Source organism: Halomonas garicola (assembly GCF_055382465.1).
This window is the reverse complement of sequence record NZ_AP043931.1, coordinates 2,200,553-2,424,297: the sequence shown is the minus strand read 5'-3', so window position 1 is coordinate 2,424,297 and position 223,745 is coordinate 2,200,553. Positions and strand designations below refer to the sequence as shown.

The window sequence follows — 223,745 nt, the reverse complement described above, 5'->3', positions numbered from 1 at the left end:
CACCGCGCGCATCGGCCTTTATACCGCCGGCGACGTGTTCGGCGCCATCAGCATCATCAACGGCCAGAGCCGCTACCGCTTTATCGCCGAGCAGGAGTGCGTGTGCTACCTGGTGCCCAAGGTGCTTTTTCAGCAGCTGTGCCGCGCCTGCCCCGAGTTTGATGCCTATTTTCGTCAGTCGCTGGCGCGCAAGGCGCGCCGGCTGACGGAAAAGCGCGCCCAGGGCGGGGTGACCATGGCCGGCTTCATGCTGGCCAAGGTGCGCGACTGCATGCGTACGCCCCGCCGGCTGGCGGCCGGCACCGATATCGCCGAAGCGGTGGCGCAGCTCAACCGTCATCACGTCGACAGCCTGCTGGTCGAGGGGGAAGACGGCTACGGCATGCTGACCAAGACCGACCTGCTCAACGCCATGGTGCTGGACGGCGCCTCGCGGCAGAGCCCGGTGGGCGAACTTGCCCGCTACGCGCTGATCACGGTAACGCCTGAGCAATACCTGTTCGAGGCGCTGGTGCTGATGACCCGCCGTCAGGTGTCCCGGGTGGTGGTGCTGGAAGGAGAGGCGCCGGTCGGCGTGGTCGAGCTGACCGACGTGCTGAGCTATTTTTCCAGCCGCAGCTACGTAGTGAGCCTGCAGGTAGAGCAGGCCGCCGACCTGGAGGCGCTGGCCGCGGCCAGCCGGCGCACGCCGGAGCTGGTCAGCGCGCTGATGGCGCAAGGGGTCAAGCTGCGCTTTGCCATGGAGCTGCTGGCAGCGCTCAACGGCCGGATCATCCACAAGGCCTGGACGTTCTGCGTCGAGGCGCGCTATCAAAGCGCGAGCTGCCTGATGGTAATGGGCAGCGAAGGCCGCGGCGAGCAGATCTTGAAGACCGACCAGGACAACGGGCTGATCCTTGAAGACGACCTGGACTGGCCAGGCGCCGACGACACCATGCAGCGCTTCAGCGACGCCCTGGCGACGCTTGGCTACCCGCCGTGCCCGGGGCATATCATGGTCTCCAACCCCGAGTGGCGGGGCAGCGTCAGCGAGTGGCAGGCGCGCATTGCGCGCTGGGTCGCCGCCCGGGACGGCGACAGCCTGATGAAGCTTGCCATCATGCTCGATGCCCACGCCGTGGCTGGCAACGCCACGCTGCTCGAGCGCGTGCGCGAGACGCTGTTTGCGCATTGCGCCGACGACGAGCTGCTGCTCTCCTACTTTGCCCGGGCGGCGCTGCGCTTCTCGACGCCGTTGACCCTGTTTGGCTCGCTGAAAAAGCCCCAGCACGGCATCGACATCAAGAAGGGCGGCATTTTTCCCATCGTTCACGGCGTGCGCACCATGGCGCTTGAGCGGCGCATCAAGGCGACCTCGACCTTTGCCCGGCTGGACGCGCTGGTGGCAGACGGCCGGCTGAAGCGCCGCTTTGCCGACGACGTTGGCGAGGCGCTGTCGCTGTTCAGCGAGCTCAGGCTCAAGGGCCAGCTGGCGGAGGACGAAACCAGCGGACAGGGCCGCGACCGGGTGGTGGTGCAGGCGCTGTCGTCCCTTGAGCGCGACCTCTTGCGCGAGGCGTTGCACATCGTCAAGGATCTTAAGCAGCGGCTGTCGCACCGCTACCACCTGGAATATGCCTAAGCGGCCGTCAATGTTGGTGGGGCGGCGCCGGGTGTTGCTACAATAGCGGCCATGTATTTCGCGTCGTGGCGCCGTCCGACGTCACTCGCCGCCCCCTTTTACCACCAACACGCGCAGATTCCCCATGTCGCATCCCGATCCCGTGCAAGCCCATGATTCCGTCGTTTCCGCCGCCTTAGAAGACGACGCACCGTCGGCAGACGACGTGCGCCGCAAGCGCGACTTCAACAAGCTGCAAAAACGCCTGCGCCGCCAGACCGGCAACGCCATTATCGACTACCGCATGATCGAGGAAGGCGACAGGGTGATGGTGTGCCTGTCCGGCGGCAAGGACAGCTATACCATGCTTGAGATGCTGCGCAGCCTGCAGCGCAGCGCGCCGGTGCGCTTTTCGCTGGTGGCGGTCAATCTCGACCAGAAGCAGCCGGGCTTTCCCGAGCACGTGCTGCCCGACTACCTGGACGGGCTCGGCGTGGACTACCACATCCTCGAGCGCGACACCTACTCGGTGGTCAAGGAGAAAACCCCCGCGGGCAAGTCGACCTGCGCGCTGTGCTCGCGGCTGCGCCGGGGCTCGCTTTACGGCTTTGCCGAAGAGATCGGCGCCACCAAGATAGCGCTTGGCCACCACCGCGAAGACATTCTGGAGACGCTGTTTCTCAATATGTTCTTTGGCGGCAGCCTGAAGGCGATGCCGCCCAAGCTGCTCTCCGACGATGCCAAAAACATCGTCATCCGCCCGCTTGCCTACTGCAAGGAAGCCGATATCGCCGAGTTTTCCCGGCAGATGGCATACCCCATCATCCCCTGCAACCTGTGCGGCTCCCAGCCCAACATGCAGCGCCAGAACGTCAAGGCGATGCTCAATGACTGGGATAAAAACCATCCGGGCCGGCTGGAAAGCATGTTCAAGGCGGTGACCAACGTCGCCCCGTCCCAGCTTGCCGACCGCGAGCTGTTTGACTTCGAACGGCTGGAAGCCAGCCAGGCCGAAGCGCTGGCCGGGCGCATCCAGGCCGTCAACGTCGGCTGACGGCGGCCCTCAGGAGCTGGCGGCTTCCTGGGCCTCTTCTTCGGCCAGCGCCAGCAGGCGCTGCATTCCCAGAATGTTCACCTCGCGGCCGGAGACGGCCACCAGCTCCTGGGTTTGGAAGCGGCTCAGAATGCGGCTGACGGTTTCCACCGCGAGGCCCAGGTAGTTGCCGATGTCCGCCCGGGCCATGGAGAGTCGAAAGCTGTAGGGCGAGTAGCCCCGGCGGCGGAAACGATCGGACAGCGTGATCAGAAAGCTGGCCATGCGCTGGTCGGCGGTCTTGCGCGACAAAAGGCGCATCATGCGGCGATCGTCGCGCAGCTCCTTGCTCATGCTGCGATATAGCTGAAGGCGCAGCTCCGGCAGCTCTTCCGAGAGCAGATCGAGGCGGTCGAAGGGGATCTCGCAGACGGTAGTGGTCTCCAGGGCGATGGCGCTGCCCGGGTAGCTTGACTCGTCGATGCCGTCGAGCCCGACCAGTTCGCTTGGCAGGTAGAAGTTGGTGAGCTGGTCGTTGCCGCCGCCTTCGATGGCAACCTGCTTGAGGCTGCCCGAGCGAACGGCAAAGACGCTGGTGAAGGTATCGCCCTGGCGAAACAGCGGCTCGCCCTTTTTCAGCGGCGCGCGCCGCCGAATGATGGCGTCGAACTGACTCATGTCGTCAAGCTCGAGGGCAAGCGGCAGGCACAGCGAGCTTAAGCTGCAGGTCTGGCAGCGGGTTTCGTGGAGCAGGGGGCGCCGACGGCTGAGTGGTTCCGGCATGCAGTCCTCCGTGAAGTAGGTCACGGCGCTATTATGGAAGCAAGCGCGGGTAACCCACAAGCCGCCGGTGACGCTTTGCCGCTAGCGGTGCGCGTCGAACGCTCGGGCCAGCCGGTGGAGCACCAGCCGTCCGTCGGGCGTAGCGCTCAGGATATCGCCGTTTCGCTCGACTAGCCCGTCGTGGTGGGCGTCGTCCAGCCGAGCCAGCGCCGCGGCAAAATAGCGCGGCGCGTCAATCCCGAAACGCCGGCCCAGGGCGGCAAGGTCCAGTTGGGCGTCGCACATCAGCCGCTCGATGGCGGCGCGGCGAATGTCGTCATCGCGCTCAAGGCGCAGGCCGCGCGCGGTAGCCAGGCGGCCGTCGTCCAGGGCGCTGGCGTAATCGCCGAGCCGGGCGGGGTTCTGCGCGTAGGCGTCGTCGATACGCGAGGCGGCCGATACGCCAAGCCCCAGCAGGTCGCAGTGGCCGTGAGTGGTATAGCCCTGGAGGTTGCGCCCCAGGGTCTGCTGCCGTGCGGCCACGGCGAGGCTGTCGTTTGGCCGGGCAAAGTGATCCATGCCGATGTGCACATAGCCTGCTCGGCCGAGCTGCTCGGCGGCCAGCTGCAGCATGGCCAGGCGGTCCGCCGCGGCGGGCAGTTGGGCGCTGTCGATGCGCTGCTGGCGCGGCCCCCGCCGGGGGCGATAAGCATAGTCCTTGTGAACATAGTCCTGGAGGGTGATGCGCGCCGGGTTCAGCTCGATGACGTCGGCCAGGGTGGCGGCGAAGCTGTCTCGGGTCTGACGGGGCAGGCCGTAGCCGATGTCCAGGTTCAGCGAGCGAAAGCCCAGCCGGTGGGCTTCTTCCATCAGCGTTTCGGTCATGATCCGCGGCTGCTCGCGGCGGATGGCCTGCTGCACCTCGGGGTTGAAGTCCAGCACCTCCAGGCTCAGCCGGTTGAAACCCAGCACCTGCAGGTGGCGCAGGGTGAAGACGTCGGCTTCGCGGGGATCGATTTCAATGGCGTAGTCGCGCTCCGAGGATGACGACAGACCGAAGCGGGCGTCAAGGCGGTCAAAGAGGTCGCTCATCTGGGAAAGGGAGAGAAACGTCGGCGTGCCGCCGCCCCAGTAAAGCTGCTCCACCGGGCGCGTGCGGTCCAGATGGCGGGCGGTAAGCACCATTTCCCGATCCAGCCGCGACAGATAGGGCTCGGCCCGGGAGGTGTCGCGGGTGATGATGCGCGGGCAGGTGCAGTAGCCGCAGCTTTGGCGGCAAAAGGGTACGTGCACGTAAAGCGAAAGCCCGCGGCCGCCGGCGTTGCTGCGCTCAAGCGCCCGGCAGAGGTCGTCGCCGCCGAAGGCGTCGTGAAACGCCCCGGCGTTGGGGTACTGGTGATAGCGCGGGCCGCCGGCGCCGTGGTGGCGGCGCAGGGCGTCCTGGCGGGCAGCAGTCAGCGCTGCGGCATCGAAAAACAAAGGGGCAGCGCTGGCCATGGCAGACAACTCCGGTGGGAAGAACGCAAGGATGATGCTGCCATCCTAGCGCCGGGCCCGAGGGCAGGAGTTGAGCTATATCAATTAAGCGCCGGACATTTCCGCCACGGTGGCCATCTGGTACGTCGACCACAGCTGCCACAGGGCAAAGCCGATAATCAGCAGAGCGGCGACGGTGCGGGTGGCCGGGTGGCGAATCAAGGCGCTTAACTGGCGGGCGGCAAAGCCGGTCGCCAACAGCGCCGGCAGCGTGCCCAGGCCAAAGGCGCCCATGAGCAACGCCCCGCGCCCCGGGTCGGCCATGGCCAGGCTCCAGGCGAGCATGGAATAGACCAGCCCGCAGGGTAGCCAGCCCCAGACCGCGCCCAGGGCAAACGCCTGGGGCAGCTTGACCACCGGCATCAGCCGCCGACCGAAAGGTTCGATGTAGCGCCAGAAGCGCCGGCCTACGGCCTCGACCTTTAAAAGCCCTTTCCACCAGTTGGCGATGTACAGCGCCATCAAAATCAGCATCACCGCGGCGAATACCTGCAGCGCCAGGCGCGCCGCCGGGGTAACGGAGAACACCGTGCCAAGCGTTGCCACCAGCGCGCCGGCGATCATGTAGCTGGAAATACGGCCCAGGTTGTAGCTCAGCAAAAGCCCGGAAAGCCTGGCCGGGTGGCGCATGCTGGGCGGAACGGCAAAGGTCAGCGCGCTCATGATGCCGCCGCACATGCCGATGCAGTGGGCCCCGCCCATCAAGCCGAAGACAAAGGCCGCCAGCACCGGCGGCAGATCAAGGCCCGTGGGATTCATTGCGGTCGTCCTCCTTGCGCTGCTTTTGCCGCTCGCGTGCGGCCTCGGCGTTGTGCCGGCGGCGCTCGCGCTCTTCCGGCGTCAGGTCGTTTTCGTCCTCGTCAAAGAGAATGCGATACGCCGGTCCTTCCAGGTCGTCAAACTGGTTGTTTTTCACCGCCCAGAAAAATGCCCAGACGGCGATGCTCAAAAACAGCAGCGAGATGGGAATCAGCAGATAAAGAATTTTCATGCGGCCACCGGTGACGGAGAAGAGACGTGGGGCGCCGGCCGGGTTTTCCAGCGCGTCAGGCGCAGGGCGTTGCCCACCACAACAAGCGAGCTTGCCGACATGCCGATGGCGGCAAGCCAGGGCGGTACCACGCCGATGGCGGCGAGCGGCAGCGCCGCGGCGTTGTAGCACACCGACCAGACCATATTCTGACGCATGATACGCCTGGTGGCTCGGGAGATTTCAACCGCCTCGGCAATGCGTACAAGCCGGGGGCTGAGCAGTACTGCATCGGCCCGGGTGCGGGCAAGGTCGGTGGCGCTGTTCATGGCAATGGCAACGTCGGCGCCGGCAAGCACCGGTACGTCATTGATGCCGTCGCCCACCATGGCCACGGTTTCGCCCTCGGCCTGCAGCGCCTGGATGCGCTCGAGTTTGTTTTCCGGGCTTTGCCCGGCGTGCCAGGTGGCAATGCCAAGCGCCGCGGCAAGCTCGCCCACCGCGGCGGGGGTGTCGCCGGAGAGCAGCTCGACCTCAAGCCCCCGGGCTTTCAGCGCGGCAACGGTCTCGGCGGCGTCTTCCCGCACGGCGTCGTGGAGCCGGAACCAGGCCCGGGGGGCGCCGTCTTCGCTGAGCAGCAGCCACTGGCCGTTGTCCGGCGTGCCAGGCGGGGTCTGGCCGGCGGTGGCAAAGGCGGGTTTGCCCAGCCGCCAGCGTTGGCCGTCAATCCGGCCTTCGAGCCCCTGGCCGGTGACGCTAGCGATATCGTGGGCGCTGAGCGTGGCCTCGCGGTAGGGCGCAAACGCCCGGGCGATGGGATGCTCCGAGCGGGCTTCAAGCGCGGCGGCGAGCGCCCGGGCGCGCTCGGCGGAGAGGTTTTCGGCGAGCGGCCGGGTGTCCATCAGCTGCATTTCGCCCCGGGTGAGCGTGCCGGTTTTATCGAAAATGACCCGGTGCGCGCCGGAGAGCGTTTCCAGGGCATCGGCCCGGGTGACCAGCACGCCGCGCCGGCGCAGCTGGCCGTGGCCGGCGGTGAGCGCGGTGGGCGTGGCCAGCGCCAGGGCGCAGGGGCAGGTTACCACCAGAACCGAGAGCATCACCCAGAGGACCCGCGAGGGGTCGATAAACCACCAGACCACCGCCACCGCCGCGGCGACCATCAACAGGCGCAGGACGAACACGTGGGCCATGCGCGCGGCCATTTGCGCAAGCCGGGGGCGGCTGGCGAAGGCGCGGTCGGTGAGATCGAGGATGCCCGCCACCCGGGCGTTGGCGCCGGCTCGGGTGACGCGGATCACCAGCGGGTTTTCCATGTTCTGGCTGCCGCCGACGATACTTTGCCCGACGCCGCGAGTCACCGGCAGGTATTCGCCGGTGAGCATGGACTCGTCCAGGCTTGAGTCCCCCTGTTCGATGACGCCGTCGGCGGGGACGTCGTGGCCGGGCTTGATCAGCACTCGGTCGCCTTCGGCCAGGCGGTTGGCGGGTACGACGCGTTCGCTGTCGTCATCCTCGAGCCGGGTGGCCGAGGTCGGCAGCACGCCGCTCAGGGCGTTGCCGCTCTGACCGTTGCGCCGTCGGGCGCGAGCCTCGATGTAGCGACTGAACAGCAGGAAAAAGGCAAACATGGCCACGGAGTCGAAGTACAGCTCGCCTTCGCCGGTGATCACCGCCCAAGCGCTCGCCAGGTAGGCGCCGCCGATGGCGATGGACACCGGTACGTCCATGCCCAGCACCCGGGTCTTGAGATCGCGCCAGGCGTTCTTGAAAAACGGCTGGGCGGAAAACAGCACCACCGGCGTTGCCAGCGCAAACGACAGCCAGTGAAACAGCGCGTAGAAGTCGGCCGAGATACCGTCTTCTCCGGCGATGTAAATGGGGATGGAGAACATCATCACCTGCATCATGCCCACGGCGGCGACGATCAGCCGGCGAATGGTCATGCGCTCTTCGTGCTGCAGGCGCTTTTGCGCCTGATCCGGCTCGTAGGGCTGGGCGGTATAGCCGATGGCGGCCATTTCCGCGAGCAGCCGGGAGAGCTTGACGCGCTGGGTGTCCCAGGCGATCCGCAGGCGGTGGTGGGTCAGGTTGACCGCGCTTGAGGTCACGCCCTCCAGGGCGTTGAGCCGATGTTCGATCAGCCAGGCGCAGGCCGCGCAGGTAATGCCGTCAACGGCCAGGGTGGCGTGGACGCGGCCGTCGTCTTCGGGGTGGACGAAGCCCGCCTGCAGCTCGGGGTCGTCGAACACCGTCCAGGTATCTGCCCGAGCGGTTTGCTTGTCGTCGGGGCGCTCGGGAAGCTCGGTGCGAAAGCGGTAGTAGCTTTCCAACCCGCCTTCGACGATGGCGTGGGCCACCGCCTCGCAGCCGGGGCAGCACAGCGGGTGCTTCTCGTCGTCAAGTTCGATATACCAGGGTGCCCTGTCGGGCACCGGGTTGCCGCAGTGGTAGCACGCAATGGATGCGGTGGTGGGCATCAGCTCTCCGAGCGCTCTCCGGCGTTTTTCTGGCGGCCTCCGGGATGCAGCGTGATAGTGTTTTCCGTGGGAAAGCGGGCCTCGCCGACCAGCCGCCATTCAGGGTCGTCGGCCACGGGCTGAAGCTGCAGATACCAGCGGTATTGCAGGTTGTCGGGCCCCTGGGCGATGTAGCGACCTTCGCGCACGTGTTCCAGCGTGAAGGTCTGATCGCGGTCGTTTTCCGTGGGGAAGATCAGTTTGAGCTCCAGCACGTCGGGCCGGCGCTCGCCCTCCAGGTCGAGGACGATATCGCTGGTCAGCGCATCCACGCGTAAATCGCCGGCAAGGCCAAGCTCCCGGGCGCGTGTCTGCTTGGCCAGCACCATGTTGATTTCCTTGCCGTGCTCGTAGTAGTCCTCCTCGATCACGCCGTCGTAGTACATGAACGAAAAGATCGCGTACATGGTGCCAAACGCCACCGACGACAGCAGGATGCTGATCAGAAACCACGGCCAGAACTGCTTGTACCAGGGCTTGTAAAGCGACGAGCTGTCCGTGTCCGACGCGGAATCGCGTGCCATCGTGATTACCTCAGATTACCGATAAAGCGCGTGTCGCGCTCGAGTTGAATGCTGCCGTCGTCCTCGGCTTCAAGGGTAAGCACGATGGAGTGGCTCGGCTGTTCGATGACGTCGGGGTCGGCCTGGATGGTAACCACGGCCTTGCGCGACTCGCCGGCGGCGACGCTGATGGCTTGCTGGTCGAGCGAAAGACCGGGCAGCCCGGACACGCTCAGCCGGTAGGTGTGGTCGCGGTTGTCCAGGTTGCGCACCGTCAGGCTGTAGACGTTGCTGATCTGGCCGTCGCCGGTCATCTGGTAGAGCTGGGTGCGATCGCGCTCGGCATCGAAGTCCAGCGGCGTGCGGTCGCCGACCGCCCAGGCAAAGGCGCCGATCATCACCGCCAGGGCGATGAAGTAGCCGATCAGCCGGGGCCGCAGGATCTGGGTCTTTTCGCCTTCCAGGGAGCTTTCCGTGGTGTAGCGAATAAGCCCGCGAGGGTAGCCCATCTTGTCCATGACGCTGTCGCAGGCGTCGATACAGGCGGCACAGGTAATGCATTCATACTGCAGCCCGTCGCGGATGTCGATACCGGTGGGGCAGACCTGCACGCACAGGTCGCAGTCGATGCAGTCGCCGTAGCCGGCTTCCTTGACCTGCTCGTGGGAGAGGTTTCTCTTGCGCCGACCGCGGGGCTCGCCCCGGGCCGCATCGTAGGACACGATCAGCGTGTCGCGGTCGAACATGACTCCCTGAAAGCGGGCGTAGGGGCACATGTAGATGCACACCTGCTCGCGCAGCCAGCCGGCGTTCAGGTAGGTGAAGACCAGAAAGAAGCCCACCCAGAAGAACGACCAGCCGTTGGCGCTGAGCGTGAAAAGGTCCGGCACCAGCTGGCGAACGGGGGTGAAGTACCCGACAAAGGTGATCCCGGTCGCCAGTGCCACCACCAGCCAGGCGACGTGCTTGGCCGTCTTGCGCCTGAGCTTGTCGGCGTTCATGGATTGTTTATCGAGCTTCATACGGCGGTTGCGCTGCCCTTCGACGCGGTGCTCGATCCAGATGAACAGAAAGGTCCATACGCTTTGCGGGCAGGTGTAGCCGCACCAGACCCGGCCGGCAAACACGGTGATGAAGAACAGCCCGAACGCGCAGATGATCAAAAGCCACGACAGCAGGACGAACTCCTGGGGGTAAAACGTCGCGGTAAAAATATGGAACTCGCGGTGGGGCAGGTCGAACCACACCGCCGGGCGACCGCCAATGTAGAGCCACGGCAGCAGGAAAAACGTGAGCATTAGCGCCCAGTTGGCACTGCGCCTGATCTTCTGAAAAAGCCCCTTGATTTCGCGCACGTAGAGGTGGCGCCGCTTGGCGTACATTTCCTGGGTGACGGGCTGTTCGGGAGCATGATGTCCTACCGGATCCGGCGTGACGTCTTTGCTGGGAATCTTTTCCATGGCGGTATCGCAGCTCAGAAGGCAGTAAAACGGGGAGGGCAATAGCGTGCAGTAGCAGGCTATCGTTTCCTCTAGTGTACCGGATTATGCATAAAAAAAGGGTGCGGCTCCCGGCCGCACCCTGTTCTGTCCCCCGGAGATGATGCTCGGGGAAGGCGTCTTAATCGTCGTAGCGCAGGCTGTAAATGTAGGCGGCGACGAGATGCACCTTGTCTTCGCCGATGTAAGCCGCCTGGGCCGGCATATGGCCGTTGCGGCCGTTGCGCAGGGTCTGGCGAACGGAGTCGGCAACCGACTGGCCGGGCTTCTGGTACAGCCAGACTTCGTCGGTCAGGTCCGGCGCGCCCAGCGCCTGGTTGCCGGTGCCGTCCGGGGTGTGGCAGGCGGCGCAGACCGAGGTAAAGGTGCTCTGGCCCTTTTCGGCGCGATCCTCGTCGTGGTCCTCGCCGGAAAGCGAGAGCACAAACTGGGTCAGATTCTCGATGTTGTTCTCGCCCAGCTGCTGCCAGGACGGCATCAGGCCGTTACGTCCGTTGGTCAGCGTGGTCACGATGTTTTCCGGCTCGCCGCCGTACAGCCAGTCATCGTTGGTCAGGTTGGGAAAGCCGTAGCCGCCCCGGGCGTTGGAGCCGTGGCAGACCGCACAGTTGTTGAGGAAGATGCGCTCGGCCACCTGCATGGCTTCCTGATCCTTGGCCAGCTCAGGAATCTCGATTTCTTGATACTGCTCAAAAATCGGCGCGAAGCGCTCTTCCGCCTGGGCAACCTCCTGCTCCCACTGGTCTTCCTGGGACCAGCCCAGAAGCCCCTGGAAGTTGCCCAGGCCCGGGTACAGCACCAGGTAACCCACGGCAAAGACCACGGTGCCGACAAACAGCTGGAACCACCATTTGGGCAGCGGGTTGTCGTACTCCTCAATGCCGTCGGCGGCGTGGCCGGTGGTTTCCACGTTGCCTTCGGCGTCGGGCTGCTTGTCGGTACGCCGGTTGGACAGCAGAAACCAGGCGCTGAGTCCGATGGTGCCAAGCGAAATGATAATGACCCAGGCGCTCCAGAAGCCGGAGAGGGAGTCACCCCATAGATAGCTCATGTATTCTTGTCTCCCTTGTCTTGGCGGGATTCTGCCGCGTCCCTTGACGCGGCAGGCTGGTCACGGTTGGGTTGTTCGTCTTCTTCTTCGTCGGCGAAGGGCAGGTTGGCGGCTTCATCGAAGTCCGGCTTGCGACGCTTGGAGTAGGCCCACCAGATGATGCCTACAAAAGCGATGAGCAAGATGAGCGTGACGATACCCTGAAAGTCTCCCGAATCCATAACTTATCGAGTGCCCTCAAGCACGGTTCCCAGTTGCTGGAGATAGGCGATCAGCGCGGTGATCTCCTGCGTGCCGCTGACTTTTTCTTCGGCGCCTGCGATCTGCTCGTCGCTGTAGGGTACCCCGAGCGTTTTCATCGTGCGCATCTTGGCGGCGATATCGTCGCCGTCCAGGGTGTTTTCGAAAAGCCAGGGGTAGGCCGGCATGATGGACTCCGGCACGACGTCGCGCGGGTTGTACAGGTGGGCGCGGTGCCAGTCGTCGCTGTAACGGCCGCCGACGCGGGCCAGGTCTGGGCCGGTCCGCTTGGAGCCCCACAGGAAGTTGTATTCGTACACGCCTTCCCCGGCCACGCTGTAGTGGCCGTAGCGCTCGGTTTCGGCGCGGAACGGGCGGATCATCTGCGAGTGGCAGCCGACGCAGCCTTCGCGGCGGTAGATGTCGCGGCCTTCCAGTTCCAGCGCGGAGAGGGGCTCAAGCCCCTCGACCGGCTCATTGACCTGCTTCTGGAAAAACAGCGGCACCACCTCGGCCAGTCCGCCGAAGCTGATCACAACCAGGATCAAGACGACAAGCAGGCCAACGTTTTTTTCAATAATTTCGTGTTTCATCGGTCTTAACTTCCCCGGTTTAGGCGGCTTGCGGTGCCGGCTGCTCGCTGATGGCGTCGCGGCGCTTGACCGTCATGTAGACGTTGAAGGCCATGATCAGCATGCCGGTTACCCAGAACAGGCCGCCGATGAGGCGCACAAAGTAGCCCGGTGCGCTGGCTTCCACGGCTTCGACGAAGGTGTACATCAGCGTGCCGTCGGGGTTGATCGCGCGCCACATCAGGCCCTGCATGATGCCGTTGACCCACATGGAGGCGATGTAGAGCACGGTGCCGATGGTCGCCAGCCAGAAGTGCACGGCGATCAGGTTGACCGAGTGCATCTGCACCCGACCGAACAGGCGCGGAATCAGGTGATACATGGAGCCGATGGTGATCATCGCGACCCAGCCAAGAGCGCCGGCGTGGACGTGGCCGATGGTCCAGTCGGTGTAGTGCGACAGCGCGTTGACGGTCTTCACCGCCATCATCGGGCCTTCAAAGGTGGACATGCCGTAGAACGACAGGGCCACGACCAGAAAGCGCAGGGTTGGGTCGGTGCGCAGCTTATGCCAGGCGCCGGAAAGCGTCATCATGCCGTTGATCATGCCGCCCCAGGAAGGCGCCAGCAGGATGATGGAGAGCACCATGCCCAGCGACTGCGTCCAGTTGGGCAGCGCGGTGTAGTGCAGGTGGTGCGGGCCGGCCCACATGTAGACCATGATCAGCGCCCAGAAGTGGACGATGGACAGGCGGTAGGAGTAGACCGGGCGCTCGGCCTGCTTGGGCACGAAGTAGTACATCATGCCAAGGAAGCCCGCGGTCAAGAAGAAGCCCACGGCGTTATGCCCGTACCACCACTGCACCATGGCGTCGATGGCGCCGGGGTAGAGGGAGATCGAGTACATCGCCGTTACCGGCAGCGCGGCGTTGTTGACGATGTGCAGCACGGCGATGGTCAGAATGAACGCGGCATAGAACCAGTTGGCCACGTAGATGTGCGAGGTGGTGCGCCGTTTGATGGTCATCACAAAGACCGCAGCGTAGGAAATCCACACCACGGCGAGCAGGATGTTGATCGGCCATTCGAGCTCGGCGTATTCCTTGGTGGTGGTGTAGCCCATGGGCAGCGACACGATCGCAGCGACGATAACCGCCTGCCAGCCCCAGAAGGTAAAGGCGGCGAGCCTGTCGCTGAATAGCCGCGCCTGACAGGTACGCTGGACGACGTAGTAGGACGTTCCGATCAGCGCCGAGCCGCCGAAGGCAAAGATGACGGCGTTGGTGTGTAGCGGGCGTAGACGCCCGAAGCTTGTCCACGGAAGGCCAAGGTTCAGCTGCGGCCAGACCAGCTGGGAGGCAATGATGACGCCGAGCGTCATGCCAATAATGCCCCACACAACGGTCATGATCGCGAACTGCCGAACTACCTTGTAGTTGTAGGTCGGATGTTCAAGTGTTGTGGTCATTTTGTGTTCCCATCGAACGCGGTTAGGGGGTACCTCGCACAGGGTATATTATGCACGAGCGCGGCCACCCGCTTTGATGATGCAGGTCAATATTCACCGTGGATTCTAGCGCAGCTGACTCAGAAGCTGAACATGTCCACTACCTAAGTAAGGGTTTTTTAAGGACGTCAGAATGTCCGATGCCATCTTGCCAATACTTTCATCGCTAACCGAAACCCAGCTGCCGGCAGCGCTGTCACATGCCTCTGATGCGACGATTATAGTGGCAAATCACGGGCTTCTGCGCGTCTGCGGGAAGCCTTGCGCCGGCCGTCTGCTGTTTGCCCACGGGGCGGGCGCCGGGACGGAATCGCCTTTCATGCGGCAATTTGTCGCCTCGCTGGCAGGCAGCGGCCTACAGGTGCTGGCATTCGAGTTCCCCTATATGCAGCGCATGCGGGAAACCGGCAGGCGGCGCCCGCCGCCCCCGGCGGCAACGCTGGTGGCGGAGTTCGACCGCTGGTACGACCTTGTCGCGCGCAGCGTGGAAGGCCCGGTCTGGCTGGGCGGCAAGTCCATGGGCGGGCGCGTAGCCAGCATGCTGGCTGCCAGGCGCGCGGTAGACGGCCTGGTGATTGCCGGCTATCCGTTTCATCCGCCGCGCCGGCCGGAAAAGCTACGCCTGGCGCACTGGCCTGATGTCCGCTGCCCTGCGCTGATACTGCAGGGGGAGCGCGACCCCTTCGGCAAACGCGAGGAGGTGGAAGGCTATACGCTGCCGCTCTGTGCAACGCTTGCCTGGCTTGCCGACGGCGATCATGATTTCGTGCCGCGCCGGGCATCGGGGCTAACTCAGCAAAATTTGATTGACGAAGCGGCGCGTCGTGCGGCATCCTTCGTCCGCGCTGAAGGCAGGGGTCGGTAAGCGACAGCAGGCGTTGCCCATAGGCGACAAGTGTTGACAAGCCGCCGGCAAACTGTAGAATGCAGCGCCACGTGATCGACGGGTGGTTAGCTCAGTTGGGAGAGCACCAGCCTTACAAGCTGGGGGTCACTGGTTCGAACCCAGTACCACCCACCATTCAAACGGCAGCTGCCGCGCGAAGGGCCCGACACGTATAAGCGAATCCTGAATTCGCTGCCCGAAAGAAGTCAAGGCACTGCGGTGACCTGTGTGGACCGGTAGTTCAGTTGGTTAGAATGCCGGCCTGTCACGCCGGAGGTCGCGAGTTCGAGTCTCGTCCGGTCCGCCAGCGCAGCAGAGACGATTTTTTTCATCCCGTATCGAGTGGACCGGTAGTTCAGTTGGTTAGAATGCCGGCCTGTCACGCCGGAGGTCGCGAGTTCGAGTCTCGTCCGGTCCGCCACGATAAGGGAATGCCTGAACGTGGGTGGTTAGCTCAGTTGGGAGAGCACCAGCCTTACAAGCTGGGGGTCACTGGTTCGAACCCAGTACCACCCACCACGCCAAGAATGATGCATACCGGCTACGGATTGTCATTGGCTTTGCCCGCAGGGTAGCAGTGGCGATTTTCTGCGTAGTGCTATTTTATTTAGTGCTATTTTATTTAGTGCTAACTTACGTAGTGCCAGGATGCTTCATGACGGCTTTATAGCGGACCGGTAGTTCAGTTGGTTAGAATGCCGGCCTGTCACGCCGGAGGTCGCGAGTTCGAGTCTCGTCCGGTCCGCCACACGAATTTCAGAGCCCCGGGTTGGGTTATCCACCCGGGGCTTTTTTGTGCCTGGTTTTTCTCTCTAGTTTTCCTTTCTAGCTTTCCAGCGTACGAATGCCGGCCTTGGCAATCAGAACGTCCTGGTCGGGCTTGACACCGGACACGCCGACGGCGCCTATCACCTGGCCTTCCACCGCGATGGGAACGCCGCCGGACAGCAGCCCCATGAGCGGCGCGGTGACAAAGGCCGTGCGGCCGTTATTGATCATGTCTTCAAAAAGCTCGGTCTCACGGCGACCAACGGCGGCGTTGTGTGCCTTGTGGATAGCGGTTTCCGCAGTAAACGGCGCGGCGCCGTCGAGCCGGCGCAGGGCCAGCAGGTGGCCGCCGTCATCGGCGATCGCCACGGTCACGTTCCAGCCCTGCCGGTCGGCTTCCTGCTGGGCGGCGTCCAGCACTCGGGTGGCGTCAGCCTGGGAGAGGATAGCTTTGGTTTGCATGGTAAGGTCCTTTTTATTGGAGAGGCATGTTTTGTAGGCTGTTTTTGTTAATTGTTTTTCGTTGATTGTTTTTCGTTGATTGTTGTAGAGAGGCGCGGGCGGGTATAGCGCGTGAAGCCGCCGGCGCGGAAAAGGCTCCTCGAAACACAACAAGGCCGCACGGAGGGCGTGCAGCCTTGAACCCGATAAGTTAAAGCCCGTTATACCAAGGTATCGTCCACGACTTCAATCCAGTGGCGCACCGGCGTGCGGTTAGCGCCGGCCAGATGGGTCTGGCAGCCGATATTGGCGGTCACGACGACGTCGGGATGGCCGGCTTCCAGCGCATCGAGCTTGTTATCGCGCAGCTGGGTGGCAAGTTCGGGCTGGGTGATGGAATAGGTGCCCGCCGAGCCGCAGCACAGGTGGCCATTCTGTACCGGAGTGAGGGCGAAGCCTAACGTCTTGAGGACGTCTTCCACGGCGCCGCCGAGCTGCTGGGCGTGTTGGAGCGTGCAGGGGCACTGAAAGGCCAGGCGCTGGTCCGAGCGGACATCCAGCTTTTCAAGCGGCGCCTCACGCAGCACTTCCACAAGGTCACGGGTCATGTCGCTGATGGTTTTTGCCCGGGCGGCGTAGGCCGGGTCATCCTTTAACATCTCAGCGTAATCCTTGACGAAGGCGCCGCATCCGCTGGCGGTTTGCACAATGGCTTCTGCACCTTGCTCAACGTGGGGCCACCAGGCGTCGATATTGGCGCGCATGCGCTCCCGAGCCTGCTCCTGAGCGTTGAGGTGGAAGTCAATGGCGCCGCAGCAGCCGGCTTCTGCTACCGGCGTCACGCTAATGCCCAGCCGGTCGAGCACTCTTGCCGTGGCGGCATTCGTATTGGGGGAAAGACCTGGCTGCACGCAGCCTTCCAGCATCAGTACGCGCCGCGAGTGCCGATCCTCTGCCGGCCGTAAGCCCGGATCCTTCGGGGCGGCAGGCATTTTGCTGCGCAGCTTTCCCGGGACCAGCGGCGTAAACGTCTGCCCAAGGCGCAGCAGCGCCTTGAACCGGGCCGGGCTGACCAGCATCTTGCGCAGGCCGTAATCGCTGAGGCGTTCGCTCATTGAGCGCGGCGCGCGGCGCTCGGCTTCCGCGCGTCCGATATTCAGCAGCTTGCCGTATTCGACCCCGGACGGGCAGGTGGTTTCGCAGTTGAGGCAGGTCAGGCAGCGATCAAGATGCGTCTGCGCCTTTTTAGCCGCTTCCACGTCATCATCGGGGCTTTCCAGCAGCTCTTTCATCAGGTAGATGCGCCCACGGGGCCCGTCGCGCTCGTCGCCAAGCAGCAAGTAGGTGGGGCAGGTGGCGTTGCAGAACCCGCAGTGCACGCAGGCGCGCAGCACCTGATCGGCTTCCTGGATATGGGGTTTCTGGCGATCGGCGTCGCTAAAGTGCGTTTGCATAGCGGCCCTCCGGATTAAAAGGCGGCATAAAGGCGGCCGGGATTGAAAATGCCTCGAGTATCCAGCTGCTCTTTCAGCCGACGGTGATATTTTTCCACTACCGGATTCAAGGGGGTAAAGGGCTCCTCGGCGCCTCCCGCGGCGGCGGGGGTATAGCAGGTAGCGTGGCCGCCGGCGGCCTGACAGGCACGCCGCAGCGTGTCGCCGTCAAGCGTCGTCTTGATGAAGCGCTGGCAGCTGGCCCAGTCATAGAGCACCGGCTCCTGACTGTCGCCAAGCGTTAGCGGCGGCGTGTTGGGAGGAAGCGAAAGCCGCCACAGCGCCTGGCCGGGCGAAAGGTGGAAAAAGCGGTGGCTCAGGTCGCGTAGCGCCTCCCAGAAGCCGGCCTCCAGCGGCTCTCCGCCAAGCTCCTGACGCGTGGCCTCTACCGAGCTGTGCCCGCCTTCCAGGCGCAGACAAAGCGCGCCGTCGTGCCAGACCGCCGCGGTAACGGGCAGCGGTCGGCGTCCCAGCTCAGCCAGGCGTGCCAGCGCTTTATCGAGCGGTAGTGCCAGGCGCAGGCTTGCGCGTGCCGGGGGCTGCGGCAGTACCTTGAGCGATACGTCGGCGAGAACGCCGAGGGTGCCCTGGGCGCCGGTCATCAGCCGCGACATGTCGTAGCCGGCGACGTTTTTCATCACCTCACCGCCAAAGCGCAGCAGATCGCCTTGCTGGGTAATGACGCGGGTGCCCAGGACAAAGTCGCGGGTAGCGCCGGCCCAGGGGCGCCGCGGCCCGGCCATGCCGGTCGCCACGGCGCCGCCGAGAGTGCTTTGCGGGCCGAAGCGCGGCGGCTCAAAGCCGAGCATTTGCCCGCTATCGTCGAGAACGGCTTCCAGCTCATCGAGCGGCGTGCCGGCGCGTGCCGTGACGATCAGCTCGACCGGGTCGTAGTGCACGATGCCGCGATGTTCAGCAACGTCCAGCGGCGCGGCGTCCACGGGGCGGCCGTAAAAGGCGCGGGTATTGCCGCCGACGATACGCAGCGGTGCGCGCTGCTGGTAGGCTTCCTTGACCTGCTCGCATAGCCGGGAGGCGATGTCGTGGTTGGGCGGTGTGATCTGGCTTTCTGTCATTATCTTTCCTGCAGCGTCAGAAGCGGGGGATGTCCGGGTGGGCAAGCTCGTTATTGTGGACGTGCATGGCGCCAAACTCGGCGCAGCGGGCAAGGGTAGGGATGTTCTTGCCCGGGTTGAGCAGCCCCTGGGGATCAAAAGCCGCTTTGATCGCGTGAAACAGCGTAATTTCATCGCCGTTGAACTGGCTGCACATCTGGTTGATTTTCTCGCGTCCGACGCCGTGCTCGCCGGTAATGGAACCGCCGGCCGCCACGCACAGTTCAAGAATCTTGCCGCCGACCTCTTCGGCGAGTGCCAGCTCGCCCTCGCGATTGGCATCAAAAAGGATCAGCGGGTGCATGTTGCCGTCACCGGCATGGAAGACGTTGGCGATGCGCAGGCCGCTTTCCCGGGAGAGCGCCGCGATGTCGTTGAGCACGTGCGGCAGCTCCCGGCGGGGGATGGTGCCGTCCATGCAGTAATAGTCCGGCGAAAGCCGGCCGACGGCGGGAAAGGCATTTTTGCGTCCGGACCAGAAAACGGCACGTTCGGCATCGTCCCGGGCCTGGCGAATGTCCGTTGCCCCGGCCTTCTCCAGCACGCCGCGTACGGTATCGCAGTCGTCATCCACGTCGGCCAGCACGCCGTCCAACTCGCACAGCAGTATCGCCTCGGCCTCCAGCGGATAGCCGGCCTGGACGAAGTCCTCGGCGGCCTGGATGGCGAGCTTGTCCATCATTTCGAGCCCGCCGGGAATAATGCCGGCGGCGATGATGTTGCCAACCGCCTGGCCGGCTTTTTCGACGTCGTCAAAGCTTGCCATCAGCACTTTGGCCACTTCCGGCTGGGGCAGGAGCTTGACGGTAATTTCGGTGATCACGCCGAGCATGCCTTCCGAGCCGTTGATCAGCGCCAGCAGGTCAAAGCCCGGTGCGTCCAGCGCGTCCGCGCCCAGCGTCATGGGCTCGCCTTCAACGGTCAGGATATCGACACGCATGACGTTATGGACCGTCAGGCCGTACTTCAGGCAGTGGACGCCGCCGGCGTTTTCGGCGACGTTACCGCCGATGGAGCAGGCAATCTGGGAGGACGGGTCCGGGGCGTAGTAAAGCCCGTAGGGCGCTGCCGCCTCGGAAATGGCCAGGTTGCGTACGCCCGGCTGAAGCCGAGCCGTGCGCGCGTCGGGATCAATGCTGATGATGTGCTGAAAGCGCGACATCACCAGCAGCACGCCGCGCTCGAGGGGCAGGGCGCCGCCGGAAAGCCCGGTGCCGGCACCCCGTGTGACTACCGCCACGCCGAGCGCGTGGCAGCGTTTGAGCAGGGACTGCACCTCATCCAGGGTGGCGGGCATCGCCACCAGCATGGGCAGCACTCGATACGCCGCCAGGCCGTCGCACTCGAACGGCCGCAGGTCCTCTTCACGATGCAGCAGTGTAAGCGTGGGGATGTGCTGCTGCAGGTCGCTTAGCACATCGGTTTTGGCAAACGTTGCCAGCGGGCCGTCGATGGCCTCGTCATACAGAATACTCATGGCACCTCCTGCCAATAAGCGTTCGGCTTAGCCGGCCAGGGCCGTACTGAGCGGATCGGCCAGGTCCAGAACGTAAAGCCCGATCATGCCCAGTATGCCGGCGGCAATAATGTAGTAAAGCGTCGGCAGCAGGGTTTTGCGGATCGTTATCCCCTCGCGGCCTAAAAGGCCCACGGTGGCGGATGCCGCCACGACGTTGTGGATGGCAATCATGTTGCCTGCCGCCGCGCCAACGGCCTGCAGCGCCACCATGTAGGCGGTAGAGACGCTAAGCTGGCTTGCCACGTTGAACTGGAAGTCCGAAAGCATCAGGTTGGACACGGTGTTGGAACCGGCAATAAAGGCGCCCAGCGCCCCGACGGCAGGGGCAAAGAAGGGATAGACGTCGCCTACGCTTGCCGCCACAAACTGGGCCATGGCCACCGGCATGGATACCAGGTCAGCGCCGTTGACGCCGGAGTTGATCAGGATGCGCACCATGGGGATGGTAAAGATCAGCACAAAGCCGGCGCCCAGAATCGTGCGCGATGAATCGCCGAATGCGGCGGCGAGTTCGCTGGCCTTCATGCGGTGCAGCGGTGCGGTGACCAGCACCACCAGCAGCAGGATACCGCCGGGAAGGTAGAGGGGCTCAATGCTGCCGCCAATGCCTTCGCCAAGGATATCGTTCCAGCTAAAGGCAAGCGCGGTCAGCGCGTTTTTCAGCGGCTCAATCGTGCGCGATGCGACCAGAAACACGGCCAGCAGTATATAAGGGACCCAGCCCATCCACGTCGACAGGGTCGCCTTGCCGGCCACGTCTTCCATCTTGAGCTCCAGCTTGCCGATCCAGTTGTCCGGCCAGCTGTCGGATGGCGGGAAGTCCCAGGTGTCCTGGGGCAGCAAGAAACCGCGCCGCGCGGCGGGTACCACAATGGCCAGACCGACCATGGCGCCGATCATCGCGGGGAATTCGGGCCCCAGTACCACGCCGGCAATCATGTAGGGCACCACAAAGGCCACGCCGGCAAAGAGGGCGAAAGGCGTGATCGAAAGCCCTTCTTTCCCGGAGCGGTTGGCGCCGAAAAAGCGCACCATGATCACGACCATAATAAGCGGCATCAGGATACCGACGATGCCGTGGATGATGGCGACTTCGCTGCTGATCAAGCGGAAATACTCCAGCCAGGTAGCGTCGCCGGCCTGAAGCTGCTGAGTAATGCCCGCGCGGTCCAGACCGCCTGTCACGCCCACTACGATAGGCGTGCCCACGGCACCGAATGAGACCGGCGTGGACTGAATCATCATGCCGACCACAACGGCGGCAAGCGCAGGAAAGCCCAGGGCGACCAGCAGCGGTGCCGCAACGGCGGCCGGGGTGCCAAAGCCGGAGGCGCCTTCGATGAAGCAGCCGAACAGCCAGGCAACGATAATGGCCTGCACGCGGCGGTCCGGGCTAATGCCTGAAAACCCTTTGCGGATAGCGGTAATGCCGCCCGAATGCTTGAGCGTATTCAGCAGCAGGATAGCGCCAAAGATGATCCACAGAATCGAAATCGTGAGTATTAGCCCCTGTAGCGTTGAGGCGGCAATACGGCCAAGCGTCATGTCCCAGGCTAGCCACCCGATCAGAGCGGTCACCACGAACACGATGGGCATGGCGACTTTGGCTGCCAGGCGAAAGCCGATCAGGAGTATTCCGGCAAGCGCCAGGGGCACAAATGCCAGAAGCGCAAGAGTGGTATCAGTCATGTCAGGAATGTCCCGTTGTTGTTGATTTTGTTCTGCTGTGGGGGCAGGTGCCTGTCTCGCACCCTCTCCAGAAGGTATGAAAAGAGAGGGTAAATGGCCAGCTTTGCGGCGCTAACGGGGGCAAGGGGCGTACCGGCAGCCCGGGAGGAGCGCTTGCCTTGACGGGCACTTGGGGTTGATTTTAAAGAGGTTTCAACTACCGCGAGGCTTACTGGGGCGCTGCGGCGTCTTAGACTATTGGATGAACCACCGTGGCGGCAGACAGGATGATTTTATAACAATGACTTACGCTCTACCTCACGGCAGCCAGAAAGCGCGTAAGCTTAAAGACGAGCAGACGCTGAAAGCGGTATTAATACTGAGGCCGAAGGGGCTTTTTGATGATTATTTCTTCTTCCCATGACTATCGCACGGCGGCCAGGCGCCGTTTGCCACCCTTTCTTTTTCACTACCTTGACGGCGGCGCTTATTCGGAGCACACGCTCAGGCGTAACGTGGCAGACATCGCCGATGTGGCCCTGCGCCAGAGGGTGCTGAACGATATGTCTCAATTAAGTTTGGAGACGTCGCTTTTTGACGAGACCCTCTCGATGCCGGTTGCGCTATCGCCGGTAGGGCTGGCCGGCATGTACGCCCGGCGGGGCGAGGTCCAGGCCGCTCGCGCGGCCGAAAGAAAGGGTATCCCTTTTACCTTGTCCACCGTGTCCGTTTGCCCGATTGAAGAAGTGGCGCCAGCGATCGATCGGCCCATGTGGTTTCAGCTCTATGTGCTCAAGGACCGCGGTTTCATGCGCGATGCGCTCGAGCGGGCCAAAGCGGCAGGCGTTACGACGCTGGTGTTTACGGTAGACATGCCGGTGCCGGGGGCCCGCTATCGCGATGCTCATTCGGGAATGAGCGGCCCGAATGCGGCCGCGCGGCGGATGCTTCAGGCAGTGGCGCACCCCCGCTGGGCCTGGGAGGTGGGCGTGAAGGGAAGGCCGCACGATCTGGGCAACATATCGACCTATCGGGGCCACCCCACGGGGCTCGAGGACTATATTGGCTGGCTGGGAAAGAACTTTGACCCGTCGATTTCCTGGAAAGACCTTGAATGGATTCGCGAGTTCTGGGACGGCCCCATGGTGATCAAGGGCATCCTTGACCCTGCCGATGCCAGGGATGCCATCGCCTTCGGCGCTGACGGCATTGTCGTTTCCAATCATGGCGGGCGTCAGCTCGACGGCACGCCCTCCACCGCGCGAGCCCTGCCGGCGATCGCCGAGGCGGTGCAGGGGCAAATTAAGGTGATTGCCGACTCCGGCGTTCGCTCCGGTCTTGACGTGGTGCGCATGCTGGCGCTTGGCGCCGACTGCGTCATGCTGGGGCGCTCTTATATCTATGCGCTCGCGTCCGGCGGTGAGGCCGGCGTGTACAACCTGCTCGACCTCATCGAGAAGGAGACGCGGGTGGCCATGGTGCTGACGGGAGCAAGTTCGGTCAGCCATATCGATACCGACCTGCTGGTGGGCAAGTCCGGTTAGTGGGTTGGTAAGCGCAGTGCTTCGATGAGGCCGGCAGATAAACGGCCGGCGCGGTATCGGCTCTCAAAATATAAAAGGCTGCACGCGGCGTGCAGCCTTGGAGCTGGCAGGATAGATATTGGGAGAGGCTGTCGCCAGGTTATGTATTTTTTGTATACAAGTTGGCGCTTGGCGTCAGGCCGCTTCTTCGGCGCGGGTGCGCAGGCGGAAGCGGGCAATGTTGATGATTTGCTTGATCGCCGTGCGGCGCTCTTCGGCCGGATCGTTTTCCAGGCGAGTCTCGAACGCGGCGAGGATGGCGTGCCGGTCGAGGCCCTTGACGGCGATAACGAACGGAATGCCGAACTTTTCCTGGTAGGCGTTGTTGAGACGTTCAAAGCGCTCGAACTCTTCCGGGCTGCACTGATCGAGCCCCGCACCGGCCTGTTCGCGGGTGGAGTCGTCGGTCAGGGCGCCGGACTTGGCGGCCTTGCCGGCAAGGTCCGGGTGAGCGCGGATGACGTCGAGCTGCTGTTCGCTCGATGCCTGCTGCAGCATCTCGCCCATGAGCTCGGCCAGCGCCTCGGGAACGTCGTGCTGTTCGCTGATGCCGGCATCAAACGCCTCTTCGGCTACCCAGGGGGAGTGCTCGTAGACGTCGCCGTACCGGGCAACGAAGTCCGCCCGGGAAAGGGTGCTGGGGCGCGGTGTCAGGGTCAGGGTGCTTGCATCGGACGTCATGATGGCTCCATTATTGTCGTGTGTTAACGCCAATACTGTATACAATAAAGACGGCTAACGGTACTCTTAAAGTGCCCATGCGGCATTCGCGTGCTGCTTTCTGTCTAACAACAATCCGTCAATGAAATGAGGAGCCACCATGGGATACTTAACGACCCACGTGCTGGATACGGCACAAGGCCTGCCCGGGCAGGGTATCAAGATCGAAGTATTTCGCGTCAACGGCAGCGAGCGCGAGGCGCTCAAGACCGTCACCACCAACGATGACGGCCGCTGCGACTCGCCCATCCTCGAAGGCGACGAGTTTACCGTCGGCGAATACGAGCTGGTGTTCCACGCCGGCGACTACCTGCGCGGGCAGGGCTTCAAGGCCGACGAGCCGCGCTTTCTGGACGTGATTCCGCTGCGTTTTGGCGTCTCGGACGCCGGCGAGCACTACCACGTACCGCTGTTGGTCTCCCCCTACAGCTACTCCACGTATCGCGGTAGCTAAGCGGAGACATCATCATGCATGCGTACTTTCTCGACTTTGCCAACCTGCTGCTGCGCTGGCTGCACGTCATCGCCGCCGTCGCCTGGATCGGCGAATCCATCTACTTTGTGATGCTGGACAACGGCCTGCGCAAGCCCAAGGCGGCGGAAGACCGTGAAAAAGGCGTCTTCGGCGAAATGTGGGCCGTGCACGGCGGCGGCTTTTATCACAACCAGAAATACGCCACGGCGCCGGAAAAGCTGCCGGAAGACCTGCACTGGTCGTTCTGGAAGGCGTACACCACCTGGCTGACCGGTTTTGGCCTGTTTGTTTTGCTGTACATGTCCAACCCCAGCTTCTATCTGGTCAATCCCCAGAGCAGCTGGGAGTGGGCGGCCAACATGAGCGGCTGGCAAGCCAACGTGGTAGCGCTGCTCTTCCTGCTGGGCGGCTGGGTCGTGTACAACGAGCTGTGTAAGCGTATCAGCCCCAACATGACCCGCGACGGCATCTTGAGCGTGGCTGTGGCGGTCATGATGATCGTGGTGTCGTACCTGAGCACGCACATCTTTTCCGGCCGGGCGGCGTTCCTGCTCACCGGCGCGGTGATGGCCACGGCCATGTCGGCCAACGTCTTCTTCTGGATCATTCCCGGCCAGCGCCGTATGGTCAAGGCAATGAAGGCGGGGGACGAGCCCAACCCCATCGACGGCAAGCGCGGCAAGCAGCGTTCGGTGCACAACACCTACTTCACGCTGCCGGTTGTGCTGCTGATGGTGAGCAACCACTATTCCTTCATCTACGCTCAGGATCTAGCCTGGCTGATGATGGTGCTGTTCATCTTCGCCGGCGCGGTGATTCGTCAGTACTTCGTGCTGATGCACGCGGGCAGCAAGCAGCCGGCTTATCTGGTGGCCGGTGCCGTGCTTATCCTGGCGACGATCTGGGTGGGCGCCCCGAGCGCCGAGACCGAGGAAGAAAGCGAGGCGGTTGCCAGCATGGAAGCGACGGGCAAGGACGAGGTGATGCCGCTGGTGGAAACCCACTGCATCCAGTGCCATGCTCAGGAGCCGACGCATCCGGGGTTCTCGGCGCCGCCGGCCGGCTATGCCTTCGACGAATGGGAAAACGTGCTCAGCCACAAGGACACCATCCAGCAGGTGGTGGGCAGCGGCTACATGCCCTTGGGTAACACCACCGGCATGACGGACAATGAGCGCAACGTGTTCGCCGCCTGGGAAGAATAACCGGCGCGTCACCCCGGCAGTTTTGCCACTCCCCTGGCGCGCGGCCGTTCGGCCGCGCGCTTCATGTCCTACCTGAAAACGAGTGTGTTATGTCCCAACGTGACTATCCGCGCGACCTGATTGGCTACGGCAAGAATCCGCCCAAGGCCAACTGGCCGGGCAACGCCAAAATTGCCGTGCAGTTCGTCCTCAACTACGAGGAGGGCGCGGAAAACAACGTGCTCCACGGCGATGAAGGCTCGGAGCAGTTCCTCTCCGAAATGATCGGCGCGCCGTCTTTTCCCGATCGTCATCTGAGCATGGAGTCCATCTACGAATACGGTTCGCGGGTCGGCGTCTGGCGCATCCTGCGCGAGTTTGAGAAGCGCGATCTGCCGCTGACCGTATTCGGTGTGGCCATGGCGCTTGAACGCCACCCCGAAGTGGCTCGGGCGTTCAAGGAGCTGGGGCATGAGGTGGCGTGCCACGGCTACCGCTGGATTCACTATCAGGAAGTGCCCGAAGACGTCGAGCGCGAGCACATGAAAAAAGCCGTGGAGATCTTCCAGCGGCTTTACGGCGAGAAGCCCGAAGGCTGGTACACCGGCCGCGACAGCCCCAATACGCGCCGCCTGGTGCTGGACGAAGGCAGCTTTTTGTACGACAGCGACTACTACGGCGACGATCTGCCGTTCTGGACCCGGGAAGCCGATAGCCAGGGCAGCGAGCACGACCACCTCGTCGTGCCCTACACGCTTGATACCAACGACATGCGCTTTGCCGCGCCCCAGGGCTTCAACACCGCGGACCATTTCTTCACCTACCTGCGCGATGCGTTCGACGTCCTCTACGCCGAAGGCGAAGAGGCGCCGAAGATGCTCTCGGTGGGCATGCACTGCCGGATGCTGGGCCGCCCGGGACGTTTTCGCGCGCTGCAGCGCTTTTTGGACTACATCGAGTCCCACGATCAGGTCTGGGTCGCTCGCCGGGTGGATATCGCGCGCCACTGGGCCAGGGAGCATCCCGCCCCCGGCCGTTAATGGCCATCACCCCCCACCAACCAGCAAGGAGCTGACATGAGCCATACTTATTACGCCCCCCGCGGCGGGCATCCGCCGCAGACGCAGCTGACGTCTGACCGCGCCGTCTTCACCGAAGCGTATGCGGTAATTCCCAAGGGCGTGATGCGCGATATCGTCACCAGCAACCTGCCGTTCTGGAACGGCGCCCGTCTGTGGGTGCTGGCGCGTCCGCTGACCGGCTTTGCCGAGACGTTCTCCCAGTACATTGTGGAAGTCCAGCCCGGCGGCGGCAGCGACAAGCCAGAGCTCGACCCCCAGGCCGAAGGCGTGCTGTTCGTCGTCGAAGGCGAAATGACGCTGACCCTGGAAGGCGAGAAGCACGCCATGAAGACCGGCGGCTACGCCTTCATCCCGCCAAACAGCAGCTGGCAGCTGCGCAACGAGTCCGGCGAGCCGGTGCGCTTCCACTGGCTGCGCAAGGCCTACGAGTTTGTTGAGGGGGTCGATGTACCCGAGGCCTTTGTCACCAACGAAAACGACCTTGAGCCCCACGCCATGCCGGATACTGATGGCCGCTGGGCAACCACGCGCTTTGTCGACCCGGAAGACGTGCGCCACGACATGCACGTCAACATCGTGACGTTCCAGCCGGGCGCGTCGATCCCGTTTGACGAAACCCACACCATGGAGCACGGCCTTTACGTGCTCGAAGGCAAGGCGGTCTACCACCTCAATCAGAACTGGGTGGAAGTGGAAGCCGGCGACTTCATGTGGCTGCGCGCCTTCTGCCCCCAGGCCTGCTACGCCGGCGGCCCCGGTCCGTTCCGCTACCTGCTGTACAAGGACGTCAACCGTCATCCCAAACTCAAGATCAACGCCCTGTAAGGCGTAACGTCGAGGAGAGACCATGCTGGAACTTGTTGCAGAGCCGCTGACGGCGGAAGCCTTTGCGCCCTTTGGCGACGTGATCGACGCGCGCACCTCGGACTCCTTTCCGATCAACTCGGGGCTCACCCAGCGCCACCATGATCTGGCTCGGGTCGAAACCCTGGGTGACAACGCGCACACGGTGGTCAGCATCTTTGTCAGCCAGCCGATTACTACGCCGCTGGAGCTGCCGTTTCTCGAGCGCCACCCCAAGGGCAGCCAGGCGTTCATGCCGCTGCACGAAGAGCGCTTTATCGTCGTGGTGGCGCCCGCCGGCGAGACCATCGATCCGGCCGACGTGCGCGCCTTTGTCACCGACGGCCGCCAGGGCGTGAACTACCGCGCCGGCGTCTGGCACGCGATTCAGTCGGTGCTGGAGCGTGAAGGCGAGTTCCTGGTGGTGGATCGCGGCGGCGAGGGTGACAACTGCGATGAATACCCGCTGGAGCTGCGCATTACGCTGAAAGACAACGAATGACCCCCGGGGAAACCGCCATGACGCTGACTCGCCGCCGACTGCTGGGCGCTACGCTTGCGCTGCCTGTCGCTGCCTTGCTGCCGGCTTCCTGGCTGTGGGCCGCAGAGCCGTCAGCGCCGGATCGCCATACGGCGGTGATTCACACGGCCGGCGGGCCGCAGCGGCTGGAGGTCGAGATCGTGGATACGCCGGCTCAGCGCGCGCGAGGGCTGATGGGTCGCCGGGAGCTCGGCGAGGAACACGGCATGCTGTTTGTGTACGGCCAGACCCAGCCGGGGAGCCGCGGCTTCTGGATGTACCGCACGCTGATCCCCCTGGATATCGCCTTTATCGACGGCGACGGGCGCATCGTCAGCCTGCAAACCATGCCGCCCTGCGAGTCGGCGGATGCGGCCAGGTGCCCGGCGTATACGCCCGGCAGTGCCTACCAGGCGGCGCTCGAGGTCAACGCCGGCTACTTTGCCAGCCGGGGGATTGTCGAGGGTGACTGCGTCTCGGCGGCCCCGCTCTCCGGGCAGTGCCGTGCCGAATAGCGCCCGGCCTTGGCGGCGCGTTACATTAACGCTTGTAATCAGGCGTTCGTCACCCTATTTTGCAGTTTAACGGCGCCTGATCTATTGTCAGCAACAGCTGATGCTTGCTGGCAACGCAGCACTAGCACGACAATAATCGACAACATCAGAATAAAGGGGAATGCCCATGAAACGTCATGTCTTTTCTACTGCCGCGTTTTCCGGCGCGCTGCTGGCCGCGGCGACCTTTGCCGCGCCGGCCATGGCTCAGGATCAGGAAGAGCGCTACGTGACCATCGGCACCGGCGGCCAGACCGGGGTGTACTATGTGGTCGGGCAGTCCGTCTGCCGCCTGGTCAACAAGAACAGCGAAGAGCACAACATTCGCTGTAACGCGCCGTCGACCGGCGGCTCGGTCGCCAACGCCAACGGCATGAAGTCCGGCGAGCTGGACATGGGCGTGCTGCAGTCGGACGTGCAGTACCAGGCCTATGAAGGCGAGGGCAACTTTGAAGGCGACGCCTTTGAAGACCTGCGCGCGGTATTTCGCATCCACGGCGAGCCGCTGACGCTGCTGGCCCGGGCCGACTCGGGTATCGAGACGCTGGACGACCTGGTCGACAAGCGGGTCAACATCGGTAATCCCGGCTCCGGTCAGCGCAACACCATGGAAGTGGTGATGGACGCCAAGGGCTGGGACAAGGATACCTTTTCGCTCGCCTCCCAGCTGGACGCAGCGGAAATGGCCTCGGCGCTGGCCGACAACAACATCGACGCCATGACCTACGTGGTCGGCCATCCCAACGGCGCGATCCAGGAAGCCACCACCACCGTGGACTCCCACCTGATCCCGCTCAACGATGACGACATCCAGGGCATCGTCGACGAGTATCCCTACTACTCCATGTCGACCATTCCCGGCGGCCTTTACAAGAACAACCCCGACGACGTCGAAACCTTCGGCGTAGCGGCGACCTTCGTCACCACGGCGGATACCGACGACGAAGTGGTCTACCAGACCGTCAAGGCCGTGTTCGATAACTTCGACCGTTTCAAGCGCCTGCACCCGGCGTTTGAAAACCTCGACCCCGAAGAAATGGTTACCACCGGCCTGTCCGCACCGCTGCACGAGGGTGCCGCGCGCTACTACCGCGAGCAGGGCTGGATCGACGAGGAATAAATCGACGAAGCCGTTAACCACGCCTGCTAGTTTCATACGCGCGGCCCCACGGGGTCGCGCGCTGCGTTTTAGCTTCAGCCATCGGCGGCGTGAAACGTGCCCGCCGGGCCGCGACAGGCTATGCTGCTAAAACAATGATTGCACCGGCGGCCAGAGACGACGAAAATCGCCTTCCGCGCGCAGGCGGGCAGCTTGTTTGCTGCTGACACTGCGCCTCGTTCTCCATTTTTGTGCAGGGCTTGCTTATGACAGAGCACAGCAAAAAAGCGCCGCCGTCCGCCACGCGTTCCGGTACCACGCTGGAACCCCAGGTAGACCTTGACGACATGGTCGCCTCGACCGACTCCGGGGCGCGCAAGCCCGCCGGCGTCCCCGGAAAGCTGCTGGTCGGCATTGCCGCGGTGTGGTCGCTTTTCCAGCTGTGGATCGCCTCGCCCCTGCCGTTTGTGTTCGGCGTCGGGGTCTTCAACGCCACCGAGTCGCGCTCGGTCCACCTGGCGTTCGCGCTGTTTCTGGCCTATATGGCCTATCCCGCGCTCAAGCGCTCGCCGCGGGACCATATTCCCCTGCAGGACTGGATACTGGCCGGGCTGGCGGCGTTTTGCGGCGCCTACATGTTTCTGTTCTACGAGTCGCTCGCCCAGCGGCCAAGCGCCCCGCTGATCCAGGACGTGGTGGTCGGGGTGATGGGCATCGTGCTGCTGCTGGAGGCGACCCGCCGCGCGCTAGGCCCGCCGCTGACCATTGTGGCGCTGGTGTTTCTGACCTACTCCCTGGCCGGCCCCTGGATGCCGGGTATGCTGGCGCACAAGGGCGTGAGCCTGGAAGCGCTGATTAACCACCAGTGGCTGACTACCCAGGGGGTGTTCGGCATTGCGCTGGGGGTGTCGACCAGCTTTGTGTTCCTGTTCGTCCTGTTCGGCGCGCTGCTGGACAAGGCCGGCGCCGGCAACTATTTCATCAAGGTGGCCTTTTCCATGCTGGGCCACTTCAAGGGCGGCCCGGCCAAGGCAGCGGTAGTGGCCTCGGGCATGACCGGGCTGATTTCCGGCTCCTCCATTGCCAATACCGTTACCACCGGCACGTTCACCATCCCCATGATGAAGCGGGTGGGCTTTCCTTCAGAGAAGGCCGGCGCGGTGGAGGTGGCGTCCTCGGTCAACGGCCAGATCATGCCGCCGGTCATGGGCGCGGCCGCCTTTCTGATGGTGGAATACGTCGGTATTTCCTACGTCGAGGTGATCAAGCACGCCTTCCTGCCGGCGCTGATTTCCTATATCGCGCTGATTTATATCGTTCACCTTGAGGCGCTCAAGGCCAACATGGAGGGGCTGGAGAGCACCAATCCGCCCAAGCCCCTGGTGCGCAAGGTGGCCGGGTTTCTCGCCGGGCTGCTGTTGATGATGATTGTCGGGCTGGGGGTTTACTACGGCCTTGGCTGGCTAAAGCCGGTGCTGGGCGCGGCGGCGCCCTGGGTGATTTCGGCCGGGCTGGTCGTGGTCTACCTGGGGCTATTGAAGCTGGCGTCGGGCTACCCCGAGCTTGAGCTGGACGACCCGAGCAAGCCCATCTACCAGCTGCCGCAAACGCGCCCCACGGTGATGGTCGGGCTGCAGTATATCCTGCCGGTGATCGTGCTGATCTGGTGCTTGATGGTCGAGCGGCTGTCGCCCGGGCTTTCAGCCTTCTGGGCCACGGTGTTTATGGTCTTCATCATGCTCACCCAGCGGCCGATCACCGCGGCCCTGCGCGGCCGGGGCAACCTGGGCGAGGACGTCAAGGAAGGCGCGCTGGACCTGTGGAATGGCCTGGTGACCGGCGCGCGCAACATGATCGGCATCGGCATTGCCACCGCGACTGCGGGGATTATCGTTGGCGCCGTATCCCAGACCGGGGTAGGCCTGGTGCTGGCCGATGTGGTGGAAACTATCGCCATGGGCAACCTGCTGCTCATCCTCTTCTTTACCGCGGTGCTCAGCCTGATCCTCGGCATGGGGCTACCCACCACCGCCAACTACATCGTGGTGTCGGCGCTGCTGGCGCCAGTGATCATCCAGCTGGGCCAGCAGAACGGCCTGCTGGTGCCGCTGATCGCGGTGCACCTGTTCGTGTTTTACTTCGGCATCATGGCCGACGTCACCCCGCCGGTGGGGCTTGCGTCCTTTGCCGCGGCGGCGGTGTCCGGCGGCGACCCCATACGCACGGGCTTTCAGGCGTTCTACTATAGCCTGCGCACCGCCGCGCTGCCGTTTCTGTTCATTTTCAACACTGACCTGCTGCTGATCGACGTCAGCCCCCTGCAGGGCCTGCTGATTTTCGTGGTGGCGACCGGCGCCATGCTGATCTTCGCCGCGGCCACCCAGGGCTACATGATCACTCGCAGCCGCTGGTACGAGTCCGCTCTGCTGCTGCTGGTGGCCTTTACCCTGTTCCGCCCGGGCTTCTGGATGGACCAGCTGCACGATCCGTACCGCGACATACCGCCGACGCAGTTTGTTGAAGCGCTGGACGCGGCGGGGGCCAATGCCACGCTGCGCCTGCAGATCAGCGGGCTTGATAGCTACGGCGAGCCCATGACCACCTACATGACGCTGCCCGTGCCGGAGGGTGATACCGGCCAGGAACGGCTGGAGAACCTCGGCCTTGAGCTTCTCATCGAAGACGACAAGGCCGTGGTGGACATGGTGACCTACGGCAGCCAGGCGGCCGATATGGGCTTTGACTTCGACCAGGAAATTATCCAGGTGCAGGCGCCGGTGGATCGCTGGACCAAAGAGTGGATGTGGCTGCCGGCGCTTGGCGTATTTGGCCTGGTCGTGGCGCTGCAGCGCCGCCGCCGTCGCCGCGAAACGCCCGAAGTGGCGGCATAAAGGAGGGACTGTATGTACCGCAAGATTCTACTGCCGGTGGATATCAACGAAGAGGCATCGTGGCAAAAGGCATTGCCGACGGCGGTCACACTGTGCCGGACGTTCGGCGCATCGCTGCACGTGCTCACGGTGCGCCCGGACGTCAAAATGCCCATGGTGGGCGCGTATTTCCCCAAAAACTTCGCTCGGGATGCCAAGGCCGCCGTGATCGAAGCCCAGCACGCCTTTATCGATGACCAGATCCCCGCCGACGTGCAAACCCAGAGCGTGGTCGTCGACGGCTCGCCCTGGGAGGCCATCATCAAGGTGGCCGATCAGCTGGAGGTGGACCTGATCGTCATGGCATCGCACAACAAGCGCCGTTTCGTGGACTACGTGCTCGGGCCCAACTCGGAGCACGTGGTGCACCATGCCAAGGCCTCGGTGATGATCGTGCGCTAGCGCGGCGGCTTAACCCGGGAGCGGCAGCCGGTCTGCGACGTTTGGAGGGTTTGACAAGTGGTCCGGCTGGTCAACACTGGACGGGGTAAACCTTCACTCCAGCAGGAGCCATGCCATGATCTATGCCAACCCTGGCGACACCGATGCCTTGATCACGTTTGAGCAGCGCTACGGCAACTACATCGGCGGTGAGTTTGTGCCGCCGGTCAGCGGCGAATACTTCGATAACGTCAGCCCGGTCAACGGCGACGTTTTCTGCGAGATCCCCCGCTCGTCCGCCGAGGACGTGGACAAGGCGCTGGACGCCGCCCACGCCGCGGCCCCGGAGTGGGGCAGGACGTCGCCGGCGGCGCGCAGCCGCGTGCTGCTGCGAATCGCCGACCGCATCGAGCAGCACCTCGAGAAGCTGGCCGTAGCGGAGACCTGGGACAACGGCAAGGCGATACGCGAATGCCTTAACGCCGACCTGCCCCTGGCGGTGGACCATTTCCGCTACTTTGCCGGCTGCATCCGCGCCCAGGAAGGGTCGGCGGCGGACATCGACGGCAACACCGTGGCCTACCACTTCCACGAGCCGCTGGGCGTGGTTGGCCAGATCATCCCCTGGAACTTCCCGCTGCTGATGGCCACCTGGAAGCTGGCGCCCGCGCTTGCCGCCGGTAACTGCGTGGTGCTCAAGCCCGCCGAGCAGACGCCGGCCTCGATCCTCGAGCTGATGAAGCTGATCGGCGATCTGCTGCCGCCGGGGGTGATCAATATCGTCAACGGCTTCGGCGAAGAGGCCGGGCAGGCGCTGGCCGCCAGCCCGCGCATTGCCAAGATTGCCTTCACCGGCTCCACCCCGGTGGGCTCGCATATCCTGGAATGCGCGGCGAAAAACATCATTCCCTCCACCGTGGAGCTTGGCGGCAAGTCGCCCAACGTCTACTTCGCCGATATCATGAACGCCGAGCCCGAGTTCGTCGACAAGGCCGTGGAAGGCCTGGTGCTGGCGTTTTTAAACCAGGGCGAGGTCTGTACCTGCCCGTCCCGGGCGCTGGTGCAGGAGAGCATGTACGACGACTTCATGGCTAAGGTGATCGAGCGCACGCTGACCATCAAGCGCGGCAATCCGCTGGATACCGAGGTGCAGGTGGGCGCCCAGGCGTCCCGAGAGCAGTTCGACAAGATCATGTCGTACATGGAAGTGGCTCGGGAAGAGGGCGCCGAGTTTCTCACCGGCGGCGACAGGGAGACCATGGAGGGCAGCCTGGACCAGGGCTACTACGTCCAGCCGACGCTGCTCAAGGGCGGCAACAAAATGCGGGTGTTCCAGGAGGAAATCTTCGGCCCGGTGGTGGCCGTCACCACGTTCAAGGACGAGGCCGAGGCGCTGGCCATTGCCAACGATACCGAGTTCGGCCTCGGCGCCGGGGTGTGGAGCCGCGACATCAACGTGGCCTTCCGCATGGGCCGCGGCATCCAGGCCGGGCGCGTATGGACCAACTGCTATCACCAATACCCGGCCCACGCGGCGTTCGGCGGCTACAAGAAGTCCGGCGTGGGCCGCGAAACCCACAAGATGGCCCTTGAACACTACCAGCAGACCAAGAACCTGCTGGTGAGCTACGACATCAACCCCATGGGCTTTTTCTAGCCCGCTACCTGCCAGCGCCGCGCCAGCTTCGCGGCGCGCTCAATACTTTCGGTCATGGCAAGCTTGCCTGCCCGGCGGCCAATGCCCGCGCGCTTGAGCTTGAGCTGCATGCGCGCGGGCAGGCCGATAAACACCAGCCCGACGTGCTGTTCGGCAAGCTCCCGGCGCAGCCCGTCAAGGGCCACCATGGCGGTGGCGTCCAGGCTGGGCACGGTGCGCATGTCGAGCAGCACCGTATGCACGTCCTGATCCACCGTACGCAGGGTGGCAATGGCCTTCTCCGCGGCGCCGAAGAACATCGGCCCGCTGATGCGGTAAAGCGCCGTACCTGCGGGGAGCTCGGGGCTTCCCGCCGGGCGTTCGGGCTGGCGTTCGACGCCGGTCAGCTGGGCCATGCGGCGGATGAACAGCGCCGCGGCGAGGCTGATACCCACGGCGACGGCGACCACCATGTCGAAGGCCACGGTCAGCCCGAAGCAGATCACCAGCACCCCGACGTCGCTTGCCGGCGCGGTTTTCAGCGTGTGCACGAAGTTTTTGGCTTCGCTCATGTTCCACGCAATGATCAGCAGCAGCGCGGCCAGCGCGGACATGGGGACGCGGCCCAAAACGCCGGCGAGCACCACCACGGCCAGCAGCACCACCAGCGAGTGCACTACCGCCGACACGGGTGAAAAAGCGCCGCTCTTGATGTTGGTGGCGGTGCGTGCAAGGGCGGCGGTGGCGGTAATGCCGCCGAAAAACGGCACCACGATGTTGCCGATACCCTGACCCACAAGCTCGGCGTTGGGGTCGTGACGAGTGCGGGTGAGGCCGTCGGCGACCACGGCGCAGAGCAGCGATTCGATGGCCGCCAGCAGGGCGATGGCCAGCGCCGGCCCCAGCAGCGCCTGGATCAGGGCAAAGTCCAGCGTCAGCGGCTCGCCGTCGGCGCCGGGGAAATGCCACGGCATGTCAAAGCTCGGCGCCAACGGGGGAATGCCGCTGCCGCTCTGGCCGTCGATCATCCAGTCAAAGCGCGAGGCGATGGTGTCGACCTCGACCCCCAACGCGGCGAGCAGCAGCGCCGCCAGCGTCCCCACGGCAAGCCCGGCCAGCGGCGCCGGCACCGGGGTTTTCAGGCGCGGCCAGACAAGCAGCGTGGCTAGCGTAATGACGCCGATGCCGAGCTCCGCGGGCACAAGGCCAGGGAGCGCCCGGGCAATCAGCCAGGCGTTGGCCAGGGTATTGTCGCCGAGCTCAAGGCTTGCCAGGCCAAAAAAGTCGGGAAGCTGCAGCAGGGCGATGACGGTGCCGATACCCGCGGTAAACCCGAGTATCACGGGGTAGGGCACGTACTGAATAAGGCTGCCCAATCGGGCGAGCCCCAGTGCCAACAGGATAACGCCCGCCATCAGGGTGGCGATCAAAAGCCCGCCCAGGCCGTAGTTGGAGACGATGGGAAACAGTATCACCACGAACGCCGCCGTGGGGCCGGAGATGTTGAACCGCGAGCCGCCGGTAAGCGCGATCAGCGCGCCGGCCACAATCGCCGTGTAGAGCCCGTGCTGGGGCGCCACTCCGGTGGCAATGGCCAGCGCCATGGACAGCGGCACGGCGACCACGCCGATGGTCAGGCCGGCGAGTACGTCGTTTTTCAGTCGGCCCGGGCTATACCCTGCCTGCCAGGCTTGAACCAGGGCTCGGCCGGGAAGGGGTAAACGGAAAGAGGAAGACCGCGGGCGCGACATGACGACTCCGGACAGAAACAGGCGGATAAAAAAGGCGCGCAGCTTCGCGCCGCACGCCATTATACCAGCTGCTGCCGTGTTCCGGGGAACGTCCGGTCGTTACTGCTGCGGCATGGGCTCGCCCTGGCCTTGGCCCCGCTGCTGCATCTGCTCGCGCTGGACGTCGCGCATGGCTTCGTTGAGCGACTGCTGCTGCTCTTCGGTGAGGATTTCCTGCATGCGCTGGCGGTAGTCCTGGCGCAGCTCCTGCATGGCTTCGTAGTGCTCTTTCTGCGCGGCGTTGAGCTCCTGGCGGGTGGCCTGATCGATGCCGGCCTGCTCATACACGGCCTGGCGGCGCTCTTCCATGCGCTCCTTGAGGGCGTCGGGCATTTCGCCGGCCTGAGCATCCTGGCCCTGGCCGGGGGCGGCATGGGCGGTAAACGCCAGCGGCAGCAGGGCGGCCGCCAGCAGGGCGGGGGCAAGACGTTGGCGTAGCGTAAGCGGCGATGTCATGGCAACTCCTTGGAATAGCGGTGAGGTCGATTGACTACCCCGAGCCTCTCCCATGCCGGTGCAAACCCTTTGCAGCCAGTGTGTAAATAACGTGATCCCGGCCTTATTCGTCGGGCTGGTACTTGTAGCCCACGCCGTATACCGAGCGGATGATGTCGCGCTCGGGGAGAACTTCGCTGATTTTCTTGCGCAGCTTCTTGACGTGGCTGTCCACGGTGCGCTCGGACACGATGCGGTTGTCGCGGTACATATGGTCCATCAGCTGCTCGCGGCTGAAGATCCGTCCCGGCGCCCGCATCATCACCCGCAGCAGCTGGAATTCCACCGCGGTAAGCCCCAGGTCGTGGCCGCCCGCAATGGCCTGCCAGCCGTCCTCGTTCAGCTGTACCGGGGCGTCGGGGTCATCCACGGCGAGCGGAGCGCTCTGGGCGGCCTGGCTGCGGCGCAGCACGGCCTTGACCCGAGCGACCACTTCGCGCGGGCTGAAGGGCTTGCAGATGTAGTCATCGGCGCCAAGCTCCAGCCCCAGCAGGCGGTCAACCTCTTCTACCTTGGCGGTCACCATGATGATGGCCGTCTGCGGATAGCGCTGGCGAATGCTGCGGCACAGGGTCAGGCCGTCCTGACCCGGCAGCATCAGGTCCAGAAGGATCAGCGCCGGCTGCTGCTCTTCGAGCCAGGGCATGACCGCGTTGCCGTCGTCCAGCGTGGTTGTCTCAAAGCCGTGGGTCTGCAGGTAGTCGGCCATCAGGCGGGCAATCTTGGGTTCGTCTTCAACAATCAGTAAAGAGGCATTAGCGGGCATGGGTCACTCACGGAAAAATCGGGGTGGCGGCAACATCAGGTTGACGATATCAGCGGCAGGCGCAGCGTCCAGCGCAGCCCGCCAAGGGGCGAAGCTGAAGCGTCCAGGTGGCCATCGTGAGCGTGCACCAGGGCGCTGACAATGGAAAGCCCCAGGCCGCTGCCGCCGCTCGAGCGGCTGCGAGAGCCTTCCACGCGGTACAGCCGCTCGGTGAGCCGAGCCAGTTCATGCTCGGGTACGCCGGGCGAGCTGTCTTCCCATACCAGCACCGCTTCGTCCTGCTCGCGGGTGAGCGTCACGTTGAGCGTGCCCGGCTCTTGGGTATAGGCGCGGCTGTTATCGAGCAGATTGTGCCACAGCTGGCGCAGCCGTTGGGCATCGCCGTATATGTGAAGCGACGGCGTCAGCTCGTCGGTGAGCCGGAACCCGGTATCCTCGAGCCAGCGCCTGGCGTCGTTCAGGTGGCACTGCAGATGGTCGCTCAGGTCCAGCGGCGCCAGCTGAATATCCAGTGCGCCGGCGTCGCTCTGGGAGAGCAGGCGCAGGTCGGCCACCAGGCGCTCGAGCTGCTCGACCTCCTGGGCCAGCGAGCCGAGGTTGTCGGTGTCGAGCGGGCGGATGCCGTCCTGCATGGCCTCGATCTCGCCGCGCAGCACGGCCAGCGGCGTACGTAGCTCGTGGGCGGTATCCGACACCCAGCGGGCGCGGGCGTTGCGGTTGGCCTCAAGCGTCGATGCCAGCACGTTGAAGTCCCGGGCGAGCCTTGAGAGCTCGTCGCGGCCGCGTACCGGCAGGCGGATGTGGTAATCCCCACGGGTCAGGCGCATGGCGCCGGTGGCCAGGGTGTGAGCGCGCCGGCCAAGCCACCACGACAGGCTCCCGGCGAGCAGCAGCGACGCAATGCCCAGCGAGATAACGATCAGCGAGAGGTTGTTGCGCTGGCGGTCGAGAAAGCGGTTTTCCATGCGCTTGAGAATTTGCTGGGGCGGGCGAAAGCCCAGCGAGCCGATGGTCCGGTCGTCGGCGTCAAGGGGCATCCAGTGCCAGCTGGCGGGATCGTCTTCCGCGTGCCGAGGGGCCACGATGAAGCGGCCGTCCGGCGCGCGCAGAGCGAAATCCTGGGCCTCGCCCAGCGGCGAGGGGCGCTCGGCGTTGCCGCGGCCAAGCTCGTGATAAACGATGGTGGGCCAGCGCAGCGGGTCGCTTTCCAGCCACTCCCAGCCCTGGTGCTCCTGCCAGCGTTCGGTCAGGCCCTCGGCCAGGCGCATGGCGCGGCGTTCCTGGGCCTGGTTGAGGTAGTCCAGAAAGCCGCGGTCGATGCTGTAGGAGACGGCGAGGAAAACCGCGCCGGCAATCACCACGTTGATGCTCAGGATAATCGCAAAGAGCTTGATGCCCAGCCGCGACAGGCGGCGATAGCGAGCGTGGCAAAAGGTGTTTCCCAACGGTGGCCCCAATCAATGTGCTGAAGAACGTGTTGTGAAGAGCGTTTTGAAGAACGGGTTCAGAAACGTAGCGAAGAACGCGGAACGGTTAGCTTGCCAATCAATGCTGTGCCGCTTGACGTGCTAGCATGGCGCGGCGGCGCATCGAGTGCCGTGTGACACTGTGTCGGCCGGTTTTCGGGCAGCACAACCGCACCAGAGCTTAGCAAAAATAGGGACGTTGATTGTGGATAAAAAAATCATCGTGGCGGCCGGTGTCGCTATCGTGGCGGGCGGCTTCATTGCCCATGCCATAGCGGGCAATGCCGCAGAAAAGCAGATCCGCGAGAGCCTTGCCGCGCTTGAGGCCGAACAGGCCATTAACGTGAGCCAGGTAGAAACGCACAAGGGGCTTGGCAAGACGTCGCTTACCGCACGTCTGGACGCGGTTGACGCCCCGGGCCTTAGCGGCGAGCTTGCCATGGACGTCGGCTACCTGTCGCGCACCGCCGAGGGTACCATGACGTTTGACGGCGAGGCGCTCAGCGGCGAGGTCGATTTCACCACCGGCCTTGGCAGCGGCAAGCGCGACTACCGCTTTGACGCCGACGAACTGACCGCCGCCGGCGGTGCCGTGACCCTGGCGCAGGTCGAAGGTGATGGCTACGTGGATGCCGAGCGCGAGCACTTCGCGCTGGATATGCTTACCCGCCAGCTTCGCCTGCAAAGCCACGTCGATCACCTTGAGGTCAACGGCCTGGATGCCGAGCTTGAGCACAACATCGATGCCGAAGAAGGCGGCGGTCGCTCCCATGCCCGCTTTGCCGTGGACGGCGTCACCGTTACCGCCGACAGCCGCACCGCCGACAGCCGCGGCACGCCCACGCAAGTTGCAAGCCTCGGCGACGCCGAAATCCGCAATACCGCCACGCTCGACGGCGACACCTATTCTTCACGGCTCTACCTTGCGGCAAACGATGCCGTTTTCATGGACAGCGAGCCGGGCCGGGCCGAGCTTGACCTGACCGCGAAAGGGCTGGACTACGCCGCGTTCGCTGCCCTGGCCGAGGTGCTCGAGCGCCACCTGAAAGGCGCCGATGCCGGGGAAGATCTATCGACCGCCAAGCAGCAGGCCCTGACCCGAGAGCTTCGGGCCACGCTGAGGGAGCAGGCCCACGCGCTGCTGTCGCGCTCTCCCGCGCTCGAGCTCGAGACCCTGACGCTGGACGCCGCTCTGCCCATGCTCGGCCGCGCCGAGGCAAAGCTTTCCGGCCGGGTGGCGTTTGACGGCGACAGCCTGTCCCCGGAGAGGGCCCGTGCCCTGCTGGCCGGCATCAGCGCCGAGGCTCACGAACCCCCAGGCGATACCCTCAACCAGCCGGCCATGAGCGCACAGCAGACTCGGGCCGAACTGGCGTCGCGGCTGAGCGCCAGGCTTGCCGTCGATACCCTGCCCGACGCCATCGTGATAGAGCTTCCTCCTGCGCTGCAGGCGTTGATGATCAACCACGACGCGCCCCACGTTTTTGCCTGGGAAGACGGCCGGGCGCTTTATAACGACGAGCCGCTGGAGCAGGCGCTGTCACGCTAGTGCGCTCCTTACCGGCGCCGTGAACAGTGCGATAACGACGAAGGACCTCAGTCATGCCCGAGACGTTGCTGGTGCTGCTTCTTGCCCTGGGCGCCGGGGTGGCAATGCCCGCCGGGGCGGTGTTTGCCCGGTTTGACCGGCTGCACCCGGCCTGGCTTGGCAGCGAGTGGCGACATTTTATCGTCGCCTTTGGCGGCGGCGCGCTGATCTCGGCCATCGCCCTGGTGCTGGTGCCCGATGGCGTGGCCAAGCTGCCCCCGCTGGCGGCGGGGCTAAGCTTTGCCGCCGGCGGCGTGACGTTCTTTTTGCTGGATATCCTGCTCAACCGGCTGCAGAGCGCCGCCGGCCAGATGGTAGCGATGCTCTCGGACTTTATCCCCGAGGCCATTGCGCTGGGCGCAGCGTTCGCCGCCGGGGAAAACACCGGGCTGCTGCTGGCGTTTTTGATCGCGCTACAGAACCTGCCCGAAGGCTTTAACGCCTTTGAAGAGCTGGCGCGCTCGGGCCGGCTGGCCCAGAGCACTATTCTGTCCGCGTTTTTTGCTATGGCGCTGCTGGGCCCGGCCTCGGCCCTGGCCGGCTACTACTGGCTGGGGCAATATCCGCTGGTGATGGGCACGCTGCTGCTGTTTGCCAGCGGCGGCATCTTGTACCTGGTGTTTGACGACATTGCCCCCCAGGCCAAACTGAAAAACACCTGGATGCCCGCCCTGGGGGCGGTCGCCGGCTTTCTTCTGGGGCTTTCCGGCAGCATGCTGGCGGGCTAGCGGCTTTGTGGCCAATGAATCAAACGGATAATAGGCGGGTATCAACACCGTGGATATGATCAGTGCGGGTTCTCTCTGGCTGACGGTTGCGCTTTCGCTGGCGCTTGCTGAGCTGATGACCGGCAGCCTGGTGCTGCTGGCGCTTGCCGCCGCGGCGCTGATCACGGCGTTGGCGGCAGCGCTTGGCGTGCCGCTTTCCGTTCAGCTGGCGGTGCTGGGGCTTTCAAGCGCCGTGTGCGTGCCGCTTGCGGTCTGGGTGATTCGGCCGTGGTTTTCCCCGGCCGGGGTCAACTACGGCGTCGCCGGTACCGGCGCCCAGCACGGCGAGCGGTTTCATATCGTGCGCCGGGACTACGACGGCGCCAGCGGCATCAAGATCAAGGGCGATTTCTTTCGCGCCCGTTACGTGGATGCAGCCCCCGACGACTGGCCCGCCGAAGGGGCCGAGGTGGTGCTGGATCACTTTGAAGGGACGCTGGCGCGGGTGAGACCCGGCGCGCCGTCGTCCCAACCTTCGCCGTCGGCGAAGTCTTCAACAGGAGCAGGACAGTGAGCGATTCCATCAGTATAGGGCTATTGGTCAGCCTGATTATCGTCGCCATCGGCGTGATGATCGTGGTGAAGGGGCTGATGATCGTGCGTCAGTCGGAAGCGGTGGTGGTGGAGCGGCTGGGGTCGTTCAACCGGGTGCTGGAAAGCGGGATCAACATCATCATCCCGTTCATCGAAAAGCCACGCTCGATCACCATGATCCGCTACGAGAAGCGTGGCGACGCCTACGCCGCGATTACCAGCGAAGAAACGCGCATCGACCGGCGGGAAACCGTCATGGACTTTCCCGGCCAGCCGGTGGTCACCACGGACAACGTCACCGTGCGCATCAACGGCGCGCTTTACTACACCATCGTGGTGCCCGAGCGCGCGGTGTACGAAGTGGAAAACATGAGCCAGGCCGTGGAGGTGCTGGCCAAGACCACGCTGCGCTCGGTGGTGGGCAAGATGGAGCTGGACCGGCTGTTCGAGTCCCGGGCCGAGGTCAACAATCAGATTCAGGCGGCCATGGAAGAGCCGGCCTCCAAGTGGGGCATCAAGATCACCCGGGTCGAGGTTCAGGATATTGAAATGCCCGAAGAGGTGGAGTCTGCCATGCGGCTGCAGATGGCCGCCGAGCGCAAGCGCCGGGCCACGGTGACCGAGGCCGAAGGCGAGAAGTCCGCGGCCATTGCCAAGGCCCAGGGCCAGCGCGAATCCGCCATCCTCAATGCCGAGGGCGACAAGGAGTCGGCGATTCTGCGCGCCCAGGGCGAAAACGAATCCATCAGCCTGGTGCTGAGCGCGCTGGGCGATGACGACGAGCACAAGCGCACCGTGGTGGGTTATCTGCTGGGGCAGAGCTACATCAAGGGCCTGCCGGACATGGCCAAAAACGGCGAGCGGGTGTTCGTGCCCTACGAATCCTCAGCGCTTTTGGGCTCCATGGGCATGTTCCGGGAAATGGCCGGCACGCCGGAAGACGCCGCCAGGGCAACCAGCGCGCTGCGTCAGGGCATGGTCGGCGGCGCGGGGAGCGCTTCCGGCGACTGACCGCGCACCTGCCGGGTCCGGGTGGCCTGGCGTTCCAGTGAGAGAGCCAGGCGCTCGGCGAGCCCGGCCAGCAGCGCCTGGCGGCGGGCGTCCAGCGAGCGCTCGCGGCGGACGGCGTCGAGCAGGGCGTCGCCCGCCGGGCGTATCTGCCGCGGCGTCTCGCCCTTGGCGCTGGCGGCGTAGCCCTCGGCCAGGGCGGTAATAAAGGCGCCGCTTGTGCGCTGCAGGTCGGCGTTGCCCAGTCCGTCGAGGCGCCGGCGCAGCTGCAGGCAGGCGTAGCCGACGTCGAGGCCGGTGAGCCCCAGGGTAAAGAGGTGGCGCTGGTCGTCGGGCAGGGTGTCATCGTGCCGGGAAAGGCGCAGCAGGCGGTCGGCCATGCGCCCGATAAACTGCGTTTCCGCGTCTTCGACCGGCGCGCTTGCCAGCCGGCGCAAATCCCGGGCAATGGCCCACACCAGCCGCTTGCGCCTGAGCGTGGCGCCGGGGCCCGGCAGCAGGCGAAACGCGGTCACCACCGTCCCCAGCCCCACCAGCACCGCCAGCGCGCGGTTGATGAAGCTGTCAAAGGAAAAGTCCATGCCGTTGCCGGGCATGGTGAGCAGGATATTGCCGATGGTAAACGCCAGGCAGTAACCCATCAGTTTGGGATTGGACGCGCCCAGCAGCCCCAGAAACAGCGGCGTGAGGAAAATCATCGCCAGCATGGGAAAGCCGCTGGCCTGGGCCAACAGCACGTGGCCGAAGATAAAGGCGCTGGGTATCGCTGCCAGCATGCCCTTGGCAAACGTCATGCACGCCGCCACCGGGTTGTCGCGGCTGGCAAAAAACGCCGAAAACAGCGTGCCCAGCAGCATGGCGACCCGGCCGTTGTCCCAACCGGTGGCCAGCCAGAACGTCGCCAGGGCGGCAAAGATCGCCCCGGCGCGCAGGGCGTTGACGCCGGCGACCAGATGGTCGCGGTGCCAGGCCAGCGCCACGCCGCGCAGAAATTTGCGCGACGGCTGGGTAATGGCGTCCCGGGCATCGAGCATGACCAGGGCGTGGCCCAGGGCTTCGCGCAGGCCAAGCAGGCAGCGCTGCTCAAGCGGCGAAAGCGACCCTTCGGGAAACAGCAGCGCCCGCCGACGCAGGGCGTGCAGGCGCTTGCGGGCGTCGGTGGTGCCGCTATAGCCGGCGGCGCTGGTAAAGCCGTTGGCCAGCTGCTCGGCGAGCTGGCGGATGTCGCTTTTCATGCTCTCGCCGCCGTGACGCTCGCTGCCGGCGTGAAGGAGCTGCTGGAGGGCATGAAGGGTGGCCAGCAGGCGCAGGGTGTGGCGGGTCAGAACGTGGCTGGCGCGGATGCGCCCGGCGCCTTCGGGGCCTTCATAGCGGGCGGCCTGGCTATCGCCCTCAAGCGCGGTCAGCGGCGACAGCGTGCCGGTCAGGCTGGCCTCAAGCTCGGCGTGGTCGTCGCTGTCGCGCAGGCGAGAGGCGGCGTGGGTGAACGCCTGGTTGACCACCGTATCGGCCTGGCGCCCCAGGTGCGCGCTGACCCGGGAGGGCCACAGCAGCGCGCTGACCAGGGTCGCGCAGGTCGCACCCAGCGCCAGCTCGGAAATCCTCGCCACGGCGATGGAGAAGATGCGCTCCGGGGCGCCGGAGCCGATTACCACGATCAGCATCGCGGTGACTGCGCCCATGATGCAGCCGTAGGCGGCGTTGTTGCGCAGAAGCGCGCTGCCGTAGGTGCATAGCATGATCCAAAGCGTCAGCGCCGCGAGCGCCGGCACCGGCGCCTGGGCGAAAAGCGCCATCAGGGTGATACCGGCCAGCGCGCCGACCAGAGTACCGCTCACCTGGCTCAGGCCCTTTTCCAGCACCATGCCGCTCATCGGCCGGATCTGCAGAAACGCCGCCGAGATCAGCGCCCAGTAGGGGCGCTCCAGGTTCAGCCACAGAGCCAGGTACAGCGCCAGCAGCATGGCGAAGGTGGCCTTGAGCGCAAACTTGAGCGAATGCGCGTTCGGCGTGAGGTAGGTCTGATACCAGGGCGATGCGGTCAGCGCCATGCTCAGGGCTCCGGTTCGATGTGCACCGAGGCGGTCATGCCCGCGCTTAGCGTCATGCCGTCGGGAATCTCATCCAGAGCGATGCGTACCGGAATGCGCTGGGCCAGGCGCACCCAGCTGAACGTCGGCTGCACCTTGGGCAGCAGCTGCTCGTTGGGAGCGGCGTTGGGGTCGGCAATGGCGCGCCCGATACCGGCAACGCGGCCGGTAAGCTCGTGCTCGGCGCCCATCAGCTTGATGCGTGCCGGGTCCCCGACGTGCACCCGGGGCATCTTGGTTTCTTCGAAATAGCCGGTGACGTAGTAGGAATCCGACGCGACCAGCGCCAACACCGGCTTGCCGGCGCTGGCGTAGTTGCCCTCGTTGAGCTGCAGGTTAAGAACGTGCCCGGCGACCGGCGCGGTGATGGTGGTACGCGCAAGATCCAGCTGAGCGCTGGCAACCGCGCTCTGCGCCTGGGCAAGCGTGGCCGCGGCCACGCGGCTGTTGATGCGCGAGGTTTCCTTGTCTTCTTCGCTGATCGCCGCGCGCCCCAGCCGGCTGCGCCGGGAGGCCTCGTGGCGGGCAAGCTCCAGCTCGGCCTGGCGCTGCTCCATTACCGCCTGGGCCTTGTCCGCGCTTGCCTGGTAGCGCTCGGCGTCGATGCGAAACAGGGTGTCGCCTTTGGCCACGCGCTGGCTGTCGGCCACCGCAAGGGCGGTGACCCGCCCGGAAACGTCCGGCGCCACGGTAATGATATCGGCGCGCACGCGGCCGTCCCGGGTCCAGGGGGTGTAGAGATAATACTGCCATAGCCACCAGCCGGCAGCCGCAGCAAGACTTACGATAACCAGCGTGACCAGGGTGCGCAGCAGGGTGGACATCTCAAAAGGCTCCGATGGCGGGAAAAGACGCAGAGAACACGTAGGCGGTAGCCGCCGTACAGAGCACGAACAGCGCGGTGTCAAACCACGCCTCAAACCATGGCCGCCGGCTTTTTTGCAGGCGATAAAGCAGGGCGCGCAGCAGCAGCGTGGCCGCTAGCCCCAGCGCTACGTATACCAGCATCGGCGGCAGCAAAAGTCCGCCCAGGGTGATTTCGTGTAGTCCCATCGTGCCCCCTTGCGCCGATTACAGCGATAGCCAGAAAAGTATCAGCGGCGGGGATAAAAGCGACAGCAGAAAGCCGCTGACCACCGCCACCGGTACGAAGGTTACGCCGCCGTGCTGCTGAATTACCGGCAGGGCGAAGTCCATGGAGGTGGCGCCGCCGTAGCCGATGGCGAGCGCCGCATGGCGCTGGATCACCAGCGGTACCAGCACGAAGGTCAGAAGCTCCCGGGCAAGGTCGTTGAAAAACGCCACGCCGCCCATGAGCGGACCGAGCTGGTCGCCGATCAGGATCGCCGAGAGCGAGTACCAGCCAAACCCCGAGGCCATGGCCAACCCCTCGTTCCAGCTGATCGACAGCAGCGGGGCCGCCGCCAGCCCCGCCACCAGCGAACTGGCGGCAAGCGTCAGGGCAATGGCAAGCCCGTTGCGGTTGAGCAGAATCCGCCTGAGCGGCATGCCGGAGTTGCGTAGCTGGCAGCCGATCAGCGCCAGCAGCACGTACAGCACCCATTCGGCGAGCACTTCGGCGCCGTGAAAAAGCCCCTGGCCTACTATCGGGCCCAGCAGTAGGCCAAGGATAACGCCAAGGGCCACGACGCCCAGCAGCGAAAGCGAGCCTTTCATGGCGGCGAATTTGCCAACCGGCGCATTGCTGGCGCTGGGGGGCGTTTCCGCGCGCATCGCCAGCCGGTGGGATAGCCACCCAAGCGCTGCAAAATTGCAGGCGCTGGTCAGCGCGAACAGCAAAAGCGCGCTGCCCCCCAGCCGAGAAAGCTGGCTCGACAGGTTCTCAAGCCCGGCAAGGCTTGCGCCCATCAGCAGAAGGATAACGTAGATAGAGCCGTTAACCGCGTGGTTGATCAAGCCCTGCAGGCGCGGCGAGCGCACCCGGACAAGGTACCCTGCCACCAGCGGTAACAGCACGATGAGCAATCCGGAAAACATGAAAGAGGGCGGCCTTCCTTGGGGTGGCTGGGTTCAGGATGAATGATGAACGCTTTAGTTTAGCCGAGTCAGGGTGATGTGCGTTTCGCGTTTGCCGTCTTTCCAGTAGCTGGCGTCAACGATCAGGCCGGGGTAATCGGGATGGTAGTTGATTCGCAGCTCCCGGTCGGGTTTGTCCGCGTCCAGCAGCACCACCGACTGGGCGTCGAAGCGCCCGGCGGGCACCTCGAGCTCGCGCGTGCCGTCGGCGTAGTAGTGGAAGTTTTCGTCGCGCCCGCGGTGGTCGACAAAATGCACGTCGCAGGGGGCGCTTTGGCTGCAGTCTTCGCGCCCGGCGCGGCGGGCCAGGTCCACCAGCGCCGTCTGGCGGTCCAGGGTGTCGATGTCGGCATCGGCGAGCTCGTAGCTGTCGCCCACGCCGAACAGCGAGTAGCCGCTGTAGTAGTGCAGCGAATGAGTGGACTCTTCGCTGGCGATAAAGCGGCTGCGCTCCCGGCCGCTGGCCACGGCGATGGAAAAACGCATGGCGCTTTTCCAGTGGCGGCCTTCCTGACTCATGACGTGATTCAGGGTGGCACCCGGCCAGCCGTCGACCTTCAGCTTGTACTGGGCCTTGAAGGCCTCGACCGGACGCAGCGCCGGCGACTCGGCAAACGCCGGCTCGGCAAGCCCGGCGATGAGCCCAAGCGCTGCGGCAGCGGCGGGCAAGATACGTGACATAATCGGCATCAAGCCTCTCCTGGAAACAGTTTTTGTAAACAGTTCTTGTAACAGTGTCGGCCACTCGTCGGGCGACAGACGGCGACAAGGGCGAAAAGTATAGCGCCCGGCGCGGCGAGCGTCAGTAGCCGGCAGCGGGGTTGACGGTGCTAACCGGCTCGCCGGCCTCAAAGGCGCGCAGAGTGTCAATGACCTGATCAATGGCGCCGGTGAGCGGCGTGGGCGCCGAGGTGTGCGGGGTCACCGCCACCCTGGGGTGCTGCCACAGGGGGTCGTCTGCCGGCAGCGGCTCGGTGACGAAGACGTCGAGCAGCGCACCGCGCAGGTGCCCGGGCGTCGTCCCGTCACCGAGCGCCTCGAGCAGGGCGGGCTCGTCGATCAGCGCGCCGCGCCCGGGGTTGATCAGGGTAGCGCCTTCGGGGAGCTGCGCCAGGCGCCGGGCGTCAAGCAGCCCGCGCGTGGCGTCGGTGTCCGGCAGCAGGGTGACCAGGGTCCGGGCACGGCCGAGCACGGTGTCCAGGCCTTCGTCGCCGTGGTGGCAGTCCACGCCGTCGATGTCCTTGGCGGTGCGGCTCCAGCCCATCACGGGAAATCCCGCATGGGCAAGCGCCTGCGCGACGTGGGCGCCGATGGCGCCAAGGCCGAGCACGCCTACCGGCCAGTCGGCCTTGTCGGGGACGGCCTGGGGCTCCCAGCGGGCGTCGGCCTGAAGGCGAACGTAGGCATCGAAGCTGCGGTAGAAGTGCAGCACGCCGTAGAGCACGTAGTCGGCCATGGGAGCCGCCATGCCCGCATCGCGCAGCTTGACCACCGGCACGCTGTCAGGAAGCCCGGGCGTTGCCAGCAGGGCATCGACTCCGGCACCCAGGTTAATGATGCCTTTAAGCTGCGTTTGTTCCGCCAGCAGCCATTCGGGCGGCTTCCACACGGCGAGGTAGTCGGCGTTTTGCCGCGCCTCGGCGGAGTCGTTGGTGGTGACGACGGTAGCGTGGGGAAAGGCGTTTTCAAGCGCCGCGCACCAGCGGCTGGCGCTATCGTTGTGGACGACGATTTTCATGCAGTCTCCTTTGGCTGGCTTGTGTCGCCGTTGTTCGGGCGTTGCGGTAACGCTATCACGGCTGGTTGCGATTTTTGTAATAAAGGTTTTGACCCTGAGCGGCGCGAGGGTGCTAGTATCGCTGAGACGACGATGGCAGGCCTTGTGCGGCGGGCCAGGTCGCTCACGTGGCCCGGGAAACGCTTTATTGACGTCCGGTTCTTGGTGAACGTTAAGGCGAGTTGCGCAATGTCTCAGGTATCCCTGCCCTTTACGCGTGAGGAGTACGCCAACCGGCTCTGGAAAGTACGCGCCGAAATGGCCAGCCGGGGCATTGATGCGCTGATTGTCAGCGACCCTTCCAACATGGCGTGGCTGACCGGCTACGACGGCTGGTCGTTTTACGTGCACCAGTGCGTGGTGGTCGGCCTGGAAGGCGAGCCGATGTGGTACGGTCGGCGCATGGACGCCAACGGCGCGCTTTTGACCTGTTGGATCGATCCGGACAACATTACCTACTATCCGGACTACTACGTCCAGAATCCTGACATGCACCCCATGGACTACCTGGCGCAGTCAATTCTGCCCCAGCGCGGCTGGGACCGCGGCGTGGTGGGCATGGAAATGGACAACTACTACTTCTCCGCCCAGGCCTACCTGTGCCTGCGCCGGGAGCTGCCCCACGCCCGCTTTGCAGACGCCAACGGCCTGGTCAACTGGTGCCGGGCGATCAAGTCGCCCCAGGAAATCGCCTATATGCGCATTGCCGGCAAGATCGTCGAGGGCATGCACACGCGGATTCTGGAAATGATCGAGCCGGGCCTGGCCAAGAGCAAGCTGGTGTCCGAGATCTACCGGGTGGCCATCGAAGGCTTTACCGACGACAACGGCAAGGTCCACGGCGGCGACTACCCGGCCATTGTGCCGCTTTTGCCCACGGGCAAGGCCGCCGCCGCGCCGCACCTGACCTGGGACGACACGCCGTTTCGCGAAGGCGAGGGCACGTTTTTCGAGATTGCCGGGGTCTACAAGCGCTACCACGCGCCGACCTCGCGCACGGTGTTTCTGGGCCGGCCGAGCCGGGAGTTCCTGCGCGCCGAGTCGGCGCTGCTGGAAGGCATCGAGCAAGGGCTTGAAGTGGCCAAGCCCGGCAACCGCACCGCGGATATCGCCAAGGCCCTGGGCTCGGCCATGGACAAATACGGCTTCGACCGCGGCGGGGCGCGCTGCGGCTACCCCATCGGCATTTCCTACCCGCCGGACTGGGGCGAGCGCACCATGAGCCTGCGCCCGTCGGACGAGTCCGTGCTGGAGCCGGGCATGACTTTTCACTTCATGCCCGGCCTGTGGGAAGACGGCTGGGGGCTTGAGATTACCGAGAGCATCCTGATCACCGAAAACGGCTGCGAGACCCTCGCCAACTTCCCCCGTCAGCTGTTCGTACACTAGCGCCGGCAAGCCCGCGCGGCGCCCGTCATTCCTTGAGGAGCACTGTCATGAGCAAGCGTCAAAGCCCGATTACGCCCACGGTGGACTTCAACGCCGACGGCGTGCAGCACGGCTTTCTCAACCTGCCGATTTCCGTGGATGACTCGGCCTGGGGCGCGGTGATGGTGCCGGTGACCGTGGTCAAGAACGGCGAAGGTCCAACGGCGCTGTTGACCGCGGGCAACCACGGCGACGAGTATGAAGGCATTACCGCACTGTTGAAGCTTGCCGCGACTCTCAAGGCCGAGGACGTGACCGGGCGGGTGATCATCGTGCCCTGCTTCAACACCCCGGCGGTGACCGCAGGCAAGCGCACCTCGGGGCTCGACGGCGGCAACCTCAACCGCTGCTTCCCCGGCGACCCGGACGGCAGCGCCACCGAGCAGATCGCCGACTACTTCACCCGGGAAATGGTGCCCATGGCCGACGTAGTGCTGGACCTGCACTCCGGCGGGCGCACCCTGGATATCCTGCCCTACGCCGCGTCCCACGTGCTCGACAACAAGGAGCAGCAGGCGGCGGCGCTGGCCAGCGCCAAGACCTTCGGCGCGCCCTACGCCATGATCATGTTCGAGCTGGACGCCACCCACCTTTTTGATACCGTTTGCGAGGATCAGGGCAAGGTATTCGTCACCACCGAGCTTGGCGGCGGCGGCACCTCGACCCCTTATACCGTCGACATTGCCGAGCGCGGCGTGCGCAACTTCCTGATTCACCACGGCCTGATCGAAGGCGAGCCGGCGCTACCCGCCAAGCCCCAGGTGTATCTCGACATGCCCGATGCCAGCTGCTACGTGCAAAGCGAGCACTCCGGGCTTCTGGAACTGCTGGTAGCATTGGGCGACGAGGTCACCAAAGGGCAGCCCATTGCGCGGATATACGACGTGACCCGCACCGGAAGCGCCCCGGTTGACTATCACGCCGGGCGCGACGGCATTCTGATGGCGCGGCGGGCGCCGGCGCTTGCCCACATTGGCGATACGCTTGCCGTGATTGCCGACGTGGTGGAGGGCCTCGACGCCTGAGCCCATGCCCAAGTCCAAATCCATGCTTAAACTCGACCGTTACGACGTAAGAATCCTCGCGATCCTCTCCCGGGACGGGCGAATCACCAAGTCCAAACTGGCCGAGGCCATCAACCTCTCGGTCAGCCCGTGCTGGGAGCGGGTCAGGCGGCTGGAAGAAGCCGGCATCATCGAAGGCTACAGCGCGCGCATCAACACGCAGGTACTAATGCCCGGCAACTCGGTGTGGGTGCAGATCGAGCTCAAGCAGCACAGCGTGGAAAGCTTTTCGCGCTTCGAGGCGCTGGTCATGGAAACCCCCGAGGCCACCGAATGCGTGGCCGTGGGCGGGGGCGTTGATTACCTGGTGAAGTTCGAGGTGGCGAGCATCGACAGCTACCAGCGCGCCATGGACCGCTGGCTGCTGTCCGACGCCGGCATCGAGCGCTACTTCACCTATATCGTCACCAAGACGATCAAGCGCGCCACCCCGGCCATCGACGAAGACGAGCTCGCCTGATAGGCGCTTGAAGCCCCGGCGCCAAAAAAATCGAGACTTTCCAACGGCGGCGCCAAAAAAAGCGCATGCTGGGCCGGCGCATTCAAAAGCACTTCCCGCGTGAATTCCCTTATCCTTGTGGTATCAACCGCTTAAGGTATCGACAGGTTCTTGTTTGCAACAGATGCCTGCGAAAGATACCGGCACCCGATAAGGAGGGGTTTCATGACAGCACCGTCTACTATACTGTCCGATCGTCTGCAGGATCCGCGCCTGTTTCGCCAGTATGCCTACCTCAACGGTAAATGGACCCACGGCGAAGGCGGCCGCGAAGAGCCCGTCACCGACCCGGCCACCGGCGAAGTGCTGGGCCACATCCCGGTGCTGGAAGAAGGCCAGATTACCGCCGCGGTAGACGCCGCCGACGCGGCCTTTGCCGGCTGGCGGGCGCTGCGCGCCAACGAGCGCAGCGAGATTCTCGAAGCCTGGTACGCGCTGCTCCAGGAGCACAGCGAAGACCTGGCGACCATCATGACCCTGGAGCAGGGCAAGGCCATCGGCGACTCCCGGGGGGAGGTGCAGTACGGCGCCAGCTTCATCCGCTGGTTCGCCGAAGAGGGCAAGCGCACCTACGGCGACACCATTCCCAGCCACATGCCCAACGCGGCCCTGGGGTCGCTCAAGGAGCCGGTGGGTATCGCCGCGCTGATTACGCCGTGGAACTTCCCGCTGGCGATGATCACCCGCAAGGCCGCCGCCGCGCTTGCCGCCGGCTGCCCCACTGTGATCAAGCCGTCCAACGAGACGCCGTTCACCGCGCTGGCGCTTGCCGAGCTTGGCGAGCGCGCGGGTATTCCCGCCGGCGTGCTCAACGTGGTGCTGGGTGAGCCGTCGACGGTATCCAAGGTGCTGTGCGCCGAGCCGCGCGTCAGGGCGCTTTCGTTCACCGGCTCCACCCGCGTTGGGGAGCTGCTGATGGAGCAGAGCGCGAGCACCGTCAAGCGCCTCTCCATGGAGCTTGGCGGCAACGCGCCCTTTATCGTCGGCCCGGACATGGACCCGACCGAAGCTGCCGAGGCGGCAGTGGCGGCCAAGTACCAGACCTCCGGGCAGGACTGCCTCGCGGCCAACCGTATTCTGGCCCACGAATCGATCCACGACGCCTTTGTGGAAGCGTTCAAGAACAGCATGTCGGCGCTCACCGTGGGCAACGGCCTGGAAGACGGCGTGGACCTTGGCCCGCTGATCCACGGCAAGGCGGTGGAAAAGGCCCAGAGCATCGTCGATGACGCCGTGGACAAGGGGGCGACGCTGCACCAGAGCACCCAGACGCCGGTGGCCGGCGATAACTTCTTCATGCCGGTCATGCTGACGGGCATTTCCCGGGGCATGAAAGTCTGGGACGAAGAGAGCTTTTCCCCGGTGGCCGGCATTCTGCCGTACTCCACCGACGAGGAGGCCATCGAGCTTGCCAACGACACCGAGTACGGTCTGGCCTCTTACCTTTACACCCATGACGTGCGCCGTATCTGGAAGATCATGCGCGGGCTGGAGTTTGGCCTGGTGAGCGTCAACTCGGTGAAGATGACCGGCGCGCCGGTGCCCTTCGGCGGGGTGAAAGAGTCCGGCCTTGGCCGGGAAGGCGGTCCCACGGGGATCGACGAATACCTGGAGACCAAGTTCTTCTGCCTGGGCGGCATGGAGTCGGCCTCAGGCAGCTGATCCAGGGATTCGCGCCATCTTTGCGCCGCTGCTCGGCAGCGGCGCTCCCGCCTGTGGGTTGGTAAGTCCTGGTTATGCATCGCATAATGGGGAATACCAATTCGTGATGTCTCGGAAAGGATGAGGTCATGTCACAAAAGATTTACTGCGTTGCCAGCTTCAAACCCAAACCCGGCAAGGAAGACGCTGTGTTCAGAGCGCTGCAGGAACTCGAGCCCAACGGCCACCGGGAAGACGCCTGCCTGCGCTACACCGTTACCCGCAAGATCGATAACCCCTTTGCCCAGGGCGATAGCTACCCCATCGTGTTTCACGAGGTCTGGGCCAATCGCGCGGCGTTCGAGGCGCACTGCCAGCGCAAGGAAATCAAGCAGTTCTTCGCCGAAAAGCTCGCGTCGGGCGGCGACATCGAAGACGCCAACGTCTGCGTCTACACCGACGAGCCGAACAATTTCGACGCCCCCGATGTCTGACGTCGGGCGTCAAACCGATTTTGCACAGGAGGCAACATGGCCGAAGAGAAGATGAACGTCGAAAGCTTTAACCTGGACCACACCAAGGTAAAAGCGCCGTACGTCCGCCTGGCAGACGTCACCAAAGGCGCCCACGGCGACCAGATCTACAAGTACGACCTGCGCATCTGCCAGCCCAACAAGGGCCACATGGACATGCCCGCGCTGCACTCGCTCGAGCACATGATGGCCGAGCACTCGCGCAACCACTCCAACAAGGTCGTCGACATCAGCCCCATGGGCTGCCAGACCGGCTTTTACATCGCCATGATCAACCATGACGACTACGACGCCGTACTGGACATCATCGAAAACACCCTGAAAGACGTGGTCAACGCCGACGAAGTCCCCGCCTGCAACGAAATGCAGTGCGGCTGGGCCGCCAGCCACAGCCTGGAAGGCGCCCACGAACTCGCCCGCGACCTCCTCGCCAAGCGCGACGAGTGGACGGAAGTGTTTGCCTGATAGGGCGTAGCGCCCCCGCTATCAAAAGCGCCTCTGCGGAGGCGCTTTTTTGTGCCGCTACGAAAAAAGCATGAGAAATGTGGCAGGAATGTGGAAGGGTGGTTCGGAGAATGCTAATTTGGCGCTAGCGAAAGACAGACGTAACGATGGCACTGAGAGATTTCACATGGTGGGAGCGGGCTTATAGGCACTGCAGTATTTCACAGGGTGGGAATACCCAGAAAACGGGCATAATCGGACTTTAGTCCACGAAGAGGTAATAGTGGCACTAAAGTATCTCACATGGTGGGAGCGGACTTTAGTCCGCGAAGATGTTGCCTCAGCAAATTGATTCTCCCACCATATGAGGTACCGAAAAATTGGAACATTTTAATCACATGGTGGCTTTAGTCAGTCCATCAGCTGCGGGGGTCTGCTTTGCATATCCATGTGTCGTTCCTCATGAGCTGGCTATGCCTACAGTGTTATTGGTCCAAGCAAAACGCGCAAGCACGCGAATCCTGCTTAGGCTGCCGAACTATTCTTAATATTTCATAATATCAATGAGTTAGGAAAAGAAAGGTACGCTGGGTAATTTTGTTAAACGAGCTGGCACGTTCATTCAATATCCGAGCGTGCCGTCTAATACCTGTTAGGCTTCACTGGAGGTATGGATTGAGCAATCGAATATACAAATACGTGGGGTCGTCCTACTTGCATGACGTAGTAGGTGACCAAGAGGTAAGCGCGAAGTTTTCGTTTCCAAAAGACTTCAATGACCCTTATGAATTGTTCTTGACGATTGATTTCAACGAAAAGCCAGAAGTGCTGGCGCTTTACGCAGATGCCATCGGCGAATTGCCCCAGTTCCCGACCACTTGTTTTTCGCACTCGCCTGCCGTGACCCCAATGTGGGCGCACTATGCACAGAATCTTACTGGGTTTGCTATTGAATTTGACGAGGAGAAGCTACAAGAGCGCTTCCCCGAATGTCGTTTCGACGACGTTAAATACAAGACAGCGGCTGACGATGGGCTAAAAGAGACGCTGTATCGAGCATATGCTATCGGCAAGCCGCGATATACCTACATGCTGAGGAGTGGCGTTTTTAACGCCGCTTACTTCACAAAGTTGGAGTGTTGGAGCTACGAACAGGAGCGCCGCATGCTCGCCTCGGAGAGTGAAATACGAAAGCACAACGGCATGATGTTGTTGGACATACCCAAAGAGTGCGTTACTGCTTTGATCTGCGGTCCTCGTGCTTCTCAAGAAACCATTCAGAACCTGCAGGCTGCGGCAGACAATCTTTCCTGTGAATACCTCCAGATGAAGGTCGGAAGAAGCAATGCGATTCCATACTTTGTCGATACAAATGGATCGCCACTTTCCTTCACCGATAACAGCATTTCACCAGTTGCGGTAAGCTGCAAAACCTGTCGAGAGCCGGTAGGTGCCGGGAGCGACTTCTGTCCTTGGTGTCAAATCAACGATGCGCACAAGCAGGATGCTATGGATCGTAATGCATATCGGATTCTAGATCATCTCGGCCTTCTTGAAGAGTATGTTAAAGGGATGGATGACATTACTTATGGGCGGAACCGGTGACGCGCCTAACAAGTGCAGGCACGGCGACGCCCACTACATTGCGCCTTCGGCTCCATTCCGTGGGCGCGCATGCTGCAAGCGTTAGAAGGTAAAGCATATGGATATGGTGCTCAGTATCATTGGAATATTGGCCCTTGGTTTTTTTGTCAACGTAGTGCTGAAGCAAACCTACAATTTTATTTTCTACCTTGGTGGGAAACCTTTCCTATGGGTTTTGGTAGCGGCAGCCTTCTTTGGTTTGTTTCTGCCGTGTTCAACTGGTCAGTATCAATCCCAGCATGGGCGGCAGCCATCGCATTTTTCATGAATCTCCCTCCCCGCTCCACACTCGAGTCGAAGGCGCAGGCCAATGAAATATATGCTGAAATGGGGTTAAAACACGGTGCACTTTTATATCAGGTTGGCCTTGGTGGCTTCGTCGTGTCAAGCATGGTCGGCTGGGTCGTTTTCTATGGCCAGTCTTGTAACAGCGCCGGACAGTGCAGTGGTTTTTTCTAGCACTTCTAACAAGTCGTTCAAGTTCGCTACGGCCCTTTCGGGCCTCCACCGGACGTACTTACGCACGCCGCTTAACTATGCGTTAGGTGGCCCAGTCGGCGCGAATGTTATGCCAATCTGTAACGTCTGAAGGTCTTAAACGGAAATGACTCATAAAATATTTCTTAGCCACAATTACAAGGATAAACCGCTGGTTGAGGCAGCTGCGTTGAAGCTTGCCGATATATTTGGCCGGGATCAGGTTTTCTATGATTCGTGGTCCATTAGCCCAGGTGACGGCATAATCGACGAAATGAATAGGGGCCTTCAAGCGCCCGAGTTTGTGTTTTTCTTTGTTTCCGCCAACAGCTTAGAAAGCGGGATGGTGAGGATTGAATGGCAAAATGCGCTCTACTCTGCCACAAAAGGAAAAACGCGTATCGTCCCCGTCAGGGTTGATGGCAGTGAAATGCCGCCGGTATTGAAGCAGACGCTTTTTATTGACATGCACACAGTTGGACTTGAGGCCGCAATCGCTCAGATTGTCAGCGTCACCCAAGGCCACGCATCCTTTACCCCGCAGCATCAGGGTTTCTCAAATCTTTCATATACCAATGCGAAGACCGGAGATGGATCTATAGTAGTAACCATCCGAGCATCGCACTTGATGGAGCCCAATCCACACTTTGGTTTTGTTACGCAAAACTCGGAGGAAGAGATCGTGTGGTCAATGCAGAATAGTCAACCTTTCTTAGGCGGCTTCAATAAGCGTGCCGCCACTCATGCTGGTGCCTCTGTTAACGTCATTTCGATGCGCCCTATGGCTGGCGCATTGACACCCAATCATCCGTTTAGGGCCAAGTTTACTAAAAAGGGTGAGACCGATATCCGAATCATTGCTGTGTTCCACCAGAAGGGCGAGGATGAATGGGTTTCTGTACCGGAAAGCACCTAACCAGTCATTCCAGTTCGTTCCGGCCCTGGTGGGCCTCCACCGGACAGCCTTGACTCCGCTTCGCTCCGTCAAGGCTGCCGCTGAATATTGGCGTTATGAAACGGAAGACAGCTAAATCCGCAAACAGACGAAGGTTCGTTGACCGGGAGATGCAGCGTTTTTTAGCCGCATCCGTGCTGCTGTTTTTGGGCGTGGCATTCACATGGGATGGGGATTGGTGCAGAATTTCGCGAACTCTTTTCCATCCCTCGCATCGGCGCATGCCGACGCTGGCCCTCCTGCCTCTACTCATTGGTCCAAAGCCCTGCGCTTACCCCACGAATTCACAAGATAAAGGCATGAATGTGTCCCAGGCAGAAAAACCGTACGTGCAGTGGCAGGATGGGCAGACACCTCGCAGGGCGCTTTGGCTTTCCGAGAGTGGTTACGCGGCGCCGGCGCACATCGTACCCGTGGATGACCAGACGACGGCCGATCACGCTTATCGCCTAGCGTGCGAGGGCAACTACCTGCTGTGGCGCGGGGATTTTCATAATGCCCTGCAGCTCATGCAGGCCATGAACCGGCGCATCAGTCGTGCCGAGCAGCGTAAGGCTAGCAAAGCCGCCAAGCTTGGCAAGAAGCCTGATGCCGAAAGCACCACGGCCAGCGCCTTCCATCAGCAGCGTCAGGCTCAGGCCCAGCGGGCGAGAACGCTGGGGCGGCTGCTGCTGGAGCTGGATGCCGGTTACGTTTGCCGCCTGCGTCGCGCACCTGACCTGAGCACCGCCTGCGAGGCCGCGTTTGGCGCGCTGGATGAGCCTTGCCTGATATCGTTACGCGACCTGCAGGGCGCGCTGGGGGCCGCCCAGTGGCGTGAGAAAGGCGTGCCCATTGCCGGGCTGGAGCAACCGATCTTTCCGCATTACGGGGTGTTTGCGCCCACGCGGCATGAGTATGTGTCGCTGATGCAGGACGCACCGCTGCCGGCCAAACACGACGTGGCCTTTGATATCGGCACCGGCACGGGGCTGCTGGCGATCATTTTGGCGCAGCGCGGGGGAGGGCAGGTCGTCGCTACGGATTCCAACCCGCGGGCGTTAGTCTGCGCTGAAGACAATATTGAGCGAGCCGCGCTTTCGGGAGTACAGCTGCAAGAGGTTGATCTGTTCCCGACGGGGCAGCCGTTGGCCGATCTGATCGTGTGCAACCCGCCCTGGCTGCCGGCGAAGCCCAGCTCGGCGCTGGAGCTCGCCGTGTACGACCCCAAAAGCCGGATGCTGCGCGGCTTCTTGCAGGGTGTGCGTGCGCATTTGGCACCGCACGGTGAGGTGTGGCTAATTCTGTCCGATCTGGCCGAGCACCTGCAGCTGCGTACCCGAGAGCAGCTGTTAGCGTGGTTTGCCGAGGCGAAGCTGGAGGTTAAATACCGGCTCGACACCCAGCCCAAGCACGGCCGCAGCCAGGACAGCACCGACCCGCTCTATGCCGCACGCAGCGCGGAAGTGACCTCGCTGTGGTGTTTAACCTCGGCATAGGTTTGGTTCCCGGCGACGTTAACGCTGGTTCCTGCTTAACCCCAGCTCACCGGAGGCACCATGCAAAAATCCTTTCTGGCTCTTTCCCTGGCAGCCTTCGCGCCGCTGACACTTGCCGCAGAGCCGTTCTGCGATTCCGGGCACCCGCATCCCATCGACGTGCAGTTCGAGCGGGATATGGACGCAAGCGGCGGCGTGACGCTTGAGATGCGCAACGCTCAGGGCCGGGCGTACAAGGGCTGGGATACGGAGCTGAACATGGTCTATCAGGAGCTGATGGAGAGCCTTGCGTCGGATGAGCAGGCCGCGCTGAAGAAAGCCCAGCGGGCGTGGCTCACGTTTCGCGAGGCGGAGACCGAGTTCTGGTGGACGGAGAGCCTATCCGGCGGCGGCACGCTGCAGCCGGTGATTGTCGCTGACCAGAGCATTTCGCTGCTCAAGGCGCGGGTTTGCCAGCTCAAGCAGTACAAGCAGGCAGCCGATCACGGCTTATCCTGATGACGGGATAATCAAACGCTTGGACACCGCCGCCATCAGGCTGGGAAGCCGCTTTGCCTGCTGGGCTGGCGGGGAGTGGCAGATAGCACCGACGAGCCGAGTTCCTAACTCTCCAGCACCCTGATAAAGTCGGCGCTATAAGTTTAGCGGCATGCTTCAACGGCCTACCATAAACGCAGCAGGCTCCCCGTGGGGAGCCTGCGAAGCGCTTAGCTGGAGACATTAATCGCGCTCAATTTGGGTGACTTCGGAAGAACCCTGACGCACGCTGATTTCCAGCTCATGTCCATCTTTATCGCGGCCTTCTACATCGATGATACCGGTCTTGTCGATATCGAGATCTTCAAACTCAACCATTCCCTCCTGACTTGCCACGTCCAGCGCCTTGCGGATATCGTCTTTGCCCATACCCCAGGCACTGGTGATCAGGCGTTCACGTTGCTCTTGTAGTGTTTCACCGTTATCGAGGGAAAATTCCACGTCGGCGTACCACTCATCGTCGAGCCAACCTTCCACTTCTACGCGGCCACGGTTTTGAATGCTGACTTCTTCGTAGTGGCTGAAGCCGTATTCATTGGCGTGGGTCAATACGTCATCGATGCGATCCATCGGCAGTGAGTCGGCCTGGGCGCTACCCGCAGCAGCGGCAAGCAGCAGGGCAGAGGTTGGGATCAGCAGCATTTTTTTCATGGTGTTCATGGCAAATTCCTTCCTTACGTATTTGTACATGATTCTCTGTACGAGAATGGATCAATCGCATTCAGCGGATGCGATAGGGAATTTATACCACTGCGATACTTTCCTTAAGCTGAAGAAGCTGTTCATCTAGCGTTCATGTTGTTTTTGGCATGCTGGTATTATGCGTAACCTATTCCGTCGTCTTATACAGCCGCTGGGCAGCTTCCCGCGAAGCGCTCGCCGCAATGTCACTGGTTTAGGCCTGGTGCTACTGCTGGTGGGCAGCGCTGCGGGCAATCAGCATTGGGAATCGTTACACGACGAAGTACGCCGTGGTGAAGTGGTGCCTCTCGACTCCATTCTGGATTGGCTGGAAGCCCACTATATAGGTGAAGTGCTGGAGGTTGAGGTAGAGCGTGAAGAGGGAGAGATCGAGTACGAAATCAAGCTGCTGGGTCCGCAAGGGCAAGTCGTCGAGTTCGAATTTGACGGCCATAACGGCCAGTTGATGTCCATCGAGGGAGTGCGTATCAACGATATGCGCCGTTAGCCTGTTGCTCCCATTTGCCATATCAAAAGAAGGGTAGTTAGCCGATGAAGTGTTTGTTGGTAGAGGATGACCAGGCGCTCACCCGTGAACTCAGCCAGGCGCTACGCGACGGAGACTGGTTGGTAGAGCATGCGGCGACGGGCCAGGACGCTGATTTTCTAGTGCGTACGGAAGCCTACGACACGCTGATTCTGGATGTTGGACTGCCCGATGGCGATGGCACCCGCTGGCTTTCCGCCTGGCGGGAAGATGGCATCGACCTGCCGGTGCTGATCCTTACCGCCCGAGAGCGCTGGGCCGATAAAGCCGCAGGATTTACCGCCGGTGCCGATGATTACGTCACCAAACCGTTCGAATCGGCGGAAGTACTCTTTCGCCTGCGCGCCCTGGTGCGCCGCAGTCATGGTCACGCCCACCCGGTGCTGAAAGTGGGCGAGCTGAGTCTGGATACTCATACTCAGCACGTTTCGCTTGCCGGTCGCCCGGTGGGGTTAACCGCCCAGGAGACCCGTCTGCTGGGTTATTTGATGCACGCCGCGCCGCGGATCGTCAGCCGTACTGAGCTTTCAGAGCACGTTTACGACCGCGACCACGAACCGGACTCCAACGTGATTGATGTTCAGGTCAGCCGTCTGCGCCGAAAATTGGGTAGCTGGCGCATTGCTACCCTGCGTGGTCAGGGCTATCGGCTATTGGCTGAAGAGCCTGCGGGCGAATGAGCCAGAATACCACCGCCTGGAAAGACCGCTGGGCAAAGCGCTCTATCAGCGTGCGGCTACTGCTGGCCGCCTTGGTGATGGTCGGGCTGGCGCTGCCCATCGCGGGTACGCTGCTGTCTCATCACTACCGTACTTCGGCCACGCAGGCCTTTGACGAGCGCCTGGGGGCCACCCTGAACGTCATTATCGCGGGCGTTACCTATGATCGCCTTGAACAGCAGCTCGTCCACGACCGGGCGTTGGGCGATCCGCGTTTTGAGAATGTCTACTCCGGCTGGTACTGGCAAATTACCGATGGCGCGGAAAACACCCTGGCTTCGCGTTCACTGTGGGATCAGCGCCTGCCGGTCATCGACAATGACGCGATTAGCGCCCGCTCGATACCCGGCCCCCGAAGCCAGTCGCTGCGGGTGGTGGAGCGCGATATCTACCTGGCGCCGTTAGCAGCGCCGCTGCATATTAGTGTGGCCGCGCAGGACGATGCATTAGCCCGGGATATTGGTGAATTTCAACGCCTGCTGTGGGGTGGTATGGCCGGCCTTGGCGTGCTGCTGCTGGGCGTATTGGCGCTGCAGGTGCGCTGGGGGCTGGCGCCGCTGCGCCGCATGCACGCCAATCTAAAGGATGTAGAGCAGGGGAGTGCGGAGCAGTTGGATACCCGCTTGCCTGATGAACTGGCGACCCTGGCAGCCTCGATGAACGCGGTGCTGGTCCGCGATCAGCGCCTGATCGAGCGCGGACGCCATACCGCTGGCAACCTTGCCCATGCGCTGAAAACACCGCTGAGTGTGATGCGCTTACAGCTACGACAACTGCCACAAGAGAACCGTGCCGCCTGGGAGGTTGAGCTGGCGCGCGTGGATAGTGCGGTACGCCACCACCTGGCGCGGGCATCGGCAGCGGGCGAAGGCGCACGCTTTGCGCCCATTGATTTGCACGCCACCCTGGCGCCGCTGCTCCATGGGCTGGCCAGGCTTGCCCAGCGGCGCGGCATTGCGCTGCGCCCCACCTGGGCGGGTGACATCAAGGTGCATATGGATGAGCAGGATATCCAGGAGCTGGTAGGCAACTTACTAGATAATGCGCTGCGCTGGGCACACGGCGATGTGCAGCTAAAGGTAGCAGGAGGCGAGCAGCAGTTAACCCTGACCGTTAGCGATGACGGCCCCGGCATGTCCGAAGCGGAGTGTCAGCAGGCGGTACAGCGCGGCAAACGACTGGACGAACAGCGCCCGGGTAGTGGCCTGGGGCTGGCAATTGTGACTGACCTGGTGGCTCTTTACAGCGGCCGTATGCAGCTCAGCCGCGCCAGCGCCGGCGGGTTAAAAGTGATGGTGGAACTGCCCGTCGTCGCGGGTAAATAACGGAGACCATACCGTGCAGCAGCTCGCCCGCGCCGTTCTCACAAGCGTGCTGAGTAGACGCAGGTGTTTGTCTGATGGGCGTGCGCCCTGATGGAAAAGCGCCTCTGCGGAGGCGCTTTTTTGTGCCTCTACGAAAAAGCATGTGAAATATGGCAGAATTGTGGAAGGCTGTATGGGGAAGTGCTAATTTGGCGCTTGGAGCCGTAAAAGTATCGAAAGACAGATGTAACGACGGCGCTAGGGTCTGTTGACGTTTCATGGCAGGGGTATTGGCAGGATAGGGGCAAGCTCACAGAATAAAGGTTCCTAAGCCAACAAACTGCAAGCCTGCCATGCCCCGACAAATGCTCACGGATGAACACTGGCCGAAGCTGAAATCTATCCTGCTTCAACAAGGTATTTATGACAAGACCGATCTGCGTACCACGGTGGAAGGCATCCTTTATCGGATGCGAACCGGCTGCCCGTGGCGGGACCTACCGGAGGCGTTTGGCCCCTGGAACACGGTCTACAAGCGCTTCAACGCCTGGTCAGCGAGTGGAAAGCTGATGAGGATTTTCATCTCTCTGGTGGAAGATCCTGATGTCGAGTGGCTATTTATTGATGGTTCCTACGTCAAGGCTCACCAAGATAGCACTGGGGCTGCCACGGAAGATGCAGAAGCCATTGGCAAAAGTCGTGCAGGCAATACCAGCAAGATCCACTTGGCCGTGGATGCTTATGGGTTGCCGATCGCCTTCAGAATAACCGGGGGTGAAGTGCACGACAGCACGGAAGCCCAGGCATTGATTGACGGTTTGCCGGCAGGTGACGCGCTGGTGGCTGACAAAGGCTATGACAGTGAACGTATCCGTGAGCAGGTCGAAGCCAAAGGAATGGCTGCCGTCATTCCACGCAGGCGTAACTCGAAAAAAGGAAATGCCAATCTGGACAGAGGGTTATATCGCTACCGGCATCTGGTTGAGAATGCCTTTGCTCGATTGAAACCGTATCGCGCCATTGCGACGCGCTACGATAAGCTCAAACGAAATTACGAAAGCATGGTGGCCTTGGCATGCGGCTTTTTATGGCTACCAATGTGAAACGTCAACAGGCCCTAGGGTATTGCACATGATCCCTGGATATTCACCGGGCAGTCCTGGAAAAGAAGATGGCGGATGGTATCCTCTTGATAAATCAGAAAATTCGACCAAGAGCCTGATTCCAGAGGACCAACCGCCATGGGTGAAACCCTAACGACCTGGTCGCCCTCCTGCAACGGCTCCATCAACGTCCAGCTCAGCGGCGCCGCGACCACCAGTGATGCCGGCACCTTGTTGCTCCGTGAAGCCCTCGATCGCAGCGGTGTCATCGAGGCCATGGAAGACCACCTCATCGACCCGCGTGACCCGCTGCGGGTCCGCCATTCGTTGGCCCGTCAGATCCGCACCGTGGTGCTCCAGCGCGCCATGGGCTGGTACGACCTGAGCGATACCGGCACGCTCCAGCAGGACCCGCTCTGGCACTTGGCATGTAGCGATGCCCGTGGACTGACCCCCCTGGGCCAGGCGTGTCCCTCCCAAGCGACCCTGTCACGGCTACTCGGCTGTCTGGGGATGGATGACAACATCGATACGCTCCACGAGGGCTTGCTGCGCCTGGCCATCTGGCGACTGCGCTCGCTATACAGCGGTAAACGGCCCAAGCACTTGACCCTGGATATTGACGGCCTGCCGATCGAGGTCTTTGGTCACCAAGGTGGCTCCGCCTTCAATCGCTATGCCAGGGCCCGCATTTACTCGCCGCTGATTGCCTCCATCGCCGAGACCGGCGACATGCTGGGCGGCCTGTTGCGCGAGGGCAATGTCGGACCGGCCGAGGATGCCGATACCTGGATTCCCCATCTGGTGCAGCGCATGGCGGAAGGCCTGAATCTGGACGTGGCGCAGATCCGGGTGCGCCTGGATGCCGGCTTCACCGATGGCGAGACGCTGCGTGCCATGGACGCCCGGGACATCGCCTATCTGGGGAGGCTGAAGAGCAACTCGGTATTGCAGGCCAAGGCAGAGCCTTACCTCACCCGGCCGCCTGGCAGACCGCCCGAGACACCCCGCGAATGGTGCCATGACCTGGAATACCAGGCGGAGAGTTGGGCGTCACCGCGCCGCGTGGTGCTGGTGGTTCAGGAGAATCCCGACAATCTGTTGTTCCACGCCTTCTTCCTGGTCACCAACCTCAACAAGCTCGATTATCCACCGGAGACGGTGTTAGCGCTGTACCGCAAGCGTGGCAAGGCCGAGGCCCACATGGGGGAGCTGAAGTCGGCCCTCAACGTTCACCTCTCGTCGACGGATCGCGGCGCCTCCACGGTGCAGGACGTGATGGCACGCAACCAGGTCAACCTGTTGCTGAGTCTCTGCGCCTACCAGGTCTTGCATGGGCTGCGCTGCCTGATCGAGGGTCAGACGCAGCAGGGCTGGAGCCTGATACGGCTGCGAGAGCAACTGCTCAAGGTCGCGGCGACGATCACGGTGCACGCCCGGCAGATCACGCTGCGGCTGGGCGCCGCCGCAAACCGATGGTGGCCCTCGGCGCTGAAGGCGCTACCCCGATGGGGCGCCTTAGCGTAGCTCACGCCACGACAGCACGAATAGCTACCGAGATCGGCGTCTCGCCGAGCATCGCCCGTGGCCGATCGACAGCGATCAATAGCTGAGGGCAATAAAATCGACAGAAATGAAAACTAAAGGCTATCAATGCCGCGCTGTTCGGAGACGGAATTCAGCGGTCACTCAGTCAGCACCGTCGGGAAGCCCCGAAATGCCGCTCGGCGAAGGCTGTGATGAAATAGGCGGGATAGACCACTACACCTCGGGACTAAACAATTAGGTTTTGTCTGAAAAGTCGACTCTCATACACCGCTCAATGCAAGCCAGCGTCACCATCGCTCTGTAACTGCTGGCGAGCTTATCGTACCGAGTATTAAGTTGGCGTTTTTCCTTGAGCCAGCCAAAGAGCCACTCTACCATATTATGCTGGCGATACTTGGGCCGGTCAAACTGATGCGGTAGGACTGGCCGTGGGCGTCGATCCAAAAGGCGTCGGGGGATAATCGGGCGCATGCCGTAACGTGTGCAGTAATGTCGTAATGCATTGCTGTCGTAACCCTTGTCTGCCGTGGAGCCCGAGCTCTCTAGCGATCTGCCGCTGGCTCATATCTAAGTCATCACGAGCGTAAATCTGGTATCGTTGTGTCTGGGTCAGCTGTCGGAATCCCATGTTCTGCTTCACTTTGGTCGGTAAAGCAGGGAGGGCAACGGTGCAGACCCTCCTGCTTCTATCTTGTGGTCCAAATGGTTGTAGTTATTTTATGAATCTAAGTACGCTGTTTCAGATATCGGTACGTGTCGTGAATTCAGGAAAATCACCCTATTCGCTATAGGTGCCTCGATATTTATACATGTTTATCTTCATGCGGGTACTTCTTAGTAATTGTTGAGTGCTCTTCCGCAGAATAAAGTTATCAGGCGCATCAACAATGTGATTTTTCAAATAGGCTAATTTATCGCCTGTTTTATTTCATTATTAGTAATTATTTTGACTCGCTCTTGAAGTTTTCGAAGAAATATTTTACCTCAGGACGATCCATATTTATCGTCAGTCCGAAAACTATGATAGATCTATACAAGCTAGGCTTTAGGCTTAGTGTCTCAATGCCTCTACTGTCTTCCTTGCGTAGTGCAAGTCTAGGAACAATAGAGGCGCCAATGTCACTTCTAACCATTTGAATTAAAGTGCTGAAATTATTAACCCATAAGCGAATCAAAAGTTCATTTCGTGAAACCCCTGATTCTTCGAAAAATTTATATACTAAATCCTCGCATCCACCTGAAGAAATTATTAGTGGGAAGTCACTAGCTTGATCAAGGGAAACCTCAAGGTTACTAGCTAGAGGGTGTTCTTTGGGGACCACCACAACAAGCTCGTCTTGGAATGCAACTTTCCCATAAAACGTCCCTTTCCACTTTTGCGAGACAGTATTTGAAATATCAGTTGTAAATCCGACATCAGCTATTCCATCCACGACCCACCTTTCAACTTCATGCTCAAAACCAGTGAGTATGTTTCCAATACAGCCCTCAACTTTTTTGTTCTTTATATTGTTTAGATATGATGTGGCAACGCTATTGATTGAAGCGATATTAAGCCGTTCCTTGGGCGAGCTTCTGGAAAAATCTGCAAGTGTATTAATATTGTTTAGTTCTACTATAATGTCTTCAGAACAAGTATATAGTTCGATTCCGACAGGAGTAAGTCCAGAAATGTTTCGTCCATTGTAGGAAAAAAGTGGAGTCTCAAAAAAATCCTCAAGCCTTTTTAAAGAGTGACTTATGCCCGACTGGCTTACTCCCATACATGAGGCAGCTTTAGTGTAAGATTGTGTATCTGCAACACTTTTGAAAGCGCGAAGCTGTGACAGGGTTATTTCATTTTTTTTGCTCATCGAATCACCTCATATTAAAGATGACGTGGATTGATTTTATATATCCTAATTTTTGCGGCATCCTAAATCAAACAGAAATTAATCAGGTGTTGCAATGAACCAAAGTGGAATTAGATTCGAGCATCCGTCGGTAGGTGATGCTAAAAGCTTGTTTCGAATGGCAGCATGCAATGATGATTTGGATTTGTGTCCTGAGTATTTTTATCTTGTTTGGTCGCGAGATTTCAGAAATACATCTCTGATGGCCAAGTCTGGGAATAAATTATTTGGTTACATACTTGCATATATCAGACCCGATGGCAAGACACTTTTTTTTGTGGCAGATAGCTGTTGATCCTGATGTAAGAAGTTATGGTTTGGGTTTTGCTTTAGTGAAAAGATTGATCGATAGTTTAGGCGAAAATGTTAGGGCATTTGAAGCTACAATTGATATTGGTAATGATGCAGCATACAACACGTTGATATCACTTGCCAAAACTTATAACGCTAATATAACTCAAAAATATTTATTTTTAGAATGCGATTTTTTTAGCAATCATCATAAAGAAACTCTGATACGACTTGAAAGGAAAGAGGAGTTGGCTAAATGAGGGTGTGGAGCAAGGATAAGATAAGGAAATCTTTTCAGCATGTAGATAATCATCACTTTGATAGCTATAGACTTCTTGTTAGTGATGACGGCGCTATATATTCGGTGCATGATACGATCATACGCTCTGGTGAAACTTTAAATATTTGTTACAAGTATCAAGAAGAATTTGTTTATATAATTTCTGGAACTGGGTATGTTGATGACTTTTTTAGTGGAGTCAGGCACGTGCTATATCCGGGGGTGTGTTATTACCTGAGTATCGGTGATGGGCATGAGTTGCATGCCATTACTGATCTGCGGGGGATCTGTATTTTCACGCCACCGACAAGAGGCGATGAGGTACATGATGAAGCAGGGGGGTATCCTCCAATAGATGACCTGGTGGAGTAGACGGATTGTCTATTTTTATTTCAATTATAGCAATGGCGTGTCTAGGGCTTACTCACTTTATAAATGGTATGTTGTCTAGGCATTATGAGGTGAAGAAGATAAGCTTCTTTACACATATGGGCGGTTTTTTAATAGTATTAATGGCCGCTATTTTTTTCTCTAATTTTACCTTTAGTTCTCTTTATTGGGGGGCGTTGTCAGGTATTGCTTCAGCATGGGGCGCAATTTTTCTTTATCGAGGCATGAGTACTGGTGCCGTTAGTGCCATTGTCCCGCTTAGCGGCGTTTCAATGGTAGTTTTCTCTCTAATTATATCCATTTTATTTCTTGGCGAACGTATTGGTTTATTCAGTAGTCTAGGGATTGTTTTTTCAATCCCAGCAATTATACTTATGACTTTGAATACTGATCATTCTAATAGTAACTATATAACTGAGCGGAAAAAAGGTGGAGTTAGTCAAGCTATTTTTTCTGGGCTTGGATTTGCATGTCAATTAGTAACATTAGGGAATGTACCTTCTTCAGGAGCCTTAGCTGCTGTCGCAGTGAGTATGTTTGTTGGCGCCACAGCAATTTTTCCCTATGCAAAGCCTAGTATTTTTGAGGTGACCAGGAGTCAGGCAAGAAAAGCTATGTTTGCCGGTGCAACAAGCGCTCTTGGTCTTGTTCTCTATACTATCGCTAAAGAAGGACAGTTAGTTATAATTAGTGTTCTGATTATTTCAATGTACCCTCTAATTCCTGTGATTCTCGGTGTGATATACCTTAAGGAAAGAGTTAGCCGTATTAGAGTTTTAGGTATCGTTTTTTCTATTTCAAGTATCGTTGCTCTGACTTTGGGAGGTAATAGCAATGTTTGAAATTTCAGATTTCAATGGGGAGAAAAATTCAAACCATATTCTGGAAGAATATTATGTGAACTGTATTTCGAATGCTCTGAAGAGGATTCATTTCGGTGGTTCAGTTTATCAGTCAAAACTCCTGGATTTCGACGTATCATATCAAAATGTTACCTCTTTGAATGATATAGAATCCCTTCCATTTACTACGAAAGCAGATTTCCAAGATAATTACCCTTATGGATTATTCGCCGTTCCGACTTCTGAAGTCATTAGGATTCATTCTTCAAGTGGCACAAAAAGTAAGCCAAAGATTGTTGGATATACCAAGAATGACATTAGGAACTGGGGAGCACTTGTTCTTCGCTGTCTAATGATGCATGGGTTATCAAAAGAGGACATTGTACTTAACTCGTTTGGGTACGGGATGTTTACCGGTGGCCTAGGTCTTCAGCTTGGAGTTGAAGCTAGCGGCGCAACTTTGATACCTGCTTCTACTGGAAAAACAGCAAAACAGATAGACCTATTACGAGACCTTGGAGCCACCGTTCTTTTGAGCACCCCTTCCTTTGCAATGCATCTTTCTGATGAATCAGAAAAAATAAATTTTGACATTGCGAAAAGTCCTCTAAGACTAGGTTTTATGGGGGCCGAACCATGGCCAGACAACATGAAAAGTCAAATAGAAAAAAGACTTGGTATTAAAGCTGTGAATATATATGGCTTGTCAGAAATAATGGGGCCAGGTGTTGGGATTGAAGACCCGGATGATAGTGACAGCCTTATATTGTGGGGTGATCATTTTTATGTGGAGATTGTGAACGAAAAAGGTGAATTAGTCCCTGATGGATGTTATGGAGAGTTAGTGATTACGAGTTTTTTGAAAGAAGCGATTCCGCTTATAAGATATAGAACTGGTGACATTACTCGTATTATAAAGAGAAATGGGCTTTATGGTGTATGGGTGGAACGTATAGCCTCTCGGTCTGATGACATGCTGATTGTCAAAGGGGTTAATATATTCCCAAGCCAAGTGGGGGCTGTTTTATGCAACTATTCAGACCTATCGCCATATTACTTGTTGGAAATAGAAAGGCGTGGGTTTTCAGATAATGTTATTCTCAATGTGGAGCTAGCACGAGGAAAACACAATCTTGAAAGATCCCATATTTACAATGTTTCAGAAAATCTCAAGAAATATTTAAAGGATGAGTTAGGAATTTATATAGATGTGAAAATGTACAACCCAGGTGTTTTGGAGCGATTTACATCAAAGCGACAAACTGTCAATGACAAGCGTGAGAATGCGGGATCAGGCTATATCGTCTGAGATCATATTCTTTACGAGCATATAGGTTATATCCAATCTTTAAGAGATGCAGTCAACTTAGTACTACAGCCGTAACTGTATAAGCTACAATGCATGTGGTTGATATGGAAGCAATTACAGGGTAAAAGGTGCAAGAACTGGATTTCTCTTTTTCAGCATTATTGGATGACCTGGCAGCGCGGTTAGGCCCGCTCTTTGTGCGATCCGAGACACTTGATCGTGCCTTACGTTACCTTCAGGGACTGCTCGGTCAGTGCGAACGCAAGAATAGCTAGCATTTGGCCGAGTGGCTCGGTGATGCCACTCCCGATGGCGTGCAGTGCCTGTTGGATCGTGCTCGCTGGAGTGCGGAGGCGGCATGTGATGTCTGATCTTGCCCACCAACAGTGGTCCCCCCGTTAGGTTTTGTCTGAAAAGTCGGATTTGCTAATCTAGCCGATGTCGCAGCTGCATAGGTGGAGCATGGCAAATGGTAGGACGCTACGAACTCTCCGACGCAAGCTGGCAGATGGTCGAAGACATCGTGTCACCTCCTCAGCCCATGGGTCGTCCACGCCGAGATGACCGCCAGATGTTGAACGGAATCTTCTGGATCCTATGCTCCGGCGCGAAGTGGTGTGATCTCCCGGAGCGGTATGGTCCTTGGAAGACGGTCTATGACCGCTTCCGCCTGTGGCGCGATGACGGCACGTTCGAGGCGGTGCTGGAGCGCCTCCAGTTCAGGCTGCGTGAGGATGGGCTGATGGATCTCGACACCTGGATGGTTGATGCCACATCGATCCGCGCCACACGTGCCGCCTCGGGAGGTGGCAAAAAGGGGGATCGGAAGAACCCGTAGACCATGCGCTGGGACGCAGCCGTGGTGGCCTGAGCACCAAGATTCACATGGTGTGCGACCGCCATGGCTGGCCACTAACGTTCACCGTATCACCAGGGCAGGAGGCGGATAGTCGCCATTTTATGTCTACCCTGGAGCAGATCCACCTGCCCGGCTCCCGGGGGCGGCCAAGGAAGCGTTGCCGTTTCATCGTGGCGGATAAAGGCTATGACAGTGAGGCGCTGCGCCGCTACTGCGATCGCCATCGGATGAAGCCGATCATCGCCAAACGCCAGATGCACCGCAAGCCACGCCCCGGACTGCCCAGGGGCTTCGACAAGCCCCTATACCGAGAGAGGAATATCATTGAGCGCTGCATTGGCTGGATCAAGGAACTCCGTCGAATCTGCACGCGTTACGACAAACTCGCCAGCAGCTTCAAAGCGATGGTATGCCTAGCCTGCATAGATCGGTGCTTGCGTGCAGACTTTTCAGACAAAACCTAATACCTGTTAGGCGGCAACATTGCATACAAAAGGGAGCTTCGTAGTGAGCACAAAAAATCATCGGGCGGTAGTACTTGTACCCTTGACATCGCTAGAAACCGATGCCTGTCAAGCTTGTTGGAAGTGTGCCCTGAAGGCTGAGCATGAGTAACGTGCCAGTCATGCTGTATCTGTGATGAGGGCGGGCCCCTCGGATACGCCGATCAGGCGGTGTGTCCAAACCACCCTGAGCTGCTGGCGTCAAGAGCGTCGGTGGTGAGCGTCAGTGGAAAAGGCAAGGCGAGACCTTGTCAGGTGTGAATAGCGGAGACGAACGAAAGTGAACCACCGACGAAGTGTCGATAATTGCAACCGATATCAAAACTGGGGTCTTTCCAATGCCCCAGGACAAGTCAGGCGGCAACCTGAACGTGGGCCTGGCGGTATCCGGCATAGAGGTGGCGTGACCGTTATTCAGGCGCAGATACGGAACAGGGGAACCTGTCACGTCGATGCCAAGGGAGCGATTCAATCAGAAACCCTGAGAGAATCTGAGTACCAATGCGACGTACAGGGGCGGAGTCGTGCGTAGTAGCGATGAAAAGGCTGTAATGGCCTTGGAGCGAAGGCACGGCCCTATCCAGCCTGAGCAAGGAGGCAACTGTCATGAGGCAGGATGACCTTCGTGTGATGGCAAAACCCTTCGAGATACCCAAGCGGACGCTCTGGGAGGCCTGGAAACGCGTGGCGGCCAACAAAGGTGCGCCGGGCGTCGACAAGGAGAGCATCCCAGCCTTTCAGGATAAGCTTGGTCCCAATCTGTACAAGTTGTGGAACCGCATGAGTTCGGGCAGCTATCATCCTGCACCTGTTCGCCAAGTTCTGATACCGAAAGGTGATGGGCAGTTCAGGCCGCTGGGGATTCCTACGGTCGGCGACAGGGTTGCGCAGATGGCAGTAAAGATGATCCTGGAGCCCAGGCTCGAAAGACTCTTCCACACGTCGTCATTCGGCTATCGCCCAGGGCGTGGTGCACACCAGGCGGTGATGCAAGCACGTCGAAACTGCTGGCGATATGACTGGGTGGTAGATCTGGATATGAAGGCATTCTTCGATACCATCGACCATGATCTACTGATGAAAGCGGTGGAGAAGCATGTGCCTGAGCCCTGGATTCGCCTTTATATTCGCAGATGGCTAAAAGCCCCAGTGATGCAGGAAGATGGGTCGAAAGTAGAGAGGGATAGAGGCACGCCGCAAGGCGGTGTCATTTCACCAATATTGGCGAACCTTTTCCTGCATTATGCCTTTGATGCCTGGATGGCACGCACGTTTCCTCATCTTCCCTTTGAAAGGTACGCCGATGATGTGGTCTGCCACTGTCGGACAAAGGAGGAGGCAGAGGCGCTGCTGACCGCCTTGCATTACAGAATGAGCGAATGCCGCCTGGAATTGCATCCTGAGAAGACTAAAGTGGTGTACTGCAAAGACGGCCGCCGAAAGGGTGGTCACCCGCATACTCGCTTTGATTTTCTGGGGTTCAGCTTCCACGCTAGAACCGTGCAGGACAAGCAGGGAAATCTATTTACTGGGTTCAACCCCGGGGTGAGCCGCAAGGCACTTAAGCGGATACATGAAACGCTCCGACGTATGAATATCAATCGAGCGACATGGGCAGACCTTCGTCAACTGGCGGATTGGCTCAACCCCATGGTGCGAGGTTGGGTGACATATTATGGAAAGTTCTATCCGCAGCCTCTGGAACGAGCGCTGGTGAAGATCGACCTCCGTCTGGGCCGTTGGGCACGCAACAAGTACAAGCGTTTGAGAGGGCACAAGCGCCGGTCATGGGCTTGGGTAAAGAAGGTCCGTGAAGCACAGCCAACTCTCTTTGCGCACTGGGAGTTCGTCTACTCGAAGAAGGTTGGATAGGAGGAGCCGTATGAATCGAGAGGTTCACGTACGGTTCTGTGAGAGCCTGAGGGGGCGGTTCCCTCGGGCTACTCGACCCTGTAATCAGGCGGCTTCTAATCGCTGATCGCGTTGAACCAGCGGGTCTTCTCGGTCCGGGTTCAGCCAGACCGTACGGCGCGGTGTCCAGTTGCGGGTGGCGCTGCTCCACCGCCCGGGATGTTGTCGTTTCGCCTCGGCATAGATGGCCTCTCGCCTTGCCAGCACCTCGTTATCCTGGCCGGCATGCCGCTCACCCGGGGTGACGAACCGTATGGCGCTGTGGCGGTGCTCGTGGTTGTACCAGTGCACGAATCGCGTCACCCATTGCTGCGCCGCTGACAGGCTCTCGTAGCCATCCATCGGGTAGTCGTGCCGGTACTTGCAGGTCCTGAACAGCGACTCCGAGAAGGCGTTGTCGTTGGAGACCCGGGGGCGGCTGTACGACGGGGTGATGTTTAACCGCTGCAGCGTCGCCTGGAGCGTCGAGCCTTTCATGGCGGAGCCATTGTCGGCGTGTAATACCAGTGGCTGGTTGATGCAGCCTTCGCGCAGCACGGCACGCTGGATGACCTCGCTGCTGTTGGCCATGGATTCCTGGTCGAAGACCTCGGCATCGACGATCTTGCGGCTGTAGATATCGACGATCATGTACAGGTAGTAAAACTGCCCACGCACCGGGGTCGGTAAGTAGGTCACGTCCCAGCTTCAACAGGCATTGGGGCGTGTCACCCGGTGTCGTTGAGGATCGCCCTGGGGACGTGGGGCACGAGCGCGGCCACGGTGGTGCTGCTCGCCATGCGCCCGGAGGATGCGGTAGTAGCTGGACTCTGACGCCACGTAGCGGCCTTCGTCGTCCAGCAGCCGCGGCACGATCTGCCCGGGCGGCAGGCTGGCGAACTCAGGACGATGGCAGATCTCCAGCACCTGCTGACGTTCCTCAGGCGACAGGGCATGGCGCGGGACAGGTCGCACGGCCTGAGGCCGGCGATCCTGATCACCCCGCACCCAACGGCGGTAGGTGTTGGTGCCGATGCCGAGCGCTGCGCACGCGGCTTGCAGGCGGGCTCCCTCGGCACGCGCCTCATCGATCAGCTGTGCGGCGTCCTGGCGATCTGCGGTGCTGATCATTCGTCCTCGTCCCCCCAGATCGCTCGGGCCTTTTTTCTCAACGTCAGCAGCGCCGCGGTTTCCGCGAGGGCGGCCTCCTTGCGGCGGAGCTCACGCTTGAGCTCCTTGTTCTCCCGGCGGTCCGCCTTGCGGGCTTCACCCTGCTGCCTGGAGGCGGCATCACTCCGGTCGTTGGCGCCTTCGCAGCTCGCCCGCCAGCGCTGGATCTGCTCGGGGTAGCGGCCACGCTGGCGGCAATACTCGGCACGCTCGGCTTCGCTCATAGCCGCCGTCTCCAGCACGGCGTGGAACTTGTCCTGCGAGCTCCATCCCTCGGGATCATCGCCCTGGTCAGGTAGCAAACGGCCTGCTTGCCGAGCCTTCTTGCGCCAGTGGTACAGCGTCGCCGCGGAGATGCCTTCTTCCTGGGCGACTTCCGTCACCGTGCGGTTGTGCGGCGGGAGCAGCTTCTTGAGGATGGCTTCCCGGCGCTCGTCGGAGTACTTCATCGGAACCTCATCACGCCCCATATGGTTCAGAGTCTAACAGCCGCTGAAACTCCAACTAGCGTGACAGTGGGGGAAACCGAATTGCAGCTGATGGTTAGAACTATCAGAAATGAGGAAAATGTCCGTAAATGGATGTATACGGATCACGTTATCAGCGAGAAGGAACATCTGCGCTGGATAGAGCGGCTGCAGCAAGATGAGCGACAACTTGTCTTCGTGGTTTAACGTTGTCCACTGGGGGTGGTGAGCGTCAATGCAATAGATCGCCTCCACAAGAAGGCTGATTGGGCATACTATTTAACGGAGGCTGCGAGAGGTGGTCTTGGCTCATGCCTCGAGTACTCATTCATCGATTTTGTTTTTGACGGTTTGGGCCTCGATAAATTGAACTGTGAAGTAATCGAAGGGAACGATGCCGTTGTAAAGTTGCACCGGAAGTTCCTATTTGAGGAGGAAGGTTTTAGGCGGTCGAATATCCTAAAGAATGGAGCGCGTATCGGTGTTTACCTCCTGGGGTTAACCAAGGATGATTGGATATCTGGAAAAGCCGGCGTGAAAGAGAAATATGATCGCGTCCTAAAAAATTACTCGGTATCAGTTGAATATGAGCAAAATCAAGGCGTAACAGCCTAACGAGGCGCTGCAGGTGACGCCCAACCCGCTGTCGCGGCTTGGGTTCCCTCCGCGCTACGCGCTCCGGCGCACCTGAGCTTAGGCGTTAGGCAGGGGGAGGCCCACGAGCTATGAGCGAATACAACCTCGAATTTGCCGAAGCTATGGCTGAGTCCAGTGCTCTGATTCTTCGTAGCGACTCTTTGCCTGAGGAAGCTCAGCGGGCAGCTTTGTATACTGCCCTCGTTGCATGCGAGATAGCACTGAAATATGTTTTGTCTGAGGCCGGTGTTTCTGTCCCAAAGACTCATGACCTCTCAAGACTAATTGGCCTCGTGTCGAATTGCTCGATTGAGAGAGAAATTTCAACGGGTGTCATCAGGCGTATTCCGGCAAGTTGCATTCGAGGCATCAAGGCAGCCGACGAATACAGTGACGCTACACTGGGTAAGTTGCTTGAAGCAGAGGAGTTCGGGGCGTCCAAATTCCCGAACGAAATTCGCTACGGCCATACGCTGACGCATTTCCCTGCATCGGTTATGCAACGGGCAAGTGTTCGGCTTATTTCGTGGGTCAAGACCTATGTTCTAAGCGTACAAGCCTAACAATTTCATCAAATTCGCTCCGACCCAAAGGGTCTCCACCGGACGGCTTTTTCTCCGCTTCGCTACGTAAAAGCAGCCGTTTATGCAGGCGTTATATTCCAAACAATGCACCGCCGCACCGCTGAGCCACCCAAAAAGCCCCCTTAAACGTGAAAAGCGCCCCCTTCGCTGCATGAACCGCACAACGAAGGGGGCGTTTTTCTTACCAAGCCAACTAATCTATCAAGCCTGGTTCGGGCCGTTGTAAACGTCTTCGTCCAGTTCGCCTTCGCTTTTGCCCACTAGCGTGGTCACCATCAGGTCGCCGGCGACGTTGACGCTGGTGCGGGCCATGTCGAGGATGCGGTCGATGCCCGCGACCACGGCGATGGCCTCAAGCGGCAGGCCGACCTGGGAGAGCACAATCGAGAGCATGATCAGCCCCGCCCCTGGGACGCCGGCGCTGCCGATGGAGGCCAGCGTGCCGGTGAGGATGATCATGCCGTAGTCGGCCACGCTCAGGTCCACCCCCAGCATCTGGGCGATAAAGAGGGCCACCACGCCCTGATAAATGGCGGTACCGTCCATGTTGATGGTCGCACCCACCGGCAGCACAAAGCCCGAGACGCCCTCGGAGACGCCGAGGTTTTTCTGCGCGCAGCGGATCGACACCGGCAGCGTGCCCGAGGACGACGCCGAGGAGTAGGCCACCACCAGCGCATCGAGAATGCCGCTCAGGTAGCGTTTGGGGTTGAGCCGGCCAAGCAGCGCCAAAAACCCGCTGTACACCACCAGCACGTGAATCACACTTGCGAGATAGGCCACGCCGATCACCTTGGCCAGCGGCAGCAGCACCTCGAGCCCGTAGTTGCCGGCGACAAAGGCAATCAGCCCGAACACGCCGAACGGCGCAAAGGCCATGACGATTTCGGTGAGCTTGTACATGGCCTCGGCGAAGCTTTCGAACAGGCGCACTACCGGCTCGCCTCTTTCGCCAATCAGCATCAGCGAAATGCCCAGGCCCAGGGCAAAGACGATGATCTGCAGGATGTTGCCCTCGGCCAGTGCGTCGATGGGGTTCTGCGGGACAAGGTCGACAAGAATCTCGACCAGCGAAGGCGCGTCCTTGGATTCCATGGGCTTGTCAAAGCTCATGTCCACGCCGGCGCCGGGCTGGAAAATCGTCGAGGCCAAAAGCCCGATGGCGATGGCAAAGGCGGTAGTGAGCAGGTAAAGCCCAATGGTGCGCGCGCCGATGCGGCCCATTTTCTGCGGGTCGCGCATGGCGGTGATGCCCACCACCAGGGTGGAAAACACCAGCGGCACGATCAGCATCTTGATCGCGCTAATGAAAATGTCCCCCAGCGGCTTGAACACGCCGGCGTTTTCGCCCATCAGGGCGCCGGCCACAATGCCCAGAAACAGGCCGGCAAGAATGCGCTGCCAGAGCGGGATGCGTCGCCAGAAATTAAAAGCGGAACCGGCTGCCATGATGCGTCTCCTGTGAAGGTTATCACTGTTGTTTTGCGCTAAAGGGCGGCGATTTTAACGGTCAAGCTCTGCTGAAGAAACGCCTTTTTTACAGCGATATAGCGAGGTTAACTGCCGCCGGCGCCGTTTGTTGACGGCAAACCATGACCTGGATCATAGCCCCGCGTTGCGGCGAACGAAACCGCTTGCGCTACGCCTTTCGTTGTTTACTATAGTTAATGCGAATTGTTCGCCTTACCTTGTTCATTCGCTGTGTGGCCACCGGCCGCGCGATTTATTGTTAACGAGAACCGCTTTTCAACGGGAGACAAAGATGAAAAATTTTGCCATGACGCTGTTCGCCGCGCTGTTGGTCACCGGCACCGCCGCCGCAGATGACAACGACCGCCCCGATCATTTCGACGGCAAGCCCGCAGAAACGCTGGAAGCCGCGGTAACCAACTTCTCCGAGGGCAACCAGCGCCTGGCCGAGCTGCTAAAGGCCGATACGCTGGACGACGAGCAGCTGGCCGAGATCCATCAGCTGAGCTATACGCTGGAAAACGCCCTGGCGAAAATCGATGATGAGGTGGAGGGCATGGCTGTATCGCTCGAGGAAGTTCACGTGGGCTCGGAAACCGGTGCGCCGGAGCAGGTGGCCGACAGCGGCCAGACGTACCTGGAAGCGGCACAGACCCTGATACCCTGAGAAGAGGAGGGAAGCAAGGCTCGGTATCGCAACGGCCGGGCCTTGACGGTCAACGCACGGGCCGTCTATAACAGCGCGATACCTGACCGCGCCGAGGGCCCATGCTGCTGCTGATCATCATTGCCGTTTTCGCCATCGGCTTTTCGTTTCTGTGCTCGGTGCTCGAGGCTGTCCTGCTGTCGATCACGCCGAGCTTCATTGCCCGCCAGCGTGAGGACAACCCGGGGCTGCACGCCTCCCTCGAACGCCTTAAGGCCAATATTGATCGCCCGCTGGCGGCGATTCTCACCCTCAATACCATTGCTCATACGGTAGGCGCCACGGCCGTGGGGGCCCGGGCGGCAGCCGTCTTCGGCGAGTCCTGGGTGGGTATGGTCTCGGCAGTGATGACGTTTTTGATCCTGGTATTTTCCGAAATTATCCCCAAGACCCTGGGCGCTACCCACTGGAAGCGTCTGGCGGTCATGCTGCCGCCGGTGCTGCGCGTGATGACCGCCGTGCTGCTGCCGTTTATCTGGCTGTCCGAACAGATTACCCGGCGTCTGGGCGGGCAGGAAGAAAACGCCATCGACCTGCGCGACGAGATCAAGGTGCTGGCCCGGGTAGGCCAGGAGAAGAACGTGCTCGACGCCGACGAGACCCGCACCATTACCAACGTGCTCAACCTGCACGAAATCCCCGTGTCCCGGGCGATGACGCCGCGCATCGTGTGCCAGACGGTGCTGCCGCACATGACGGTAAAGGAGTTCGAGCAGGAATACGGGCAGGCGCCGTTTACTCGCTTTCCGGTGATGGACGAAGGCGAACAGGCGTTTGGCTACGTGCACAAGGTGGATATGTACCAGGCCGAGCCGGACGCCACCATGTCCTCGATGATGCATCCCATTGGCCGGCTGGAGGCGGAGCAAAACGTCGAGCAGGCGTTTGCCGCCATGCTCGGCGATAACCACCACATGCGCGCGGTCTACGATGCCCACGGAAGCTTCGTGGGGCTGATCACCCTGGAAGACGTGCTCGAAACCCTGCTGGGCCAGGAGATCGTCGATGAGACCGACCGCGTGGACAACCTGCAGAGCTACGCCCGCCAGCGCTGGCTGCAGCGTATTCAGCGGGCACGCAAATCGCCCTGAAGCCCCGGGCGCGTTAAACTACGCGCCCACGCCGCGACGGCAAAAGCAGGCAACCGGGCTGATGTATCATGCAAAGTACACTTTTATTGGGATTTCTGGGCAGCCTGGTGGCCGGCATGATGACCGCCGTGGGCGCGCTGCCGGTGCTGGCAGGCAAAGCGCCCGGGCGAGCATTTCGTGATCTGGCGCTGGGCTTCGCTGCCGGGGTCATGCTGGCGGCGTCTTTCTTTTCGCTGATTATTCCCGCGCTGGCGGCGGCCGATGAGCACTATGCCAACGGTGCCGTGCCGGCACTGATCGTATGCCTGGCGATTCTGTTCGGCATGGGCGCCATTGCTCTGTTAAACGAGCGCCTGCCCCACGAGCATTTTACCCAGGGACGCGAAGGGCCGGAAGCGGCATCCCTGCGCCGGGTATGGCTGTTCGTGTTCGCCATTTCTATCCATAACCTGCCGGAAGGGCTGGCGGTGGGCGTGGGCTTTGGCGCGAACGGCCTGACGGGCGGCATGCCGCTGGCTATCGGGATCGGCCTGCAAAACATGCCCGAGGGGCTGGCGGTAGCCGTGGCGCTGATGGGCGAAGGATATTCACGCTGGCGCGCGGTGGGTATTGCCACGTTAACCGGGCTGATTGAGCCGCTGGGCGGGCTTTTTGGCGCCGGCGTGGTGACGCTTTCACAGATGCTGCTGCCCTGGGGGCTGGCATTTGCCGCCGGCGCCATGCTGTACGTCATCAGCCATGAGATTATCCCCGAAACCCACCGCAGCGGGCACCAGAACAAGGCCACGCTGGGCCTTGCGCTGGGGCTGGTGATCATGTTGTTTCTTGACGTCTGGCTGGGTTGAGCGGTTAGCCGCCCCATAACGCGAGCGGGCTCAGCTTTCAGGCGCACGGTAGCTTTTCACTAGCGTTGCCGGGTCGTCATCGGCGTGGCCGTGGGTGGCGTGGGTGCGCATCAGCTGGGCGGCCAGGCCGCTCATGGGGGTGGCGCTGTGGCTGCGCTGGCTCTGGGCCACCGCCATGTCGAGATCCTTGAGCAGGGTGCGCAGGTGCCAGGGCGGCGCGGCGTAGTTTGCCGCTGCCATGCGCGGGGTGAGGATCTGAAACGGCTTGGAGTCGGCAAAGCCGCCGGATAGCGCCTCCACCAGCAGGGTGGCGTCCACGCCGCTGGACTCGGCCAGCGCTACCATTTCGGCCAGCACCGCCGCCTGGCAGCCCACCACCATCTGGTTGCACACCTTGGTGACCTGGCCGCTGCCCACCGCCCCCATGTGGGTGACGCGGGCGGCAAGCGGGGCCAGCAGCGGCTCAACCGCGGCCATGCTTTCGGCCTCGCCGCCGCACATGATGGCGAGACTGCCGGCCTCGGCGCCGGCAACGCCGCCGGAGACCGGGCTGTCTACCCAGGCCATGCCGCAGGCCTCCTGCAGCTTTTGGGCAAAGTCCCTAGTGGCCGCCGGGTCGCTGCTGGAGAAGTCCACCAGCGTTTGCTCCGCGCTGCCGGCATCGGCCACGCCGCCTTCGCCAAACATCACCTCTTCCACCACGGCGGTGTTGGCCAGGCACAGCATGATGACGTCAACGCTTTGGGTGAGCTCGGCAACGCTTGATGCCACCCGCGCGCCGTCAGTTTCGAGCGCGCGGGCCTTGTCCGCCGAGCGGTTCCATACGGTGACGTCAAAGCCCGCCCCGAGCAGACGGCGGGTCATGGGGGCGCCCATCAGGCCGATGCCGATAAATCCGAGGCGGGGTGTGCTCATGGCGTGTCTCCCTGACGGTTGGCGTCTCAGGCGCGGGCGGTGGCGTATTCCACCAGCGCGTCGGCGAAGGTATCGGTGGTGCCGCTGCCGCCCATGTCCGGGGTGACCATGTCGCGGCGCTTTTCCAGCACGTCGCGGATGCCCTCGCGGATGGCGGTGCCCTTGTCGTTCATCCCCAGGTGGTCGAGCATTTGGGCGGCGGCCAGCAGCAGGGCGCAGGGGTTGGCGATCTTCTTGCCGGCGATGTCCGGCGCCGAGCCGTGAACGGCTTCGAAGATGGCCGCGTGTTCACCGATGTTCGCCCCGGGCGCCAGGCCCAGCCCGCCAACAAGGCCGGCGCAGAGGTCTGAAGTGATGTCGCCGAACAGGTTGGTGGTGACCACGACGTCGAACTGGTAGGGGTCCATCACCAGCTGCATACAGGCGTTATCCACGATCATTTCCTCGAACTCGATCGACGGATATTCTTTGGCGATTTCCCGGGCCACGTCGAGGAACAGGCCCGAGGCGGTCTTGATGATGTTGGCCTTGTGCAGCGCGGTGACCTTCTTGCGGCCGTTTTTCCTGGCCAGCTCGAAGGCGTAGCGGACGATGCGTTCGGAGCCCTTGCGCGTTACCTTGATTTGCGAAATCCCGGTATTGCCGTCGTCGAGCATTTCCTGGCCGTCGGACATGTAGGCGCCTTCGGTGTTTTCGCGCACGGTGATCATGTCGATATTGTCATAGCGCGAGCGGGTGCCGGGAAAGCTGACCGCCGGGCGCACGTTGGCGTAGAGGTCAAAGTGGCGGCGCAGCTGCACGTTGATCGAAGAAAACCCCTTGCCGATGGGCGTGGTCAGCGGGCCCTTGAGCGCCAGGCCGTGCTTTTCGATGGCGTCCAGCGAGGACCGGGGAACCAGCGTGCCGTGCTGCTCGAGCGCCCCCAGGCCGGCATCAACGATGTCGTAGGTAAAGCCGCAGTCCAGCGCGTCGAGTACGCGCAGGGTGGCATCCATGATCTCGGGGCCAATGCCGTCGCCCTTGATGACTGCAATAGACTGGCTCATTTCGTGCTCCTTAAACTGATCGCTGAAGGGGGTGAACGCGCGGCGGCGAACGCTGCGTAATGGTACGCCAAGCGGGCGGAAAACGTCACCCTGCCGGCCCGCGGCCACGGCAGGGCGCATTGCTGCTAGGCTGGGAGACAGCGTCAGGCCTTTGACGAATCGTTAACTGAAGGAGTTGACTCATGATGCTTCCGTATCTTGTCCCCGTCGTTCTACTGGTCCTGCTGATCGCGCTGTCGATTCGTATTCTGCCGGAATACAAGCGCGGCGTGGTGTTTTTCCTGGGGCGCTATCAGGCGGTCAAGGGGCCCGGGCTTATCATCGTGATTCCGCTGATTCAGTCGATGCAGAAGGTCGACCTGCGGGTGATCACCATGGACGTCCCCGAGCAGGACGTCATCTCCCAGGACAACGTCACGGTGAAGGTCAACGCGGTGCTGTACTTCCGCGTGGTGGACCCGGAAAAAGCCATTATCCAGGTGGAAAACTACATCGTGGCGACCAGCCAGCTGGCGCAAACCACCCTGCGCTCGGTGCTGGGCAAGCACGACCTGGACGAAATGCTCTCCGAGCGCGACAAGCTCAACGACGACATCCAGGAGATCATCGACAGCTCCACCGAGAGCTGGGGCATCAAGGTCGCCAACGTGGAGATCAAGCACGTGGATCTGGACGAGAGCATGATCCGCGCCATCGGGCGCCAGGCCGAGGCCGAGCGCGAGCGCCGGGCCAAGGTGATTCATGCCGAGGGCGAGCAGCAGGCCGCGGCGAAACTGGTGGAGGCGGCCAACGTCATGAACGAAAACGCCGCCGCGCTGCAGCTGCGCTATCTGCAGACCATGAGCGACATGAGCAATAAAAATGCCTCGACGATTGTGTTTCCACTGCCCATGGATATCATGGAGGCATTTAAGCACATGAAAACAAAAGGAACTTCATCAGATGGCGGCGCGGGCGCTGGTTCCGACTCCGGCCGGGGGCCTGACTCAGGGATTTCAACCGAGGTAACACCCGACGCATGACGCAATCGCTTTCCCGCCGCCAGAAGGGTCTTCTGATCACCGCGGCGGGGCCCTTGATCATTTCCCCGGATGCGCTTCTTATCAAGCTGATCGATCTGCCGGACAGCCAGATGCTGTTCTGGCGGGGGCTTCTGACGGCGATCGGATTCTTTACCATCGTGGTACTGCGCAGCGGTCGCCGGACCTTGACGGTGTTTCGTCGCTGTGGCCTGGTAGGGCTCGGCGTGGTGGGGCTTTTTACGCTTTCCAACTTTGGCTTCGTGCTGGGCAATCAGTACACCAAGGGCGGCAACGTGCTGATGATCCTGGCCGGGGCGCCCTTGATCGCCGCGCTGCTGTCGCGTTTCTTCTTGCATGAGCGTCAGCCACTTCGCACCTGGGTCGCTATCGTCCTGTGCCTGTTCGGCACCTCGCTGATCGTCTTCGACGACGCCGGCGCGGGCTCCTGGATCGGCAATGGTTTCGCCCTGCTGGCAGCGCTTTCCCTGGCGGCCAACTTTACCCTTTGTCGCACCCGTCCGGGCGTGGACATGAGCCCCATGCTGGTGCTGGCGGGGCTGATGGTGGCGCTGCTGTCCCCTTGGCTCGCCAGCGGCGGCTGGGCATTGCCTAACGCAGATCAAGCCAAATACTTGATTCTGCTGTGCCTGATCCTGATTCCTATCGGCTTTACCTTGATCCAGCGCGGCCCGCTATATCTGCCCGCCGCGGAAGTCAGCCTGCTGTTCCTGCTGGAAACCGTCACCGGCACTCTCTGGGTCTGGTGGCTGCTCGGCGAGCAGCCCTCCAGTCTTGCCTTTATCGGTGGCGCTCTGGTGATCGGCACTCTGGTGATCAAGAGCCTGATCGAGCGGCGTATGGAAATGCGCTGGCGTCGCTATCTGGCCAACCAGGGCTTTCCGCCGGACGCGTAAGGCGCCCGGGAGCCCGCACATGCAAGAGGCGTGTCGGGCAGGTAGAATGCGCGGCCCTGTTGCTCTTTTACGTGCTTTAACCTTCCAACCGCGGGACGGATCAATGATCGAGTCGTTCAAGCAAACCTGGCTTTCCAACCTGAAAGCCGATGTGCTGTCGGGCATCGTCGTCGCGCTGGCGCTGATTCCCGAAGCCATTGCCTTTTCCATTATCGCCGGCGTCGACCCCAAGGTGGGGCTGTACGCGTCCTTTGCCATCTGCGTGATCATTGCCTTTGCCGGCGGGCGTTCGGGCATGATTTCGGCGGCCACCGGGGCCATGGCGCTGCTCATGGTCACCCTGGTCAAGGAGCACGGGCTTGAGTACCTGCTTGCCGCGACGCTGCTCACCGGCGTGCTGCAGATACTCGCCGGCTACCTGCGCCTCGCCGATCTCATGCGCTTTGTCTCGCGCTCGGTGGTCACCGGGTTTGTCAACGCCCTGGCGATTTTGATCTTCATGGCCCAGTTGCCCGAGCTCACCGGCGTGACCTGGCACGTCTACGCCATGACCGCCGCGGGGCTTGCGATCATCTACGGCTTCCCCTACCTGCCCCGGGTGGGTACTTCAATTCCCTCGCCGCTGGTGTGCATTCTGGTGCTCACGGCGGTGTATCTGGCGACCGGCATGGACATTCGCACCGTGGGCGATATGGGCGAGCTGCCCGACAGCCTGCCGGTGTTTCTGTGGCCCGATGTGCCGCTTGACCTGGAAACGCTCAGGATCATTTTTCCCTATTCGCTGATGCTCGCCGTGGTAGGGCTTCTGGAGTCGATGATGACGGCGACCATCGTCGATGACCTGACCGATACCCCGAGCGACAAGAATCGCGAGTGCAAGGGCCAGGGCATTGCCAACCTCGGTGCCGGGCTTTTGGGCGGCATGGCCGGCTGCGCGATGATCGGCCAGTCGGTGATCAACGTGAAATCCGGCGGGCGCCAGCGTACTTCCACGCTGGTGGCGGGTATCGGCCTTTTGTTGCTGGTGGTATTTCTGTCGGACTTTGTCTCGCTGATTCCCATGGCCGCCTTGGTGGCGGTGATGATCATGGTTTCCGTGGGCACGTTCAGCTGGGAGTCCATCCGCGACCTGAGAAAACACCCCATGAGTACCAACATGGTAATGCTCGCCACGGTGGCGGTAACCGTGTTCACCCACAACCTGGCGCTGGGCGTTTTCGTCGGCGTTCTGCTGGCGGCGATGAACTTTGCCAACAAAGTGGGCAATATCCTCTATATTGGTTCGCACGAGGTCGAAGCCGGCAGAGCCCGGGAGTACCAGGTCGTAGGGCAGGTGTTCTTTGCCTCCTGCGAACGCTTTGGCGCGGCGTTTGACTTCAAGGAAAGCGTCGACGAGGTGACCATCGATCTGTCCCGGGCGCATTTCTGGGATATCAGCGCGGTACAGGCCCTGGACCGGGTGGTGATCAAGTTCCGCCGGGAAGGCACCAGGGTGAACCTGGTGGGGCTGAACGAAGCCAGCGCCACCATCGTTGACCGCTACGCGATCCATAACGACGCCGAAGCGGTAGAAAAGCTCATGGGCTAGCCTACACGCCCTACAAGGCCCGGCAGGCAGCACGCCGGCAAGCCGGACCCGCCCAACGGGGCCGCCAATCTGGAGACCAGGATGACCGAACACGTAGTGGCCGCGATCGACGGCTCGTCTTTTTCTGCAAGCGTCTGTGATTACGCCGCCTGGGCCAGCCGGATGCTAGCCGCGCCGCTGATGTTTCTGCACGCCGTGGATAACCACCCGCCAACGGTGGAAGATCCCGATTTGTCCGGCAGTCTGCGCCTGGGCGCCCGGGAAACGCTGCTCAACGAGCTTGCCGAGCTTGACGAAAAGCGCGCCCGGATCAATCGTGAGCAGGGACGGCTGATGCTTGACGAGGCCTGCCGCCGGGCCGGCGACAAGGGCGTGAGCGATGCCCGACCGCGCCAGCGCAACGGCACCCTGGTGGATACCCTGGCCGAGTACGAAAGCCAGACGCGCCTTCTGGTGCTGGGCAAGCGCGGCGAAAACGCCGACCAGGCCAGCGGCCATCTGGGGTCGAACCTGGAGCGCGTGGTGCGCGAGCTGCGCCGGCCGATTTTGATGGTGCCGCGTACCGGCTTCAAGACGCCGGAAAACGTCATGATCGCCTTCGACGGTAGCAAGACCGCCCGCAAGGGCGTGGAAATGCTGGCCAAAAGCCCGCTGTTTCAGGGGGTCGCCTGCCACGTGGTATCCGTGGGGGCGGATACCGCCGAGCACCGCATGGCGCTCGCCTGGGCGGTGGACCTGCTGCAGCAGGCCGGGCTTCATGCCGAGGGCACTATCCGCGCCGGCGAAGTGGAAGCCACGCTGCATGCCTTTGAGGCCGACAACAACATCGACATTACCGTCATGGGCGCCTACGGTCATTCGCGTATCCGCCATTTTCTGGTGGGCAGCACCACCACCAGCATGCTGCGCAACGCGCATGTTCCGGCGCTGATTTTACGCTAACGCCGGCTACCGTTGACGCCGATTGCCGTCGACGAAAGTGAGGTGGTCCAGGGGTGAGCAAGTAGGTAGCATGCTATGCAAGGGCATGTTGCCTGGATAAAGCTTAAAGTTTCTCACGATGCTTGGGTGGTCTTGTTCCAATGACAGTCAAACGAGATACGTATTTTGATCCGGCCTCGTCGACCCACCGCTATGCCGAGGCGCTGCTGGCCGAAGCCGATATCCGCATCAACGGCGACCGCCCCTGGGACATTCAGCTAAAGGCGCCGGGGGTGATCGAGCAGGCCCTGTCCCGGGGCAACCTGGGGCTGGGCGAAAGCTACATGCACGGCGACTGGGAAGCCGAGGCGTTGGACCAGTTTTTTTATCGCCTGATGCGTGCCCGGCTCAACCGCCGGGTCAAGTCTACCCAGCTTGCGTATCACGCGCTGCGCGCCCGCCTGCTCAACCTACAAAGCGCCAAGCGCGCCTGGCAGGTGGGCCAGGAACATTACGATCTGGGCAACGAATTCTACGCCGCCATGCTCGATGGGCGCATGACCTACACCTGCGGCTACTGGAAAGACGCGGCCACCCTGGACGACGCCCAGGCCGCGAAGCTCGAACTGGTGTGCCGCAAGCTGGGCCTTGAGCCCGGCATGCGCGTGCTGGATATCGGCTGCGGCTGGGGCAGCTTCATGGCCTACGCCGCCGAGCACTACGGCGTTGAGTGCGTGGGACTGACGATTTCCACAGAGCAGGCCGAGTTCGGCAAGCGGCTGATGAAGCAGGGGTTACCGGTGGCGTTTCGCCTGCGCGACTATCGCGAAGAAACCGAAAAATTCGACCGCGTGGTGAGCATCGGCATGTTCGAGCACGTGGGGCGCAAGAACTACCGCGAGTTCATGGAAGTGGCCAACCGCTGCCTGAAAGAGGACGGCATGTTTTTGCTGCACACCATCGGCAAGAACGTGGCCTCCACGCCGCCGGATCCCTGGATCGACAAGTATATTTTCCCCAACGGCGAAATTCCCTCGTTCAACCGTATCGCCGAGGCCGTCGATGGCCTGTTCGTGCTCGAAGACGTGCACAACTTTGGCGCCGACTACGATCACACTCTGATGGCCTGGCACGACAACTTCTGCGAGAGCTGGCCCCAGTTCCGCGAGGCGTACGGCGATACCTTCTACCGCATGTGGCGCTATTACCTGCTGAGCTGCGCCGGGGGCTTCCGCGCCCGGGAACTGCAGCTGTGGCAGTTGGTGCTGAGCAAGCACGGCGTCGAGGGCGGCTACACTCGGGTCAGTTAGGCCTGAGTCAGCTAGCGCTTAGTTCCGCTTCCAGCGTTGCCAGCCGGCCGGGGGCCAGGGCGTCCTCCACGGCGGTAATGCGCAGCAGGCTGGCGATGTCCGGGTGGCCCGGGCGGGCGATGAGCTTGCCCTCGCCCAGCAGCGCCTGGTGGACCCGCGCCGCCGCCTCCGCGCTTTTCAGCCGCAGGGCGACGAAGTTGGTGGCGCTGGGCAGCACTTCGCCGCCCAGACGCTGCAGATGCGCGGCAAGGCGCTCGCGGCGCTCCTTCACCCCGTCGATATGCGCCCGGGTCTCGTCCGGGTGGTCGAGCACGGTTTCGGCCATGGCCTGGGTCAGCGTCGACACCGCGTAGTGGATCCTCACCTTCATCATCAGCGCCACCACCCAGGGCTCGGTAATGGCGTAGCCGACTCTTAGCCCGGCCAGGCCGTGAGCCTTGGACAGGGTGCGCAGGCGCACCACGCCGGGTAGCGCCCGGGCAAGAGAGCCGTCTGAGGCATCATTACGAAAGTCGCCGTAGGCCTCGTCGAGCAGCAGCCAGCAGTCCTCGGGCAGCCGTTCGCGCAGGGCGGCCACGTCGGCGTCGGTATGCAGGTGCCCGCCGGGGTTGTCCGGGTTGGCCAGATAGACCAGCCGGGCTTTGTGGCGTCGGGCGGCGTCCGCCAGGGCCTCGAGGTCCGGGGCGAGCACGCCGGGGGCCTGACGGTAGGCGACTTCCACCACCTCGGCGCCGTGGCCCCGGGCAAAGTAGCCAAAGGTGGGGTAGGTGCCCGCGGTGGCGATGACCGCGTTGCCCGGCGCCACCAAAGCGCGCAGCGAGAGCGCGATCAGGCTGTCGGCGCCGGCGTCGACGATCAGGGTCTCAAGGTCGATGCCCTGCTGCGCGGCAAGCCGTTGGCGCACGCCCAGAGCCTCGGCGTCACCGTAGCCGTAGGCGTGCTCGACGGCGGCGTCGCCGAAGCGCTCGCGCAGGGCGCGGTGGGGCATGTCCAGCCCCTCGTTGGCGCCCAGCCGGTGGGGGATGGCGTGGCCGAGCTTGCGCTCCAGCACCCTGATGCCGGGGAAGGGATTGTGCGGGCCGTCGCCGTCAAGGTGATGCGGATAGCGGGGCATAAACGCTCCAGAACTCTGTGGTTAGCCTGTCGTCGCCTCAGCGGCGGGAAAACGGGTTCAGCCCGTTGGCCTGGCGCGACATCATGCGCTTGGCGGCGGGCAGCCGCTCGGCCAGGGTCAGGCCGCAGTCGCCGAGCTGGCGCAGCGGCCGGGCGCCGGTAAAGAGATGGTGGAAGCTGTCCGTGGCGGCGAGCATGGCCTGGTTGGCCAGCCGGCGCTTGATTTCAAAGCGGCGCAGGGCGCGGGCGTCGCCGGCGTCGCGTCGGGCAAGAATCAGCTCGGCCAGGGTGTCGGCGTCGTGCAGGCCGATGTTCAGCCCCTGGCCCGCCAGCGGGTGGACGACGTGGGCGGCGTCGCCGATCAGCGCCAGGCGCTTGCCGACGTAGCGCCGGGCGTGCTGGCGCTTGATGGGAAAGCTCGCCCGCCCGGTCACGCGCAGAATGTTGCCCAGCCGCGGGGGGAAGGCGGCCTCGATGGCGCGGGCAAGCGCGTCGTCGCTTAGCATCTCCCGGGCCCGGGTGGTGCTGTCGCGGTCGTACCAGATCAGCGAGGCGTGGTGGCCGGGCAGCGGCAGCATGGCCATGGGCCCGGTAGGCGTGAAACACTGCCAGCTGACGTCCTGCTGGGGGAGCTCGGTTTCGACGTTGGTGATCAGCGCGCGCTGGCGGTAGTCGTAGGTGCTAACTTCGATGCCGGCCAGCTCGCGCAGGCGCGAGCTGGCGCCGTCGGCGCCGACCACCAGCGCGGCGGAGAGCGTCTTGCCGCTGTCCAGCTCCAGCAGCCGGGCCTGGTGGCCGGCCACCGTGGAAAGCGGCGCGCAGCGGGTGTAGAGCGTCACGCCGGGCAGGCGCTTAAGCTGCTGCCAGAGGGCGTACTGCAGGGCCTTGTTTTCGACGAAGCGGCCGAAGTCGTCAAGGCCGCTGTCGGCGGCGGAAAAGACGCTGTGGCCGCGCCCGTCCTGGTTCCAGCCTTCGATATGGCGGAACACGCAGCTGCGGTCCGGAGGAATCCGGGTGCCCCCGGCTTCGATAAAGGCAAGCGAACGGGTGTTCAGCGACGAGATACGCAGGTCAAAATCGCCCCGGGGCTCGGCGGGCGCGTCGCCGCGTTCGACAAGCCCCACGTTGACACCCGCGTAACCCAGCCGAGCAGCCAGCGCAGCGCCTACCATGCCGCCGCCGACGATAACGATTTCATGATCGCGCTGCATGTTACATCCTCCGGTAAAAACGAGTCATAGCGTAGTATAACGGGACCTGAGCCCAGTATCGTCGAGGGGAGCCTGCCTTGCCTAGGGGGAAATTGATGCAAAGCGTCCACACCGCAGAGGCCGTTGCCCGCGCCGGCGAAGCGCTGGCCGACTTTATCCGGCGCGAAAAGCGCCTGTGGATCATTACCGGCGCCGGGGTGAGCACCGACAGCGGCATCCCCGACTACCGCGACGCGCGGGGCCAATGGAAGCGCTCGCCGCCGGTGCTGCATCGCGACTTCATGACCTCAAGGGCGGTGCGCCGGCGCTACTGGGCGCGGGCGCTGGTGGGCTTTGAGGCCATGCGCGAGGCGAGAATTGGCGGCGCTCACCGGGCGCTGGCCGAGCTTGAAGCCATGGGCTTTGTCGAGCAGCTGGTCACGCAAAACGTCGACCGTCTGCACCAGCGCGCCGGCTCCCGCCGGGTCATCGACCTGCACGGCCGCGCCGATACCGTGAGCTGCATGAGCTGCGGCTACAAGATGATGCGCTATGCTCTGCACGCCGAGATGGCGCGCCACAACCCGGCCTTCACCGGGCTCGACGCCGGCCACGCCCCGGACGGCGACGCCGACCTGGAGCTCGACTTCAGCACCTTCCGGGTGCTTGACTGCCGCCGCTGCGGCGGCATTTTCAAGCCCGACGTGGTGTACTACGGTGACGTCGTGCCCCGGGCGCGCCGGGAGGCCGCCCTCGACGGGCTTTTCCGCGCCAACGCCGGCCTGGCCGTGGGCACCTCGCTGATGGTCTTCTCCGGCTACCGGTTTTTCCGCGAGGCCCACGCCCGGGGCATGCCGCTGGCTTCACTGTCGCTTGGCGTGACCCGGGCCGACCCGCTGCTCACGGAAAAGTGGCGCGCGCCGCTGACCCCGGTGCTGGAGCAGGCCGTGGGCCATTTGAAGCAGGCCAGCGGCGCGGCCTGAGCGGTCGGCTTTTGTTTTACCCCCTGTCTGTTTTGCCCGACGACTTTGATCGAGGAGAGCCTTGTGTTCACGCTTCACCACCGCTACGCCGAGCTTCCCGCCTCGCTGTGGGCCGCCTGCGAGCCGGCGCCCGCCGCCGATCCGCGCCTGATCGTCTTCAATACCGCGCTTGCCCGCGAGCTGGGCATGGACGAGCAGCCCGACGATGCCACCCTGGCGCGCTATTTCAGCGGCAGCGAGCTGCTGCCCGGGGCCAGGCCCATGGCGCTTGGCTACGCCGGCCACCAGTTCGGCAACTTTGTGCCCAAGCTCGGCGACGGCCGGGCGCTGTGGCTGGGCGAGGCGTTTGACGCCGACGGCGAGCGTCGGGACATTCAGCTCAAGGGCAGCGGGCGCACGCCGTATTCCCGGGGCGGCGACGGCCGCGCGCCGCTGGGGCCGGTGCTGCGCGAGTACCTGGTCAGCGAAGCCATGGCCGCCATGGGCATTCCCACCACTCGGGCGCTGGCGGCGGTTGCCACCGGCGAGCGGGTAATGCGCATGCCACCGGCGCCGGGGGCGGTGGTCACTCGGGTAGCGGCGAGCCATATCCGCGTGGGCACCTTTCAGTTTGCCGCCGCCCGGGGCGATATGGAGGCGCTCGGAGCGCTGGTGGAGCACGCCATCGAGCGTCATTACCCCTCGATACGGGAAGAAAGCGGCAACGCCCGCTACCTGGCGCTGTTTGACGCCGTCATGCGCCGCCAGGCGTACCTTGTCGCGCGCTGGATGGGCGTGGGCTTTATCCACGGCGTCATGAACACCGATAACGCCAGCATCGCCGGCGAAACCATCGACTACGGCCCCTGCGCCTTTATGGAGGCGTTCGACCCGAACAAGGTGTATAGCTCCATCGACCAGGGCGGGCGCTACGCCTTTTCCCGCCAGCCGGCCATTGCCCAGTGGAACCTGGCCCGGCTGGCCGAGTGCTTGCTGATGCTCATGGAGGGCGAGGAAAACGAGCGGGTGAACGAGGCCACCGCGGTGCTGCGCCGCTTCGACGAAGTCTTTGCCGAGGCGCGCAGAAAAGTGAGCGCCGACAAGCTCGGCCTTGCCGCCGACAGCGAGCGCGCCGCGCCGCTGATGGAAGCGCTGGAAGACGCCATGCAGCGGGGCAAGATGGACATGACCGCAACGTTTGACGCGCTTTATCACTTCGCCGCCGACCCCGGTGAGGCGCGCCGCGACGATCTGCTGGCGCTCGGCGAGGCGCCCGGGGAGGTGGCGGAATGGCTCGCACGGTGGCAGGGCGAGCAGGTGGCCGGCGAGGACGCCGAGCGGCTTGCCGCCATGCGCCGGGCCAACCCGATCATCATCCCGCGTAACCACCGCGTGCAGGAGGCCATCAGCGCCGCCGAAGAGGGCGACTATCAGCCGTTTTACGCGCTGCTCGCCGTGGTTATCGCGCCCTTCGACGACACGGCCGACGCCCGGCGTCTGGCCGCGCCGGCCACCGCCAGCGAGCGCGTGCTGCGCACCTTCTGCGGCACCTGAGCCGGCCCGGGTATGACACTTTCCGCGCCGCCGGTGCGCAAGATCATCCACTGCGACTGCGACTGCTTTTATGCCGCGGTGGAGATGCGCGATAACCCCGCGCTTGCCGACATCCCCATTGCCATCGGCGGCAGCGTCGAGCGCCGGGGCGTGGTCGCTACCTGCAACTACCCGGCCCGAGAATACGGGATTCATTCGGCCATGCCCACCGCCCAGGCGCTCAAGCGCTGCCCGCACCTCACCGTGATTCGCGGCGACATGCCCAAATACAAGGCGGTGGCCCAGGAGGTGTTTGCCATCTACCGCGACGTCACCGAGCGCATCGAGCCGCTGTCGTTGGATGAAGCCTACCTCGACGTGACCGGGGTGAACGCCCACCAGGGCAGCGCCACCCGCATGGCCCAGGCGATCCGCGCCCGGGTCGCCCGAGAGGTGGGCATTACCGTGTCCGCCGGCGTGGCGCCCAACAAGTTTCTGGCCAAGATTGCCAGCGACTGGCACAAGCCCGACGGGCTCTGCGTGGTCCCTCCTGACGCCATCGACGACTTTGTCCGCGCGCTGCCGGTGAACAAGATCCACGGCGTGGGGCCGCGCACCGGCGAAAAGCTCAGGGCGCTGGGCATTGAAACCTGCACGGATGTGCGCAAGCGCACGCTCCCCGAGCTTGCCGAGCACTTCGGAAGCTTTGGCAAGCGGCTTTACGAGCTGAGCTGGGGCATCGACGAGCGCCCGGTGAAAACCCGCCGCGAGCGCAAGTCGGTGAGCACCGAGCAGACCTACCCCCGGGATTTGCCCACGCTTGCCGCCTGCCACGACGAGCTGCCGACGCTGATCGACGATTTGGCGCGCCGCTACCGGCGCCTGGACCCGCCGCCCGGGGTGCGCGGGGCCATGGTCAAGATCAAGTTCAACGACTTCACCCAGACCACCGTGGAACACGCCGGCGCAGTGCTGGACGACGCCCCCTTTGCCGCGCTGCTCGACGCCGGCTGGCAGCGCGGCCGCCGCCCGGTGCGGCTATTGGGCGTGGGCTACCGATTGGCCGAGCCGGCGCCCGAGGCGCAGCTGTCGCTGTTTTGAGGCGGTGGCGCCGCCGGCGCTCCCTTCTGTGTTAGCGTGGAGCCTGCCACAGGCAACCTAGGAGGTGTTATGTATCTATCCGTGCAGCTTAGCTACTATCCGCTGAAAGACGATTACAAGCAGCCGGTTCGGGAAGTGGTCAAACGCCTGGAAGCCAGCGGGCTTGAAGTCTACTCCAACCGCATGAGCACCCAGGTATTTGGCGAGTTCGACGCGGTCATGGACGCGCTTTCCGCGCTGATGAAGTGGTCGTTCGAGACCTACGGCAAGGCCGCCTTTACCGCCAACTTCCTCGAAGGCGACCGCCGCCCGCGCGGCTGATGTCCGCCTAAAGCCCGATGCGGTGCGCCCGGTGGGTGAAAAATATCCCGCTGGGCGACTCGCTTTCCAGCCGGGCGACTTCCTCAAGGGTGCGGGTGTCGTACACCGTCACCCGGTCGCTGTCCCTGGCCGATACCCACACCTGCTCGCCCTTGGGCGAAAACTCCATGTGCAGCACCGCTTCGCCCGGCGAGAGCGTGGCGATCACCTCGCGTTTTTCGGTGTCGATCACCTGCACCACGTCGTTGTCCGGGTGGGCAAAATTGACCCACAGCTGGCGCTTGTCCGGCCGGCTCATGACAAAGATCGGCTGGCCGTGGACGGGGATGCGCTCGGCAAGCGACCAGTCGGCGGTATCCGCCACCAGCACCTCGTGGCGGCCAACGGCGGGGAAGAACGCCTGGCGCCCGGCCATGGTCCAGCCTTCCAGATGGGGCATCTTGTACACCGGCAGGCGCTCCTCGCCGCGGCCGTAGTCGGGGAGGATGCGCTTGACGCCGTCTTCCGGATGCCATAGATCCAGCAGTGCCAGGCCGTCCTCGCCGAACAGCCCGGCGATGTAGTAGCGCCCGTCCGGGCCGATCAGCGCGTCGTAGGGCTTTTTGCCGATGTCGGCAAAGCGCGTGACGTCAAACGCCTCCTCGCCGCCCTCAGCTTCCCCCGCGCCCGGCTCCCGATTCATATCCACCACGCGGATTTCGCCGGCGTCAAACAGGCTGTAGACAAAGCGATTGCCCGGCGCGTCCACCAGCCCCACCACCCGGGAGCGCTGCTCCTCGCCGCTTTCGTCCTCGTAGAGGGCGGGAAACTCGGCCACCGGCGAAAGGGTCCGGCTGTCGAACACCCGCACGCCGCCGGGCTCGTAGTTGGCTACGGCGACAAGCGAGCCGTCCTGGGAAATCGCCCCGCCGATGCTGTTGCCCGACTGGATGATGCGGTGGGTGATCTCGCCGCTCAGCAGGTCCACCCGGCTGAGCCCGCCGTCGCGGCCGAAGATAAACGCGAAGCGCCCGTCCCGGGCAAACTTCACCGAGGCGTGGGAGAGATCGCCCAGGCCGTCGATCCGCTCGAGCACCTCCCGGGCGCTGGTGTCCACCACGGCCACGCGGCCCGAAGCGCGCTCGACGATCACGCCCAGGTCCCCGGTGCCGCGCAGTTCGTCGGCGGCGACCGCCGGGGCCCCGCTTGCCAGCAGGGCGAGGGCCGAGGCGGCGACCAGCGCCCCAAGGGGGAAAGGCCGGCGGCGGATAAAGCGGTGGGGCACAAACGTCATGGCGTGTCTCCTGTGGCGGCCGGTTTTTCAGAACCTGATGTTTTCAAGGCATTGTGATGCTGGAGCTGGTCGGCCAGCCAGCGAGCTTCCTGCTCGCTTAGCAGCGACTTCCAGGCGGGCATGGCGGTGCCGGGGACGCCGTTGAGAATCAGCGCCGTCAGGCCGTCTTCGCCGTAGGCCCGCATGCGCTCGGCGTCGAGCGCCGGGCCCAGCCCGCCCCGCAGGGTCATGCCGTGGCAGGAGCCGCAGTCCTGATAGAGCAGGGTGTCGAGCTCGGCCTTGCGCGCGGCGGAAAGCCCGCCGTCGGCGGCCGCGCTTCCCGCCAGGGCCGCTGCCAGCAGGCAGGCGGCGAGCGCTGCGCCTGCGGCGTGACGCGCCTTTCGCGCGGGGTGACGAGCAGTGCCTGACGCCATGGTGTCTCCTGAATGTCGAGTGGGTTCCGGGCAGGTATCAACCCCGTGCCGCGAATGCCTCTTTACAGTCTTGCCGGCTAGCGCCGGCCTTGCCTTGATGCACGTCAAGAAAGCGCCGCTGCCGTTCACGCTTCACAAGTCCTTAGACCCCGCAACGTTTCCTCCCGGGTGGTAGCCGGGTTGTTGACGCACGTCAAAAAGCCGGCGGATAACGGCGAGAAACGCGCGAACAGGCATGAGAGAGGCATCTTTGTGCGTCACACTGAGCCCAGATAACAACAAGCATCGCAACCTGACGAAAACCGTGCAGTTTGATGACGCAGTCAGTCTCATGACACAGAGGTGGAACGATGACGATGAAAAAGGGATACCGGACGCCGCTAGCCGTGGCCATTGCCGCACTGGCGTTGGGAATGGGAACCGCAAGCGCCCAGCACAAGGACATTGACGAAGCTGAGGCGGCGTATAAAGGGGGCGAATCGGCCGTAGACGCGGAGTCGGCGAAGGTGGTGAAAACGCCCGGCGCGCCGGATTTGACCGAAGCCGAGTTCGAAAAGGCCAAGGAGATTTATTTTCAGCGCTGCGCCGGCTGCCACGGCGTGCTGCGTAAGGGGGCCACGGGCAAGCCGCTGACCACCGACATTACTCAGGAACGTGGGATCGAGTACCTCAAGACCTTCATCAACTACGGCTCGCCCGCCGGCATGCCCAACTGGGGTACGTCGGGCGATTTCACCGAGGATGAAGTCGAGCTCATGGCCAAGTACGTGATGCACGAGCCGCCGGTGCCGCCGGAGTTTGGCATGTCCGATATGCGCGACACCTGGGAAGTGGTGATCGCCCCCGAAGACCGGCCCACGGAGAAGATGAACGACTGGGATATCGAGAACCTGTTCTCGGTGACCCTGCGCGACGCCGGCCAGATCGCGCTGATCGACGGCGAGACCAAGGAAATCGCCAAGATCCTCGACACCGGCTACGCCGTGCATATTTCACGCATGTCGGCGTCCGGACGCTACATCTTCGTCATCGGCCGCGACGCCAAGGTCGACATGATCGATCTGTGGATGGAAGACCCGGACATCGTCGCCACCATCAAGATCGGCATGGAAGCGCGCTCGGTGGAGACCTCCAAGTTTGAGGGGTACGAAGACGACCTGGCCATTGCCGGGGCCTACTGGCCGCCCCAGTACGTAATCATGGACGGCCAGACCCTGGAGCCGAAGAAGATCGTCAGCACCCGGGGCATGACCGTAGGCACCCAGGAGTACCACCCGGAACCGCGCGTGGCGGCGATCGTGGGCTCGCATCAGCATCCCGAGTTCATCGTCAACGTCAAGGAAACCGGCAAGGTACGCCTGGTCAACTACGAGGACATGGACGCCATCTCCACCGTTGAGATCGACACCTCGCGCTTCCTGCATGACGGCGGCTGGGACGCCTCGGGGCGCTACTTCCTGACCGCGGCCAACGAGTCCAACCAGATCGTGGTGATCGACGCCAAGGAGCGCGAGCTTGAGTCCATCGTCGACGTCGGCAAGACCCCGCACCCGGGTCGCGGCGCCAACTTCGTCGACCCCGAGTTCGGGCCTGTTTGGGCTACCAGCCACCTGGGCGATGCCAGCATCCAGCTGATCGGCACCGACCCCGAAGGGCATCCGGACAACGCCTGGAAAGTGGTGCGCAGCATCGACGGTCAGGGCGGCGGCTCGCTGTTCGTCAAGACCCACCCCGAGTCCGACAACCTCTACGTGGATACCGCGCTGAACCCCGGTGAGGACATCAGCCAGAGCGTTGCCGTCTTTGATATCAACAACCTGGAGGACGGCTTCGAGGTGCTGCCCATCGCCGAATGGGCCGACGTGGGCGAAGGCCCCAAGCGCGTGGTGCAGCCGGAGTACAACCAGGCCGGCGACGAAGTGTGGTTCTCGGTGTGGAACACCATGGACCAGCAGTCCGCGCTGGTGGTGGTTGACGACACCACTCGCGAGCTGAAGAAGGTCATCAAGGACGAGCGGATCGTCACGCCGACCGGCAAGTTCAACGTGATCAACACCCAGAAAGACATCTACTAAGCCGTAAAACCGGCCGGCGGGCGCCCTGCTCGCCGGCCCCGGCACACAACGGATGAAGAGAGTAGGGGAGAGCCTATGCCGAATCAAATGCACGATCAGACGCGCCGTTCTGGTCCGGGCAAGCTTGATCCGGGCGAGCTTGACGCCCTCGATCGCCGCCTGCTGGATACCTGCCAGCGCGACCTTCCCGTTGAAGCCAGGCCTTACCGTGCGCTGGCCGAGCGCCTTGAGACCACGGAAGGAGACATTCTAAACCGCCTTGAGCGGCTGCACGCCCTGGGCGTGATCAGCCGGGCAGGGCCGGTATTCGACCACGCCCGGGCCGGCGCCAGCCTGCTCGCGGCGGTGGCCGCCGATGATGTTGAGCGCGACGCCGTGGCCGCCGAGATCAACCGCGCCCCCGGCATCAACCACAACTACCTGCGCGACGCCGCCCGGGGATTCAACCTCTGGTTTGTGATGACCGCCCCCGACGAAGCCGAGCTTGAAGCCCGCCTCGCAGCGCTCGAGCAGCGCCTCGGGCGTGCGGTGCTGCGCCTGCCCATGCTCGAAAGCTTTCATATCGACCTGGCCTTTCCGCTGCCCTGGGACGAATTGGAAAGCCCTGAGCTTGACCGTCACGCCGTCACGGAGGGTGTATGACCCGGACTGACGCCGAGCAGCGCCTGCGCGGCCTGCTGGAAAAAGGCCTGCCGCTGGTACCGCGCCCCTGGGAGGAACTGGCCCGCCAGGCCGGCATGAGAGAAGACGAGGCCATGGCCTGCGCCCGGCGCTGGCAGGACGACGGCCTGATCAAACGGATGGGGCTGGTGGTGCGCCACCGCCGGCTGGGCATGGCGGCCAACGCCATGGTGGTGTGGGACATTGCCGACGAGCGCGTGGGCAAGGTGGGAAGAGCGCTTGCCGCCGAGCCCGCGGTGACGCTTTGCTACCGCCGCCCGCGCCGCCTGCCGGACTGGCCCTACAACCTTTTCTGCATGATTCACGGCGTGCGCCGGGAGCGCGTGCTGGCCGAGCTTGACGCCATCATCGCCCGCCAGGCGCTGGCTGATACCGCCCATCAGGTGCTGTTCAGCCACCACGCCTACCGCCAGCGTGGCGCCCGCTACACCCGGGAGGAACACTCATGAGTGCCGCCAGAACCGCCGCCAATCAGGCACCAATGGCGCTTGACGCCACCGACCGCACGATCATCAATCGGCTGCAGGACGGCTTGCCGCTGGCTGAGCGGCCCTTTGCCCGGGTCGCCGAGGAGCTTTCCCTGAGCGAAGGCCGGCTTTTGTACCGGCTGGAGCAGCTGCGCGACAGCGGCGTGCTCAGCCGCTTTGGGCCCATGTATCACGCCGAGCGCCTGGGCGGCGGGCTGACCCTTGCCGCGCTCCGGGTGCCCGAGGACGACTACGAGCGCGTGACCGGCATTGTTAACGCCTTCCCCGAGGTAGCCCACAACTACCGCCGGGAGCACGCCCTCAACATGTGGTTTGTGCTGGCTACCGAGACGCCCGAGCGCATTGCCGAGGCTATCGACGAGATCGAAGCCGCCACGGGCCTTGCCGTCTACAACATGCCCAAGGAGGAGGAGTTTCATGTACGACTCCATCTGCCGGTCTAAGCCGGACAGCCCAACGGCCGTGCCGGCCTTTGCCCCGGACGCCATCGACCGCGCGATAGTGCTTGCCACCCAGGCGGGGCTGCCGCTTTACCCCGACCCCTGGCGCGCCGTGGGCGAGCAGGTGGGCGTTAGCGGCGGGGAAGTGCTTTCGCGCATGCAGGCCATGCAAAAGGCCGGGGTGATCCGCCGGGTGGCGGCGGTGCCCAACCACTACCGGCTGGGGTATGTGGCCAACGGCATGAGCGTGTGGGACGTGGACGATGCTGACATCGACCGCCTGGGCCGGGAAATCGCCGGCGTAGACGGCGTCAGCCACTGCTATCGCCGGCCGCGGCACCTGCCGCACTGGCCGTACAACCTCTTTGCCATGCTCCACGGCAGGACCCGTGACGAGGTGGAGCATCAGGCTGAAGCGTTGCGTCTTCGCCTTGGCAGTGCCTGCCGCGACTACCGCATTCTCTACAGCTCGCGGATCTTGAAAAAGACCGGCCTGCGCCTGGCGGGCGCGGGCAAATCATAACGGTGGGAGAGACGCCATGTTTCGTGTAACGCGCTATATGCAGTCGCTGATGACGCCGGGCCCGGTGCCACCGGCGCGCAAGCCCAAAGGGCCGGTGGTGATCTGGAACCTGATCCGCCGCTGCAATCTGACCTGCAAGCACTGCTACACCACCTCGGCGGATATCGACTTTGCCGGGGAGCTCGATACCGCGGAGGCGCACAGGGTGCTCGACGACCTCAAGGGGTTTCACGTGCCGGCGCTGATTCTCTCCGGCGGTGAGCCCCTGATGCGCCCGGATATTTTCGAGCTTTCTCGCCGCGCCCGGGAGCTTGGCATCTACACCGGGCTTTCCACCAACGGCACGCTGATCACCGAAGACAACATCGACGAGGTCGCCGAGGTGGGCTACGACTACGTGGGCATCAGCATCGACGGCCTGGAAGACACCCACGACGTCATTCGCCAGCGAAAGGGCGCGTTTCGCGAGTCCATGCACGCGGTCAAGCTGTGCAAGGAGCGCGGTATCAAGGTGGGTCTGCGCTTTACCCTGACCCGGGAAAACGCCGACCAGCTGGGCGACATCCTCGAGCTGATCGACTACCACGACGTCGACAAGTTCTATCTTTCTCACCTCAACTACGGCGGGCGCGGCCGTCGCCACAGCAAAAACGACGCCTGGCACGAGATGACCCGGGTGGCGATGACCCAGCTGTTCGACCACTGCCGCGACGAGCTTGAGCGCGGCATCACCCGGGAGTACGTCACCGGCAACAACGACGCCGACGGCCCCTTCATGCTCATGTGGGCGCAAGAACACTTCCCCGACCAGGTGCCGGCGCTGACCGAGCGGCTGACCCACTGGGGCGGCAACGCCTCGGGGGAATATATCGCCAACATCGACAACCTTGGCAACGTCCATCCGGACACCTTCTGGTGGGACCATGACCTTGGCAACGTGCGCGACCGCTCGTTTTCCGAGATCTGGCGCGATACGCAGGACCCGCTGATGCTCGGCTTTCGCCAGCGGCTGCGCCCGGTCAAGGGCCGCTGCGGGGAATGCCAGTATCTGCCGATCTGCAACGGCAATACCCGGGTGCGGGCGTGGAAGGTGACCGGGGACCCCTGGGAAGAGGATCCCGGCTGCTATCTTACCAACGCCGAAATCGGTCTGCCTGATGCGCCGGACCGGCAGCTCTACGCGCCGTTTGCCCCGATCCAGGCCGTGGAAATCTTTTAGCGCCGCGGGCGTTCAAGGAGTGATGACATGTCGTTACATCGCGTTGTATATGACGTGGCCGGGGCGACGCTTGCCCCCGGCGAGGTGGCCATTGTCGGCGCCGGCCCCGGCGATCCCGGACTTTTGACCCTGCGGGCGCTGGCGCTGATCGAGCAGGCCGACTGCCTGGTGTTCGACCGCCTGGTGTCGGCCGAAGTGCTGGCGCTGGCCGGCGCGGACGTGCAGCGCTTTTACGTGGGCAAGGCGTCGCGCTGCCACGCCCTGACCCAGGACGAAACCAACGCCCTGCTGGTGCGTCTGGCTCGGGAAAACCGACGCGTGGTGCGGCTCAAGGGCGGTGACCCTTACATCTTTGGCCGCGGCGGCGAGGAAGCCGAAGCGCTGGTGGAGCACGGCATCGGCTTTCACGCCGTGCCGGGGATTACCTCGGCCCAGGGCTGCGCGGCCTACGCCGGCTTCCCGCTGACCCACCGCGACTACGCCCAGAGCGTGACCTTCGTTACCGGCCACTGCAAAAGCGACGGCGAGCTGGCGCTGGACTGGCAGGCACTGGCGACCCCGCACCACACCTCGGTGTTTTACATGGGGCTTTCCAACGCTGCGCTGATCAGCCGGGAGCTTATGCATGCCGGCCTGCCGGCAAGCCACCCGGTGGCGCTTATCGAGCGCGGCACCACTCCCGAGCAGCGCCGAGTCATCACCTGCCTTGGCGAGATGACGCGGGTCATCGAGCGTGAAGGCCTGACCCCGCCCACGCTGATGGTGGTGGGTGAGGTGGTGGCGCTTGCCGATACGCTGATGCCGGCCCAGGTCGAGGCGCCGGTGCCCGCCACGGTCCCCGCGCTGGCTTCTGTCTACCGGGAGAAAGTCGCCCTATGACCCTGTTACGCGCTGCCTTTTCTCCGCTGCGCCTTGCCCTGGCGCCGCTGATGCTGGCCGCCGCGGCGCCGGCGTTCGCCGCAGACGACGATGACACCGCCGCGCTTTATCAGACCCACTGCGCCAGCTGCCACGGCGAGGCCCGCCTGGGGGGTATCGGGCCGGCGCTGTTGCCGGGCAACCTGTCCCGGCTCAAGCCCGACGCCGCCGCTGAGGTGATCGCCAACAGCCGCGCGGCAAGCCAGATGCCCGCCTTTGGCGAGACGCTTGCTGTGTCGCAAATCGAGGCGCTTGCCGAGTGGCTCTACCGCCCGCCGGAGACCGAGCCGCGCTGGGGCGAGCCGGAGATCGCGGCAAGTCATGCGGTCTTGCACCCCGACGGCAGCCTGCCCGACACGCCGATTTTTGATGCCGACCCGCTGAATCTCTTTATCGTAGTGGAAACCGGCGACCATCACGCCAGCGTCCTCGACGGCGATACCTTTGAACGCATCCACCGCTTTGAAACCCGCTACGCGCTCCACGGCGGGCCCAAGTACACCCCGGACGGGCGCTACGTGTTCTTCGGCTCCCGGGACGGCTGGATCACCAAATACGACCTCTACAACCTGGAAACCGTGGCCGAGGTGCGCGCCGGCATCAACATGCGCAACATTGCGGTGTCCGCCGACGGCCGCTACGTCATGGCCGCCAACTACCTGCCCCACCGCCTGGTACTGTTCGACGCCCACAACCTCGACCTGATGAAGGTCTACCCGGTGGAAAACGCCGCGGGGGAAAGCTCCCGGGTCAGCGCGGTGTACGCCGCACCGCCCCGGGGCAGCTTTATCGCCGCGCTCAAGGACATCAAGGAGGTCTGGGAAATTCCCTGGCCGCTGCCTACGGAGTCGGTGGTGTCCACCGGGCATATGAAAACGCCGCTGGCGCCGAGCCGGGACCCGTCCCTGGAAAGCTTCAAGGTGCGCCGCATCGAGGTGCCGGACTACCTTGACGACTTCTTTTTTGACCCGGGCTACGCGCACGTCATCGGCGCCTCCCGGGGCGGGCAGGGCGGCATGGTGGTTAACCTCGACCGCGGCGAGAAAGTGGCCGACCTGCCCCTGGAGGGCATGCCCCACCTGGGCTCGGGGATTACCTGGGAGCACGACGGCCGGCGGGTGATGGCGCTTCCGCACCTGGGCCGGGCCGAGGTGTCGATCATCGACATGGAAAGCTGGGCGCTGATCAAGACACTGGAAACTGACGGCCCGGGCTTTTTCATGCGCAGCCACGAAAACTCGCCCTACGCCTGGGTGGACGTCTTCTTTGGCCCTAACCGCGATCGGGTCCACGTGATCGATAAGCAGAGCCTTAAGATCGTCAAAACGCTGACGCCGGAGCCTGGCAAGACCGCCGCCCACGTGGAGTTTGACCGCTATGGAGAAAAGCTTTTGCTGAGCCTTTGGGAAGACGACGGCGCGGTGATCGTCTACGACGGCGACAGCCTGGAAGAGCTCGAGCGCATTCCCATGAGCAAGCCCTCGGGCAAATACAACGTGTGGAACAAGACGCGCTATGAAGAGGGAACCAGCCATTAATCCGGGCTGGCATTAAAGGCACGGCCGACGGTAGGCTTGCCCGGCTTCGGGCGTTTATACTGGTCGGCCCGATCGATATCTACAAGAGGATCCCGCTATGGCCATTTCCAGCTTCAACGATCTTCTCGGTGAGGCGCGCAGCCAGCATCGCCCCCAGCGGCTTTTACTGGTCTTTGCCAGGGCGGAGCTGCCGGACTTCCCCGACGACGAGCAGCGCCGACAGTTCGAGCAAAGCGAAGGCGGCGTGCTGGCCCCCACGGTCTGTGTGGATAAAACCCCGGACGAGCTCGAGGACATGAACACGCTGGTCAAGGAAGCCGAGAAGACCGGCGCCGAGTGGGACCTGTTCTTCGTTGCCGCCATGGACGATCCGAAGGACGACGACGAAATTCAAAAGCAGCTGACCAAAATGACCGAGTCGCTGCAGACGGGCAACGTCGGCTCCTATATCGCCTTCGACAAGAATGGAGAAGCGCTGAGCCTCAACTAAGCACTCCCGCCGCGTCTTGCCTTTTATCGGTGCTGGGCGAGCCGCTCAAGGGTGATGTCGTCAAAGGCCACCACCTTGCCGCCGCGGTCCTTTACAAAGGCCTCGGCGGCGTTTTTGTCGGCGAAGGGCGCAAGGGTATGGCCCATGCTGCCGCGGCGGTCGTGGCCGATGACGTAGACGGCCTCGTCGGCGCGGATGAAGGCGTCATCCTCGGGGGTTTCCCAGTCGGTCCGGCCTACGTCGTGGACGTAGGCGTGGGAGAGCTGCGACTCGTTTTCCGGCTGGCGCAGAAAGGTGAAGAGCTCAGCGGTGGAGCAGAACTTGAGCGGGGCCTCGTCGCGGCCCATGAAGGCTTCGCCCTTGGGGCCGGGGTGCTCGCGGATGGTCATGCCGCAGACGTGGCAGCTGTCCCCGGAGGCGATGGGCTCGGCGTCAGCCAGCGCCTTGGGCGTGGGCTCCTCGCAGCCGGCAAGCAGCAGCATCGCGGCCAGAAGCCAGGCAAGGGCGGAATACGCCAGCAGGCGTTTGACGAAGGTGTTGGCGGCATAGCTCATGGGGCGTTCTCCCGGAAAAGTTGAAGGCAGCCGGGCGGATCAGGCCGCGCGGCGCTGAAAGCGCCACAGCGCCAGCCCCAGCGGCAGCGCCGCCCAGCCCAGCAGTAGCGCCACCAGGGTGGCGGGATGAAACGCTCCCGGGGCGGCAATGGCGGTGACGCCGGCGTGCTCCCGGGCGGCGGCAAAGCCTGCCAGGTTTAAAAGCCGGAAGCATTCGGTGGGGTTCAACAGCAGCAGCCAGGCCAGCCAGTCGCCGCCCTGCTCAAGGCTTACCAGCAGCGCCAGCAGCGCCAGATCAAACACCAGCACGAAGAAAAACCATACCCCCAGCGCCAGCCCGGCGGCGCGCTGCTTTTCCACCGCGCCGACGCTGATCAGGTAGGCAAAGGCGATGAAGATCCAGCCCAGCAGCACGGTGCTGGCAATCAACAGCCCCATGCCCCGGGCAAGCTCCCCAAGCGCGACGCCGTCAGCGCCCAGCGCAATGGTCACCCCGGCGATGCCGAAGCCAAGCGTCGTCGCCGCGCCGAGAATCAGCCCGTGGCCGCAGAACTTGCCCAGCAGAAGCGCCGAGCGGCTGATGGGGTAGGTGAGCAGCAGCAGCAGGGTGCCGGATTCGCGCTCGCCGACCACGGCGTCGTAGGCCAGCAGCAGGGCGATCAGCGGAATCAAAAACACCGCAAGCGTTGTCAGGCTGACCAGGGTGCTGGCAAGGGAGGTAAAGCCCAGGCCGCCGCTGGCCGCCGCGCCCGCCCAGGCAATGCCCACGGCGAGCACCGCCAGCACCAGGGTAATGGAGAGCACCCAGCGGTTGCGCAGGCCGTCGCGGAACTCCTTGCCGGCGATAATCATGATGGCGTTCATTGGTTGGCCCCCCGGGAAAAGTGCTGGTACAGGTGCTCAAGGGTCGGCGGCTCCACGGCGATGTCGGCGACGCCTGCCATGCCGGTGAGCCGGCGCAGGGTGTCGAGCTTGGCCGTCTCGGGGGCGGCGAGGTCGGCACCGGCCTCGTCCTGGGCCAGCAGCGCATGGTCCGGCCGGCTGATCAGCGCCTGCCAGTCGTTCCCGCCAAGGCGGCCGCGCACCCGGATGACCAGCGGCAGCGCCGCCTCCCGGCGCAGCGCCTCCATGTTGCCCAGCGCCAGGCGCCTGCCGTCGCCGAGGATCAGCGCGCGGTCGATGTAGGGCTCTACCCCCGGCAGGATATGCGACGACAGCACCACGGTGCCGCCGCGGCCGCGCAGCTCGTCAAGGGTGGTGTAGAAATCCCGGGTGGCCGCCGGGTCAAGGCCGGTGGTGGGCTCGTCGAGCAGCAGCAGTTGGGGCTCGCCCAGCAGCGCCTGGGCCAGCCCCAGGCGCTGGCGCATGCCCTTGGAGTAGGTTTTTACCCGACGGTGGGCGGCGTGGCCCAGGCCGACTTTTTCCAGCAGCGGCGTGATCTGGCCGCGGTCGGCGCGCTTGAGCCGGGCAAAGTAGGTCAGCACCTCGAAACCGCTCAGCGCCTCGTAGAAGCTGACGTTCTCCGGCAGGTAGCCAAGGCGCTTGCGCAGCACGGCGGCGTGGCGGCTGTCCGGCGCGCCGGACAGCACGCTAACCCGCCCGGACGCCGGCGACAGCAGCCCGAGTATCAGGTGCATGGTGGTGGTCTTGCCCGCGCCGTTGTGGCCTAAAAGCGCAAGCACTTCGCCCTGGCTGGCGCTGAAGCTCAGGGAGTCCAGCCGGGTAAGCCGGCCGTGGCGGTGGGTTACCTCGTGAAAGTCGATCACCTGGGTCATGGCGTGGCGTCTCCAGCGTCACTGGTAAGAGGAGCGGGCTCGGCCATGAGCGGCGCGCTGTCGCGCACGCCCTGGGGGCGAAACACCGGAAACTGGCGCTGCACCCAGCGCAGGGCGAGCACCGCCGGGCTGTCCATCAGCAGCTTGGCGGCGGGGTAGCGCCACAGCAGGCGGTCCATGGCATCGTTGGGCTCGAAGGCGGTGTCGCCCACGCCGTCGTCGTCCAGGTCCCAGCCCAGGTAGTTGCTCCAGTAGTTGCCCTCCCACTCCTGAGCCCGGGTGGCCACGTACTTGACCTGCTGGCGGTTGTCGATGAAGGCATTGCCGGTGACGTCGTTATCCTCGGAGCCCGCCGTCAGGTGGATGCCGATGTCGCTGTCCGCCAGGCGATTGCCCTCCAGGCGATTGTACTGGGCGTTGTAGACGAACAGCGCCTTGCCGTCGTTGCCGCTGATGGCGGTGGCGCCGTCCGGCTCCTGCTGGCGAATCCCGCGGATGCGGTTGCCGCGCAGCGTCGACTGAGTAATGTTGTTCAACAGGATGCCGTAGCGCCGGTCGTTGTGCGAGCGGTTATTCAGCACGGTCAGACGCTTGGACTGCATCAGCGCGTAGCCGGTGCGGGTGTCGGTGGTGCTGTTGTTTTCCAGGCGGTTGTCGTGGGCGTACATGTAGTGCACGCCGTAGCGCAGATCCTCCATGTGGTTGCCCCGCAGCAGGCTGTGGCTGCTGGTATCGATATAGATGCCGTCCCGGGTGCGGCGGATGTCGTTGCCCTCGACGCGGACGTTTTCCACGTTGAACAGATGCACGCCGTTGCCGCGGTCCTGGGAGCGTCGCTCGGCGTCGCCGCGGATGACGTTGTTTTCGATCACCGCGTCGTGCACGCCGTCAAGCCAGATACCAAAGCCCGGCCCGTCAAGTCGGGCGTTTTTGACCACGCTGCCGGTGGCCTTGCGGGCGATGAAAATGCCCGCGTCCATGGCGGTGAGGTCGGCGCCCCAGTTTTCCACGTCAACGCCGTCGATGACGGTGTCGGCGGCGTCGATGACCACGGCGTGGCCGGCTCCGCCGCCGTCGATCACCGCGCCGTCTTCGCCGCGTAGCTCAAGCGTGCGGTCAATCACCAAGGGCCCTGTATAGCGGCCCTTGGCCAATAGAATACGGTCGCCGCCGGCGGCGTTTGCCACCAGCGGCTGCAAAGGTTGCCCGGGCGCTGCCGTCCAGTCGGCGGCACGCGGGGCGCCGCCCGGCCAGAAACTTGTCCAAAGCCCTAGCCAGGCGGCAATCAGCCCGATACCGACGCCGCGGATATTCACCACGAAAGTGCGTCGTATCATCGGCGTTAGGCCTTTTCAACCAGCATGCGGCCGGTCATTTCCATGTGCATGGCGTGGCAGAACCAGTTGCAGTAGTACCAGTGTACGCCGGGCTGGTCGGCGATAAAGGTGACGCTCGACGTCTGCTGGGGGGAAATTTCCATCTGCACCCCGTGGTTGACCACGCAGAAGCCGTGGGTCAGGTCTTCGACCTGGTCAAGGTTGGTGACGACCACCGTGACTTCGTCACCCTGCTTGACCTTGAACTCGGTGGTGCCGAACTGCGGCGCGACCGAGGTCATGTAGACGCGTACCTTGTTGCCGTCGCGCACGACCTTGTTGTCGCCTTCCAGGTTGATGCCGTCATCCTCGGCCATTTTCCGGGTGGTGGCAAAGAACGGATCGTCGCGGGACCAGGTACGGCTGGGGGTGAGCTGATCGGCGCGCAGCAGGATACAGTCGTGGGGCTCGGCGTAGGTCGGGCCGTCGTGGACGAGCTTCATTTCCTCGCCGGAAATATCGATCAGCTGGTCGTTTTCCGGGTGCAGCGGGCCGACCGGCAGGAAGCGGTCCTTGGAGAACTTGGACAGCACCACCAGCCACTTGCCGTCGGCGTCCTTGGTTTCGGTGAGGCTGGCGTGGTTGTGGCCGGGCTGGTAGTGAACGTCGAGCTTCTGGCGCAGGTAGTTGACTTCGTCGCCCTGGTAGGCGCTGATAGCGTCTTCGATGTTCCACTTGGCGATCTGGCTGTCGATGAACAGCGTGGTGTAGGCGTTGCCGCGGCCGTCAAAGGTGGTGTGCAGCGGTCCAAGACCCAGCTCCGGCTCGCCGACCACGGTGTCCCGGGGCTCGATGGCGTCGTCAAAAAGCTCAGGGAGCTTGTCGATGGCGATGATCGAACAGGTGGGCGAGAGCTTGCCGTTGGCAATGAAGTACTTGCCGTCCGGCGAGGTGTTGAGGCCGTGGGGGTTCTTGGGCACCGGGATGTAGCGGGTGAATTTGGTGCCGTGGCGGCCGTTGAGCACCGGCACGTCGGAGTCGCCGAGGGTTTCGTAGTCGCCCGCTTCCACGGCGGCTTCGATGGCCTCGACGTCGAATACCACTACCCAGTCGCGCTCGGCGCGCATGGTGTCGGCAAGGGTCATGCCCATTTCCGAGTTGTAGCAGGTCGAGGCGACAAAGCGGCCGGTGTAGTCGGCGTCGGTGTTGTCGAGGTTGCCGTCGACGATCACCTGCCAGGCGACTTCCATGGACTCGGCGTCGAGGCCGTTGAACATGGTGGCGTAATTGTCGGGGTTTTCCAGGTCGCGGCCGTCGTTGAGCTGCGGAATCGGCAGTTCGGCGTTGGCGAAGACGTACTTGGTGTGCGGCACTTTCTGCAGGCGCAGGCCGTGAATCGCCTGGACGTTGGGAATGGTGGTGATCTTGTCCGTCTTCATGATGTCCAGACGGATCCGGGCCACGCGGGTGTTGGCCTTGTCGTTGATAAACAGATACTTGCCGTCATAGCTGCCGTCGGTCATGGAGATGTGCGGGTGGTGGGCGTCGCCGTTGAGAAAGCGGGCGGACGCGCCCAGCACTTCCCGGGACTCGTTGGTGATGCCCCAGCCGGTGGCGCTGTCGACGTTGAACACCGGGATGCGCATCAGCTCGCGCATGGAGGGTACGCCGAGCACGCGCACCTCGGCGGACTGACCGCCGCTCCAGAAGCCGTAGTATTCGTCAAGCTCGCCGGGGGCAACCTCGATGCCGCTTTCCGCGGCCTTGGCCTGGCGGCTGGTCATCAGCGCGCCGGTGCCGAAGCCGCTGGCAAGGCCCGCGCCGGCGACGCCGGTGACCGCGCTGTTGCGCAGAAAGTGGCGGCGGCCCAGATTTTTCACGTCGTTTCTCTTCTCGCTCATGTCTTACTCCTGTTGCAGGGCGGGAATACGCTCTAATTTGCTTTTCCCGGCCTTGCCGGGGTCATGGGTGGCAACGACAGGTCGATCCTCGGCCATGCGCGTTGCCTTTTCCCGACGCTTGCGCCGCTTCACCATGGGCGGGCAGCGATGCTCGTCGTGATAGAGGATCTGGCAGTCGAGACAGTAGTGGCACTCGTTGGCGTTGATGTGCCCGTCCGGATGGATGGCGCCGACTTCGCACTCGTGGGCGCAGATCTGGCAGGGCGTGCCGCAGCTGCCGCGGTGGCGCTTGAGCCAGTCAAACAGGCGCAGCCGGGCAGGAATGGCCAGCCCCGCGCCCAGCGGGCAGACGTAGCGGCAGTAGAACTTGTGGTTGAAGGCGGAGACCACCACCAGCCCGATGGCGTAGGCGACAAAGGCCCAGTCGCGCTGGAAGCGCAGGGTGATGGCAGTTTTGAACGGCTCGACCTCGGCGTAGCGCTCGGCGGTGCCCAGCGAATGCAGCGACACCGCAAACAGCGCCAGCAGGATAAGATACTTGATCGCCCAGAGGCGCTCGTGCAGGCCGAAGGGCACTTCGATCTGCTTGACGCCGAGCTTGCGCGCGGCCTGGTTGACCAGGTCCTGAAGCGCGCCGAAGGGGCACAGCCAGCCGCAGAACACGCCCCGGCCCCAGAGCAGCAGAGTGACCGCCACGAACGACCAGAGGATGAACATCATCGGGTCGATCAAGAAAGCGCCCCAGCTGAAGTCGGTGATCAGGGCATGGCTAAAGGTCAGGATGTTGACCACCGACAGCTGGGCCAGCGCGTACCAGCCGATGAAGAACAGCGTGTAGAACTTGAAGCCCAGGCGCAGCGGGTTGAGCATGCGCGGATGGCGCGCGAGCACGTCCTGGAACAGCATGATGCCGGTGAGCACGATTAGTCCGGCGCCCAGCACGCCGATCTGGAACGCCTTGTCGCGCCAGACCTGTACCCAGATGGCCTCTTCCACCGGCGGCTCGGGGCGCTCGATGTAGGCCTCGGGGATCGAATAGTCGGCGTTGAAGCGGGCAAACTCGGTGTCCAGCGGGCCGGAGGCGCGGCGCACGAGAAGCGAGAGCTGCCAGGGAGCGCCGGGGTCGAAGGCGGCACCTTCGCGGACGATGAAGATGTCGCGCTCGCTGAAGGCCGGGGAACCGTCGATGGCAAGCTCCCCCAGGCGGATGTGATCGCTGTCGTGAAAGCTGATCGAGCTTCCGTGCTGGGCAAGCTCGACGCGGTCGAAAATGCCGCCGCGCACGTAGCCCGAGCCCTTGAACGAGTAGTCGCCGCGTCCCATCAGCGCCACGGCGTGCTCGCCGGGCTCAAGCTCGTCCATCAGCGAGGCGTAGCCGCTGTCGCCGAGCAGATTGCGCCCGGCGGTGGGGGCGTTCAGGTAGGTATAAAAAAGCTCGATGAAGGTATTATCCGCGGGCTCCGGCGTATGCATGTAGTCTTCCGCCGGAGTGCCGACGAAGGCCTCGTCGACCTCGCCGTGGGTCAGGTGCAGGCGGCGAACGGTGCCGTCGCCCACCAGGGTCTGCCAGTCGGCCGGGTCATACACGCCGTCAAGCACCTCGGCCGGCGGCATGGCCGAAGGATCGGCAATCAGCCCCCGGTCGGCGGCCACCAGGCGCGCGGAGCGCATGATGGTGTCGCCGGCGACGATCACCGTGACCGTGGCGCCGGAGACGGCGTCAAGCTCGCTGCCGACCTTGAGATGATCGCTAACGTGGGCGCCGATGTGCTTGTCGGCAAAGTTTTCCAGCTTCGACTCGGGGATGCCCACCAGCATGATCGGCTCTTCGTGGCCAAGCACGTCGGTCTGGACGATTTGCCCCTCCGTGTCGATGCCCACCAGCAGATTGATGGGCTTGCCCGAATAGGCGGGAATAGGGGCTACGTCGATAGATTCAAAGGCGTAGCCGAGCAGGGTGTCGTCCTGCATCACGCGGCTGACCGGCCACTGGGAGTCAGCCGGCTCCAGCCGGTTGGCCGAGGGAAACCCCGCCTTGAGTGAAGAGAGTTCGACGGCCTGGCTCGCCGTAGCGATGAGCAGCAGGCCGGCGGCGATAAGCCAGACGCAGGCGGCGCGTAGCCGGCAGACGGGGCGGGGCATGGGGTCCTCCTCGGACTGGGGGCCGGAGACGGCGTTACAGCGTCGGTTCGAGCATGTAGTCCACGGCGGCTTTGACGTCGTCGTCGCTCAGGCTGACCTGGCCGCCTTTGGGCGGCATGGCCTGGAAGCCGTTGATGGCGTGGTCGTACAGGGTGTCGATGCCTTTTTCCTGGCGCGGCGCCCAGGCGTCGGCGTCGCCGCGCTTCGGCGCACCCGCGGCCCCGGTCATGTGGCAGGCTATAGGTGGCTTCGCCGTCGGCCTGGGCGGCGGTGGCGGTGAGGGCAAAGGCCAGGGGAAGCAGCGTTACGGCAAGCAGTTTCATAATGAGTGTTCCTTATGCATCTTTTTGGGGAAAGAGAAACGTTATTGAGGTAGCCGGGTCGGAGGCTGCCCGAGTGCGTGGTCCTAGACTAGAGCGCCTGAATCCGGCGGACGTTGACGTGGATCACTTTTTGCGCCGGCTACTCTCATAAAATACGGCCATTACTCCCAAGGAGGTAGCCCCCGGGCCGCGTGGCATTCGGTCGCATAACGCCTCTGCTCGGACGGGTAGCCCCGGCCCGGCAGAGGCGCTATGTTGGGCGGCATTGACCGCCGCCGTTGCCCGGCGGCGGTACAGATCCGAGAGCGCAAAGACGAAAAGGGCCTTGATGCTATGCAAGACGAGCTGTTGTTTGATCGCGGACTGGTGGAAAAGTACGACCGCCCGGGGCCGCGCTATACGTCCTACCCCACCGCGCCGCAGTTTCACACGGCCTTTGCCGAAGACGACTACCGCGCCGCCGCGGCGCGCAGCAACGCCGCGGACCGTCCCAAGCCGCTGTCGGCCTACGTGCACATCCCCTTCTGCGAAAGCCTTTGCTACTACTGCGCGTGCAACAAGATCATCACCCACAACCGCGAACGGGCGGCGGAGTATCTCGACTGGCTCAAGGATGAAATCCGCCTGCAGGGCGAGCTTTTTGACGAGTCCCGGCGCATGACCCAGCTGCACCTGGGCGGCGGCACGCCGACGTATCTGAGCAACGATCAGCTGGCCGAGCTGATGGCCGCCCTCGATGACGCCTTCCACTTTGCCGCGCCGGAGGAGCGCGAGTTTTCCCTGGAGGTCGATCCGCGCACCGTCACCGCCGAGCAGATTCACGAGCTGCACGCTCTGGGCTTCAACCGCCTGAGCTTCGGCGTGCAGGACTTCGACCCCGACGTTCAGCGCGCGGTCAACCGCGTGCAGAGCGAGGAGCAGGTGGTGGGGCTGATGCAGGCGGCGCGCGATGCCGGGTACGACTCGATCAGCGTGGATCTGATCTACGGCCTGCCGCTGCAGACGGTGGCTAGCTTCGACGCCACCCTGGACAAGATCGTGGCGCTTAAGCCCGATCGCATCGCTACCTACAGCTACGCCCACCTGCCGTCGCTGTTCAAGGCCCAGCGGCTGATCCGCGATGAGGACATGCCGCCGCCGGAGCGCAAGCTCGAGCTTCTCGAGCTGATCATCCAGCGGCTGATCGCGGCGGGCTATGTCTACATCGGCATGGACCACTTTGCCCTGCCCGAAGACGAGCTGGCGCTTGCCCGGGACAACGGCACCCTGCAGCGCAACTTCCAGGGCTATTCCACCCACGCCGACTGCGACCTGATCGGCCTGGGGGTCACCGCCATCGGCAAGGTGGACGACACCTACAGCCAGAACGTCAAGGAAACCGCCCAGTACCAGCACCGCCTGGAAAACGGCCGGCTGCCGGTGATGCGCGGCTACCGGCTGAGCGACGACGACCGCCTGCGCCGGGACGTGATCAGCACCCTGATGTGCCACGGCGAGCTCGACTTTGCCGCCGTGAGCGCCGCCCACGGGATCGATTTCACGCGCTATTTTGCCGACGCCCTGGCATCCCTTGACGAAATGCAGGCCGACGGCCTGGTCGAAGTCGGCGAGCGGCGCCTTGACGTGCTGCCCGCGGGGCAGCTGATGATGCGCAACCTGGCTATGGCCTTCGATGCCTACCTGAACCCTGCCGAGGCGCGCTATTCGCGCACGGTGTAAGGCGACCTAAAGGATTGTTATGTCTGCTCTGCCGTTTTCTCACCTGCCATTCACCGGTGCCGTGCCCGCGCCGTCGCGGCTGATTGCCCTGCTGGACCCCCGGGTGCCCCTGGCGCTCAAGCGCCGGGTGGTCGAGCCGCTGCTCAACCGCACCTTTGCCGAGCCGCTGGCTGAGGGCGAATTCGACGCCCTGGAAGGGCGGCGGGTGACCCTCGAGGTGGCAGACCTGGGCGTGCGCCTGACGCTTGCGCTTGATAACGCGCGCTTTGCCCTGAGCCGGGAAGACGGGGAAGCCACCATCCGCGGCGGCTGGCGGGAGTTTTTATGCCTGGCCACGCGCCGGGAAGACCCGGACGCGATGTTCTTTCAGCGAAGGCTTTTGATCGAAGGCGACACCGAGCTTGGGCTCACGGTAAAAAACCTCCTCGACGGCCGCGAGGAGGGGCTTTCCGAAGGGCGTTTGGGTGCGGTATTGCGTCAGCTGGATGCGTTGGCCGCCCGAGTGTGATCCATGCCCGGGCGGCCGTGCCAGTAGCCGTCGCAGACGTCGGCGTCCACCAGCGCCAGCGGGTCCGGGGCGGCAAGCTCGCCGCGCCTGGCGGCGTCAAATCCGGCTACCACATCAGCCATGCCTTCGGCTCGGGGGCTTAAGCGCGCCACACTCGCGCCCGAGGCGGCGATGGAGGCGGCGTCATAGCGCAAATCCTGGCAGGCGCCGGAGAGCGTCTGGACGCCGTTCAGGGTAAACACTTCTTTCGATTCCTGGGAGCGCAGCGTCATGCCTTCCGGGTGCTTCTGGCAGACGAACTGGCAGCGATCCTTGGGAGTTTGGTAGCGCCGGGCGGTAAAGCAGCGCGACGACCAGGCAAGCGGCAGGTGGCCGTAGGCAAACACTTCGCAGGCGGTATTAACGCCCTGTTCGCGGCAGTCGGCCAAAAGCCGGGTGACGTCCTCCCCGGACATCTCTACCGGGGCGTTGAAGCGCGTCATCCCCGCGCGGGCAAGCACGCCGATGGCCGCGGCGTTATACAGGTTGAGCGCGGCTCCCGCCACAAACTCAAGGCCTGCGCTTGTACACCGCTGCACCGCGCTCTGGTCGTTGGCTTCCACGCTGAATTCGCCGTTGTCGCACAGCTTGCGCAAATCGCGCAGGTCGGCCTCGGATTCGATCAGCGTCTGGCTTGAAAGCACCACCTCCTTGCCGCTTTGGGCAAGCTCGCGGCCTATCCCCAGCCAGTCGTCGAGCTTCATGTCCCGGCGGCGCGAGCACACCGATTCCCCGAGATAGACGATATCCACCGGCCAGTCGGCGGCGTCGCGGTAAAACTGCGCGTAGCGTTCGCGCGTCCAGTAGAACAGCACCGGCCCCAGCGCTAGCCGCAGCGCGTCCGCCTTGGATGATGTATCCGCCATGTTTCCTCCTATTTCCAGCGGCGCTCGTAGGCGCCAAGGGTGGTGGTGGTGCCTTCGGAAACCTCGCCGAGCCCCGCAGTCCACGCAGGGTCTGGGTGAAAGCGCCCGGGGGCGGCCTCCAGCCGGTCGATGGCGGAGCGCCAGATGCCGGCGACTTTGGACACGTAGGCGGGGCTTCTTTGGCGGCCTTCGATCTTCACCGCGCTGATATTCAGTTCGGCAAGCTCGGGCAAAAGCTCCAGGGTATTCAGGCTGGTGGGCTCTTCGATGGCGTGATAGGTCTCGCCTTCGACCTCGAAGCGGCCCTTGCACAGGGTGGGGTAGCCGGCGTTTTCGCCCGCGCCGTAGCGGTCGATGAGCACGCCGTTTAGCCGCGACTCGAGCCCTGAGTCGGTTTCTTCCCAGCGCACGTGGGCCGCCGGCGAGCACACGCCCCGGGTATTGGGCGACTCGCCGGTAAGATACGACGACAGATAGCAGCGCCCCTCGGCCATGATGCACAGGCTGCCAAAGGCAAAGACCTCGAGCTCTACCGGCGACTGCCCGGCCAGGTCGCGCACCTGGGTCATCGACAGCACCCGGGGCAGCACCGCGCGGCGGATGCCGAACTGCTCGTGGTAGAACCTGAGCGCCTCATGGCTCGTCGCCGAGCCCTGGACGGAAAGATGGCGGGAAAGGTCGGGGTAGCGCTTGGCGGCGTAGTCGAGCAGGCCCATGTCGGCGAGAATCAGCGCGTCCACGCCGAGCTCGGCAGCGTCGTCCACCGCGCGGGTCCACATGGCAAAGCTCTCGGGCTGGGGGTAGGTGTTGATCGCGCAGAATACCCGCTTGCCCCGGGCGTGGGCGTAGTCGATGCCTTCCCGTGCGCGCTTGTCGGTAAAGTTGAGTCCGGCAAACTGGCGGGCGTTGGTGGTGTTTTGAAAACCGAAATAGACGGCGTCGGCACCTTCGTCTACGGCGCGCTTGAGCGCGGGCAGATTGCCGGCCGGGCAGACAAGCTCCATGTTAAGCCTCCCGTGATAGGTAAGGCCGTCATGGTAAGGCGAAGCCGAGAGGTCGCAGTTGACCTGGATCATGGTGCGACCCCTGGCTTGCGGCTTGCCGGTGCGATCAACCCCCGGAAAGAAGCCGGGTTCTACAAAGCCGGCGTCAGGCCGCTTTCTTGTTGGCCCGCATCCAGTTGATCAGCCCGCCGGCGAGCAGCACCTCGACCTGGCGGCTGCTCAGGCCGTGCTTCAGGGCTATCTCGCCGCTTGCGCCTCTGGCCTTGAGCGTATCGCCCTGCTTCAAGGCCTCGTGCAGGCCTTCGAAACTCAACGTCTGGTCGGCTTCCAGCTTGGCGTAATCGTCGTCGCTAACGAAGGTCAGCGGCAGGACGCCGAAGTTGATCAGGTTCTGCCAGTGAATGCGCGCGAAGCTCTTGGCGATCACGATGCGCAGCCCCAGGTAGCGCGGGGCGATGGCGGCGTGTTCCCGGCTAGAGCCCTGGCCGTAGTTGTCGCCGGCGACGATGATATGGTCGCCTTTTGCCTTGGCCTGCTCGACGTAGTTCTCATCGACGCCGCGCAGGGAGAATTCCGCGATCTTGGGGATATTGCTGCGATAGGGCAGCACCTCGCTGCCCGCGGGCATGATCTCGTCCGTGGAGACGTTATCCCCGGCCTTGACCAGGAGGGGCAGTTCGGCGCTGTCTTCGATGGGCTCGAATTCCGGCAGCGACTCGATGTTGGGGCCCTTGATCAGCTCGATCTTCCGGGCCTTCTCCTCCTTCAGGGGCGCAAATAGGTTCTGGGTGTTGATGATCGGCGATTCGGGCTCCTCGATAGAGGGATAGTCAAAATCCAGGTCCCGCGGGTCGGTGATCTCGCCGCGCAGCGCCGAGGCGGTGGCGGTTTCCGGGCTGCACAGGAAAACGCTATCTTCCCGGGTGCCGGAGCGGCCGGGGAAGTTGCGCGGCGTGGTGCGCAGGCTGTTGGTGTCGTTGGCCGGCGCCTGGCCCATGCCGATACAGCCGTTGCAGCCGGCCTGATGCAGCCGCGCCCCGGCAGCCAGCAGGTTCGCCACGTGGCCGTCGCGCACCAGAGTCTCGAGGATCGAACGCGAGGTGGGGTTGATATCAAGGGAAATCCAATCGTGGATTTGGCGCCCTTCGACCATGGCCGCAGCGATGGCCAGATCTCGATAGCCCGGATTGGCGGAGGAGCCGATGTAGGCCTGGGAAAGCGGCTCCCCGGCGACCTCGCTTACCGGCACTACGTTGCCGGGGCTCGAGGGCTTGGCGATCAGCGGCTTGACCGTGGACAGATCAATGGTCTCGTGGACGTCGTATTCAGCGCCCGGGTCCGCCTTGAGCTCCTGCCAGTCGTCCTCGCGGCCTACCGACGTCAGAAAGCGCTTCACCGCCTCGTCGGAGGGAAAGACGCTGGTAGTGGCGCCGAGCTCTGCGCCCATGTTGGCGATCACGTGGCGGTCCATGGCGGACAGCGTCTCAAGGCCCGGGCCGTAGTATTCGATGATGCGCCCGCTGCCGCCGTCGACCCCGTGACGGCGCAGCATCTCCAGAATGACGTCCTTGGCGCTGACCCAGTCGTTGAGCTTGCCGGTCAGCTTGACTCCCCAGATTTCCGGCATCTTGAGATGGAAGGGCTCCCCGGCCATGGCCATGGCCACGTCGATGCCGCCGGCGCCGATGGCCAGCATGCCCATGGAGCCTGCTGCCGGGGTATGGCTGTCCGAGCCCAGCAGGGTCTTGCCGGGCTTGCCGAAATGCTGCTGGTGGGTGGGGTGGCTGACGCCGTTGCCGGCCCGGGAGAACCACACCCCGAGCCTGGCGGCGGAGCTCTGCAGGAAGAAATGATCGTCGGGGTTCTTGTTGTCGCCCTGGATCAGGTTGTGATCCACGTACTGGGCGGAAAGCTCGGTCTTGACCCGATCAAGGCCCATGGCCTCCAGCTCCAGCATCACCATGGTGCCGGTGGCGTCCTGGGTGAGGGTCTGGTCGATGGCGATGGCGATCGGCTCTGTGGCGTTCATTTCGCCTTCCACCAGGTGGGCCTCGATCAGCTTCTGGGCAACGTTTTTGGCCGTGCTGTTTTTAGACATGAGGGCTCCTTGCTGCGTTGTTCTGTCGAAACTCCTCGACTCAGTGTAGCCCCTTGGCGGCCGCCCCGTCTTGGCCGGTGTCCTGGTCGGATAGTTGCATGGGCCCTCGATCAGGCAGCGGTCGCGGCGCCCACGCAGGCACAGCGACCGTGCAGGATCAACGGCGGATCAGAAGATCGACTCGGCGGTGCCGGAGCCTTCGGAGCCGCTGACTCTTTCCAGCTCGCGGCTGACGCGCCGCGGCTGATAGCTGGGCAGGTGCTCCTCGTCGAAAAGCTCGCTGATGCCCCCGGACTCGTCGTCGCGCATGCGCAGCCCGGTATCCGGGTCGACCCGCATGCTGACGACGGTTTCCGGCTGCTCCGGCCAGGCTTCGGGGGTGCCCTCAAGGGCGCCGCCCATGAAGTCCTTCCAGATCGGCAGGGCCGCCTGGGAGCCGTATTCGGCGATGGTCTGGTTGCTGTCCTTGCCCACCCAGACGGCGGTGGCGATATTGCCGTTGAAGCCGGCAAACCAGGCGTCCCGGAGGGCGTTGGTGGAGCCGGTCTTGCCCACGATGTCGTCGCGCTCAAGGGTCAGCGCGGCGCGCCCGGTGCCGTGTTCGATGACGTCGCGGAGCATGTCGCGGAGAATGTAGACGGCTTCCTTGTCGGCGATGCGCTGGGCTATGCGGTAGCTATCGCCGTCGATCTCCACGGTCTCTTGCCCCTCGGCGCAGTCGCGACAGGCCGCCGTGGGGTCGGCCTTGTAGACCTCGGTGGCGCTGTCCTCCTCGCCGCGCTCGATGCGCTTGATGTACCAGGGCGACACCTTGAAGCCGCCGTTGGCGAGGATGGCGTAGGCGTTGGTCATCTCCAGGGGCGTCAGGCTGGCGCTGCCCAGCGCCAGCGACAGCCCCCGGGGCAGGTGATCGGGGTTGAAGCCGAAGCGCTCGAGGAAGTTGATGGTATAGCCAAGCCCCATACTTTGCAGGATGCGGATGGTGACCAGGTTGCGCGAGCGGGCCAGCGCCGGGCGCAGGCGCATGGGGCCGTTGAAGTCGCGGCTGGAGTTCACCGGGCGCCACAGCGAATCGCTGCCGTCGTCGATGACGATGGGGGCGTCGTTGACCACGCTTGCGGCGTTCATTTCGCCGTCGTTGAGTGCTGGCAGATAAATGAACGGCTTGAAGATCGAGCCGGACTGGCGGCGGGCCTGGATGGCGCGGTTGAATTTGCTGGCGTCAAAGTCAAAGCCGCCCTGCAGCGCCACAATGGCCCCGGTGCGCGGCTGCTGGGCAACCAGCGCGCCTTCGGCTTCGGGGCGCTGGGACAGGCGCAGGGTGTCTTCCTCGTCGTCGATGATCACGCGGATCAAATCGCCGCGCTTGGCGATCTGTTCAGCGCTTCCCTTGCCCGTCCATTTCATGCCTTCCCAGTTCAGGGTGTAGACGTTTTCCTCATCGGTGAGCACGCGCATTTCCCGCTCGCCGCTTTCGACCACGATGGCAGGCTCGAGCAGGCCGTAGCTTGGCGTACGCTGGAGCACCTGCACCCAGTTGCTCACGTCGCCCTCGATGCCTGCCACTTCGGTCTGGCTGCGCTCGGCGGCCTCGCGGGCGGTCTGGCGGATTTCCGGCGACTCGGAGAGCTCTTCCTCAAGCCCCTCGGTGGCGGTTTTCTCCTGGGCCTCGACCAGGCTGGCGGGGATGTCGTTCTGCTCGGGCCCGCGAAAGCCGTGGCGGCGGTCGTAGGCCAGAAGCCCCTGGGCCAGCGTTCGGCGGGCCAGGGGCTGAAGCTCGCTGTCGATGGTGGTGTAAATGTGGTAGCCGCTGGTATAGGCCTTGTCGCCGAACTGCTCGATGGCATACTGGCGCGCCATTTCCGCAACGTAGGCGGCTTCCACCTCGGCCTGGGCCACGTGACGCTGGGCGGTGATCGGCGCCTGGACCGCTTCCTGGTAGACGTCCGGAGCGATAAAGCCCAGCTCGCGCATGCGAAACAGAATCCAGTTGCGCCGAATCAGCGAGCGTTCGGGGTTGGACAGCGGATTGAACGCCGACGGCGCCTTGGGCAGCCCGGCAATCATCGCCGATTCGGCAAGCGTCAGCTCGTCCATGGGCCGGTCGTAGTAGGTTCGGGAGGCGGCGGCGATGCCGTAGGCGCGGTGACCCAGAAAGATCTTGTTGACGTAGAGCGAGAGGATTTCCTGCTTGTTGAGCACCTGCTCCATTTGCAGCGCCAGCAGGATCTCGCGAAATTTCCGGGTAAAGGTCTGGTCCAGCGTCAGCAGGTAGTTGCGCGCGACCTGCATGGTAATGGTGGAGCCGCCGGACTGAATGGTGCCGCCGCTGCGGGCAAGCTCGACAGCCGCGCGCACCAGCCCGCGCGGGTCAACCCCGGGGTGCTCGAAGTAGTGCTGGTCCTCGGCGGCGACCAGGGCATTGATCAGCGGCTCGGGAATGTCCTGGAAATCCACGGGGATGCGCCGCTCCTCGCCGTATTCACCCATCAGCTGGCCGTCCCGGGTATAGATGCGCAGGGGAGTGTGAAGGTCGAAGTCCTCCAGCTGGCGCACGTCGGGAAGCCCGGGTGCGAAGTACAGCGCAGCAGCTATCGTGGCCAGCGCGACGGCCCCCGCCAGGGAGACCAGTATGCCGATGAGTGATAGCACAAGGGTGCGGAAAAGCGTCATGGAAACAGGGTACCCGTGAAAATAAATGGGACATGCCGGGCCTTGAGGCCAGCCATGGCGAAAGGCGCATTATAAAGAGGCAGCGTAACGGCCACCAGTGGTGCCAACGGTAAGGGATCCGCGTGTGTTAGCTGCGTTAAAATCAAGTAATCTCTGTGCATTCTGGTATAGGCGGAGCCACCACCATGCGACTTTTTAACAGACACGACGGGCTGATCGGCATCGACATTACCTCGATGACGGTCAAGCTGCTGGAGCTCAAGGCGTCGGGCGGCGGCTACCAGGTGGAAAGCTACGCCGTGAGGCCGCTGCCCGACGGCGCCGTTGAGGAGCGCCGCATACAGGATGTCGAAGCCGTGGCCGAGGTGCTCGGTCGCGCGGTAAGCCGCGCCAGGCCCACCACCCGCAAGGCGGCGGTGGCCGTACCCGCAAGCTCGGCGATCACCAAGACGCTGGCATTTCCCGCCTCGCTGAGCGAGGAAGATATCGAAGAGCGTATTGTCACCGAGTCGGATCGTCATATACCGTTTCCGTTCAATGAGGTGGCCTTTGACTTTCAGTGTCTGGGCCCGTCGGCATTCAACGAGGACGAGCAGCGCGTGCTGCTGGTGGCCTGCCGCCGCCAGGAGATTGCCCAGCTGACCGATACCCTGGAGCGCGCCGGCCTGGAGCCGGTAGTGGTGGACGTTGAGTCGTTTGCCGTGGAGCGCGCCTTTGGGGTGGTGAGATGCCAGCTCAAGGACAGAAGTGCAAGCGATCCCGAGGCCTGTGTCGGACTGGTGGATGTCGGCGCCAATATTAACGCCTTTCACGTCATGCGCGGCGACAACATCATTTATACCCGCGATACCGTCTTTGGCGGGCGCAGGCTCACCGACGCCATCGGCAGCCGCTACGACATGTCCAGGGAAGAAGCCGGCTATGCCAAGAAGTACGGCGGGCTGCCCGACGACTATCAGGCCGAGGTGCTGGATCCGTTTCTGGACACGATAGTGCAACAGGTGGGGCGTTCGCTGCAATTATATTACTCGGCGGGCCGCCACCACGAGGTGCGCGAAATCGTGCTGGCCGGCGGTACCAGCCTGATCCCCGGCCTTGCCGAGCGTATCGCCGAGGACAGCGGCATGCAGGTGACGATCGCCAATCCCTTTGAGCGCATGACGGTGAACCGGCGTATCGACATGGACGCGCTTGACCGCGATGCGCCGGCCATGCTCACGGCGTTCGGGCTTGCGATGAGGGCCAGATAATGCATGTCAAGATCAACTTGCTGCCCTGGCGCGCGGCACGCCGTGAGCGTCGCACGCGTCGGGTCAAGCTATGGCTGGTGGCCATGCTGATAGCGGGCACGGCGCTCGGCTTTGGCGTGGCCCGCTACTATCAGGCGGCGCTTGAGGTCCAGCAGGAGCGCAATCAGTACATTCGCCAGCAAACCGAGCGGCTGGACAAGAACATCCGCGACGTCAAGCAGTACGAAAGCCAGGTGAATCAGTTCAAGGAGCAGATAGCGCTCTTTGCCTCGCTGCAGGACGAGCGCCTGCAGACGATCCGGCTGCTGAATGCGGTTTCCGAAAGCGTGGCCCAGGGGGTGGTTTACCAGCACCTGGCGCGCACCGATGACGAGGTCAGCGTGACGGCCCGGGCGGGCAGCGACAGGCAGATTTCCGAACAGCTAAGGCGCATCGCCCAGCTGCCGGCGATGGGGGTGCCGCGGTTTTCCGAGGTGGAAAGCGAAAGCGATACCGTGCGCCAGTTCCGTTTTCGGGTGCAGCAAAAGCGCGCGGGGGATGACGGCATGGCCGCAGAGGATGGCGATACGGCAGAGGAGGCCGGCGAATGATCGGAAGGAGGACAGGCCGTGACGTTTGACCGCGAGCGGTTGGCAAAGGAGTGGCGCCAGCTTAAACGGGTTGACTGGCGGGGGCTTGAGTTCAGCGAAGCCGGCAGCTGGCCGATGCTGCTCAAGCTCATCAGCTGCGCGCTGGCGCTGGCGCTGGCGTTTGCCGCCGTGGGCTGGCTGGTGGTGAAAGACCACCGTGCCGCGCTGGATGAGGCTCGGGAGGAAGAGCAGCAGCTGCTGGACGAGTACGAGCAAAAAGCCGTCAAGGCGGCGTACCTGCCCCGGGTGCAAAAAAAGCTTGTCCTGCTCAGCGAGCAGATGCAGGAAGTGCGGGAGATGCTGCCAACGACGGTGGAAATATCCACGCTGCTCGACAGCATCAACGACGCCGCGGTGGAGCATCGTCTGCAAATCGATCATATCCGGTCGCAGCCAACGGTCGACAAGGCGTTCTACGTGGAGCACCCGTTCAGTATCCAGGTGCAGGGCAGCTACCACCAGATTGCCGGCTTTGTCGCGGAAATGGCCGCGCTGCCGCGGGTGGTGACCCAGCACGATTTTGTGCTGCAGCCGGTTGATGAGGCGAAGGACAGAGGCTTGCTCAGCCTTTCCATGCAGGCGCGAACCTACAGCTATCAGGCGCCCGTGGTTGAGGAGGCGCCCGATGCGTAAGCCAGGCGTTTTGCTGCTGGCGCTGCTGCTCGCCGGCTGCGCCGATCCCGAGCTTGGGCAGCTGCAGACAACGCTGGATGAGATGCGGCGGTTCGCCGATGAGCCGCCGGACGTCGTGGTACCGGAAATGCCGGCGTACACGCCGGTCGCCTATGCCTACCCCGAGCAGCGAAGCCCCTTTGTGCCGCCGGAAGAGCTGGGGCACAAGGACATAACAAAAACGTTCGATAGCGAGCTGGCGCCGGATCAGTCGCGCAGCGCCGAGCCGCTGGAAAGCTATCCGCTGCCCGAGCTTGAGCTGGTTGGCACCATGCGCATGGGCGAGCGCCGCAGCGCGCTGATCAAAACGCCCCAGGGCGAGGTGACCTCGGTCCACGAAGGTAACTACATGGGCGTCAACTTTGGCCGGGTGGAGCAGATCGAGCCCCAGCGGCTGGTGGTGATCGAGCGTATTTTTACGCCCCGAGAAGGCTGGCAAGAGCACAGCGTATCGATGGAGCTGGCAGTCGACGAGGCCGGACAATGACAAGTAAACGCAATGATGCATACCAACGGCGAGTGATACGTTCATGATCAAAAGACTGCGACAGGCAGGGTTGGTATTGCTGGCGTCAGCGGGGCTATGGCTGCCGCTGGCAGCCATAGCCCAGTCAGCCGATGCGCGGCCAGGCGGGGGCGCCCAGATAGACGACATCGACTTTCGCCGCGGCGCCGGAGACACCGGCCGGCTGGCGATTACGTTCGACCGCAGCGGCGTGCGCCCTGAGGTCAGCAAAGGCGGCGACAACCGCGTGATCGTGGATCTGGGCGACAGCACACTGCCGGCCTCGCTCGACCAGGTGTACGACGTGACCGACTTCGGCACCCCGGTGCGGCGTATCGTGCCCGAGGTCAACCCCGGCAGCACCCGGCTGCAGCTGCTCACCGACGGCCCTTACGCGATGATGACGTCCCAGGACGGCCGCGTGGTCACCGTGGATATCGAGCCTGCCAGAAAGCCCTCTGAAAGCGCCTCGTCGGTGCCCGAACCCGACGAGGAAAAAGACTACGCGGGTAAGCGCCTGAGCCTCAACTTCCAGGACATCGAGGTTCGCGCCGTGCTGTCGACGCTTGCCGATTTCACCGGCCTGAATATCGTCGCAAGCGACAGCGTCGCCGGCCGGGTGACGCTTAACCTGAACAACGTGCCCTGGGACCAGGCGCTGGACCTGATCTTGCAGAGCAAGCAGCTCGCCAGCCGTAAGCGGGGCAATGTGATTGTCGTGGCGCCGGCCGAGGAGCTCGCCGCCATGGAGCGCCAGCGGCTGGAAGCGCGCAGCCAGAAAGAAGAGCTGGCGCCGCTGGTGACCAAGTTCATCAAGGTCAAATACGCCCGGGCAACGGATCTGGCGGCACTGTTGAAAAGCGACGATGACCGCGGCGGCGGTAGCGAGAGCTCCAACAGCGGCTTTGGCCTGATGACCGATCGCGGCCGCGTGGCCGTCGACCAGCGTACGAATACCTTGCTGATTCAGGACACCGCCGAGCAGGTCGAGGTCATTGTCGATACGCTCGATCAGCTGGACGTGGCCGTGCGCCAGGTGCAGATCGAGGCGCGCATCGTCATTGCCCGGGACTCCGCCACGCGCGAGCTGGGGGTCAACTGGGGGATCTCGAGCACTCGGGGCTTTCAGGAAGGCAGCGACGGCAACTTTGAAAGTCGCGATATCAACCCTGACGGCCTGAATCGTGCTATGGGCGGAATGGCAGTAGACCTGGGGCCCTCCGGCGGAGGCGGAACCAGCTTCGGCTTTGGCTATCTGTCCGGCGACGTGCTCTTGGACCTGGAGCTCAAGGCGCTGGAAAGCGAGGGCAAGAGCCAGACCATTTCGCAGCCGCGGATCATCACCGCCAACCAGCGCAAGGCGACCATCAGCCAGGGCGAAGAGCGCGCCTACACAAATAGTACTGAACTGCAGGGAGAAAATACCGAGTTCAAGGAGGCGCTGCTGTCTCTGGAGGTGACGCCGCAGATCACCCCGGACGACCGCATCATCATGGAGCTGAAGATCACCAAGGACAGCTTCCGCGAATCCGAGTTTGGCGGCGAGCCGCCGATCGACACCAACACCATTGAAACCCAGGTGCTGGTGGACAACGGCCAGACCGTGGTGCTGGGCGGCATTCTTACCACCGAGGAGCTGCGCCAGGTCGCCAAGACGCCGCTGCTTGGCGACCTGCCGGTGATTGGACATCTGTTTCGTTCTACCGGAGAGAGTAACGAGAAGGTAGAATTGCTGGTATTCATTACTCCCCGGCTACTGGATGAGGGTCAGGCGTTTCGCTGATGCAGGATTTACCCAACCTTTTTTTGATCGGCCCCATGGGGGCCGGTAAAAGCACCATCGGGCGCCTGTTGGCGGCCGAGCTGACCCGCGAGTTCCTCGATAGCGATCACGTGATCGAGGCGCGCTGCGGCGCGGATATTCCGTGGATTTTTGACGTCGAAGGCGAGGACGGCTTTCGCCAGCGCGAAGTGCACATGATCGACGAGCTGACCCGGCGCGAGAAGGTCGTGCTGGCGACCGGCGGTGGCGCGGTGCTGCGCGAGGAAAACCGCCGCGCCCTGCGCGAGCGCGGCACGGTAGTCTATCTGTATACCACCGTCGAGCAGCAGCTTAGGCGCACCGCTCGGGACCGCAACCGCCCGCTTTTGCAGTGCGATAACCGCGAGCAGGTGCTCAACGACATGTATGCCCGGCGCGACCCTTTGTACCGCGCCACCGCGGACGTCATCGTACGCACCGACCGCCGCGGCCCCCGGGCCATGGTCAACGAGATCCTGCGCCAGGTCCGCCAGCTGGCCGATCCGCTGCCGGACAGCGATACCCGAACGCTGCGCTGAGCCCCGGCGCGGCTCGTTTTGCTTTCGCCATCTCGCCGGTGCTCCCCCAGAAAACGCGCCACCCCGGAAAACAAGACAAGGTAATGCCATGAAGCCCATTGACGGCGTGCTGCGCACGCTCAGCGTTGCCCTCGAGGAGCGCAGCTATCCCATCCACATCGGCGCCGGCCTGATCGGCAGCGCTGACGCCATCGCGCCGTATCTGGCCGGCCGGCAGGTGATGATCGTCACCAACGAGACCGTAGCACCGCTGTATCTGGGCGCGCTGCGCGCGGCGCTGCCCGACGACCTCGACGTGCGCGCGGTGGTGCTGCCCGACGGCGAGGCGTACAAGTCGGTGGACTATGTTGCGCGCATCTGGGACGCGCTGCTGGAGGCGGGCTTCAACCGCCGCTGTACCCTGGTCGCCCTGGGCGGCGGGGTCATCGGCGACATGACCGGGTTTGCCGCGGCCAGCTACCAGCGCGGGGTGGCGTTTATCCAGGTGCCCACCACGCTGCTCGCCCAGGTGGATTCTTCGGTGGGCGGAAAGACCGGGGTCAACCACCCGCTGGGCAAGAATATGATCGGCGCCTTCTGGCAGCCCCGGGCGGTGGTGGTGGATATCGATACGCTCAAGACGCTGCCGGCTCGGGAGCTGTCGGCGGGGCTTGCGGAGGTCATCAAGTACGGGCTGATCCGCGACGCGGCGTTTCTTGGCTGGCTGGAGGCCAACATGGCCGCGCTGCGCGGCTGCGACGCCGACACCCTGGCCCACGCCATTGCGCGAAGCTGCGAAATCAAGGCCGAGATAGTGGCCGAGGACGAAACCGAGCAGGGCGTGCGCGCGCTCCTTAACCTGGGTCACACCTTTGGCCACGCCATCGAGGCCGAGCAGGGCTACGGCGCCTGGCTGCACGGCGAAGCCGTCGGTGCCGGCATGGCCATGGCGGCAACGCTTTCTCACCGCCTTGGCTGGATCGATACCGAAGCGCTCAAGCGCTGCCGAGCCGTGATCGAGGCGGCCGGGCTGCCCGTCAGCGCCCCCACGGGCATGGGCCGCGAGGCGTTTTTGGCCCAGATGCGCAGGGACAAGAAAAACATCGATGACCGGCTGCGGCTGGTGCTGATGCGCGCGCTGGGCGACGCCTGCATCAGCGCCGATACCCCCGCCGCGATGCTTGACGAACTGCTTGATGACTACCCGCGCGCCTGCCAGGGCTAGCGCAGATGGATACGTCCGGAGAAGCCGGGAACAGGTCGAAGAGGGGTTCTACGCCATGGCCGAAACGTGCTTACCTGCGGTTTCGGCATTTCCGACGTCCTTGGCGGTCAGATGGCGTAGGTAGCGTCCAGGGATGGATTTACAGCGCCCCTCGCAGACCTGTTGACGGCGCAGCCTGGGGGATTGAGTCCACGGGGCAAATTGAGCCTTTTACCCGAGTCTGCTATTCTGTCGTCCCATCCTGGCGTGGCTTTCTGCCGTGCCTTCTGATCACGTTTCGACAGGTTTTCCATGACACGATATATCTTCGTGACCGGCGGCGTTGTGTCCTCTCTCGGCAAGGGCATCGCCTCCGCCTCGCTGGCGGCGATTCTCGAGGCGCGCGGCCTCAGAGTCACCATGCTCAAGCTCGACCCCTACATCAACGTCGACCCGGGCACCATGAGCCCTTTTCAGCACGGCGAGGTGTTCGTCACCGAGGATGGCGCCGAAACGGATCTGGATCTGGGGCACTACGAACGCTTCATCCGTACCAAGATGACCCAGGGCAACAACTTCACCACCGGGCGCGTCTACGAGCACGTGCTGCGCCGGGAGCGCCGCGGCGACTACCTGGGCGGCACCGTGCAGGTGATCCCCCACATCACCGACGATATCAAGCGCCGAGTGTACGCCGGCGGTGAAGGGTTCGACGTGGCGCTGGTGGAAATCGGCGGCACCGTGGGCGATATCGAGTCGCTGCCGTTCCTCGAGTCGATCCGCCAGATCAGAAGCGAGCTTGGCGCCACTCGGGCGATTTACATGCACCTGACGCTGGTGCCCTACATCGCCACCGCCGGGGAAACCAAGACCAAACCCACTCAGCACAGCGTCAAGGAGCTGCGCTCCATCGGTATCCAGCCGGATATCCTGATCTGTCGCAGCGAAGTGGAGCTTGAGGAGGCCGAGCGGCGCAAGATCGCGCTGTTCACCAACGTCGAAGAGCGCGCCGTGGTGCCGCTGCAGGACGCCGACACCATCTACCGCATCCCGCTGATGCTCCACGAGCACGGCCTGGACGATATCGTCTGCGACAAGCTGCGCCTTGACGCCGGCGAGGCCGATCTTACCGAGTGGATCCACGTGCTCGACGCCAAGCTCAACCCGCTGAAGTCGGTAAGCATCGCCATGGTGGGCAAGTACATGGAGCTGCTCGACGCCTACAAGTCGCTCAACGAGGCGCTGATCCACGCCGGTATCCAGGGGCGTATCAAGGTCAACGTCGACTACGTCGACGCCGAGGACATCGAGCGCCACGGCACCGAGCGGCTGGCGGGCAAGGATGCGATCCTGGTGCCCGGTGGCTTTGGCGAGCGCGGCGTGGAAGGCAAGATCATGGCCGCCCGGTTTGCCCGTGAGAACCACGTGCCGTACCTGGGTATCTGCCTGGGGCTGCAGGTAGCGGTGATCGAGTTTGCGCGTAACGTCGCCGGCTGGGAAGACGCCAACTCCACCGAGTTTACCCACGACACCCAGCACCCGGTGGTCGGGCTGATTACCGAGTGGCTCAACGCCGAAGGCAAGATTGAGCTTCGCGACGCCGCCTCCGACCTGGGCGGCACCATGCGCCTGGGCGGCCAGGTGTGCCGCCTGGTCGACGGCACCCGGGCGCGCGACGCCTACGGCACCGACGAGATTGTCGAGCGCCATCGCCACCGCTTCGAGGTCAACGACCAGTTCATCGGTGAACTGGAAGCGGCGGGGCTGACCGTCTCCGGGCGCAGCGTTGACGAAACGCTGGTGGAAGTCGTCGAGCTTGCCGACCACCCCTGGTATCTTGCCTGCCAGTTCCACCCGGAGTTTACCTCGACCCCGCGCGACGGCCATCCGCTGTTCAGCGGCTTTGTCAACGCGGCGGTCGAGTTCAAGGCGGCGCGTACCCGGGCACATTCAACGTCTTCTCATTCGACATCCTCGGCCAACCAGGAGTAATGCGGCATGAGCGAGCGCCACATCGACGTTGCCGGGCTGACGGCCGGTAACTCCCTGCCGCTGATGCTGCTGGGCGGAATGAACGTGCTGGAGTCCCCGGCGCTTGCCGACGAGGTGGCAAGCGCCTTTGTCCAGGCTACCGGGGCGCTTGCCATGCCCTACGTCTACAAGGCCAGCTTCGACAAGGCCAACCGCAGCTCGATTCATTCCTTCCGCGGGCCGGGGCTCGAGAAGGGCCTGCAGCTGCTCGCCGATATCAAGGCCCGCTACGGCGTGCCGGTGATCACCGACGTCCACGAGCCCTGGCAGGCGGCGCCCGCCGCCGAAGTGGCGGATATCATCCAGCTGCCGGCATTTCTCGCCCGCCAGACCGATCTGGTGGTGGCGATGGCGCAAACCGGGGCGGTGATCAACATTAAAAAGCCCCAGTTTCTTGCCCCCCACGAGATGCGCCACATCCTCGCCAAGTGCCGCGAGGCGGGCAATGATACCCTGATGCTTTGCGAGCGCGGCACAAGCTTCGGCTATAACAACCTGGTGGTCGACATGCTGGGCTTTGGCGAGCTCAAGCAGACCGGCTATCCGGTGTTTTTTGACGTTACCCATTCGCTGCAGCGCCCCGGCGGGCGCGCCGACAGCGCCGGCGGCCGCCGCGCCCAGGTAGCGGAGCTTGCCCGCGCCGGGGTAGCCACCGGGCTTGCCGGCCTGTTTCTGGAAGCCCACCCCGACCCCGACCACGCCCGGTGCGACGGTCCCTGCGCGCTGCCGCTGGATCAGCTGGCGCCGTTTTTGCACCAGCTCGCCGCGATTGACGGCCTGGTGAAGGGGTTTGAGCCGCTGGCAATACGTTAACGAGACTGTTCGTCCACGATAAAAAAAGGATACCTTGATGAGCAACATTGCTGATATTCGCGCGCTGGAAGTGCTGGACTCCCGGGGCAACCCCACGGTGTTTGCCGCAGTGCGCCTGGAAAGCGGCGCTACCGGCGAGGCCAGCGCGCCGAGCGGCGCCTCCACCGGCTCTCGGGAAGCGCTCGAGCTGCGCGACGGCGATAAAAACCGCTACCTGGGCAAGGGCGTGCAGAAGGCGGTCGCAGTGGTCAACGGCAAGATCCGCGAGGCGCTCGTCGGTATGGACGCGCGCGACCAGCGCGGCCTGGACCGCGCCATGCTCGGGCTTGACGGCACCGACAACAAGGCCAACCTGGGCGCCAACGCCATCCTCGCCGTGTCGCTTGCCGCGGCCAAGGCGGCGGCCAACGCCAAGGGCGTGGCGCTTTACGCCCACATCGCCGAGCTCTACGGCTCGCCGGGCGTGTACAGCATGCCGGTGCCGATGATGAATATCCTCAACGGCGGCGAGCACGCCGACAACAACGTGGATATCCAGGAGTTCATGATCCAGCCGGTGGGGGCGAAGAGCTTCAGCGAAGCGCTGCGCGTCGGCGCGGAAATCTTCCACGCGCTGAAAAAAGTGCTCTCCGAGCGCGGGCTTTCCACCTCGGTCGGCGACGAAGGCGGCTTCGCGCCGAACCTTGAGTCCAACGCCGAGGCGCTGGCGGTGATCAAGCAGGCGGTGGAAGCCGCTGGCTACACGCTGGGGGACGACATCACCCTGGCGCTGGACTGCGCCTCGAGCGAGTTCTACGAAAACGGTCAGTACAACCTCGCCGGCGAAGGCAAAAGCTATGACGCCCAGGGCTTCACCGACTACCTGGCGGGCCTTTGCGACGACTACCCCATCGTCTCCATCGAGGACGGCATGGACGAGTCCGACTGGGACGGCTGGCAGGCGCTGACCGACAAGCTGGGCGACAGGGTGCAGCTGGTGGGCGACGACCTGTTCGTGACCAACACCCGCATTCTCAAGCGCGGCATCGACGAGGCGATCGGCAACTCGATTCTGATCAAGTTCAATCAGATCGGCTCGCTGTCAGAAACTCTGGACGCCATCAAGATGGCCCAGGACGCCGGCTTTACCGCGGTAATTTCCCACCGCAGCGGCGAGACCGAGGACACCACCATTGCCGATCTGGCCGTGGCGACCGCCGCCGGGCAGATCAAGACCGGCTCGCTGTGCCGCTCGGATCGCGTCGCCAAGTACAACCGGCTGCTGGTGATCGAAGACGAGCTTGCCGGCGTGACCTACCCCGGGCGCAAGGCCATCAAGGGGCAGTAAAGGGCCGACAGCGCGGAAGCTGGCCCCGGCGGCCGAGAGCGGCGGCTGGGGCGCGTCGATCTGCAGAAAGGGCTAAAGAAACTCGCGGCTGACGTCCGACACGCGGCCGTCGACGGTGCGCTGCAGCTTGTCTTCGATCTGGCTGCACAGCGACTCGACCTCGCGCTGCGATTTGGCGGCCACCACAAAGGACCATTCGGTGGAGTCGTGTTTGTTATGCTCGCCGCTTTCGCAGACTGCCACCGCCGGGTTGCGCCCGAAGCGCTCATGCACGCCGCCCATGCGCTGGCGCTTTTCTTTCAGAGAGCTACAGCCGGGCATGAAAAAGGTCAGGGTCAGAATACCGATATGCATAGGATCTTCCTTCTCGTGTCGGCTTGGCGGAAAGCCGGTTTCGCCTATCGCATAGCGTATCAGCGCTCGAGCTTGTCGATCTTGCCGGGCTTGCCGTCCCATTCTTCAGCGTCGGGCAGCGGGTCCTTTTTCTCGGCGATGTTGGGCCACTCTTCCGCCAGCTCGGCGTTAATCTCGATAAACTCTTCCTGCCCCTTGGGCAACTCGTCTTCCGAGTAGATGGCATCGACCGGGCACTCGGGCTCGCACAGGGCGCAGTCGATGCACTCGTCCGGATGAATCACCAGGAAGTTGGGGCCTTCGTAGAAGCAGTCCACGGGGCAGACTTCCACGCAGTCGGTGTGTTTGCACTGAATGCAGTTTTCTGTCACGACAAACGTCATCGCGGTATCCTCTTGCGCGGACGGGCGTTTGGCCGGCCGCTGGTCATCAGTCGCGTTGTCAAAGTCAAACGCGTCGAAACATGGCTACGGCCGGGGGATCGGCCGTTTGAGCGGTAGGGCCGTGCCGCTCGCACGCTATGTAACCCGAAAGTATATTACAGACGGCCCTGCCATTCATATAACAGCGCCAGCGCCTGGCGCGGCGAAATGTCATCCACCTCGAGCGTTTCCAGCGCTTCGACGAGGGGGTGCGCGGCGGTGGCAAAGAGATCGTTTTGCCGCGGCGCCGGCTCCCCGGCAGCGGCCGGGGGCGGGGCTTCCTGGCCGTCGGGGGGCTCGAGGGTGCCGAGCTTTTCCCGGGCCCGGCGGATGACCTCTTCCGGCACGCCGGCAAGCCTGGCGACCTGGAGCCCGTAGCTCTGGCTTGCCGGGCCGTCTTCGATGCGGTGCATGAAGACGATGCGCTCGCCGTGTTCGGCGGCGGTCAGGTGAACGTTGGCCACGCCGTCGCGGTGTTCGGGCAGCGCGGTCATCTCGAAGTAGTGGGTGGCAAAGAGCGTCAGCGCGCCAAGGTCCGCGAGATGCTCGGCGCTGGCCCAGGCAAGCGAGAGGCCGTCGAAGGTGCTGGTGCCGCGGCCGATCTCGTCCATCAGCACCAGGCTTTGCCCGGTGGCGTTATGCAGGATGTTGGCCGTCTCGGTCATTTCCACCATGAAGGTCGAGCGCCCGCCGGCCAGATCATCCGACGAGCCGATGCGGGTGAAGATGCGATCCAGCGGGCCAATGTCGGCGGCGTCGGCGGGGACGAAGCTGCCGCAGTGGGCGAGCAGGGCGATCAGCGCCGTCTGGCGCATGTAGGTCGACTTGCCGCCCATGTTGGGACCGGTGATCACCAGCATGTGCCGGGCGGCGTCCAGGGCCACGTCGTTGGGCACGAAAGGCTCGTCGCTGACGTGCTCGACCACCGGATGGCGCCCGCCGTGGATGGTCAGGCCGGTGGCCTCGGCAAGGGTGGGCCGCCCCCAGTCCAGCGCTTCGGCGCGCTCGGCAAAGGTGCACAGCACGTCGAGCTCGGCCAGCGCCCGGGACGAGGCCTGGAGGGCATCAAGCTCGGCGTTGAGGGTTTCCAGCAGCTCGTCGTAGAGGAGTTTTTCCCGGGCCAGCGCCCGGGACCTGGCCGACAGCGCCTTGTCCTCGAACTCCTTGAGCTCGGGGATGATGAAGCGCTCGGCGTTTTTCAGCGTCTGGCGGCGGATGTAGTCCGCCGGCGCCTCGAGGGCCTGGGCCCGAGGCAGCTCGATGTAGTAGCCGTGCACGCGGTTGTAGCCGACTTTCAGGTTGGCAAGGCCGGTGCGCTCGCGCTCCCGGGTTTCCAGCCGGACCAGGTAGTCGCCGGCGTTCTCGGCCATGCCGCGCTGTTCGTCAAGGTCTTCATCGAAGCCCTCGCGGATGACGCCGCCGTCGCGCAGCACCACCGGCGGGTTGTCGATGATCGCCCGCTCCAGGGTGTCGGCGATGTCGGGGTAGGGCTTGATGTGCGGACGCAGCGCGTCCAGGGCGCTGCCGCTTTCCACCGCTCCCAGATCGCGCTCCAGCTCGGGCAGCGTGGCGAGCGCATCGCGCAGCCGGGCAAGATCCCGGGGGCGGGCGCTGTAAAGCGCCACCCGGGCGAGGATACGCTCCACGTCGCCCACCGCGGAAAGCGTGTCGCGCAGCGCCATCCAGGCGGCGTCGAGGCCGAGCAGGGCGACGCCGGCTTGGCGCCCGGCGACCACGTCGCGCTGGCGCAGTGGGCGATTCAGCCAGCGCTTGAGCAGCCGCGAGCCCATGGCCGTGGTGCAGGTGTCGACGACGCTTGCCAGGGTGTTGTCGCTGCCGCCGGCGAGGTTCTGGTCGATTTCCAGGTTGCGCCGGCTGGCGGCGTCGATGACCACGGCGTCGTCGCGATTCTCAACGCCGAGGGCGTTGACGTGGGGCAGGGCGGTGCGCTGGGTATCCCGGGCGTAGTCGATGAGCACGCCGGCGGCGATGAGCGCGGCGTGCAGGTGCGCGCAGCCAAAGCCGCGCAGGTCGTTGACCTCGAACTGGCGGCACAGGGTGCGGGTGGCGCTCTCTACGTCGAACAGCCATTCGCCCTGGCGGCGCAGGCCCCGGTGGCGGGCCAGCTCGTCGGGCAGCGTAAGCGACTCCGGCAGGATCAGCTCCGCCGGGGAGAGCCGCGTCAGCTCGGCGAGCATTTCCGCTTCGCTCTCCACTTCCAGCACGGAGAATCGCCCGCTTGAGAGCTCCAGCCAGGCAAGCCCCCAGGCATCCCCCTTGGGGGCGATGGCGGCGAGCAGGTTGTCCTGGCGAGCGTCCAGCAGCGCCTCGTCGTGAAGCGTGCCGGGGGTGACGATGCGCACCACTCGACGCTCCATGGGCCCTTTGCTGGCGTGGGGGTCGCCAATCTGCTCGCAGATGGCCACCGACTCGCCGGCGGCCACCAGCCGGGCGAGGTAGCCTTCGGCGCTGTGGTAGGGGATGCCGGCCATGGGCGTGGTCTGTCCGCCGGACTTGCCGCGCTGGGTCAGCGTGATGTCCAAAAGCGCCGCGGCGCGCCTGGCATCGTCGAAAAACAGCTCGTAGAAATCCCCCATGCGGTAGAACAGCAAAACGTCGGGGTGGTCGCGTTTGATGTCCAGGTACTGCGCGATCATCGGCGTGTGCGCCGGGGTATTGGTGGCCATGGCTATCCTGACGTTAACGGCGCCGTGGGACACCCGGATGCCGAACGGTCGGGCGTATGCGGGCGGTCGGGCGTATGCGTGACTTAGGGTATGCGTGACAGACGTTTCGTTGAGTCAACGCAACCGGGTATTCTACGCTTAACTGACCCTGGACATGAAGGAGCGAGCATGGAACCAAGCGTCGAGAGCCTGAAGAACCTGGATTTATCGCTGCTGGCTCAGCGGCTGGGCAAACTCTGTGGCGAGCACGGCGTTGAGGTAACCACGGCGGAGTCGTGTACCGGCGGCGGTATTGCCGAGGCGATAACTTCGGTCGCGGGCAGCTCGGCCTATTTCGCCAGCGGCTACGTGACCTATGCCAACGCCGCGAAAACCCGCATGCTGGGGGTAGAAGACGCTACGCTTAACGCCCACGGTGCGGTCAGCGAAGCCGTGGTCAGGGCCATGGTGGCCGGCGCCTGCCGGCAAAGCGGCGCGGACATCGGCGTGGCCGTGAGCGGCGTGGCCGGCCCCGAAGGCGGCAGCGACGACAAGCCGGTGGGGACGGTGTGGCTGGCCTGGGGCAGCGAGCGGGACATGCGCGCGGAGTGCCTGCACTTTCCCGGCGACCGCCAGGCCGTGCGCGAGCAGGCGGTGCGCCAGGCCATGGCGCGGCTGGTGGAAACCCTGGATACCCGGGGCGAGACGGCGTAAAGCCGCAGCGGCATTTTTTTGCCGGCGTTTTTTTGGCATACTACTGGCTAATTATACAGCCTTCTGAAGAGGAAGCATCGAATGGCTCAGGATGAAAACCGCAGCAAAGCGCTGGAAGCCGCGCTTGGCCAGATTGACCGCCAGTTCGGCAAAGGCACCGTCATGCGCCTGGGCGATGCGCCCCGGGTGGCCATGCCCTCGGTCTCCACCGGCTCGCTGGGGCTGGATATAGCGCTTGGCATCGGCGGGCTGCCCTACGGCCGCGTGGTGGAAATCTTCGGCCCGGAATCGTCGGGCAAGACCACCATGACGCTTTCCGTCATCGCCGAGGCGCAAAAGCAGGGCAAGGTGTGCGCCTTTGTCGACGCCGAACATGCCCTTGACCCAAGCTACGCCGAAAAGCTCGGCGTTAACCTCGACGACCTGCTGGTATCCCAGCCGGACACCGGCGAGCAGGCGCTTGAGATCACCGACATGCTGGTGCGCTCCGGCGGCGTCGACGTGATCATCATCGACTCGGTGGCCGCGCTCACCCCGCGCGCCGAAATCGAAGGCGAAATGGGCGACGCCCACGTCGGCCTGCAGGCCCGACTGATGTCCCAGGCATTGCGCAAAATCACCGGCAACATGAAAAATGCCAACTGCATGGTGGTGTTCGTCAACCAGATCCGCATGAAGATCGGCGTGATGTTCGGCAGCCCCGAAACCACCACCGGCGGCAACGCGCTGAAGTTCTATTCAAGCGTGCGCCTGGATATTCGCCGCACCGGCTCGGTGAAGTCCGGCGACGAGGTTACCGGCAACGAGACCCGAGTGAAAGTGGTCAAGAACAAGGTGTCGCCGCCGTTCCGCCAGGCCGAGTTCCAGATCCTCTACGGCAAGGGCATCTACCACGCCGGTGAAGTGGTCGATCTGGGCGTGCAGTGCAGCCTGGTGGACAAGGCCGGCGCCTGGTACAGCTACAAGGGCAAGAAGATCGGCCAGGGCAAGGCCAACGCCGCCCAGCACCTGGAAGACAACCCCGAGATCATGGAAGAGATCGAGTCGCAGATTCGCGCCCAGCTGCTGGCCCAGCCCGAGCCCAGGGAAGACGAAGCCAAGGAAGACGGCAAGAAGGAGGAAAGCAAAAAGGGAGAGAATAAAAAGGAGGAGAGCAAGAAGGCAGGAAAAAGCACGGCTGACGACCTGGCCGACAACGACGAGCTTCTCTAAGCATGAAACCCGGTCGCGAACCGCCCTCATCCCGGGAGATCGCCATCGGTTTGCTGGCCCGACGCGAATACTCCCGCGCCGAGCTGGAACACCGCCTGGCGCGCAAGGAAGTGGCGCCCGAAGACATTGACGCCTGCCTGGATGCCCTGGCCGAGCAGGGGCTGCAGTCCGACGCGCGCTTTGCCGAAAGCTTTGTGCGCAGCCGGGTGCTGCGCGGGCAGGGCGTGCGGCGCATCACAAGCGAGCTTTCCCAGCGCGGCGTGGCGACCGAGGTGCAGCGCCAGGCGATTGCCGAGGTGGAGACGCAAGAAAACGTTGACTGGTTTGAGCTGGCCCGCGACGTGCTGGCGCGCCGCTTTCAAACGCCCGGCGACAGCCCCAGAGAGCGCGCCCGCCGGGAGCGCTTTCTGGCCTCGCGGGGCTTTGAGTTCGATCAGATCCGCCATGCGCTCGCCTGCCTTTAAGCCGCGCCTTTCGGCCGCCGGCCCGCCTTCAAAAACCGCTTTGCCCTTTGTTTGACACCCGTATCAAACCCGCCCTGAAGAGCCCTTGCGTTGAACCCCGGCTTTAGTCGGCGCCCAAGTTCGCTATAATGACCTCTTTGGCGACCCCGGCGGGTAGCGGCTCAAGCGCCCTGGGACATCACGCTTTCTTGTTACGGATACCCTATGCGAAGCGCAGACATCAGACAGGCCTTTTTAGATTTTTTCGCGCAAAACGGCCATACCGTTGTGCCCACGAGCCCGCTTGTGCCGGGTAACGATCCGACGCTTTTGTTTACCAACGCCGGCATGGTGCCGTTCAAGGACGTGTTTCTGGGCCGCGACCCGCGCCCCTACGTGCGCGCCGTCTCGGCCCAGCGCTGCGTGCGCGCCGGCGGCAAGCACAACGACCTGGACAACGTCGGCTATACCGCCCGCCACCACACCTTTTTTGAAATGCTGGGCAACTTCAGCTTCGGCGACTACTTCAAGCGCGACGCCATCCGCTACGCCTGGACGTTTCTCACCGAGACCCTGGGGCTGCCGGCGGAAAAGCTCTGGGTCACCGTCCACGTAAGCGACGACGAGGCCGAGCGCATCTGGAAAGACGAGATCGGCGTGGACCCCGAGCGCTTCTCCAAGCTCGATGAGGACAACTTCTGGCAGATGGGCGACACCGGCCCCTGCGGCCCCAGCTCCGAGATTTTCTTTGATCACGGCGCCGACGTCTGGGGCGGCCCCCCGGGCAGCGCCGAGGAAGACGGCGACCGCTACATCGAGATCTGGAACCTGGTGTTCATGCAGTACGACCGCGACGCCGAGGGGACGCTGCACAACCTGCCCAAGCCGTCCATCGACACCGGTCTGGGGCTTGAGCGCGTCGCCGCGGTGATGCAGGGGGTGCACTCCAACTACGAGATCGACCTGTTTCAGAATCTGCTCAAGGCCGCCGCCAAGGCCACCGGCCACGACGACCTCCAGGCGCCGTCGCTCTGTGTGATTGCCGACCACATCCGCTCCTGCGCGTTTCTCGTCGCCGACGGCGTGATGCCGTCCAACGAGGGTCGCGGCTATGTGCTGCGCCGGATCATCCGCCGGGCGGTGCGCCACGGCCACAAGCTGGGCGCCACTGAGCCGTTCTTTTATACCCTGGTGGCCGCGCTTGACGCCGAGATGGGCGACGCCTACCCCGAGCTTCGCCAGGCCCGGGAGCAGATCGAGCGCATCCTGCTGAAAGAAGAGCAGCAGTTTGCCCGCACGCTGGAGCACGGCATGGGCCTGCTGAACGCCGCCCTTGACGAGCTTTCCGGCGAGGTGCTGCCCGGCGAAACCGTCTTCAAGCTTTACGACACCTACGGCTTTCCCTTTGACCTGACCGCCGATGTCTGCCGCGAACGCGGCGTGGCGCCCGACGAGGCGGGCTTTCAGCGCGAGCTCGAAGCCCAGCGCGAGCGCGCCCGGGCGGCCAGCCAGTTCGGCGCCGACTACGCGGCAGCGGTGGATATCGACGGCGAAACCACCTTCACCGGCTACGACCAGCTGAAAGACGAGGCTCGGGTTGTGGCGCTGGTCGACGCCGAAGGCAATGATCTGGCCGAGCTCGATGCTGACCAGAAAGGCATCGTGGTGCTGAGCCGCACGCCGTTCTACGGCGAGTCCGGTGGCCAGGTCGGCGACACCGGCTACCTATACGTCGACGGCGGGCGCTTCCAGGTCACCGATACCCAGAAGCAGGGCGGCCACCACCTGCATCAGGGCGTGATGCTCGAAGGCCGCCTGGTCGTGGGCGCCGAGGCGCGCCCCGAGGTGGATGCCGGGTTGCGCACCGCCACGGTGCGCAACCACTCGGCAACCCACCTGCTGCACCAGGCGCTGCGTCTGGTGCTGGGCGATCACGTCCAGCAAAAGGGCTCGCTGGTAACCGCCGAGCGGCTGCGTTTCGACTTCAGCCACTTCGAGCCGATGACGCCTGAGCAGCTGGCCGAGGTCGAGCGCCTGGTCAACGAGCAGGTGCTGGTTAACGCGCCCACCGTGGTGGAAGAAATGACTCTGGACCAGGCCCGGGACAAGGGCGCGGCGGCGCTTTTCGAGGCCAAGTACGCCGACAGCGTGCGCGTGTTGACCATCGGCGCCGACGACTTTTCCATCGAGCTGTGCGGCGGCACCCACGTCGCCCGCAGCGGCGACATCGGCAGCTTCCACATCGTCAGCGAGGCCGGCATCGCCTCCGGCGTGCGCCGCATCGAGGCGATTACCGGGGAGACCGCGCTTGCCTACTTCCACGACCAGGAAGCCTGTGTGCAGCGCCTGGGCGAGCGCCTGAAGGCCAAGCCCGAGCAGGTCGAAGCCAAGGTCGAGGCGCTGCTTGAGCGTAACCGCGCCTTGGAAAAAGAGCTGGAGCAGGCCAAGAGCAAGCTCGCCAGCGCCGCCGGCAGCAGCATGCTGGATCGGGCCCGCGAGGTGGCCGGGGTCAAGCTGCTGGCCACCGAGCTTGACGGCGTCTCCGGCAAGGAGCTGCGCGGCATGCTCGACCAGCTGAAAAACAAGCTGGGCTCCGGGGTCATCGTGCTCGGCGTAGCGGATAAAAGCGCCGGCAAGGTCAGCCTGATCTCCGGGGTCACCAAGGATCTGACCGACCGGGTCAAGGCCGGCGAGCTGGTCAACCACGTTGCCTCCCAGGTGGGCGGCAAGGGGGGCGGCCGCCCGGATATGGCCCAGGCCGGGGGCAGCCGGCCCGAGGCGTTGCCGGAGGCGCTGGATAGCGTTCCTGCCTGGCTGGAAAATACGCTAAGCTGATACCAGGGCCGGTAGCGCGTGGCGCTATCGGCCCTGTTTTTTTCCGACGATGTTCCGCCCGCTTGCTTCCATCTTGTTACTTTCCACTTCCGAACGCATAAGGAAACCACCCTCTATGGCACTATACGTACAGAAGTTCGGCGGCACCTCGGTGGGCTCGCCGGAGCGCATCAAGGCCGTCGCGGAAAAGGTCAAGGGCTTCCGCGACCGGGGCCACCAGGTCGTGGTAGTGGTATCCGCCATGAGCGGCGAAACCAACCGCCTGACCGACATGGCCTCGTCGCTCAACGCCAATCCCGATCCGCGGGAAATGGACATGCTGCTCTCCACCGGCGAGCAGGTGACTATTTCGCTGTTGGCCATGGCGCTGCAGGAGCTGGGCATGCCGGCCACGTCGCACACCGGCGCCCAGGTCGGCATCCATACCGACAACGCCTACACCCGGGCGCGCATTCAGCGCATCGATACCGACGACTTAAGGGCCGATCTCGATGCCGGCAAGGTCGTGGTCGTGGCCGGCTTTCAGGGCATTGACGAAGAGGGCAACATTACCACGCTTGGCCGCGGCGGTTCGGACACCACCGGCGTAGCGCTGGCGGCGTCGCTGGGCGCCGACGAGTGCCAGATCTACACCGACGTCGACGGCGTTTACACCACCGACCCGCGGGTGTGCTCCAAGGCCAGCCGGCTAAAAACCATTACCGTGGAAGAGATGCTTGAGCTTGCTAGCCTGGGCTCCAAGGTGCTGCAGATCCGCGCGGTCGAGTTTGCCGGCAAGTACAACGTCCCGCTCCGGGTGCTGTCGAGCTTTGAGGACGGCCCCGGCACGCTTATTGTTGCAGAATCCGAAAAAGACGAGGACTCCATGGAAGAACCGCTGATTTCCGGCATCGCGTTCAACAAAAACGAAGCCAAACTGACGCTTTTGAACACCCCCGACATTCCCGGCGTCGCCTCGCGCATCCTTGGACCCATTGCCGCGGCCAACATTGAAGTCGACATGATCGTCCAGAACGTGGCGCCCGCCGGCGACTACACCGACTTTACCTTTACCGTGGCCAAAAGCGACTACAAGGCCACCAAAAAGCTCATCGAAGAAACCATCCTGCCCGACCTGGGCGGCGGCGAGCTGCGCGGCGACGACAACATCGCCAAGGTGTCGCTGGTCGGCGTGGGCATGCGCTCTCACGCCGGCGTGGCGTCGAAGATGTTCCGCGTGCTGGCGGAAGAGAACGTTAATATCCGTATGGTGTCTACCTCTGAGATCAAGATTTCCGTGGTGATCGACGAAAAACACATGGAGCTTGCGGTCAAGGCGCTGCACAAGGCGTTCGGCCTGGACCAGGCCGATATTGAAGAAGACTAACGACCCCATCGTTATAACCTTCTACGCTGGTAAAGCTTTCCCTGCTAACGTATTGCGGCGCGCTCTAACTTAACGGGGAGGGGTGGCGTTAAACGCCAGCGCCGCCGGCGTTGGCGACCCCGTTGCCATAAAATGTCTGAGAAGGAGATCAGCCATGCTTATCCTGACTCGCCGCATTGGCGAAACCCTGATGATCGGTGATGAGATCACCGTGACGGTGCTCGGTGTAAAGGGCAATCAGGTGCGTATCGGCGTGAATGCGCCCAAAGACGTGGCTGTCCATCGCGAAGAAATTTACCAGCGTATTCAGCGCGAGATCGATGACGAAGAAAGCGACGAAAGCTGAAGCGCGGCGGCCCACCCCGCCGTGCCCGCCGGGTAGCGACGGCAACCCGGTGAAAGCATGAAAAAAACGGCGCAGGGGTAGACAGCCCTCGCTCAAGTCGGTAATATTCGCGCCGTGCCGTTGAGGAGAGGTGGCCGAGTGGCTGAAGGCGCTCCCCTGCTAAGGGAGTATAGGGTTTATAGCCCTATCGAGGGTTCGAATCCCTCTCTCTCCGCCATGACTGCACGACAAGAGGGTAAGCGCCCGTAGCTCAGCTGGATAGAGTACCTGACTACGAATCAGGTGGTCGGAGGTTCGAATCCTCCCGGGCGCACCATCTTCCAGAGGATCAAGCGTTGCTTGCAACGTTCCTGCACAAGTGCTGTTTGGGTTCAACCGCGAGTCTGAACAATGTTGCGCAGGTAAAGCCTGAAAAAGCGCCCGTAGCTCAGCTGGATAGAGTACCTGACTACGAATCAGGTGGTCGGAGGTTCGAATCCTCCCGGGCGCACCAGATTTTGTTAACCCGCCTTCCTCATGGAAGGCGGGTTTTCTTTGTGCGCCAGGCATGGCGCGTAGCACCGACAGGTGCTGTTCCCGGGGGTAGTGCCCCGGGATGACTTGGGGGTGAGAGTCCCCTACGGACCTTGATAGCGGGAACCGTTAGCCGAACAGCAAGGGTGTCCGTCGCGAGGCGGAATCTGAAGGAAGCTGCAGGCAAACTCCCGGCCCGACGAACAGGAATCGCATATGAGGCAGCCACATCTGGGCGAGAGGGCAATGAGACTCGAAGCCCAATAGCTATCCGGAAGGTGTGGAGGTAAATGCGGCGGGTAGATGGGAGGAAGGTCGCGCGTCTTACCCTGGGAGGTCTGGTGGTCTGCCACGGTGCTACCGGCGTCGAGAGGCGACGGGATGGACCGCCAGACGTCAGCCGAGGCCATAGTAAGTGCCGACTCACCCCGGCACCAAGGGCCGAACATGAAGAACCGCGAGTAGGCGATGACGTCTCGAGGATCGATCATGAAGACAGAAAGTGGCGCTAATACCGTCACCCACCCAGAGGGGCAGGGGCAGTACCCCGAGCTCCAGCCGGTGGGCGTCGAGACGGTCCCGGCGTCGTTATCGTGGACGAAAGCGGAGTCCGCCTCGCTCATGGAAGCGGTGGTCGCCACCGACAACATGCAGCGGGCTTACCGGAGGGTGGTCGCCAACAAGGGGGCACCGGGTGCCGATGGCATGTCGGTGGACCAACTGGCCGACCACCTGAAGCAATACTGGCCGACGCTGCGCGAGCGGCTGCTGGCCGGAGAGTACCACCCCAGCCCGGTCCGAGCCGTCGAGATCCCCAAGCCCAAGGGCGGGACGCGTCAGCTCGGCATCCCCACGGTCAGTGACCGGCTGATCCAACAGGCGCTGCTGCAGGTGCTGACGCCGCTCTTCGATCCGGGCTTCTCCGCATCGAGCTACGGTTACCGCCCCCAACGCAGTGCTCAGCAGGCCGTCTCGGCCATGAAGGACCATGTCGCGGCTGGCCACCGTTGGGTGGTCGATCTCGATCTGGAAGCCTTCTTCGATCGGGTGAACCACGACCTGCTGATGGCGCGGGTCGCGCGTCGCGTCCGCGACAAGCGGGTGCTGCGCCTGATTCGCCGCTACCTGGAGGCCGGCATGTTCCAGGACAGCCTGGTCTCACCACGTCGGCAGGGAACACCTCAGGGCGGACCGCTGAGTCCGCTGATGGCGAATATCCTGCTGGATGACGTGGACAAGGAGCTGGAACGCCGCGGCCACCGCTTCTGCCGTTACGCCGACGACATACAGGTGTATGTCAGGAGTCGGCGAGCGGGCGAGCGCGTCATGGCCAGCCTGAGTGATTTTCTCGAGAATTCGCTCCGGCTGACGGTCAATCGCGACAAAAGTGCGGTGGACCGACCCTGGAGCCGGGGATACCTAGGCTACACGCTGACTCGGCACAAGCTGCCGAAGTTGACGCTGGCCAAGGCCAGCCTGCAGCGCCTGGTGCAATGTGTCCGCGATATCCTCAAACGCGGCAGGGGGCGCAGCATTCGGCGTATCACCAGAGAGCTGGCTCCCGTCCTGCGGGGCTGGGCCAGCTACTTCAGTCTCGTTGACGTGAAGCGACCGCTGGAAGCGCTGGATAGCTGGGTACGTCGCCGACTGCGTTGTGTGATCTGGCGGCAGTGGAAACGTCCAAAGACCCGGCGCCGCAAGCTTCTGGCGCTGGGCTTGGATGGTCAGCGTGCCTGGAAGTCAGCGGGGAATGGGCGAGGTCCCTGGTGGAATGCCGGCGCCTCGCACATGAATCAGGCCCTGTCACGCAAGTGGTTCGATCGGCAGGGCATGATCTCGGTACTCGATACGGTAAGAGGGCTTAACCGTTCTTCATGAACCGCCGTATACCGAACGGTACGTACGGTGGTGTGGGAGGGCGCCGGGGGCAACCCCGGCCCCTACCCGATTTTATGCCGTGTCGACGAGGGGCGGGGTGTTTGCTGCCGGTTCAGCGAGCGCCTCAAGCAGCGCATCCAGATCCGTCAGGCGCTTGACGCGCTGGAAGTGCGCGCCGGCTTCGACGTTGCCCTGGCGCATCTGCGAAAGCCACTGCTTGACCAGCGAGGTGACGATGCGCTCGGGCAGCTTTTGCCGCTGGCGGCGGGCGTAGTCCGTGAGCACGCCGGCGCGCATGGCCCAGGTGGTGTCGGCCAGGCGCTCGCCGGTTTGCTGCCAGTGGCGGATGCGGCCGGCAAGCCAAGGGTCGGCAAGCGCGCTGCGGCCGAGCATCACGTCAGCGCAGCCGGAGAGGGTGCGCGCCTTCCAGTAGTCCTCGAGCGTCCAGATATCGCCGTTGGCCACCACGGGGATAGCCAGCCGGCGGCGTATTTTGCCGATCCACTCCCAGTGGGCCGGCGGCCGGTAGCCTTCGTTGCGGGTGCGCGCGTGCACCGTCAGCCGGCAGGCGCCGCCGGCCTCGGCGGCCTGGCCGCAGGCGACGGCCTGGCGGCGGTCGGCAAAGCCCAGGCGGATCTTGGCGGTGACGGGGATTTCCCCGGCGGCGGCGTCCACCACCGCCCGGGTAGCCTGGTAGACCCGCTCCGGGCGGCGCAGAAGCGAGGCGCCGCCGTCGTGGCGGTTGACCAGCTTGGCCGGGCAGCCGAAGTTGATGTCGATGGCCGTAGCACCCAGCCTGACCGCCTGATGGGCGTTGGCGGCAAGCGCCCGGCTGTCCGAGCCCAGCAGCTGAAGGTGCACCGGCACGCCGGTGGGCGTAGCGTTGGCCCCGGTTTCAAGCTCCGGGCAGTGTTTGTAGAACACCCGGGGCGGCAGGCGGGCGTCTACCACGCGAACAAACTCGGTGACGGTCCAGTCAAAACCCGGGCGGGCGGTAAGAAGCTCACGGGTCAGGGCGTCGATTACGCCTTCCATGGGGGCAAGGCCGATCCGGCCGTATGGCGTACGGCGGCTCATGGGGTGGCGTCTTGGGTAGCGGCGGTTAAGGTGACGCCGGCTTTCAGGCGGTTTTCCAGCGGTGCCGGGTCAACCGCTGCGTCCCGAGGCCAGGCAAGCGTCAGGCAAACGCCTTCGCCGTCGTAGTCGGCGCCGGTGACGGGAATGTCGTTATCGCTGCACCAGGCGCGGGCCTCGGCTTCCTGGGCAAAATCGAGCCGCAGGGTGTAGGCGTCGCGCTCGACGACCTCCCGGGTGGGCAGGCTTTCAAGGGCGGTGCTCACCGCTTGGGCATAGGCGCGGGCAAGCCCGCCGGTACCGAGCTTGGTGCCGCCAAAATAGCGGATGACCACGCAGCCGAGCTCACCCAGGCCGCTGCCGTCCAGCACCTGATACATCGGCCGACCGGCGGTGCCGCCGGGCTCGCCGTCGTCGGAAAAGCCGATGTCCTGCTGCTCGCCGGGCGGGCCGGCAATAAAGGCCGTGCAGTGATGGCTGGCGCCCGGGTGGGCGCTTTTGGCCGCGGCCAGCAGGGTGTCGAAATCACCCGGGGTAGGCGTATGGCACAGCCAGGCAATGAACCGGCTTTTCTCGACGTCGATCTCCGCGTAGTGGGGTGAATCCGGCGCCGGTCGGGGAATGAAGTAGCGCATTAATGCTCCGTTGCATGATGCTCGGTGCCCATGACCAGGCTCAGCACCTCGATGTCGCGATTGTGCAGAAATACCGCCGGCCGTTCGTCGCCGGCAAAGATCAGGTGCAGACCGTCGCGCTTGATGATGAGCTGCTCAAGCGTCAGGGTGCGCTGGTTGATTTCTGCCGTGGCCGTTTCATGGGCGCCGTGCTGAAGGCGGCGGATGATGATGACATCACCGGTGAACAGCTGGCAATCGCGCGGGTCGTGGCGGCGCACCCGGATGGCATAGGTGTTGCGTATCGCGCAGCGACGGCCGGCGCGGCGTAGGCCGCGGCCGGAAGCGGGGGCGGGAGCAGTCGGCAGGGTAGCGGGCTGGGCAAGCATCGGGCATCTCCGGTAACGGCAAGCCGGTCGCACTCGGGCAGGGAGGCCTGTACCGGTGCGGCGAGGCTTGTAATCCATACGCTGGATTTATTTACATGGTTTTCTATACAGCTTTATAGAGTCTATCTGTTTTTAAATACAGTTAAAGGGCCGGCCGGACGTTTCCCTTACCGGCCGCTTTGCTGCCGGGCGCTCAAGGGCGGCAAAGCGGCGCCGTCTCTGCGGCCGTGAGTCGCAGGACGACTGGCGAGCGGCGGGCTTTACCTGTAAAGTCCCAGCGCCATCGTCTGCCTGGAGAGACCTCTTGAGCCTGTGCCTTCAAGCCCGGAAACTTGCCTGCGAGCGCGATGACCGCTGGCTGTTTACCGATCTCGACGTGGATATCCAAAGCGGTGAAATTGTGCGCGTAGAGGGGCCCAACGGCTGTGGCAAAACGACGCTGTTGAAGATTCTCGCGGGCCAGCTGAGTGACTATGAAGGGGCGCTTTTCTGGAACGGCCAGCCCCTGCACAAGGCGCGGGAGTCGTTTCTGGCCAATTTGCTGTATCTGGGCCATGCGCCGGGGGTCAAGGCGGGGCTTTCACCGCTGGAAAACCTGGCCTGGTACCAGGCCCTGGGCGGCGAGCGCGGCCGCGAGACCGGGCGCCTCGAGGCGCTGGCCAACGTCGGCCTCGCGGGGTTTGAAGACGTGCCCGCCGGGCAGCTCTCGGCGGGCCAGCAGCGCCGGGTGGCGCTGGCGCGGCTGACGCTCACGCCGCGCGCGCTGTGGGTGCTTGACGAGCCCTTCACCGCCATCGACCGCGACGGCGTGGCGGCGCTGGAGGCCGCACTTGACGCCCATGCGCGGGCCGGGGGCTGCGTGATTGTGACCACGCACCACGAGCTGGCAGCGTCTTCGCGGCTGCGGCGACTGCCGCTGGGCAACAAGGGCGGGCCGGAGCACTAAAGGCGGTAAGTAATGGACAAGACCATGGCGGACGACACAACACTGACGGCAAGCCCGCGGCAACCCGCCGACCCGGAGGCGATTGGCGAGCTTAAGGAGGCCCGGGGCGGGGCGGCCGTCGCGCTTACGGCGACGCTCAGGCGCGATCTGGTGCTGATGCTGCGAAGCCGCGGCGAGGTGATCAACCCGCTGGTGTTTTTTGCCTTGGTGATCACCCTGTTTCCCATCGGTATCTCGCCGGATCCGGATCTTTTGCAGCGCATCGCGCCGGGGCTTTTGTGGGTGGCCGCGCTGCTTGCCGCGCTGCTCTCGCTGGATAGCCTGTTTCGCGGCGACTTTGAGGACGGCAGCCTCGAGCAGCTGCTGCTTGCGCCCCAGCCGCTGGCGGCGCTGTCGCTTGCCAAGGTGGCGGTGCATTGGCTGTTGACCGGGCTGCCGCTTGCGCTGATGGCGCCGGTGCTGGGCGTCATGCTTTCGCTGCCGGCGGGAAGCTACGGCGTGCTGTCGCTGTCGCTGGCGCTGGGTAGCGCCAGCCTGAGCCTCATCGGCGCCATCGGCGCGGCGCTGACGGTGGGTCTTTCCCGGGGCGGCGTGCTGCTGTCGCTTTTGGTGCTGCCGCTTTATATCCCCGTGCTCATCTTCGGCGCCGGGGCCGTGCAGGCCGCTATCATGGGCGACGGCGCCGGGGCGCATCTGGCGATACTCGGGGCGCTGCTGGCGGCGTCGCTGGCGCTCTCGCCCTGGGCGATTGCCGCCGCGCTGCGTATTAGTCTCAACGGTTGAGGAAAACCACTATGTGGGCGTTTATTCACAAGCTCGGGTCGCCTAAATGGTTTTATGCCATCAGTGCCAGACTGCAGCCCTGGTTCTGGGCCCTGGCGGCGGTGCTGATCGTCGCCGGCACCGTCTGGGGGCTGGCCTTCGCCCCGGCCGACTATCAGCAGGGCAACAGTTTCCGCATTATCTATATCCACGTGCCGGCGGCGTTTCTGGCCCAGTCGGTGTTTATCAGCATGGCCGCCGCGGGGCTGGTGTTCATGGTCTGGAAAATCAAGATCGCCGACATGGCCGCCAAGGTCATGGCGCCGTTTGGTGCGGCGATGACGTTCGTTGCGCTGTTTTCCGGCGCGGTGTGGGGCGTGCCCACCTGGGGCACCTGGTGGATGTGGGACGCCCGCCTGACGTCGATGCTGATCCTGCTGTTTCTGTACCTGGGGGTTATTGCCCTGCGCGGCGCCTTTTCCAGCCGCGACGGCGGCGCCCGGGCGGCGTCGGTGTTGGCCATGGTCGGGGTGATTAATATCCCTATCATCAAATACTCGGTGGACTGGTGGTACACCCTGCACCAGCCGGCCACCTTCAGCGTGACGTCAAGACCGGCGATGCCCGTCGACATGTGGCTGCCGCTGCTGGTGATGGTGCTTGGCTTCTACAGCTTTTTCATCGCCCTGACGCTGATGCGCACGCGCAGCGAGATCCTGCGCCGGGAGTCTCGCAAACGCTGGGTCCGAGAGCTTTTCCAGGAGACGCGATAGATGGCGTTTACTTCGTTTGCTGATTTTATCGCCATGGGCGGCCACGCGCCTTACGTGTGGTCGGCCTGGGGCGTTACGCTGTTTCTTCTGCTGGCGTCGGTATGGCATGCGCGCCTCGAGCGTCGCCAGCTCACCAAGGGACTTGAGCGCCGCGAGCGGCGTGAGCAGGCGCAGCGTAGCGCGCCCAGGTCCGGCACCGCGGAACCCGCGGCCGAAGGCGGAGGTCACTATGACACCTAAGCGCAAGCAGAAACTCTTTGTCATCCTCGGCCTGGTCAGCCTGGCCGCCGTAGCCGTGGGGCTGACGCTTTACGCCCTGCGCAGCAACATCAACCTGTTTTTCAGCCCGGTGGAAATCGCCGAGGGCAATGCGCCCATCGAGCGCCAGATACGCGCCGGCGGCATGGTCAAGGAAGGCACCGTGGCGCGCGATCCGGAAAGCCTTAATGTCGAGTTCACCGTGACCGACTATGTTGGCGAGCTTGACGTTTATTTCAGCGGGATACTGCCGGACCTGTTCCGCGAAGGGCAGGGTGTGGTAATCGTTGGCGAGCTGCAGGAAAACGGCCGCTTTCGCGCCGATCAGGTGATGGCGCGCCACGACGAAAACTATATGCCGCCGGAAGTGGCCGATGCGCTGGAAGAAGCGGGCTACCAGCCCTCGGACTACGCCGAGAAGGCCGCCGAGTCGGCCGCCGGCAGCTAGCCGCGCCGGCAATGGCCCTGACCGCGACCCGCGTAACGATTTTGACAGACCCTGACACCGACGCCGCAGCTACTTTCGCAGCTGCTCCCGCGATACCGGAGCGCCCATGTTGACGAAAATGATTCCTGAAATTGGCCATTTTGCGCTGATCATTGCGCTGATGATGGCGTTGCTGCAGGCGGTGGTGCCGCTTGCCGGTGCCGCCACCCGGCGGCCGCTGTGGATGGCCTTTGACCGGCCCATGGCCGCCGGGCAGTTTGTGTTTCTCGCCATTGCCTATCTGTGCCTCACGGCAAGCTACATGCTGGATGATTTCAGCGTGGCCACCGTGGCCAACAACTCCAACTCGCTGCTGCCGTGGTACTACAAGCTAAGCGCGGTGTGGGGCAACCACGAAGGCTCGGTGCTTTTATGGAGTTTGATGCTCTCGGTCTGGGGGCTTTTGGCATCGCTTTGGTCGCGCAAGCTGCCCCGGGACATGGTGGCCCGGGTGACCGGCATTCTGGGGACGATCGGCGCCGGCTTCCTGCTGTTTGTGCTGGTCACCTCCAACCCCTTCGCGCGGCTCTTGCCCAACATGCCCGACGACGGCACCGACCTGAACCCGCTGCTCCAGGACTTTGGCCTGGTGGTGCACCCGCCGATGCTGTACATGGGCTACGTGGGCTTTTCGGTGGTGTTTGCCTTTGCCATTGCCGCGCTGCTGGGCGGGCGGCTTGACGCCGCCTGGACCCGCTGGGCGCGCCCCTGGACCAACGCCGCCTGGGCGTTTCTCACGGTGGGGATTGCGCTCGGCAGCTGGTGGGCCTACTACGAGCTTGGCTGGGGCGGCTGGTGGTTCTGGGACCCGGTGGAAAACGCCTCATTACTGCCCTGGCTTGCGGGCACGGCGCTCATCCACTCCCTGGCGGTGACCGAAAAGCGCGGCTCGTTCAAGAGCTGGACGGTACTTTTGGCCATTGCCACCTTTTCGCTGTCGCTGATGGGCACCTTCCTGGTGCGCTCCGGCGTGCTCACCTCGGTCCACGCCTTTGCCAACGACCCGTCCCGGGGGCTCTTTATCCTGGTGCTTTTGGCCATCACCGTGACGCTGTCGCTGCTGGTGTTCGCCCTGCGCGCGCCGCGGGTGAGCCACAAGGTCGGGTTTAACTGGCTGTCCCGGGATTCGCTCCTGCTGGTCAACAACATCCTGCTGGTTATCTTGACCGTGACTGTGCTCTTGGGCACGCTCTACCCGCTCATTCTCGACGCCCTGGGGCTTGGCAAGATCAGCGTGGGCCCGCCGTACTTCAACGCGCTGTTCGTGCCGCTGGTAACGATCATGAGCCTGTTCATGGGGCTTGGGCCGATCGCCCGCTGGAAGCAGATGCCGGGCCGGGAGCTTGTCTCCCGGGTATGGCTTTCCGGCGTGGCCGCGGTGGTGCTGGGCGCGACTATCCCGCTGTTTTACGGGCCCGAATGGAACGCCAAGGTCATGCTCGGCATGATACTGGCGCTGTGGATCGTGCTGCCCATGGTGCGCGATATCGTCTCCCGGGTGCGTTCGGCCAGCAGCGTGGGCCGCGGCTTCAGGCGGATTTCGCTGTCCTACTGGGGCATGGTGCTTGGCCACCTGGGGATTGCGGTGACCATGGTTGGTGTGGCCGTGGTGTCCAACGATAACATCGAACGCAACGTGCGCATGGCGCCGGGCGATTCGGTGGAAATGGCCGGCTATACCTTCCACATGCAGGACTTTACCGAGCGCCGCGGGCCCAACTACCTCGCCGACACCGGGATTATCCGCGTCGAGCGCGAAAACGGCAGCCATTTCATGATGCGCCCGGAAAAGCGTCTGTATCTGGCGACCGGCATGCCCATGACCCAGGTGGCGCTGCGCGCCGGCTTCACCCGCGACCTTTACGTGGCCATGGGCGAAGACCTCGGCGACGGCAGCTGGGCCATTCGCCTGCAGTACAAGCCCCTGGTGCGCTGGCTGTGGCTTGGCGGGCTGCTGATGGCGGCCGGCGGCGTGCTCGCGGTGATCGACAAGCGCTATCGCCGGGTGCGGGTGCCGGGGCGTAACCGCCGCGTCGAGCGCGCCAACGCCACGGGCGTGCCCACATCCGCGGAGGCGAGCGCATGAAGCGTCGATTGCTGCTGTTTTTGCCGCTCATCGCCTTTCTGGGGCTCGCGGCGTTTTTCTACTACCGGCTGGGCATGGACCCGTCGTACCGCGACTCGGCGCTGATCGCCCGGGAATTTCCCGCCTTCAGCACCTCGACCCTCGACGACCCCAACCGCACCGTGGATGAAAGCCTGCTCGAAGGCGAGGTCACCCTGGTCAACGTCTGGGGCGAGTGGTGCCCGGCGTGCAAGCAGGAAATGCCCCAGCTGCTGGATCTGGAGGATCGCGGTATCCGCATGGTGGGCGTCAATTATCGCGATACCCGGGACAAGGCCCACCAGTTCCTCGACGAGTTCGGCGACCCGTTTGAGGTCAATATTTTCGACCCCGAAGGCGACCTGGGCTTTGATCTTGGCGTCTACGGCGCCCCGGAAACCTTTCTGGTGGATGCCGACGGGGTCATCCGCTATCACCACACGGGCTATATCGCCCCCGAAGACGTGCGCGACGTGATCGTGCCGGAGGTGGAAAAATGGCGCCGCTGATTCGCTGGCTAACGGCTGCCCTGTTGCTGGTCTGCGCCACCCAGGCAGTGGGGGACAGCATCGAAATACGCGACTTCGACACCCCGGTGATGAAGGAGCGCTACCGCGACCTCACCGGGTCCATGCGCTGTCCGCTGTGCGAAAACCAGGCCATCAACGACTCCGATGCGCCCATTTCCGGCGATATGCGCGACCGCGTGTACATGCTGCTGCAGGACGGCCAGTCGGACACGGAAATCATCAACCACATGGTGGACCGCTTCGGCGAGTACATACTGTACAACCCGCGGCTGGAAAACCGCACCTACCTGCTCTGGGGCATCCCCCTGGCGCTGCTGCTCGCCGGCGCTCTGCTGGTAGTGCTTATCGTACGCGCGCGGCGCAGCGCTTCGTCGGCTTCGCTGAGTGCCGAGGAGCGCGCCCGCCTTGATGCATTGATTAACCGCAAGAGGTCGCCATGACACCGCTGTGGATCGGGTTTGCCGTACTGCTGGCCCTCGCGCTCTGGTTTCTGGTGCTGCCGCTGCGCCAGTCGCGCCGCCTGCACGACACCCTGGCCGAAGACGAAGCCAACGACACCGCTGCCGAACAGAACGTAGCGATATTCAAGCGCCGCAAGGCCTCCCTGGATGCCGCCCGGGAGCGCGGCGATATCGACGAGGCGCAGTACGAAGAAGACCGCCTGGAGCTTGAGCGCAGCCTGCTCGACGACACTCGGCGGCTGTCGCACCGCCCGCTGGGCAATGCCTCTGCCGGTCGCATTGCCGTGCCGCTGATTATGGTAGGCGTGGTGCTGGCAAGCGTCTTCTGGTACCAGCAGCAGGGCGCCGAAGGCGACCTGGCGCTGTACGCCGTGCAGCAGGACGTGCAGAACGACCCCGAAGGGTCGCTTTCTACCTATCTTGAGCGCATGGAAGCCCAGGCCGAGCGCCAGCCGGACAACCCCAGCGTCTGGGGCGAGCTGTTTCCGCTCTACCGCCAGACCAACCAGCCGGAGAAAGCCGCCGATGCGCTTGAGCACCTGATCGAGCTGGAGGGGCGCCAGGCATCGCTTCTGGCCCAGCTGGCGCAGATTCGCTTTTTCATGGCCGACCGCGAGCTCACCGCCGAAGTGCAGTCGCTGGTCGATGAAATCCGCCAGAAGGATCCCCGCGAGCCGACCATGCTCGGCGTCATGGGCATCCACGCCTTCGAGAGCGGCGACTACGAAGCGGCCATCGACCGCTGGCGCCGGGCGGTGGCCAACGTGCAGAATCCGGACACCGTAGAGTCGCTCAAGCAGGGGATCGAAGTCGCCCAGCAGCGGCTGGGTATCGAGCCCGACGCCACTGGCGACGCCGGTCACGGAGTTAGCGTCAAGGTCGCCCTGGACGACTCCCTGCGCGACCAGGCGCCGAATGATGCCACGGTGTTCATCACCGCCCGGGATCTGGAAGGCGAGAAGCCGCCGCTGGCCGTGGTGCGCACCACGGTGTCGGCGCTCCCCGAGACCGTCACGCTGAGTGAAAACGATGCCATGTCGCCCCAGGCCTCCATCGCCGGCGAGGACAGCGTCCGCCTGGTCGTGCGCGTGTCGCCCTCGGGGCAGGCCACGCCGCAGCCGGGTGATCTGTTCGGCGACGTCGACAACGTTTCCGTGGGGGCGCTTGAGGACAGCGACACCGTGGACGTCACCGTCAACCGCGTCTTCAAGTAAGCCCGTGAAGCCATGCGTTTAACCGCCATCCGTCTGGCCGGGTTCAAATCCTTTGTGGACCCGGTCAGCGTGCCCTTTGACGGCAACATGACCGCCATTGTCGGCCCCAACGGCTGCGGCAAGTCGAACATCATCGACGCCGTGCGCTGGGTGATGGGGGAGTCCTCGGCCAAGACCCTGCGCGGCGAATCCATGGCCGACGTGATCTTCAACGGCTCCACCGGGCGCAAGCCCGTGGGCCAGGCCTCCATCGAGCTCAAGTTCGACAACCGCGACGGCGCCATGGGCGGCATGTACGCCCAGTACGCCGAAATCGCGGTCCGGCGCCAGGTCACCCGGGACGGCCAGTCGACCTACTTCTTCAACGGTCAGAAATGCCGCCGCCGCGACATCGCCGATTTGTTCATGGGCACGGGACTCGGCCCGCGCTCCTACGCCATCATCGGCCAGGGGATGATTTCCCGGCTGATCGAGGCGCGGCCGGACGATCTGCGCGCCACGCTTGAAGAGGCCGCGGGGATTTCCAAGTACAAGGAGCGCCGGCGGGAAACCGAAAACCGCATGCGCCGCACCCAGGAAAACCTCGACCGCCTGGACGACATCCGTGAAGAGCTGGACAAGCAGCTCGAACGCTTGAAGCGCCAGGCCGAGGCGGCCAAGCGCTACCAGACCCTCAAACAGCAGGAGCATCGCCTGAAAGGCGAACTGGCGCTGCTGCGCGGCCGGGCCCTGCGCGCCGAGCAGCACCATCAGGAAAGTCGCGTTCGCGAGCTGGAAACCGCCGTGGAAAAAGACGTCTTCGGCGTGCGCCAGTGCGAAACTCGCCTCGAGCAGGCGCGCGAGCAGCACGACGCCCTGAGTGAGGTGCTCGACCGCCACCAGCAGGCGTTTTACGCCACCACCACCCGCATTGCCCGGATCGAGCAGGATCAGAGCCACCGCAAAAGCCGCGAGGCCCAGCTGAAAAGCGACATCGACGCCGCCCGCCGGGAGCGCGACGAGCAGCGCCGGGTGAGCGAAGGCGACGGCGAACGGCTGGCGGCTATCGGCGAGCGCCTGGACAGCCTGCTGCCGGACATGGAGACGCTGGAAGAGCAGCTGGAAACCCTCGACGCCGAGCTGGCCGACGCCGCCCCGGCGCTGGACGCCGCGGAGGAGGCTCAGAACGCCGCCGACGAAAGCTGGCGCGAAGCCAGCCGCGACGCCGAGCGCGGCCAGGATCAGCTGCGCGACCTGGAGCAGCGCATCCAGCGCCTGCGCGCCGAGCGCGAGCGCCGCCGGGGCCAGCGCGGCGACATGGACGACCTTGCCGCGCACAGGGAAAGCCACGCCGAGCGGCAGGCCGCACTGGAAGACGCCGAGCGCGAGGCCGAACGCCTGACCGAGCAGCGCGAGCACAGCCGCGAGGCTCTGGCCCGCTCCCGGGATGCCCAGAACGAGCAGAGCCGCCGAAGGGACGAGGCGCAGGCCGCGCTCAGCCGCCTCGAAGGCGAGCAGGCCTCGCTGCAAACGCTGATCGACGCGGCGCTCGCCGACCACGACCCGGCCATTGACGCCGCCCTGGCCGAGCGCGGGCTTGCACAGGCGCCAAGGCTTGGCGAGGCCATCGACGTCGCCGCCGGCTGGGAAGCGGCGGTCTCCTGGCTGCTGGCGCCTTGGCTTGGCGCCCGCCTGGCGGCGCCGGCATCGCTTGCCGCGCAGCCCGAGGCGCTCGCCGCCGACTGGTGCCTGCTGGATCACACCGAGGCGCCGGCGCCTTCCGGCACTCTGGCCGAACAGGTCACCGGCGCCGGCGCCCTGGTGCACTGGCTGGGCCGCATCCGCTGCGTGGATACCGCTGCCGAGGCCGGCGCGCTGGCGTCCACGCTTGACCACGGCGAGAGCGTGCTCAGCCGCGACGGCGTCTGGCAGGGGCCGGGCTTCGTCCGCCAGCAGGCCGAAGGCGAAGGCGTCGACGCGCTGCTGGTCACCCGCCGGCGCTACGCCGAGCTTGCCGCGCAGCAGGAAAAGCAGCAGGCGGCGCTGGAGCAGGTCCAGCGCGAGCTGGACGACAGCAGCGAACGGCTGAGGGCACTCGAGGCGGCCGGGGAAGATCACGCTCGCCAGGAGCGCGAGCACGCCGCCACCCTGCAGCAGGCGGCCCTGGCCGAGCGCAGCCAGGCTCAGCGCATCGAACACCTGCAAAGTCGCGCCGCCGAGCTTGACGAAGAGCTTGCCCGGCTGGAAGAAGACGACGCCGAGCTGACGCTTGCGCTCGAGGAGCAGCGCGAACGCTGGGGCGAGGCCATGGAGCGCCTGGAGCAGGCCACCGGGCAGCGCGAAGACGCCCGGGCCGAAAGCCAGCGGCAGCGCGAACAGCGCCAGCGCCTCGAGCAGCAGCAGGCGCCGCTGAAGGCTCGCCAGCAGGAGCTTGCCATCGAGCGCGAGCGCCTGATGGTCGAACGCGACAGCCTGAACGCCCAGCGCGCGCGCAGCGACGAAGGCGAGGAGCGCCTGGCGCTGCGCATCGCCGAGCTGGAAGAAAGCCTTGAGGCACTGTTCGAGCCCGACGAGATGGCCGGTGAGGAGCTGGAAGAGCTGCTCCACCAGCGCGAGCAGCAGGAACGCCGACTGACCGACACCAAGGACCAGGCCCAGGCGCTGGCCGAACAGCTACGCACCGACGAGCTGGCGCGGCAGAACCACGAGCGCACCCTCGAGCAAAGCCGCGAGCAGCTTCAGCAGCGGCGCATGGACGCCCAGGCGCTGACGCTGAAGGCAACCGCTCAGGACGAGCAGCTGGCCGAGCTTGAGCTCGACGCCGATACCCTGGGGGAGACCCTGCCTGCTGATGCCGACGAGTCGCGCTGGCAGGCCACGCTCGAGTCCACCACGGATAAAATACGCAGGCTTGGGGCGATCAACCTCGCCGCCATCGAGGAATACGACCAGCAGGCCGAGCGGCGCAACTACCTGGAAGCCCAGCACGAGGAGCTCACCGAGGCCCTGGAGACGCTTGAACGAGCCATTCGGCGCATCGACCAGGAAACCCGGGTGCGCTTCAAGTCCACTTTCGAAGAAGTGGACGCCGGGCTGCAGGCGCTGTTTCCCCGGGTGTTCGGCGGCGGCACGGCCTGGCTTGCGCTCACCGGGGACGACCTGCTGGAAACCGGCGTTGCCATCATGGCGCGCCCTCCGGGCAAGAAGAACAGCACCATTCATCTGCTTTCCGGCGGCGAAAAGGCGCTCACTGCGCTGTCGCTGGTGTTTGCCATCTTCCAGCTCAACCCGGCGCCGTTTTGCATGCTCGACGAAGTGGACGCGCCGCTGGACGACGCCAACGTGGGGCGCTATGCCAAGCTGGTGAAGGAGATGTCGGAAAGCGTGCAGTTCATCTACATTACCCATAACAAGATCGCCATGGAGGCATCCGAGCGCCTGATGGGGGTGACCATGCAGGAACCCGGCGTCTCACGGCTGGTTGCGGTAGGCGTGGAAGAAGCCGCTGCGCTTGCCGACGATACCGCTTGATAATGTAAATATACGGTTAGCAGAGAGGCTAAAATCGGGAAAAAACGGCGCTAAAAGGTGAGATTTCGCAAAAACTGGCGCTTCTCATGGCGCTCGGGCTATGCTTGCGGTAGAAGTACAGGCAGGATTCATCGTGTTGCCGGGTACGAAATAGCATTAACGGCAGGAGACGCGGCAGACGATAGCGCTTGAGATATAGTATTTGAGATAGCGTTTGAGAGAGTATTTGAGATAGCGTTTGAGAGAGTATTTGAGATAGCGTTCGAGAAAGTATTTGAGATAGCGTTCGAGAAAGTATTTGAGATAGCGTTCGAGAAAGTATTCAGCATGGCATATTCAAACGCGCGGTAAAGCGTAGCGGTAAATAGCAACGTGACAACGGCAGCGGCAAACAAGAAGCTGTAATTTTATACAGCATAACACGACAACGAGGCTTTGCCACCGGTGAAGGCAATCGGTAAAAGCAGCCGGCAGCATCAAGCCGGAAAACGACCCATGGAAAGTGCGACATGGAACTAAGAGAGTGGCTAATCATTTTAGGGCTGGCGCTGGTTTCGCTCATCGTCATTGACGGCGTGCGCCGGCTTCAGCGCCAGCGTCGGGTTCCGCGTCTGGATCAGGCACGGGGCAGCGCCGATGCGCAGGGCAAGACCGATGCCCGGGACCCTGAAGCCGCCGCGCGCCACGCCGAGCTCGACTGGGAGCTGCCCAACGGCGGCGCCCGGGTAGTGAGCCCGGCGGATTACAGCAACCTGGCCGAAAAGCCGCCGCTCGAGCGCCAGGAACCCGAGCACCCCGGTCCTTCGCGGGTGTTTGCGGAGTCGCGCCGTTCAAGGTTTACCGCCCCCCGCCGCGAGCCGCGCGCTTCGGCCGAGCCGGAAATGGCGATGCCCGAAACTGCCACGCAGCCCACGGCCACGCCCCAGCAGGAGCCCACGCTCGGCGCCGTTCCGCCGCAGCCGGCAGCGCCACAGGCGCCGGCCGACACCGCCGAGGCGCAGCCTGCGCCCGAGCCTGAACGAGAAAGAGAGCAAGAAAAAGAGCAGGCGCCCGAGGAGGAAGCACCGGCCGCTTCCGGCTTCGCCCTGCGCGCCGAGGCCGAAGACGCCCGGGCGCATCAGGTTAGCTACCGCCCGGCGTCGCGCCGCCAGCTGCGCAGCGATACCGTGGGCGAATACGACGACGAGGATGAGGAAGAGTACCGGCTGGTGGATATCGAGGGCATGGGCCGCTCGGTGAAAAAACGCCTTGTCCAGCGCCGCCGGGCACGGCAGGAGGCGAAAAAGCGCCGCCAGGAAGACAAGGCCCGGCGCGCCGATGTCCAGGCCAGGGAGCAGGCCGAACGCCAGGCGCGCAGGCAGCAGGAGCAAGAAGAGAAGCAGCGTCGGCAGGAGGCGCAGCTGGCTGCCAAAGCCGAGCAGGATCGTCTGGCCGCGGAGCAGGAACAGGCCCGTGAAGCCGCGGAGCAAGAACAGGCCCGTGAAGCCGCAGAGCGTCAGCGGCAGGCAGAAGAGGCTCGCCGTGCGCCAACTCAGGAAGCACCCGAGGAGGCTCCGGAGGCCGCCTACCCGCCCGAGGACGACTTCCGCCCGGCAAGCCAGCCGGCCATGGAGCCGATTCTCGAGAAGGCCCTGCGCAACGACGTCCCCGGCGGCTACGCCCGCAAGACGCTCACCGACGCCGACGAGCTCATCGTCATCAGCGTGATGTCCCGGGACGCCGAGGGCTTTGACGGCCTTCGCCTGCTCGAGCTGCTGATGGCCTGCGGGCTGCGCTATAGCCAGGGGCTGGGCGTTTTCCACCGCTTCGAAACCGAAAGCGAGGACAGCGAGCTGCAGTTTTCCATGGTCAACGTGGTCAAGCCGGGATCGTTCCCGGTGGAAGAGGGCGCGCCCTTCACCTGCCCGGGCATCACCTTTTTGATGCCGCTGCCCGGCGCCGAGGAGAGCGCCGCCGCCTTTGAAGCCATGGTAGAAACCGCCATGGTCGTGGTGCGCCACATGGGCGGCGAGCTCAAGGACGAAAACCACAGCGTAATGACCGCGCAAACCATCGAGTTTGCCCGCCAGCAGGTCCACGAGTTCGAGCGCCGCCACCGGCTGCACCGCCAGCTGCAGGCGCAGTAAAAGCCCGCACCGACGCATTTGTTATTGCACCCGCCCATGAGAGGCGGGTGTTTTTGTTTTATTATGGCGTGCGGTTTACGAGACGCCTGAATTTTCCACTGCCCCTTATTTTTACTCGCGTAAGAGATTCCCATGTGCTCATCTGATTCATCGTCGCCGCCCGCCGCCGTGCGCGACGAGGCCCGGACGCTGCGCGCCGCACTTGACGACGCCAACTATCGCTACTACGTGCGCGACGAGCCGACGCTCACCGACGCCGACTACGACCGCAAGCTGCGCCGGCTGCAGAGTCTTGAGGCCGACTACCCGGCGCTGGTGACCGCTGACTCGCCCACCCAGCGGGTGGGCGCGCCGCCGGCGGATGGCTTCCCCGAAGTCGAACACGCCGTGCCCATGCTCTCGCTTGCCAACGCCTTCAACCGCGAAGACGTCTTTGCCTTTGCCGAGCGCGTGGCCGAACGGCTGGAAGGCACGGCGGAAGAGGTCACCTTCACCGCCGAGCCCAAGCTCGACGGCGCGGCGGTATCGCTGGTCTACGAGCGCGGCGAGCTTGCTAGCGGCGCGACCCGGGGCGACGGGCGTACCGGCGAGGACATCACCTCCAACCTGCGCACCCTGCGGTCGGTGCCGCTGGTTTTGCGCGGCGACGGCGTGCCGGATCTGCTTGAGGTCCGCGGCGAGGTGATCATGCGCCACTCGGGCTTCGAGGCGCTCAACGCCCACGCCAGGGAAACCGGTGCCAAGGTGTTTGCCAACCCGCGCAACGCCGCCGCCGGCAGCCTGCGCCAGCTGGACCCGGCGGTAACCGCGACCCGGCCGCTGGAGTTTCACGCCTACCAGGCCGCGCGCATTGAGCCCGACCAGGGCGATGCCTCCCACAGCGAGCTGATGGCGCGCCTTTCCCGGCTGGGGTTTCGGACCAGCCGCGAACTTGAAATCCTCAAGGGGCCAAAGGCCGTGGCCGACTACTGCGAAGCGCTGGGCGAGCGCCGCGAGGGTCTGGGTTTTGATATCGACGGCGCGGTGATCAAGGTCAACGACCTGCGCCAGCAGCGCGAGCTGGGCTTTGTTGCCCGGGCGCCGCGCTGGGCCACGGCCTGGAAGTTTCCCGCCCAGGAAGAAACCACGCGCCTCGACGACGTCGAGTTTCAGGTCGGGCGCACCGGCGCGATTACCCCGGTGGCGCGGCTCGCGCCGGTGACGGTGGCCGGGGTGACCGTGTCCAATGCTACCCTGCACAACGCCGACGAAATCGCCCGGCTCGACGTGCGCATCGGCGATACGGTGACGATCCGCCGGGCCGGCGACGTTATCCCCCAGGTGGTGCGGGTGGATGTGGACAGGCGGCCCGACGATGCCCGGGAGATCGTTTTTCCCGCGCGCTGCCCGGTGTGCGACTCGGAGGTCGAGCGCCACGAGGGCGAGGTGGTAGCGCGCTGCTCCGGCGGGCTTTTCTGCCCGGCCCAGCGCAAGGAAGCGCTCAAGCACTTTGCCAGCCGCCGGGCGCTGGATATCGACGGGCTGGGCGAAAAGCTCATCGATCAGCTGGTAGAAAACGGCTGGGTGGAAACCCCGGCGGATCTGTTCGCGCTTTCCGTCGAGCGGCTGAAAACCCTGCCGCGCATGGCCGAGAAGTCCTCACAGAACCTGGTTGAGGCGCTGGAAAGCGCCAAAGCTACCACCCTTGCGCGCTTTATCTACGCGCTGGGGATCCGCGAGGTGGGCGAGGCCACCGCCGCCGGCCTGGCCGCGCACTTTGGCACCCTCGATGCCCTGCAGTCCGCCGCTCAGGCCGACCTTGAAGGCGTCAACGACGTCGGGCCGGTAGTCGCCGCCCACGTGCATACCTTTTTCCGCCAGCCGCACAACCGGGAGACCGTGGCCGCCCTGCGCGAGGCCGGGGTGCACTGGGACGAGCAGGAAGTCACCGCCGGCCCCACGCCCCTGGCGGGGCAGACCTGGGTGCTCACCGGCACTTTGGAGAGCATGACTCGGGACGAAGGCAAGGCGCGCCTCCAGGCGCTGGGGGCCAAAGTGGCCGGCAGCGTGTCGAAGAAAACCGCCTGCGTGGTCGCCGGCGACGCGGCGGGAAGCAAGCTTGCCAGGGCCGAAGAGCTGGGGGTCGAGGTGCTGGACGAAGCCGGTTTCGTCGCCCGGCTGGGTGACTGGGAAGCAGGCGAGCCGGATACCGCGACCCCGGACGCAGGTCAGTAAACAGGAGCTTTGGATGAGCCGCTTTATCGAAGTGCCGGCGCGGATGCTGCCGGCGGATACTCTGAACGCGCTGCTGGAAGCCTTTGTCACCCGCCAGGGCTACGACACCACTGACACCACCGGCGCCGGCATGGCCGGCTGGGTCGAGGAGCTAAAGGGCCAGCTCGAGCGGGGTGAGCTGCTGATCGCCCACGACGTAGAGCTTGAGATGACCGAGGTGATGACCCTTGAGCAGTGGCGCCGCTTCGGCCGGGATATCGCCGACGACGAGGAAGAGGGCGATATTTAGCCGTTGCGATATGTCGCCGTTTTATTACCGACCGCCGGCGCCGCGCTCGAGGGCGCGGATCAGCCGCCGGCCGGGGTGCAGGTGGTCGGCGAGCGGACCTTCCACGGGCAGCGGCTCGTCGCAGATTCGTGAGGCGATGACCTCGGCGCACAGCGGCGCGCTTGATAGCCCCCGGGAGCCGTGGGCAGCGCTGATCCACAGGCCGGGATGGTGCGGCCCCGGCGCGCTGAACGACCGGGTGGCGTCCTTGGCCAGGGCGGCGTAGACCTCGCGCCAGGCGTCGGCGTTAGGCACCGGGCCGGCGTAGGGGGTTTTGTCCGGGCTGGCCGCACGAATGCCGGCCCGGCCCCCCATACGCGCCGGGTCAAGCTCGGCGCCGGCCTCCTCGAGCGCGTGATACAGCGCCGGCAGCATGCCTTGAAGCTCGCCGAGATTACCGGCGTGGTCCTCCGCGCGCATGCCGGCGTCGGTCTCGTTGGGCACAAAGCTCGCGCCGACGGTGAGCACGCCGTCGAGCGCCGGCGGGGCGTAGCCCTTGGCGCACACGACCTCTTCCGGGCCCGCTACGCCGTCGGGCAGCGGTATTTCGCTGACCTGGCCGCGCACCGGCTGAAGCGGCAGCGCCTCGGCCTGGGCAAAGCGGTTGGCCAGCTGGGCGCTGGCGATAACCACCTGGTCGGCATAGAGCGCCTGGCCGCTGGCCAGAACCACGCGCCAGCCGCCGTTTGCCTGCTCGAGCGCGACGGCCTCGCCGTATTCAAGCGTAATGCCGGGGTGCTCAAGCAGCCGCTGACACAGCGCCGCCGGGCGCACCCAGCCCGCCTGCGAATAATAAAGCCCCTGCTCGGCGGGGGTGTCCTCGCCGACGCTTTTCCGCCAGTTCGGCGGCTCCCGCAGCGTTACCAGCTCCGCCGGTAGCGGGTGGTTGGCGCAAAAGCGCCGCTGGCGGGCGGCTTCTTTCTCGCCCAGCGCCAGCTGGAGCACCCCGCTTGGCTGCCACAAGGTATGGCCGGGGTCGAGGGTCTCCAGCCAGCGGCGGCTGTGTTCGAGCCCGGCGAGGTAAAAGCGGCTTTGCACGTTGGTGTCCGCCGCCAGCTTGACGTAAAGCGCGCCCTGGCGGTTGCCCGAGCCGCCCGCCGCCGGCGCGGTTTTTTCCACCACGGTAACGTTCACCCCGCGCCGGGCGAGCGCCTCGGCGACGCTCGCCCCGGCAATACCCGCGCCGATAACGACGGCGCTTTGCGCCGCCCGGACAGCGGGCGGGATAAACCAGGGCGTGGCCTGCCGCCGCGTATCGGCGGGCGGAGCGTCGATGTGGCCGGCGAGCATCTCGCGCTTGCGCCCGAACCCGGGCACTTTCTTCCACGTAAAGCCCGCCGCCGCGAGGCCGCGCTTGACCACGCCGGCGCAGGTAAAGGTAGCAAAGGTGGCGCCCGGGCGGGAGCGCGCGGCCATGGTATTAAATAGATCCGGCTGCCACATGCCGGGGTTCTGCGCCGGGGCAAAGCCGTCGAGAAACCAGGCATCCACACGGCCGTCGAGAAGCCCCAGCCGCTCGGCGGCGTCGCCAAAATGCAGGTCCAGGGTGACGCGCTCGTCCAGCCGCAGCCGGTGAACGCCGGCGACGGCGTTCGGCCACTGGCGGCACAGCGATTCGGCGTAAGCGCCGAGCTCGGGCCAGGCGGCGAGCGCCCGGGCGAGGCTTGCGCGCTCAAGCGGGTACTTTTCTGTGGATATCAGGTGCAGCCGGGCGCCGGGCGGGGCGTGGCGGGCAAAGCAGGCCCAGGCGCAAAGCATGTTCAGGCCGGTGCCAAAGCCGGTCTCGCCGATGACAAAGGCGCGAGGCTCGCGCCAGGCGGTAAAGCGCTCGGGTAGGCGATTGGCGTCAAGGAAGACGTGTTCGGTTTCCGCGCGCCCGTCCTGGCGGGAAAAGTACACGTCATCAAAGGCTTGGGAGTGCGGCGCGCCGTTTTCCCAGTCAAGCACCGGGCGCTCGAGGGCCTCAAGCGCGGGCAGGGGAGGAAAGCGCAGTTCGCCGTTTGCGTGGGTCACGAAAGCATCCGCCGTGGGGTAAGAAATGGTTAAAAAATAAACAATCTGTTGAGCCGGGCGCGACTTCTGCCCTGGAGCAAAGCGTCCGCCGGCTTTTCACAGAGTTTTCCACAGCCTTTGTGAAAAACGTGCCCTTGTGTTCAACCAGCGAAACGACGTCGCCCAACGGCGCCGCTTCAGGGCAGCACTTTATTGAACGGCTTGACGCTGACCCAAGCATAGACGCCGGCGATTACGTAAGGGTCGGCGTCGGCCCAGGCCCGGGCGGCGTCGAGGCTTTCAAACTCGGCCACCACTAGGCTGCCGCTGAAGCCCGCCTCGCCGGGGCTGTCGGCGTCGATGGCCGGATGGGGGCCGGCCAGCACCAGGCGGCCTTCGTCGCGCAGGGCTTCGAGCCGGGCCAGGTGGTCCGGGCGAGCGGCCAGGCGGCGCTCCAGGCTCTGTTCGATGTCTTCGCTGATGATGGCGTAAAGCATGGGGATAACTCCTCGAAAGGGAAGCAGTGGACAGGGCGCAATTGACCGCTCTGGCCCGAGCCCGCACTATGGCGGCATAGCCGTGGCGCAGCGCGCCGCCAGACATTTGCGTTCTGACACGCGATGTTCTGACAAGCGGTATTCTGACAAACTCCTTACACGGCGTCATGCCCATGTCTTTATTACTGTCGCCTTTATCACTGCCCGCCACTCTGGACGCCGATCGCCGCTACCCGCTGGATTTCCACATGCACTCCACGGCGTCGGACGGGGCGCTGTCGCCCACCGAGCTGGTGGCGCTGTGCGCCGAGCGCGGCCTTGAGCAGATGGCGCTTACCGACCACGACACCATGGACGGCGTGGCCGAGGCGGCAGCGGCGGCGCGGGAGGCGGGCATCGGTTTTATGCCGGGAAGCGAGCTTTCTACCCGCTGGCAGGGCGTGGGCATTCACGTGGTGGCGTTAATGCCCGACGGCGCACTAAGCCCGCTGGCCGAGGGGCTCGAGCGCCAGCGCCTGGCGCGCATCGAGCGGGCCGGCGTCATCGCCGAGCGGCTGGAAAAGGCCGGCCTGACCGACGCCCTGGCCAAGGCGCGCGCCCAGGCGGGCAGCGATCGCCCGCTGGGCCGGCCGGACTTCGCCCGGGCGCTGGTGGCCGACGGCCTGGTGAAAGACTTTCCCGAGGCGTTCAAGCGCTATCTTGGCAGCGGCAAGAAGGGCGATGTAAAAGCCCAGTGGCCGGAAATCGGCGAGGCCGTGGGTTGGATTGTGGACGCCGGCGGCGTCGCCGCGCTGGCGCACCCGCTGCGCTACGGCCTGACCCGGCGCAAGCGCGGCCTGCTGATGGACAGCTTCGCTGATGCCGGCGGCCAGGCGGTGGAGCTGGTCAGCGGCCAGCAGAACCCGGACGCCACCCGGGACCTGGCGCGCCAGCTGGTGGAGCGCGACATGCACGCCTCCATCGGCAGCGACTTTCATTCCCCCGGCGGCCACGCCGCGCCGGGCAGCATGAGCGTGGTGCCGCGCACCGCGGCACCGCCGATATGGCAGCATCCGCGGCTGCGTCTGAGGTAAAAAGGCCTTTTAACAACACGCAGTTAATAACACGCTGTTGACAACAAGGAGAGGCGACAATGAGCCAGTTTTTTCAGATCCATCCGGAAAATCCGCAGAAGCGTCTGATCGACCAGGCGGTGGAGATTGTCCGCAAGGGCGGGGTGATCGCGTATCCCACCGACTCGGGCTATGCCCTGGGCTGCCACCTGGGCGAAAAGAAGGCCATCGAGAAGATCAAGTGGCTGCGCTCGCTTGACCAGAAGCATAACTTTACCCTGGTGTGCTCGGACCTTTCCGAGATCGGCACCTACGCCAAGCTGGACAACGCCGAGTTCCGCCTGCTCAAGGCGCATACCCCCGGGCCCTATACCTACATCCTCACGGCGACCAGCGAAGTGCCGCGCCTGCTGCTGCATCCCAAGCGCCGCTCCATCGGCGTGCGCGTTCCCGACCACCCGATCACCAACGCGCTCATCAGCGCCCTGGGTCAGCCGCTGATGAGCGTGACGCTGATCCCCGTGGACGACGACCTGCCGATGACCGATCCCGAGGATATCCGCGAGCGCTTCGGTGCGCATCTGGACCTGATCATCGACGGCGGCGCCTGCCACCTGGAGCCCACCAGCGTGATCGACCTGCGCGAGCTGCCGCCGGTGATCGTTCGCGAAGGGCGCGGGGACGTTACGCACTTTCGCGAGTACTAGGTGTCCGTGGCGGGCGGGGTGTCGTCGGTATCGGCGTCCTTGTCCTGGGCCAGGCGCGGGTCTTCGCTGTTTTCATCCAGCCAGGTGCCGCACAGCAGGCAGTAGTAGGCGCGCTTTTCGTGGTGGTCGTGGCCGCAGCCGGGGCAGGCTTCGTCGGAGTAGCGCTCGGCGCGGATGGAGCGGATCACCTGGGCGGAAAACACCCCGGTGGGCACGGCGATGATCGAATACCCCAGCAGCATCAGCAGCATGGTGATCGCCTGGCCCAGCGCGGTGACGGGCACGATGTCGCCGTAGCCCACCGTGGTCATGCTCACAATGGCCCAGTAGATCGACCGAGGGATGCTGGAAAAGCCCGCCGAGTCCGGCTCAATGGTGTACATCAGCGCGGCAAACAGCGTCACCACCATGAGAATGCTCAAAAAGAACAGCAGGATCTGGTGAGTGCTGCGCTTCACCGCGTCCAGCAGCAGCTGCGCCTCGCCGACGAACTCCATCAGCCGCAGGATGCGGAAAATCCGCAGCACCCGCAGCAGGCGGATGATCACCAGCCCCTGGGAGCCGGGGATGACCAGCACCAGCCAGGCGGGGAGGATCGCCAGTATATCGACGATGCCGTAAAAGCTCTTGAGGTACAGCGACGGCCGCTCCAGGCAGTAAATCCGCACCGCCAGCTCCAGAGTAAACAGCACCGTAAGCGTCCATTCCACATAGCTGAACAGCGTGCCGAAGCGATGGTGGTAGACGAGGACGCTGTCCAGCAGAATGGCCGCGGTGCCCAGTAGAATGGTGGCGATCAGGGCGATATCGAAGCCCTTGGCAGCGGGCGTGTCGGACTCGAAAATAATGTGGAAGAGGCGCGTGCGTAGCCCCTCCGCGCCGGGTGTCAGTTCCATGGAGCTTCCCTTCAGTATCATGCCCGCCTAGCGCCGGCGTCGGCCCGGCGAGCGGCGTCTGCCGGGGTCGTGGGTAAATCGCTCAGGCCAGCTTAGCGCAGCGGCGCGCTCCGGGCGAAATAGCGGGCAAGCGCGAGTGCGGCCTGGCCGAAGGCGACGGTGGGCTGGCCGTCCTCACCCAGCTCGCCGGATAGGCGCCGGGCCAGGGCCCGCTCCTCGCCGGCCAGCTGATGATGGCCGGCAAGCTCGGCCAGGGCGCGATGCGCCGCTTGAAAGAAATCCGCCCGGCCGCTGTCATGGCCGGCGTCCAGGGCGAGCAGGGCAAGGTGGAACCGGTCAGCGGCCGTTTGCGCGTCGGGCAGCGGCCAGTCGCCCTTGCCAAGCGCCTCGCCCCGGGCGGCCTTGCTGCTGTCCGAGGGGCGCAGCGCCGCGGTGCCGGCAAGCTCGTCGGCCATTTCCCATAGGGCATCCGGACTGCCGGCCTTGAGCTCAAGCTCCAGCTCGCGAATGGGCGCGCGGCCATCGCCGGCGATGATCTCGCCTTCGTCCAACGCCACTTCTACCACGCTGTGGCGATGGCGCACTTCATAGCGCCGGCGGCTGAAATCGGTGCGCAGCTGCGGGGCAAGCCGCGGCAGAACGTCGCCCTTGAGCGCCTTGATCGGGGCCAGCTCGGCAAGCCCGCCGAGGTCCAGCGCGTCGCCGGCCACTTCCCATTCCCATTCGTTTCTTGTGGACAGCCCGCCGCCGCCGTGGCCGGCGGTTTTCAGCGTTTGCAGGGTAATGCCGTTGACCCGGCGCAGCCGCAGCGCCATGCGGGCCGCGGCCAGGGTACCGGCGGGCGTATCGAAGTAGGTGTTGGCAAGCGCAGAGACGTCCGGGGCGCTGGCGGTTAGCAGCGGATGGCGAACAAGACGCTCGGAGGCGCCGGGGGCGAGCGCCAGCTTGAGTTCGATCTCCCGGGGGGCCGGCGCGTCCGTCTGGGGGGCTGAGTGGGGCATGGCGTGTCCTATCGCGTTAGGTGGCAGTCGGGTTCTATATGACAGCCGGGTGAAGTTTTTATGAACCGGCGAAGTTTTTGTGACGCTGGCAGGGCCAGTCTTTATACTGGCGCCTGCCGTTTTCGGGCTTTTCGACACTAGGTTTTTCCACAACAGGCTTAAAGGCTTTTATGGTTACCTCGAATCCTTTTTCCGCAATGTTTGGCCGCTCGCCATTCCAGCCGCTGCTGGCACACATCGTCAAGGCGAACGAATGTGCCGATCAGCTCCTGCCGTTTTTTGAAGCGACCCTCGCCAGTGACTGGGACAGCGCCGCCAAGCTGCGCGAAAGCGTCACCCGCCTGGAGCACGAGGCCGACGAGCTCAAGACCGAGCTGCGCCTGAACCTGCCCAACACCATGTTTCTGCCGGTGTCGCGCTCGGATCTGCTCGACCTGATCAGCGTACAGGACAAGATCGCCAACAAGGTGCGCGACATTACCGGCATCATGCTCGGGCGCAAGATGCGGGTGCCCGAGTCGCTGGCCGGCCCCATGCGCGACTACATCCGCACCAGCGTAAAGTGCGTAGCCCAGGCGCGCCAGGCGCTGGAGGAGCTTCAGGAGCTATTGGATTCGGCCTTCGGCCGCAACGTCGCCGACGTCATGCAGAACATGATCCGCGAGCTTCACGTGCTGGAGAATCAGACCGACGGCCAGCAGGTCGCCATTCGCCGTCAGCTGTTTGAGCTGGAAGACGAGCTGCCCCCAGTGGACGTGGTCTTTCTCTACAAGATCATCGACGGTATCGGCGAGCTTTCCGACCGCGCCGAGCGCGTGGGCAGTCGTCTGCAGATTCTCACCGCGCGCTAGCTAAGGGGGCAGCATGCAGGTTATCGCACAGCACGGCGAGGTTCTTATTCTCCTGGCCTGCGCGTTCGGTTTTTTCATGGCCTGGGGCGTGGGCGCCAACGACGTGGCCAACGCCATGGGCACCTCGGTGGGCTCTCGGGCCATCACCATCAAGCAGGCCATCGTCATTGCGGTGATCTTTGAGTTTCTCGGCGCCTGGCTTGCCGGCGGCGAGGTGACCAACACCATCCGCAAGGGCATTATTGACCCTGAGCTTCTGGAAAACGATCCGCACCTGCTGGTCTACGGCATGCTCGCCGCGCTGCTGGCGGCGGGCACCTGGCTTTTGATGGCCTCGCTCAAGGGCTGGCCGGTGTCGACCACGCACTCGATCGTGGGGGCCATCGTCGGCTTTGCCGTGGCGGGCCTTGGCGCCTCCACGGTTGACTGGGGCGCGGTGGCCACCATTGCCGCCAGCTGGGTGATCTCACCGATGCTTGCCGGCACCGTGGGCTTTGTGCTGTTCAAGTCGGTGCATATGCTGATTTTTGACGCCCGCGACCCGCTCGCGGCGGCCAGGCGCTACGTGCCGTTCTACATGTTTCTGGTCGGCTTCATCGTCGCCATGGTGACCATGACCAAGGGGCTCAAGCACGTCGGCCTGCACATCAGCTTTCTGCAAGGTCTGGGGTTCTCGGCCGTGGCGGGGCTGATCGTCACCGGTATCGGCATGCTGCTCGAGCGGCGGGTGAAGTATGTGCACACCTACGAAGACCAGTTCGGCTATGCCAACGTCGAAAAAGTGTTCGGCGTGCTGATGCTGTTTACCGCCTGCGCCATGGCCTTTGCCCACGGCTCCAACGACGTCGCCAACGCCGTGGGACCGCTGGCGGCGGTGATCAACGTGGTGCAAAGCGGCGGCGAGATCGGCGGGGCATCGATGGTGCCCTGGTGGGTGCTGGTACTCGGCGGCGGCGGTATCGTGGTGGGTTTGGTCACCTACGGCCACAAGGTGATCGCCACCGTGGGCACGCGCATCACCGAGCTAACGCCCAGCCGCGGCTTTGCCGCAACCCTGGCGGCGGCGGCGACGGTGGTGCTGGCCTCGGGCACCGGCCTGCCGATTTCCACCACCCATACCCTGGTCGGGGCGGTGCTCGGGGTGGGTCTTGCCCGGGGCATGACCGCGCTCAACCTGCGAGTGCTGGGGACCATCGCCATGTCCTGGCTGATTACCCTGCCCGCCGGTGCCGGCCTTGCGATCCTCTTCTTCTTCATGTTCAAGGGGATGTTCGGCGCCTGATCGAGCGCTGGGTGTCGGCCTGTCTTGCGGCGCCTGCGGGCGCCGCTGTTTTTTGTCGGTCGCGAAACCTTGTGTTGCCTGACCGCTCTGTTTTCTAATCCCGGCTGTCACCTTGACATGAACAGCCGCTGCCGGAGAGCCTGCCCGTGGACACTCGCTTCCCCTTTGTTGACTGGTTTCGTCACGCGTCGCCGTACATCAACGCGCACCGCGGGCGAACCTTTGTCATCCTGGTGGAGGGCGAGGCGCTGGGCTCCGAGCGCGGCGAGCAGCTGATCCAGGATCTGGCGCTGCTGCATACACTGGGCGTGCGCCTGACGCTGGTGTTCGGTATCCGCCCCCAGGTGCAGGCAGCGCTCGAGACTGACGGCATTGAGCCCCAGCGGAGCGGCGGCCGCTGGGTGGCCGATGCCGACGTCATGCGCCGGGTGGAGCAGGTCGCCGCCCGGCTGCGGCTGTGGCTCGAGGCGCGGCTGTCGCTGGGGCTGCCCAGCACGCCGCTGCACGGGGTAGAGCTGGGGGTGGTCTCGGGCAACCTGGTTACCGCCAAGCCGCTGGGCGTGCGCGAGGGCATCGACTTTGACCACAGCGGCGAGGTGCGCCGGGTGCGCGCCGGCGCGGTGGAAGGGCTGCTGGAGCAGGGCTCGCTGGTCCTGCTGCCGCCGCTGGGATTCTCCAGCACGGGCGAAGTGTTCGACCTCGACGCCGCCGAAGTGGCCCGCCACGCCGCCGTAGCGCTCGAGGCCGACAAGCTGATTTTGCTGGGTGATTCCGACGGGCTGCGCGATGCCCACGGCACGCTGCTGCGCCAGCTGTCGCCCGCCGAGGCTGCGCCGCTTCTCGAGCAGGCCGCCCCGGGCAGCGAGCTTGCCCGCCACCTTCAGGCCGCCTGCACGGCGGCTCGGGAAGGCGTGGCGCGCACGCACCTGTTGTCCTGGCGCAACCAGGAGGCGCTGCTGGGCGAGCTGTTTACCCGGGACGGCGTGGGCACCATGATCACCCGCCACCGCTACGAGCAGCTGCGCCCGGCGACGCTTGCCGACGTTGCCGGGCTTTTGGAGCTGCTCGAGCCGCTTGAGCAGCGCGGCATGCTGGTGGCCCGCTCCCGGGAGCGACTCGAGCACGAGATCGACGACTATCTGGTCATCGAGCGCGACGGCATGGTCATCGGCTGCGGGGCGCTGCAGCTATTTACCGGGGTGGACATAGCCGAAATCGCCTGCGTGGCGGTGCACCGCGACTACCGCGGCGGCGCCCGGGGCGAGCGGCTGGTCGAGGCGCTTGAGGAGCGCGCCGGCAAGCGCGGCATCGGCTCGCTTTTTGTGCTCACCACCCACAGCGTCCACTGGTTTGCCGAGCGCGGCTTTCGCCCGGCGAGCCTGGACGACCTGCCGCCGCTCAAGCGCGACGCCTATAATCACGCGCGCAAGTCCAAAGTGCTGGTCAAGACGCTGGGCTAACCTTATGTTTTGTATCGTCTCTTCACTTCCACGCTCAGCGAGCCTTCGCCCAGGCGCAGCTTAAGCCGCTGGCCGGGCTCGGTATCCGCCGCCCGGCGGACGATGCGCCCCTGGCTGTTCTGGGGAATGGCGTAGCCGCGGCTGAGTACCGCAAGCGGGCTCACCGCGTTGAGCGCGCGCAGGGTGCCGCCCAGGCGGGTTTGGCGCGCTTCCAGCTGCTGATGAATAGCGGCTTCCAGCCGGCCGGCAAGCCCGGCCAGGCGCTCGCTTTCCTGCCGGTGGCGGCGGTCGAGGCGATGATTTTTCAGGCGCTTTTCCAGCCCGGCCAGCGCGCTCTGGCGCTCGGCCAGGCTTTTGTGCGCGGCGCGCGCAAGCCGCAGACGCAGGGCGTTTAGCCGCTGGCGGTTGTGGTCAAGCACCTCGCCCGGGTGGCGCAGCCGGGCGCGCAGGGCGTCCAGGCGCTGGCTGTCGCGCTCCAGGCGTGCCTGAATGGCGCGGTCAAGGCGGCGGCGCTGGCCGGCGAGTTCGGCGACCAGGCTTTCGCGGTCGGGCACCAGCTGCTCGGCGGCGGCGGAGGGCGTGGGAGCGCGCCGGTCGGCGGCAAAGTCGGCAAGCGTGGTATCCACCTCGTGGCCCACCGCGGACATCACCGGCAGCCGCGAGTGCTGAATGGCCCGGGCCAGGTGTTCGCTGTTGAACGCCCAGAGATCTTCCAGGCTGCCGCCGCCCCGGGTAATCAGCACCGCGTCTTTCTCCGCATCCAGGCGCGGCTGGCGGTTCAGTAGCCCCAGCGCGGCGATCATCGCCGGCGCCGCCTGGTCGCCCTGTACCGGCACGGGAATCACCGTCACTTCCACTAGCGGCCAGCGCTTTTCCAGTACCGCCAGCACGTCGCGCACCGCCGCTCCGGTGGCTGAGGTCATCACCAGCAGCCGCCGGGGCGGGAAGGGCAGCGGCCTTTCGTTGGTGAATACGCCCTCGGCGTCGAGCGCTTTTTTCAGCCGCTCGAAGGTCGCCAGCAGCTCGCCGATGCCCGCCGCCTGTACCGCCTCCACGATCAGCTGGTAGTCGCCCCGGGGTTCGAACAGCGACACCCGGGCGCGCACCCTGACCTGATTGCCGTCGGCGAGCGTAGCCCCGACGAAGCGCGCTCGGGTACGAAACAGCGCGCAGCGCACCTGGGCGCCGTCATCCTTGAGGGTGAAATACACGTGCCCCGAGGCCGGGGTGGCGACGTTGGATAGCTCGCCCTCGACCCAGACCTCGCCCAGCCCGCGCTCCAGCGAGCGGCGCGCCTGCTGGTTCAGCTGGGTGACGGAAAGCGGTGACGCGGACTCGGCGGTCATGGCGGCTCGATAGTGGTGGTGAAAGTTGTAGTGAAAACTGTATAAGCGGTCAGGAAAAACGCCCTGAGACAAAGGTCGTAACGCCTTCCCCGACACCGCGGCCAAACGCAGTCGCAGCGCCGTCATCATGCGCTTTTGGATTGCCGAAAAGCCGGGCGGAACGCTACAATAAGCGATTATCCTTTCACGCCCCATCTTCCCACTTCAACCTGGGTGTTGCCGCTATGCTACGTATGGCCCAAGAAGCGCTGACGTTTGACGACGTTCTCCTCGTTCCCGGTTTTTCCGACGTATTGCCCAACGACGTCAACCTCAGAACCCGCCTGACCCGGGATCTCGCGCTCAATATCCCGCTGGTCTCGGCGGCGATGGATACCGTCACCGAAGGGCGGCTGGCGATCGCCATGGCCCAGGAAGGCGGCATCGGCATCATCCACAAGAACATGACCGTGGCCCAGCAGGCGCTGGAAGTGCGCAAGGTCAAAAAGCACGAAAGCGTGATCGTCAACGACCCGGTCACCGTGGGCCCCAAGGCCAAGCTCGCGGACCTTTTGACCCTGGCTCGGGAAAACGGCTTTTCCGGCTTCCCGGTCATTGAGGGCGAGACGCTGGTGGGGCTGGTCACCGAGCGCGACATGCGCTTTCAGCCCAACCACGGCGACAGCGTATCCGACATCATGACCCCGCGCGAGCGCCTGGTTACCGTGCCTGAAGGCACCAGCCTCGACGTCATCAAGGCGAAGATGCAGGAGCACCGGGTCGAGAAGATGCTGATGGTGGGCGACGACTTCCGCCTGCTCGGCCTGGTGACGTTCCAGGATATCGAAAAAGCCCGCACCTATCCCATGGCCGCCAAGGACAGCGACGGCCGCTTGCTGGTGGGAGCCGCCGTCGGCACCGGCGCGGAAACCCCGGACCGCATTGCCGCCCTGGCCGAAGCCGGCGTGGACGCGGTCATCGTGGATACCGCTCACGGCCACTCCCAGGGCGTGATCGAGCGGGTGCGCTGGGTCAAGCAGACTTTCCCGCAGATCCAGGTCATCGGCGGCAACATCGCCACCGCCGACGCGGCCAGGGCCCTGGCCGACGCCGGCGCCGACGGCGTCAAGGTAGGCATCGGCCCCGGTTCCATCTGCACCACTCGGGTGGTCGCCGGCGTGGGCGTGCCGCAGATTACCGCGGTCTCCAACGTTGCCGCGGCGCTTGAGCCCTACGATATTCCGCTGATCGCCGACGGCGGCGTGCGCTTTTCCGGGGATCTGGCCAAGGCCGTAGCCGCCGGCGCCAGCACGGTGATGGTCGGCGGGTTGCTCGCCGGCACCGAAGAGGCCCCGGGCGAGGTCGAGCTCTACCAGGGGCGGACCTACAAGGCCTACCGCGGCATGGGCTCCATGGGTGCGATGTCCCAGAGTCAGGGCAGCGCCGACCGCTACTTTCAGGACCCCGGCGCCAGCGCCGAAAAGCTCGTGCCCGAGGGCATCGAAGGCCGGGTGCCCTACAAAGGCATGATGGGCGCCATCGTCCACCAGATGATGGGCGGGCTGCGCGCCTCCATGGGCTATACTGGCTGCCGCGATATCCAGCAGATGCGCACCCTGCCCGAGTTCGTCAAGATCACCGGCGCCGGCTTCAACGAGTCCCACGTTCACGACGTGCAGATTACCAAGGAAGCCCCCAACTACCGCGCCGGCTAGTACGGCACGCTCGCCATACGGCGGCGGGGCGAGCCTGCCGCCCGCTTTTCAAGAGACTCCGCGATGACTGATATCCACGCCCACAAGATCCTGATTCTTGATTTTGGCTCCCAGTATACCCAGCTGATCGCCCGCCGCGTGCGCGAGCTCGGGGTGTATTCCGAGGTGCGCGCCTTCGATATGACCGAGGCCGAAATCCGCGAGTACAGCCCCAACGGCATCATCCTCGCCGGCGGGCCGGAGTCGGTGGCGGAGCTTGATTCTCCCCGGGCGCCGGACTGCGTGTTTTCCCTGGGCCTTCCGGTATTCGGCATCTGCTACGGCATGCAGACCATGGCCGAGCAGCTGGGCGGCCGGGTGGAAGGCTCCAACAAGCGCGAGTTCGGCTTCGCCGAGGTGGGCATCGACGCCGAGACGGCGCTGTTCGAGGACATCGCCGACCGTATGGATACCGACTCCGGCAAGCGCACCCTGGAAGTGTGGATGAGCCACGGCGACAAGGTGGCCGAGGTGCCGGCGGAATTCACCGTCACCGCCTCCACGCCGAGCTGCCCGATCGCCGCCATGAGCTGGGAAGAAAAGCGCTTTTACGGCGTGCAGTTCCACCCCGAGGTCACGCACACCCTTCAGGGCCAGCGCATTCTCGAGCAGTTTGTCGTGGGCATTTGCGGCGCGGAAACGAACTGGACGCCGGCCCAGATCATCGAAGACCAGGTCAGTCGGGTGCGCGACCAGGTAGGCAACCGCCACGTGCTGCTGGGGCTTTCCGGTGGGGTAGATTCCTCCGTGGTCGCGGCCCTTCTGCACCGCGCCATCGGCGACCAGCTCACCTGCGTATTCGTCGACAACGGCCTTTTGCGCAAGGACGAAGGCGAGCAGGTGATGGAAACCTTCGCCAGCCACATGGGCGTGAAGGTCATCCGCGTGGATGCGGAAAAGCGCTTTCTCGACAAGCTCGCCGGCGAGCCCGACCCCGAGGCTAAGCGCAAGATCATCGGCAACACCTTTATCGAAGTGTTCGACGAAGAGGCCGCCAAGATCGACGATGTGGACTTCCTCGCTCAGGGTACTATCTACCCCGACGTGATCGAGTCCGCCGCTTCCAAGACCGGCAAGGCTCACGTGATCAAGTCCCACCACAACGTCGGCGGGCTGCCCGAGACCATGAAGCTCAAGCTGGTCGAGCCCCTGCGCGAGCTGTTCAAGGATGAAGTGCGCCGGCTCGGCGTCGAGCTCGGCCTGCCGGCGGACATGGTCTACCGCCATCCCTTCCCCGGGCCGGGCCTGGGCGTGCGCATCCTCGGCGAGGTAAGAAAGGAATACGCCGACATCCTCCGCGAAGCCGACGCCATCTTCATCGAAGAGCTGCGCAACGCCGGCTGGTACGACAAGACCAGCCAGGCCTTTGCCGTCTTCCTCCCGGTCAAGTCCGTCGGCGTGGTCGGCGACGGCCGCCGCTACGAATGGGTCATCGCCCTGCGCGCGGTGGAAACCGTCGACTTCATGACCGCCCGCTGGGCCCACCTGCCGTACGAGCTTTTGGAAACCGTCTCCAACCGCATTATCAACGAGATGGAAGGCGTCTCTCGTGTCACCTACGACGTCTCTTCCAAGCCCCCCGCGACCATCGAGTGGGAGTGAGGAGACGCTTTAGGCCATGAGCTGCGACGGTGATATTCAGGCTGAAGCGCTGGTCTTTGCCAGGCGGAACAAGCAGCAAATCGCTCGCAAGTGGACAGACAAGGTGCGATACGCCCCTGAAGAACAGCCCGTCTCGATTTTCATGGCGGGCTCCCCTGGGGCGGGAAAGACGGAAGTTTCAAAGGAATATGTGGCCGCCATCGACGAGCTCAAGGCAGAAGGATTTGCTGGTCTGGGTAGCATCCTGCGCATCGACCCTGATGACTTACGGGAAGAGCTTCCAGGTTACACAGGCAGTAACTCTTGGCTGTTCCAAGGGGCCGTGTCGATCCTGGTAGAGAAAATCCACGACCTGATGCTGAAGCAGCGTCAGTCGTTCATTCTGGATGGGACACTTGCCAGCCTCGAGGTGGCACAAAAGAACATCGAGCGCTCGTTACGGAAAGGCAGGGATGTACAGATATTCTTTGTATATCAGCACCCTGGCCTTGCATGGCAGTTCGTGTGCAGTCGTGAGCAAGTCGAAGGGAGAAATATTCCGCTGGGTGGGTTTGTCCGGCAATTCCTAGGCGTCCAGGACGCTCTGCGGCGTATCAAGCAGGAATACGGTGCCCAAGTGATGCTGGACATGATCATCAAGAACAACGATGGTACGAATCAGCACTGGGAGACGGATATCGACTCGGTTGATGACTATTTGCCCGAGCACTACACTCATGAACGGCTGAAAAGTCTGCTCGTAGGTGAGGATTGATAATGAAGCATCATGTCGCGAAATCGACCCCTCTGACCCATTTTGCGCGAAACGCGACGGCGGAGCAGAAGCAAGCGTTGCGCAACAAGGTGATCAACAACGCCATTGCTCGCCAGAAACGCGTGCTTGAACAGGCCAGTGAGCAACACTGACGGGCGACCATAGCGTGCAACTGTTGGGTTGCTATCGGTGTTGCCCAACGAGAACCCGCCAAACGGCGGGTTTTTTGGGTTCTTCGTCGTTTCATGTGGATTTGGCCTGATCGAACAGGCGCCCCACCGGGCTGCCAATCAGGTAGATCATGGCGATGAAGTTGGCTTCGTTCCGGTAACCCCGTGCGCGTGACCGAGCCGCCTGAAACAGACCGTTCATGCCTTCCAGTCGTGCGTTCGTCAGTCCCGAAATCCAACGCCTGACCACCGCATCGGCGTGGCGCTCCAACGTCGCCAGGGCCTTTCCCATCGGCTTCAGCAATGGCTTCTCCGAGACCGCCGCCTTCATGACCCTGAGGTAGTGCGTGATGCGCCATCGAGCCGCTCGTGGCGTCGGCGCCTTCTGGATCCAGCGCAGCTTCTCCTTGATCACCCAGGCATCGGACGTGGCGCTCTGGTCAGCCACCAGCTCCTGGAGAGCCGCCAGCTGCTTGGGCGTCAGGTTCTCGTTGTCCAGGCTCTTCAGCAGGGCCCAGCGCAGCGACTTGGGGTGTTCCTGCTCGCGGCGCTCCTTCTTGCGCACCTCGTCTAGCCGCTTGGTGAAGGTCTGCACGATATGGAACCAGTCGACCGTGACCTCGGCCTTGGGAAGGTACTCAGCCACGCCGCTGAGGAAGGCTTGTGACATGTCGCAGACGACCTCGACCACGTTGTCCGGATCGCCGCCATGGGCCGCCAGGAAGGCGCTAAAGGCCTTGATGGCGTCCTTGCCGTGGCCGGGGACGGCGAAGATCACCGGTTCCTGCTTGCGTTGCATATCAAGGAACACCGTCACATAGCGCTGGCCACGCCGGGACGCGGTTTCGTCCACGCCAACGGTGGCCACGTTGCTCAGATCCAGCTGCCCCAGCATCCGACCGACGTAGTGATGCACGATGCGCCACAGCCGCTTGTCGGAGATCTCCAGCTGTCGGGAGACGGCCAACACCGGCATCTCCTTGACCAGTGACATGGCCGCCTGCTCGAACAGCAGGGTGAAGTCGCTGCCCGGCCTCGCCCAAGGGACCTCGATACGCTTGACGCCATGCTCCGGGCACTTGGTACGCGGCACGCGAGCATGCAAGTAGCAGTGATGCTGGAAGAAGTTCAGGTGCCGCCACGTCTTGTCAGCGAAGTCATGAGCCGGACAGGCCTCGCCGCACTCAGGGCAGGGGTAGAGGCTGCCACGCTCGGCCTCGACGTAGAGGTCCAGACGGTGGGGCGATACGGAGGTGTCCAGGTGCTGGTCCTTGAGAATCCAGGGCGCTTCCAAGCCCAGGCCGAGGGTCAGAATCTGGGTGCCGTCCATGTCATACCTCCTGTCGTCGTGGAGGTCATATTCTGGCCCAGCTCAGGGGGCGAATTCCACACCCAACGACGAAGAGCCGTTTTTTGTGGGAGAAGCAGCGTCTTTTGGTTAAGGTAGTTGCGCAATAGCGACGCCTTTTGGTTACATTCCAACGATATATAGCGGTCATACATGGCACTCAAGAAATCCCAGCTTTACAGCTCGTTATGGCAATCCTGCGACGAACTGCGCGGCGGTATGGATGCCTCGCAGTACAAGGACTACGTGCTGACGCTGCTGTTCATGAAGTACGTCAGCGACAAGAAGGATTCGCTGATCGAGGTGCCGGAAGGCGGCAGTTTCGCCGATATGGTCGCACTCAAAGGCGATAAAGAGATTGGCGATGGAATCAACAAGATTATCGGCCGGCTGGCGGAAGAAAATGACCTGAAAGGCGTGATCGACCAGGCCGACTTCAACGACGAGACCAAGCTCGGCTCCGGCAAGGACATGCAGGATCGGCTCTCCAAGCTGGTGGCCATCTTCGATCAGCTCGATCTGGGCGCCAACCGCGCCGATGGCGATGACTTGCTGGGCGACGCCTACGAATACCTGATGCGCCACTTCGCCACCGAATCGGGCAAGAGCAAGGGGCAGTTCTATACTCCGGGCGAAGTCTCGCGGGTGATTGCCCAGGTAGTGGGCATCGGCACGGACACGCGCCAGGACGAAACCCTGTACGACCCGACCAGCGGCTCGGGCTCTCTGCTACTGCGCGCCGCCTACGAAGCCCCTCAGGGCATGAGCATCTACGGCCAGGAAAATGACAACGCCACCTGGGCGCTGGCGAAGATGAACATGATCCTGCACGACTATCCCACCGCCGAGCTGTGGCGGGACAACACCCTCTCGCGTCCGTATTTCAAGAATCCCGACGGCAGCCTCAAGACCTTCGACTACGCGGTCGCTAATCCGCCGTTTTCTACCAAGTCCTGGACCAATGGCCTGGACCCGGTAAACGACGAATTCGGCCGCTTCGAATACGGCATCCCGCCGGCGAAAAACGGCGACTACGCTTTTCTGCTGCACCTGATCAAGTCGCTCAAGTCCACCGGCCGCGGCGCCATAATCCTGCCCCACGGCGTGCTGTTTCGCGGCCACGCCGAAGCCGACATCCGCCGCCAGCTTATTCAACGCGGGCTGATCAAGGGCATTATCGGCCTGCCGGCCAACCTGTTCTACGGTACCGGCATCCCGGCCTGCATCCTGGTGATCGACAAAAAAGACGCGGCACAGCGCGACCATATCTTCATGATCGACGCCAGCCGCGAGTTCATCAAGGACGGCAACAAGAACCGCCTGCGCTCGCGGGATATTCACCAGATCGTGGACGTGTTCAACCACCAGCGCGGGCTGCCCGGCTACGCTCGGCGCGTGCCACTGTATGAAATCGCCAGTGAGGCCAACGACTACAACCTCAACATCCCGCGCTACATCGACAGCGCCGAAGCTGAGGACCAGCACGATCTCTATGCGCACCTGAACGGCGGCATCCCCCAGCGCGATGTGGACGCACTCGAAGCCTATTGGGCCGAGCTGCCCGGCCTGCGCGACGCGCTGTTCCGCGATAGCGGCCAGCCCGGCTACCTGGAGGCCAACGTCGAAACCCGGCAGGTCAAGCCCACCGTGCTGGAGCATCCTGCTTTCCAGTCCTTCTCGGCACGCGTCGGTCGAGTCGTCGATAGTTGGGAGTGCGCTAACTGGTCACGTCTGATGGACCTTTCACCGAGTATTCAGCCTCGCCAAGTGATCCATGAGCTCTCCGAGGACTTGCTCGACCGCTTCTACGTAGTGCCCCTGCTGGACCGCTACGCGGTTTACCAGCGCCTGATGGACTACTGGGCCGATGTAATGCAGGACGACGTCCACCTGATTGCCGTTGAGGGCTGGCGGGAAGCGGCTCGGCCCCGCGGCGTGATTCAGAACAAGGAACGCAAGATCAAGGAAGAGCCCGACCTCACCCTCGGCAGCGGCAAAAAGGCGCAAAAGTACAAGCTCGACCTGATCCCGCCCGAGCTGGTTATTGCCCGCTACTTCGCCGACGATCAGGCCATACTTGAAGAGCGCCAGGCCGAGCTGGAAACCGCCGCTCGCGAATTGGAGGAGTTCATCGAAGAGCAGGACGGCGAGGAAGACCCGCTGAGCGAGGTCAAAAACGACAAGGGCAAAGTCAGCAAAACCGACATCCCCAAACGCCTCAAGGCCCTCAAGGGTGAGCCGGAAAGCGACGAGGAAACCGCCGCGCTCAAGCAGTGCAAAAAGCGGATGGACGCCGAAGCCAGCGCCAAAAAAGCCGTCAAGGACGCCCAGACCAAACTTGATCAGGCCGTGCTGAACCGCTACGAGGCACTCACCGAGGACGAGGTCAAACAGCTCGCCGTGGACGACAAATGGCTGGCCGACATCCGCGCCGTCATCGAATCCGAAGTCGAGCGTATCACCAACCAGCTCGCCGGCCGCGTGCGCGAGCTGGAAGAACGCTACGCGGAACCGCTGCCGAGCATCGAGCAGGAAGTGGAGCAACTGGCCGAAAAGGTCACCGGCCACCTGGAACAGATGGGAGTGCGAGTCGATGGCTGAGCAGGGTTCGATATTGAAAGAGGAAACGGTGCGGGATGCATCGCCCACCTATTCGGCAGGAGTATGCATCGCGACTGCAGAGGGTGTGCCGCTTGGGTACAAGCGGACCGAGGTGGGGGTTATTCCAGAGGATTGGGACGTAGTGTCAATTGGGGAACTCGCTAAGACATACAGTGGGGGGACGCCTTCTACCAATCGGCCAGAATATTACGGTGGGGACATCCCCTGGATAACGTCAAGCGACCTGAATCATCGAACAATAAGTGAACCTGAAGGGCGAATTACCAGGCTGGGCTTAGAAAAGTCATCAGCTAAACTCGTGGAGCCGGGGACCTTGGTTGTAGCCCTATATGGTGCAACAGCCGGTGTTTCCGCAATAACTCATGTCCAGGCTGCGATCAACCAAGCGGTGCTGGCAATTGTTACCAAAAATGCTAGTGCTAAGTTTTTGTTGAACATGCTCTCGTTCAAAAAAAATGAGTATGTTGAGAAACTTACTCAGGGCGGTCAGCCAAACTTAAGTGGTGCGTTGGTCCGCTCTATTAAAGTCCCAGCTCCCTCTGAGGAAGAACAATGCGCCATCGCCACCGCGCTGTCTGACGCGGACGCGCTGATCGCATCCCTAGACCGCCTGATCGCCAAAAAGCGCGCCATCAAACAGGCCGCCATGCAACAACTCCTCACCGGCCAGACCCGCCTGCCGGGCTTCACCGACGAGTGGGGGACGGAGCGGTTGGGGGAGATTGCGGATATTCGGAGCGGTGGTACGCCAAGCACAGCTATGCCGGCATTCTGGAATGGTGATGTTCCATGGTGTACGCCAACGGACATTACCGAACTGGGGGGTCGCAAATATCTTTCGGGAACAGAACGCACGATATCCCATGCCGGCCTTCGAGCGAGCTCTGCCGAAAGCATGCCTTCGGGGTCCATAATTATGACAACGCGCGCAACGATCGGCGAGTGCGCGATCAATACAGTGCCGATGACAACCAACCAGGGATTCAAGAATTTAATTCCTTCGAGTTGTGATGCGGAGTTTCTTTATTACTTGATGACCACAAAGAAGGCACAACTGATCCAACTGTGCGGCGGCAGCACATTTTTGGAGATCGGCAAAAAATCCCTTCTTGCTTTCGAAGTGGCGCTGCCCCAGAGCCATCAAGAGCAGCAGGCCATCGCCACCGTCCTCTCTGATATGGACAGTGAAGTCGAAGCCCTGGAACACCGCCGCTACAAGGCCCGTCAGCTCAAACAGGGCATGATGCAGCAGCTTCTTACCGGGCGAGTCCGACTGGTTGAGCCGGAGGTAGAAAACGTAAGGGAGGCCAGCGCATGAGCACCGTCGGCCAACGCGACTGCTTTGCTCAACAATCGGCACAGGCGAGGTGATCCATGAGTGATCTCGTCATCTTTGACGCTGATGAGCAGCGCGTGGAGGTGCGGCTGGAGGGGGAGACCGTCTGGCTGACCCAGCGGCAAATGGGCGAGTTGTTCGGGACGACGGCGGAAAACATCCTGATGCATCTGAGGAATGTTTTTCGCGACCAGGAGCTGGATGAGTCGGCAACTACTAAGGATTTCTTAGTAGTTCGCCAAGAGGGTAACCGCCGGGTTCGGCGTCAGCTCAAGCACTATAACCTCGATGCCATCATCTCCGTGGGCTACCGGGTCAGCTCCCTGCGCGCCACGCGCTTTCGCCAATGGTCCACCCGTGTGTTGCGCGACCACCTCACACAGGGCTATAGCCTGAACGAACACCGGCTGGCGCAACGCGGGTTGCAGGAGCTGGAGCAGGCGGTCGATGTGCTCGGAAACACCTTGGTGCGTCAGCAACTGGTGAGCGACATCGGGCGCGATGTGATCGGTCTGGTACTCGGCTATGCCCGTACCTGGCGCTTGCTGCTCGACTACGACGAAGGCCAGCTCGAACTGCCCGCCGATGGTGTGCCGGCGCGGGGCGTGCTGGATTTGGGCGAAGCGCGCCGGGCGCTAGATGCTTTGGCGATGGAATTGAAAAGCCGCGGTGAGGCCAGCGAACTGTTTTCTCGCGACCGTGGTGACGGATTGGCCGCCATCCTCGGCAGCATTGAGCAAACCATGTTCGGCGAGCCGCTGTACAAGAGCCGCGAAGAACGCGCTGCCCATTTGTTGTATTTCGTGATCAAGAACCACCCTTTTGCCGACGGCAACAAACGCTCGGGGGCGTTTCTGTTTCTGCTCTATCTGCGTCAGGAGGGCATGCCGCTGACGCTGGACGAAAACGCTCTGACGGCATTGACGCTGTTGATTGCCGAAAGCGACCCCAAGGCCAAGGATCTGATGGTGCGGCTGGTGATGCACCTGCTTGCGCCGGGCGGCGTAGCAAACAAAAAATCGGGAGCGAATTGATGAACACCGTCGGCCAGCGCGAACGCCTGACTCAACGGCAAGTCATCCGGTTTTTTCAGCAGGAGCTGGGTTACCGCTACCTGGGCGACTGGAAAGATCGCGAGGGTAATCGCAACGTCGAAGAAACGCTGCTGCGCGATTGGCTGACGCGGCAGGGCCATGACGAGCGCGTGATTAGCCGCGCCCTGCGCGAGCTGGATCAGGCGGCGGCGCTTTCCGGCAGCAAAACGCTGTACGACGCCAACCGGGCGGTGTACGAGAAGCTGCGCTACGGCGTGCGCGTCAAGCCGTCGGTGGACGAGCAGACCGTCACTGTCTGGCTGATCGACTGGGATAACCCCGAGAACAACGAATTCGCCGTGGCCGAGGAGGTCACGGTGGCCGGGGCCAATACCAAGCGCCCGGATGTGGTGCTGTATGTCAACGGCATCGCCCTGGGCGTGCTGGAGCTCAAGCGCTCCACCGTGGCGGTGGCCGAGGGCATCCGCCAGACGCTGGATAACCAAAAGCCCGAGTTTATCCGGCCGTTTTTTGCCACCGCCCAGCTGGTCATGGCCGGCAATCCCACCGAGGGCCTGCGCTACGGGGTGATCGAGACGTCCGAGAAGTACTGGATGGCGTGGCGCGAGCCGTCCGAGCTCGAAGACCCGTTGGAGCGTGGTCTGTACCAGCTCTGCCGCAAGGAGCGGCTGTTGGAGGTCGTCCACGACTTCATGGTGTTCGACGCCGGCACCAAGAAAACCTGCCGGCACAACCAGTTTTTCGGCGTGCGCGCGGCGCAGGATCACGTGCAGCGCCGGGAAGGTGGCGTTCTCTGGCACACCCAGGGCAGCGGCAAGTCGCTGACCATGGTGTGGCTGGCCAAGTGGATTCGTGAACACGTGAACGATGCCCGGGTGCTGGTGATTACCGACCGCACCGAGCTGGACGAGCAGATCGAGAAGGTTTTCAAGGGCGTGGACGAGCAGATCCACCGCACCAGGAGCGGCGCCGACCTGATCGATGTACTCAACCGCAGCGACGAGTGGCTGATTGCCTCGCTGATCCACAAGTTCGGCGCTTCCGACGAAGGGGATGTCGACGCCTTCATTCGGGATATACGCAGCCACCTGCCCAAGGGTTTTGCGGCCAAGGGCAATCTGTTTGTGTTCGTGGACGAATGCCACCGCACTCAGTCCGGCAGCCTGCACGAGGCCATGAAGGCGCTGCTGCCGGAGGCCATGCTGATCGGCTTTACCGGGACGCCGCTGCTGAAAAAGGACAAGCGCAAGAGCATCGAAGTCTTTGGTCCTTACATCCATACCTACAGGTACGACGAGGCGGTAAGCGACGGCGTAGTGCTCGACCTGCGCTACGAAGCAAGGGATATCGACCAGCGCGTGACGTCCCAGAAACGGATCGACCAGTGGTTCGAGCTGAAGACCCAGGGCCTGAACGACTACGCCCGCGCCCAGCTGAAAAAGCGCTGGGGGACGCTGCAAAAAGTGCTCAGCTCCCGGGATCGGCTGGAAAAAATCGTCGCCGATATTCTCTGGGACATGGCCACGCGAGACCGGCTGATGAGCGGCCACGGCAACGCCATGCTGGTGGCCGGCAGTATCTATTCGGCCTGCCGGCTGTTCGAGATGTTTGAGAGGACCGAGCTCAAGGGCCAGTGCGCCATTATCACGTCCTACGTGCCGTCCGCTGTCGAGATCAAGGGCGAGGCCACCGGCGAAGGCGAAACCGAAAAGCTGCACCAGTACGATATCTACCGCCGCATGCTGGCCGATCACTTCCAGGAGCCGGAAGATACCGCCGTCAACAAGGCGGAAACCTTCGAGAAGGAGGTGAAGAAGCGCTTCATCGACGAGCCGGGGCAGATGAAGCTGCTGATCGTGGTGGACAAGCTGTTGACCGGCTTTGACGCGCCGCCGGCGACCTACCTCTATATCGACAAGAACATGCGCGACCACGGCCTGTTTCAGGCCATCTGTCGAGTCAACCGTCTGCATACCGACGACAAGGAAGTCGGCTACATCATCGACTACAAGGACCTGTTCAAGTCCCTGGAGCAGTCCATCCAGGACTACACCGGCGGCGCCTTCGATGCCTTCGACGCCGAGGACGTGGAAGGACTGCTTGAAGACCGCCTGGAGAAGGCGCGGGAACGGCTGGAAGAAACCCGGGAAGCGGTTAAGGCGCTGTGCGAGGGGGTCGAGCCGCCCGGGGACAGCGCCGCCTACCGACGCTATTTTGTCGGCCCGAGCGACGCACCCGAGGTACAGAAGGATAACGAGCCCAGGCGTCTGGCCCTGTACAAGCACGTCGGCGCCTTTCTGCGCGCCTATGCCGACCTGGCCAACGAGATGCGCGAGGCCGGCTATAGCGACGCCGAAGCCGCCGCCATCAAGGCGGAGGTGGAGCACTACGAAAAAGTCCGCGAAGAGGTGAAGCTGGCCAGCGGCGACTACATCGACATGAAAATGTACGAGCCGGCCATGCGTCACCTGCTCGATACCTACATCCGCGCGGAAGACAGCGAGAAACTCTCGGCCTTCGACGACATGACGCTGGTCGAGCTGGTCGTCGAGCGCGGCGAAGAGGCAGTCGACAGCCTGCCGTCGTCGATATCCGGCGACCGCGAGGCAATGGCCGAAACCATCGAGAATAACGTCCGACGGCTGATTATCGACGAGATGGCGGTCAACCCTAAATACTACGAGACAATGTCTGAGCTGCTCGACGCCCTGATCGAGCAGCGCCGCCAGGAGGCCCTGGAGTACAAGGAATACCTGCGCAAGGTTGTCGAGCTGACGCGGCAGGTAGCCCGGGAGGAAGAGAAAAGCGACTATCCCGACGGGATCGATACGCCGGCCCGGCAGTCGCTTTATGACAATCTGGGTCAGAACACTGAGCTGGCTATCCGGCTCGATGAAAAGGTTCGGTCCGTAAAGAAGGCGGATTTTCGGGGCAACAAGTTCAAGGAGCGCGAGGTGCGCAATGCCATCGCCTCCGTGCTGGACACAGAGATAAGAGAGACCGGCGGCGCTGATACGGAAGCCGTCTTCGAACTGGTGAAAAACCAGCATGATTACTGAGCACCGCCGTATTGAAGTGAGCGGCATCCCCGTGGAGATCCGACGCAAGGCGATCAAGAATCTGCACGTGGGTGTCTACCCGCCGCACGGCAGGGTGCGGGTAGCCGCACCGCTGCATCTGGACGACGAGGCCGTGCGCCTGGCTATTGTCGCGCGCCTGAGCTGGATTCGAAGTAAACAGCAGGGATTTGCGCGTCAATCGCGTCAATCGCGCAGGGAGATGGTAACCGGCGAGAGCCATTACTTCGAGGGTAAGCGCTATCGGCTGGATGTGGTGGAACAGTCAGGCAACCCGCGCGTGCGCGTGATCAACAACAGCACCCTTGAGCTGCGAGTCCCGCCGGGTACGGACAGGGCAGGCCGGCAGCAGGCGCTCGACCGCTGGTATCGACGCCAGCTTAAAGCGCGAGTTCCGGAACTGCTGACACACTGGGAGGGCGTGGTTGGCGTCGACATTGCGGATTGTCGTGTCAAGAAGATGAAGACCAGGTGGGGCAGCTGCACTATCCAGGCGAGACGCATCTGGCTGAATCTGGAACTTGTGAAGAAATCGCCCCGCTGCCTGGAATACATCATCGTGCATGAGATGGTGCATCTGCTGGAGCGTCACCACACCGATCGCTTTCGTGCGCTGATGGATCAATGCTTGCCGGACTGGCGCTTGCGCAAGGCTGAGCTCAACCAAACCCCGCTGGCCCATGAAGACTGGGGCTATTAAACAGCAACGCTATTAGGCGGGTTTACCGGGAGCGTTGAGTTATCGGGTATTAGCTATGCCGACTCTGAGTCATAGCCTTTTGCATGACCGGTAGTGGGAGAGGAGCACAATGCTGTGTTGAGGCAGTGTCTTCGCGGGCTAAAGCCCGTTTATGCCCACCCTCTGGGTGCTCGCACCAGGCCAGCTATCTCAGTGTCAAAATGGCGTTGTTTTCACGCTAGTCTGCGAAAAACCGAACAAGGGGCAGTAGGGAATACCCGATCCGGTATTGCCGGGCAAAGCCATTCCTGCGCCGCATTGTTATATTCTCTTATAGAATATATGGCGCATGTTATTAACCCGCTTGGCTATAAAACGGTTGTAATATAATGTGGCGCCCTCATTTAGGCCTTCACTTGCTCACCACGGTGGTTGTTATGCACTGGATCTGGAAAAAATACGCCGATACCTCGCTGATCGCGCGGGTCACGATTGCGCTGGTGGCGGGCGTCGCCGTGGGGCTTTTGGGTAGCCAGGAGACGGTTGGGTGGCTTGCCCCGCTGGGCGAACTGCTGCTCAAGCTGCTGACCTTTCTTATCGTGCCCATTGTACTGTTTACCCTGATGGTGGGGGTCAACCAGTCCCGGGAGGGCAGCGTCGGCCGCATCGGGCGCAAGGTGTTTTTGTATTATCTGGCAAGCTCGGCGCTGGCGATTATCGTCGGGCTTGCCGTGGCGTCGCTTTTCAACCCGGGAAGCGGCATGACCCTGGACGACAGCGCGAGCTTCTCGGTGCCGGATAACCCGGGGCTGGTCAGCGTGCTGCTTAACATCGTACCGGGTAATATCCTCGAGGCGTTCACCGAGCTCAACATGCTGGGCATCATCTTTACCGCGCTGGTGTTTGGCATTGCGCTATTGAAGCTGCGCGAGTCCGGTACCGAGCGCCAGGCGGCGCTGGGCGAGCGACTGTACGAGGTGTTCGAGGCGCTCAACGAGATAACGCTAAAGGTCATGGGCGGGGTGCTGCACTACGTGCCCATCGGGGTGTTTGCCATCGTCGCCGATACCGTGAGCCGCCAGGGCATGGGCACGCTGCTGTCGCTGGGGGACATGGTGCTGGTGCTGTATCTGGCGCTGGGTGTCCAGCTGCTGCTTTACTGCGGCGCCATGCGGCTTTTCGGCGTGCGGCTGAGGGCGTTTTTCCGCGAGGCGCGCACGCCCATGGCGACGTCCTTCGCCACTCAAAGTAGCTCCGGCACGCTGCCGTTGACCATCAACGCCGCCGATCGGCTGGGCGTTCCCAAAACCATCTACGGCTTCAGCCTGCCGCTGGGGGCGACCCTGAACATGGACGGCGCGGCTATCCGCATTGCCATTTCGGCGGTGTTTGCCGCCAACGTCATCGGCGCGCCGCTGGACTTTATGAGCATGGTGCAGATCGTGCTGATCGGCACCCTGGTGTCGGTGGGCACCGCCGGCGTGCCCGGCGCGGGCATCATCATGATCGCTACGGTGTTTGCCCAGGTGGGCCTACCCATCGAGACCGTGGCGCTGCTCACCGCCATCGACGCCCTGGTGGGCATGGGCTGCACCGCGCTGAACGTGACCGGGGATCTGGTCGGTACCTCGATCATTGCCCGCAGCGAGGGTGACAAGCTTGCCGAGACGCCGCCTGGGGCGACCTGCGGGGCGGAAAGCTGATAGCGTCGAAACCACCACACCGGCATCCACTCAGCCGGTACCCATTCAAGAAGGAGAGACGGCGATGATCGCGGATCACGAGCGGACGTATCTGGAGAGAAGCGTCGAGCTTGCCAAAGAAGCGCTGGCGGCGGGCGACGAGCCGTTTGGCAGCCTGCTGGTCAGCGCCGACGGCAAGGTGCTGCACGAAGACCGCAACCGCATTGCCGGCGGCGACAATACCCGCCACCCGGAGATCGCGCTGGCCTACTGGGCGGTAGAGAACCTGACGCCTGCGGAGCGCGCTGCGGCCACCGTGTATACCTCCGGCGAGCACTGCCCCATGTGCGCCGCCGCCCACGGCTGGGTGGGGCTCGGGCGCATTGTCTACGTCAGCTCGTCAAGGCAGCTGGGCGGGTGGCTTTCTGCCATGGACGTGCCGCCGCCGCCGGTAGCGACGCTGCCCATCGAGCAGATCGTCCCCGGCATTACCGTCGACGGCCCGGTGCCGGAGCTTGCCGCTACCATGGAAGCGCTGCACCGCGAGTATCACGGCCGCTAGTCGATCACTCTGACGGTGACCTGGGCGACGCCGCGCTGAATGATGTTCAGTTTGCGCGCGGCGCGCTTGGAGAGATCAATAATGCGCCCGCGCACGTAGGGGCCGCGGTCGTTGACCACGACCTTGACGGTTTTGCCGGTGTCGGGCCGGGTGACCAGCACCTTGGTGCCCAGCGGCAGGGTCGGGTGCGCGGCGGTCAGCGCCTGCTGATCGAACGGCGTGCCGCTGGCGGTGAGCGCGCCCTGGAAGCGGTCGCTGTAATAGGACGCCTTGCCTTTTTGCGCGTCCGGCGTGGTAGCGGCCAGGGCGCAGCCGCTGATGAACGCAATAAGCAGCCCGGCGATCAGCGCCCGGGCGGGCCCTGTGATGAAGAAAAAGCGGTTAGCCATCGGCATTTCTCCCGGATGAGAGACAAAGCGTAGCATGCTTTGGCCGTCGCCGGGCACCGCGGCGGCGACGGCCGGCGTTTTACCCGTGACGGTTGAAGTAGGCCTGCATTACGGCAATCACTCTGTCGATATCGGCGTCGCTGACGTCCCGGTGGGTCACCAGCCGGGCGCTTCCCAGGAGATCGATCATAATGCCGTTCTCGCCAAGCCAGTCGGCCAGCGGCGCAACGTGCTCCTGGGGGAAGTCGGCAAATACCATGCTGGTCGCGCGCGAGGTTACGGTAACGCCGGGGAGCTCGGCCATGCCCCGGGCCAGGGTTTCTGCCCGGCGGTGGTCGTCGGCAAGGCCTGACAGGTGGTGCTCCAGGGCGTGCCAGCAGGCCGCGGCGATAATGCCCGACTGGCGCATGCCGCCGCCGGTGACCTTGCGCCAGCGCCGCGCCCGGGCGATCAGCTCGGTCGAGCCCACGAGCACCGAGCCCACCGGGGCGCCCAGGCCCTTGGAGAAGCACAGCGAGACGCTGTCGAACGGCTCGCACAGCGCGGCCAGCGGGGTGTCCGTGGCCACTGCGGCGTTGAACAGCCGCGCGCCGTCCAGGTGGGTGGCAAGGCCGTGCTCCCGGGCCAGCGCCGTGGCCGCCAGGGTGTAGTCGTGGGGCATTACCTTGCCGCCGATGGTGTTTTCCAGCGCCAGCAGCCGGGTGCGGGCAAAGTGGAAGTCGTCGACCTTGATCGCCGCGCGGATCTTTTCCAGGGGCAGGGTGCCGTCGTCGGCGTTTTCCACCGGCTGGGGCTGGATGCTGCCGAGCACTGCCGCGCCGCCGCCTTCAAAGCCGTAGGTGTGGGCCTGCTGGCCGACGATGTATTCGTCGCCGCGCTCGCAGTGGGCCATCAGCGCTACCAGGTTGCTCTGGGTACCGCTGGGAAACAGCAGCGCGTCTTCCTTGCCGGCGGTGTCGGCCACGGCCCGCTCGAAGGCGTTGACCGTGGGGTCGTCGCCCCATACATCGTCGCCCACCGGGGCGGCGCACATGGCTTCATACATGGCCTGGGTGGGCCGGGTGACGGTATCGCTGCGCAGATCGATCATGATGGCTCCCTGCAAAAAAGGGGTGACGGGCCCCAGTGATAAAACAAAGCTGACAAAAAATAAACCCGGGCGGGTGCCGGCTTATGGCCCCGCTACTGATAGCCCCTGGCCTGCAGGCGGAACAGCGCTGCGTAGCGCCCGTTTTGCGCCAGCAGCTCGGCGTGGGTGCCGCGCTCGATGATGCGCCCGCTGTCCACCACCAGAATCTGCTCGGCGCTTCTCACCGTGGAAAAGCGGTGCGAGATCAGGATCGTCATCTTGTCCTTGCTGTGCTCGCGAAAGCGGGCGAACACCTCGGCCTCGGCGGCCGGGTCCATGGCCGCGGTGGGTTCGTCGAGCACCAGGATGTCGGCGTTTTCGCGCATGTAGGCCCGGGAGAGGGCGATTTTTTGCCACTGCCCGCCGGAGAGCTCCTGGCCGTTTTTGAACCAGCGGCCCAGCTGGGTGTGGTAGCCCGCGGGCATCTGGCGGATAAAGTCGTCGGCCATGCCGTGCTGGGCGGCGTCCTGCCAGCGGGCTTCATCGCTGAAGGCGTGGGTGTCGCCGACGCCGAGGTTTTCGCCCACGGGCAGCTGGTAGCGCACGAAATCCTGGAAAATCACCCCGATGCGCTCGCGCAGAGCCACGGCGTCCCAGTCGCGAAGGTCGGTGCCGTCGAGCAGGATGCGCCCTCGGGTAGGGGAGTAAAGCCGGGTCAGCAGCTTGATCAGCGTGGTCTTGCCCGAGCCGTTTTCCCCTACCAGCGCCAGGCTCTGGCCGGGCACCAGGTGCAGCGAAATGCCGTGGAGCACTTCCTTGCCGCCGGGGTAGGCGAAGCTCACGCCCTCGAAGCGCAGGCCGTCGCCGGGTGTCTCGCCCCGCGTCTCGGTACCGGCTTCGGCCTCCACCGGGTGCTCCAGGTACTCGTAGAGGTTGGAGAGGTAGAGGTTGTCCTCGTACATGCCGCTGATCGCCGTGAGGCTTGCCGACAGCGCGCTCTGGCCCTGCTTGAACACCATCAGGTACATGGTCATCTGGCCAAGCGTCAGCGCGCCCATGACGGTTTCGGCGACGACCCAGCCGTAGGCGGCGTAAAACGTCAGCGTACCCAGAATGCCCAGGGCAAAGCCCCAGGTCTCGCGGCGCAGGGTCAGCTTTCGCTCTTCGGCAAAAAGGCGGTTGAAGATGGCCCGGTAGCGCTCGAGGAACAGGTTTTCCAGGCCGAACAGCTTGACCTCCTTGATGCTGTCTTCCCGGGCGAGCACGGTTTCCAGGTACATCTGCATCCGCGACTGGGGCGAGCGCCAGCGAAAGAGGCGAAACGCCTCGCCGGAAAACTTCGCCTCGGAGAGAAACACCGGAAGCGCCCCCGCCACCAGAATCAGCAGCGCCCAGGGCGAAAACTGCACCAGCAGCACGCCGAAGCTGCCCAGCGAAATGGCGTTTTGCAAAAGCGAAAACGTCTTGTTGACCAGCCCCAGCGGCCGGGTGGAGGCCTCCCGGCGGGCCCGGGTGAGCTTGTCGTAAAGCTCGGAGTCCTCGAACTGGGCAAGCGAGAGCGTGCCGGCCTTCTCCAGGATCATGACGTTGACGCGGTGGCCAAGGCGCGCGCGCAGCAGCGACTTCTGCGCGTCCAGGCCGCGCTGGGCAAGCGCAATCAGGCCGATGATCGCGCCTTCCAGCGCTACCAGCCACAGCACCGGCCCAAGGCTTTGGATAAGCGGCGGGGCGGCGTCGGCCTCCTGAACTTCCATGGCGGCGACCACGCCGTCGACGATCAGCTGGCCCACCCAGGCGGCCACCGCCGGCAGCACCCCGGCGACCAGGGTGGCAAGCGCAAGCCCCACCATCATCAGCCGGGAGGTTTGCCATACCAGCAGAAGCGCCCGGCTGCTGTAGCGAAAAACGCCGAAAAAGCCGCTCACCGGAGCGGCGACAGTAGGGCTATGGCGCGAGGCGTGGGAGGCAGACAAGGAATCAGTACGCTAGCGCCGGGCCAGCTGACGGGCCGTGCCGTCGCTGCAGCTGAGCCGCGCCGTGCTTGCCAGCCACTCGTCATCGGGGTAGTAGGCAAACACGTACTGTTCGTTTTTCAGGCTGTCGATCAGCGGGTAGGTGACCTCGGAGCGCACCGCCGGGCAGCCGTGGCTGCGCCCCAGCCGGCCGGTCTTGTCGATGAAGGCGTTGCTGACGTAGTCGGCGCCGTGAATGACGATGGCGCGCTCAAACGCCAGATCGTTGACGTTAGGCTCAAGGCCCTCCAGGCGCAGCGAGTAGCCGTTGCGCCCGTAGTAGCTGTTCAGGGTGCGAAACAGTCCCAGGCTGGACTGGTGGCTGTCCGGCGTGTTGGAAAACGACGTGGCCAGCGCGTTGCCCGAGCCCTGGCCGTGGGACACCAGCTCCTTGAACAAAAGCCGGTGGTGCTCAAGATCAAACACCCACAGGCGCGGCTGGGAAGACGGCCGGGAAAAGTCGATGAGCGCCAGGCGCTCGGCGCCGGGGTCGGCGCAGCTAAGCGACTCGGCCGCCATACGCAGCGCCTGGGGCGTGGCGTTTGGGGCGAGCTGCTTGAGCCGGTGGAGCAGCGGCGAGGTGCCGGCGGCGGGGGTAGTGGCCACCTGTGCGGAGAAATCAGCGGCCGGCAGTGGTAACGTGAAAGCGCCAAGGGACAGGCTCAGCAGCAGCGCCGAGGCTTTGAAGCGAAACGCCATGTCATCATCCTTGAAGATGAATAAAAAATGACCGGCCGGGCAGCCAGGCTCTGCCTCATGGCGGGCACGGTAAGGAAAGCCCGAGATAGCTTCGCTTTGCTCGCTACGACGTGGAGGGTATGCGCGCCCTTCCCGCTATTGTCGTCGCGAGGAGCGCAGCGACGTGGCGATCTCATGGCAAGTCCAGGAGCGCTATTCTAACCCAAGGGGACATTCATGGATAAGACGCGGCGAAGAAAAAGCGGCGGAACGCCGGGGAAAACGATGGGTCTCGCGGCCCTGGCGCTCAGCGCCGCGCTGGCGTCCGGCCCTGCGGTGGCTCAGGCGCCGTCTGCCGGAGCCCTGGCGGAAGAGACCGCCAGGGCAGAAAGCCGGGCGGACGAGCTTCCGGTCGCGGCGTTTTATCAAGCCGCGCAGCAGCAGCCGACGTGGCACAGCGCGAAGCAGGTGGAAGCCCTGGTCAGGGCGCTAAAAACGCTACGTAGCGACGGCCTCGTTCCCGCGGACTATCTCAAGGGCTCTCTCAAGGACTATCCCCAGGACTATCTCGAGGCGGATGGCGGGGCCCGGCCGCTGGAAGCGGCGTTTGCGCAAAGCCGAGACGACGCCGAGGCCCGGGCGGCGTTCGACGTTCGCGCGACCCGGGCGCTGCTGCTGGCCCTTGATCACCTTCAGCGCGGCCGCCTCGACCCCGAAAAGCAGGTGCCGGGGTGGGAGACCGCCCGGGCGGAAAGGCGCTATTCGATGGCCCGGGTGGTCGACGCCGTTAACGACGCCGACATAGAGCAGGCGCTTTCGCTGGCGCGGCCGGAACTGCCGGCCTACGGGGCGCTGCGCGAGGCGCTCAAAACGTATCGGGCGCTGGGGGGGCAGACGAACGCGCCGCTGGTGCCCAGCGACGAGGCTCTGCGCCGCGGCAACGAGGGCGATGCGGTCACCGCGCTGCGCCGCCGGCTGGCCTACTGGGGCATGCCCGAGGTGCTGCCCGGCGATCCGGCCGCCTACGCCCGGATAGACGCCGAGGCGCCGGACCTGCGGCGCTTCGACGCCGAGCTGGAAACGGCGGTCAAGCGCTTTCAGCGCCGCCACCTGCTCGATGAAGACGGCGTGGTGGGCGGCAAGACCCGCCGGGCGCTCAACGCCTCGGTGCGCTCCCGGGTGGATGCGCTGCGGGTCAACCTCGAGCGCGCCCGCTGGATGCAGCCCGTGATCGCGCGCGAGCCCGGAGTATGGGTGGATATCGCCGGCTACCGCATGCACTACACCCGCCCGGGCGGCGCGCGCTGGTCGTCGCGAGTGATCGTTGGCCGGTCCGGGCGCGAAACGCCGGTGCTCCACTCGGCGATCACCCACTTGACCGTGAACCCGACCTGGACGGTGCCGCCGACCATCTGGCGGGAGGACGTGCTGCCCCGGCTGCGGCGCGGGGCTTCGGGCTACCTCAACCGGCGCAACATGCAGGTAGTGGGCCCCGACGGGGCGCGGCTCGACCCGGCGAGCATCGACTGGCAGGCGCCGGGCAACGTTATGCTGCGCCAGTCCGCGGGGCCGAGCAATCCGCTGGGGCGCATGGTGGTGCGCTTTCCCAACAGTCAGCTGATTTACCTGCACGACACGCCGTCCCGGGGGCTTTTCAACCGCGACCGGCGGGCGCTGAGCTCGGGCTGCGTGCGGGTGGAAGGCGTGCGCGAGCTGGTGCGCATGCTGCTGGAAGACACCGGAAGCCGCCACCGGCTGGGTACGCTTTTGCAGCGCAGCCAGAGCGATCTGAACGTCACCCTGCCCGAGCGGATCCCGGTGGCGCTGGTGTATCTGACGGCCTGGCCCGATGAGGCCGGCGAGGTGACGTTTCGCCCGGATATCTACCGCCGCGACGATGCGCTGCTGCGGGCGCTTTAGCGCGGACGGCCGGTAGGCAGGCATAAAAAAGCGCCGCCTCGGCAAGAGGCGGCGCTTTTGTCTGGAGAGAAGGTGCCCGGCGGGAAGGTTAGCTGTCGCTGTCGTCGTCTTCCTCGTGGCGGCGGTAGGAGGCCACGCTGACGGTGCCTGTATCGCCGCTTTCCAGCGCGGCGACCATGGGCTCGGCCTGCTTCTGGAACGCCACCAGCGTATCGCCGTGCAGGCGGGTATTTTCCGGCAGATCGACTTTCATGGCGTTGACCGGCGCGTTATTCACGTGGACTTCGTAGTGCAGGTGCGGGCCGGTGCTGCGTCCGGTGTTGCCGGAAAGCGCGATGCGATCGCCCATTTCCACCCGGTCGCCCTTGTTGACCAGCGCCTGGGAGAGGTGCAGGTAGCGGGTGCGATAGCCATTGTCGTGGCGGATGACGACATAGCGGCCGGCCGCATAGTGCTTGACCACGCGCTCCACGCGCCCGGCGGCAGGGGCGGTGACCGGGGTGCCGATGGGCATGGCGAAGTCGGTGCCGTTGTGCGGGCTGGTGCGGCCGGTGACCGGGTGTTTACGATACGGGTTGAAGTTAGAGCTCAGCCGGTAGCTGCCCTCGAAGGGGTAGCGGGCAAAAGCCGGGTCGAGGCTGTCGCCCCCCGGCGTATAGAAGTTGTTGTTGTCGGGATTGCGGACCAGGGTCAGATTCATGCGCTGGCCCTGGTACTTCACCGCCAGGACCCGGGAGCCCAGCGACTCGCCGTCGATCATGTCGGATTCGACGAGCACCTGGAATTCGTCGCCGCGGCGGCTGTCGCGGCGGAAGTCATATTTCTTTTTCAGCAGGCGGGTCAGCTTGGTGACCGAACGGCTGTCGAGACCGGTAGCCTCGGCCGAGCGGGCGAAGCTGCCGCTGACGGTGCCGGCGTAAAGGCGCTGCACGGGCTCGCCCTTGCGCTCGATGGACCTGACGTCAAGGTCGCCGTCGCGGCGGTCGATGAGCACGCCGTCGCGGACGTTTTTCATTATCTTCAGCGTCAGCAGCTTGCCGTTTTCGTCCAGCTGGTAGTCAAAGCTCTGGCCGACACGCCAGCGGCTAAAGATATTCGAATCGGGAAGCTCGTCCAGCAGATCGAGGACTTCGCTGTAGCCCAGGCCCAGCTCGTTCTGGGCCATGACGGCAAAGGTCTCGCCGGAGCTGACGGTGTGGGTTTGCCACTGGGGCACATAGGTCTTTTCCGCGGCGAGCTCCAGCGGCAGAAAGGACACTTCGTCAAAGCTGTCGATGCCGTAGTCTTCGTACGAGGTGGCGTCTGCTATCGGCGCCTGATTCTCGGTAGCGTCGGCGCTGTCTTTCGCGCCAATGCCGGCGTCGGCGCTGTTGGCGGCGAGCATGCCGCTGGCCAGAGTGCCGATGACGGTGGCCATGTGCTGCGCGCCTTCATCCAGCGGCGTCTTGTCGCTGGCGGCGAGGCGCTGGGCGGGGAGCTCTAGAACGTCGTCCAAAGGCTCGGCCGTCGCGCTTCGGATCACGTCCAGGTTAATCACCTCCGACGCCCTGAGATCCTTCAGGGGGATGTTGTCGCGAGTGGCGTCGAGCAGGCGGGAGGCTTCATCGATAGCGGTGGCCACCGGGGTTCTGGCGCGCTGGGCACCGGTTTTGGCCAGCGCCGGCAGGCTGGGCGCGGCGTCATCGGCAAGCGGGACGAGCACGTTCTTTACCGGCGCGTCTGGCTGGCTATGATGTTGATAGGTCGTGAGTAACTTTTGTCCGCCCAGCACGGTGACCATGGTGGCCACGGGTAACAGTAAAAATTTATGCGTGCGGGGCAGCGAATGAAGGATTCGCAACATGAGTGAAAAGGCCGCCAAATCGTGTCGAAAAAAACATCTGTAAGGAGTAAGCCACGAAACCTTAACTCATGCGCGAGGAAGTGCATAGACTGTACATCCATACACAAACTCGGTATTTAATACAAGGCTGAAACCGTAGTTGGACAGCCGCGGGGAAAAGTTTGACAGCGGGGCGGGCACCGCCGGGCGAATCCGGCGAATTTCGGCACTGGCTGGGGCGCATGCAAAACGGGCACCCCGAAGGGTGCCCGTTGACGATGTTGTCGGCGTGCTCAGGCTCAGTTGTTACGGTTGCCCATGTCGTCGTTGCGGTTGTCCACGCCGTCGTTACCCATGTCAGAGGCGGCGTCCTTGGTTTTCTGCCAGGCGTTCTGGGCGCCTTCCTGGGTAGTTTGCCAAGCGCTCTTGGCGCCTTCTTCCGTGGTTTGCCAGGCGTCTCTGGCGTTGGACTTCGCCTGCTTCCACCAGTCGTTGTTATAGGCCGGGAACTGCTCCATCTCTTCGGAGGTGGCGTCGACCATCACGCGGTGCTCGGTATCGTTGATGTCGTCGTCATCCTGCTCGGTGTAGGTTTCCAGCGTGAAGTAGTTGCTGCCGACGACCAGTTCGCGGCCGCCAAGGCCAAGCACCTCGCCGCTTTCCACCACCAGGGCGGATACCTTCATCTCCTCGTCAAAGAGGATGTCTTCGACTTCGCCAATGGGATCGCCCGAACCGTTCACGACGTAAACGTCAGCATCGAGGATGTTGTCGGCGGAATACATGCCCTGGGGGCCGGTTTGCTCTTGCGGCTGACCGCTTTGAGCCTGTGCGCCCAGTGTGAAGCTCAGTACGGAAACGCCGAGTGCTGTCATCAAGGTATTCTTGCGCATGGCTCAACTCCTTGTCTGCTTTTATTCCGGGGTGGGTGGGCTCGAATGAGCTGCCAGCACCTGCCGGATGAGTGTCGGGGCCGGGAACAATAAGTGAAGGCGCCCGATCACCTTTTACAAGCTAGTCGAACAGGGCGCGACTGCAAACCCTGGAATGGGTAAAAACGATGAAAGCGCCGGACGGAACGAGAAGGCGCCGGTGAAATGCTGGCGCGGCGCGAAAGGAAGTGGTAGCATGTGCGCTCCTCGCATGTGTTGACCCCTCCATCACAACGTGGCGCCGGCCTGTTTTTTTGCCGTGCGCGTGCAAAACATTCGTTCGGCGGATGTTTTCTGATGAGAAGATGGCGCGCTTTGTCAATTTCACCGCACGGGTGAAATTAGCGCAGCAAGGTCGCCACAGCGGACGGACTGCCTAGCGCTACCCGTTCGTATGCCAGGTGCGACCGGCGTCTCAGACTCTCTGTTTTCAGCCGTTGTTGAGTCACATTGCTATTGAGTCATTTTATTTTTGGATCACATTAGGGTGATCGGCTCGTGGCAATCGGCTCGTTGAAACCAACTTTTTGAAACCGGCTCCTGTTGACTGCTTATGCCCGACGTGGCGGCAGTGTCAGGGCGGCTGACCGGCGTTGTCGGAGGCCGTTCAGGTCTGGAGTCAGAGACGCTTTTGATGTTTTTTGCCGGAGCTTTCCGGCCTACCAAGGTGTGATTAATGACCTCGACTTCTGTCGCTTCGCCGAGTTTCGGCGATCTTGCTCTGTTGCCTGCCGTTTTGTCTGCCGTGGAAAGTCAGGGCTATACAGAGCCTTCGCCCATCCAGGCGAAAACGATTCCCGCGCTGCTAGAAGGCCGCGACATGCTCGGCCAGGCTCAGACCGGCACGGGCAAGACCGCCGCCTTTGCGCTGCCGCTGCTGTCTCGTCTCGACCTTGAGCGGCGCGAACCCCAGGTGCTGGTGCTGGCGCCGACCCGCGAGCTTGCCCAGCAGGTAGCGGTCTCCTTTAGCAAGTATGGCCAGGACATCAAGGGGCTGGAAGTGGCGACCCTGTGCGGCGGCCAGGAATACCGCGAGCAGCTCTCCGCGCTGCGCCGCGGTGCCCAGGTAGTAGTGGGCACGCCGGGCCGGGTGATTGACCACCTGGACCGCGGTAGCCTGAAGCTTGGCGGCCTGTCGGCGCTGGTTCTCGACGAAGCCGACGAAATGCTGCGCATGGGCTTTATCGACGACGTCAAGCGCGTGGTCGCCGACACGCCGAAGGACGCCCAGCGGGTGTTTTTCTCGGCGACGCTGCCCACCGAAATCGAGCGCATCGTCAACCGCTACCTGGTCGATCCGGTGAAGGTGACCATGGGGTCGAGCGCCTCGACGGCGGACAACATCGAGCAGCGCGTGGTCCGCGTGGACGGCGGTGCCAAGCTAGAGGCCCTGTCGCGGATTCTGGAAGTCGAACCGGTGGACGCCGCCATCGTCTTCGTGCGTACCCGTGCGGCCTGCACCACGCTTGTGGAGCAGCTCACCGCCCGGGGCGTGAATGCCGCCGGCCTTTCCGGGGATCTCGACCAGAGCCTGCGCGAGCGCACCATTACGCGCCTCAAGCGCGGCAAGGTCGACGTGCTCATCGCCACCGACGTGGCCGCGCGGGGGCTTGACGTGCCGCGCATCACCCACGTGGTCAACTACGACCTGCCCCAGGACAGCGAAGCCTATACCCACCGCATCGGCCGTACCGGTCGTGCCGGGCGCAGCGGCATCGCGATCACCTTCGCCGGCTTCCGCGAAGGCCGCAAGGTCGGCTGGATGGAGCAGGCCACCGGGCAGAAAATGGCCGACATGCCGCTGCCCGACGAAGCCGCGATTCGCGCCCACCGGGACAGCGTTTTCCATCAGCGCGTGGTCGCGTCCCTGACCCAGGGCGCCGACGAGCAGCGCGCGCTGGTCGAGCGGCTGGTGGCAGAAGGCCACGATCCCGTCGAGCTGGCCTGCGCCTTTGCGCAAATGGCCCGGGCCGACGAAGCGCCCATTGGCCGCCTCCAGGCGCCGCGCAAGGAGCGCGCCCCGCGCGAAAGCCGTAACAGCAGCGGCCCGCGCCGGGACCGCGGCCCCAGCGAAGGCATGATCCGCTACCGCGTTTCCGTGGGCCACAAGGACGGCGTCAAGCCCGGCCAGCTGGTCGGCGCGCTGGCCAACGAAGGCGGCATTGAAGGCGCGCGTATCGGCCGCATCGATATCCGCAACGCCTTCTCCGTGGTCGAACTGCCCAAGGGACTGCCGGCCTCGATCCTGGCGAAAATGGCCCGGGCCAAGGTCTCCGGCCGTCCGCTTGAGATCAGCGAAGACCGCGGACCGGAGCGCGCCCCGCGCCGCCGCGACGGCGAGGCGCCGGTGCGTCGCCGCGCCTGATCCAGGCCGCGGTACCAACGCCGTCGGCTAGCGCTTAGCGACGGCCCGCCAGCACCCCCGTGCCGCTTATCCCGGTGCGGGGGTGCTGTGGTTTGGATGGGCGTCTGAGTGAGCGCCCGGGCGCTTGGTACCGCTTTTCACTCACGTTTTCCACCCGCTTTTTCCACCGGCTTTTTCGCCAACGTATCCGCAACGCCGTCTCAGGAGAGGCTATGTCCGTGCTGCCCCCGGAAACCCTGCATGAATGGAACCTTGCCCCGGCGGATGCCATGGCGCTGCAGTCGCGGCTGGCCCGGCGCGTGGTGCTTGAAGACCGCATCGCTCCGGTGCGCCACGTCGCCGGGGTGGATATCGGCTTTGAAGACGACGGCGCCACGACAAGGGCCGCGGTGGTGGTGCTCCGGTGGCGGGAAGAGGGCGCGCCGTTCGAGGTGGTCGAGCAGGTGGTTTACCGTGAGCCCACGCGCATGGCGTACATCCCCGGGCTCTTATCGTTTCGCGAAACCCCGGCGGCGCTGGGCGCTTTTGCACGCCTTGAGACCCGGCCCGAGCTGGTCATGGTCGACGGCCAGGGCATTGCCCATCCGCGCCGGCTGGGCGTCGCCTCGCTGCTGGGGCTGTGGCTCGATCTGCCGGCCATCGGCATCGCCAAGTCGCGGCTGTGCGGCCGCCACGCCGAAGTGGGCGAAACCCGGGGCGAGCGGGTGCCGCTCGAGCACAAGGGCGAGGTGATCGGCACGGTTTTGCGCTCGCGCACCCGGGTCAAACCGCTGTACGTGTCGCCCGGGCACCGGGTCAGCCAGGCCACGGCCCTTGAGTGGACGCTGCGCTTTTTGTATCGCACCAAGCTGCCCGAACCCACCCGGCTGGCCGACCGCCTGGCTAGCCGTCGCGATGCGCCCGGGCGGCCTTGACCAGCGCGCGGATCAGGCGCTGCTGGGGGCGGTTGAAGATCAGCCATTCCGGGTGCCACTGCACGCCGAGTAGAAAGTCGTGGCGGCGGGATTCGATCCCCTGCACCAGGCCGTCGCGGTCCCGGGCGACGATCTCCACGCCCTCGCCGGTACGGTTCACCGCCTGGTGGTGAAGGCTGTTGACCCGGCACCAGCGCACGCCCAAGAGCGCGTGCAGCCGGCTGTGTTCGGTGATGTCCACGGTCTTGCGCGGAAGCACGGTGCGCCGGCGCTTGAGCCCCTCGTGGGTGGTGTAGATGTCCGGGTCCAGGGTGCCGCCCAGGTGGACGTTGATCAGCTGGGCGCCCCGGCAGATGCCCAGCACCGGCGTAGCCAAAGGGATGAAGTGTTCGAGCAGCGCAAGTTCCAGCCTGTCGCGCTCGGGGTCCACGCGCACGTCGAGCTGGAGCTCGGCGTCGTAGAGGTTGGCCTGGATGTCATCGCCGCCGCCGATGATCAGCCCGTCAAGATGCGCCGGGCGGGCGCGACTCGGGGACAGGCGCAGCGGCTGGCCGCCGTGGCGCCAGACGGCGAACCAGTCGAACCACCAGGCCAGGCGGCTTTTTCGGTCGGAAGTGGTGATGCCGATAAGGGGGCGTGACATACGGCTTGGGCGTTCCTGATGGTGGCAAAGGGGTAAATGGGCGGCGGGGCAAGCGCCTAGCGCGAATGGAACAAGCGGCGCAGCTTATCGGCCCAGCGGCGATAAAACGGCCGGCTGTGGTCGGCAATATAGGCCGCGCTGCGCTCGGCCAGCGCCTGGCGGTCGGCGGCGAGCTTTTCCACCTCGACCCAGCGGTTCCACTCGGTAACGGCCCCCCAGCCGGGCTGGGACAGCTGGGCGTTGGGCAGCCGATAGTGAAACGTCGGCCGGGGCTTGGTCAGCCGGCTGTGCAGCAGCGCGTGGGAATGCTCGGGGCAAAGGTGGGCAAACAGCGGCAGCATGTCCAGCTCGCGGTTGCGCGTGGGGTTGTCGTGGAGGTAGTCGTCGATCAGCTCGGCCAGCTTAGGCCGATAGTCGGCGGCGAGCACTTTGAGCGCGTAGTCCTTGGGAAAGGGGTTGGCGTGGGGCAGCACTTCGCGGGTGATGTCGACCTTGATGTCGTCGCGCAGCCAGGGCGCCAGCAGCAGATAGGCCTGGAGCATGGCGCGGATATCGTCATCGGCCGGCGAGGCAATTTCGGGGTTGAGGTGCAGGCCAAAGCCGTACAGCAGGCTGGCGTCGGTGCCCTTGGCGCCGTGTTCGCGCAGGGCGTCAAACAGGCGATCGAGGAGGTCGAGCTCGTTCCAGGGGATCGGCGGGCAGATGATCTCGGTGGGCACAAGCCCGGTGACCATGTCGCCGATGAGCTCGCGAGTCTTCTGGTGGAACTCCGTGCGCAGCTGGTGCTGGTGGTGCGCCCATTCGCCGTCAAGCGCGATGCGGTCGTCGAGCACTCGTCGGTCGGGGTGGGCATACTGGGTATCCAGCTCGATGACGAACTCGCCCCAGCGGGTGTTTTCTACCTGTAGCCGGTGGGGGCTGACCGCGTTAAGCTCACCGCCGAACAGCTCGCGCACGACCAGCGCGGTATCCCTTGGCGGCAGGCCGGCAAACTCGATTTCCACGCCGACGCGGCGAATGCGGCCCTGGGCGTTGCGGGGGGCGGGGGGAGCTTGCAGCGTCATCGGCCGTCCTGTGAGGTGAACCAAAAGTGCGCTCAGATTATCATATCGGGCGGGGCGCATATCGGCTTGCGCGACACATCGGAACAAAGGCAGGCCAAATCCGGCCGCCCGCCGGCCCTGAGCCGGCGACGCGCCCGGCTATCAGCCGTTTTCACGATCACGTTCAGGATCACGTTCAGGAGAGGCAAGTGCGACAGCACACTATTACGCTCAGCGCCCTGATATTGGCGTTTTTCATCGCGATGCTGACGCTTGTCACGCCGGCGCATGCCCAGGGGGTGTCGCTGCCCGGACTCAAGCAGGAAGCCGGTCAGGAAACGACCGACAGCGCGTCGCTGCAGCAGTCGCTCGATGACATTATCGCCACGCTGGAAGACGGCCAGCAGCGCGAGCAGCTGCTCAAGTCGCTGCGCGACCTCAAGGCGGCGGCCGACGCCTCCGTGGAAAAAAGCGGCGGCCGCCAGGGGCTGCTGGGGGCGCTTGCCGATACCCTGACCGACATCAACGAGCAGGCCCAGGAGGGCGGAACGCCGGCCGAGCAGTGGGCCGAGCAGCTGCGCGAAGGAGGCGCTGAGCTGCGCGAGCTGGTCAACCGCCCCGGGCGCGCCGGCATGATCCGCGCCGTGGCCGACGGCGCGGTGCTGGGCATCGTTTGGGTAGGACTGTTGGTGATCATGATCGCCCTCGGGCGCCTGCTTGCGACCCGCCGGGGCTGGCCCCATGACCTGCCCCGGGACCCGCGCGGCCGGCTTATGGCGATTCACTTCTTCCGCCGCATGCTGCCCTGGGTGCTGGCCTTTGCCGTGGTGTTCGGCCTGGGGCAGATCATGCCCTCAAGCCCCGGGCGCGCGGCGGTGCTGGTGGTGGCCTACGTCTGCGTGTGCGGTCGGGCGCTGTCGGTGGTGTTTGAAACCGTGATCGCCTTTTTCAGCAGCGGCCACCGCTTTACCGCCGTGCGCCTGCTGCAGCAGCGCGCCCTGCGCACCCTGTTCATGATCGGGGCGCTGATTGCGCTGGGTGACGCGCTGATTTCCAGCCGCCTGGTGGAAATGCTCGGCGAAGACTTCTCCGGTCTGGTGTCGGTGCTGGCCAATATGCTGGCAGCGCTGGTCGCGGCTCGCTTTATCATCAAGTTCAAGCGCCCCATCCGCCACCTGATCTGCAACCGGCCGTATCAGCAGCGCCGGGATGCGGGCACGGCCGTCGAGCTCAGTCGGGCGCTGGGCGGCATGTGGCACGTCCCCGCGCTGCTGCTGGTGGGCGGCTCGCTGCTGGCGATTTTCATCAGCGTGGGCGACGTGGGCTCGGCGCTGGCGCGCTCGATCATTTCGGCGAGCCTGCTGGTGCTGACGCTGGTCGTGACCGGGCTTCTGCGCCGCCACGGCGAGCGGCGCAAGAGGCGCCGGCGGCCGCCGCGCTACCGCGAGTATCGCCGCCGCCTGGCCCGGGTCGGCTTTGTGCTGGCGCACATCTGCTCCTGGATGGTGTTTGCCGAGCTCTTCATGCAGGTATGGGGCGGCTCGCTGTTCGGCCTCGGCCAGGAAGGGGTGGCCGGGGCGCGCATCGGCAAGGCGCTGCTCAGCCTGGGGGCGACGATGCTGCTTGCCTGGCTGGTGTGGATCTTTGCCGATACCGCGATCCAGCGGGCGCTGGTGTCGTCAGCCAAGACCCAGGGGCGGCGGGTCAACCAGGCCCGGGCTCAGACCATCACGCCGATGATCCGCAACGTGATTTTCGTCACCATCCTGATCATTGCCGGCATCGCCGGGCTTGCCAACCTCGGGGTCAACGTCACGCCGCTCTTGGCCGGTGCCGGGGTGATCGGTCTGGCCATCGGCTTTGGCGCCCAGACCCTGGTGCAGGATTTGATCACCGGGATCTTTATTCTCATCGAGGACTCGCTGGCGGTGGGCGACTTCGTCGAGATCAACGGCCACATGGGCACCGTCGAGGGGCTCACGCTGCGCACCGTGCGCCTGCGCGACCTGGACGGCATCGTTCATATCATCACCTTCAGCCGCTTTGACTCGATCCACAACATGTCGCGCCAGTTCGGCATTGCGCTGATGAAGATCCGCATTCCGTTCTCCATGCGCATCGACGACGCCATCACGCTGATGCAGGAAACCGCCCAGGAGCTGCGCAACAACCCCATGATGCGCCACTACATCTGGGCGCCGCTGGAAATGCAGGGCATTCACGCCTTTGAAGAAGGCTGCCCGATTCTGCGGATGCGCTTTCGTACCGCGCCGGAAATGCAGTGGGACGTGGCCCGGGCGTTCAACCTTTTGCTCAAGCAGCGCATGGAAGCCCAGGAAGTGGATCTTGGCGTGCCGCGCCTGAGCCTGAGCATGGAGGCAAGCTCCGAGCGCCGCTGGGAAGACGGCGAAGGCGACGACGGCGTGACGACCCTGGACGATGGCACCGCCCGAGGCGAAGAGCCCGCCGGCGTCAACGACGAGGAGCCCAAGGAAACCCACCGGCCCACGCCGCCCAAGCCCGCGCCTACGCCCACGCGCCGGGAAGAAGCCCGGGAGCAGGCGCTACACCGGACCCAACCCAAGCCCCAGGGGCAGGGCGAGCCCAGCGGCGAAACCCGCGCGGGAAGCGGCGATGAAGGCGACGGTGACGGCGACTAGCCGGGGCCGCAACACTCAGCCAAACAGACAGCGAAACGGCAAGGAGCGATGCCCAGGTGGTCCACGTAGAGCGAAAAAACAGTTTTCAGCTGCGCCTTTCCCGGCGGCTGGAAGAAGAAACGTCGCACACGCTGGACGTCTATTTATTTGTGCCCGGTGAGCTTGGGCTAAGCACCGAGCTGATTGCCGAAGACGCCTTTTATCATAGCGCCATTCAGGTGTCGCGGACCTACCACAGCGAGGCCTATCGCCTGCCGCTGGTGCACAGCCGGCTGGCCAGCCGCAACCAGCTGGGCAGCGAATCCTATCGTCTGAGCCTGAGCCTTTACGCCTACCAGTACGTGGAGGCTCTGGAGCGCACCACGCGCTCTCTGCTGGACAGCGCCCGGGAGCTTCGCCAGCGCCCGCCGAATACGGACGAGGCGCTGAACCGCGAAAAGGACGCCGCCTTTGATCAGTCGGTGCGCGAAATGGTGTCGCTGAGCGACGGTATCCTCAAGCGGATGCGGCGCAACCGCCCAAGGGACGACCGGCTCTACAAATACTTTGCCAACATCGACAACTATCTGTCGTGGTTTACCGAGCAGCAGCTGCTGGCGGTGGTGGCGTATATGCCGCGTTCGAGCGAGCTGACCCCGCTCAAGCGCGAGCTGATCGCGGTGTGCGAAGCGGAAAGCGGCTATCGCCGGGAGCAGCAGTATAACGCCGAGCGGGTGATGAACGACCCCACGCGGATGTCGAACAAGATGCGCCTGCTGCGCCGGCTGATCGAATACCCGATTACCCTCAAGCAGCGCAACCGGGAGCTCGGCGGCGGCGAGCAGAAAGCGGTCAAGGCGCTGGCCACGGCAGTGGTCATGGCCTTTGTGTCCTTCGCCGTACTGCGCGTGCGCGACCAGCTGGGGGACATCACGGCGCTTTTTATCCTGGCCATGGCGGTGCTGTACGCCATTCGCGAGGTGTTCAAGGACGACTTGCGCAACACCCTGTGGCACTGGCTGCGCAAGGGGCGGCCCAAGTGGCGCCGGGAATATCGCGATGCGACGCGCAACGTGCTGGTCGGCCGCCAGCTGGAGTGGTTTGACTACAAGCGCTACGCGTCGCTCGACCCCTCAATACGCGAGATGCGCCGGCGCAAGATGGCCCAGCGGGAAGAGGTGGTGCTGCACTATCGTTCGAGCTCGCGGATGTCGCCCACGCGGTTTCTCAGCGGCTACCGGCACACCCGGGAAACTCTGAGCCTGGACGTGTCCCAGCTGACCCGGCTGATGAGCCGCAGCACCCACCACGTTTATCGGCTGAAAGACGGCCAGGCGGTGCGCGAAAGCGTTGAACGCCGCCATCTGTTCAACCTGGTGGTGCGCGAGACCGAAAACCACGCCGGGGCGCACCTCGCCCGCTGGAAGGTGGTCATCAGCCGCTCGGGTATCGTTGCCGTGGACAAGGTGGCCGACAGCAACGAGGCCTGAGGGGAGGCGTTGCCCGCAGGCTGGGCTACTCCTTCAGCGCGTCGAGGGCGCGCTCGAGGTTGTCCACGCTGCGCTCGGGATGGTGCAGCTTGTCGAGGCCGAAAAGGCCGATGCGGAAGGTCTGGAAGTTGTCGCCCTCGTCGCACTGGAGCGCTACGCCGCCGGCGACCTGCACGCCCTGTTCGGCGAGTTTGGCCGGTAGCCCGGGATCGTCGGTATAGCACACCACCACGCCCGGCGCCTCGAAGCCCTGGGCGGCGACGCTGATAAAGCCGTGGCGCTTGAGCATGGCGCGCACGGCTTCGCCGACCACCTGCTGCTCCTGCTTGACCTGGGCAAAGCCGTAGTCGCGGGTCTCAAACATGATGTCGCGCAGGGTGTAAAGCGCGTCCGTGGGCAGGGTGGCGTGGTAGGCATGGCCGCCCTTTTCGTAGGCCTGCATGATGCCGTGCCAGCGGGCAAGATCGCAGGCAAAGCTGCTGCTTTGGGTTTGCGCGAGGCGCTTTTCCGCGCGCTCGGAGAGCATCACCATGGCGCAGCAGGGCGAGCCGCTCCAGCCTTTCTGCGGCGCGGTTACCACGACGTCGATGCCGAGCTCCTGCATGTCGACCCACAGCGTGCCGGCGGCGATGGCGTCGAGCACAAAAAGCCCCCCAACCTCGCGGGTGGCGTGTGCCAGAGTGCGCAGATAGTCGTCGGGCAGCTGCATGCCGGCGGCGGTTTCCACCTGGGGGGCAAACACCACGGCGGGCTTTTCCGCGCGAATGCGCTCGGCGGCTTCTTCAGCGGGGACGGGGATGAACGGCGAACGTTCGTCGCCCGGATTTTGGCGGCGGGCCTTGAGCACGATTTGCTGATCGGTCAGCCGGCCCTGCTCGATAATTTGTGTCCAGCGGTAGCTGAACCAGCCGTTGCGGATCACCATCACTTTCTGGTCGGTGGCGAACTGGCGGGCCACGGCCTCCATGCCGAAGGTGCCGCTGCCGGGGATGATCGCCGTGGCGTCGGCGCGGTAGACGTCTTTCAGCGTGGCGGAAATATCGCGCATGACGTCCTGGAAGCGCTGGGACATGTGATTCAGCGCGCGGTCGGTGTAGACCACGGAGTATTCCAGCAGTCCTTCCGGATCGATATTGGGCAGCAGGCCGGCCATGGTGATCTCCTGATGAGTGACGCGCCGGCGCCCGGCGGCCACGTGGGTTGTGCGGGTGGGCTAAGGCTGCCCGGCAAGGCGCCGGGCGGGAATCAAGAATACGAGGAATCGCGCCCCGGGGAAAGTAGCGCCGGTGCAGGCGCCATCAGGCCGTATCGGGAGAGCCGGCAAGGGTAGCGACCAGGTGGGGCAGCAGGGCAGTAGAGCCAAAGCGCACGTTCTTCGGCGTGATCCAGGCAGGCCCCATGATGTCTGCCACCAGCGACAGGTAGGTGGCGGCGTCGTCGGCGGTATCAATACCGCCGGCGGCCTTGAAGCCGACCTTGCCGCCGCTTTCCCTGATAGCGTTGAGCATGACGGACGCGGCCTCGGGCGTGGCGCCGGCGGCGACCTTGCCGGTGGAGGTCTTGAGGAAGTCGGCGCCGCCTTCGATGGCGATTTCGCTTGCCCGCAGAATCTTGGCGGGATCCTTAAGCTCGCCGGTTTCGAGGATGATTTTCAGCAGCGCCTGGCCGCCGCAGGCCGCCTGGCACATCTCCACAAACTCAAGGCAGGTGTCTTCGTCGCCGTCGAGCAGGGCGCGCCAGGGCAGCACCACGTCGACCTCATCGGCGCCCGAGGCCACGGCTTCCCGGGTTTCCCGGGCGGCGGCCATGATGTCGCCGCTGCCCTCGGGGAAGTTGGCGACCGCGGCAATCTTGACCTCGCCGCTCAGCGTGTGGGCGGTCAGGGCGCGCCGCGCGGCCACCACGAACTGCGGGTAGACGCACACCGCGGCCGGGTGGCCAAACGGCGTTTTGGCCTGCTGGCACAGCGACTCGATGTCGGCGTCGCTGTCCGCCGTGTCAAGGCGGGTCACATCCAGCAGCGGAAGCGCCTGGCGCGCGGCTTGTAGCAAATTGATCGAGGCTGGCATGGGGGATCTCACTGGTTGATGAAAGCGGTATCGGACAGCGGGCCGGCAAGGCGGTGGCGGGGCAGCGCTACCTTACCAGAGCCAGCTGCCCGGCCGGGCTGGCGGGAGGCCGCGGCGCACCTTGATAAACCCGGTGACGCAGCGCACGGCCAGCCACACCGCCAGAAGCGGCCACAGGATGGCACCCAGGGCGAAAACGCTCAAGGCGAAGACGACGCAGAAATACAGCGCGCCGATCCAGAAGGTGCGGATCAGGTAGCGGTAATGGGGCCGCAGCCAGGGCGCGGCGTCCTTGCGATAAACGTAGGCCACGATCACGCCGATCAGCAGCGTGAGATTGGCGGTGACGATGCCGCCCAGAAACAGGGCGTAGACAATTTGCGGCGTGCGCGCCTCCTCGCGGGAGGGGTGGCGTTGGGTCATGGTGCGATCTCGTGGCGGGCGGATGGAGCCAGGGTCAGTAAAGCCGAAAGTCGCGGTAGTCGGGCCGTCCCTGCTGTTCTTGCACGACCTTGCGGTAGCGCTTGTATTCCCACTGGTACTGGGCCGGATCCAGGGCAATGGCGGCTTCGACGCTGGCGTTGACGCCGGTGGCCGAGGCCACCTCGTCGGCGCTGTAGACCTGCTCGTCGGCGTCGAGAAAGTGGATCTCAAAGCCCTTGCCGGGCACGCGCAGGGCGACCCCGGTCACCACCCGGGCTCGGGTGCGAGCCACCAGCTTGGACAGCAGCGTGGCGGTATAGGCGTCGCGGTGGAAAAACGGGGCAAAGACGCCGCTGCCCCAGCCGGGCTCCTGGTCGGGCAGGATGCCGATGGCTTCGTGACGCTTGAGCGCCTTGAGCAGCGCCGCCACGCCCCGGGCGTTGGTGGGCACCAGGGCGGCGCCCTGGCGCTCGCGGCCGTGGCGAATCACCGGGTCGAGCGCGGCCATTTTGGGCGGCTCGTACATGGCGGTGAACGGAAAGTGGCTGGACAGCCAGAAGTTGAGCACTTCCCAGTTGCCAAAGTGCGGGGCGAGCACGATCACGCCGCGCCCGTCCTGCCGGGCGCCGTCGAGCTTGTCGCGGCCGTGCACGGCGACAATGCCGGCGGCTACGCGCTCGGGGGGCGCCATCCAGGCGTGGCCAAGCTCGAGCATGGTGGCAGTGGAATGATGCAGGCTGCGCCGGGTCAGCGCGCGGCGGCTTTTGGCATCAAGCTCAGGGTAGACCGCCGCCAGGTTGCGCCGGGTCACTTCGCGCTCGCGCTGGCTCAGCCGGTAAACCAGCGCACCGGCCAGGCGCGCCAGGCGCCACAGCCGGGCGTGTGGCCAGCCGGAAAGCCGACGCCACAGCCAGACAACGGCGCCGGCCCGGCGGCTGCGAGCAGGGGGCATAGCCGTCATACGCTTACAGCAGCCAGCTATCGACGTGGTGCGGCGCGCGCTTTTCCTGCACGCCCTTGAAGCCTTTGACGCAGCGCACGATAAACCACACCGCCAGCGCCAGCAGCAGCGGAAAGCCGATAACGATCAGCGTCAAAAGCGTCGCGACGCTTGCGTAGAGCAGGCCGATCCAGAAGGTGCGGATCTGGTAGCGGTAGTGCTCGTCGAGCCAGGTCGGGCCGCTGCCGCCGTAACTATAGGCGATGACCACGCCGATGACGGACGTGAAGCCGACGACGAAGCTCGCCAGGTAGAGCGCGTAAACCACGGTGACCATGGTGGTATCCGGCGAGCGGGGCGTCTCGCTTACCACTTCGCCTTTTCCGGGAGCCTGCTGGGTGGCACCCTCGTTCATATGCATTACCTCTGTTGTTTCGCCGGCGCCGTTCGGACAGCCGCCCGGGAATCATGGTACCCCGGCGCGGCGCCGGGTTCATCGGTAGGCGTCGTCTTCCGGCGGAATTTTTTCCGGCTGGCGCAGCGGGCGGGCGATTTCCAGCAGGTTGCCGTCGGGATCGCGCAGGTAAACGGATTCAATGGGGCCGTTGGCGCCCTGGCGGTCGACGGGCCCCAGCTCGATATCGATGCCCAGGGCGTCCAGGTGCTGTTTGAACTCGGCCAGCGGCAGCTGGCAGCGTAGGCACAAATCCAGGCTGCCCGGGGTCGGCGTGGCCGAAATGGGGGCGATGTCGGTATCGGTCTGATGCAGGCGCAGGGCCGTGTCGCCAAGCATCAGGTCCACGCGCTGAGCGTCGCGGTAGCGCACATCCAGCCCCAGCACCCGGGAATAGAAATCCACAGCGCGGGTAATGTCGGTTACCGTGATGACCAGATGATCCAGTCCTGAAAGCATGGCACTTTCCTTGCGTCAAAAGTCGTAAAGCGAAAGGGATAAAAATAGGGATAGGGTCAAGAATACGCTGATGGGGCATTTCGACGCAAAAGCCTCGCCTCGCCGGGCGTGGCGGGAAATAACGACAGGCAACACTTTTGATAACCTTTTGGCAACGGATTGATGATGGAGATGCTGAAAACATGAACGCAAAGACAGAGACGACCGATCACAAAGGCGCGGCGGATAGCGTCGTTGAGTGGCACCGGCATGAGGGCGTGGTGCGGCTGACCGTCAATCGGCCCAAGGCCCTGAACGCCTTGAACGAGGAGGTGATCGAGGCCCTGAGTGCTGCCCTTGACGCCCTGGAGAGCGACGCTGAGCTGCGCGGCGTGCTGATCACCGGCGCCGGCGAGAAGGCCTTTGTGGCCGGCGCCGACATTACCCGCATGCGCGAGCAGACTGCCCCTCAGGCTCACGCCTTTGCCAGCCGGGCGCAGGCGGTCCTCAAGCGCCTTGAGCGCCTGCCGGTACCGGTGGTGGCGCTGGTCAACGGCTTTTGTCTGGGCGGCGGCTGCGAGCTGGCGCTGGCCTGCGACTGGGCGGTGGCAAGCGACAACGCCGTGTTCGGCCAGCCGGAAGTCCAGCTGGGCATTATCCCCGGCTTTGGCGGCACCCAGCGCCTGCCGCGCCGGGTGGGGCCGGCCATGGCGCTGGATCTGATCACCACCGGGCGCAAGGTCGACGCCGATGAGGCGCTGCGCATGGGGCTCGTTAACCAGGTGATGCCCCAGGCGGCGCTTGACACCTATGCCGAGACGCTCGCCGGAAACTTAAGCGCCAACGCGCCCAGAGCCGTGGGCACCGCCAAGCGTGCGGTACACGACGGCATGGAGCAGCCGCTGGACAGCGCGCTGGCGCTGGAGACGAGCCTTTTCGCGCTGTGCTTTGCCGGTGACGAGCAGGCCGAAGGCATGGCGGCTTTTGTGGAAAAACGCCCGGCCCGGTTTTGAGCCGGCTTTTATCTCGGCTAGGGAATTTTACGGCAAATCATGCTTTACTGATGCGCTTTCATTTCTCTTCAAGGAGCAAGGCATGATGTCGAACCGCCGAGCGCTTTTTCTGGTCATGGCGGCCAGCCTTGCCGCCGTCGCTTCACCGGCGGTGGCAAGCGATAACAGAGCCTTCAGCCTCAAGGTTGCCAACGACGGCATGATCAGCGACGACGACGGCCACTACACCAGCGGCGTGGCGTTTGGATACAGCTTTGCTCCCGACGCCGGCCACTGGACCCAGCGCCTGTCTCGGGCGCTGCCCGACGGGCTAATTCGGCGCGCCGAGCGGGCCGAATACCGGCTGGTGCACCAGATCTATACGCCGGACAATATCAAGACCTCGACGCTGATCGAGGATGACCGCCCCTACGCCGGGCTGGTGTACGGCGGCGTCTCGCTGTTCGGCACCGAGGCAACGGCCCGGGGGCGCGTGGCGACGGATCTGCATTTGGACGTGGGCATGGTCGGGCCGTCGTCGCTTGCCGACAGCATCCAGCAGGAGGTGCACCGCCGGCTTGGCAACAACCGCCCCGAGGGGTGGTCGCATCAGCTGGGCGACGAAGCCATCGTCAACCTGGCGGTGCAGCGCCAGTGGTGGCAGGAAATACCGCTTGCCGGCAAGCAGCTGGCCTACGGGCCCGCTGCCGGCGTTGCGCTTGGCAACTTGAACACCTATGCCAGCGTCGGCTACAGCGTGCGCTTTGGCGATGAGGCCAGAAGCGTGCCCAATCTGTCGCCGCACCCGGCCAGCAGCGCGGGCTTCAGCGCCGAGGACGGATGGCGCTGGTACCTGTTTGCCGGCACGGAGGGCTACTACGTGGCGCACAACCTGCTGCTCGACGGCAACACCTTCTCCAGCAGCCACTCGGTCAGCCGGCGCGAATGGGTGGGCGACGTCTCGGCCGGCCTGGCCCTAGGGTGGAACGATTGGCAGATGTGCTTCGCCGCCGTGCAGCGCAGCCGGGAGTTTCGCGGCCAGGATGACCCCGACAAGTTCGCCGCGCTGACGCTGGGCAAGCGCTTCTAGACCGAGCGGCTAGCCGATCTTGTCCTGGGTCCGGTGCTCGAAGTCGCTGGCGTCGTGGCGCTCTAAAAGCTGCTCGTGGGATTCGCCGAAGGAGCGGTTGACCATGCAGCCGCGCTTGACCTCGGGGCGTTCGGCGATGTCCCGGGCCCAGCGCATGACGTGCTGGTATTCGTGGGTCTGGAGGAACTCGGTGGCGTCGTACACCCGGCCCAGCGCCAGCTGGCCGAACCACGCCCAGTTGGCGATGTCGGCGATGCTGTAGGCGTCGCCGTTGAGGTAGCGGGTTTCCGCCAGGCGCTGGTTGAGCACGTCGAGCAGGCGCTTGGTCTCCATGGTATAGCGGTCGATGGGGTACTTCAGCGCTTCCGGCGCGTAGGCGAAGAAGTGCCCGAAGCCGCCGCCGACGAAGGGCGCGCTGCCCATCTGCCAGAACAGCCAGCTCAGCGTTTCGGTGCGCGCCGCCGGAGCCTTGGGCAGCAGCGCGTCAAACTGCTCGGCGAGGTATAAAAGGATGGCGCCGGACTCAAACACCCGCTGGGGGCTGTCCTGGCCGTGGTCAACCAGCGCGGGGATCTTGGAGTTGGGGTTGGCCTCAACAAAGCCGCTGCCGAACTGGTCACCCTCGCCGATATCAATGAGCCAGGCGTCGTATTCGGCGTCGTGGCCAAGAGCCAAAAGCTCCTCGAACATGATGGTGGCCTTGACGCCGTTGGGCGTGGCCAGGGAATAAAGCTGAAAGCGATGCTTGCCCACGGACAGCTTGCGGTCGTGGGTGGCGCCGGCGGTGGGGCGGTTGGTGCCGGCGAACTTGCCGCCGTTACCGGCTTCCCACTGCCAGACACGGGGCAGGGTATAGGACGTATCGCTCATGGTGATCTCCTGTGATAGCAACGGGGGTCGAGGATTCAAACGCTGGCGCCGTAACCCGTGCACTGCGGTTTCGGCAAAAAACCGGCGTAGCGCCGGGCAGCATTAGAGGCATAACATATGCCTGCCAAAGCCGCAAAAAAGGAGAGGCGATGCGCGTTGAGCAGCTGTATTGCTATCCGGTGAAGTCGCTGCAGGGCATGGCCTTGAGTAAGGCCTGCGTCACCGCGTGCGGGCTTGCCATGGACCGGCGCTGGATGCTGGTGGACGCCCAGCAGCGCTTTGTCACCCAGCGCCAGCGGCCGGCGCTTGCGACCGTCGGTGTGGCGCTGACGGACGAGGCGCTGGTGCTTTCGCACCCTCGCTGCGAGCCGCTGTCGGTGCCGCTTGAGATGCCGCCGGGGCGCAAGCTGCGCGTGGTCAGCGTCTGGCAGGATCAGTGCAAGGCGTACCCGGAAAGCGAAGCGGTGTCGCGCTGGCTACAGGCCGCGCTTGGCGAGGCGGGGCAGGGGCTTTCTTTAGTGCGCTTTGCGCCGGAGTTTCCCCGCGCGGTCGAGCCGGACTTTCTGGGCGGCGAAACGGCGCATACGCATTTCGCCGACGGCTACCCGTTTTTGGTCACGGCCACCGGCTCCCTCAACCGGCTCAACGACGCGCTTGAGGCTCGCGGGCGCTTGCCGGTGCCGATGAGCCGCTTTCGTCCCAATATCGTCGTGCGGACCGAGGATGCCTGGGCGGAAGACGGCTGGCAGCACTTGGAAACCCGGGACGGCAGGCTTGGCTGGACGCTGCGCAAACCCAGCCAGCGCTGCAAGGTCACCACCGTTGACCAGACCACCGCAGAGATCCCCGCGCCGGGCGAGCCGCTGAAAACGCTGCTCGAACTCGATTCCCAGCCGCACTTGAAGGGCGCACACTTCGGCCAGAACGCTACCCTTACCCGAGGCGACGGCGAATGGCTGCGCGTGGGCGAGCGGCTCTGCGAGCCTCCGCCGGAGGGTGACAGGCGTCTGCCGTCTTGATAAAGCCCCGGCTTCGCTGCACGATGGGACTCCCACGCCGTGACCTGTCGTTGCGCACAGCGGCAGGAAGCGGCCGCCAATCTGGCTACGAATAAAGCTAAGCTAAAATAACGTTACGCTAAGGAGTATCGCTATGGATCGTCATGCAAGCGCACACTGGGAAGGCGGACTGAAAGACGGCAAGGGTACGGTCTCAAGCGAGAGCGGTGTCCTCGACGCGCGCCCGTACAACTTCGGCCAGCGGTTTGAGGATGAAAAAGGCACCAACCCCGAAGAGCTGGTCGCGGCGGCGCACGCCAGCTGCTTTTCCATGGCGCTGTCGATGGTGCTGGGCGAAGCCGGCTACACGCCGGACGCCGTTGATACCCAGGCGAAGGTCACCATTCAGGAAGGCGACGGCGGCTTTGAAATCCCGACGGTCCACCTGGACGTGACGGCAACCGTGCCGGGCGCCGACGACGCGGCGTTCCAGAAGGCGGCCGAAGGTGCGAAGGAAGGCTGCCCGATTTCCAAGCTGCTCAACGCCAAGATCACCATGAGCGCCACGCTGAAAAACGCCTAGGCGCCGGGATGACTTGCCGCCCGTCGGCGGGAAGAGAAAAGCATAAAGCCCTGACGGCCGTCAGGGCTTTTTTGTGCTCGGCAGGGGGCCTGCCCGGCGCCGGCGGGGCGGATAGGTGCGCAGCTCGCCCGGAGGGCGCCGGGTCATGTCGATATCCATGTCGTAGCCCCGGACGAGCAGCTCCACCAGCATCATCGCCGACAGGCCCCAGATCACGTAGCCGCCGACCCGGTAGCTGGGCACGTAGTAGCGGCGCCCCTCGGCGGTGATGACGTCGGTATGGGTGCGCCGGTCGTCGAGAAAGTAGTCCAGCGGCACTTCAAAAATGGCGTCGAGCTCGCCCGGCTCGGCTTTTAGCGGCAGGTCCGGGGGAATCACGCCGACCCAGGGGGTGACCTGGAGACCGTGCAGCGACACCAGATCCGACAGCCGCCCAAGCGAGGTGACCTGGCTCGGCGCCAGCGCGATTTCCTCTTCGGACTCGCGCAGCGCCGTGGCGTAGAGATCGCGGTCGCCGGGGTCGCGCTTGCCGCCGGGAAACGCGACCTGCCCGCGGTGCGTGGTCAGGTGCAGGGCCCGCCGGGTAAACAGCAGCGTGGGCGCGGCGCGGTCGACAACGGGCAGCAGCACGGCGGCCTGGGGCAGGCCCAGGTGGTCAAGCGTTGGCGGGCGGTACGCTTGCAGGCGCTGGCGCAGGGTGTCTAGCATGGGCGGCTATCTCTCGCGGCGCTCATATCTCGGCCAGCTGCCAGACATCAAAGGCCGGCTCTTCGTAGGGATGAGCGAGCCTGAGGGCGGCAACGGCGGCGTGAATGATGTCGTCGTCGCAGGCAAGCTCTACCTTAAGCTCGTCGACCCGGGTCAGCGAGTCGACCTCGCCGATGTGCGGCTCGGCGCCGGCCAGCGGGCGGAACTGCCCGGTCCCCCGGGTTTGAAAGCAGCACGCTTCATAGTTGCCCTGGCGCCCGGCGCCGGTCTCGAATACCGCTTCCTTGACGCTCTCTGCCGCGTCGAGCGGCACGTAAAAAGCCAGCTTGTACATATTGCCTCCCGGCATGGTTGGGGGATAGCAGCTATCTTGCCAAAGATGCGGGGTAAAAAGCGACGCCCGCCGGGCCTGACACAAAGGAGACTGCCCATGGAGGCCGGACTGCGCGCCCTGCTGGAAGAGCAGGGAGTGAAAGCCACCGATACGCCCCGCCTGATCAGCGCAGGGGGGAACAACGCCGTGTACCGGCTGGCAACCGCCGAGGGCGAGCTTATCGCCAAGAGCGACGCGCCCGAGCAGCTGGAGGGCGAGGCCGAAGGGCTCATCGCGCTTGCCCGGGCCAACAGCGGGCTGGTCGTGCCCGACGTCATGGGCTGCGGCCACGGCTGGCTGCTGACCGAGGCGCTAAAAGCCGCCGCCGGGGGCGATGAGGCCGCGTTGGGAGAGGGGCTTCGCCGGCTTCATCAGACGTCTCTCAAGGAGCACGGCTGGCACCGCGACAACGCCTGCGGGCAAACGCCCCAGCCCAATGCGCCCATGGCCGACGGCCGCGCCTTTCAGCGGGAAAGGCGGCTGCTGCCGCTGGTCGAGGCCTGCGCCCGGCACGACCTGCTGGACGCCGAGACCCAGCGGCGCATCCGCCGTCAGGCTGACACTCTGGAAGACTGGCTGGCGCCGGCCGCGCCCCGGCTGGTTCACGGCGACCTGTGGGCCGGCAACGTGCTCTATACTCCGCGCGGCCCGGCGTTGATCGATCCGGCGGTATACGCCCACTATCCGGAGGTGGATCTGGCCATGCTGACGCTGTTCGGTGCCCCGGGCGGGGCGTTTTGGGATGCCTACTGGGACGGCGCCGCGCCGGCGGACTGGCCGCGGCGGGAAGCGCTGTTTCAGCTTTATCCGCTGCTCAACCATCTGCTGCTGTTCGGCACCGGCTATCTGGGCGGCGTTCGCCGGGCGCTTTCTCGGCTGGAGCATGCCTAGCCTGCGCGCAAACGCTGAATGGGCGTAAAAGCGGTGTGATTACGCGACTGACATGCGATAATGTATGTAAATTTTGGCCCGCCCGGCCAACCCGAAACCGACCATCATGTAACGAGGAAGACGCCATGCTGCGACAGCCCCTCACTTCTGCCCTGACCACGGCGCGTCGCGCGCTGCTGCCTTCGCTCATCGCGGCGGCCTGGGCGACGCCGGCCCTGTCGGCGGATCTTTTGACCATCACCCGGGACGCGCTGGACAACAACGCCGCGCTGGGTTCCGCCGAAGCGGTGACGGAAAGCACCAGGGCCGCCCGAGACGCCGAGCAGGGCAATTTGCTGCCGCAGATAAACGCCCAGGGCAACGTCGCCCACAGCGAGCAGTTCGAGCGCCAAAGCCGCCAGGGAGCCGCAGGCATGCCGGGGGCGGGCGCTCAGGACGACAGCGTCAACAGCACAAGCCTCACCCTTGAAGCCACCCAGGCGCTGTTCGATGCCCTCAACAGCCGCGAGGTGACAAAAGCCGAGCGCCAGATTGATCAGCAGCTTTACCAGCTGGCCGCTACCGAGCAGGAGGTGCTGATCAACGTGGCATCGGCCTACTTCGAGATCCTCCGCGCCCACGAGATCCTCGAGGCCCGTCGCGCCCAGGAGCGCGCCATCGGCCGTCAGCTCGAGCAGGCCAAGGAGCAGTTCGACGTCGGCCTGATCGCAATCACCGAGGTGGAAGAAGCCCAGGCGCGCTTCGACCAGTCCCGGGCCGAGCGCATCGCCGGGCAAAGCGATCTTCAGGTCAGCTTTGAGGCACTCGAGCGCCTGACCGGCAAGCGCTACTCAGACGTGGAAGCGCTGGGCGACGACATGCCCATTCAGGTGCCGACCCCGGATGACCGTCAGCACTGGGTCGATCTGGCGGTGGAAAATAACCCCCAGGTGCTGGCTAGCCAGGCCGGCGTCGAGGTCAGCCAAAGCAACGTCGATATTGCCCGGGCCAACCGCCTGCCTACGGTCAGCGCCTTTGCCAGCTACAACTACGACGACAACGACGCCGACGGCGTGGACGGCTATAACTCCGAAGGCCAGGTCGGCGTGCAGTTCAGCCTGCCGCTCTATACCGGCGGTGCCACCACCTCGACGATTCGCCAGAACACCTTCCTGCTGGAGTCCAGCCAGTACGATTTTGAAGACCAGCGCCGCGAAGCCGTGCAGCAGGTGCGCTCGCGCTACACCCAGGTAAGCAACAACGTCTCCACGGTGGATGCTCGCCGCCAGGCGATCGTCTCCAACCAGAGCGCGCTGGACGCCACCCGGGCCGGCTATGAGGTAGGCACGCGCAACATCGTCGACGTGCTCGACGCCGAACAGAACCTCTACACCGCCATGGCCGACTACGCCAGCGCCCGCTACGACTACGTGATCAACCTGCTCACGCTTCGCCAGCAGGCCGGCGTGCTGGACGTCGATGCGCTGGAAGAGGTCAACGGCTGGCTGAGCGCAGACAGCGTCAGTTTCACCCTCCCCGAAGAAAACGCGGATAGCGTGACCCGCATCGGCGAGCGGCCGACGCGCGACTCCTGAAGCATCAGTTCGCTAAATACCGGTTCGCTGCCGCAGACCTGACGGGGTGGCGTTCATGTTTACATTCATGTGTGTATGGTTGTAGGCTTTGCACATTCTGTCAGGGCGTTAACGGATACAAGGACATCATGAAAACGACGTTGAGTAGAGTTGGCCGCGCGGCCGCCGCCGTGGGAGCCAGCGTATTGCTGGCTGCCTGCGGCGGTGAAGAGTCCGCGGACCAGCAGGGCCAGCAGGGCGGCGAAGAGCAGCAGGGCAAGCCCCGATCCGTCGAGGTCACCACGCTTGAGCGCCAGGACGTCGCGCTGGAGAAATCCTATCCGGCCCTGCTGCGCAGCGATGACGAAGTCACGCTGGTGGCGCGGGTGACCGGCACGCTGGAAAAAAGGCTGTTCGAGCCGGGCCAAATGGTCGAGAAGGGCGACACGCTCTACCGCATCGAGCCCGACCGCTACCAGACCGCGGTTAACCAGCGCAAGGCCGATCTGGAAAGCGCCCGCGCCAAGCTGTCGCGCGCCCAGCGCGACGCCGAGCGCTTCGAGCGCCTGCTCAGCCAGAACTCGGTGAGCCGCCAGCAGTACGACCAGGCGCTGGCCGACCGGCGGGTGGCCCAGGCAAGCGTGGCCCAGGCCTCGGCGGCGCTGGAAAGCGCCAATATCGATCTCGACTACGCCGGCGTGACGGCGCCGGTATCGGGAATGATCAGCCTGAGCATGGTCAACGTCGGCAATCTGGTCGATTCGGGCACCAAGCTTGCTACCATTACTCCGCTAGACCCGCTGGAAGTGCGCTTTCAGCTGCCCCAGAAAGATGCCTACGAGCTGCGCCACCAGCTGAAAGCCGGCGCCGATATCAAAGACATTGGCGCCCGGCTTGAGCTGCCGGGCAGCGACACCGGGCTTAGCGGCCATCTCGATTTTCTCGGCGCGCGGGTCGACGAAGCCACCAGCACCGTTCAGGCCAACGCCAACTTTGCCAACCCCGACGGCCAGGTGCTGCCCGGCCAGTACGTGCGCGTGCATCTGGAAGGCCTCAAGCGTTACGACGTGCTGGCGGTGCCGGAAATTGCCCTGACCCAGGGGCTGATGGGGCCCCAGGTCTTTGTCGTTGACGAGGAAGACACCGCCCGCGCGAAAACCGTGGATCTTGGCGACCTGGCCGGCCCCTGGCAGATTCTGCGCGACGGCGTAGAAGCCGGCGACCGCGTGGTCGTGGGCGATCCGGCCGGACTCAAGCCCGGCACGCCGATCAAGCCGGAATCCTTTGACGGCGATGCGGGCGCGCTGATGGAAGAGGCCAAGGAAGAAAAGCAGGCCGAAGAGCAGCAGGAGAAACAGGAAGCCCAGGAGGCACAGCAGGAGCAGCAGCAAGCGCCGGATGAAGACGCCGAGTCGTCAGCGGATACCGAACAGTCCCAGGCCGCGTCGGATGACGAGGACGCGTCGTAATGAATTTCTCCAACTTCTTCATCAAACGGCCGATCTTTGCCACGGTCATTGCCATTATCCTGACCGTGATCGGGGTCATGAGCATGCGCGTGCTGCCCATCGAGCAGTACCCAAGCATCGTGCCGCCCACGGTATCGGTCAGCGCCCAGTTCCCGGGGGCTGACGCCGAGACCGTGGCGCAAACCGTAGCGGCGCCGCTTGCCGAGTCGATCAACGGCGTCGAGGACATGCTCTACATGACCTCGACCAGTGCCGACAACGGCTCGATGAGCCTGTCGATCGCCTTTGACATCGGCACCGACGGCGACATCAACACCATCAACGTCAACAACCGAGTGCAGGGGGCGCTGTCCCAGCTGCCCGAGGCGGTCCAGGATCAGGGCGTACAGGTCGAGCTCAGGTCAAGCTCGATTCTGATGATGATCGCGATGACCTCGCCCCAGGAAGACTACGACCGCGTCTACCTGCAGAACTACGCCACGCTCAACATCCTTGACGAGCTGCGCCAGGTGCCAGGGGTCGGCGAGGCAGAAGTGCTGGGTGGCGGCGAGTTCGCCATGCGCATCTGGATGGACCCCAACAAGCTGTCCCAGTATGACCTGACGCCGGCGGAAGTGGCCACGGCGATTCGCTCGCAGAACACCGAGGTGCCGGCGGGCAGCCTGGCGGCCACGCCCCAGAGCGAGCCCCGGGCGTTTACCTATACCATCACCGCCGGCGGGCGGCTGAACAACGTCGATGATTTCCGCAACATCGAGCTTCGCACCAACCCCGATGGCTCCTCACTGACCTTGGAGGACGTCGCCCGCGTCGAGCTGGGTGCGTCGTTCTACGGCGTCGAGGCGCGGCTGAACGGCGGCACCATGGCGCCGATCGTCATCAACCAGCAGCCCGGTGCCAACGCCCTTGAAACCGCCAAGGCGGTCAAGGACACCATGCAGGAGCTCGAGCAGCGCTTCCCCGAAGGGCTCGACTACGTGGTGCCCTACGACACCACGCTGTTTATCGACGCCTCGGTAGAAACCGTGCTGCACACCTTCATCGAAGCCTTCCTGATCGTCGGCGTGATTCTGTTCATCTTCCTGCAGAACTGGCGCTTTACCGTGATCGCCATGTCGGTGGTGCCGGTCTCGGTGCTGGCCACCTTCGCCGGTTTCTACATGTTTGGCTTTTCCATCAACCTGCTGACGCTGTTTGCGCTGGTGCTGTCGATAGGCATCGTGGTGGACGACGCCATTCTGG

200 protein-coding genes, 8 tRNA genes and 3 pseudogenes (2 of these 211 running past the window's edge) are annotated in these 223,745 nt (G+C 63.8%); 132 read left to right on the top strand and 79 right to left on the bottom strand.

From position 1 onward, the window contains the following. On the top strand, positions 1 to 1,621 hold the 3' portion of the coding sequence (locus ACZ46Y_RS11685; protein WP_311952197.1) for a DUF294 nucleotidyltransferase-like domain-containing protein. It extends 194 nt beyond the left edge of the window; only the last 1,621 of its 1,815 coding nucleotides appear in the window; its start codon lies off the left edge, out of view; it ends in the stop codon at positions 1,619 to 1,621. A gap of 124 nt (positions 1,622 to 1,745) precedes the next feature. After that, the gene (gene ttcA / locus ACZ46Y_RS11680; protein ID WP_311952194.1) at positions 1,746 to 2,654 is read left to right on the top strand and encodes a tRNA 2-thiocytidine(32) synthetase TtcA; all 909 of its coding nucleotides are present in this window, start codon (positions 1,746 to 1,748) and stop codon (positions 2,652 to 2,654) included. A 9-nt stretch (positions 2,655 to 2,663) separates the two neighbouring features. On the opposite strand, the gene fnr is transcribed toward ttcA, so the two are convergent. The 11 genes from fnr to ccoN all read right to left on the bottom strand — a co-directional run bounded on the left by fnr (position 2,664) and on the right by ccoN (position 13,750). After that, positions 2,664 to 3,416, bottom strand: a complete 753-nt coding sequence (fnr, locus tag ACZ46Y_RS11675) for a fumarate/nitrate reduction transcriptional regulator Fnr (protein ID WP_311952191.1) — start codon at positions 3,414 to 3,416, stop codon at positions 2,664 to 2,666. An 81-nt stretch (positions 3,417 to 3,497) separates the two neighbouring features. Further along, positions 3,498 to 4,892, bottom strand: coding sequence for an oxygen-independent coproporphyrinogen III oxidase (hemN, locus tag ACZ46Y_RS11670; RefSeq protein ID WP_311952187.1), 1,395 nt, complete (start codon positions 4,890 to 4,892; stop codon positions 3,498 to 3,500). Positions 4,893 to 4,976: 84 nt separating this feature from the next. After that, positions 4,977 to 5,690, bottom strand: coding sequence for a sulfite exporter TauE/SafE family protein (locus ACZ46Y_RS11665; RefSeq protein WP_311952182.1), 714 nt, complete (start codon positions 5,688 to 5,690; stop codon positions 4,977 to 4,979). Continuing rightward, on the bottom strand, positions 5,671 to 5,922 hold the full coding sequence (gene ccoS, locus ACZ46Y_RS11660; protein WP_311952179.1) for a cbb3-type cytochrome oxidase assembly protein CcoS: 252 nt from the start codon (positions 5,920 to 5,922) through the stop codon (positions 5,671 to 5,673). The genes ACZ46Y_RS11665 and ccoS overlap by 20 nt, the downstream gene beginning before the upstream one ends. Next, the gene (locus ACZ46Y_RS11655) at positions 5,919 to 8,378 is read right to left on the bottom strand and encodes a heavy metal translocating P-type ATPase (RefSeq protein ID WP_311952175.1); all 2,460 of its coding nucleotides are present in this window, start codon (positions 8,376 to 8,378) and stop codon (positions 5,919 to 5,921) included. The genes ccoS and ACZ46Y_RS11655 overlap by 4 nt, the downstream gene beginning before the upstream one ends. Continuing rightward, positions 8,378 to 8,941 (bottom strand): FixH family protein, encoded by a 564-nt coding sequence (locus ACZ46Y_RS11650; protein WP_311952173.1) that lies wholly within the window; start codon positions 8,939 to 8,941, stop codon positions 8,378 to 8,380. Before ACZ46Y_RS11650 ends, ACZ46Y_RS11655 begins: the two co-directional genes overlap by 1 nt. A 5-nt stretch (positions 8,942 to 8,946) precedes the next feature. Continuing rightward, the gene (ccoG, locus tag ACZ46Y_RS11645) at positions 8,947 to 10,380 is read right to left on the bottom strand and encodes a cytochrome c oxidase accessory protein CcoG (RefSeq protein ID WP_311952169.1); all 1,434 of its coding nucleotides are present in this window, start codon (positions 10,378 to 10,380) and stop codon (positions 8,947 to 8,949) included. A 160-nt stretch (positions 10,381 to 10,540) separates the two neighbouring features. Continuing rightward, positions 10,541 to 11,470, bottom strand: a complete 930-nt coding sequence (gene ccoP, locus ACZ46Y_RS11640; RefSeq protein WP_311952166.1) for a cytochrome-c oxidase, cbb3-type subunit III — start codon at positions 11,468 to 11,470, stop codon at positions 10,541 to 10,543. Further along, a complete protein-coding gene (locus tag ACZ46Y_RS11635) occupies positions 11,467 to 11,691 on the bottom strand; it encodes a cbb3-type cytochrome oxidase subunit 3 (protein WP_311952163.1) in 225 nt (74 codons plus the stop codon). The genes ccoP and ACZ46Y_RS11635 overlap by 4 nt, the downstream gene beginning before the upstream one ends. Positions 11,692 to 11,694: 3 nt before the next feature. Further along, a complete protein-coding gene (gene ccoO, locus ACZ46Y_RS11630; protein ID WP_311952161.1) occupies positions 11,695 to 12,303 on the bottom strand; it encodes a cytochrome-c oxidase, cbb3-type subunit II in 609 nt (202 codons plus the stop codon). Positions 12,304 to 12,322: 19 nt separating this feature from the next. After that, positions 12,323 to 13,750 (bottom strand): cytochrome-c oxidase, cbb3-type subunit I, encoded by a 1,428-nt coding sequence (ccoN, locus tag ACZ46Y_RS11625; protein WP_311952159.1) that lies wholly within the window; start codon positions 13,748 to 13,750, stop codon positions 12,323 to 12,325. A 358-nt stretch (positions 13,751 to 14,108) separates the two neighbouring features. Here ccoN and ACZ46Y_RS11620 point away from each other — a divergent pair, with 358 nt between their 5' ends. From ACZ46Y_RS11620 to ACZ46Y_RS11595, 6 genes are all read left to right on the top strand, one after another. After that, the gene (locus tag ACZ46Y_RS11620) at positions 14,109 to 14,654 is read left to right on the top strand and encodes an alpha/beta family hydrolase (RefSeq protein ID WP_464380040.1); all 546 of its coding nucleotides are present in this window, start codon (positions 14,109 to 14,111) and stop codon (positions 14,652 to 14,654) included. Positions 14,655 to 14,734: 80 nt separating this feature from the next. Then, positions 14,735 to 14,810, top strand: a tRNA-Val gene (locus ACZ46Y_RS11615). 95 nt (positions 14,811 to 14,905) lie between these two features. After that, a tRNA-Asp gene (locus ACZ46Y_RS11610) sits at positions 14,906 to 14,982 on the top strand. 37 nt (positions 14,983 to 15,019) lie between these two features. Beyond that, positions 15,020 to 15,096: transfer RNA gene (locus ACZ46Y_RS11605), tRNA-Asp, on the top strand. Positions 15,097 to 15,118: 22 nt separating this feature from the next. Continuing rightward, positions 15,119 to 15,194: transfer RNA gene (locus ACZ46Y_RS11600), tRNA-Val, on the top strand. Between the two features lie 152 nt (positions 15,195 to 15,346). Further along, positions 15,347 to 15,423 (top strand) — tRNA-Asp (locus tag ACZ46Y_RS11595). A gap of 77 nt (positions 15,424 to 15,500) precedes the next feature. Here the strand turns inward: ACZ46Y_RS11595 and ACZ46Y_RS11590 are convergent. The 5 genes from ACZ46Y_RS11590 to ACZ46Y_RS11570 all read right to left on the bottom strand — a co-directional run bounded on the left by ACZ46Y_RS11590 (position 15,501) and on the right by ACZ46Y_RS11570 (position 21,700). Beyond that, positions 15,501 to 15,905, bottom strand: a complete 405-nt coding sequence (locus tag ACZ46Y_RS11590; protein WP_311952157.1) for a GlcG/HbpS family heme-binding protein — start codon at positions 15,903 to 15,905, stop codon at positions 15,501 to 15,503. A 200-nt stretch (positions 15,906 to 16,105) separates the two neighbouring features. Next, positions 16,106 to 17,338: a glycolate oxidase subunit GlcF gene (gene glcF / locus ACZ46Y_RS11585; RefSeq protein WP_311952155.1), complete on the bottom strand. Its 1,233-nt coding sequence runs from the start codon at positions 17,336 to 17,338 to the stop codon at positions 16,106 to 16,108. Positions 17,339 to 17,352: 14 nt separating this feature from the next. Continuing rightward, on the bottom strand, positions 17,353 to 18,453 hold the full coding sequence (gene glcE / locus ACZ46Y_RS11580; protein WP_311952153.1) for a glycolate oxidase subunit GlcE: 1,101 nt from the start codon (positions 18,451 to 18,453) through the stop codon (positions 17,353 to 17,355). A 16-nt stretch (positions 18,454 to 18,469) separates the two neighbouring features. Further along, the gene (gene glcD, locus ACZ46Y_RS11575; protein WP_311952151.1) at positions 18,470 to 19,969 is read right to left on the bottom strand and encodes a glycolate oxidase subunit GlcD; all 1,500 of its coding nucleotides are present in this window, start codon (positions 19,967 to 19,969) and stop codon (positions 18,470 to 18,472) included. A 27-nt stretch (positions 19,970 to 19,996) separates the two neighbouring features. After that, on the bottom strand, positions 19,997 to 21,700 hold the full coding sequence (locus tag ACZ46Y_RS11570; RefSeq protein WP_311952144.1) for an L-lactate permease: 1,704 nt from the start codon (positions 21,698 to 21,700) through the stop codon (positions 19,997 to 19,999). 380 nt (positions 21,701 to 22,080) lie between these two features. On the opposite strand from ACZ46Y_RS11570, the gene lldD reads away from it, so the two are divergent. Beyond that, positions 22,081 to 23,223: an FMN-dependent L-lactate dehydrogenase LldD gene (gene lldD / locus ACZ46Y_RS11565; protein ID WP_311952141.1), complete on the top strand. Its 1,143-nt coding sequence runs from the start codon at positions 22,081 to 22,083 to the stop codon at positions 23,221 to 23,223. Positions 23,224 to 23,397: 174 nt separating this feature from the next. On the opposite strand, the gene uraD is transcribed toward lldD, so the two are convergent. Next, a complete protein-coding gene (uraD, locus tag ACZ46Y_RS11560) occupies positions 23,398 to 23,943 on the bottom strand; it encodes a 2-oxo-4-hydroxy-4-carboxy-5-ureidoimidazoline decarboxylase (protein ID WP_311952138.1) in 546 nt (181 codons plus the stop codon). A gap of 139 nt (positions 23,944 to 24,082) precedes the next feature. Here uraD and uraH point away from each other — a divergent pair, with 139 nt between their 5' ends. The 10 genes from uraH (at position 24,083) to exaC (ending at position 34,707) form a co-directional block, all read left to right on the top strand. Next, positions 24,083 to 24,436: a hydroxyisourate hydrolase gene (gene uraH / locus ACZ46Y_RS11555; protein ID WP_311952134.1), complete on the top strand. Its 354-nt coding sequence runs from the start codon at positions 24,083 to 24,085 to the stop codon at positions 24,434 to 24,436. A gap of 14 nt (positions 24,437 to 24,450) precedes the next feature. Continuing rightward, on the top strand, positions 24,451 to 25,662 hold the full coding sequence (locus tag ACZ46Y_RS11550) for a urate hydroxylase PuuD (RefSeq protein WP_311952131.1): 1,212 nt from the start codon (positions 24,451 to 24,453) through the stop codon (positions 25,660 to 25,662). Positions 25,663 to 25,751: 89 nt separating this feature from the next. Then, positions 25,752 to 26,681, top strand: coding sequence for an allantoinase PuuE (gene puuE / locus ACZ46Y_RS11545; RefSeq protein ID WP_311952129.1), 930 nt, complete (start codon positions 25,752 to 25,754; stop codon positions 26,679 to 26,681). 36 nt (positions 26,682 to 26,717) lie between these two features. Continuing rightward, positions 26,718 to 27,548: a bifunctional allantoicase/(S)-ureidoglycine aminohydrolase gene (locus ACZ46Y_RS11540; protein WP_311952127.1), complete on the top strand. Its 831-nt coding sequence runs from the start codon at positions 26,718 to 26,720 to the stop codon at positions 27,546 to 27,548. 22 nt (positions 27,549 to 27,570) lie between these two features. Further along, complete coding sequence (locus tag ACZ46Y_RS11535; RefSeq protein ID WP_311952125.1) at positions 27,571 to 28,068, top strand: ureidoglycolate lyase; 498 nt, start codon at positions 27,571 to 27,573, stop codon at positions 28,066 to 28,068. Between the two features lie 17 nt (positions 28,069 to 28,085). Continuing rightward, on the top strand, positions 28,086 to 28,601 hold the full coding sequence (locus ACZ46Y_RS11530; protein WP_311952122.1) for a DUF192 domain-containing protein: 516 nt from the start codon (positions 28,086 to 28,088) through the stop codon (positions 28,599 to 28,601). A 166-nt stretch (positions 28,602 to 28,767) separates the two neighbouring features. After that, the gene (locus ACZ46Y_RS11525; protein WP_311952119.1) at positions 28,768 to 29,760 is read left to right on the top strand and encodes a TAXI family TRAP transporter solute-binding subunit; all 993 of its coding nucleotides are present in this window, start codon (positions 28,768 to 28,770) and stop codon (positions 29,758 to 29,760) included. A gap of 245 nt (positions 29,761 to 30,005) precedes the next feature. Next, positions 30,006 to 32,630: a TRAP transporter permease gene (locus tag ACZ46Y_RS11520; RefSeq protein WP_311952116.1), complete on the top strand. Its 2,625-nt coding sequence runs from the start codon at positions 30,006 to 30,008 to the stop codon at positions 32,628 to 32,630. Between the two features lie 12 nt (positions 32,631 to 32,642). Next, on the top strand, positions 32,643 to 33,071 hold the full coding sequence (locus ACZ46Y_RS11515; protein ID WP_311952114.1) for a universal stress protein: 429 nt from the start codon (positions 32,643 to 32,645) through the stop codon (positions 33,069 to 33,071). Positions 33,072 to 33,186: 115 nt separating this feature from the next. After that, the gene (exaC, locus tag ACZ46Y_RS11510; RefSeq protein ID WP_311952110.1) at positions 33,187 to 34,707 is read left to right on the top strand and encodes an acetaldehyde dehydrogenase ExaC; all 1,521 of its coding nucleotides are present in this window, start codon (positions 33,187 to 33,189) and stop codon (positions 34,705 to 34,707) included. Here exaC and dauA read toward each other — a convergent pair. The 4 genes from dauA to ACZ46Y_RS11490 all read right to left on the bottom strand — a co-directional run bounded on the left by dauA (position 34,704) and on the right by ACZ46Y_RS11490 (position 39,182). Continuing rightward, positions 34,704 to 36,437, bottom strand: coding sequence for a C4-dicarboxylic acid transporter DauA (dauA, locus tag ACZ46Y_RS11505; RefSeq protein ID WP_376717567.1), 1,734 nt, complete (start codon positions 36,435 to 36,437; stop codon positions 34,704 to 34,706). The two genes, exaC and dauA, sit on opposite strands and share 4 nt — an antisense overlap. A 99-nt stretch (positions 36,438 to 36,536) precedes the next feature. Beyond that, complete coding sequence (locus ACZ46Y_RS11500) at positions 36,537 to 36,932, bottom strand: hypothetical protein (protein WP_311952104.1); 396 nt, start codon at positions 36,930 to 36,932, stop codon at positions 36,537 to 36,539. A gap of 103 nt (positions 36,933 to 37,035) precedes the next feature. Beyond that, a complete protein-coding gene (locus ACZ46Y_RS11495) occupies positions 37,036 to 37,737 on the bottom strand; it encodes a response regulator (protein ID WP_311952101.1) in 702 nt (233 codons plus the stop codon). 35 nt (positions 37,738 to 37,772) lie between these two features. Then, positions 37,773 to 39,182 (bottom strand): ATP-binding protein, encoded by a 1,410-nt coding sequence (locus ACZ46Y_RS11490; protein ID WP_311952098.1) that lies wholly within the window; start codon positions 39,180 to 39,182, stop codon positions 37,773 to 37,775. A gap of 226 nt (positions 39,183 to 39,408) precedes the next feature. Between ACZ46Y_RS11490 and ACZ46Y_RS11485 the strand changes: the two genes are divergently transcribed. Genes ACZ46Y_RS11485 through ACZ46Y_RS11470 form a run of 4 tightly spaced genes read left to right on the top strand, consistent with a single transcriptional unit; the run spans position 39,409 to position 43,103 of the window. After that, positions 39,409 to 40,752, top strand: coding sequence for a DUF945 family protein (locus ACZ46Y_RS11485; protein WP_311952095.1), 1,344 nt, complete (start codon positions 39,409 to 39,411; stop codon positions 40,750 to 40,752). A gap of 53 nt (positions 40,753 to 40,805) precedes the next feature. Next, entirely contained in the window at positions 40,806 to 41,519 is a 714-nt protein-coding gene (locus ACZ46Y_RS11480; RefSeq protein WP_311952092.1) for a ZIP family metal transporter, read from the top strand. A 55-nt stretch (positions 41,520 to 41,574) separates the two neighbouring features. Next, positions 41,575 to 42,072 (top strand): NfeD family protein, encoded by a 498-nt coding sequence (locus ACZ46Y_RS11475; protein WP_311952528.1) that lies wholly within the window; start codon positions 41,575 to 41,577, stop codon positions 42,070 to 42,072. 56 nt (positions 42,073 to 42,128) lie between these two features. Continuing rightward, entirely contained in the window at positions 42,129 to 43,103 is a 975-nt protein-coding gene (locus ACZ46Y_RS11470; RefSeq protein ID WP_376717566.1) for an SPFH domain-containing protein, read from the top strand. On the opposite strand, the gene ACZ46Y_RS11465 is transcribed toward ACZ46Y_RS11470, so the two are convergent. The 6 genes from ACZ46Y_RS11465 to ACZ46Y_RS11440 all read right to left on the bottom strand — a co-directional run bounded on the left by ACZ46Y_RS11465 (position 43,061) and on the right by ACZ46Y_RS11440 (position 48,965). Further along, entirely contained in the window at positions 43,061 to 45,151 is a 2,091-nt protein-coding gene (locus ACZ46Y_RS11465) for an FUSC family protein (RefSeq protein WP_311952085.1), read from the bottom strand. The genes ACZ46Y_RS11470 and ACZ46Y_RS11465 overlap by 43 nt on opposite strands. A gap of 2 nt (positions 45,152 to 45,153) precedes the next feature. Beyond that, complete coding sequence (locus ACZ46Y_RS11460; RefSeq protein WP_311952082.1) at positions 45,154 to 46,014, bottom strand: HlyD family secretion protein; 861 nt, start codon at positions 46,012 to 46,014, stop codon at positions 45,154 to 45,156. A 1-nt stretch (position 46,015) separates the two neighbouring features. Next, positions 46,016 to 46,243 (bottom strand): DUF1656 domain-containing protein, encoded by a 228-nt coding sequence (locus ACZ46Y_RS11455; RefSeq protein ID WP_311952080.1) that lies wholly within the window; start codon positions 46,241 to 46,243, stop codon positions 46,016 to 46,018. An 18-nt stretch (positions 46,244 to 46,261) separates the two neighbouring features. After that, positions 46,262 to 47,188, bottom strand: a complete 927-nt coding sequence (locus ACZ46Y_RS11450) for a LysO family transporter (RefSeq protein WP_311952078.1) — start codon at positions 47,186 to 47,188, stop codon at positions 46,262 to 46,264. 54 nt (positions 47,189 to 47,242) lie between these two features. Further along, positions 47,243 to 47,917, bottom strand: a complete 675-nt coding sequence (locus ACZ46Y_RS11445; RefSeq protein WP_311952068.1) for a hypothetical protein — start codon at positions 47,915 to 47,917, stop codon at positions 47,243 to 47,245. A gap of 112 nt (positions 47,918 to 48,029) precedes the next feature. Beyond that, the gene (locus ACZ46Y_RS11440) at positions 48,030 to 48,965 is read right to left on the bottom strand and encodes a 2-hydroxyacid dehydrogenase (protein WP_311952065.1); all 936 of its coding nucleotides are present in this window, start codon (positions 48,963 to 48,965) and stop codon (positions 48,030 to 48,032) included. Between the two features lie 228 nt (positions 48,966 to 49,193). Here ACZ46Y_RS11440 and doeA point away from each other — a divergent pair, with 228 nt between their 5' ends. From doeA to ACZ46Y_RS11385, 11 genes are all read left to right on the top strand, one after another. Continuing rightward, complete coding sequence (gene doeA / locus ACZ46Y_RS11435; RefSeq protein ID WP_311952060.1) at positions 49,194 to 50,393, top strand: ectoine hydrolase DoeA; 1,200 nt, start codon at positions 49,194 to 49,196, stop codon at positions 50,391 to 50,393. 47 nt (positions 50,394 to 50,440) lie between these two features. Further along, the gene (gene doeB, locus ACZ46Y_RS11430) at positions 50,441 to 51,457 is read left to right on the top strand and encodes a N(2)-acetyl-L-2,4-diaminobutanoate deacetylase DoeB (protein WP_311952056.1); all 1,017 of its coding nucleotides are present in this window, start codon (positions 50,441 to 50,443) and stop codon (positions 51,455 to 51,457) included. A gap of 22 nt (positions 51,458 to 51,479) precedes the next feature. After that, positions 51,480 to 51,956 carry an Lrp/AsnC family transcriptional regulator gene (locus ACZ46Y_RS11425; protein WP_311952525.1) on the top strand — a complete coding sequence of 159 codons (477 nt, stop codon included), beginning with the start codon at positions 51,480 to 51,482 and terminating at the stop codon, positions 51,954 to 51,956. 204 nt (positions 51,957 to 52,160) lie between these two features. Then, positions 52,161 to 53,657, top strand: a complete 1,497-nt coding sequence (locus tag ACZ46Y_RS11420; RefSeq protein ID WP_311952053.1) for an NAD-dependent succinate-semialdehyde dehydrogenase — start codon at positions 52,161 to 52,163, stop codon at positions 53,655 to 53,657. 128 nt (positions 53,658 to 53,785) lie between these two features. Then, complete coding sequence (locus ACZ46Y_RS11415; protein ID WP_311952050.1) at positions 53,786 to 54,130, top strand: putative quinol monooxygenase; 345 nt, start codon at positions 53,786 to 53,788, stop codon at positions 54,128 to 54,130. 36 nt (positions 54,131 to 54,166) lie between these two features. Then, a complete protein-coding gene (locus tag ACZ46Y_RS11410) occupies positions 54,167 to 54,634 on the top strand; it encodes an S-ribosylhomocysteine lyase (protein WP_311952048.1) in 468 nt (155 codons plus the stop codon). Between the two features lie 654 nt (positions 54,635 to 55,288). Beyond that, the gene (locus ACZ46Y_RS11405; protein WP_311952045.1) at positions 55,289 to 56,218 is read left to right on the top strand and encodes a DUF2971 domain-containing protein; all 930 of its coding nucleotides are present in this window, start codon (positions 55,289 to 55,291) and stop codon (positions 56,216 to 56,218) included. A 69-nt stretch (positions 56,219 to 56,287) separates the two neighbouring features. Further along, positions 56,288 to 56,716: a hypothetical protein gene (locus ACZ46Y_RS11400; protein WP_311952042.1), complete on the top strand. Its 429-nt coding sequence runs from the start codon at positions 56,288 to 56,290 to the stop codon at positions 56,714 to 56,716. A gap of 145 nt (positions 56,717 to 56,861) precedes the next feature. Then, complete coding sequence (locus ACZ46Y_RS11395) at positions 56,862 to 57,650, top strand: toll/interleukin-1 receptor domain-containing protein (protein WP_311952039.1); 789 nt, start codon at positions 56,862 to 56,864, stop codon at positions 57,648 to 57,650. A gap of 95 nt (positions 57,651 to 57,745) precedes the next feature. Next, a complete protein-coding gene (locus ACZ46Y_RS11390; protein ID WP_311952036.1) occupies positions 57,746 to 59,167 on the top strand; it encodes a class I SAM-dependent methyltransferase in 1,422 nt (473 codons plus the stop codon). Between the two features lie 60 nt (positions 59,168 to 59,227). Beyond that, entirely contained in the window at positions 59,228 to 59,665 is a 438-nt protein-coding gene (locus ACZ46Y_RS11385; protein WP_311952033.1) for a lysozyme inhibitor LprI family protein, read from the top strand. 222 nt (positions 59,666 to 59,887) lie between these two features. Here ACZ46Y_RS11385 and ACZ46Y_RS11380 read toward each other — a convergent pair whose 3' ends face one another. Beyond that, positions 59,888 to 60,364, bottom strand: a complete 477-nt coding sequence (locus ACZ46Y_RS11380) for a PepSY domain-containing protein (protein WP_311952030.1) — start codon at positions 60,362 to 60,364, stop codon at positions 59,888 to 59,890. Positions 60,365 to 60,524: 160 nt separating this feature from the next. Between ACZ46Y_RS11380 and ACZ46Y_RS11375 the strand changes: the two genes are divergently transcribed. From ACZ46Y_RS11375 to ACZ46Y_RS11355, 5 genes are all read left to right on the top strand, one after another. Continuing rightward, entirely contained in the window at positions 60,525 to 60,893 is a 369-nt protein-coding gene (locus tag ACZ46Y_RS11375) for a hypothetical protein (RefSeq protein WP_311952025.1), read from the top strand. Positions 60,894 to 60,937: 44 nt separating this feature from the next. After that, positions 60,938 to 61,612, top strand: a complete 675-nt coding sequence (locus ACZ46Y_RS11370) for a response regulator transcription factor (RefSeq protein ID WP_311882934.1) — start codon at positions 60,938 to 60,940, stop codon at positions 61,610 to 61,612. Further along, the gene (locus tag ACZ46Y_RS11365) at positions 61,609 to 62,976 is read left to right on the top strand and encodes a sensor histidine kinase (protein ID WP_311952020.1); all 1,368 of its coding nucleotides are present in this window, start codon (positions 61,609 to 61,611) and stop codon (positions 62,974 to 62,976) included. Before ACZ46Y_RS11370 ends, ACZ46Y_RS11365 begins: the two co-directional genes overlap by 4 nt. Before the next feature lie 332 nt (positions 62,977 to 63,308). Continuing rightward, complete coding sequence (locus ACZ46Y_RS11360; RefSeq protein ID WP_311881913.1) at positions 63,309 to 64,058, top strand: IS5 family transposase; 750 nt, start codon at positions 63,309 to 63,311, stop codon at positions 64,056 to 64,058. Between the two features lie 138 nt (positions 64,059 to 64,196). Further along, positions 64,197 to 65,585: an IS1380 family transposase gene (locus ACZ46Y_RS11355; protein ID WP_311954892.1), complete on the top strand. Its 1,389-nt coding sequence runs from the start codon at positions 64,197 to 64,199 to the stop codon at positions 65,583 to 65,585. Between the two features lie 255 nt (positions 65,586 to 65,840). On the opposite strand, the pseudogene ACZ46Y_RS11350 reads toward ACZ46Y_RS11355, so the two are convergent. The 3 genes and pseudogenes from ACZ46Y_RS11350 to ACZ46Y_RS11340 all read right to left on the bottom strand — a co-directional run. After that, positions 65,841 to 66,131, bottom strand: a pseudogene (locus ACZ46Y_RS11350) (transposase); the annotation flags it as partial. A 1-nt stretch (position 66,132) separates the two neighbouring features. Then, positions 66,133 to 66,234 (bottom strand): annotated as a pseudogene (locus tag ACZ46Y_RS11345) (IS30 family transposase); the annotation flags it as partial. A gap of 313 nt (positions 66,235 to 66,547) precedes the next feature. Further along, on the bottom strand, positions 66,548 to 67,459 hold the full coding sequence (locus ACZ46Y_RS11340; RefSeq protein ID WP_311954893.1) for a LysR family transcriptional regulator: 912 nt from the start codon (positions 67,457 to 67,459) through the stop codon (positions 66,548 to 66,550). 296 nt (positions 67,460 to 67,755) lie between these two features. On the opposite strand from ACZ46Y_RS11340, the gene ACZ46Y_RS11335 reads away from it, so the two are divergent. The 6 genes from ACZ46Y_RS11335 (at position 67,756) to ltrA (ACZ46Y_RS11310) (ending at position 73,844) form a co-directional block, all read left to right on the top strand. Next, positions 67,756 to 68,049: a GNAT family N-acetyltransferase gene (locus tag ACZ46Y_RS11335; protein WP_376717580.1), complete on the top strand. Its 294-nt coding sequence runs from the start codon at positions 67,756 to 67,758 to the stop codon at positions 68,047 to 68,049. Continuing rightward, the gene (locus ACZ46Y_RS11330; RefSeq protein WP_311882924.1) at positions 68,046 to 68,441 is read left to right on the top strand and encodes an ectoine synthase; all 396 of its coding nucleotides are present in this window, start codon (positions 68,046 to 68,048) and stop codon (positions 68,439 to 68,441) included. Before ACZ46Y_RS11335 ends, ACZ46Y_RS11330 begins: the two co-directional genes overlap by 4 nt. 5 nt (positions 68,442 to 68,446) lie before the next feature. Then, positions 68,447 to 69,301, top strand: coding sequence for an EamA family transporter (locus ACZ46Y_RS11325; protein ID WP_311954895.1), 855 nt, complete (start codon positions 68,447 to 68,449; stop codon positions 69,299 to 69,301). Beyond that, on the top strand, positions 69,294 to 70,610 hold the full coding sequence (locus ACZ46Y_RS11320; RefSeq protein ID WP_311954896.1) for a phenylacetate--CoA ligase family protein: 1,317 nt from the start codon (positions 69,294 to 69,296) through the stop codon (positions 70,608 to 70,610). The genes ACZ46Y_RS11325 and ACZ46Y_RS11320 overlap by 8 nt, the downstream gene beginning before the upstream one ends. A 469-nt stretch (positions 70,611 to 71,079) precedes the next feature. Then, positions 71,080 to 71,933, top strand: a protein-coding gene (locus ACZ46Y_RS11315; RefSeq protein ID WP_311954897.1) for an IS5 family transposase whose coding sequence is annotated in 2 segments (ribosomal slippage) — positions 71,080 to 71,422 and positions 71,422 to 71,933 — 855 coding nt in all. Because the reading frame shifts where the segments join, the coding sequence is not laid out codon by codon here. A 645-nt stretch (positions 71,934 to 72,578) separates the two neighbouring features. Beyond that, entirely contained in the window at positions 72,579 to 73,844 is a 1,266-nt protein-coding gene (gene ltrA, locus ACZ46Y_RS11310; protein ID WP_311883597.1) for a group II intron reverse transcriptase/maturase, read from the top strand. Positions 73,845 to 73,928: 84 nt separating this feature from the next. Here ltrA (ACZ46Y_RS11310) and ACZ46Y_RS11305 read toward each other — a convergent pair. After that, a pseudogene (locus ACZ46Y_RS11305) lies at positions 73,929 to 75,481 on the bottom strand (IS3 family transposase). Positions 75,482 to 75,724: 243 nt separating this feature from the next. Between ACZ46Y_RS11305 and ACZ46Y_RS11300 the strand changes: the two are divergent. Both ACZ46Y_RS11300 and ACZ46Y_RS11295 read left to right on the top strand, forming a co-directional pair. Then, positions 75,725 to 76,114, top strand: coding sequence for a hypothetical protein (locus ACZ46Y_RS11300; RefSeq protein WP_311954898.1), 390 nt, complete (start codon positions 75,725 to 75,727; stop codon positions 76,112 to 76,114). Positions 76,115 to 76,224: 110 nt separating this feature from the next. Continuing rightward, positions 76,225 to 76,698, top strand: a complete 474-nt coding sequence (locus ACZ46Y_RS11295; RefSeq protein ID WP_311954899.1) for a HEPN domain-containing protein — start codon at positions 76,225 to 76,227, stop codon at positions 76,696 to 76,698. A 222-nt stretch (positions 76,699 to 76,920) separates the two neighbouring features. Here the strand turns inward: ACZ46Y_RS11295 and ACZ46Y_RS11290 are convergent, their stop codons facing one another. Next, positions 76,921 to 78,168: a dicarboxylate/amino acid:cation symporter gene (locus ACZ46Y_RS11290; protein ID WP_311954900.1), complete on the bottom strand. Its 1,248-nt coding sequence runs from the start codon at positions 78,166 to 78,168 to the stop codon at positions 76,921 to 76,923. A 313-nt stretch (positions 78,169 to 78,481) separates the two neighbouring features. Here ACZ46Y_RS11290 and ACZ46Y_RS11285 point away from each other — a divergent pair, with 313 nt between their 5' ends. The 3 genes from ACZ46Y_RS11285 to ACZ46Y_RS11275 all read left to right on the top strand — a co-directional run bounded on the left by ACZ46Y_RS11285 (position 78,482) and on the right by ACZ46Y_RS11275 (position 80,831). Further along, positions 78,482 to 78,856: a DUF6746 family protein gene (locus ACZ46Y_RS11285; protein ID WP_311882911.1), complete on the top strand. Its 375-nt coding sequence runs from the start codon at positions 78,482 to 78,484 to the stop codon at positions 78,854 to 78,856. 101 nt (positions 78,857 to 78,957) lie between these two features. Continuing rightward, a complete protein-coding gene (locus ACZ46Y_RS11280) occupies positions 78,958 to 79,986 on the top strand; it encodes a CNNM domain-containing protein (protein WP_311954901.1) in 1,029 nt (342 codons plus the stop codon). A 68-nt stretch (positions 79,987 to 80,054) separates the two neighbouring features. After that, positions 80,055 to 80,831, top strand: coding sequence for a ZIP family metal transporter (locus ACZ46Y_RS11275; protein WP_311954902.1), 777 nt, complete (start codon positions 80,055 to 80,057; stop codon positions 80,829 to 80,831). 30 nt (positions 80,832 to 80,861) lie between these two features. On the opposite strand, the gene ACZ46Y_RS11270 is transcribed toward ACZ46Y_RS11275, so the two are convergent. Together ACZ46Y_RS11270 and ACZ46Y_RS11265 are read right to left on the bottom strand one after the other, a co-directional pair. Then, on the bottom strand, positions 80,862 to 81,746 hold the full coding sequence (locus ACZ46Y_RS11270; RefSeq protein ID WP_464380039.1) for an NAD(P)-dependent oxidoreductase: 885 nt from the start codon (positions 81,744 to 81,746) through the stop codon (positions 80,862 to 80,864). Positions 81,747 to 81,772: 26 nt separating this feature from the next. Beyond that, positions 81,773 to 82,792 carry an isocitrate dehydrogenase gene (locus ACZ46Y_RS11265; RefSeq protein ID WP_311954903.1) on the bottom strand — a complete coding sequence of 340 codons (1,020 nt, stop codon included), beginning with the start codon at positions 82,790 to 82,792 and terminating at the stop codon, positions 81,773 to 81,775. A gap of 182 nt (positions 82,793 to 82,974) precedes the next feature. On the opposite strand from ACZ46Y_RS11265, the gene ACZ46Y_RS11260 reads away from it, so the two are divergent. The 5 genes from ACZ46Y_RS11260 (at position 82,975) to cfa (ending at position 88,547) form a co-directional block, all read left to right on the top strand. Continuing rightward, positions 82,975 to 83,814, top strand: a complete 840-nt coding sequence (locus ACZ46Y_RS11260; protein WP_311954904.1) for a slipin family protein — start codon at positions 82,975 to 82,977, stop codon at positions 83,812 to 83,814. Continuing rightward, entirely contained in the window at positions 83,811 to 84,728 is a 918-nt protein-coding gene (locus tag ACZ46Y_RS11255) for a DMT family transporter (protein WP_311954905.1), read from the top strand. The genes ACZ46Y_RS11260 and ACZ46Y_RS11255 overlap by 4 nt, the downstream gene beginning before the upstream one ends. Positions 84,729 to 84,831: 103 nt before the next feature. Further along, the gene (locus ACZ46Y_RS11250; protein ID WP_311954906.1) at positions 84,832 to 86,316 is read left to right on the top strand and encodes a SulP family inorganic anion transporter; all 1,485 of its coding nucleotides are present in this window, start codon (positions 84,832 to 84,834) and stop codon (positions 86,314 to 86,316) included. Positions 86,317 to 86,397: 81 nt separating this feature from the next. Then, on the top strand, positions 86,398 to 87,258 hold the full coding sequence (locus tag ACZ46Y_RS11245) for a universal stress protein (RefSeq protein ID WP_311954907.1): 861 nt from the start codon (positions 86,398 to 86,400) through the stop codon (positions 87,256 to 87,258). Between the two features lie 140 nt (positions 87,259 to 87,398). Then, complete coding sequence (gene cfa, locus ACZ46Y_RS11240; protein WP_311954908.1) at positions 87,399 to 88,547, top strand: cyclopropane fatty acyl phospholipid synthase; 1,149 nt, start codon at positions 87,399 to 87,401, stop codon at positions 88,545 to 88,547. 7 nt (positions 88,548 to 88,554) lie between these two features. On the opposite strand, the gene ACZ46Y_RS11235 is transcribed toward cfa, so the two are convergent. Together ACZ46Y_RS11235 and ACZ46Y_RS11230 are read right to left on the bottom strand one after the other, a co-directional pair. Further along, entirely contained in the window at positions 88,555 to 89,661 is a 1,107-nt protein-coding gene (locus tag ACZ46Y_RS11235; protein WP_311954909.1) for a pyridoxal phosphate-dependent aminotransferase, read from the bottom strand. A gap of 37 nt (positions 89,662 to 89,698) precedes the next feature. Continuing rightward, positions 89,699 to 90,871: a UbiH/UbiF/VisC/COQ6 family ubiquinone biosynthesis hydroxylase gene (locus ACZ46Y_RS11230; protein ID WP_311954910.1), complete on the bottom strand. Its 1,173-nt coding sequence runs from the start codon at positions 90,869 to 90,871 to the stop codon at positions 89,699 to 89,701. Positions 90,872 to 90,966: 95 nt separating this feature from the next. On the opposite strand from ACZ46Y_RS11230, the gene ACZ46Y_RS11225 reads away from it, so the two are divergent. The 4 genes from ACZ46Y_RS11225 (at position 90,967) to ACZ46Y_RS11210 (ending at position 94,767) form a co-directional block, all read left to right on the top strand. Next, complete coding sequence (locus tag ACZ46Y_RS11225; protein WP_311954911.1) at positions 90,967 to 91,833, top strand: NAD-dependent protein deacetylase; 867 nt, start codon at positions 90,967 to 90,969, stop codon at positions 91,831 to 91,833. 63 nt (positions 91,834 to 91,896) lie between these two features. Continuing rightward, positions 91,897 to 93,366 carry a protein adenylyltransferase SelO gene (locus tag ACZ46Y_RS11220; RefSeq protein ID WP_311954912.1) on the top strand — a complete coding sequence of 490 codons (1,470 nt, stop codon included), beginning with the start codon at positions 91,897 to 91,899 and terminating at the stop codon, positions 93,364 to 93,366. A 33-nt stretch (positions 93,367 to 93,399) separates the two neighbouring features. Beyond that, entirely contained in the window at positions 93,400 to 94,446 is a 1,047-nt protein-coding gene (gene dinB / locus ACZ46Y_RS11215; RefSeq protein ID WP_311954957.1) for a DNA polymerase IV, read from the top strand. A gap of 69 nt (positions 94,447 to 94,515) precedes the next feature. Further along, complete coding sequence (locus ACZ46Y_RS11210; protein ID WP_311954913.1) at positions 94,516 to 94,767, top strand: YkoF family thiamine/hydroxymethylpyrimidine-binding protein; 252 nt, start codon at positions 94,516 to 94,518, stop codon at positions 94,765 to 94,767. 7 nt (positions 94,768 to 94,774) lie between these two features. On the opposite strand, the gene ACZ46Y_RS11205 is transcribed toward ACZ46Y_RS11210, so the two are convergent. Continuing rightward, positions 94,775 to 96,040: a cytochrome D1 domain-containing protein gene (locus ACZ46Y_RS11205; RefSeq protein WP_311954914.1), complete on the bottom strand. Its 1,266-nt coding sequence runs from the start codon at positions 96,038 to 96,040 to the stop codon at positions 94,775 to 94,777. Further along, positions 96,037 to 96,453 (bottom strand): c-type cytochrome, encoded by a 417-nt coding sequence (locus ACZ46Y_RS11200; RefSeq protein WP_311954915.1) that lies wholly within the window; start codon positions 96,451 to 96,453, stop codon positions 96,037 to 96,039. The genes ACZ46Y_RS11205 and ACZ46Y_RS11200 overlap by 4 nt, the downstream gene beginning before the upstream one ends. Before the next feature lie 350 nt (positions 96,454 to 96,803). Between ACZ46Y_RS11200 and ACZ46Y_RS11195 the strand changes: the two genes are divergently transcribed. The 9 genes from ACZ46Y_RS11195 (at position 96,804) to ACZ46Y_RS11155 (ending at position 104,825) form a co-directional block, all read left to right on the top strand. Next, a complete protein-coding gene (locus ACZ46Y_RS11195) occupies positions 96,804 to 98,528 on the top strand; it encodes a cytochrome D1 domain-containing protein (RefSeq protein WP_311954916.1) in 1,725 nt (574 codons plus the stop codon). A gap of 75 nt (positions 98,529 to 98,603) precedes the next feature. After that, positions 98,604 to 99,170: an Lrp/AsnC family transcriptional regulator gene (locus ACZ46Y_RS11190; RefSeq protein ID WP_311954917.1), complete on the top strand. Its 567-nt coding sequence runs from the start codon at positions 98,604 to 98,606 to the stop codon at positions 99,168 to 99,170. Next, positions 99,167 to 99,658: a siroheme decarboxylase subunit beta gene (ahbB, locus tag ACZ46Y_RS11185; protein WP_311954918.1), complete on the top strand. Its 492-nt coding sequence runs from the start codon at positions 99,167 to 99,169 to the stop codon at positions 99,656 to 99,658. Before ACZ46Y_RS11190 ends, ahbB (ACZ46Y_RS11185) begins: the two co-directional genes overlap by 4 nt. Then, on the top strand, positions 99,655 to 100,140 hold the full coding sequence (locus ACZ46Y_RS11180; RefSeq protein WP_311954919.1) for an Lrp/AsnC family transcriptional regulator: 486 nt from the start codon (positions 99,655 to 99,657) through the stop codon (positions 100,138 to 100,140). The genes ahbB (ACZ46Y_RS11185) and ACZ46Y_RS11180 overlap by 4 nt, the downstream gene beginning before the upstream one ends. Continuing rightward, positions 100,115 to 100,660 (top strand): siroheme decarboxylase subunit beta, encoded by a 546-nt coding sequence (ahbB, locus tag ACZ46Y_RS11175; protein WP_311954920.1) that lies wholly within the window; start codon positions 100,115 to 100,117, stop codon positions 100,658 to 100,660. The genes ACZ46Y_RS11180 and ahbB (ACZ46Y_RS11175) overlap by 26 nt, the downstream gene beginning before the upstream one ends. Before the next feature lie 16 nt (positions 100,661 to 100,676). Beyond that, positions 100,677 to 101,879, top strand: coding sequence for a heme d1 biosynthesis radical SAM protein NirJ (gene nirJ / locus ACZ46Y_RS11170; RefSeq protein WP_311954921.1), 1,203 nt, complete (start codon positions 100,677 to 100,679; stop codon positions 101,877 to 101,879). A 27-nt stretch (positions 101,880 to 101,906) separates the two neighbouring features. Then, positions 101,907 to 102,758, top strand: a complete 852-nt coding sequence (cobA, locus tag ACZ46Y_RS11165) for a uroporphyrinogen-III C-methyltransferase (protein ID WP_311954922.1) — start codon at positions 101,907 to 101,909, stop codon at positions 102,756 to 102,758. Continuing rightward, positions 102,755 to 104,335 carry a cytochrome D1 domain-containing protein gene (locus tag ACZ46Y_RS11160; RefSeq protein WP_311954923.1) on the top strand — a complete coding sequence of 527 codons (1,581 nt, stop codon included), beginning with the start codon at positions 102,755 to 102,757 and terminating at the stop codon, positions 104,333 to 104,335. The genes cobA and ACZ46Y_RS11160 overlap by 4 nt, the downstream gene beginning before the upstream one ends. A gap of 97 nt (positions 104,336 to 104,432) precedes the next feature. Further along, a complete protein-coding gene (locus ACZ46Y_RS11155; protein WP_311954924.1) occupies positions 104,433 to 104,825 on the top strand; it encodes a ribonucleotide reductase subunit alpha in 393 nt (130 codons plus the stop codon). A gap of 23 nt (positions 104,826 to 104,848) precedes the next feature. Here ACZ46Y_RS11155 and ACZ46Y_RS11150 read toward each other — a convergent pair whose 3' ends face one another. The 7 genes from ACZ46Y_RS11150 to ACZ46Y_RS11120 are packed head-to-tail and all read right to left on the bottom strand — an operon-like array spanning position 104,849 to position 112,742. Continuing rightward, a complete protein-coding gene (locus ACZ46Y_RS11150; RefSeq protein ID WP_311954925.1) occupies positions 104,849 to 105,379 on the bottom strand; it encodes a nitrous oxide reductase accessory protein NosL in 531 nt (176 codons plus the stop codon). 39 nt (positions 105,380 to 105,418) lie between these two features. Next, on the bottom strand, positions 105,419 to 106,243 hold the full coding sequence (locus ACZ46Y_RS11145; protein WP_311954926.1) for an ABC transporter permease subunit: 825 nt from the start codon (positions 106,241 to 106,243) through the stop codon (positions 105,419 to 105,421). Beyond that, positions 106,240 to 107,154 carry an ABC transporter ATP-binding protein gene (locus ACZ46Y_RS11140; RefSeq protein ID WP_311954927.1) on the bottom strand — a complete coding sequence of 305 codons (915 nt, stop codon included), beginning with the start codon at positions 107,152 to 107,154 and terminating at the stop codon, positions 106,240 to 106,242. The genes ACZ46Y_RS11145 and ACZ46Y_RS11140 overlap by 4 nt, the downstream gene beginning before the upstream one ends. Next, complete coding sequence (locus ACZ46Y_RS11135; protein WP_311954928.1) at positions 107,151 to 108,491, bottom strand: nitrous oxide reductase family maturation protein NosD; 1,341 nt, start codon at positions 108,489 to 108,491, stop codon at positions 107,151 to 107,153. The genes ACZ46Y_RS11140 and ACZ46Y_RS11135 overlap by 4 nt, the downstream gene beginning before the upstream one ends. A 5-nt stretch (positions 108,492 to 108,496) precedes the next feature. Then, a complete protein-coding gene (gene nosZ / locus ACZ46Y_RS11130) occupies positions 108,497 to 110,371 on the bottom strand; it encodes a TAT-dependent nitrous-oxide reductase (RefSeq protein WP_311954929.1) in 1,875 nt (624 codons plus the stop codon). 3 nt (positions 110,372 to 110,374) lie between these two features. Next, the gene (gene nosR, locus ACZ46Y_RS11125) at positions 110,375 to 112,513 is read right to left on the bottom strand and encodes a transcriptional regulator NosR (RefSeq protein ID WP_311954930.1); all 2,139 of its coding nucleotides are present in this window, start codon (positions 112,511 to 112,513) and stop codon (positions 110,375 to 110,377) included. A gap of 34 nt (positions 112,514 to 112,547) precedes the next feature. Then, complete coding sequence (locus ACZ46Y_RS11120; RefSeq protein WP_311954931.1) at positions 112,548 to 112,742, bottom strand: c-type cytochrome; 195 nt, start codon at positions 112,740 to 112,742, stop codon at positions 112,548 to 112,550. Positions 112,743 to 113,169: 427 nt separating this feature from the next. On the opposite strand from ACZ46Y_RS11120, the gene hemN (ACZ46Y_RS11115) reads away from it, so the two are divergent. Both hemN (ACZ46Y_RS11115) and ubiT read left to right on the top strand, forming a co-directional pair. Next, on the top strand, positions 113,170 to 114,555 hold the full coding sequence (hemN, locus tag ACZ46Y_RS11115; RefSeq protein WP_311954932.1) for an oxygen-independent coproporphyrinogen III oxidase: 1,386 nt from the start codon (positions 113,170 to 113,172) through the stop codon (positions 114,553 to 114,555). A 19-nt stretch (positions 114,556 to 114,574) separates the two neighbouring features. Further along, entirely contained in the window at positions 114,575 to 115,063 is a 489-nt protein-coding gene (gene ubiT, locus ACZ46Y_RS11110; RefSeq protein WP_311954933.1) for a ubiquinone anaerobic biosynthesis accessory factor UbiT, read from the top strand. On the opposite strand, the gene ACZ46Y_RS11105 is transcribed toward ubiT, so the two are convergent. The 4 genes from ACZ46Y_RS11105 to ACZ46Y_RS11090 form a co-directional block, all read right to left on the bottom strand. Continuing rightward, a complete protein-coding gene (locus ACZ46Y_RS11105; RefSeq protein WP_311954934.1) occupies positions 115,033 to 115,968 on the bottom strand; it encodes a U32 family peptidase in 936 nt (311 codons plus the stop codon). The genes ubiT and ACZ46Y_RS11105 overlap by 31 nt on opposite strands. A gap of 8 nt (positions 115,969 to 115,976) precedes the next feature. Then, on the bottom strand, positions 115,977 to 116,972 hold the full coding sequence (gene ubiU / locus ACZ46Y_RS11100; protein ID WP_311954958.1) for a ubiquinone anaerobic biosynthesis protein UbiU: 996 nt from the start codon (positions 116,970 to 116,972) through the stop codon (positions 115,977 to 115,979). A gap of 145 nt (positions 116,973 to 117,117) precedes the next feature. Next, a complete protein-coding gene (locus ACZ46Y_RS11095) occupies positions 117,118 to 119,070 on the bottom strand; it encodes an aconitate hydratase (RefSeq protein ID WP_311954935.1) in 1,953 nt (650 codons plus the stop codon). A 168-nt stretch (positions 119,071 to 119,238) separates the two neighbouring features. Further along, positions 119,239 to 121,743 (bottom strand): penicillin-binding protein 1A, encoded by a 2,505-nt coding sequence (locus tag ACZ46Y_RS11090; RefSeq protein WP_311954936.1) that lies wholly within the window; start codon positions 121,741 to 121,743, stop codon positions 119,239 to 119,241. Between the two features lie 185 nt (positions 121,744 to 121,928). Between ACZ46Y_RS11090 and pilM the strand changes: the two genes are divergently transcribed. From pilM to eno, 10 genes are all read left to right on the top strand, one after another. Further along, positions 121,929 to 122,993, top strand: a complete 1,065-nt coding sequence (pilM, locus tag ACZ46Y_RS11085; RefSeq protein WP_460540672.1) for a type IV pilus assembly protein PilM — start codon at positions 121,929 to 121,931, stop codon at positions 122,991 to 122,993. Continuing rightward, on the top strand, positions 122,993 to 123,583 hold the full coding sequence (locus tag ACZ46Y_RS11080) for a PilN domain-containing protein (RefSeq protein ID WP_311954938.1): 591 nt from the start codon (positions 122,993 to 122,995) through the stop codon (positions 123,581 to 123,583). The genes pilM and ACZ46Y_RS11080 overlap by 1 nt, the downstream gene beginning before the upstream one ends. Before the next feature lie 18 nt (positions 123,584 to 123,601). Continuing rightward, a complete protein-coding gene (locus ACZ46Y_RS11075) occupies positions 123,602 to 124,255 on the top strand; it encodes a type IV pilus inner membrane component PilO (RefSeq protein ID WP_311954939.1) in 654 nt (217 codons plus the stop codon). Beyond that, complete coding sequence (locus ACZ46Y_RS11070) at positions 124,248 to 124,781, top strand: pilus assembly protein PilP (RefSeq protein WP_311954940.1); 534 nt, start codon at positions 124,248 to 124,250, stop codon at positions 124,779 to 124,781. Before ACZ46Y_RS11075 ends, ACZ46Y_RS11070 begins: the two co-directional genes overlap by 8 nt. A gap of 43 nt (positions 124,782 to 124,824) precedes the next feature. After that, positions 124,825 to 126,582, top strand: coding sequence for a type IV pilus secretin PilQ (locus tag ACZ46Y_RS11065; RefSeq protein WP_311954941.1), 1,758 nt, complete (start codon positions 124,825 to 124,827; stop codon positions 126,580 to 126,582). Beyond that, a complete protein-coding gene (aroK, locus tag ACZ46Y_RS11060; protein WP_311954942.1) occupies positions 126,582 to 127,139 on the top strand; it encodes a shikimate kinase AroK in 558 nt (185 codons plus the stop codon). The genes ACZ46Y_RS11065 and aroK overlap by 1 nt, the downstream gene beginning before the upstream one ends. Positions 127,140 to 127,227: 88 nt before the next feature. After that, a complete protein-coding gene (gene aroB / locus ACZ46Y_RS11055) occupies positions 127,228 to 128,343 on the top strand; it encodes a 3-dehydroquinate synthase (RefSeq protein ID WP_311954943.1) in 1,116 nt (371 codons plus the stop codon). 291 nt (positions 128,344 to 128,634) lie between these two features. Next, the gene (locus tag ACZ46Y_RS11050) at positions 128,635 to 130,314 is read left to right on the top strand and encodes a CTP synthase (protein ID WP_311954944.1); all 1,680 of its coding nucleotides are present in this window, start codon (positions 128,635 to 128,637) and stop codon (positions 130,312 to 130,314) included. 6 nt (positions 130,315 to 130,320) lie between these two features. Beyond that, positions 130,321 to 131,166 carry a 3-deoxy-8-phosphooctulonate synthase gene (kdsA, locus tag ACZ46Y_RS11045; protein ID WP_311954945.1) on the top strand — a complete coding sequence of 282 codons (846 nt, stop codon included), beginning with the start codon at positions 130,321 to 130,323 and terminating at the stop codon, positions 131,164 to 131,166. A 37-nt stretch (positions 131,167 to 131,203) separates the two neighbouring features. Next, positions 131,204 to 132,493: a phosphopyruvate hydratase gene (gene eno / locus ACZ46Y_RS11040; protein ID WP_311954946.1), complete on the top strand. Its 1,290-nt coding sequence runs from the start codon at positions 131,204 to 131,206 to the stop codon at positions 132,491 to 132,493. A gap of 72 nt (positions 132,494 to 132,565) precedes the next feature. Here the strand turns inward: eno and ACZ46Y_RS11035 are convergent, their stop codons facing one another. The 3 genes from ACZ46Y_RS11035 to mutS all read right to left on the bottom strand — a co-directional run bounded on the left by ACZ46Y_RS11035 (position 132,566) and on the right by mutS (position 135,956). After that, positions 132,566 to 132,847 (bottom strand): DUF503 domain-containing protein, encoded by a 282-nt coding sequence (locus ACZ46Y_RS11035; protein ID WP_311954947.1) that lies wholly within the window; start codon positions 132,845 to 132,847, stop codon positions 132,566 to 132,568. Between the two features lie 59 nt (positions 132,848 to 132,906). Continuing rightward, complete coding sequence (fdxA, locus tag ACZ46Y_RS11030) at positions 132,907 to 133,230, bottom strand: ferredoxin FdxA (RefSeq protein ID WP_311954948.1); 324 nt, start codon at positions 133,228 to 133,230, stop codon at positions 132,907 to 132,909. Positions 133,231 to 133,385: 155 nt separating this feature from the next. Continuing rightward, entirely contained in the window at positions 133,386 to 135,956 is a 2,571-nt protein-coding gene (mutS, locus tag ACZ46Y_RS11025) for a DNA mismatch repair protein MutS (protein ID WP_311954949.1), read from the bottom strand. Between the two features lie 168 nt (positions 135,957 to 136,124). On the opposite strand from mutS, the gene ACZ46Y_RS11020 reads away from it, so the two are divergent. The 10 genes from ACZ46Y_RS11020 to ltrA (ACZ46Y_RS10975) all read left to right on the top strand — a co-directional run bounded on the left by ACZ46Y_RS11020 (position 136,125) and on the right by ltrA (ACZ46Y_RS10975) (position 145,242). After that, positions 136,125 to 136,649: a CinA family protein gene (locus ACZ46Y_RS11020; protein WP_311954950.1), complete on the top strand. Its 525-nt coding sequence runs from the start codon at positions 136,125 to 136,127 to the stop codon at positions 136,647 to 136,649. Between the two features lie 81 nt (positions 136,650 to 136,730). Then, on the top strand, positions 136,731 to 137,861 hold the full coding sequence (recA, locus tag ACZ46Y_RS11015) for a recombinase RecA (RefSeq protein WP_311954951.1): 1,131 nt from the start codon (positions 136,731 to 136,733) through the stop codon (positions 137,859 to 137,861). Between the two features lie 2 nt (positions 137,862 to 137,863). Further along, complete coding sequence (locus ACZ46Y_RS11010) at positions 137,864 to 138,325, top strand: regulatory protein RecX (protein WP_311954952.1); 462 nt, start codon at positions 137,864 to 137,866, stop codon at positions 138,323 to 138,325. 204 nt (positions 138,326 to 138,529) lie between these two features. Continuing rightward, a complete protein-coding gene (alaS, locus tag ACZ46Y_RS11005) occupies positions 138,530 to 141,139 on the top strand; it encodes an alanine--tRNA ligase (RefSeq protein ID WP_311954953.1) in 2,610 nt (869 codons plus the stop codon). Positions 141,140 to 141,254: 115 nt separating this feature from the next. Then, positions 141,255 to 142,505, top strand: coding sequence for an aspartate kinase (locus ACZ46Y_RS11000; protein WP_311954954.1), 1,251 nt, complete (start codon positions 141,255 to 141,257; stop codon positions 142,503 to 142,505). 154 nt (positions 142,506 to 142,659) lie between these two features. Beyond that, positions 142,660 to 142,851, top strand: coding sequence for a carbon storage regulator CsrA (gene csrA / locus ACZ46Y_RS10995; protein WP_311954955.1), 192 nt, complete (start codon positions 142,660 to 142,662; stop codon positions 142,849 to 142,851). Positions 142,852 to 142,975: 124 nt separating this feature from the next. Further along, positions 142,976 to 143,068, top strand: a tRNA-Ser gene (locus ACZ46Y_RS10990). A gap of 22 nt (positions 143,069 to 143,090) precedes the next feature. Continuing rightward, positions 143,091 to 143,167 (top strand) — tRNA-Arg (locus ACZ46Y_RS10985). A 100-nt stretch (positions 143,168 to 143,267) separates the two neighbouring features. Beyond that, positions 143,268 to 143,344 (top strand) — tRNA-Arg (locus ACZ46Y_RS10980). A gap of 509 nt (positions 143,345 to 143,853) precedes the next feature. Beyond that, a complete protein-coding gene (ltrA, locus tag ACZ46Y_RS10975; protein WP_464380038.1) occupies positions 143,854 to 145,242 on the top strand; it encodes a group II intron reverse transcriptase/maturase in 1,389 nt (462 codons plus the stop codon). Between the two features lie 72 nt (positions 145,243 to 145,314). On the opposite strand, the gene ACZ46Y_RS10970 is transcribed toward ltrA (ACZ46Y_RS10975), so the two are convergent. Genes ACZ46Y_RS10970 through ACZ46Y_RS10960 form a run of 3 tightly spaced genes read right to left on the bottom strand, consistent with a single transcriptional unit; the run spans position 145,315 to position 147,319 of the window. Further along, on the bottom strand, positions 145,315 to 146,277 hold the full coding sequence (locus tag ACZ46Y_RS10970; RefSeq protein WP_311956880.1) for a tRNA dihydrouridine synthase: 963 nt from the start codon (positions 146,275 to 146,277) through the stop codon (positions 145,315 to 145,317). A gap of 38 nt (positions 146,278 to 146,315) precedes the next feature. After that, on the bottom strand, positions 146,316 to 146,951 hold the full coding sequence (locus tag ACZ46Y_RS10965; RefSeq protein ID WP_311956815.1) for an IMPACT family protein: 636 nt from the start codon (positions 146,949 to 146,951) through the stop codon (positions 146,316 to 146,318). Further along, positions 146,951 to 147,319, bottom strand: coding sequence for a hypothetical protein (locus tag ACZ46Y_RS10960; protein ID WP_311956817.1), 369 nt, complete (start codon positions 147,317 to 147,319; stop codon positions 146,951 to 146,953). The genes ACZ46Y_RS10965 and ACZ46Y_RS10960 overlap by 1 nt, the downstream gene beginning before the upstream one ends. Positions 147,320 to 147,677: 358 nt before the next feature. Between ACZ46Y_RS10960 and ccmA the strand changes: the two genes are divergently transcribed. The 13 genes from ccmA (at position 147,678) to ACZ46Y_RS10895 (ending at position 162,993) form a co-directional block, all read left to right on the top strand. Further along, positions 147,678 to 148,265, top strand: coding sequence for a cytochrome c biogenesis heme-transporting ATPase CcmA (ccmA, locus tag ACZ46Y_RS10955; protein ID WP_446497136.1), 588 nt, complete (start codon positions 147,678 to 147,680; stop codon positions 148,263 to 148,265). 24 nt (positions 148,266 to 148,289) lie between these two features. Further along, positions 148,290 to 149,048 carry a heme exporter protein CcmB gene (ccmB, locus tag ACZ46Y_RS10950; protein ID WP_460540810.1) on the top strand — a complete coding sequence of 253 codons (759 nt, stop codon included), beginning with the start codon at positions 148,290 to 148,292 and terminating at the stop codon, positions 149,046 to 149,048. A gap of 11 nt (positions 149,049 to 149,059) precedes the next feature. After that, positions 149,060 to 149,800, top strand: a complete 741-nt coding sequence (locus ACZ46Y_RS10945) for a heme ABC transporter permease (RefSeq protein ID WP_311956822.1) — start codon at positions 149,060 to 149,062, stop codon at positions 149,798 to 149,800. Next, a complete protein-coding gene (gene ccmD / locus ACZ46Y_RS10940; RefSeq protein WP_311956824.1) occupies positions 149,801 to 150,040 on the top strand; it encodes a heme exporter protein CcmD in 240 nt (79 codons plus the stop codon). Beyond that, on the top strand, positions 150,030 to 150,506 hold the full coding sequence (gene ccmE / locus ACZ46Y_RS10935) for a cytochrome c maturation protein CcmE (protein WP_311956826.1): 477 nt from the start codon (positions 150,030 to 150,032) through the stop codon (positions 150,504 to 150,506). Before ccmD ends, ccmE begins: the two co-directional genes overlap by 11 nt. 106 nt (positions 150,507 to 150,612) lie before the next feature. Then, positions 150,613 to 152,631 (top strand): heme lyase CcmF/NrfE family subunit, encoded by a 2,019-nt coding sequence (locus ACZ46Y_RS10930; RefSeq protein ID WP_311956828.1) that lies wholly within the window; start codon positions 150,613 to 150,615, stop codon positions 152,629 to 152,631. Next, positions 152,628 to 153,158, top strand: a complete 531-nt coding sequence (locus ACZ46Y_RS10925) for a DsbE family thiol:disulfide interchange protein (protein ID WP_311956830.1) — start codon at positions 152,628 to 152,630, stop codon at positions 153,156 to 153,158. Before ACZ46Y_RS10930 ends, ACZ46Y_RS10925 begins: the two co-directional genes overlap by 4 nt. Then, positions 153,146 to 153,619 carry a cytochrome c-type biogenesis protein gene (locus tag ACZ46Y_RS10920; protein ID WP_311956832.1) on the top strand — a complete coding sequence of 158 codons (474 nt, stop codon included), beginning with the start codon at positions 153,146 to 153,148 and terminating at the stop codon, positions 153,617 to 153,619. The genes ACZ46Y_RS10925 and ACZ46Y_RS10920 overlap by 13 nt, the downstream gene beginning before the upstream one ends. Continuing rightward, the gene (ccmI, locus tag ACZ46Y_RS10915; protein ID WP_311956834.1) at positions 153,616 to 154,854 is read left to right on the top strand and encodes a c-type cytochrome biogenesis protein CcmI; all 1,239 of its coding nucleotides are present in this window, start codon (positions 153,616 to 153,618) and stop codon (positions 154,852 to 154,854) included. Before ACZ46Y_RS10920 ends, ccmI begins: the two co-directional genes overlap by 4 nt. A gap of 12 nt (positions 154,855 to 154,866) precedes the next feature. Continuing rightward, complete coding sequence (smc, locus tag ACZ46Y_RS10910) at positions 154,867 to 158,364, top strand: chromosome segregation protein SMC (protein WP_311956836.1); 3,498 nt, start codon at positions 154,867 to 154,869, stop codon at positions 158,362 to 158,364. A gap of 509 nt (positions 158,365 to 158,873) precedes the next feature. Continuing rightward, positions 158,874 to 160,490, top strand: a complete 1,617-nt coding sequence (locus ACZ46Y_RS10905; protein WP_311956838.1) for a cell division protein ZipA — start codon at positions 158,874 to 158,876, stop codon at positions 160,488 to 160,490. A gap of 132 nt (positions 160,491 to 160,622) precedes the next feature. After that, a complete protein-coding gene (gene ligA, locus ACZ46Y_RS10900) occupies positions 160,623 to 162,704 on the top strand; it encodes an NAD-dependent DNA ligase LigA (RefSeq protein ID WP_311956839.1) in 2,082 nt (693 codons plus the stop codon). Between the two features lie 13 nt (positions 162,705 to 162,717). Next, positions 162,718 to 162,993, top strand: coding sequence for a YheU family protein (locus tag ACZ46Y_RS10895; protein WP_311956840.1), 276 nt, complete (start codon positions 162,718 to 162,720; stop codon positions 162,991 to 162,993). 24 nt (positions 162,994 to 163,017) lie between these two features. Here ACZ46Y_RS10895 and mnmC read toward each other — a convergent pair whose 3' ends face one another. After that, positions 163,018 to 165,045 (bottom strand): bifunctional tRNA (5-methylaminomethyl-2-thiouridine)(34)-methyltransferase MnmC2/FAD-dependent 5-carboxymethylaminomethyl-2-thiouridine(34) oxidoreductase MnmC1, encoded by a 2,028-nt coding sequence (gene mnmC / locus ACZ46Y_RS10890; protein ID WP_311956843.1) that lies wholly within the window; start codon positions 165,043 to 165,045, stop codon positions 163,018 to 163,020. A 176-nt stretch (positions 165,046 to 165,221) separates the two neighbouring features. Then, entirely contained in the window at positions 165,222 to 165,521 is a 300-nt protein-coding gene (locus ACZ46Y_RS10885) for a YciI family protein (protein WP_311956845.1), read from the bottom strand. 173 nt (positions 165,522 to 165,694) lie between these two features. On the opposite strand from ACZ46Y_RS10885, the gene ACZ46Y_RS10880 reads away from it, so the two are divergent. Beyond that, positions 165,695 to 166,594: a PHP domain-containing protein gene (locus ACZ46Y_RS10880; RefSeq protein ID WP_311956847.1), complete on the top strand. Its 900-nt coding sequence runs from the start codon at positions 165,695 to 165,697 to the stop codon at positions 166,592 to 166,594. A 59-nt stretch (positions 166,595 to 166,653) separates the two neighbouring features. Then, on the top strand, positions 166,654 to 167,280 hold the full coding sequence (locus ACZ46Y_RS10875; RefSeq protein WP_311956850.1) for an L-threonylcarbamoyladenylate synthase: 627 nt from the start codon (positions 166,654 to 166,656) through the stop codon (positions 167,278 to 167,280). On the opposite strand, the gene ACZ46Y_RS10870 is transcribed toward ACZ46Y_RS10875, so the two are convergent. Together ACZ46Y_RS10870 and ACZ46Y_RS10865 are read right to left on the bottom strand one after the other, a co-directional pair. Further along, positions 167,277 to 168,176, bottom strand: coding sequence for an ion transporter (locus ACZ46Y_RS10870; protein ID WP_311956852.1), 900 nt, complete (start codon positions 168,174 to 168,176; stop codon positions 167,277 to 167,279). The genes ACZ46Y_RS10875 and ACZ46Y_RS10870 overlap by 4 nt on opposite strands. Before the next feature lie 92 nt (positions 168,177 to 168,268). Further along, the gene (locus ACZ46Y_RS10865) at positions 168,269 to 169,177 is read right to left on the bottom strand and encodes a CYTH domain-containing protein (RefSeq protein ID WP_311956855.1); all 909 of its coding nucleotides are present in this window, start codon (positions 169,175 to 169,177) and stop codon (positions 168,269 to 168,271) included. 170 nt (positions 169,178 to 169,347) lie between these two features. On the opposite strand from ACZ46Y_RS10865, the gene ACZ46Y_RS10860 reads away from it, so the two are divergent. From ACZ46Y_RS10860 to argA, 3 genes are all read left to right on the top strand, one after another. Then, positions 169,348 to 170,028: a TIGR00153 family protein gene (locus tag ACZ46Y_RS10860; protein WP_311956858.1), complete on the top strand. Its 681-nt coding sequence runs from the start codon at positions 169,348 to 169,350 to the stop codon at positions 170,026 to 170,028. 13 nt (positions 170,029 to 170,041) lie between these two features. After that, positions 170,042 to 171,310 (top strand): inorganic phosphate transporter, encoded by a 1,269-nt coding sequence (locus tag ACZ46Y_RS10855; RefSeq protein WP_311956860.1) that lies wholly within the window; start codon positions 170,042 to 170,044, stop codon positions 171,308 to 171,310. Between the two features lie 146 nt (positions 171,311 to 171,456). Next, on the top strand, positions 171,457 to 172,770 hold the full coding sequence (gene argA / locus ACZ46Y_RS10850; RefSeq protein ID WP_311956863.1) for an amino-acid N-acetyltransferase: 1,314 nt from the start codon (positions 171,457 to 171,459) through the stop codon (positions 172,768 to 172,770). Positions 172,771 to 172,772: 2 nt separating this feature from the next. On the opposite strand, the gene xseA is transcribed toward argA, so the two are convergent. Then, positions 172,773 to 174,116 (bottom strand): exodeoxyribonuclease VII large subunit, encoded by a 1,344-nt coding sequence (gene xseA, locus ACZ46Y_RS10845; protein WP_311956865.1) that lies wholly within the window; start codon positions 174,114 to 174,116, stop codon positions 172,773 to 172,775. 224 nt (positions 174,117 to 174,340) lie between these two features. Between xseA and guaB the strand changes: the two genes are divergently transcribed. The 4 genes from guaB (at position 174,341) to ACZ46Y_RS10825 (ending at position 178,357) form a co-directional block, all read left to right on the top strand. Then, positions 174,341 to 175,810 carry an IMP dehydrogenase gene (gene guaB, locus ACZ46Y_RS10840; protein WP_311956868.1) on the top strand — a complete coding sequence of 490 codons (1,470 nt, stop codon included), beginning with the start codon at positions 174,341 to 174,343 and terminating at the stop codon, positions 175,808 to 175,810. Between the two features lie 63 nt (positions 175,811 to 175,873). After that, on the top strand, positions 175,874 to 177,451 hold the full coding sequence (guaA, locus tag ACZ46Y_RS10835) for a glutamine-hydrolyzing GMP synthase (RefSeq protein ID WP_311956871.1): 1,578 nt from the start codon (positions 175,874 to 175,876) through the stop codon (positions 177,449 to 177,451). Between the two features lie 16 nt (positions 177,452 to 177,467). Continuing rightward, positions 177,468 to 178,205 (top strand): zeta toxin family protein, encoded by a 738-nt coding sequence (locus tag ACZ46Y_RS10830; RefSeq protein WP_311956872.1) that lies wholly within the window; start codon positions 177,468 to 177,470, stop codon positions 178,203 to 178,205. Between the two features lie 2 nt (positions 178,206 to 178,207). Continuing rightward, positions 178,208 to 178,357, top strand: coding sequence for a hypothetical protein (locus ACZ46Y_RS10825; RefSeq protein WP_311956874.1), 150 nt, complete (start codon positions 178,208 to 178,210; stop codon positions 178,355 to 178,357). Between the two features lie 91 nt (positions 178,358 to 178,448). Here ACZ46Y_RS10825 and ACZ46Y_RS10820 read toward each other — a convergent pair whose 3' ends face one another. Beyond that, positions 178,449 to 179,705, bottom strand: coding sequence for an ISL3 family transposase (locus tag ACZ46Y_RS10820; RefSeq protein ID WP_311881765.1), 1,257 nt, complete (start codon positions 179,703 to 179,705; stop codon positions 178,449 to 178,451). A gap of 171 nt (positions 179,706 to 179,876) precedes the next feature. On the opposite strand from ACZ46Y_RS10820, the gene ACZ46Y_RS10815 reads away from it, so the two are divergent. The 7 genes from ACZ46Y_RS10815 to ACZ46Y_RS10785 all read left to right on the top strand — a co-directional run bounded on the left by ACZ46Y_RS10815 (position 179,877) and on the right by ACZ46Y_RS10785 (position 190,736). After that, positions 179,877 to 182,324, top strand: a complete 2,448-nt coding sequence (locus ACZ46Y_RS10815; RefSeq protein ID WP_311956248.1) for a type I restriction-modification system subunit M — start codon at positions 179,877 to 179,879, stop codon at positions 182,322 to 182,324. Beyond that, complete coding sequence (locus ACZ46Y_RS10810) at positions 182,317 to 183,663, top strand: restriction endonuclease subunit S (RefSeq protein ID WP_311956250.1); 1,347 nt, start codon at positions 182,317 to 182,319, stop codon at positions 183,661 to 183,663. Before ACZ46Y_RS10815 ends, ACZ46Y_RS10810 begins: the two co-directional genes overlap by 8 nt. Positions 183,664 to 183,719: 56 nt before the next feature. After that, positions 183,720 to 184,715: a virulence protein RhuM/Fic/DOC family protein gene (locus ACZ46Y_RS10805; protein ID WP_311948615.1), complete on the top strand. Its 996-nt coding sequence runs from the start codon at positions 183,720 to 183,722 to the stop codon at positions 184,713 to 184,715. Beyond that, positions 184,715 to 187,795 carry a type I restriction endonuclease subunit R gene (locus tag ACZ46Y_RS10800; protein WP_311956251.1) on the top strand — a complete coding sequence of 1,027 codons (3,081 nt, stop codon included), beginning with the start codon at positions 184,715 to 184,717 and terminating at the stop codon, positions 187,793 to 187,795. Before ACZ46Y_RS10805 ends, ACZ46Y_RS10800 begins: the two co-directional genes overlap by 1 nt. Then, positions 187,785 to 188,513: a M48 family metallopeptidase gene (locus ACZ46Y_RS10795; protein WP_311956257.1), complete on the top strand. Its 729-nt coding sequence runs from the start codon at positions 187,785 to 187,787 to the stop codon at positions 188,511 to 188,513. The genes ACZ46Y_RS10800 and ACZ46Y_RS10795 overlap by 11 nt, the downstream gene beginning before the upstream one ends. A 416-nt stretch (positions 188,514 to 188,929) precedes the next feature. Next, the gene (locus ACZ46Y_RS10790) at positions 188,930 to 190,195 is read left to right on the top strand and encodes a dicarboxylate/amino acid:cation symporter (RefSeq protein WP_311956258.1); all 1,266 of its coding nucleotides are present in this window, start codon (positions 188,930 to 188,932) and stop codon (positions 190,193 to 190,195) included. Between the two features lie 64 nt (positions 190,196 to 190,259). After that, positions 190,260 to 190,736 carry a nucleoside deaminase gene (locus tag ACZ46Y_RS10785; RefSeq protein WP_311956259.1) on the top strand — a complete coding sequence of 159 codons (477 nt, stop codon included), beginning with the start codon at positions 190,260 to 190,262 and terminating at the stop codon, positions 190,734 to 190,736. Here ACZ46Y_RS10785 and ACZ46Y_RS10780 read toward each other — a convergent pair. The 4 genes from ACZ46Y_RS10780 to ACZ46Y_RS10765 form a co-directional block, all read right to left on the bottom strand. Then, positions 190,733 to 191,125: a septal ring lytic transglycosylase RlpA family protein gene (locus ACZ46Y_RS10780; protein ID WP_311956261.1), complete on the bottom strand. Its 393-nt coding sequence runs from the start codon at positions 191,123 to 191,125 to the stop codon at positions 190,733 to 190,735. The genes ACZ46Y_RS10785 and ACZ46Y_RS10780 overlap by 4 nt on opposite strands. Before the next feature lie 79 nt (positions 191,126 to 191,204). Next, positions 191,205 to 192,215, bottom strand: a complete 1,011-nt coding sequence (gene ltaE, locus ACZ46Y_RS10775; protein ID WP_311956263.1) for a low-specificity L-threonine aldolase — start codon at positions 192,213 to 192,215, stop codon at positions 191,205 to 191,207. Positions 192,216 to 192,307: 92 nt separating this feature from the next. Further along, positions 192,308 to 194,167 carry an ABC transporter ATP-binding protein gene (locus ACZ46Y_RS10770; RefSeq protein WP_311956265.1) on the bottom strand — a complete coding sequence of 620 codons (1,860 nt, stop codon included), beginning with the start codon at positions 194,165 to 194,167 and terminating at the stop codon, positions 192,308 to 192,310. A gap of 12 nt (positions 194,168 to 194,179) precedes the next feature. After that, on the bottom strand, positions 194,180 to 194,905 hold the full coding sequence (locus ACZ46Y_RS10765; protein WP_311956267.1) for a murein L,D-transpeptidase catalytic domain family protein: 726 nt from the start codon (positions 194,903 to 194,905) through the stop codon (positions 194,180 to 194,182). Positions 194,906 to 195,169: 264 nt separating this feature from the next. On the opposite strand from ACZ46Y_RS10765, the gene ACZ46Y_RS10760 reads away from it, so the two are divergent. Continuing rightward, a complete protein-coding gene (locus ACZ46Y_RS10760; RefSeq protein WP_311956270.1) occupies positions 195,170 to 196,804 on the top strand; it encodes a L,D-transpeptidase family protein in 1,635 nt (544 codons plus the stop codon). 88 nt (positions 196,805 to 196,892) lie between these two features. On the opposite strand, the gene ACZ46Y_RS10755 is transcribed toward ACZ46Y_RS10760, so the two are convergent. Further along, positions 196,893 to 198,647 (bottom strand): peptidoglycan DD-metalloendopeptidase family protein, encoded by a 1,755-nt coding sequence (locus tag ACZ46Y_RS10755; protein ID WP_311956272.1) that lies wholly within the window; start codon positions 198,645 to 198,647, stop codon positions 196,893 to 196,895. A 278-nt stretch (positions 198,648 to 198,925) separates the two neighbouring features. After that, positions 198,926 to 199,519 (bottom strand): PRC-barrel domain-containing protein, encoded by a 594-nt coding sequence (locus tag ACZ46Y_RS10750; RefSeq protein WP_311956273.1) that lies wholly within the window; start codon positions 199,517 to 199,519, stop codon positions 198,926 to 198,928. A gap of 715 nt (positions 199,520 to 200,234) precedes the next feature. On the opposite strand from ACZ46Y_RS10750, the gene ACZ46Y_RS10745 reads away from it, so the two are divergent. Beyond that, positions 200,235 to 201,923 carry a DEAD/DEAH box helicase gene (locus tag ACZ46Y_RS10745; RefSeq protein ID WP_311956275.1) on the top strand — a complete coding sequence of 563 codons (1,689 nt, stop codon included), beginning with the start codon at positions 200,235 to 200,237 and terminating at the stop codon, positions 201,921 to 201,923. A gap of 212 nt (positions 201,924 to 202,135) precedes the next feature. Beyond that, positions 202,136 to 202,837, top strand: coding sequence for a deoxyribonuclease V (gene nfi / locus ACZ46Y_RS10740; RefSeq protein WP_311956276.1), 702 nt, complete (start codon positions 202,136 to 202,138; stop codon positions 202,835 to 202,837). Here nfi and ACZ46Y_RS10735 read toward each other — a convergent pair. Together ACZ46Y_RS10735 and ACZ46Y_RS10730 are read right to left on the bottom strand one after the other, a co-directional pair. Continuing rightward, on the bottom strand, positions 202,806 to 203,480 hold the full coding sequence (locus tag ACZ46Y_RS10735; RefSeq protein ID WP_311956281.1) for a gamma-glutamyl-gamma-aminobutyrate hydrolase family protein: 675 nt from the start codon (positions 203,478 to 203,480) through the stop codon (positions 202,806 to 202,808). The two genes, nfi and ACZ46Y_RS10735, sit on opposite strands and share 32 nt — an antisense overlap. A gap of 56 nt (positions 203,481 to 203,536) precedes the next feature. Then, on the bottom strand, positions 203,537 to 204,544 hold the full coding sequence (locus tag ACZ46Y_RS10730; RefSeq protein ID WP_311956283.1) for an amidoligase family protein: 1,008 nt from the start codon (positions 204,542 to 204,544) through the stop codon (positions 203,537 to 203,539). 188 nt (positions 204,545 to 204,732) lie between these two features. On the opposite strand from ACZ46Y_RS10730, the gene ACZ46Y_RS10725 reads away from it, so the two are divergent. Both ACZ46Y_RS10725 and ACZ46Y_RS10720 read left to right on the top strand, forming a co-directional pair. Then, positions 204,733 to 207,183: a mechanosensitive ion channel family protein gene (locus tag ACZ46Y_RS10725; RefSeq protein WP_311956286.1), complete on the top strand. Its 2,451-nt coding sequence runs from the start codon at positions 204,733 to 204,735 to the stop codon at positions 207,181 to 207,183. Between the two features lie 56 nt (positions 207,184 to 207,239). Next, the gene (locus ACZ46Y_RS10720; RefSeq protein ID WP_311956287.1) at positions 207,240 to 208,652 is read left to right on the top strand and encodes a hypothetical protein; all 1,413 of its coding nucleotides are present in this window, start codon (positions 207,240 to 207,242) and stop codon (positions 208,650 to 208,652) included. A 25-nt stretch (positions 208,653 to 208,677) separates the two neighbouring features. Here ACZ46Y_RS10720 and ACZ46Y_RS10715 read toward each other — a convergent pair whose 3' ends face one another. The 6 genes from ACZ46Y_RS10715 to ACZ46Y_RS10690 all read right to left on the bottom strand — a co-directional run bounded on the left by ACZ46Y_RS10715 (position 208,678) and on the right by ACZ46Y_RS10690 (position 212,997). Continuing rightward, positions 208,678 to 209,805, bottom strand: coding sequence for an aminotransferase class V-fold PLP-dependent enzyme (locus ACZ46Y_RS10715; RefSeq protein ID WP_311956289.1), 1,128 nt, complete (start codon positions 209,803 to 209,805; stop codon positions 208,678 to 208,680). A gap of 145 nt (positions 209,806 to 209,950) precedes the next feature. Then, a complete protein-coding gene (gene deoC, locus ACZ46Y_RS10710) occupies positions 209,951 to 210,721 on the bottom strand; it encodes a deoxyribose-phosphate aldolase (RefSeq protein ID WP_311956290.1) in 771 nt (256 codons plus the stop codon). Between the two features lie 72 nt (positions 210,722 to 210,793). Continuing rightward, entirely contained in the window at positions 210,794 to 211,144 is a 351-nt protein-coding gene (locus tag ACZ46Y_RS10705; RefSeq protein WP_311956292.1) for a DUF4870 family protein, read from the bottom strand. A gap of 34 nt (positions 211,145 to 211,178) precedes the next feature. Continuing rightward, on the bottom strand, positions 211,179 to 212,105 hold the full coding sequence (locus ACZ46Y_RS10700) for a lysophospholipid acyltransferase family protein (RefSeq protein ID WP_376717591.1): 927 nt from the start codon (positions 212,103 to 212,105) through the stop codon (positions 211,179 to 211,181). 4 nt (positions 212,106 to 212,109) lie between these two features. Further along, on the bottom strand, positions 212,110 to 212,499 hold the full coding sequence (locus ACZ46Y_RS10695; RefSeq protein WP_311956300.1) for a DUF4870 family protein: 390 nt from the start codon (positions 212,497 to 212,499) through the stop codon (positions 212,110 to 212,112). A 78-nt stretch (positions 212,500 to 212,577) separates the two neighbouring features. Continuing rightward, positions 212,578 to 212,997 carry a VOC family protein gene (locus ACZ46Y_RS10690; RefSeq protein WP_311956305.1) on the bottom strand — a complete coding sequence of 140 codons (420 nt, stop codon included), beginning with the start codon at positions 212,995 to 212,997 and terminating at the stop codon, positions 212,578 to 212,580. Positions 212,998 to 213,179: 182 nt separating this feature from the next. Here ACZ46Y_RS10690 and ACZ46Y_RS10685 point away from each other — a divergent pair, with 182 nt between their 5' ends. Both ACZ46Y_RS10685 and ACZ46Y_RS10680 read left to right on the top strand, forming a co-directional pair. Then, positions 213,180 to 213,989, top strand: a complete 810-nt coding sequence (locus tag ACZ46Y_RS10685; protein ID WP_311956308.1) for an enoyl-CoA hydratase/isomerase family protein — start codon at positions 213,180 to 213,182, stop codon at positions 213,987 to 213,989. Between the two features lie 82 nt (positions 213,990 to 214,071). After that, positions 214,072 to 215,058, top strand: a complete 987-nt coding sequence (locus ACZ46Y_RS10680; RefSeq protein ID WP_311956310.1) for a lipid A deacylase LpxR family protein — start codon at positions 214,072 to 214,074, stop codon at positions 215,056 to 215,058. A 9-nt stretch (positions 215,059 to 215,067) separates the two neighbouring features. Here ACZ46Y_RS10680 and yghU read toward each other — a convergent pair whose 3' ends face one another. Further along, positions 215,068 to 215,928 (bottom strand): glutathione-dependent disulfide-bond oxidoreductase, encoded by an 861-nt coding sequence (gene yghU, locus ACZ46Y_RS10675; RefSeq protein WP_311956312.1) that lies wholly within the window; start codon positions 215,926 to 215,928, stop codon positions 215,068 to 215,070. A gap of 149 nt (positions 215,929 to 216,077) precedes the next feature. Here yghU and ACZ46Y_RS10670 point away from each other — a divergent pair, with 149 nt between their 5' ends. Further along, entirely contained in the window at positions 216,078 to 216,947 is an 870-nt protein-coding gene (locus tag ACZ46Y_RS10670; protein ID WP_311956314.1) for an MOSC domain-containing protein, read from the top strand. 133 nt (positions 216,948 to 217,080) lie between these two features. After that, entirely contained in the window at positions 217,081 to 217,509 is a 429-nt protein-coding gene (locus ACZ46Y_RS10665; protein ID WP_311956316.1) for an OsmC family protein, read from the top strand. Between the two features lie 60 nt (positions 217,510 to 217,569). Here the strand turns inward: ACZ46Y_RS10665 and ACZ46Y_RS10660 are convergent, their stop codons facing one another. Further along, on the bottom strand, positions 217,570 to 218,217 hold the full coding sequence (locus ACZ46Y_RS10660; protein WP_311956318.1) for a CoA pyrophosphatase: 648 nt from the start codon (positions 218,215 to 218,217) through the stop codon (positions 217,570 to 217,572). 22 nt (positions 218,218 to 218,239) lie between these two features. Continuing rightward, on the bottom strand, positions 218,240 to 218,551 hold the full coding sequence (locus ACZ46Y_RS10655; RefSeq protein WP_311956320.1) for a YqfO family protein: 312 nt from the start codon (positions 218,549 to 218,551) through the stop codon (positions 218,240 to 218,242). Between the two features lie 96 nt (positions 218,552 to 218,647). Between ACZ46Y_RS10655 and ACZ46Y_RS10650 the strand changes: the two genes are divergently transcribed. From ACZ46Y_RS10650 to ACZ46Y_RS10635, 4 genes are all read left to right on the top strand, one after another. After that, positions 218,648 to 219,481, top strand: coding sequence for a fructosamine kinase family protein (locus tag ACZ46Y_RS10650; protein ID WP_311956322.1), 834 nt, complete (start codon positions 218,648 to 218,650; stop codon positions 219,479 to 219,481). A gap of 125 nt (positions 219,482 to 219,606) precedes the next feature. Then, positions 219,607 to 221,055 carry a TolC family outer membrane protein gene (locus tag ACZ46Y_RS10645; protein ID WP_311956324.1) on the top strand — a complete coding sequence of 483 codons (1,449 nt, stop codon included), beginning with the start codon at positions 219,607 to 219,609 and terminating at the stop codon, positions 221,053 to 221,055. Positions 221,056 to 221,183: 128 nt separating this feature from the next. After that, the gene (locus tag ACZ46Y_RS10640; protein ID WP_311956326.1) at positions 221,184 to 222,503 is read left to right on the top strand and encodes an efflux RND transporter periplasmic adaptor subunit; all 1,320 of its coding nucleotides are present in this window, start codon (positions 221,184 to 221,186) and stop codon (positions 222,501 to 222,503) included. After that, positions 222,503 to 223,745: the 5' portion of an efflux RND transporter permease subunit gene (locus ACZ46Y_RS10635; RefSeq protein WP_311956329.1), read on the top strand. The gene runs 1,940 nt beyond the window's last position; only the first 1,243 of its 3,183 coding nucleotides appear in the window; its start codon is at positions 222,503 to 222,505; its stop codon lies off the right edge, out of view. Before ACZ46Y_RS10640 ends, ACZ46Y_RS10635 begins: the two co-directional genes overlap by 1 nt.

What these genes read in the sequence shown, in the direction of transcription:
- ACZ46Y_RS10715 (WP_311956289.1), bottom strand. Translation starts at nt 209,805, where the DNA reads ATGGCCGGCCTGCTGCCCAATATCGATCCGGAAGGACTGCTGGAATAC.
- ACZ46Y_RS10860 (WP_311956858.1), top strand. Translation starts at nt 169,348, where the DNA reads ATGGTTACCTCGAATCCTTTTTCCGCAATGTTTGGCCGCTCGCCATTC.
- ACZ46Y_RS10870 (WP_311956852.1), bottom strand. Translation starts at nt 168,176, where the DNA reads ATGGAACTGACACCCGGCGCGGAGGGGCTACGCACGCGCCTCTTCCAC.
- ACZ46Y_RS11425 (WP_311952525.1), top strand. Translation starts at nt 51,480, where the DNA reads ATGCTTAAACTCGACCGTTACGACGTAAGAATCCTCGCGATCCTCTCC.
- ACZ46Y_RS10905 (WP_311956838.1), top strand. Translation starts at nt 158,874, where the DNA reads ATGGAACTAAGAGAGTGGCTAATCATTTTAGGGCTGGCGCTGGTTTCG.
- ACZ46Y_RS11150 (WP_311954925.1), bottom strand. Translation starts at nt 105,379, where the DNA reads ATGAGCTATGCCGCCAACACCTTCGTCAAACGCCTGCTGGCGTATTCC.
- cfa (WP_311954908.1), top strand. Translation starts at nt 87,399, where the DNA reads ATGACAGTCAAACGAGATACGTATTTTGATCCGGCCTCGTCGACCCAC.
- ACZ46Y_RS10780 (WP_311956261.1), bottom strand. Translation starts at nt 191,125, where the DNA reads ATGGCTAACCGCTTTTTCTTCATCACAGGGCCCGCCCGGGCGCTGATC.
- ACZ46Y_RS10645 (WP_311956324.1), top strand. Translation starts at nt 219,607, where the DNA reads ATGCTGCGACAGCCCCTCACTTCTGCCCTGACCACGGCGCGTCGCGCG.
- ACZ46Y_RS11135 (WP_311954928.1), bottom strand. Translation starts at nt 108,491, where the DNA reads ATGATACGACGCACTTTCGTGGTGAATATCCGCGGCGTCGGTATCGGG.
- ACZ46Y_RS11380 (WP_311952030.1), bottom strand. Translation starts at nt 60,364, where the DNA reads ATGAACACCATGAAAAAAATGCTGCTGATCCCAACCTCTGCCCTGCTG.
- ACZ46Y_RS10965 (WP_311956815.1), bottom strand. Translation starts at nt 146,951, where the DNA reads ATGCGCTACTTCATTCCCCGACCGGCGCCGGATTCACCCCACTACGCG.
- ACZ46Y_RS10960 (WP_311956817.1), bottom strand. Translation starts at nt 147,319, where the DNA reads ATGCTTGCCCAGCCCGCTACCCTGCCGACTGCTCCCGCCCCCGCTTCC.
- ACZ46Y_RS11090 (WP_311954936.1), bottom strand. Translation starts at nt 121,743, where the DNA reads ATGACGCTTTTCCGCACCCTTGTGCTATCACTCATCGGCATACTGGTC.
- ACZ46Y_RS10815 (WP_311956248.1), top strand. Translation starts at nt 179,877, where the DNA reads ATGGCACTCAAGAAATCCCAGCTTTACAGCTCGTTATGGCAATCCTGC.
- doeA (WP_311952060.1), top strand. Translation starts at nt 49,194, where the DNA reads ATGTCTCAGGTATCCCTGCCCTTTACGCGTGAGGAGTACGCCAACCGG.
- ACZ46Y_RS10755 (WP_311956272.1), bottom strand. Translation starts at nt 198,647, where the DNA reads ATGTTGCGAATCCTTCATTCGCTGCCCCGCACGCATAAATTTTTACTG.
- ACZ46Y_RS11195 (WP_311954916.1), top strand. Translation starts at nt 96,804, where the DNA reads ATGACGATGAAAAAGGGATACCGGACGCCGCTAGCCGTGGCCATTGCC.
- guaA (WP_311956871.1), top strand. Translation starts at nt 175,874, where the DNA reads ATGACTGATATCCACGCCCACAAGATCCTGATTCTTGATTTTGGCTCC.
- ccmD (WP_311956824.1), top strand. Translation starts at nt 149,801, where the DNA reads ATGGCGTTTACTTCGTTTGCTGATTTTATCGCCATGGGCGGCCACGCG.
- ACZ46Y_RS11395 (WP_311952039.1), top strand. Translation starts at nt 56,862, where the DNA reads ATGACTCATAAAATATTTCTTAGCCACAATTACAAGGATAAACCGCTG.
- ACZ46Y_RS11330 (WP_311882924.1), top strand. Translation starts at nt 68,046, where the DNA reads ATGAGGGTGTGGAGCAAGGATAAGATAAGGAAATCTTTTCAGCATGTA.
- glcE (WP_311952153.1), bottom strand. Translation starts at nt 18,453, where the DNA reads ATGACAGAAAGCCAGATCACACCGCCCAACCACGACATCGCCTCCCGG.
- ACZ46Y_RS11460 (WP_311952082.1), bottom strand. Translation starts at nt 46,014, where the DNA reads ATGTCCACCCTGCTGCGCACCCTGGTCACGCTGGTTATCGTAAGTCTT.
- ACZ46Y_RS10655 (WP_311956320.1), bottom strand. Translation starts at nt 218,551, where the DNA reads ATGTACAAGCTGGCTTTTTACGTGCCGCTCGACGCGGCAGAGAGCGTC.
- ACZ46Y_RS11655 (WP_311952175.1), bottom strand. Translation starts at nt 8,378, where the DNA reads ATGCCCACCACCGCATCCATTGCGTGCTACCACTGCGGCAACCCGGTG.
- ACZ46Y_RS10700 (WP_376717591.1), bottom strand. Translation starts at nt 212,105, where the DNA reads ATGACGGCTATGCCCCCTGCTCGCAGCCGCCGGGCCGGCGCCGTTGTC.
- ACZ46Y_RS11520 (WP_311952116.1), top strand. Translation starts at nt 30,006, where the DNA reads ATGACAGAGCACAGCAAAAAAGCGCCGCCGTCCGCCACGCGTTCCGGT.
- ACZ46Y_RS10825 (WP_311956874.1), top strand. Translation starts at nt 178,208, where the DNA reads ATGAAGCATCATGTCGCGAAATCGACCCCTCTGACCCATTTTGCGCGA.
- ACZ46Y_RS11590 (WP_311952157.1), bottom strand. Translation starts at nt 15,905, where the DNA reads ATGCAAACCAAAGCTATCCTCTCCCAGGCTGACGCCACCCGAGTGCTG.
- ACZ46Y_RS11140 (WP_311954927.1), bottom strand. Translation starts at nt 107,154, where the DNA reads ATGACCCAGGTGATCGACTTTCACGAGGTAACCCACCGCCACGGCCGG.
- ACZ46Y_RS10800 (WP_311956251.1), top strand. Translation starts at nt 184,715, where the DNA reads ATGAACACCGTCGGCCAGCGCGAACGCCTGACTCAACGGCAAGTCATC.
- ACZ46Y_RS10880 (WP_311956847.1), top strand. Translation starts at nt 165,695, where the DNA reads ATGTCTTTATTACTGTCGCCTTTATCACTGCCCGCCACTCTGGACGCC.
- exaC (WP_311952110.1), top strand. Translation starts at nt 33,187, where the DNA reads ATGATCTATGCCAACCCTGGCGACACCGATGCCTTGATCACGTTTGAG.
- ACZ46Y_RS11255 (WP_311954905.1), top strand. Translation starts at nt 83,811, where the DNA reads ATGACGCAATCGCTTTCCCGCCGCCAGAAGGGTCTTCTGATCACCGCG.
- ACZ46Y_RS10640 (WP_311956326.1), top strand. Translation starts at nt 221,184, where the DNA reads ATGAAAACGACGTTGAGTAGAGTTGGCCGCGCGGCCGCCGCCGTGGGA.
- ACZ46Y_RS10855 (WP_311956860.1), top strand. Translation starts at nt 170,042, where the DNA reads ATGCAGGTTATCGCACAGCACGGCGAGGTTCTTATTCTCCTGGCCTGC.
- ACZ46Y_RS11525 (WP_311952119.1), top strand. Translation starts at nt 28,768, where the DNA reads ATGAAACGTCATGTCTTTTCTACTGCCGCGTTTTCCGGCGCGCTGCTG.
- ACZ46Y_RS11230 (WP_311954910.1), bottom strand. Translation starts at nt 90,871, where the DNA reads ATGCAGCGCGATCATGAAATCGTTATCGTCGGCGGCGGCATGGTAGGC.
- nosZ (WP_311954929.1), bottom strand. Translation starts at nt 110,371, where the DNA reads ATGAGCGAGAAGAGAAACGACGTGAAAAATCTGGGCCGCCGCCACTTT.
- ACZ46Y_RS11000 (WP_311954954.1), top strand. Translation starts at nt 141,255, where the DNA reads ATGGCACTATACGTACAGAAGTTCGGCGGCACCTCGGTGGGCTCGCCG.
- ACZ46Y_RS11495 (WP_311952101.1), bottom strand. Translation starts at nt 37,737, where the DNA reads ATGCCCGCTAATGCCTCTTTACTGATTGTTGAAGACGAACCCAAGATT.
- ACZ46Y_RS10765 (WP_311956267.1), bottom strand. Translation starts at nt 194,905, where the DNA reads ATGGCGTTTCGCTTCAAAGCCTCGGCGCTGCTGCTGAGCCTGTCCCTT.
- ACZ46Y_RS11080 (WP_311954938.1), top strand. Translation starts at nt 122,993, where the DNA reads ATGCATGTCAAGATCAACTTGCTGCCCTGGCGCGCGGCACGCCGTGAG.
- ACZ46Y_RS11465 (WP_311952085.1), bottom strand. Translation starts at nt 45,151, where the DNA reads ATGGCGCTGACCGCATCGCCCTGGTATCAGACCTACCTCACGCCGAAC.
- smc (WP_311956836.1), top strand. Translation starts at nt 154,867, where the DNA reads ATGCGTTTAACCGCCATCCGTCTGGCCGGGTTCAAATCCTTTGTGGAC.
- ACZ46Y_RS10750 (WP_311956273.1), bottom strand. Translation starts at nt 199,519, where the DNA reads ATGCGCAAGAATACCTTGATGACAGCACTCGGCGTTTCCGTACTGAGC.
- eno (WP_311954946.1), top strand. Translation starts at nt 131,204, where the DNA reads ATGAGCAACATTGCTGATATTCGCGCGCTGGAAGTGCTGGACTCCCGG.
- ACZ46Y_RS11225 (WP_311954911.1), top strand. Translation starts at nt 90,967, where the DNA reads ATGCAAAGCGTCCACACCGCAGAGGCCGTTGCCCGCGCCGGCGAAGCG.
- uraH (WP_311952134.1), top strand. Translation starts at nt 24,083, where the DNA reads ATGGGATACTTAACGACCCACGTGCTGGATACGGCACAAGGCCTGCCC.
- ACZ46Y_RS11500 (WP_311952104.1), bottom strand. Translation starts at nt 36,932, where the DNA reads ATGACATCGCCGCTTACGCTACGCCAACGTCTTGCCCCCGCCCTGCTG.
- ACZ46Y_RS11235 (WP_311954909.1), bottom strand. Translation starts at nt 89,661, where the DNA reads ATGCCCCGCTATCCGCATCACCTTGACGGCGACGGCCCGCACAATCCC.
- ACZ46Y_RS11650 (WP_311952173.1), bottom strand. Translation starts at nt 8,941, where the DNA reads ATGGCACGCGATTCCGCGTCGGACACGGACAGCTCGTCGCTTTACAAG.
- aroB (WP_311954943.1), top strand. Translation starts at nt 127,228, where the DNA reads ATGAAGCCCATTGACGGCGTGCTGCGCACGCTCAGCGTTGCCCTCGAG.
- ACZ46Y_RS11180 (WP_311954919.1), top strand. Translation starts at nt 99,655, where the DNA reads ATGAGTGCCGCCAGAACCGCCGCCAATCAGGCACCAATGGCGCTTGAC.
- glcF (WP_311952155.1), bottom strand. Translation starts at nt 17,338, where the DNA reads ATGCAAACGCACTTTAGCGACGCCGATCGCCAGAAACCCCATATCCAG.
- ttcA (WP_311952194.1), top strand. Translation starts at nt 1,746, where the DNA reads ATGTCGCATCCCGATCCCGTGCAAGCCCATGATTCCGTCGTTTCCGCC.
- deoC (WP_311956290.1), bottom strand. Translation starts at nt 210,721, where the DNA reads ATGCCAGCCTCGATCAATTTGCTACAAGCCGCGCGCCAGGCGCTTCCG.
- guaB (WP_311956868.1), top strand. Translation starts at nt 174,341, where the DNA reads ATGCTACGTATGGCCCAAGAAGCGCTGACGTTTGACGACGTTCTCCTC.
- ACZ46Y_RS11105 (WP_311954934.1), bottom strand. Translation starts at nt 115,968, where the DNA reads ATGGCGGATACATCATCCAAGGCGGACGCGCTGCGGCTAGCGCTGGGG.
- ACZ46Y_RS11285 (WP_311882911.1), top strand. Translation starts at nt 78,482, where the DNA reads ATGAAAAATTTTGCCATGACGCTGTTCGCCGCGCTGTTGGTCACCGGC.
- ccoG (WP_311952169.1), bottom strand. Translation starts at nt 10,380, where the DNA reads ATGGAAAAGATTCCCAGCAAAGACGTCACGCCGGATCCGGTAGGACAT.
- ACZ46Y_RS11245 (WP_311954907.1), top strand. Translation starts at nt 86,398, where the DNA reads ATGACCGAACACGTAGTGGCCGCGATCGACGGCTCGTCTTTTTCTGCA.
- ACZ46Y_RS11200 (WP_311954915.1), bottom strand. Translation starts at nt 96,453, where the DNA reads ATGGCGTCAGGCACTGCTCGTCACCCCGCGCGAAAGGCGCGTCACGCC.
- ccmE (WP_311956826.1), top strand. Translation starts at nt 150,030, where the DNA reads ATGACACCTAAGCGCAAGCAGAAACTCTTTGTCATCCTCGGCCTGGTC.
- ACZ46Y_RS11155 (WP_311954924.1), top strand. Translation starts at nt 104,433, where the DNA reads ATGGCCATTTCCAGCTTCAACGATCTTCTCGGTGAGGCGCGCAGCCAG.
- ACZ46Y_RS11400 (WP_311952042.1), top strand. Translation starts at nt 56,288, where the DNA reads ATGCTGCAAGCGTTAGAAGGTAAAGCATATGGATATGGTGCTCAGTAT.
- ubiU (WP_311954958.1), bottom strand. Translation starts at nt 116,972, where the DNA reads ATGGAGCTTGTCTGCCCGGCCGGCAATCTGCCCGCGCTCAAGCGCGCC.
- xseA (WP_311956865.1), bottom strand. Translation starts at nt 174,116, where the DNA reads ATGACCGCCGAGTCCGCGTCACCGCTTTCCGTCACCCAGCTGAACCAG.
- ACZ46Y_RS11035 (WP_311954947.1), bottom strand. Translation starts at nt 132,847, where the DNA reads ATGCATATCGGTATTCTGACCCTGACCTTTTTCATGCCCGGCTGTAGC.
- ACZ46Y_RS10865 (WP_311956855.1), bottom strand. Translation starts at nt 169,177, where the DNA reads ATGCCCCACTCAGCCCCCCAGACGGACGCGCCGGCCCCCCGGGAGATC.
- ACZ46Y_RS10680 (WP_311956310.1), top strand. Translation starts at nt 214,072, where the DNA reads ATGATGTCGAACCGCCGAGCGCTTTTTCTGGTCATGGCGGCCAGCCTT.
- ahbB (WP_311954918.1), top strand. Translation starts at nt 99,167, where the DNA reads ATGACCCGGACTGACGCCGAGCAGCGCCTGCGCGGCCTGCTGGAAAAA.
- ACZ46Y_RS11190 (WP_311954917.1), top strand. Translation starts at nt 98,604, where the DNA reads ATGCCGAATCAAATGCACGATCAGACGCGCCGTTCTGGTCCGGGCAAG.
- ACZ46Y_RS11450 (WP_311952078.1), bottom strand. Translation starts at nt 47,188, where the DNA reads ATGTTTTCCGGATTGCTCATCGTGCTGTTACCGCTGGTGGCAGGGTAC.
- ACZ46Y_RS11455 (WP_311952080.1), bottom strand. Translation starts at nt 46,243, where the DNA reads ATGGGACTACACGAAATCACCCTGGGCGGACTTTTGCTGCCGCCGATG.
- ACZ46Y_RS10945 (WP_311956822.1), top strand. Translation starts at nt 149,060, where the DNA reads ATGTGGGCGTTTATTCACAAGCTCGGGTCGCCTAAATGGTTTTATGCC.
- ACZ46Y_RS10930 (WP_311956828.1), top strand. Translation starts at nt 150,613, where the DNA reads ATGTTGACGAAAATGATTCCTGAAATTGGCCATTTTGCGCTGATCATT.
- aroK (WP_311954942.1), top strand. Translation starts at nt 126,582, where the DNA reads ATGCAGGATTTACCCAACCTTTTTTTGATCGGCCCCATGGGGGCCGGT.
- nfi (WP_311956276.1), top strand. Translation starts at nt 202,136, where the DNA reads ATGTCCGTGCTGCCCCCGGAAACCCTGCATGAATGGAACCTTGCCCCG.
- ACZ46Y_RS10970 (WP_311956880.1), bottom strand. Translation starts at nt 146,277, where the DNA reads ATGGAAGGCGTAATCGACGCCCTGACCCGTGAGCTTCTTACCGCCCGC.
- ACZ46Y_RS10810 (WP_311956250.1), top strand. Translation starts at nt 182,317, where the DNA reads ATGGCTGAGCAGGGTTCGATATTGAAAGAGGAAACGGTGCGGGATGCA.
- ACZ46Y_RS10830 (WP_311956872.1), top strand. Translation starts at nt 177,468, where the DNA reads ATGAGCTGCGACGGTGATATTCAGGCTGAAGCGCTGGTCTTTGCCAGG.
- ACZ46Y_RS10785 (WP_311956259.1), top strand. Translation starts at nt 190,260, where the DNA reads ATGATCGCGGATCACGAGCGGACGTATCTGGAGAGAAGCGTCGAGCTT.
- kdsA (WP_311954945.1), top strand. Translation starts at nt 130,321, where the DNA reads ATGAGCGAGCGCCACATCGACGTTGCCGGGCTGACGGCCGGTAACTCC.
- ACZ46Y_RS11065 (WP_311954941.1), top strand. Translation starts at nt 124,825, where the DNA reads ATGATCAAAAGACTGCGACAGGCAGGGTTGGTATTGCTGGCGTCAGCG.
- ccoO (WP_311952161.1), bottom strand. Translation starts at nt 12,303, where the DNA reads ATGAAACACGAAATTATTGAAAAAAACGTTGGCCTGCTTGTCGTCTTG.
- ACZ46Y_RS10735 (WP_311956281.1), bottom strand. Translation starts at nt 203,480, where the DNA reads ATGTCACGCCCCCTTATCGGCATCACCACTTCCGACCGAAAAAGCCGC.
- ACZ46Y_RS11445 (WP_311952068.1), bottom strand. Translation starts at nt 47,917, where the DNA reads ATGCCGATTATGTCACGTATCTTGCCCGCCGCTGCCGCAGCGCTTGGG.
- glcD (WP_311952151.1), bottom strand. Translation starts at nt 19,969, where the DNA reads ATGAGTATTCTGTATGACGAGGCCATCGACGGCCCGCTGGCAACGTTT.
- ACZ46Y_RS11475 (WP_311952528.1), top strand. Translation starts at nt 41,575, where the DNA reads ATGATCAGTGCGGGTTCTCTCTGGCTGACGGTTGCGCTTTCGCTGGCG.
- ltaE (WP_311956263.1), bottom strand. Translation starts at nt 192,215, where the DNA reads ATGATCGATCTGCGCAGCGATACCGTCACCCGGCCCACCCAGGCCATG.
- ACZ46Y_RS10885 (WP_311956845.1), bottom strand. Translation starts at nt 165,521, where the DNA reads ATGCTTTACGCCATCATCAGCGAAGACATCGAACAGAGCCTGGAGCGC.
- ACZ46Y_RS11205 (WP_311954914.1), bottom strand. Translation starts at nt 96,040, where the DNA reads ATGACGTTTGTGCCCCACCGCTTTATCCGCCGCCGGCCTTTCCCCCTT.
- ACZ46Y_RS11385 (WP_311952033.1), top strand. Translation starts at nt 59,228, where the DNA reads ATGCAAAAATCCTTTCTGGCTCTTTCCCTGGCAGCCTTCGCGCCGCTG.
- ACZ46Y_RS11390 (WP_311952036.1), top strand. Translation starts at nt 57,746, where the DNA reads ATGAAACGGAAGACAGCTAAATCCGCAAACAGACGAAGGTTCGTTGAC.
- ACZ46Y_RS11295 (WP_311954899.1), top strand. Translation starts at nt 76,225, where the DNA reads ATGAGCGAATACAACCTCGAATTTGCCGAAGCTATGGCTGAGTCCAGT.
- ACZ46Y_RS10805 (WP_311948615.1), top strand. Translation starts at nt 183,720, where the DNA reads ATGAGTGATCTCGTCATCTTTGACGCTGATGAGCAGCGCGTGGAGGTG.
- ccoN (WP_311952159.1), bottom strand. Translation starts at nt 13,750, where the DNA reads ATGACCACAACACTTGAACATCCGACCTACAACTACAAGGTAGTTCGG.
- ACZ46Y_RS10650 (WP_311956322.1), top strand. Translation starts at nt 218,648, where the DNA reads ATGGAGGCCGGACTGCGCGCCCTGCTGGAAGAGCAGGGAGTGAAAGCC.
- ACZ46Y_RS11635 (WP_311952163.1), bottom strand. Translation starts at nt 11,691, where the DNA reads ATGGATTCGGGAGACTTTCAGGGTATCGTCACGCTCATCTTGCTCATC.
- ACZ46Y_RS10670 (WP_311956314.1), top strand. Translation starts at nt 216,078, where the DNA reads ATGCGCGTTGAGCAGCTGTATTGCTATCCGGTGAAGTCGCTGCAGGGC.
- ACZ46Y_RS10795 (WP_311956257.1), top strand. Translation starts at nt 187,785, where the DNA reads ATGATTACTGAGCACCGCCGTATTGAAGTGAGCGGCATCCCCGTGGAG.
- ACZ46Y_RS10820 (WP_311881765.1), bottom strand. Translation starts at nt 179,705, where the DNA reads ATGGACGGCACCCAGATTCTGACCCTCGGCCTGGGCTTGGAAGCGCCC.
- ACZ46Y_RS11275 (WP_311954902.1), top strand. Translation starts at nt 80,055, where the DNA reads ATGCAAAGTACACTTTTATTGGGATTTCTGGGCAGCCTGGTGGCCGGC.
- ACZ46Y_RS10760 (WP_311956270.1), top strand. Translation starts at nt 195,170, where the DNA reads ATGGGTCTCGCGGCCCTGGCGCTCAGCGCCGCGCTGGCGTCCGGCCCT.
- ACZ46Y_RS11535 (WP_311952125.1), top strand. Translation starts at nt 27,571, where the DNA reads ATGCTGGAACTTGTTGCAGAGCCGCTGACGGCGGAAGCCTTTGCGCCC.
- ccmB (WP_460540810.1), top strand. Translation starts at nt 148,290, where the DNA reads ATGGCGGACGACACAACACTGACGGCAAGCCCGCGGCAACCCGCCGAC.
- fdxA (WP_311954948.1), bottom strand. Translation starts at nt 133,230, where the DNA reads ATGACGTTTGTCGTGACAGAAAACTGCATTCAGTGCAAACACACCGAC.
- alaS (WP_311954953.1), top strand. Translation starts at nt 138,530, where the DNA reads ATGCGAAGCGCAGACATCAGACAGGCCTTTTTAGATTTTTTCGCGCAA.
- hemN (WP_311952187.1), bottom strand. Translation starts at nt 4,892, where the DNA reads ATGGCCAGCGCTGCCCCTTTGTTTTTCGATGCCGCAGCGCTGACTGCT.
- ccoS (WP_311952179.1), bottom strand. Translation starts at nt 5,922, where the DNA reads ATGAAAATTCTTTATCTGCTGATTCCCATCTCGCTGCTGTTTTTGAGC.
- ACZ46Y_RS10705 (WP_311956292.1), bottom strand. Translation starts at nt 211,144, where the DNA reads ATGACCCAACGCCACCCCTCCCGCGAGGAGGCGCGCACGCCGCAAATT.
- ACZ46Y_RS11480 (WP_311952092.1), top strand. Translation starts at nt 40,806, where the DNA reads ATGCCCGAGACGTTGCTGGTGCTGCTTCTTGCCCTGGGCGCCGGGGTG.
- ACZ46Y_RS11665 (WP_311952182.1), bottom strand. Translation starts at nt 5,690, where the DNA reads ATGAATCCCACGGGCCTTGATCTGCCGCCGGTGCTGGCGGCCTTTGTC.
- ACZ46Y_RS11160 (WP_311954923.1), top strand. Translation starts at nt 102,755, where the DNA reads ATGACCCTGTTACGCGCTGCCTTTTCTCCGCTGCGCCTTGCCCTGGCG.
- mutS (WP_311954949.1), bottom strand. Translation starts at nt 135,956, where the DNA reads ATGGCCACCAATACCCCGGCGCACACGCCGATGATCGCGCAGTACCTG.
- ACZ46Y_RS10745 (WP_311956275.1), top strand. Translation starts at nt 200,235, where the DNA reads ATGACCTCGACTTCTGTCGCTTCGCCGAGTTTCGGCGATCTTGCTCTG.
- ahbB (WP_311954920.1), top strand. Translation starts at nt 100,115, where the DNA reads ATGTACGACTCCATCTGCCGGTCTAAGCCGGACAGCCCAACGGCCGTG.
- ACZ46Y_RS11320 (WP_311954896.1), top strand. Translation starts at nt 69,294, where the DNA reads ATGTTTGAAATTTCAGATTTCAATGGGGAGAAAAATTCAAACCATATT.
- ACZ46Y_RS11365 (WP_311952020.1), top strand. Translation starts at nt 61,609, where the DNA reads ATGAGCCAGAATACCACCGCCTGGAAAGACCGCTGGGCAAAGCGCTCT.
- ACZ46Y_RS11260 (WP_311954904.1), top strand. Translation starts at nt 82,975, where the DNA reads ATGATGCTTCCGTATCTTGTCCCCGTCGTTCTACTGGTCCTGCTGATC.
- hemN (WP_311954932.1), top strand. Translation starts at nt 113,170, where the DNA reads ATGCAAGACGAGCTGTTGTTTGATCGCGGACTGGTGGAAAAGTACGAC.
- recA (WP_311954951.1), top strand. Translation starts at nt 136,731, where the DNA reads ATGGCTCAGGATGAAAACCGCAGCAAAGCGCTGGAAGCCGCGCTTGGC.
- ubiT (WP_311954933.1), top strand. Translation starts at nt 114,575, where the DNA reads ATGTCTGCTCTGCCGTTTTCTCACCTGCCATTCACCGGTGCCGTGCCC.
- yghU (WP_311956312.1), bottom strand. Translation starts at nt 215,928, where the DNA reads ATGAGCGATACGTCCTATACCCTGCCCCGTGTCTGGCAGTGGGAAGCC.
- ACZ46Y_RS11470 (WP_376717566.1), top strand. Translation starts at nt 42,129, where the DNA reads ATGATCGTGGTGAAGGGGCTGATGATCGTGCGTCAGTCGGAAGCGGTG.
- ACZ46Y_RS11145 (WP_311954926.1), bottom strand. Translation starts at nt 106,243, where the DNA reads ATGAACGCCATCATGATTATCGCCGGCAAGGAGTTCCGCGACGGCCTG.
- ACZ46Y_RS11515 (WP_311952114.1), top strand. Translation starts at nt 32,643, where the DNA reads ATGTACCGCAAGATTCTACTGCCGGTGGATATCAACGAAGAGGCATCG.
- ACZ46Y_RS10920 (WP_311956832.1), top strand. Translation starts at nt 153,146, where the DNA reads ATGGCGCCGCTGATTCGCTGGCTAACGGCTGCCCTGTTGCTGGTCTGC.
- ACZ46Y_RS11290 (WP_311954900.1), bottom strand. Translation starts at nt 78,168, where the DNA reads ATGGCAGCCGGTTCCGCTTTTAATTTCTGGCGACGCATCCCGCTCTGG.
- pilM (WP_460540672.1), top strand. Translation starts at nt 121,929, where the DNA reads ATGCGACTTTTTAACAGACACGACGGGCTGATCGGCATCGACATTACC.
- doeB (WP_311952056.1), top strand. Translation starts at nt 50,441, where the DNA reads ATGAGCAAGCGTCAAAGCCCGATTACGCCCACGGTGGACTTCAACGCC.
- ACZ46Y_RS10665 (WP_311956316.1), top strand. Translation starts at nt 217,081, where the DNA reads ATGGATCGTCATGCAAGCGCACACTGGGAAGGCGGACTGAAAGACGGC.
- fnr (WP_311952191.1), bottom strand. Translation starts at nt 3,416, where the DNA reads ATGCCGGAACCACTCAGCCGTCGGCGCCCCCTGCTCCACGAAACCCGC.
- ACZ46Y_RS10660 (WP_311956318.1), bottom strand. Translation starts at nt 218,217, where the DNA reads ATGCTAGACACCCTGCGCCAGCGCCTGCAAGCGTACCGCCCGCCAACG.
- ACZ46Y_RS10895 (WP_311956840.1), top strand. Translation starts at nt 162,718, where the DNA reads ATGAGCCGCTTTATCGAAGTGCCGGCGCGGATGCTGCCGGCGGATACT.
- cobA (WP_311954922.1), top strand. Translation starts at nt 101,907, where the DNA reads ATGTCGTTACATCGCGTTGTATATGACGTGGCCGGGGCGACGCTTGCC.
- ACZ46Y_RS10730 (WP_311956283.1), bottom strand. Translation starts at nt 204,544, where the DNA reads ATGACGCTGCAAGCTCCCCCCGCCCCCCGCAACGCCCAGGGCCGCATT.
- ACZ46Y_RS11370 (WP_311882934.1), top strand. Translation starts at nt 60,938, where the DNA reads ATGAAGTGTTTGTTGGTAGAGGATGACCAGGCGCTCACCCGTGAACTC.
- ACZ46Y_RS11360 (WP_311881913.1), top strand. Translation starts at nt 63,309, where the DNA reads ATGCCCCGACAAATGCTCACGGATGAACACTGGCCGAAGCTGAAATCT.
- ACZ46Y_RS11050 (WP_311954944.1), top strand. Translation starts at nt 128,635, where the DNA reads ATGACACGATATATCTTCGTGACCGGCGGCGTTGTGTCCTCTCTCGGC.
- uraD (WP_311952138.1), bottom strand. Translation starts at nt 23,943, where the DNA reads ATGACGTCCGATGCAAGCACCCTGACCCTGACACCGCGCCCCAGCACC.
- ACZ46Y_RS11095 (WP_311954935.1), bottom strand. Translation starts at nt 119,070, where the DNA reads ATGTCTAAAAACAGCACGGCCAAAAACGTTGCCCAGAAGCTGATCGAG.
- puuE (WP_311952129.1), top strand. Translation starts at nt 25,752, where the DNA reads ATGTCCCAACGTGACTATCCGCGCGACCTGATTGGCTACGGCAAGAAT.
- ACZ46Y_RS11280 (WP_311954901.1), top strand. Translation starts at nt 78,958, where the DNA reads ATGCTGCTGCTGATCATCATTGCCGTTTTCGCCATCGGCTTTTCGTTT.
- csrA (WP_311954955.1), top strand. Translation starts at nt 142,660, where the DNA reads ATGCTTATCCTGACTCGCCGCATTGGCGAAACCCTGATGATCGGTGAT.
- ACZ46Y_RS11070 (WP_311954940.1), top strand. Translation starts at nt 124,248, where the DNA reads ATGCGTAAGCCAGGCGTTTTGCTGCTGGCGCTGCTGCTCGCCGGCTGC.
- ACZ46Y_RS10685 (WP_311956308.1), top strand. Translation starts at nt 213,180, where the DNA reads ATGAACGCAAAGACAGAGACGACCGATCACAAAGGCGCGGCGGATAGC.
- ccoP (WP_311952166.1), bottom strand. Translation starts at nt 11,470, where the DNA reads ATGAGCTATCTATGGGGTGACTCCCTCTCCGGCTTCTGGAGCGCCTGG.
- ACZ46Y_RS10925 (WP_311956830.1), top strand. Translation starts at nt 152,628, where the DNA reads ATGAAGCGTCGATTGCTGCTGTTTTTGCCGCTCATCGCCTTTCTGGGG.
- ACZ46Y_RS11265 (WP_311954903.1), bottom strand. Translation starts at nt 82,792, where the DNA reads ATGAGCCAGTCTATTGCAGTCATCAAGGGCGACGGCATTGGCCCCGAG.
- ACZ46Y_RS11340 (WP_311954893.1), bottom strand. Translation starts at nt 67,459, where the DNA reads ATGAGCAAAAAAAATGAAATAACCCTGTCACAGCTTCGCGCTTTCAAA.
- ACZ46Y_RS11250 (WP_311954906.1), top strand. Translation starts at nt 84,832, where the DNA reads ATGATCGAGTCGTTCAAGCAAACCTGGCTTTCCAACCTGAAAGCCGAT.
- ACZ46Y_RS11540 (WP_311952127.1), top strand. Translation starts at nt 26,718, where the DNA reads ATGAGCCATACTTATTACGCCCCCCGCGGCGGGCATCCGCCGCAGACG.
- ACZ46Y_RS11420 (WP_311952053.1), top strand. Translation starts at nt 52,161, where the DNA reads ATGACAGCACCGTCTACTATACTGTCCGATCGTCTGCAGGATCCGCGC.
- nirJ (WP_311954921.1), top strand. Translation starts at nt 100,677, where the DNA reads ATGTTTCGTGTAACGCGCTATATGCAGTCGCTGATGACGCCGGGCCCG.
- ACZ46Y_RS11570 (WP_311952144.1), bottom strand. Translation starts at nt 21,700, where the DNA reads ATGACTGATACCACTCTTGCGCTTCTGGCATTTGTGCCCCTGGCGCTT.
- ACZ46Y_RS11355 (WP_311954892.1), top strand. Translation starts at nt 64,197, where the DNA reads ATGGGTGAAACCCTAACGACCTGGTCGCCCTCCTGCAACGGCTCCATC.
- ccmI (WP_311956834.1), top strand. Translation starts at nt 153,616, where the DNA reads ATGACACCGCTGTGGATCGGGTTTGCCGTACTGCTGGCCCTCGCGCTC.
- ACZ46Y_RS11620 (WP_464380040.1), top strand. Translation starts at nt 14,109, where the DNA reads ATGCGGCAATTTGTCGCCTCGCTGGCAGGCAGCGGCCTACAGGTGCTG.
- ACZ46Y_RS11375 (WP_311952025.1), top strand. Translation starts at nt 60,525, where the DNA reads ATGCGTAACCTATTCCGTCGTCTTATACAGCCGCTGGGCAGCTTCCCG.
- ACZ46Y_RS10695 (WP_311956300.1), bottom strand. Translation starts at nt 212,499, where the DNA reads ATGAACGAGGGTGCCACCCAGCAGGCTCCCGGAAAAGGCGAAGTGGTA.
- ACZ46Y_RS11270 (WP_464380039.1), bottom strand. Translation starts at nt 81,746, where the DNA reads ATGAGCACACCCCGCCTCGGATTTATCGGCATCGGCCTGATGGGCGCC.
- ACZ46Y_RS11530 (WP_311952122.1), top strand. Translation starts at nt 28,086, where the DNA reads ATGACGCTGACTCGCCGCCGACTGCTGGGCGCTACGCTTGCGCTGCCT.
- ACZ46Y_RS11010 (WP_311954952.1), top strand. Translation starts at nt 137,864, where the DNA reads ATGAAACCCGGTCGCGAACCGCCCTCATCCCGGGAGATCGCCATCGGT.
- ACZ46Y_RS10690 (WP_311956305.1), bottom strand. Translation starts at nt 212,997, where the DNA reads ATGCTTTCAGGACTGGATCATCTGGTCATCACGGTAACCGACATTACC.
- lldD (WP_311952141.1), top strand. Translation starts at nt 22,081, where the DNA reads ATGATTATTTCTTCTTCCCATGACTATCGCACGGCGGCCAGGCGCCGT.
- ltrA (WP_464380038.1), top strand. Translation starts at nt 143,854, where the DNA reads ATGAAGACAGAAAGTGGCGCTAATACCGTCACCCACCCAGAGGGGCAG.
- ltrA (WP_311883597.1), top strand. Translation starts at nt 72,579, where the DNA reads ATGAGGCAGGATGACCTTCGTGTGATGGCAAAACCCTTCGAGATACCC.
- ACZ46Y_RS11120 (WP_311954931.1), bottom strand. Translation starts at nt 112,742, where the DNA reads ATGACCGGGGCCGCGGGTGCGCCGAAGCGCGGCGACGCCGACGCCTGG.
- ACZ46Y_RS11210 (WP_311954913.1), top strand. Translation starts at nt 94,516, where the DNA reads ATGTATCTATCCGTGCAGCTTAGCTACTATCCGCTGAAAGACGATTAC.
- dauA (WP_376717567.1), bottom strand. Translation starts at nt 36,437, where the DNA reads ATGTCGCGCCCGCGGTCTTCCTCTTTCCGTTTACCCCTTCCCGGCCGA.
- ACZ46Y_RS11550 (WP_311952131.1), top strand. Translation starts at nt 24,451, where the DNA reads ATGCATGCGTACTTTCTCGACTTTGCCAACCTGCTGCTGCGCTGGCTG.
- ligA (WP_311956839.1), top strand. Translation starts at nt 160,623, where the DNA reads ATGTGCTCATCTGATTCATCGTCGCCGCCCGCCGCCGTGCGCGACGAG.
- ACZ46Y_RS11335 (WP_376717580.1), top strand. Translation starts at nt 67,756, where the DNA reads ATGGCAAGACACTTTTTTTTGTGGCAGATAGCTGTTGATCCTGATGTA.
- ACZ46Y_RS11020 (WP_311954950.1), top strand. Translation starts at nt 136,125, where the DNA reads ATGGAACCAAGCGTCGAGAGCCTGAAGAACCTGGATTTATCGCTGCTG.
- ACZ46Y_RS10875 (WP_311956850.1), top strand. Translation starts at nt 166,654, where the DNA reads ATGAGCCAGTTTTTTCAGATCCATCCGGAAAATCCGCAGAAGCGTCTG.
- ACZ46Y_RS10790 (WP_311956258.1), top strand. Translation starts at nt 188,930, where the DNA reads ATGCACTGGATCTGGAAAAAATACGCCGATACCTCGCTGATCGCGCGG.
- ACZ46Y_RS11415 (WP_311952050.1), top strand. Translation starts at nt 53,786, where the DNA reads ATGTCACAAAAGATTTACTGCGTTGCCAGCTTCAAACCCAAACCCGGC.
- ACZ46Y_RS11410 (WP_311952048.1), top strand. Translation starts at nt 54,167, where the DNA reads ATGGCCGAAGAGAAGATGAACGTCGAAAGCTTTAACCTGGACCACACC.
- nosR (WP_311954930.1), bottom strand. Translation starts at nt 112,513, where the DNA reads ATGCCCCGCCCCGTCTGCCGGCTACGCGCCGCCTGCGTCTGGCTTATC.
- ACZ46Y_RS11440 (WP_311952065.1), bottom strand. Translation starts at nt 48,965, where the DNA reads ATGAAAATCGTCGTCCACAACGATAGCGCCAGCCGCTGGTGCGCGGCG.